We start from the raw sequence: 230,686 nt of genomic DNA, 5'->3' as shown, positions 1-230,686 counted from the left end.
AAAATCAAGGTTAAAGATTTTATAATTGCTTTTTCCCGCCAGTAAGAAGGGTTAGATTTGAAATAATGAAGCTAAGAGCAGAAAATATTATGAAGTCCTACCGTGGCCGCCAGGTCGTTAAGGGCATTTCCCTTGAGGTAAATCAAGGTGAGATTGTAGGGCTTTTAGGTCCAAATGGTGCCGGTAAGACCACTTCCTTTTACATGATCGTAGGACTCATCAAGCCGAATGGTGGAAATATCTATTTGGACAGCATGGAGATTACCAATTTCCCTATGTACAAACGTGCCCAGAACGGTATTGGGTATTTGGCACAAGAGGCTTCTGTATTTAGGAAATTGAGTATTGAAAAGAATATCCTGAGCGTTCTCCAGCTTACCAAGCTGAGTAAAAAGGAGCAGCTCATGAAGATGGAATCCCTGATCGAGGAATTCGGTCTGGGACACATCCGTAAAAATCGTGGTGACCTATTATCCGGTGGGGAACGACGGCGTACGGAAATTGCCAGGGCTTTGGCGACCGACCCTAAATTCATATTGCTTGATGAGCCATTTGCCGGGGTGGACCCCGTAGCCGTGGAGGATATCCAACGCATCGTAGCCCAATTAAAGAACAAGAATATCGGTATTTTGATTACGGACCACAACGTTCAGGAGACCTTGGCCATTACGGAACGTTCCTACCTTATGTTCGAAGGAGGTATTCTTAAGTCGGGAATACCAGAAGACCTGGCCGCCGATGAAATGGTACGCAAGGTATATTTGGGCCAGAACTTCGAGCTGAGAAAGAAGAAGCTGGATTTTTGAGTTGTTTTTATGTAATATACTTATTGACTAGAATCTACTCTAATTATTTTGTTGGTTGAAAATAAAGAACCATCAGAAGCCATGCCCTCGATAAATAGTTCAAATTCCGTCCAACCCTTACCATCAAAAATAAAGTCGGCCTTCCCATTTTCGTCGAGAATAATACCTGGCTCCCAATGAATGGTTCCAAAATTAATAAAGGCATCGTCTGTAACACTAGCGTAATTGGGAACATGGAAGTCTTTAACCGGAGTAAAGCCATTTTTTACGTTGTGCAGAAAAAACCTTGACTCTTTTTCAACTTTTACATCCTCCCCTTCGCCCCAAATCTTCCGGTACAATCTTATAACACCGCCTCCCGCGCCTGGTTCTGCATTTCCAGACTTATCTATAAAATAAGCCCCTATTTCATCCGTCAAAATATGTTCTATATTATTAAAATCGACTTGAAAAATGTCATCTACATATAAAGCTGGTGAGAGGCCATTTCTAAGGTTGACAATGGATACTCGACCCTCATATGAGCTAGTCCAGTCGATAATAACCCTAAAACCATTGGAGCGGATAATGTCCATAAAACGGGGATACATTTTTCTTTCCCGCTCCGTAATCTCGGTTACACGATTTTCGTTAACGACCGGACTGATTAAGTAATGATTTCTCTTTTTCTTATCAACTACCGTGGCTTCGTTCAAAACTATGGTTTTGTCAGGCATTATAAAATCTTCCAGGTTATACGCTTCGCTATTGTCCTTAGCAACAATCTCTGTAATATATTTCTCAACACTATGTATTTTATCGACCCTAATGCCATTATCCAGCCTTACATATAAATTGGGCCTTGAAAGTTTTCCATTTGAATTTATTGTGGTGAATTGTAATTCATCACCATTTTCAAAATAATAGTTCTTTAATACAAATTCTTCCAAATCTTGGGACAACTCAATCCTTTTTGGGTATGGCTTGTCACCAATATACAGTAAAAGATTCTCATTTCTTCCCAGTTCAAAATTCAGCTTGCCGTAAAGGTCCACTCCTGTCCTGGAATTATTCTCTTTTCTTGGTGAATTATTGAATATATTCTTCCAATCGTAACGGGACCAACCTTGCGTTAATAACAATAGGTCCAAATCATTTTCCCTTTTCTTTGAGGTCTCCGTAAAATAATACGAAGGATGCTCAATATTTTCATTAACATAAGGTTCCAATAAAAAAGAACTAGAAATATTTTTCTTTTTTTGATAGGCTTTCGTTCCCAAAGGCAAAATTGAAGCACTTAAAAATTTTAAGCTTTTGGAGCTATTTTTTGCAAATAGGGTTAATTGCACAGAATCAAATTTCTTTGACTTTACGTTTATGTTTAAATCATTATTCTTTTTTGAATCCCCAGAATTAAAGACTAGCCTTTCGACCACAGGAATTCCCGTATTATCAACCAAGGTTACAATATTCATTCCCGGGTGTAACTCTTCGGAATTAAAAATATAGGATACAAAGGTTTCATCCTTTGGAAAGTTAATATCCATATGCTTAAGAAGTCCATCTCTATGGAACAATAAGGAATACGTTTTTTCACCAATCTCACTCCTAGTTAAAGGATTCATGCCCAAAGTAATCTGTATTTTATTTTCAGAAAGTCTTTTGACATTGATGCCTATTCCCCTTTCTTCTATCTCCGGTAGGAAGAATTGCCTTATTCTGCCTTCGCTGTCAATTAAACTTGTACTGTAGGTCCCTTCTTTTCTAGGCAAGAAATTAAACCTGGCCAAACCAAACATATTGGTTTCAAAGCTCGCCACGGTATCACCTTTACTTTCCACCAAATAGCCCTTAAATTTTTCGACACCCTGGCCCGATCGATTTTCAACTTTAACCCCTACCGTCGCAGGAACATCGCTTACTAAGGTACCTCCCTCGGGCAGAAAATTTATGTCCAAAATATCTTTACTATTTTCTAATACAGTCTGTAATCGATTTATAACCCTAAATTTTTGAATAAAAGAATCCTCTTCTTTCAAGTTTTGCAAAATACCGGTTGTTGCCTTTAGGTAATAAAGCCCGGCAGAAAAAATAGAATCTACCTTGATTTGTCCTTTTGATATTCCATTTTCACTAATGAAAAGTTCCTTTTTGATTTGATTGCCTTCTGAATCATAGACACCTACATAAAGATTCAGTCTCTCGTTATAAGGGGAGCCAGTCAAAGGATCATAAATATAACCATTGAACCATAGATATTCCCCCTGCACATAATCGCTTTTATTCGTATGTAAAAAGACTAAAGGCCTCGGCATACCAAAATAATCACCGATTGCAGGTTTGACCCTGTTTTCAATGCTTAAATTCTGTGAATATAAGGTTGCACATGCGAAGACCGACAAAAAAAACAAACAACTTAATGAGCGAATAGTATAATTCATGTTACAAATACGAATTAATTATTGATCTAGCCAAGGTGACTTTGTTATGACAAGTATCTTTTGTTAAAGTTTTTATATTCAGAATCTCAATCCCTTCGAAGTAGCTATTATCAACCTAAAATGTTGATTTAATAGATGTTAATAGCCTTATTGGTTTATAATAATAAATGAAAAGTACATCCTATGAATCTTACTCAAATAACCGGTTATCTAAAAAAACGTTGACCTAATCCGGACTAATTTCAACATCCTCCATTGTGGAATAAAGAGTACCATCTTCACCAATTCCCTCAATGAATATTTTCATGCGCTTGATGTCTAGGTGTTGAAATACGAATGTACCATTACGTCCATCAACTATTTCCAAACTGGGGACCCAGTGAATAGTTCCAAAATTTTTAAAGGAGTCATCACTGACGCTGGCATATTTGGGCACATAGAATTCTTTCACCTGGTCAAAACCATTTTTTACAATATGTATAAAAAATTCCTTATCGGAATATTTTCTTCCCAAACCTGAAGCATCCTGATCAACCCCCTTCTTAGTGTATACCCTTATCACTCCTCCTGCGGCACCAGGTTCCCCGTTTCCAGACCTATCAATAAAATAGCTTTCCAATTGGCTAGTGGAAAAATCTGTCAATATATTGAAATCTGAATAAGGTATGTCATCCACGTATAATCTTGGAGAGGGAGGTGTCAAAGAAAGTGCCAAGGGTCTTTTGGACGTAATACGAATGCGGTCATAGCCCGTATTAGGTGCCTCCCACACATTAAATCCACTGGACCGTATCAAATCCAATAGTCTAGGAAAATTGCCTATGGTTTTCTCTGTAACTTTAACGAGTTTATCCGAAGTAAAGTGGGGACTCACATAAACAGGGTCCTCCTGACTGCCTTCTACGGTTACCTCATTCAATGTGATGGTATTATCAGGAAGTACAAAACTAAAATTGCCACTGTAATCATTTACTTGATAATCAAAGGTAGACATTTGCCTTTTATTAGGCAGTTTATGTAGAACATCCGATTTTGTTCCGTTATCGACCCTGACGTATAAATTTGGCCTGGAAAGCCTTCCATTGGCATCTACTACCGTAAACCTGAGTTCAGTTCCTTTTTCAAGATCGTAATTTTCAAGAAAAAAACTTTTGGAACCTTCTTTTATTTTTATCATTTGAGGAAGAGACCCCTCTCCAGGATATAACATAATCCCTTCATTTTTTCTAAGCTCAAAATTAAGTTGGCCCAAAACATCTACGCCAGTCTCAAAACCATTTCTTTTATCTGGAGCATTCTCAAAGATATTCTTCCATTCATAACGGGACCAACCTTGTGTCAATAGAAGTAAATCCAAATCCTTTTCGGTTTTTTCGGATACATTTGAAAAATAATATTTAGGATTTTCAACACTTCCGGACAAATATGGAATTAACAAAAAGGTACTTAAAATGTTGTAATCATGTCGATAAGCCTTAGTTTCTGCCGGTAAAACCGAGGCGCTTAAATATAAAAACCCTTTTGATTTTCTTTCCAAATCAATATGCATGGATACTGAGTCGCGATCAACATATCCAAGAGATGTTTTCAATTCTCCCTGCTTTATACTATTCCTATTAAATACCAGTCTTTCCAACAGAGGATTTCCATAGCTATCTATTAGTGTAATAATGTTGGTACCAGGATGTAAGGACTCCGAGTCAAGAACATAGGAAACGTAATTTTTATCCGATGGAAACACCACCTCCATATGTTTTAAAAGCCCATCCCTGTGAAAAAGTAAACTAAATGGCTTACTTCCCATTTCAGCCCTGGTCACGGAATTGGTTCCCAAAAGAATCATAATTCGATCAGAAGAAATTCTCCTTATGGACATTGCAATGCCTTTGGGTTTGGACTTGGGAAGCAAAATTTTTTGTTTTTTCCCTCGATTACTATCCATTGTTGCGGAATACAGCATTTCCTGCTGAGGTAAAATCTCAAACTTCGCGTGGCCAAAATTGTTTGTAATGAATGTGGTTATGGAATCACCGCGATTATTTCTGATGATTCCTCTTGCTCCTTTAACACCGTTTCCATGAGAATTTATTACCTTAACCCCCACAGTACCCTGTACATCCGAAACCAAATATCCTCCCTCTGGTAAAAATTGGACATCTAATTCTTCGTCTTCGATTCCTTTTATTTTGTTAGGCCCTTGAACGACATCAAATTGGGAAATGAACGAATCATCTTCTTGAAAATTACGCATCCAGCTGGTCGAAGCCTTTATATAATAGGTTCCCTTGTCAAAAGTGGAATCAATCAGTACTTGTCCAAGCGCCAATCCATTCCTACTGATGAAAAGCTCCTTTTTTATAGGTTGGCCCACGGAATCATAAATTCCTATATAAAGGTTAAGCGGTTCCTTTAAAAGATTGTTCTTTAGTCTGTTATATAGGTAACTTTTAAACCAGAGATGTTCTCCCTGAACAAAGGCACTTTTGTTCAAATGCAAAAAAACCGATGCCCGGGGCATTCCAAAATAGTCCTTAAAGGCAGGTTTTATTTTATTCTCCACACTTAAATTCTGAGCATTAAGTGAAGTAATCAAAAAGGTGGAAATTAAAAACCAGTATTTAATGGACCGGTACATTATTTTCAGTTTTTCGCAGAGCATACTCTTTAAAGATAATCATGCAGACCCTAATGACAATTTTAGATTGACAGTTTTACCTATATTTAACAAATCATTTACATCTTTAAAAAGTTGGGAAAAAGTGAAATTATCAAAGGTTGGATTTCCTGAAATTCCTATACCACTTTAGAAAAAACATAGTACAACTGTGCCGCTATCTCCAAACTTCGCTCCATGTATTTTTGAGATTGGAGATTGGTTCCATCAAAAGCTTTTGGATCATCAAAGGTCATTGGAATGCGCTTTTCGGCTCCTGGAATATAGGGACAGTTTTCATCGGCGTGCCCACAGGTCATAATGGCCGCGAAATTGGATTCCGGATTAAAGGCATGATCATAGGTCTTTGAAAAACCAATGATGGGCAGGCTATTCGCTCCATATTTGATTGCATACACTGGATTCCCACCCTCCGATAATTTGCTGATTCTAAATCCAGCACCTTCCAACGTATCCAAGACCTTTGGAAACAAAGCCGTTGCTTCCGTACCTCCGGAGTAACAAGCCACTTTAGGAATATCAAAATAGGCGGCTAGGGTCTGTGCCCAAATTTGGGATAAATGGCTTCTTCGGGAATTATGGGTACAAACAAAATTCAGGTTAATGGGCTCATCCTCATCCCTTTTTTCCTGAATGTAATCGATCAACGATTGTAAAATTGGGGTACGGACCGCATCGGGCGTATATCCCTTAAGTTCCTTGATGCCTTTTTTTAGTTCCTTGAACATAGCTCACACAATAATTTAAGGCAAAATTAAAACCTGTTTCCAGAAAAAAGAACATCGGATTAAAAAGCTAACCATTATTTAATCTCAAAGGTCAAGGTGGCCCAGTTGGATTCGTAATCCACGGCATCACCTTCCTTCTTTTCCATGTGAATGGTGGCCACGTACCACTTTCCTTTTGAGGTGGGCAAAATGCTTACCATACCGTTGGCATTGGACTTCACGGAATTTTCGTTCTCGTGGGCATCCTGGCCCGGCACGGAGGTGCTGTAATGAACCGTATGATTGGCCAACGGCTTTCCGTTCCGGAGCAATTTAAAGGCGACCCTGTCCCCCAAGGTAATCTCAAAAGGATTGTTCAAGGGAACGAACTCAATGGGATAGCCCAACGGCTTCATAAAGTCGATGGAGGTATTTTCACCCACCTGTAGCAGTGCCTTTACATGTTTTGAATACCGCTCCTTAGCGCCGTTATTGGTGATTCCGGCCTGTTTTCTATCGGCAATGGTGCCCTCCAGACCTTCATGCTCCAAATATTCATTAAAATCCGCCGCATTCATTTCCAATATCCTTGGCAGGGTGGAAATACCGGCCACATACGTTCCCGATGCTCCGGTAGTATATTTTAGATAGGTGATATTTTCCTCTCCGTAGTAATCAGTATCCGATGGTTCAAATTGATACCCCGGCCCCAATATTTTGGCTTTTACGATTCGGTCCCTGGTAATTTCATTTTCACTGGTATCAAACGTACCATTGAACAAATAAAGGAGACCTGAGGTATTGGGTTCCAAAAAATGAGAATCGGACTTTAAAAATAGTTCGTGGGAGGAAAAAAGGACCACAATGGCCAATAAGTAAAGTAAACGAAGTACGGTTTTCATATGTTCATATTTTATTCTATACTATATCTACGAAGGTATAACATTAATGGTTTTATTTATTTACCGACGTAGGACTTAAAGGCTTTCAAGTTATAAAATCCCCAAACCATAAAAATCAGTTCCAAAACCATGGCGACGAAAAATGGTAAACCAAAACCATCCCAAAGCAAGCTGATCAATCTACCCGAAGCGATACCACCCATAAATAGCACGTTGCACAGTGTGGCTGATTTCCACAACTCCTGACGAAATGCACCCAAAAGCCAATAGATACCCAACCCGAGGTAAATGCCCATGATGGCCCTGAATATATTCTTTAAAGCCAAGGCTTCGACTTCAAACTTAAAGGTCAACGGCATCACATATAACGGATGGAGTCCATAAAACAGGCCCGCCAAAATGACAATGATTCCGGATAGGACCAATTGCAGGTTCCTAGGAAATTTTCTTTCCATCCTTTCTGTATAATTTGTAATACCTGTAGGCTGCCAACGCTCCCACAAAGGAAAAGCCCGCGATCATATAAAAAACATGCTGATGTCCCTTCAATCCGGGACTCGCATCCAGCAATAGACCCATGGCAGCGCCGGCGAATATATCCGGGGTATAGCCTATTACCGATATAAGTCCCACCGCGGTTCCCGTCAATGCCAACGGTATTTTTCCGCTTTCCATAACCGCAAAATATAAAGCCCTGGCCGCATAAATTCCCGAAGTGACGATTAAAATGGAAACAAGAAATAAAAACACGGAGGTGTCCACCACAAACCCCATGCAAAAGAGCATGGCACCAATTAAAGAAACGACAAAACTCACAAACAGCCAATAACTAGGTAGGGAGCGATCCGCAATAATCCCGATACAGATTCCCGCCACGGGCCTCACGTAGAAAAGAAAAGCTCCGGTCTTGGCGGCATCCACATCATCGTACAGCATGATTTCACTTGCATAGAGCGAAAAAACATCGGTTAGTTTATACCCCACGTAGGCGCAAAGTATGATGACCATCAACAATAAAACCGATGGTAATTTTAGTACTTGTCCAATTTGTGACATGGATATTTTTTCCAGAACGATTTCCCTTTCCAAACGGTCTGGCAGTTTCATAAACACCCAGACCAAAATTCCCACGAATGCCACAATTGCGGATGACACCAAAAGTACCTTGCGGAACGCAAACCGACTATCGGCGAGGTTGGCACTTTCCAAATTATCGGCCATAAACCAAGAAAAAACCAATACGCCCAAGGTCCCGAAAAGTGCCCCCACAAGCCCCCTTCCCCCATCCAAAAATCCGTATGCCTTTCCTTGGGAATTACGTCCGCCCCAGACCCTTGTGGCCTTTATCATGGGCGACCAAAAAAGGAAAATAGTGGTAAAACCCCAATAACCGTAGAGTATCTGTAAGTAATGAAATTCGGGAAAGGTGGCAAAATACAATCCGCCTGCGGCCGTTGTCCAAAGGCCTAGGGCGATCAACTTTCTTGGCGGGTATTTATCCGCCAAGGGTCCACCAAAGAAATAAGAAACCAAGGCCACAATTCCATATACTGAAAAGCAGAGTCCCAATTCCGTATTGTTCAGTTGAAAAACCTTCAAAACGGTAGGCCTAAATACACGTTGTAGGACGAAGGGCAAAATGAAAACACTTTCTCCAGCCAATATCAATAATGCCAGATAATACCAAGGAGCTCTTTTTTCGGTATCCATTAGCGGTCCAGGATTGGAACCCAAATCTGCTCTTCGGAATTGGGATCGTTATTTTTATACTTTTCACCTAGCACCTCAAAATGGGTCCTATGGTCCAGCCGATATCTAGAAGTCGGTAACCACTCATTATAGATGTATTGGAATATGCGAGGATCATTACTCGCCCCTTTGTATTCAAAAACCGCATATTTTCCCGTAGGCAACTCCAAAAACTGCATACCCTGAGGGATATTGGATACCTCCAATACTTCCACGGCGGCCCATTTTTCAAAAGACTTCTTTGGGTCAAAATGCCTGAAATAGTCTTCGGGATAGTTTTGGAGGGAAATAAAATCGGGTGATACCCTAAGGGAAATTTCCGAAACCCTTTGCCGAAAACCGCTCCAGAGTTCCGCCGTCCTATTAGTTAGAATGCTCATGGAGCGGGATACACCAATCAATTTCCTCGCTTTACTTTCTACTATTCTTGGTGTAATCTTCACAACTTTTAAAAAAAATTAATATATCCTCGTACGCTGGGATTTTAACACACTAGCGGTGACCAGCAATTGGCCTACATGGCGCTGACTATGCTCCGCTGCATGAAACAGCAATCCCAAAACCGTAGAAGGCAATTTTTTTCTTCCCACAGTTCTTGGTTCCCTTAGGGTATCCTCGGAAAGACCCTTAAAATACCTAAGCATAATTTCCATTTGTTTTGTAAAATCGGCCATTAAATTCTTTAAGCTCAAATTGTCGTTTGGCACTCCCTCGTTTTTAAGATATTCGAATTGGGTCTCCGTGAGCGCTGCTCCTTTGGCATACGTCATCATTCTATCCAATACGCCCGTCATGTGTTGTAAATGAAATCCAACGGATGCCCTATTTTCCAATTTTTGCCAAAGAAATTCCTCTGGAAAATCCACCAAATAATCGTAAAGTTCCTTGTTGGATTGTAGTACGGCATGTGCGGCCGGTTGTAAAAGAATGGGTATTCCCTTCACGGGACCCCGTAACCAATACTCGATGGATTCATTATGATTTGTTGGCTCCATCCTGTCTATTTCGAGAATTTTTCCTGCACCAAGGAACTGAGAATGTAAAATAGGATGATAAACGGTATGGCCAAAAATTTCATGGTGATGATCATGACCAAACTTAGTATCAAAAAAATATAGCGCAGCGCATTGTCCTTAAAACTCCAGTTTTTAAACTTCAAGGCAAAAAGCGGAAGGCTGCAATTGAGCAAATAGGCACTTAAAATGGTGAGGAGCACTAAAAACCATGGATGTAATATAATGGCATTGACACTTTCGCTTCCGTTGTAAAAAAGGATTAGCGGCAGTGATATGATAAGCAGGGCATTGGCAGGTGTTGGCAAGCCTATAAAGGACGATACCTGATTCTCGTCCAAGTTGAACTTGGCCAGACGATAGGCGGACGCCATAGTGATCACAAACCCAAAAAATGGTAAATAGGAAACCCAGTCAACCCCGGGTTCTTCCAAAAAAGAAGCCCCGATCAGATTCCAACCGCCACTTTGGGACATGGCCAACAACTGAAACATAACGACACCCGGTACAAGTCCGCTCGTGATAACATCGGCGAGGGAGTCCAGCTGCAATCCCAATTCGCTTTTCACATCCAAGACCCGTGCCGCAAGTCCGTCGAAAAAATCAAAGAAAATACCCAAAGCCACAAATAGGGCTGCCATTTCCAAATTGTTCAAAACGGCAAAAACGGTGGCCACACAGCCACAAAAGACATTCAAAAGCGTAATAAAATTGGGAAGGTGTTTTTGCATGTCGTTTAAAACCGGTATTTGTTAGCAACTTCGATTTCGAGTAAAAATAACATAAATTGGTTATTATTCGCATCTTTGCTATAGCATCCATGCTTTTCGACTATGTTTCAAAGGACCGTCCTAATTTTTCTGGTTTTGATTGTAGGTTTTGCTGGACATTCCCAGAAAAACCAACTTTCGCCCCTTTCCAAAATTAGTCTGTTGACCGTAGGAACCGGGGAAGAGCTTGCTGCCAAATTTGGGCATAGTGCCATTCGGTTTCAGGACGCTTCCTTGGGAATCGACGAAGTTTATGGCTATGGCACCTATGATTTTGAGGACCCCAACTTTTATTTGAATTTCACCAGGGGGAAACTGGCGTATACCATATCGAGGATGCCATTTTCTTATTTCAAAAGAAGTTATGAAATTGAAAAACGTTGGGTCCGGGAACAGGAACTGGACCTTGACCTAGAAAAGAGAACAGCCATTGTGGTCTTTCTGGAAAACAATCTTTTACCGGAAAATAGGAAGTACCAATATGATTTTCTTTTTGATAACTGCGCCACCAGAATACCCCTAGTCTTTGAAAAAACCTTAGGCCCTTCACTTCAGTTCAACTTTTCCCACCTTGAGGAAGAATTTACTTTTAGGGAATTGATACATCAAAATTTAGAAATTAACTCGTGGTCGAATTTCGGCATCGATTTGGCCTTGGGTGCCGTAATCGACCGGGAAGCGACACCTTATGAACTTATGTTCTTACCCCTGTATGTCTATGAACAAATGAAACATACTTCGCTGGCGGGAAAACCTATAGTGAAAAGGGAATCTGTTTTGGTGGATATCCCACCACAGTCCTACCCCACCCCATTTTTGCTATCCCCAATTTTTTGGCTCTTACTGCTCTTTTTGGTGGTGGGTTTTATAAGCTATAAAGACCATCGGGCTAAAAAGAGAACAAAGTGGCTCGACTTTGTGTTGTTCCTTCTAACCGGTTTGGCGGGCCTAGTAATCGTGTTTCTTTGGTTCTTTACGGACCACGATGCCACCAAAATGAATTTTAACGTGTTATGGGCCTTTGCTCCGAACCTTTTTGTAGCCTTTCTTTTGATTAAAAATTCGGTGCCAAACCGGATACGATGGTATATCTTGGCACTCTTGGGATTTCTAGCCCTCACCGTTCTATTATGGCTGATAGAATTTCAGGTGTTTTCCATACTCTTGATCTTTATTTTGTTGTCTTTAGCCCTTAGATATCTATTTTTGTGGTCTTATTTTAATGGCCAGTCCAATTCCTAACCCCTAAAAATGAACCTACTTACCGTTGAAAATATTTCCAAATCCTATGGGGAGCTAGTGCTCTTTCAGGATTTGTCCTTTGGCATCAACAAGGACCAAAAAATTGCCCTTATCGCCAAAAACGGTACTGGAAAGACTTCCATATTGAATATATTATCAGGTAGTGACCAGCCGGATTCAGGTCAGGTGAATTATCGTAAAGGAATAAGGGTTTCGTTTTTGGACCAGGAACCGGTCATGAATGCCGATTTGACCGTGGAGGAGACCATATTCGCTTCGGATAATGAAATCCTTAAAGTAATTGCCAATTATGAAAAAGCCCTTTCAAATCCAGAGGACACCGAAGCCTATCAAAAAGCCTTTGAGGCCATGGATCGATTTGAAGCCTGGGACTTTGAAACCCAATACAAGCAGATTCTTTTTAAGTTAAAACTGGAAGATCTACATGCCAAGGTGGGAAAACTCTCCGGAGGGCAGAAAAAAAGATTGGCCCTGGCCAATGCACTTATCAACAGGCCTGATCTGCTCATTCTGGACGAACCCACAAACCATCTGGACCTGGAAATGATAGAATGGCTCGAGGAATATTTTAAGAAAGAAAACCTTACGCTCTTCATGGTGACCCATGATCGTTATTTTTTGGAAAGGGTCTGTATCGAAATTATAGAGTTGGAAAACGGAAAGCTCTATTCCTACAAAGGAAACTACTCCTATTATTTGGAAAAGAAAGAGGCGCGTTTGGAACTGGAAGCCGTTGAACAGCACAAGACGGAAATCCTTTATAAAAAGGAACTTTCCTGGATGCGCAGACAGCCCAAGGCACGGACCACAAAGTCCAAATCCCGCATAGACGACTTTCACGTCATCAAGGAGAAAGCAAGCCAGCGCAGAAAGGAACATGAAGTACAATTGGAGCTGAATATGGAACGGATGGGCAACAAGATCATCGAAATCCATAAAGTCTCCAAATCCTATCCCAATAAGGTTATTCTGGAAAAGTTCGACTATTCCTTTACCAAAGGGGAGCGTGTAGGAATCATCGGAAAAAACGGAACCGGAAAGTCGACCTTTTTGAATATCCTAACGGGAAGGGACAAACCGGATAACGGCAAGGTGGTTATAGGCGACACCATCAAGTTTGGTTATTACACCCAAAAGGGAATACAGATCAAGGAAGGCCAAAAGGTCATCGATGTCATACGGGAATTTGGGGATTATATTCCGCTGATGAAAGGAAGACAAATATCGGCCCAGCAGTTATTGGAACGATTTCTTTTTGATCGTAAAAAGCAATATGACTTTGTTGAAAAGCTAAGCGGTGGGGAACGAAAACGTCTATATCTCTGTACCGTTCTGATTCAAAATCCCAATTTTTTAATATTGGACGAACCGACGAACGATCTGGACATTGTCACATTGAACGTCCTTGAAAGTTTTCTCCTGGATTTCCCTGGATGCCTCATTGTAGTGTCCCATGACCGCTATTTTATGGACAAGATCGTAGATCATCTTTTTGTCTTTAAGGGTGAAGGTGTAATCGAAGATTTTCCGGGTAATTATTCAGATTATCGCACCTATGAAGACAGCAAGGTAATCGAGCAGCGGGAACAGAAGGAGAAATCGGAACCTGTTAAAAACACCTGGAAGGAACCTGAAAAGTACAAGCTCTCCTACTTGGAACAAAAGGAATACAAAAACTTGGAAAAGGAAATAAAGCAATTGGAAGCCAAGAAACTGGAAATCCAGGATAAGTTTACGGACACTTCCCTTAGTGGCGAAGAAATCGAGGCCCTTTCCATTGAACTGGGGGAACTCTCAGATACCATTGATCAAAAAACGGAGCGCTGGTTCGAACTGGCAGACCAAAAGGGCTGATAATTCCCTAAAATTGGGAAAATCCCTCTTACTCCTAAATGGAATCTCTCGATTAAAAACACCTTTTTTCGATAACCTGTTTTTTGTGCAAGGTCCGTTCGTCGAGCGAATTTTACACTTAATCCGGACCGGTGCAGCTTATCGAGAAACACCTGTTTTTCAACGAATGGCAACCCCCTGAAATACGCTTGCGGTAGTTATAATAATGTAACAAACGCAAGTCATGAAAACAGTAGCGACCATCTTCTTCATCTTCTTCATAGGAACCGCGGCCAGTGCCCAGGACAGGGCTGAGACCCTAAAGGTAGAGACCATCGAAATGGGCATCGTTACCGAAACGGCTCCGATAAAAAAGATGGAGGTAAAACAGGAAGTGGCCCGTTTGTACCGGTTCAAGAACTCAAGGGTAAAGAAGGAACTTTCCTTTACTACCAAAGCGAACAGCCCTAAAATGGCTTAACCTATACCAGTATCCCCTCGGTATCCCTTCCTGCCCAAAGGGCAGGTTTGGGGCTACCCCATAAAAAAACCGATATTTTAGAATACGAGGCTCCAGTTTTTATCCATCGTTAAAAAACAAAAGGTATTAGTACATTTGGGAAATTTTGCCGAAGAAGGTGTTCCAGTTGCTGTCCTATCTCAAATTTATTATTCGCTCCTCCAATGAACACGGCGTGCATTCACCGTTTGTATATAATTTCCTAACAAAAGGCCTTTACACGAAAAGACAAAGGCACATCCCCCTTGAAGAGCATGTGCTTACCAAGGCAATTTCTTATTTTAATTATAAAAGTATTGGATTTGTGGATGCAGACGTCTATATTAAAGATAAGATAGTCGCTAATTTTGACCATTTGACGTTTGATACCTTACCATTGGATGTAATTTATGTTGGAGAGAATAGCACCCTGTTCAAGTCAATTTCAAAAGCAAGTTATCATAACCATACCATGCTCATGATAAACGGAATATATAAGAACAGGGAGCGAAAGGAGTCATGGGAACGTATAAAAAAATTGCCGGAGGTGTCGGTAACCATGGATTTGTTCCACTGTGGACTTGTTTTTTTTAGAAAGGAACAGGATAAGGAACATTTTAAAATTAGAATTTGAATATTCAATGACCTATTATGGATAATACAATTTACATAGTATTGGGGGTTGTTTTCGCAATCTATTTGGTAATTACCATTAAAAGAAAAGCCAGGGAACGAAAGTCGCGCAAGTTTATGGAAGATTACAAACGAAAAAAAGGGAATGAAGAATAACCAATTATGAATATAGAATGAAGACCGATGGCTTAAATGTTAAAATAACCCATAGCGGAAAGTGAACAGCGATTGGCAAAAATCAATTTACATTCGGCAACTATAAACAGAACGATTTAAATGAAGATTTACACAAAAACTGGGGATAATGGCACCACATCATTATTTGGTGGCACTCGGGTCCCAAAACATCATATTCGGATAGATAGTTACGGAACCGTTGACGAGTTGAATTCGTGGCTGGGCTTGATTGCTGACCAAAATATTGCCAAGGATTACCAGACCGAACTGCAAGTCATTCAGAAAAAGCTCTTTACGGTAGGGGCCATATTGGCGACAGAACCTCAAAAGGCAACACTAAAAAATGGCAAGGAACGCCTGAACATTGAAAGAATCAGTAAGGACGATGTGCTATACCTTGAAATGGCGATGGACAAAATAGACGAGGTTTTGCCACAAATGACCCATTTTATCTTACCTGGCGGACATCCCATTGTGTCATACTGTCATATTGCGCGCACCGTTTGCAGAAGGGCGGAGCGAAAAACAACTATTTTGTATGAGAACGAACCTTTTGACGAGACCGTTCTTACCTATTTAAACAGGCTTTCAGATTACCTATTTGTATTGGCACGAAAGTTGTCAATGGATTTGGGAGTGGAGGAAATAAAGTGGATTCCCGAGAAAAGGGACTAATAAATTCACATTTTATGCGTTATCAATTTATCGATGCAAAAAATATGTTGATAACTCGGTCGAAATAATAATAAATTGTCTTGGCCGTTTCCAATTAAAAATTATTTTTGCAAAAATTTTAAAATCAAACAATTACCATGTATTGGACATTAGAATTAGCATCTTATTTAAGCGATGCACCTTGGCCGGCAAGTAAGGATGAGTTAATAGATTACTCTATTAGAACCGGTGCTCCCTTGGAGGTTGTGGAGAATTTACAGTCCATGGAGGAAGAAGGTGGTGAAATCTATGAATCTATCGAAGAGATTTGGCCAGATTACCCAACGGAAGAAGATTACCTCTGGAACGAGGACGAATATTAATATTCCTATATTACAATAACTACTTAAAAGTCTCCCTGGAGGCTTTTTTTTTATGTAATTTTGGCAGTCTAAAAAAGAAAATCGGTGTTTTTCGCACACTGGAACGGCTTTTGAACAGATGGTGTATCGATATTTCCATCGATAACGAATAATAGCTTGTAAACGGGGCATACATCCTATGGTTCCGAATTGCAGCTCAAATTAGAAACACACTATGAGTATTATAAATTCTATTCTGAAGGCTTTTGTAGGTGACAAATCCAAGAAAGATGTAAAGGAGCTTCAGCCTTTGGTAGATCAGATAAAATCCTTTGAAAGCGACTTCGAGAAATTAAGCCATGACGAGCTAAGATACAAGACCCTAACTTTTAAGCAAACCATAAAGGATTCCTATAAGGATATTACCGATAAAATCACGGAACTTGAGAAGGAAGTAAAGGAATCCAGCGATATTGATAAAAACGAGGATATCTATACCGAAATCGACAAGCTAAAGGAAGATGCCTATAAATTATCGGAAGAGACCTTAAACAAAATTTTACCAGAGGCTTTCGCGGTGGTAAAGGAAACGGCAAAACGCTTCGCGGCAAACGAAACCTTAACGGTAAAAGCCACGGAGAACGACCGTAAACTATCGGGTGAAAAGGAATATGTTTCACTGGATGGGGACAACGCCGTATGGAAGAATTCATGGGATGCCGCTGGGAAACAGGTTACTTGGGACATGGTACATTATGATGTCCAGTTGATAGGCGGTATCGCCCTGCATCAAGGAAAAATTGCCGAGATGCAAACTGGTGAAGGTAAGACCTTAGTGGCTACCCTACCCTTATATTTGAATGCGCTCACAGGTAATGGTGCACATTTGGTGACGGTAAACGATTATCTGGCCAAAAGGGACAGTGCCTGGATGGCACCCATTTTTGAATTTCACGGACTATCGGTGGATTGTATAGATCATCACAGACCAAACTCAGATGGTAGAAGGGCCGCTTACAATGCCGATATTACCTATGGAACCAATAACGAATTCGGTTTTGATTACCTAAGGGACAATATGGCCCATACCCCCAAGGATTTGGTACAGCGTCCCCATAATTATGCCATTGTGGATGAGGTGGATTCCGTATTGGTGGACGATGCCCGTACACCCTTGATCATATCCGGACCGGTACCCGAAGGCGACAGGCACGAGTTCAATGAACTGAAACCCAAGGTGAGTGAAATCGTTCAGAAACAAAGACAGCATTTGACGGGTGTCCTGGCCGAAGCCAAAAAATTAATCGCGGAGGGCAATACAAAAGATGGTGGTTTCTTATTGCTGCGTGTGTATAGGGGCCTACCTAAAAATAAGGCGCTCATTAAATTCCTTAGCGAGGAGGGTGTAAAACAATTGCTCCAAAAAACGGAGAATTTTTACATGCAGGACAACAACAGAGAGATGCCAAAGGTGGATGAGGATCTCCTTTTCGTAATCGATGAAAAGAACAACCAGATAGAACTTACGGATAAAGGTGTCGATTACATCTCCGGGGAGCAGAACAGGGATTTCTTTGTAATGCCCGATATTGGTGCCGAAATTGCCAAAATTGAGGAACAAAACCTGGAAATAGAGAAAGAGGCCGAACTAAAGGAAGAACTTTTCAAGGACTTTACCGTCAAGAGCGAACGTATCCACACCATGAGCCAACTGTTAAAGGCGTATACTTTGTTCGAAAAGGACGTGGAGTATGTAGTTATCGACAATAAGGTTATGATCGTGGACGAGCAGACCGGTCGTATCATGGACGGTCGTAGATATTCCGATGGTCTGCATCAGGCCATTGAAGCCAAGGAGAATGTGAAGATTGAAGCCTTAACACAAACCTTTGCCACCGTTACCCTACAGAACTATTTTAGGATGTATAGCAAATTGGCCGGTATGACCGGTACGGCCATTACGGAAGCAGGGGAGTTCTGGGAAATCTACAAATTGGATGTCGTTGAGATACCTACCAATAGGCCAATTGCCAGGGACGACAGAAACGACTTGATCTACAAGACAAAACGTGAAAAGTACAACGCAATTATCGATGAGGTCACCAAATTGAGTCAGGCCGGTAGACCGGTGTTGATTGGTACCACATCGGTAGAAATTTCGGAACTACTTTCAAAATTATTGAGCGTACGAAAAGTCCCTCACAACGTATTGAACGCCAAATTACACAAAAAGGAAGCGGATGTCGTTGCCGATGCGGGTAATCCCGGAGTTGTGACCATAGCCACCAATATGGCGGGTCGTGGAACGGATATCAAACTAACACCCGAGGTTAAAAAAGCGGGTGGTTTGGCCATCATTGGTACGGAACGGCACGATTCCAGACGTGTGGACCGCCAGCTACGAGGACGTTCCGGGCGTCAAGGGGATCCCGGTAGTTCACAGTTCTATGTTTCCTTGGAAGATAACCTGATGCGACTCTTCGGCTCTGACCGGGTTGCTAAAATGATGGACAAAATGGGCTTGGAAGAGGGTGAGGTCATCCAACACAGTATGATGACGAAATCCATTGAAAGAGCCCAAAAAAAGGTGGAGGAGAACAACTTTGGCGTACGTAAGCGTTTGTTGGAATACGATGACGTTATGAACGCGCAACGGGAGGTGGTCTACAAGAGAAGACGCCATGCCCTGCAAGGTGAACGCCTAAAGGTGGACATTGCCAATATGGTCTATGATACCTGTGAGGTAATTGTAGAGGGTAATAAGGCCGCCAACGATTTTAAAAACTTTGAGTTTGAACTGATCAAGTATTTCTCCATGACTTCGCCGGTCAGCGAGGAAGAATTCGGTAAACTTAGCGCCCAAGAAATAACCGGACGCGTCTACAAGGCGGGGTACGACCATTACAAGGAAAAAATGGAGCGCAACGCCGCTACGGCATTTCCGGTAATCAAAAAGGTATACGAAGATAACGCGAACAACTTCGAACGTATCGTGGTACCGTTTACGGACGGTGTAAAGACCCTGAACGTAGTGACCAATTTACAGGAAGCTTATGAGAGTGATGGTAAGCAATTGGTTACCGATTTTGAAAAAAATATTTCCTTGGCCATCATCGACGACTCTTGGAAAACCCATCTTAGAAAGATGGACGAGTTAAAACAATCCGTGCAATTGGCGGTACACGAACAAAAAGACCCTTTATTGATCTATAAGTTTGAGGCCTTTGAGCTTTTCAAACAAATGATCGAAAAGGTAAATAAGGAAATTGTCTCCTTCTTGTTTAAGGGCGAACTGCCATCGGGCAATCCAAACGATATCCGAGAGGCTAGAAACGTCCCACGGAAAAAGGAAAATATTCAGACTTCCAAAGAGGAAATCCCCAACAGCGACGAATTGGCGGCACAAAACAGGGCCGCGGGGCAAACTCAGCGTCAACGACCTGCCGTAACGGAAACCATTGTAAGGGAGCAACCTAAAATCGGAAGAAATGAAAAGGTTACCATTAAAAATGTAATGTCCGGAGAAAGTAAAACCCTGAAGTTCAAACAGGCGGAACCCCTTATTTCCAAAGGGGAATGGGTTCTAATTCAGGACTAGACCCAAAGATTTTTCAGTATAGAGGCGTTCAATGGAACGCCTTTTTATTTTTGGAAGCTTCCCCAATGCACCGGAAATATTAGAGCCATAATAATCCAACCTTTATAAATTTTAAATATCTTTAAAAGGATAGTTTGAATTTATACCATGAAAAATTCTAGAAGAGAATTTGTTTTTTCCATCAGCATGTTGGCCGCAAGCAGTGCTTTTCCCATACAGGCATTTGCCTTTGATAAATCGAAAAAACTCAAGGTTGCCCTAGTGGGAACGGGTATCCGTGGAATCACCTTTTGGGGAAAACGCCTAATGGACGAGTATTCAGAGATTTTGGAATTCGTGGGACTTAGTGACATCAATCCTAGCCGGTTGGAATATGGCAAAACCTATATTGGAGCCAGTTGTCCCACCTTCACTTCCTTTGAAGATATGGTTTCCATTACGAAACCAGACCTGGTCATCGTAACCACCAAAGACTCCACCCATCATGAATTTATAATCAAAGGTCTTGGGATGGGCTGCGATGTCCTTACCGAAAAGCCCCTCACGATCGATGAGGTTAAATGCCAGCAGATATTGGATGCCGAAAAAGTGTCCAAGAAGAATTTAATCGTTGGGTTCAATTATAGATGGAGCCCCTATGCCACCAAGATCAAGGAACTGATTTCAAATAAAACAATCGGGGACCTGGTCTCCGTAGATTTCAATTGGTATTTAAATACGTATCACGGGGCTTCTTATTTTAGGAGATGGCATGGAGAAATGGACAGTAGCGGATCACTTTGGGTGCACAAGGCGACCCATCATTTTGATTTGCTCAATTGGTGGATCAACTCAGAACCCAATGAAGTTTTTGCCTACGGTGATCTGGAATTTTATGGAAAAAATGGTCCTTATAGGGGAAAAAACTGTAGGACCTGCAATCATAAAAACGAATGTGCTTTTTATTGGGACATCCACAAAGATGAATTTTCGAAGAAATTATATATTGATCACGAACATGCTGACGGATATATTCGGGATAACTGCTTGTTTCGGGAAGACATTGATATATATGATAAAATGTCGGCACAGGTCAGGTATACGGACAATACCATCCTCAATTATTCCTTAACGACCTATTCGCCTTTTGAGGGTTGGCGGGTTGCCTTCAATGGAACAGAAGGTAGAATTGAGGCTTGGTTGGATATTCCGTACTTTGAAAACACCTCTATAGATGAAGCTGAAAAGCACGCCAATGAAATGGCTCAGGACGGAGGGGAAATCGTATCCAAAAAACCAATCGTCGTGCATAAACTTTGGCAAGAATTCGAGACCATTCAAGTAGATATGGAAGAAAGCGGCCACGGTGGTGGCGATAAACGTTTACAGGACAAAATATTCGTGAACCCAGAAGTACCGGACCCATTTGGTAGAACGGCTGGTAGCCGGGATGGGGCCATGTCCGTCCTTATAGGAATTGCAGCAAGAAAAAGCATTCAATCCGGTAAACCCATAAAAATATCCGAATTAACGGATTTGGAGCCGCAGGTAAGAAGAACCTAAGTCTTGAGGTTGAATTTCTATGTGAAAGCAAAAAATCTTAGCATTGTGTTAAAAACATACCTAGATTTACAGTGGAAACTTTGATTACCAATTTTTTAAATCGTTAGTATGCCAGATTCTCATATAGAGCAAGAATACCTAAGGGAGAAAACAAAGCTAGTTCTAAAGGTAAATTACATCACCAGTGCCTTGGCCATTGTTTTCGGACTCATTTGCCTGTTTTTGTTGAACATTACAGAAATTATCCCACATGTACTCTTTATCTATGGCCTTGCCAATCTTGCAAATACCTATATCTACCAAGTCACCAAAAAAATAAGTTTAACGTACTATATATCCTCATTGATGGCCCTTGTAACCGCTCTGATAGTAACACTTTACAGTGGAGGCATCAATAGTAGCTTTATATTTATGCTGGCGTTGGTGGTTTTTGCCGGGTATGTGAATACGCGTAAACACGGCAGGTTTTTCCTATACTTGACCTTTGCCATTATTCTATTCATATTCTCACAGAGTTTTCCCCAATTGAGCTTTACGGAAAACCTTGTTCCCATTGAGTTCAGAAGTATTTTTAGTCTAATTTCTGTGTCGTTTTCCCTCTTTTTATTGGGCAGTATTTTTGGAAAGGACTTATTGAAGTCCCACAACGCACTCTACAAGTCAAAGAAAGAACTCACGCGACAAATGCACGAGAAGGAAATGCTTTTAAAGGAGGTACACCACAGGGTCAAGAACAATCTACAGACCGTGTCCAGCCTATTGAGCTTACAGACAAGAAATGTGGAGGAGACCCAAATGCGAAATCTTTTAAAGAGCACCCAGAACCGGGTTATTTCCATGGCCATGGTCCATGAAATGTTGTACATGCGAAAAGATATTAGTCAGATCGAATACAAATCCTATGTGCAGGAACTTAGCGAATATTTGATACGGTCCATAAAAGGTCTGGATAGCAAAGTACAGTTAAAAATCGATATTCCAGAAATAAAATTAGGTATCGATACGGCCATTCCATTAGGCCTTTTGATCAATGAGGCCGTTACCAACGCGCTCAAATATGGTTTTGCCGATGATCAGGAAGGGGAAATCTATATCGCCCTAAAAAAGGAAATCGACAGACATTATGTACTAAATATAGGGGACAATGGCGTTGGTTTTCCCGATACCATAAACTACAAAAATTCAAAATCCCTTGGCCTTAAATTAATTCACAACCTTACTAGGCAACTTAAGGGATCCATCCAAAAGGATACAAGTAAAAAAGGAACAAATTACATTATCAAGTTTCAGGAAATAAAACAGCAATTGTCCCCAGTAGCCTAAATTCCCAAAATCGTATTAACGCACTTTATAAATTTATTTGAAACTGGGCATGGGCCTGCACAGCATAACCCGATATTTCCTATATTTAAAAGGCCTAATAAATATTTGGCTTTAATCAACCTATAACCAAATGAACAAATTTCTTCTCCCTTTAGTCCTGTTAGTTTTTTCTTTAAACCTAGCCTTTGCGCAATCCTTGGAAGGCGATGGACCCCACTCCCAACTGATTATTAGAGGGGTCATGCTCATCAACGGAAATGGCGCTCCCCCACAAGGACCCATTGACATTGTTGTTGAAAACAACATTATTAAGGACATCCAAGTGGTAGGCTATCCGGGAGTAAAGATCAAGGAGTCGGATAGACCGCAATTGAAACCCGGGGGCAAGGAATTGGACTGTACGGGCATGTACCTAATGCCCGGACTCATAGATATGCACGGCCATATTGGTGGAAAGGCCCAAGGCGCGGAGCCGGATTATGTCTTTAAACTCTGGATGGCCCATGGCATTACCACCGTGCGCGAACCTAGCGGAAGGGGCGTAGACTTCACGATGGACCTAAAAAGGAAAAGTGAACAAAATGAAATTATAGCCCCAAGGATCATGGCCTACACCGGATTTGGGCAGACTAGCAAGTCCTTCAACCCCCTTAACGATATCCCAATCTCAACTCCGGAACAGGCACGGGAATGGGTACGGGCCAATGCGAAAAAAGGTGCGGACGGAGTCAAGTTTTTTGGAGCGGAACCGGAAATTATGGCCGCCGCCTTGGACGAAAACAAAAAATTGGGGTTGGGTTCCGCGTGCCATCATGCGCAATTGAGCGTGGCCCGGTGGAACGTGTTGCACTCCGCTCGTGCAGGTCTGACCTCCATGGAACATTGGTACGGGCTTCCAGAAGCGTTATTTGATGATAGAACGGTACAGGATTATCCTTTGGACTACAACTATCAGAACGAGCAACACCGATTTGAAAATGCGGGCAATCTCTGGTCGCAAGCGGCAGCCCCCTATTCAGAGCATTGGAATAACGTTATGAACGAATTGTTGGAGCTGGATTTTACCCTAGACCCTACCTTTAATATTTATGAGGCGAGCAGGGACTTGCAAAGGGCCCGAAGAGCGGAATGGCATGAGGACTACACCCTTCCATCCCTTTGGGAGTTCTACCAGCCCAGTATGATTTCCCATGGCTCATACTGGCATGATTGGGGTACCGAGCAGGAAGTGGCCTGGAAAAAGAACTACGACCTTTGGATGACCTTCGTAAACGAATACAAAAACAGGGGTGGCCGTGTAACTACGGGCTCGGACTCCGGTTTCATTTTCCAACTTTATGGTTTCGCCTACATTCGGGAATTGGAGCTCTTACGTGAAGCCGGTTTTCATCCTTTGGAGATTATCAAGTCGGCAACATTGAATGGCGCCGAGGCACTGGGCATGGATGATAAAATTGGCAGTGTTGCCATTGGAAAATTCGCAGATTTCGCGATTGTCGAAGAAAATCCGCTTAAAAATCTAAAAGTACTTTACGGAACAGGTGCCATAAAACTCACCGAAGATAATGAGGTCGTTCGCGTTGGCGGGGTGAAATACACCATCAAGGACGGAATCATCTATGACTCAAAGGCCTTGTTGGCAGATGTAAAACGTCAAGTGGATGAGGCCAAGGCCAAAGAAAATTATTCGATAAAGCAACCTGGGGTAAAACAATGACAAAAGGAGTAGGGTGCGCTTGACCCTCCCAAAGATTTATCTTTTGTTTTGGTCCACCGGAATCTTGATCGGCTTAAGCGTTCCCTTAGTTTTTGGAAAAACCACCAAGTACGTGGCAATCAATAATGTGGCAATAAGTGTGATGGATACTAACATAGCTTTGTGTTTAAGGTGAACGGTACCAAAAGTACCGTCTACTAAGTAGGTCAATTTTTATGCCAATTTAGGCTTGTTGTTCTTTGTTGTGAAAAATAAAGCACTTTTAACCCTGGAATTTTTGTAACGATACAACCTGGCAATTCCGGTTTGTCCTTTCATATCCAACCCTTTTACATTCTTGGTTTCCAAATGGGACGCAACCAAAACTACGTCTTCTTGTAGCGTAGCCACTTTTTGATTGATGTTAGCGTCCTGAGCTAAGGAAATTCCTCCGAAAAAAAGTACTAGGGAAAAGGTTAAAATAGCTTTCATAACATCGATTTGGGTTATATAAAGCTAACTCGGCAAGGAAGGTGATATCGTTATATATCGCTGAAATACAACATTTTTCGGTCATTCGATTTTTGTTGGATAAAGTGCAAAAAAAGGTCGATATACGGAACCACATCTATTTTCCACTTACCGATAAAAAGGACGTTTGACCGACCGTTTTTTGGGTAGAGAAGTAGCCGACCCGGAACAAATCCGAAGAAATAAAACTAGTTTGTCTCCTTCCTTAAAACCTGTAACGGCGGACTTTTTAACACCGAAATATTATTGGACAAACCTATGGTCAGCACTAATAATGTTATTCCGGGAAGTACAATCAAAAATGGAATCCAAGAGGGTACAAAAGGTGTTTCAAAAATAAAGTATGCGAGCAACTGACTGCCCAATAAAGACAACAATACCCCGATACCGCTTCCCAAAATACCCAAATACAGGTATTCCAAGGCTGTAATTTTTAGAATTTGATTGCTTTTTGCCCCTATTGTTCTCAGAAGCACACTTTCCCGAATTCGTTGGTACTTGCTGTTTCGAACAGAACCGATCAGGACAATAATTCCCGTAAGGATACTAAAGAAGGCCATAAAGCTTATCACCCATGAAATTTTGTCCAAGATACTTTCAATGAGGGTAATCACCTGGCGTAAGTCCAAAATGGAAACATTGGGAAATTTCTTTACCAATTCCCTTTGTAGCTTGGCCGATGCCGACTTGTCCGGAGCATTGGTCGTAAGTACATGAAACTGCGGCGCATTTTCTAAAATCCCGGTTGGGAAAACGATTGAAAAGTTTAATTGCATCCTGCCCCAATCCACCTCTCGTATGCTACCAACAACGGTTTCCATAAGCATGCCCTGTACATTAAAAAGTAGGGTATCACCCACAACGACCTGGGCATCCCTCGCTACATTATCCGCCAATGAAATGGGAACGGGGCCAGTTTGAGGCATTTTTTCAACAAAGGTGCCCGATACCAATTTTTCAGAGCTTATGAGCGAATCTCTATACGTAACCCGAAACTCATGGTTGAGTATCCACTTATTTATACTTGTGGTAGTATCCAATCGAATTTCATTGACGCTACGGTCCTTGATACGCTCCATCCGCATGGTAACTATCGGGATGTTATCCAAAATGGGCAATCCTTTTGGAGCAACGGTATTGATGACATCCTGCTTCTGTCCCGTCTGCACATCGAACATAATGATATTGGGGCTCTTTTCGTTGGATTCCACCACCGCCTTCGCGAGTAAAAAGTCCTTTGTAAAATACAAGGTACTGATCAAAAAAGTCCCAATTCCAATCGCCAAGATCAGTACAGCGGTTTGATTATTGGGTCGGAATAGATTCAACAGACTCTGGCGTGAGGTAAAACTCCATGATTTTGGAAAATACTTTTTAACCAAGCGCATGAAAAGGATGGAAACTCCGGCCAAAATTGAAAAGGTAATCAGGATTCCAACCACAAAACCCAAGGCGTATTTTAGGTTTTCCAAAAGCCACAGAGCGAACAAAAAAACAAAAAGTACAATGGCCAAAACCACCCAAATCTGTGCCTTTCTTGATTTTGTACCGATGTTGTCCTGTACACGTAATACCTGCAATGGGGACACGAACCAGGTATTTAGCAGCGGGGAAAGGGCAAATAAGACGGACATGAGCACCCCTAAAATCAAACCGACGGCTATTGCGGAATACGAAGTTGAGATTTCAACCTCAAACGGTAGAAATTCCTGTAAAATCATGGGAAAGGTCTGCTGCAGCAGTAGTCCAATGACCGTGCCAATGAACCCTCCCAACAGGCCCATGCCTGCTATTTGGATAAGGTAAATCAGGAAGGTCTGTTTCCTGGTGGCGCCCAAACATTTCAATACGGCCACCGCCCTTAGTTTTTCCTTGATATAGATATGCACGGAGCTTGCGATTCCCACGCATCCCAGCAATAAGGCAATGAAAGCAACCAAATTTAAAAAACGACCCACATTGTTATATCTTCTCCCCAATCGGTCACTGGTAGAGGTATGGGTATCCAAATCGGCATTTTGTTCGTCCAGCAAGGGGTCCACTTTCTTGTCAAGTTGTTCCAGGTCAGCTTCCGGGGATTTGAAGTAATAGGCGTATTCCAAGCGACTCCCCTTTTGTAACAAACCGCTAGGTTCCATGTACTCGAACGGTACGATGATAGGTGGTGCTACGGATGTTCCAATGCCCGTACTTCCGGGAGCGGTTATCAAGGAGCCGACAATCGGGAAGGTAATGTTCCCCAATTTTACGCTATCCCCTACCCTTACATCAAATTGAATCATGGCAGTGGCATCTACCAAGGCACCCCCTTTTTTTTGATAATCAGCAGCAGCCGAAGCTGGTTCCGTCTCCAATTCCCCATAAAACGGGAAGTTTCCTTCCACGCCCCGCACCTGAACCAATTTGGTTTCACCGTTCTTTACAAAAGCCGCCATAGAGGCAAACTTTACTTCTTTTGCGCCCGCGCCACCCAAGGAATCCATGATTTGTTGTACCCGCTCATTGGCGGGCTCGTTACTGTCAATTAGAAAATCGGCACCCATCAAGGCCTTTGATTGCCCACCGATATTTTCCTTTAGGTTTTGACTAAACGATTGGATGGAAACCACCGCCGCTATCCCCAAAATTATACTGCCCATAAACAGGAACAGTCGCTTTCCACTGGCCTTGCCATCGCGCCAAGCCATTTTTAACAGCCAAGAAAATCGGGTTTTGGTAGAGGTCTCCAAGGTATTTAAGCTAGGGTTTTGGTTTGATTGGAAATAATTTTACCGCCTTTCAGTCGGATTATCTTTTGGGTGAGCTGTGCCAGGTCCAGATCATGGGTTACGATAACCAAGGTGGTTCCCATTTCCTTGTTCAGTTCGAACAACAGCTGGATCACCTTTTCCCCGGTTTCCTCGTCCAAGTTTCCGGTTGGCTCGTCAGCAAATAAAATATCGGGGGTCGTGGAAAACGCACGCGCCAATGCTACGCGCTGCTGCTCCCCGCCAGATAATTGCGATGGATAATGATCGTACCTGCGCCCAAGACCTACCTTATCCAACAAATCCCTGGCCACCTTTTGGGCATCGGGTTTGCCTTGTAATTCCAAGGGGACACTAACATTTTCAAGGGCCGTTAATGTGGGTAATAATTGAAAATCCTGAAAAATAAAACCCACCTTCCGGTTTCGCAACAAGGCCAGTTCATCCTCGTCCAACTTACTTAGTTCCACCCCACAGAGCTCAATACTACCCTCATCCACATGGTCCAATCCTGCACAAAGACCTAAAAGGGTCGTTTTTCCACTTCCGGAGGGCCCAACAATGGAGAAGGTTTCGCCGGCTTCAATTTCAAAGGAAATCCCGTCCAAAACGGTCAATTCCTTGGAACCGCTTTTATAGGTCTTCCTAAGATTGCGTACGTTTAATATCTTTGCCATAAATCATTTGGTACAAGCGAACAAAATAAACAAATGATTTCTATTTTTAGAAGAAACCATGATGCACAAAGTATTAAAGTTTAGTTATTTTTTGGCTTTTTTCGCCCTTATTGCCTGTGGTGAAGGTCAGAAACAACAAAAAAATACGGAGGACAATACGAACCAAGACGATGTTACCCTTGAACAGGGGGAAACTGCGGATGACAAGGTAATCCTATTTTTTGGGAACAGCCTTACCGCCGCCTATGGACTGGAAACAGAACAGGGATTCCCAAATCTGATACAGAAGCGCCTTGATTCCCTGGGATTGAATTACACCGTTATCAACTCCGGACTGAGTGGTGAAACTACCTCCGGGGGACTCAATAGATTGGATTGGGTCTTGAACCAAGAGGTGGATATTTTTGTGTTGGAACTTGGTGCCAATGACGGACTCAGGGGGATTCCCTTGGACAAATCCAGGGAAAACCTTCAGATGATCATCGATGCCGTGCGCCAAAAAAATCCGGAAACCACTATCATACTTGCCGGAATGCAGATTCCGCCAAACATGGGGTTGGAGTATACCTCAGAATTTAGAAGTATGTTCCCCGATCTCGCACAGGAAAATGATATTTTGCTGATCCCGTTTTTATTGGAAGGGGTTGCAGGCGAACCTGAACTAAATTTAGAAGACGGCATACATCCAACGGCAGAAGGTCAAAAAATTGTTGCCGAAAATGTTTGGGACATCCTAGGACCCGTAGTCCTAGAGGAAAACGTGACCGAAACATCGATGGATTAGGCCAGTTTTTCATTTTTTTCCTCCACGATAAAGGATAGGGCCCGCTTGACCCTCGAATGCTTTAGAACGAAAATACCTGTTACCGCTGGGAACTTTTCACCCAAATTAGTTTGGTCCATGGGTTCAGCTATGGGCATTGAAATGGTACTCACTTTCACTTCAATTTCCGCTTTCTGAGCTTGGGCAAAAGTCCCCATGCAAATAACAAGCATTAAACTAAGAATAGTCTTCATTTGTAGGTAGATTTGGTCTGTATATAACTCCAATATTGCCGATTTAAAATTTGAGTTTCGATAAAATGTCAGGTTTTACCGATGAAATTCAAACTTTTCGACGAACAACAATCGATAATACGTATTTTCCTACAATTAAAATTATAGTTCACCGATGTTTTTAAGCATTTCATCGGTAAAAAAAACCGATTCTTACACGTCACAACGGAATCATTTATAAAAGCTGAAAGAGCATACGAACATTTGAAGGGGTAGTCCCAAACCTGCCCTTTGGGCAGGTAGGGATACCGAGGGGATACTGGTATAGGTTAAGCCATTTTAGGGCTGTTCGCTTTGGTAGTAAAGGAAAGTTCCTTCTTTACCCTTGAGTTCTTGAACCGGTACAAACGGGCCACTTCCTGTTTTACCTCCATCTTTTTTATCGGAGCCGTTTCGGTAACGATGCCCATTTCGATGGTCTCTACCTTTAGGGTCTCAGCCCTGTCCTGGGCACTGGCCGCGGTTCCTATGAAGAAGATGAAGAAGATGGTCGCTACTGTTTTCATGACTTGCGTTTGTTACATTATTATAACTACCGCAAGCGTATTTCAGGGGGTTGCCATTCGTTGAAAAACAGGTGTTTCTCGATAAGCTGCACCGGTCCGGATTAAGTGTAAAATTCGCTCGACGAACGGACCTTGAACAAAAAACAGGTTATCGAAAAAAGGTGTTTTTAATCGAGCAGAATAAAAAATTTCTTGAAACCGAGTATTCCCTAGGCAGGTAATAGGGGTATTCCGCCAGTTTATCCCGATTACCATCGGGAACCGAAATTTTATATTTACCCCACACGGTCCCTATAACTATCGGGAGCGAAAAGGCAATTCCGACTTCCCCGATGGGTAGGTACCATCGGAAACCTCGAGGCAAAGCCGTTGAGGAATTATTTAGATTAAATTTTCAATAGCAGATTGGGATCTGGGCAATTCTTCCTGTAATAATCGAGGTCTTTCTGGGCACATACGCCCGGATAATCGCCCGTGTATCCACCCAAATCATGGATAATCTGAAAATGCAGGTGCGGGGCGTAATTTACATTGATATCTGGCGTACCCAAGGTGGCCAGAAGGCTTCCGACCGCAAATTCCTTCCCAACCGATAGTCCTTCCAACGATTCCAAACTTAAATGCCCATATAGTGTATAAAAGACCAAACCTTGTATATTATGCTCCAGAATTATGGTGGGTCCATAATCGCCCCTGATCGCATTGTTCTTAAAACTATGGACCACTCCATCCAAAGGAGTTATTACTTTGGTGCCGGCTGGCGCCCAATAATCGATTCCCAAATGGATATTTCTTGGTGGTTGTGTTTTTTCATTGAAGCCGGACTTATCGGCATAGAGATTTCTCTGTTCCAAATAACCGCCATGGGCAACCTTACCTCCCTGCCTTTTTAAAATAGAGTCAATGTAGGATTGGCATTCGTTTGGGTCGGTAATGTTCACACCATTCAAATCGGAATTCGAACTGGATAAATCCAACGATACATAGTTTTCAATGGGTAAAGCCTCATCCAAGATGGTAATGGACTTTTCGGAATATGAAAAAAGTAATTGCTCCAGTTCGTTCACACAATTAAAATTAGGTTATTAGCTTGATTTTAAACATTTACGTTTACAAAGATGTTTAAACTACAATAACGAACCCCGCGATGAGGGTTCATGGAATAAAATTAAGTCGTCACCCACTATCCTTAACATATTTTAACCTTTTTTGAGGTAAGTACTTTGTATTTTTCCTACTAAACATGCGCACAAAAAACCAATTACAATGAAGTTCATACAACATTCCCTTATGGTAATGGCCATTCTGTTGGCCACAAGTTGCCAGTCCAAAACCAAACCTGCAACAATTTCGGAGAACGCCTCTGAAAGGACTGCAACATCGGAAAAAATTGAAAAATTGAGTCCACAGGACCTCAGCAAATACGAAACGGCCTACTTTGCCAGTGGTTGCTTTTGGTGCGTGGAGGCCATTTTTGAAAGTGTTAGGGGAGTAAAGGAAGTAATCTCGGGCTACGCCGGGGGCACAGAAGAAAATCCCACCTATGAAATGGTAGGAAGCGGACAGAGTTCCCATGCCGAAGCCGTTGAAGTGTACTATGACCCTTCCCAAATTTCCTTTGTGGAATTGGTACAGGTATTTTTTGGGTCGCACGACCCCACGACCTTAAACCGTCAGGGACCGGACCGGGGTACGCAATATCGCTCCATTGCCTTTTATAAGAACGAGCAGGAAAAGAAAATCATAGACAGTTATATCCAAGCGCTGAAAGACCAAAATGTTTACGGCGGGGCGCCCATTACCACGGAAGTGACCGCCTTTACCAAGTTCTATGATGCTGAGGACTACCACCAGGATTATGAAAGAAAACACCCTAACAATTCCTACATCCGTAACGTTTCCATTCCCAGGTTGAATCGGTTTAAGGCCAATTTTGGGGATTACTTAAAAAAGGAAGTGCATTAGCAATACAACATAAAATTACTATCTTCAAGCGTCTTTTTTAAGACGCTTTTTTTTGAACCGATTAACAACCACAAGCATCGCCATGACAAAAAACAAGTTGATTTTTTACGCATTCTCCATTGGGGCTTTCCTATGTATGTCCTGCAAGCAGGAACCCACCGATAATACCCCTTGGGTATCCTTATTCGACGGACAATCCCTTGAGGGTTGGACCCAAAAAGGGGGAACGGCAAATTACACGGTCCGTGATAACAGTATCGTAGGAAGTACCGTCCACGATACCCCAAACTCCTTTTTGACCAGCAATAAAATGTACGAGGATTTTATCCTAGAGCTGGATTATAAGGTAGACCCCTCCATGAACTCTGGAATACAAATAAGGAGCAACAGCTTTCCCCATTATATGGACGGAAGGGTGCATGGTTATCAGATTGAAATCGACCCATCGGAAAGGGCTTGGAGCGCAGGTATCTATGACGAGGCCCGGCGAGGATGGTTGAACCCTTTGACCAGAAATCCTGAAGCTCAAAAGGCATTTAAACAAAATGATTGGAACCATTACAGGATCGAGGCCATAGGCGATACTTTAAAAACATGGATCAACGGTGTACCGGCCGCACATTTGATCGATGATAAAACCTCCAATGGTTTTATTGCGCTACAAGTACACAGTATTGGCGATGACCAACAGGAAGGCACCGAAATTAGTTGGAAGAACATTAAAATCCTGACGGATAGTCTTTCCAAATATGCTACCGAAACCCCAATCGACCCGATTATTACCAAAAACGCTTTGGGCATTGACGAGGAAAAAAATGGCTGGCAAATGCTTTGGGACGGCAAGACAACCGACGGATGGCGGGGTGCCCGATTGGATGAATTCCCCGATAAAGGATGGGAAATAGAAAACGGCGTATTGACCGTACTTTCGTCAGGAGGTGAAGAATCAGCGGCAGGTGGTGATATTGTGACCAAGGAGACCTTTGGCGATTTTGAGTTAAAAGTGGATTTTAAAATTACCGAAGGTGCGAATAGCGGCATCAAATATTACGTGGATACTGATATCAACAAAGGTCCGGGCTCTTCTATTGGTCTCGAATACCAAATTTTGGACGATGAACGCCATCCTGATGCCAAATTGGGCAATCATGAGGGTAGCAGGACGGTCGCATCGCTATATGACCTAATCAAGGCCGATGAAAACAAACCCATAAATCCCATTGGCGAGTGGAACACGGCCCATATAATTTCTAAGGACGGACATGTAGAACATTGGCTGAACGGTATGAAGGTTTTGGAATACGAACGCGGTAGCGATGACTATCGAAAATTGGTTTCCGAAAGTAAATATGTGACCTGGCCCAACTTTGGGGAAGCGGAAAAAGGGCATATTCTCCTTCAAGACCATGGGGACCGCGTTTCCTTCAAGAATATAAAAATAAAACCAACCACAAAAGAATAGGCAATGACAACAAGAAGAAATTTTATAAAGAAAACAAGTGCCGGCACGGCAGGTTTGACCTTTGGCGGCATGCTATTTTCATCGGCCTCTTACGGCAGAATTTTAGGAGCAAACGATAAAATCAATTGTGCGGTCATTGGGGTTCGCAGTCGGGCAAAAGCGCATGTAAAGGCCATTCATGCCGACCCAAATGCCACCATTTTGTATAGCTGTGACGTAGACGATGTCATCATTGAAGAACACAATGTATGGTGCCAAGAAAATATTGGTTATGTACCCAAAGTAGAAAAGGATTTTCGGAAAATCCTGGAAGACAAAAAGGTAGATGCCGTATTTATTGCCACCCCGGAACACTGGCATGCCCCTATGGCGATTTTGGCACTTCAGGCAGGAAAACATGTCTACGTGGAAAAACCCTGTAGCCACAATCCCCATGAAAACGAATTGTTGACGGCCGCCCAAAGGAAATATGGAAAGAAAGTGCAAATGGGAAACCAACAACGTTCTGCGATAACCTCCATTAGCGCTATCAAGGATATTTGGGAAGGAATCATTGGCGATGTGTATAAAGGCGAAGCCTATTACTCCAACAATAGGGGAAGTATTGGCAAAGGCACCGTAATCGATGTCCCCAAAACCTTGGATTGGGAATTGTGGCAAGGTCCAGCTTTACGAGAAAAATATAAGGACAATGTACATCCGTACAACTGGCATTGGTTCCGGAATTGGGGAACGGGCGAAATCCATAACAATGGAACCCATGAAATTGATATATGTAGATGGGCCCTAGGCGTTGACCTACCCAACAGTGTCACTTCCTTTGGGGGAAAATACACGTATGACGACGATTGGGAGTTTGTAGACAACCAACAGGTCACGTTCTCCTTCGATAATGACAAATTCATTACCTGGACCGGACATAGTCGCGGCATCATGAAACCGGAAAGACCGGGTAGGGGCATTACCATCTACGGCAGCAAAGGCTCCATCATGCTAGATCGTAACTTTTATCAGTTATACGATTTGCAAGGGAATCTGTTAAAGGAGGAAAAAGAGGGAGGCGCTAGCGAAACTACGAATACCCGTGGGGAAGGCCAATTGGACGTGAATCATGTAGGCAACTTCTTCAATGCCATACGGCAGGATGAGAGTTTACATGCAGATATTCAAGATGCCAGCATCACGACCATGCTCTGCCATTTGGGCAATATGGCCCAAGATGCCGGGGAGACCTTAAAAATTGATACCGCTACAGGAAAAGTGCTGAACAATGAGATGGCGATGAATTTCTGGAAACGCGAGTATGCTCCTGGATGGGAACCAAAACTGTAGAAAAGAGGCAAAGATACTTATTGGATGGTCACTTCGCTATAATCCGAAGTAATGACCAGGGAACGGTCTTTATTATCGGATAGGTGATATCCTTTTAAAATCTTGGTATTTCCATTTTTTGTCTCGGTCAGGGTCAGTTTTTTGGGCAAAACCATTTCCGAAGCATTTCCCTTAATGTAAATCGAAGTCGCCACTGAAGGAAGTGCAAAATGGAATTCTGCGTTCTTCAAGGATACGTCCATCTCTTCAAAGTCATTGTCAATGGAAACAATTTTCAAGGGCCCGAAATCATTTTTGATAAAGGCCCTTTTTAGCAATTTATAGATAGTGACATCGGACGAAGTTGCCTGTAATTGTAAACTTCCCACTTCACGTAACTCAATATCCTTGGAATAGTTGGTCTTTAATTGACCATAATTCCAGTTGCGGACGTTTACCGGAGAATACGATACGGAAACCTGCGTTTCATCTCCGTCAATGGTAGTAGCCCATAGGCTTGAATGCGACAGGGTCGCATTCAAGTTTGTGGTATTTTCCGCCAACTTTACCTCGCCATGCCGCACGTTCATTTTAATCTTGGTAGATTTTGGCATTTTTATCCTTATAGTCTTTTTGATTTTAAAGTTCTTGTTTTCCCCATCCGTGGAAAAATAAAAAATATTGGGACCCTCATGCCTACTTTTTAAACGCATCGCCTCTTGACGTGCCTTTCGCTCCTCATGTTTTAATTCCTGCATCGCCTCGCGTTGTTCTATACGTTGTTCTATAAGTTCTTCTCGCCTTTTTTCCATTTCCTCTCTGTGTTTCTCCCGTTCCTCCATACGCTTTTCCATATCTTTTCCTCGCTCTTCCATACGTTTGGCCCATTCCTCCAGTTTTTTCTGATGCTTTTCATCAAAGCTCTTTTTGAAGTCCTCTTGCCATTTTTTCATGTACTTTTCCCCATCCTTTTGATAGGCCTTATAGTCAAACTCAAAGGCATCGGTAAGGGGCAAAGGGGGCATGGGCGGCATCTCCACGATTTCCGGGAAAGGTGCTATCTCCGGAATTTCCACCACAAAGGGTGCCATTTCTGGAATCTCAATATCCAAATCCCCAAATTCGAACTCGAAATCCTGGGAGCCCAAAAACCCGAATTTATTGGAACCGGAAGAAATCTCGACCCTGGAACTATTCCCCATAATCTTTATTGGGGCGTTCGCAAAGTAATTCTCCGCTTCTTCTTTATCAGCCCCTTCCAATTCTACGACCGCGGCCACTTCAACTGTATTTTTGTTCCAGGTTTCGAACTCAATATCGGCGTAACTCGTATTGATATCCAAAACGGCATCCTTATCTACATTAAAACTTTCCGTATAGGTGCGGCTTTCCTTCTGGGCAAAACCCACTAGGGAACCCATACAAAATCCTAAAGCAATGATGCCTTGTTTAGATACTATTTTTGGTGATCTGTTCATTTTTTGATGATTTTAATTGATTTAACTTCTTTTTTAATTTCTGCAATAACTGCAACCTAAGCTGCAGGTTTTCTATGAGCGCCCCAATGGTCTGGTCGTTGGGGCCCAATTCGTTCAATTCGGCGTTCAAGTTTTGGTATTCGGAATTCAGTTCGGCCAACCGTTCCATAAAACTATCCACAAGCTCCTTGTTGGCTTCCGATATCTCCAATTGGGAAAGCTCCATATTGATATTGGCCACGTAGTAATTCTCCACCTTTTTTAAATCGGGCGAAAGGTCCCCAAAGGAAAAGCCCTTGTCATCTTCTTTGGATTTTTCAGTGTCAACCACCGTGATGGGTACATCCTCCGTCGTATTGATTTGTACATAGGCAAAAATTCCCACTCCAACAAGTAGTATGACCGAAGCGGCCACCCGCCAGGTATTCCAAAGGGAAGTTTGCTCCCTTTCCTGTGGAAGCGACTCCTCCAGCCTGGCCAAAAAGCGGGCTTCATGTTCCCGCTTCATTTTGAAGGTTTGTTCCTCACGTTCCTTATCGAACAATTTTTTAAGATCCCGTGCCATATCCTTTTGTTTTTAACAACTCCTTTAGTTGACCTTTACCGCGCAACAATCGCGTTCTGCAGGCGGTTTCGGTTATGTTCAATACTTCTGAAATTTCCTTGTGGTCAAAACCTTCTACCAAATACATCATCACGACATATCTATATTTTCCTTGCAATTGCCCAATGGCCTCCTTTACTTCTTCAATATCGATATGTTCCTCCACTGTCCAATCATCATCGGTATCCACCGGCCGCATATACGTTTCGTCCAAAGCGATGGTCCGTTCCTTTTTCGACTTCAAGAAATCGATACATTTGTTCACCACAATACGCTTTAACCACGCCCCGAACGTCACCTCTCCCTTAAACTGATGTATTTTTTGAAAAGCCTTGATAAAAGCTTCCTGCAATACATCCTCTGCATCGTCCGCATTTTTTAAAAAACGCATGGCTACACAGTACATTCCGTCACAATACTGCCGGTACAATTGCATTTGTGCAGTGCGGTCGTTTGCCTTACATTTTTCAACAATGTCAATTTGAAACATTGGTAGGTTTGGTGTTTGTTTTTAGTTGTTGTTACTTTAAGGACGAAAGAAAAAAAAGGGTGTTGCAAAAAACTTCTATTTTTACGAATCTTTTTAATATTTCCGCTTGAAACAAGTTACGATTTCCAACGAATTTATGACCTTAATGGTCCTGGACTACGGCGCCATTATCCAGAAACTTCTGGTAAATGGAAAGGACGGAAACTACACCAATGTGGTAGTTGGATACAACCACCCAAGCCGATATCGTTTGGATGAAAATTGTTTGGGAGCATGCATAGGCAGATACGCCGGGCGTATTTCCAACGGTAGTTTTGTTTTAGATCGGGAAAAATTTTTACTCTACCATGAAGATGGGGTGCATCTTCATGGTGGCAAGGAAGGATTTCATCAAAAATATTGGCAAATTGAGGAGGTGTCCTATGCAGATGACCCAATGGTGAAATTATCCTATAAAAGCAAACATCTTGAGGAAGGGTACCCGGGAAACCTGACCGTAAACGTAACCTATAAACTGGTCAAAAATGCTTTACAGGTCATACACCAAGCGGTGACGGACCGCAGTACGGTCATCAATTTGACCAATCATTCCTATTTTAAATTGGATGACAGCCCGTACATAGACAATTATGAATTACAGCTCAACTGCCCATATATACTGGAAACAGACGAAAATCTGTTACCTACGGGCGATATCATCCCTGTGCGGAAATCCAAATATGATTTTTTACTGCCAAGGGAAATTGGCGTACAGCGTTTGGACACACCTTATATAAAAGACATGGGTAGTGAAAAAGTGGCGGAATTACATTCGGCTAAATCCGGTATTACCATGCAGGTATTCACGAACCAACCCGCCTTGGTGGTCTACACTCCCTTGGATTTTCCCGGAATTTGTTTTGAAACCCAGAATTACCCCGATGCACCCAACCAACCGGACTTTCCAAGCAGTGTTTTAAGGCCCGGGGAAACCTATAACAACATTACCATCTTTACCTTTGATTTAGTACCTTAGGACTACTTAACACTTCAAAAGACATGAAATTCCTAAAAAGAATTGTAGCGGTACTTATAGTTTTATTTGGCCTGTTTTACTTTGTGGGCCTACCCTATTTGCGAAAAGAGACCAAGAAACACAGCCCGGAAAAAACGAGCTCCTATACCCTACAAGGTACCCAACTCGAGGTCCATTATTCCAGTCCCGCCAAAAAAGGCAGACCCATTTTTGGCGGTCTGGTGCCCTTTGATCAAGTGTGGCGTACGGGAGCCAACGAACCCACGACTTTTACTACATCAGGGGCAATCAAAATAATCGACAAGCCCTTGCCCGCGGGAACGTATTCCCTATGGACCATTCCAAATAAGGAAAGTTGGAAGGTGATTTTCAATAAGGAAGTACCGGATTGGGGGGTTAGCATTTTTGGGGGTGGCACACAGACTACCAGGGATGCGGGCGAGGACCTCATCAATGTAGAAGTGCCCTCAAGGGAAATTTCGCAACCTGTGGAAAACTTTACCATCGACTTTACCAATGAAGACCAGCTTTATTTAAGCCTCTCCTGGGACCAAACACGTATCAACGTGCCCATAAACAAATAGCCGAAAGCCATTGGACATTTAGAAAGAAGCTTTAAAATGACTCCCGATGTAGCCTACATTAACGACTTGTCAAAAAAGGTCATCGAGAATGACCGGACCACCCTTGCCAAGGCTATTACCTTAATTGAAAGTACCAAAAAGGAGCATCAGAAAATAGCTGAAGGACTTCTGGAAAAGTGCCTTGAATACCAGAAAGAATCGGTTCGTGTTGGTATCACGGGAGTGCCGGGCGTTGGCAAAAGCACCTTCATCGAGAATTTTGGAATGTTATTGGTCCACAGAGGGAAGAAGGTCGCGGTACTTACCATTGATCCCTCGAGCAACGAGACAAAAGGCAGTATTTTGGGGGATAAGGTTCGGATGGAAACCTTATCCAAGGAAAAAAATGCCTTCATAAGACCCTCACCAACGAGTGGCTCACTCGGTGGTGTGGCCAGAAAAACAAGGGAAACCATCATACTTTTGGAAGCTGCCGGGTACGACGTAATTTTGATAGAGACCGTTGGGGTTGGACAAAACGAAACCGCGGTACGGGATATGACAGACTTTTTCCTTTTGTTAAAATTGCCCGGTGCGGGCGATGAGCTACAAGGCATTAAAAGGGGGGTCATGGAAATGGCAGATGCCATAGCGATCAACAAGGCCGATGGTCAGAACGTACAACCTGCCGAAACGGCCCAGTTGGAATTCAGCAGGGCACTGCACCTATTATCGGCCAAGGAAAACGGATGGATTCCGCAGGTTATGACCTGTTCCGCCATGCAGAACACAGGTTTGAAACCGATTTGGTCCTGTATTGAAAAATTCATGTTGCATACAAAGGAAAACGGTTCTTTCCATCGGACACGAAAACAACAGAACAAAAAGTGGCTTCGGCATCATTTGAACCACATCCTGCTTCAGGATTTTTATGATAATCCAACCCTTTCCCAAGCACTGTCATCCATGGAAGAAAAGGTTATGGAAAGTGAAATCACCCCCTTTGTTGCCGCCGAACGCCTACTTAGAGCGTATAGGAAAGCATAGACAGGAAATCCTTTGCTAACAGTGTTCGAATAAAAACTTAACTTTGCCCCATAATCCAAAAACCGCTTGATGGATATTGTAACCCCTTCCCTACTCTCTGTGGTAGTCCCTCTGTACAATGAGGAAAAAAATGTGGTGTTGTTGACCCAAAAAATCCATGAAAGCCTACCTGGATATAATTACCAAATTATCTACATCGACGATTTTTCTACTGACGGCACCAAAAAAGTGGTCAAGGGAATGAAGGACCCAAAGGTACATCTCATAGAACTCAAGAAAAATTACGGTCAGAGCCTAGCGCTAGCTGCCGGTATAGATTACGCCGAAGGGGAATACATTATTACCATGGACGGGGATCTTCAGAACGACCCCAGCGATATTCCGCAGATGCTCTCCTATGCCGTAAACGATGATTATGACCTGGTTACCGGAATCCGTCAAAAGCGTAAGGATTCCTTGGTAAAAAAAATACCATCGAAAATTGCCAATTATATGGTAAGACGGGTTACCAAATTGGATATTAAGGATAATGGTTGCGCACTAAAAGTGTTTACCAAGGACATTGCCAAGGATTTGAATCTTTATGGGGAAATGCATCGCTTTATAACCCTCTTGGCCCATTTGGAAGGTGCTCAAATTAAACAGGTGCCCGTGAAGCACCATGCCCGACATGCCGGAGTTTCCAAATACGGGTTGGAACGTGTATTTAAGGTGGTGGCAGATATGATGTTGTTGCTCTTTATCCGAAAATATTTTCAAAGACCTATTCACCTTTTCGGCATCTTTGGATTTCTTTTGATCATCCTTGGAATATTGATAAATATCTATCTTTTATTAGTGAAGTTCGGTTTGGGCGAGGATATTGGGAACAGGCCCTTATTGATTTTTGGGATGATGTTCATTTTGGCAGGTATCCAACTGTTTACCATAGGCATCGTGATGGAATTGTTGATACGTACCTATTACGAATCGCAACAGAAAAGACCGTACCGAATCAAAAAAGTAAGCATAGGTGGCCAATCCGCGTAAGACCTTTACCACCGCCCTAAAGTTGTTGATAAGCATTGCGCTTGTTTACTTCATATTTACCAAAATCGATTTCACGGAAGTAGTGAACACCTTGAAAAAAGGCAACCCCCTGTATTTGACCGCAGCTGTACTTTTGTTTTCTGTGTCCAAAATACTCGCTTCCATTCGGCTGAACGCTTATTTCCATCAGCTTGGAATCCCGCTCTCCCAAAAAAGCAATTTGAAGCTCTACCTTTTAGGTATGTTCTACAACCTTTTTTTACCTGGCGGGATAGGTGGGGACGCCTACAAAGGCTACCTGATAAAAAAGACCTTCGAGGTACCAACCAAGCGCGTGGTGAGTGTTTTGGCGCTAGACCGACTCAGTGGCCTGCTACTCCTGTTTATCTATGCCTGTGGCCTGTTATGGGTACTGGAATTTGAGCTTTTTAACCCATATCGATGGTTATTCCTTATTTTAACACCCATATCTGTGGGGACCTTTTTCTTTTTAAACAAGCGATTTTTCCAGTATGTCCTGCCCATTTTTTGGAAGTCCGTAGGATATTCCGCCCTAGTACAATTCGCCCAGCTTCTCTGTGTACTCTGTATTATGAAGGCACTATCCATTGAGGGCAATATTATTGCGTATCTGGTTATATTTTTGGTTTCTTCCATCGTATCCGTTATCCCATTGACCCTTGGAGGTTTGGGTAGTAGGGAAGTGACCTTTTTCTATGGTGCCGCTTTACTGAACCTAGAAGAAAGCACCTCCGTTGGGATTAGTGTAGTGTTCTTTTTGATTACGGCGTTGGTCTCCTTGACGGGGATTGTTTTTCATTTTAAGAACATTAAACTTTAGCAAATCATAAATACTACATACGTCTCGTAGTTTTCCCTTAATAGTGTTTTACTGAAATAATGCAAGGTACATTAGATTGATAGTTACTGAGAAATTCGATTCACATATTACATATTCAACCATTCCTTAAAATCAGTGGTTTTTGGTCGACTAACAATGAATTCCTGTTCACGTGGGTTTGTAATGGTGAGTTTCACTCGGTGGTTAAAATAGGAATCTATTTTTTCAATGGCATTTTTGGCAATGATTTGACTACGGTTTATTTTAAAAAATCTGTTTGGGTCCAAAGATTCGAACAGTTCATCAAGCGTTTCATTAATGATGAAACGTTTTCCAGAAGTCACGCCAAAAGTGACACTTTCCTCGGAATAACAGTACAAAAGTTCAGAAACTTTAATCTGAAAAAAACCGCTACCATCTTTGACCAAGATACCTTCCCGTTTGGGAGTCATTTGGAAACTGCTTAGAAGTTGTCTCAAAAGACTTGGATCAAGGGTGTTTGGTTTATTAGATCTGTTGAACTTATCCAAGGCCCTTTTCAAATCGGCATCTTGAATAGGCTTTAACAAATAATCCACACTATTCACCCTAAAGGCCTGTATGGCATATTGGTCAAATGCAGTCGTAAAAATAATGGGTGCCTCAATTTCGATTTTCTGAAAAATTTCAAAACTCAACCCGTCGGCCAATTGTATGTCCATGAACACCAAATCTGGTGCGGCGTTGCCTTGAAACCATTGTATACTGTCCTCTACAGTGTCTATTATGTCCAAAAGATCGTATTCAAAACCACAAGTAGTTAACATACGCTGCAATTGACTTGCGGCCCTTGCCTCGTCTTCAATAATCAATATTTTCATGGCTAGTTTTTAGTTCTGAAACTTTAATTAAGGGTAGGCTTACTCTAAACCTGTTTCCATCATTATGGATTTCAATGGATGTATCGGAAATCAGCGCATATCTTTTTTGGATGTTTGCAAGTCCCAGTTTTGTGGACGGTATCTGAGTGGATTTGGGTTGAATCTTATTTTCCACAATCAATTTATCATCGTTTACAACTACTGCTATGGCTAATGGTTTTGCCTTGGATATTATGTTGTGCTTAATTGCATTTTCAAGCAATAATTGAAGGCTCATAGGGACAACCCTATAATCCAATGAAGTTTCGGGAATATGCCAATTCACCATTAGATTAGTTCCAAATCGCTCTGATTGTATATGGATATAGGCTCTTGCGAACTTTAGCTCGTCTCGTAGTGGGAGAAGATTTTCATTACCGGTCTCTAGTATAAATCGGTACATATCGGATAACTTATCTACAAATTTCTTGGCATCCTCCCTAGGGTTTTGGTCGATAATATCACGTAATGTATTCAAGGTATTAAAAAAAAAGTGCGGTTGCGCCTGGTTTCGTAAAACGTCCAACTGCGCCTGTACTATGGCTTGTTTGGAACGCTCCTCTTGCCTGATGGATTTTTGAAGACGTATATTATAATAAATAGCCTCGTATATCGCCATGGTCATTATAGTAATTAATATAATGGGCAAAAGCATTTTAAGTCTGGATACATTAACGTTATAATTTATACCCGGTATTAAGGATAATAACTTCCCTCCTATATAATCTACAAATACAACCGTGAAGGTTATGGTAAGAAAAAACAATACGATACGCTTGGCATCGTCAGTAAATTCTGGGTATTTCCTTCGTAAATAAATCATCATCCCTCGATTTATCACCCAGTCTATGGCGGAAAACATCAATGCAATCACCCAACTTAAAGCGACTTCTAAAAGCGAAATATCCGATGTTGTGCTACTGAAAAGATATGAGGTAACAATGCTTAGGATAAAAATGCCAACAACAGAAAACCAAATATCATCAAATCCTAAATATTTTATTCGTTTTTCTTTATTATATATCACTACAAGAAAATTAAAATGCTATAAAAGGAACGCCCTGTTTTGCCTGATAAAAAATATACCCTATCACCGAGGCGAACATTAAAGCAAATAAAGATACGACCCAAATTTGTTTGCCTTGGGGGAATTTCCATCTATGACCTAGCCACATGGCGAATAACGGAATTATCTGTATGCCGTGCAACGCGAAGAAGTGTGCTACCCTTAAATCCCCTCCTTTTAAGCTCCAATTGACCAAGGGCAAGCCTTCTTGCCCATCGGCAACCCCAACATTGTGGCCCAGTTGACTTATCATCTGTCCTCCCACCCAACTTCCAAAAATAACGATTAGCCAACCTAAAAAAATGGCCCATTGAACGGACTTTGCAACCCTTAGCTTTAACCGAATGGCATCAATCAAAAATAAAACCATGGTCAAAACATTAATCCCTACAAATATCCCCATGAACATGAACAAAATGCCATCAAAAGGAGTTGCAACGTTGTAATGACTTTGAACTCCCCTAGATCCTTGATAGAAAATTATCAAGAACTCCAACAGCAAAGTCCATGCAGTAAGATGGTTGATTATTGCCTTCTTTTTCTGGGAGTACGGATATTTTGTAACCAAATATCCAAGAGTTATCAAATAGATAGAAATAGATATGGAAAACTTTAACGGCTTGAGCCAAACATTGACCCCTAATAAAGTTCTTTCATCGATAAAAATTCCTACAATACAGAACAGACCCAAGAGGGATATAACTATAGATATCCAATACAAAACAGGACTTTGGTCCTTCACTATTGAAAAAAGACGTTTTAGTTTTATCCCGACCAACGAATGGTTGGTTAGGTTTTCAGAAGAAGGCTGGTCATTTTTTACGAATATGGATATTAGCTGTTCCATGATTGATATTTTTAATTGTTAAATAATGTATTTTGTTAAATTATATGGGATTGGACTTAAGCCCTTTTAGAACCATAAACAGTAGAAAACCTAAGGGGCCAAACATAAAGGTTAGGAAAAGGCAAGGTGCCATCAATACCTGATGAAGGTTAAGGTCCTTATTTTGATCTATCATCCACATTCCGATCAAGAGGTCAAATGCCAAATAGTGTATCCATCCTGCCAATGCTGCATTTTCTATCGTAAACAATTCCATCACGCTTTTAAGGCTCCCAAAGTCCATCATACCGTTTGAGATCAGCACTTGCAGGATGTAAAAAACATATAAACCTGATAGGACGATCGGTATAATTTTATTATCAATTAGGAACCCGGTCGGCCTCCATTTTGGTAGAAAAATCATCAAAACCCACATGGGTAAGACTAAAATATTTGCCAGTGAAAAAACAATTGTTGCGGTCATTTTAAGTGTTTTAAGGTTTTATCGATAGGCCAAAGATGGACACACTACACCCTAAATAAAATGACTATTTTTTGAATCGTCTTAAAAGTGGGTTGAATTGTTAGAATTACATTTCGATGATAGAAATGTGAATTTTGCTAGTGCGACAAAAAAATTCTAGCTGGAAGTCTCGAGTTGATTGATTTCAGCGTTGAAGCGGAATTTTTTAAAACAAAAAGAAAAACTTTAATTAACAATACTCCTATTTATGCTTCAAATGCACCAAATGCATCTTACGCACCACTTGGTCCCTCGTGGAGGGATTTAAGAACTTGCCCTGCAATCGGGTGATTCTAAATTGATCCACCGTCAATTGCTTGTCCCAGTCCAGCGGGGATTGTCGTATGGTCTCCAATTCGGCATCGTTTACATAGACCCAAACATCCTTTTTGTTTTTTAGTTCATCCAAGGAACTGATCTGTACGGGAAACTTGTTGTAAAAATCCAAGGCCCAAGTATGGTCATCTCCAATTTTATAAATTTTATCCACGGATATAGTATGTTCCGAAATCAATGCAGACATATTAGATCCACCCTGATATTTGAGTAGGTTCGGGTAGAAATGAAGGTTCAAAACCGCATTTAACAAAACGGAGGCGCAAACCGAAACGGTAATGAGTTTTGCAAAATAGGTCTCCCTTTTAAGTGCAAAATAAACAATGACCAACCCGGCTACACTCAGTAGTATCGGAATTAACAGACCATCGAACTTAAATACAAAAAAACAGATCAAGGCACTCGCCACGAATACCACTGATAAGATAAAATATTGGCCACCCATTAAAAACTTGGTCATCCTTTTTTTGTCGGACAGATGCACATCGTACACAAAGGAAGCCGTAAGAACCGAAAACAAGGGAATGGTAACATTCAGGTAATGCGGTAGTTTGAATTGGGCAAAACTGATCAGTATAAAGACAAAGGTAATCCCACCCAAGGTCAAAAATTCATGGCCGGGCTTGTAGGCAAACCTTACTTTTAAAAAGGCCTTTGCCCTACTCCAGTAGGCAGCCAGCGCCAAAAGGGTCCAAGGTAGGAAGACCCACAAAAAGGTATGGAAGAAAAAGAAGTAATCACTGCTGTTCTTCCCGATGCCTTCCCCACTCATGCGCTCAAAACTCTGTTCCCAGAAAATAAAAAAGATGCCACTTCGGTTTCCCCTACCCCGAATCACTTTTTCCGGATGTAGGTCAAATTGCAGGTAATATGCATATAACATGGGCGCAATGGTCAGTCCGAAAACCAAAAGAGCCAAAAGTACCTTCCAACTTAGAAATCGGTGCCATTTCCGAGTATAGGCCAAATGGCACAAAATAGGCAGACCTATGACTACCAAAGCAATCTGACCCTTGGTGGAAAAGGCCATCCCGGCGCCAAAACCTCCCAAGAGAATTGCCATAAGATTTCCTTTTTCAATGTAGGCCGTTAGTTGCCAAATGGCGAAAATGGTAAAGCCGGTCAAAACAGCATCGGTACGTACGTCTATCGCTCCCAATACTATGGTCTGGGCGCTCATGAATACGAGCGCCGCCAATTTCCCCGTATCCACGTTGTACAAAAGCTTTCCAAGTCCGTAGCAACTATAGGCACCCAAGAGTGTTGCCAAAATACCGGGAATCCTGTAGGCCCAATCGTGGATTCCAAAAATTTTATAGGAGAGTGCCGCCAGCCAATAGTGCATATGCGGCTTGTCCAAATACTCGTTAGGGCCCTTGAACAGATTGATAAAATCGTTCTCGTTCACCATGCGCATGGCCATCACGGCGAACTGAGCGGAATCGTTTTCAAAGAGGGTCACGATACTACCGGCGATATACACCAAAACAATAAGAACTACTAAAAACCAATACCTTAGGTTGGATATCATAGGGAGTATTTCCGATGTGCAAATATATATAACTTCGCAAACAACCATCCCAAGAAACTCCCCATCAGGGCTCCGGTCAAGACATCCAATGGATAATGTACCCCGATGTACACCCGACTATAGGCCACCACCATAGCCCAAAAAACAAGACCGAGACCGATATACCGTAAACCCGATTTCAAAAGCATCCCAAAAAACAGGGCAACGGCAAAGGCGTTGGAGGCATGGGCCGAGAAGTATCCATACTTCCCACCGCAATAGCTCTTTACCAGGCGCATTAGGGAAGAAATTTCAGGGTCATGACAGGGCCGTAACCTACCCACGCCATATTTAAAAAAATTGCTCAACTGATCGGATACCGTTATCAACAACGCAACCGTCACCATCAAAACCAAGGTCCCTTTCAACCCAAATTTTCGATAGGAAAGAATCAGCAGGAAAAGGTACAGGGGAAGGGCACTTAATTTATGCGAAATGAACTGCCAAAAGGTATCCCATGCAGGGGTTCCCAAACCATTCAAATAGATAAATATATCCTTGTCTAACTGCAGTAGTTGGTCGAGCATCCTTATTCCTCGTATCTCGAAACTTCCCTATCATAAAAGGCAGTGGCCGCCTCTATCAGGTTTTCTGCCTCGGATTCCAGTTCTTTTTCGTCCTCCTTTGAAAATTCTTCCAACCATTCCACCTCATCGTCCTCCAAGTTAATGATAAACCTGGGATAATCGGTGTGGATAACATAGATGGCGTTTGGATAATCCGTATTGTCGCCTAATATAAACTTGGGTAATTCCATTCGTTTGATTTTACTAAATTGGGATAAAGGTACGTCCAAAAAATTAGCTAGTCCGAATCAATTTTTGGGTCAAATAGTTAAACCGAATATACAACATAATCGCGGATGCCGTGAGGCCCGTAAGGAGTCCCACCCAAATCCCCACACTCTCCAAAGAGGTATGTAAACCCAGATAATAGGAAATGGGAAACCCGATCAACCAATAGGCCACAAAGGTAATGAACGTGGGTATTTTCACATCCTGCAAGCCCCGCAAGGCACCCAAAACCACCACCTGAATCCCATCCGAAATCTGAAAGAAAGCCGCTACCAATAACAGTTGGGAAGCCAATAATATCACCTCTGTATTGTCCATAAAATTCATCCTATCGTCCACGTCCAAATATAGCGTGGGGAACCAATCCTTGCCCAAAAGGAAAAGTAGGGCAAATAGAATTTCCAACAACAAGGTCAGAAAAAATATGGATTGGGCAATCCGCCGCAATTCCCTATAATCCTTAAGTCCCTTCTGATTGCCTACCCGGATCATGGCAGCGACCCCCAGTCCCATGCCAAACATAAAGGTCATGCTGCTCAAGTTCAACGCAATCTGGTTTGCCGCCTGCGGATTTTTCCCCAAAACGCCGCTCAACCAAATGGCCGCCGTAAAAATGGCCACCTCGAAAAACATCTGTAAGGCGGATGGAAACCCTAAGGAAATTATTTTTCGTAGTACCCGTTTTTCAATGTTCTTTAGGTTGAAACCGGTTACGTAATCGTGGAATTTTTTCTTGTTCTTGAGGAGCATCCACAAATAAAATACCATAACGACCCTTGATATCAAGGTACCCCACGCAGCGCCCACAATACCCAATTTTGGAAATCCAAAGGTTCCGAATATCAAAAGATAGTTCAGGGTGATGTTTACCACATTGGCCAAAATGGTTGCATACATGGGATATCTGGTTTGGGACAAGCCCTCTGAGAATTGCTTAAAAGCCTGAAAAATGATGAGCGGTACCAATGAGAAGGCGACCAAATCCAAATAGGGCATGGCAAGTTCCACCACTTCCTCCGGTTGCTCCATTAGATACATCAATGGCTTGGCCAATAGAATTAGAAGAAATAACGAAAAACCCAAAATAGTACAGAGTACCAATCCATGTTTTAGGGCACTTTTGGCATTTTGCTTGTTCCCGGCCCCATCGGCTTCCGCGACCAAGGGTGTAATGGCCGTGGAAAACCCGATGCCCAGTGACATGGCAATGAACACAAAACTATTCCCCAACGAAACGGCAGCCAGTTCTGCCGTACCCAATTGGCCTACCATGATATTGTCCGCAAACTGCACAAAGGTATGGCCCAGCATCCCCAAGATGACGGGTACGGAAAGTTTTATGTTGTATGCGAATTCTTTGGTGTAGTTCGAAAACACGGTTGGAAATTTAGAACGACAAAGATACTTTTATAAACCGATTTTAAAGGCAGGGATTCAGTCCATTTCCTTGGCCTTGTTCCAATAGATATCCATCTCGGCCAAACTCATATCCTTTAAGGCCTTTCCCTGCTTTTGGGCCTCGATTTCCAAAAACTGAAACCGCTTTGAGAATTTTTTATTGGTCCGCTCCAAGGCGTTTTCAGGGTTGATTCCCAGGAATCGGGCGTAGTTGATTATGGAGAAAAGTACATCACCAAACTCTGATTCTATCTTGTCCTTATCTCCAGTAGAAACCTCTTCTTGCAACTCCCCCAATTCTTCCTGTAGTTTTTCAAAGACCTGCTCCGGTTGTTCCCAGTCAAAACCTACACCGGCCACCTTGTCTTGAATTCGATTCGCCTTTACCATAGCGGGCAGACTTTTTGGCACTCCTTGTAAAACGCTTTTCTTTCCTTCCTTGAGCTTTATTTTTTCCCAATTCTGTTTTACCTCTTCTTCATTTTCCACTTTTACATCGCCATAAATGTGTGGATGCCTATTGATCAACTTCTCACAAATACCATTAGCTACATCGGCAATATCGAAACTTCCACTTTCTGAACCAATCTTGGCGTAAAAAACGATATGAAGCAGCAAATCGCCCAATTCTCCCTGTACCTCCTTTAAATCATTGTCCAAAATGGCATCGCCCAACTCATAGGTTTCCTCAATGGTCAAGTGCCTAAGGCTTTCCATGGTCTGTTTTCGGTCCCAAGGACACTCCTCCCGGAGCTCGTCCATTATGGTAAGCAAACGATCAAATGCCTTTAGTTTCTCCTCCCTGGTATTCATTTCAAATTTTTTTGCAAAAGTACAAATCTAAGGGTACAGGCCATGTTGTATATTTTAGTAACTTGGGAAATTGTGATGCTTTCCATAAAACGCATCGGCACAAACACTAAGAGCACATGCATAGAAGAAATTTTTTAGTCCGTTCCTCGCTTTTTTCGGTAGGGTCGGTTCTTTTGCCCTCGGTATCTTTCGCCTTGGAAACCGATCTGAAATTCGGGGTGCAACTGTACAGTTTTAGGGACCAGATGGCCAAGGACCCTTTGGGTACCTTGGAGCAGATTGCCAACATCGGCATAAAGGAAATAGAATCCGCCAGGAGCACTAAAGGGCATTATTACGGGCTCACGCCCAAGAGTATGAAACAGGCCTGCGAAGATCTGGGCATGAAATTGGTCAGCGGCCATGTACATCTTGATTCCGATTTTGATAAAACAATGGAAGAGGCCGCTGCCTCAGGACAAGACTATTTGATCTGTTCCTCCATGCCGTCAGACGGTCAAACGGTGGAGAATTATAAAAAGGTGGCCGAGGAATTCAACAAGGCGGGTGAAGCCTGCCAAAAAATGGGCATCAAGTTCGGTTACCACAATCATGAATATGAATTTGAATCGGACCAAGGGAAAGTGCTTTACGATGTACTTATGGACAATACCGACCCAAATTTGGTGCATATGGAACTCGATTTGGGCTGGGTTGTAGTGGCCGGTAAGGACCCCTTGGACTACTTCAAAAAATATCCGGGCAGGTTCCCACTTTGGCATCTAAAGGACATGGATATGGACAAAAAGGAAAGTACGGAATTTGGCAAAGGAGGTTTGGATATCCAAGCCATGATGAATCATCGGGAAACTTCAGGAGTCAAACATATTCTGATCGAACAGGAGGAATACGCCAGTACGCCTTTGGAAAGCATGCAACACAATATGGATTTTCTAAACAACCTATAAATGTCAAAACAATACCTTCTCTGTCTAACGCTCTTATGGGCGTTTTTCACGGCCTGCGAAAATCCCGAAAAAACAACCTATGATATCGTGATACGTAACGGGCAGATTCTGGACGGATCTGGCAAGACTTCCTTTACCGGGGACATCGCCATCAATGCCGATACCATTGCGGCCATAGGCTCCCTTGAAAATGCGGTGGGCAAAGCGGAAATAGACGCTACCGGACTTTCGGTCGCGCCGGGTTTCATCAACATGTTGAGCTGGGCCAATGTGGCCCTGTTGGAAGACGGACGTTCACAAGGGGATATCCGGCAAGGGGTTACCCTTGAGGTATTGGGCGAGGGATCATCCATGGGGCCTTTAAGTGAAGCGATGAAGCAGGAGATGAAGAATGGGCAGGGCGATATCAAATACGATATCCCATGGACCTCATTGGGCGAATACCTCAACTATTTGGAAGAAAAGGGCATATCCACCAATGTAGCTTCCTTTGTTGGGAATGCAACGTTGCGGGAGTATGCCATCGGCATAGAAAAAAGACCTCCTTCGCCCGAAGAAATGGAAACTATGAAAAATCTGTTGCGGCAAGGTATGGAAGAGGGAGCCGTTGGATTGTCCACTTCCTTGATCTATGTGCCAAGTGGCCATGCCGATACCAATGAAATAATAGAACTGGCCAAAGTAGTGGCCGAGTATGACGGCATGTATATTTCCCACATTCGTGACGAGGAAGGCGGGCTTTTGGAGGCAGTGGACGAACTGATTACCATTTCCAGGGAAGCGAAACTCCCAGCCGAAATTTATCACTTTAAGGCATCGGGGAACGCGAATTGGCATTTGTTGGACAGTGCGATTACCATGGTAAACGCCGCCCGTACCGAAGGTCTGGCCATCACGACGGATATGTACATGTACAATGCCAGTTCTACGGGATTGAACGTGGTACTTCCGGCATGGGCCAAGGAAGGCGGACATAAATCGACGATTACGCTGATGGAAAATCCGGCCACCCGAAAAAAGATGATGGACGAAATCGACTTCCACGTACCACCCGAGAATATTCTGTTGGTCGGTTTTAGAAATAAAGAACTGAGGCATTTGATCGGGAAGACCTTGGCGGAAGTTGCCGAAGAACGTCAGAAATCGGCCAACGAAACCTTGGTAGACCTCATCTACGAGGACGACAGCAGGATCCAGGTCGTCTATTTTTCCATGTCCGAAGAAAACGTAAAAAAGAAATTGAAACTGCCGTACATGAGTATATGTTCCGATGCGGGTTCTTATACCAATGAAGGGGTCTTCTTGGAACAAAGTACCCATCCCCGCGCCTATGGCTCCTTTGCCCGTTTGTTGGGCCATTTTGTGCGCGATGAAAAAGTGATTTCCTTGGAAGAGGCTATTTATAAGTTGACGACACTACCGGCCACCAATTTAAAATTGAAAAAAAGAGGGGCTTTAAAAGCCGGGTATTTTGCCGATGTGGTCGTCTTCGACCCAAAAACCATCAAGGCAAACGCCACTTTTAAGGAACCCCACCAATATGCCACGGGCATGCAGCATGTCTTCGTCAATGGGGGACATATATTGAAAGACGGGGAACATACGGGAACCTTTTCTGGCCGATTCGTAAAAGGTCCGGGTGCCACTAAGTAAACTAAAAAACTAACAAAATAATTATTGACTAATCGATGAAAACCATAAATGTACTCTTTGCTTTACTTCTTTTGAACTCCTGCGCTTACGCCCAAGATATTGTAGAAGCGGGTGCTTCACTTACTTTGGTATCTGAAGAATTCAAATTTACCGAAGGTCCGGCGAGGGACGCTGAGGGAAATGTATATTTCACGGACCAGCCCAATGACCGCATCGTAAAATGGGACGCAGAGACCAATACCGTTTCAGATTGGATGCACCCCAGTGGCCGTTCGAACGGACTCTATTTTGATCACCAAGGGAACCTGATATCCTGTGCCGATGAAAATAATCAATTATGGAAAATTGATCCGGAAAAGAATGTTACGGTACTCGTAGAAAAATTTGAGGGAAAATTTTTGGGAGGACCCAATGATGTATGGGTAGACCCAAAAGGGGGAATGTATATAACGGACCCTCTGTACAAAAGAGATTGGTGGAAAGATAGGGAACCAGAAGTCGAGAAAAGACGTGTTTACTATTTAGCTCCTGGGAGTACCCAACTGACCATTGTTGAAGACGATTTGGTGATGCCCAATGGAATCATAGGGTCCAAAAATGGCAAAAAATTGTTTATCGCCGATCCGGGGGATAAAAAAACATATGTATATAAAATCAATAAGGACGGAAGCCTTTCCGATCGGGAATTATTTTGTGAGATGGGGTCGGACGGTATGACCTTGGACAATAAAGGCAACCTATATCTAACCGGTAATGGGGTAACGGTATTCAACAAAGATGGTAAACAAATAAAACACATTAAGGTCCCTGAAAATTGGACCGCCAATGTCACTTTTGGAGGCCCGGAAAGGGACATACTCTTTATTACGGCCATGGACGCCGTTTATATCTTACAGATGAAAGTAAAAGGCATTAATTAAACACAATCAAAATGACCTGGAAAAATTTATTCGACAAGCAGGAATGCGAGGAAACCATTTCGCGCATCAATAACCTTACTCCAGAAACCGCCCCTAAATGGGGTAAGATGAACGTTTCCCAAATGTTGGCGCATTGTAACGTTGCCTATGAAACCACCTATACGGACAAACACCCCAGGCCCAAAGGCGTCCAAAAATTCCTGATCAAGCTATTGGCAAAAAATACCGTTGTAGGCCCAAAACCATACAAGAAAAACGGCCCCACTTCGCCCGTATTTAAGATCAGTGATGAACGGGATTTTGAAAAGGAAAAGAACAATCTCATTGCCAACATGCGAAAGACCCAGGAACTAGGGTCGGCCCACTTTGACGGGAAGGAATCCTATGCTTTTGGAACCTTGACCCAAACGGAATGGAACACCCTATTTTCTAAGCATCTGGAGCATCACTTACAGCAATTTGGGGTTTGAACACGAAATTATAATTCCATCTCTTTAAAAAGTATAAACCAACCAACTATGACATCGTATATTTTTGAAATCATCGGTACCGGAATGCTTATCCTTATAGGCAACGGGGTCGTGGCAAATCTTGTTTTAAAAGGCACCAAAGGTGCCGATAGCGGATGGATTGGCATCTCCCTGGCTTGGGGAATTGCCGTCTTCATTGGGGTTTTTATATCTGCTGATGTCAGCGGTGCCCATTTGAATCCCGCCGTGACTATTGGGCTTGCCGCTGCCGGAAAATTTTCCTGGACCTTGGTGCCCGGCTATATCATTGCCCAAATTTTTGGGGCCATGGTCGGCAATTTTTTGGTATGGCTCACCTATAAAAAACAATATGACCTTACCGATGATACCGATGCCGTATTGGCCACCTTCAGCACGGCACCGGCCGTGCGAAGCTATGGTTGGAACGTGGTTACCGAAGCGATCGGCACCTTCGCCCTCGTTTTTGGGGTGTTCTACATCGCTGGTGGTGCCTTGGCCAACGAACCGATTTCCCTAGGGTCCCTAGATGCCCTTCCCGTAGCCCTCTTGGTGATGGGCATCGGTTTTGGATTGGGCGGTCCCACGGGCTATGCTATCAATCCCGCTAGGGATTTGGGGCCACGGATCATGCATGCCATCCTACCTTTGAAAAACAAGGGAAAGAGCGATTGGAGCTATGCTTGGGTGCCGGTTTTGGGCCCGGTTATAGGTGCCCTAATGGCAGCAGGCGTATTTTTGTTATTGAATTAATTAGATAGTTATGAAGCATATAATCAAAGTTTTAGTCCTTATCTTTTCAAGCAGTATTTTTGCTCAGCAAATTATTGACTTGCCCCATCAAATCCCACCAACTGTACAGTGGGAAGGAGGCGAGAAGGAATACTTTTCGGATATTTGGCAGACCCAGGTGGTCACCAACGTCTCTACCCCCACCATGGAGGTATTTGCACCCGAAAAGCCCAATGGAACCAGCGTTATTGTAGCTCCCGGGGGAGGCCTATATGCCTTAAGCATAGAAAGTGAAGGCAATCTTGTAGCCCAATGGTTGGCCGAAAGGGGCATTACGGCCTTTGTGTTGAAATACCGTTTGGTTCCCACAGGAGCGGACGGTGTACAGGAAATAACCCAAGAAGGCGCCACCAATCCCATGCAAATTATGCAACGGGTAGCACCGGTGCTTCCTTTTTCGGTTCAGGATGGACTCAACGCCATTGACCATGTACGGTCAAATGCGGAAAAATATGGACTGGACCCAAATAAAATCGGTTTTATGGGCTTTTCCGCCGGGGGTGCCGTCACCCTGGGCGTGGCGTACAACTACAACGAAAAAAACAGGCCCGACTTCCTGGTGCCCGTATATCCCTGGACCACGGCCCAACCCGTTCAGGAAGTGCCACAGGACGCGCCACCCATGCTGGTCATCTGCGCCACGGACGACCCCTTGGGATTGGCCGCCGGGAGCATTGAACTTTATTCCTCATGGCTCAAGGCAAACAAAACCGTAGGGCTGCACATGTATTCCAAAGGCGGACACGGATTTGGCATGAAACAACAAAACCTACCCTCTGATGATTGGATCCAACGGTTTTATGATTGGTGGGAGGTGGAGATAAACTCTGGGGATATTAAGCAAAGTAATTGATAAAGTTGAACCCAAATAATATTCTAATCTTGAAAATTAAAATACCCTTAATAAAAGGTAGTATCCTTCTAATAATTTTCTTTTTAGGCACCACATTTTGGCTATCGGCCCAAGAAAGACCCGCCTTTGCTGAAGAAGTCGAGGCATTGACCCAAAAAAACGATTCCCTTTGGGACCCAAACAAGGAAACCATTGTTTTTACGGGGAGTTCCAGTATACGTAAATGGGACAATTTACAAGCTTCCTTTCCAGAGCATCAGGTACTAAATGCCGGTTTTGGTGGCTCCCAGGCGTCGGACCTGCTCTATTATTTGGATACCCTAGTGCTTCGGTACAATCCCACCAAAGTTTTTATTTACGAAGGGGACAATGATATTTCGGCCAAAAAAAGACCACGGAAGATCATCGGCACTACGGAAACTATTATCGGAAAACTCAAAAGGCAAAATCCGGACATGAAAATTGTGTTGATATCGGCCAAGCCGAGTATCAGCAGATGGCACTTGCGGAGAAAATACAAACGCCTCAATAGAAAATTCCTAAGATTGACTAAAAAAGACGAATCCCTCCTCTTTGCAGATGTCTGGTATCCTATGTTGAACGGCAAAGAAGTCAAAAAGGATATCTTTGTATCGGACGGCCTTCATATGAACTCCAAAGGCTACGATATTTGGTACAATACCATGCAACACTTAGTAAATAACCCCTAAACCATAGCAATGATCAAAACTGTTTTCATCAAAAGTCTTTTTTTTCTGTCTATTGGGATGGTCTTTTTGGCCTGCCAAAACGAACCTGAAAAACCACGCATCCAAATGCCCGAAACGGATTTGGCCACCGTAAGTCTTATCCCAAAGCCCGTAAAGGTGATTCCAACGAATTCGGCTTTTGCACTGGATCAATTCACCGCCATTTACACTTCCAAAAATGCCACGGGCTTTGACAAAGTGGGCGAATTTTTGGCCGAAAAAATAAAAGAGCATATCGATTTGGTCGTCCCCGTAAACGGAGAAAATGCCAACACGGTAGAACGGATCATTTACATCAACCAGTCGGATAGCCTTGAATTGAACGCTCCCGAAGCCTATCAGCTGTACATCAATCAGGATTCCATCATCATCAATGCCAATACTGCGGAAGGTGCCTTTCGAGGTATCCAGACCCTCCGCCAATTGGTTCCAAATGTGAGCAATGATACCCTTGCCGTACAGAAAATTTGGCCCATTCCGTCGGGGAAAATCACGGACAATCCTAATTTTGGATATCGGGGTGCCATGTTGGATGTAGCCCGACATTTTTTCAGTGTGGAGGACGTGAAAAAATATATCGACCTATTGGCCTACTACAAAATCAACATGCTGCACCTGCACCTCACGGACGATCAGGGCTGGCGCATCGAAATCAAGTCCTGGCCAAAACTGACGGAGATCGGTGGCAGCACGGAAGTGGGCGGTGGTCCCGGCGGATTTTACACCCAAGAGGATTATAAGGAAATCGTGCGTTATGCACAGGAACGCTATATGACGATTATACCCGAAGTGGACATGCCCGGTCATACCAACTCGGCCTCCGTGGCTTATCCCATCTTGAACGGCAATGGAAAAACGCCAAAACTATACACGGGCATGCAGGTAGGGTTTAGCACCTTTGATACCCGCAAGGATACGGTCTATGCCTTTATTGACGATGTGGTTCGGGAAATCTCCGAAATGACCCCTGGCCCCTATTTCCATATGGGCGGGGATGAAAGCCATGTTACCAAAAAGAACGACTATATCCATTTTGTGAACAAGGTGGAGAAAATTGTGCAAAAACACGGCAAGCGCATGATCGGTTGGGACGAAGTTGCCAATGCAGATATTGACTCCAACGCCATTGCACAATGGTGGGCCAGTGAAGAAAATGCAAAGAAAGCGGTGGCAAAAAATATGAAAGTCATCGTCTCACCTGCGAACAAGGCCTATCTGGATATGAAATACGATACACTGACCGACCTAGGTCTTCATTGGGCGGCCTACATTCCGGTGGATTCGGCCTACCAATGGTCTCCGGAGGATTACGGAATTCCAAAGGAAAATATTTTAGGAACCGAAGCTCCCCTATGGTCTGAAACCATTACCAATATCAGCGAATTGGAGTATTTGGCGTTTCCACGTATGATTGGATATTCAGAACTTGCGTGGACGGTACCTGAAAACAGGGATTGGGAAGATTACAAAGTCCGATTGGCAGACCAGGCACCATTCTTAGAGCGGAACAATGTGAATTACTACCCTTCCAAACTGATTGATTGGAAGAAAAGCAAATACACGTACGAAACGATAGAAAAGGATTAAGGATTTTTTGATTTAATTGGAAAAAGGGAGTAGGAATCTGAGCGTATGGAAATCCCAACCCTCCCCGTTCCGCTATCGCGTAACTCCCCTCCCTGACCAGGGAGGGGAGCTTTTTTTTAGGCAATTGAGATAATCGCACCCAACTCTACAAATGGCGAATTAACAACCTAAAGATGAATGTGTGGTTCCCTTTCCAAAAGAATACATCGAGAAAGCTCGGGATGGAACCTGTTCCGTGAAGCGGAACGGCCGAGTTTCGAGATGGGTTTTACGAAGTAAAAATTCCTACTGGAAAGTCTTCTTTCTTTTGCTTCGTTTTCTTTGAAGAACCAAAGAAAATGAAGGTGGCAACAACTGCCATAAACCCGACCCTCCCCGTTCCGCTATCGCGGAACACCCTTCCCTACCCCGGGAGGGGAGCTTTTTTGGGTTTTAATTGTAGCAGTTAACTTAAATGCATTTTAAGGAGTAAACCGGCCTATTTTGGGATGCATAGTAAATCCGGAAGGCCTTGGAATTGGCCAAAAGGAAATCGCCCAAATAGTATTCCGATGCAATCGGAAACGGCCTGGGCGCTGCGGGCCAAGGACTTCTTGGATTTCAAGTATCCTAAAATCAGCCTAGCCTTTTTGGATACTTTTTCGGCGATGGAAAAAGTATCGGAAAGAAAACCCCGGCCCTCCCCGTTCCGCTGCTAGGTATCCCTTTGGGCAATCTTTACTACAATGGATACTTCGCTTTGCTCAATAAGACAAATGGGTGTCCGTTGTCATTCTGATGACGAGCGTAGCGAGGAGGAAGAATCTGTTTACTGCCTCACCATCCCCGTTCCGCTGTCGCGGAACACCCTTCCCTACCCGGGGAGGAGAGCTTTTTTCGCCCCACGACCAAAATTCTATGAAGATTCTAAAGCATTCTTCGATTTCGTATTCCCATAAAAAAAGACCCTGAATGAGGGCCTTTTATAAAATTAGATCTCTAACAATCTACTCTTTTTTCTCTTTTTTCTCAGTGTCCTTAGTTTCTTCCTTAGAGAAATCGGCCAAATCATTTTCTACCAAAAGATTGTACCACTGAATGATTTTCTTGATATCGCTGGTATACACCCTATCCTCATCGTAATTGGGCAATATCTCAAAAAAGTACTCCTCCAATTTTATCTTTTCGTCCTTGTGGCTTACCGATGTTTTTTCACCATTTTCCTTCTCCTGAATCTTTAAGAAAACATCCCGCAATGGTAATTCCTCGTCCAAAGTATATATGGCTATTTCAGAAAGTACACTGACGTTGCTTCGCAAACCTACACTGATCTTCTTACCGTCCAATAGAGACTCCGCCACAAAACCCGTCCGTGTCTGTGTTATCAATTTATACAATCCAGGTTTACCGGCAACCGACAAAATTTTCTCCAAACCCATAGGCACTATTTTTTATTTTTTTTGAGTGGGCAAAGATGCCACTTTTCTTATGAATTAAATCCCTTTACCTTCCTTTTTTTACATTGGGAAAGCGCATCCTGTAATCCACGCTTATCTTCCCTTTGGATATATTGGCCAGCCTTCCCTTTAGCAATCGCTTTTTTAAGGAGGAAAGTTTATCCGTAAACAGAATCCCTTCAATGTGGTCATATTCGTGCTGAATGACCCTGGCCAATAGTCCGTCGTAGGTTTCCTGGTATTCCTCGAAATTTTCATCTAAATAGGTAATCCGTATCTGCTCCTTCCTATTGACGTCTTCGCGAACATCTGGAATACTTAGACAGCCTTCGTTAAAAGGCCAATCGGCACCTGTCTCTTCCTCAATTTGGGCGTTTATAAATACCTTTTTGAAACCGTTCAGCTGCTTTTGCTCTTCGGGCAAAAGGTCTTCATCGTCCGAAAAAGGTGTAGTATCCACCACGAACAATCGAATGGGCAATCCTATCTGGGGTGCGGCCAACCCAACGCCACTGGCATTGTACATGGTTTCCCACATATTGGAAATAAGTTCGGATAGTTTTGGGTAGTCCTTATCAATATCTTCCCCTACCTTTCTCAAGACCGGGTCGCCATAGGCTACAATTGGTAATATCATTTAGATTCTCTTTAAATAATCCTGTAAAATGAGCGTTGCACTAATTTCATCGATCAGTTGCTTGTTCCTTCGCTGCTTTTTTTTCAACCCACTATCCAACATACTCTGGAATGCCATTTTAGAGGTAAACCGCTCATCCTGACGTTCGATTTTTATATCGGGAAAGGCTTCGGACAGTTTTGTCAAAAACGGTTTTATAAATACTTCGGATTCCGATGGCTGGTTGTTCATTTGTTTGGGTTCCCCAACGACAAGTACATCGACCGACTCCTCCTTAAAATAGTGGGTCAAAAATGGAATGATTTCATCCGTAGGTATCGTTGTCAGTCCCGATGCAATGATGCGAAACTCGTCCGTTACCGCAATGCCCGTTCTCTTTTGACCATAGTCCAACGCAAGAATTCTTCCCACTTTAAATTTTTGGCAAAAATAAAGGATAATTTGTTATATGAAGATAGACCGATAGGGAATTCCTAGGCTTCCGCTTATATTTGACAAAATTTTAATACAGATGACAGAATTACGGGATACCATAGAAAAAGCATGGGAAAACAGGGACCTTTTAAAAGAAACGGATACCCAAAACGCCATTAGAGAGGTCATTGACCTTATTGATGCGGGAAAATTACGTTGCGCAGAACCTAACGGGGACGATTGGCAAATCAATGAGTGGGTAAAAAAGGCTGTGGTACTTTATTTCCCTATCCAAAAAATGGAGACTTTAGAAGCGGGTATTTTTGAATATCATGATAAAATGCCTTTGAAAAAAGGCTATAAGGAAAAAGGTATCAGGGTTGTGCCCAATGCCGTGGCTAGACATGGTGCCTACATTTCCCCAGGGACTATCCTAATGCCCAGTTATGTAAATATTGGCGCATACGTGGATGAAGGAACCATGGTTGATACCTGGGCGACGGTAGGTAGCTGTGCTCAAATAGGAAAGAACGTTCACCTAAGTGGAGGCGTAGGAATTGGAGGAGTTTTGGAACCCTTGCAGGCATCCCCGGTCATTATAGAGGACAATGCTTTTATTGGATCTCGATGTATCGTAGTTGAAGGCGTTCGAGTAGGTAAAGAAGCCGTTTTGGGTGCTAATGTGGTGCTTACGGCCTCCACAAAGATAATCGATGTTACGGGAGACGAGCCTGTCGAGAACAAAGGATTTGTGCCGCCCCGGTCGGTTGTAATTCCAGGTAGCTATACCAAAAAATTCGCGGCGGGCGAATATCAGGTGCCTTGCGCTTTAATCATTGGCAAACGTAAGGAAAGTACCAACAAAAAAACTTCCTTGAACGAAGCGCTTAGAGAGTATGATGTAGCCGTATAAAGAAATCTGTAAAAAATTTCAAGGGCCGATGTTTTCGATTTTTATACTATTGAAAATATCGGCCTAATATTTTTAAGGGGCATTGAAATTTAAGTGATGTTTTAAGTGAAATCCATTTAAATAAACTTCGAAACGCAACCCTAAACGGGTTTTAACATCTCCTTAAAAACATGGGTCTTTAAAGCAATTTGTAAGAAATCTACCAAGGATTACAATTTTTGCCTTTTTTTTTTGTTATACCTTTGTTAGCCCAATGCTATCGACCCTACTTATTCGAAAAATATGATGTGTAATAGAGAAAAAATTACGGCCCTGATAATCACCTACAATGAGATTGGATACATTGAAAAGTGTTTAGAGTCCGTTTCCTTTGTTGACGAAATCATTGTGGTGGATTCCTTTAGTACGGATGGCACCTATGAATATCTTTTAAAGCATCACAAGGTAAAAGTCATTCAAAATCCATTTGAAAATTTTACCGCCCAAAAGTCCTTCGCGCTCAAGCAGGCGACCCATGATTGGGTGCTATTTTTGGATGCCGATGAAATTGTGCCTACACCCTTGAAAAATGAAATTTTGGAAACGGTTTCCAAACAAACTGAAATCGTGGCGTATTGGTTCTTCAGACAGTTCATGTTCCAAAACGAGAAATTAAGGTTCAGCGGATGGCAAACTGACAAGAATTACCGACTCTTTAGAAAAAGCAAAGCTAAATTTTCGGATAGGAGAATCGTCCATGAGACGTTGGATGTGGAAGGTACTTCTGGTATTCTAAATGAAAAACTTACCCATTATTGCTATAAAAACTACGAGGACTACAAGTCCAAAATGTTAAATTATGGTAGATTAAAGGCAATTGAATGTTTCTACCGCGAACGAAAATTCAATTATGCCGCGATGTACCTAAAAACTGGTTGGAAGTTCTTTAACCATTATGTTCTAAGACTTGGGTTTTTGGACGGCAAAAAAGGTTATGTAATCTGCTATTTGAACGCACTTGGCGTCTTGGAAAGATTCAGGGAACTAAAGCGTCTGGAACAAAAAAACGAGTTGGCCTACTATTTGGTAATGCCGTAAAAGGTCCAAACCCTCTTTTCCTTTTTTGTCTTTTTTCTAATCCCCTGGTTTTTTTCAATGGATTCCGGAGTTTTGTATCCTCTTTTGTGATCTAAATGCACACAAACGGCACTGTATCGCAATTGCTTAGATTTGATCCCGAAATTGAAAAGGCGTTCACCCAGCTCCCTATCCTGACCGCCGTACTGCATTCGCTCATCAAAACCGTTCACGTTCAAAATATCCTGTTTCCACCCCGATGAATTATGGCCGTTCCAACTGGCGTTCGTTGGTGTGACCCAATTCAATACCTTTGAAATAAGGCCGCTGGCCGTTAACTTGTTGTTCTTAAATGTTTTGGGGATGCCCTTTTCCTTGAGCCAATGGATATCAAAACAACGTTGCTGTTCGATATCTTCAAGGCTTATCAATTTGGAAATATTCATCGGCAACATGTAATATCCACCAGAAATAAAATAACCAGGTTCCTTATTGATGTAATGCACATGCACAAAATCCTCCCGGGGAATACAATCGCCATCGGTCATAATAATATAATCCGTCCGGCACGCAACGACCGCTTTGTTTAGGATTCTTGACTTTTGAAACCCATCGTCCTCCTGCCATACATGCACGATTGGGTAAAATACCTCCTTCGACATTTGGTCCAACAACTCCTTGGTCGCGGGTTTGGACCCATCGTCGGCAATGACCACTTCAAAATTCTTGAACGTCTGCTGGTTGAAACCCCAAAGAACCTTCTTGAGCCACTCCTCCGCATTGTAGGTGCTCACAATTACACTTATTTTTAGGTCCTCTGGTGTATTGGTCATAGTTTGGCAAAAATATAAAAGTCTTCCAGTATCTTTGAAAATTAATAGAAGATAAACATGCTCAAAAAGAAAATAGCCCTTATAGAGCTAACCACGTACCATGAAGAATGTTTATACAGTCAAATCCGATTTCTAAAGGACGCCAATTACGATGTTCATTTAATAATACATCCAAAGATCCATAAAAACATAGTTCATTATGGTATAGAAACGAGCAAAACTAGATTTCTAGACCCACGGAGCTCCTCTTTTTTTATAAAAAGAATTTACAATTGGTTTACAACCTACCAATATATTGTTAGAAATGGATTTGATGTGGTAATTTTCAATACGGCCAGTAGTAATAAGGAAACGATTGCACTTACCAGGCTGTTGCCAAAAAGAATCAAATGCTTTGGGAGTATCCATAATTTAAAAAAACTGAACGGCAGTTTTTCACAAAAAATCATTAGTAAACGGATTCAGAACTACTATGTCCTGAACGATTTTTTGGTGGATTCTACAGTACTTAATGATAGGAACATTCGGCTTTTTCCTTACTATCCCATTTATTTCCCGAAATTCCCAAGTTCGAAAATAATGGATAAAAAGAATGATGTTTGGATTTGTATCCCTGGGGAGGTCAACTATAAAAGAAGAAACTATAAGATAGTACTGGAAGCATTGTCCAGATTGGAATTGGAGAATACCAACCTCAAGATTATTATTTTGGGAAAAATGAATCCAAAAAATCCGGATGTTGCCCTGTTCTCTTCACAAGTCCAAGAGCTGAATTTAACCCCTTTCCTAATCACTTTCGATCACTTTATAGAAAATGAAATATTTCACGAGTATATAAAAACTTCTGATTTCATTATGGCACCGGTTTCCAATACGGAACAGAATTATTTGAAATACAAGATAACAGGAGCCTATAATTTGGCATTTGCCTATAAAAAACCTTTAATCACACCCCAAGAAATGAGTTTAATGCCCGATTTATACGAAAACTCATATTTCTACGAGGATTCTGAAAGCCTTGCGCAACTCTTCAACAGTATTTCAAACAACAGCTTGGAAACAAAGAAATTATATACCCATAAGAAGTGGAATTACCCATTTCAATTAAAAAAGTATTTGAAATTAATTGAACCGATCTAAAGAATGGATTTCACCAACGAATCAAACAAAGCCCTTAAAGTACTACAAAATGGCGGCCTTGTCCTCTACCCTACCGATACCGTCTGGGGGATTGGTTGCGACGCGACCAATACGGCCGCTGTAGAAAAAGTACTTACATTGAAAGGGTTAGATGACAAAGGCCTCGTATGTCTTGTTGCTAGCGATGCTATGCTGGAACGGCATGTGGAAAAGGTTCCGGATTTGGCATACGACATTATGGACTTGGCCACCAAACCTACCACCCTTGTTTATGATATACCGAAAGGCTTCGCCTCAAATGTAATTGCCCAGGACAATTCGGTCGCCATTAGGGTCGCTTCCGATAAATTTTGCAAATACCTCATTGGAAAGTTCAAAAAACCCATTGTTTCCACCAGTGCAAATCTTCAATACCAACCAATTGCTTTAAATTTCAAAGAAATTGACAAGGCCATTTTAACAGGTGTGGACTATGTGGTAAATTTGAAGCCTGAAAATCAGTATGCGGGTCCATCCTCCATAATTAAAATGGTTATCGATGGCCGCGTGAAAGTGATTAGGGAATAATGCCGAAGAATATCCAATGGACTATAAAAAGGCCATAAGCCAACCCATTTTTGAAATTATTGGTCGCACTGCAGACGAACTCAAGCTGGACACCTATGTCATTGGCGGATTTGTTAGGGATTACCTCTTAAAGAGAAAAATTCCAAAAGACATCGATGTTGTCGCCGTTGGAAGCGGTATCGAACTGGCTACACAATTGGCATCAAAACTTCCGAAAAAGCCCCAAGTTTCCGTTTTTAAAAATTTTGGTACCGCCATGGTCAAACATGATGAACTGGAGCTTGAATTCGTAGGTGCCAGAAAGGAAAGTTACCATAGGGATAGTAGAAAACCGGTCGTTGAGGACGGTACATTGGAAGAAGATCAAAAGCGAAGGGATTTCACCATCAATGCCTTGGCCATATCATTGAACAAAAAGGATTTTGGCACCCTTTTAGACCCCTTCAATGGATTGGAGGATTTGGAAAACAAACTGATACGGACTCCACTAGATCCAGATATCACCTATTCCGATGATCCCTTGAGAATGATGCGGGCAATCCGATTTGCAACCCAATTGGAATTCAGGATTGAAGCCTCATCCTTGGATGCCATTACACGCAACAAAGAACGCATCAAGATTATTTCCAAAGAACGTATTGTAGAGGAGCTTCACAAAATTATGCTCTGCCCAACCCCGTCCAAAGGATTCTCCTTATTGCATAAAACGGGCCTATTGGACATCATCATGCCAGAATTGACCGCTCTGCAGGGAATAGAGGAAATAGAAGGACAACGGCACAAGGATAATTTTTGGCACACACTGGAAGTAGTGGATAATATTTCCACGGAGACTGATGACCTTTGGCTGCGTTGGGCTGCACTACTCCATGATATTGGGAAGGCACCTACGAAACGTTTCCATAAGAAAATTGGCTGGACCTTCCATGGCCATGAATTTGTAGGCTCCAAAATGGTGTACAAACTTTTTAAACGATTGCGCATGCCACTGAACGACAAAATGAAATTCGTTCAAAAAATGGTCATGATGAGTTCACGCCCCATTATTTTAGCAGAGGAACATGTGACTGATTCCGCGGTACGAAGATTGGTTTTCGACGCCGGTAACAACGTTGAGGATTTGATGACCTTATGCGAAGCGGACATTACAACAAAAAACCCAAAAAAACAGCGGAGGTATAAGAACAATTTTAAACTTGTCCGCCAAAAGATCAAGGAAGTAGAAGAACGGGATAGGATTCGAAACTTTCAACCTCCGGTTTCGGGAGAGGAGATTATGGACACCTTTAACCTAAAACCTTCAAAAGAAATTGGTATAATAAAGGAAGCCATTAAGGAGGCTATCCTGGAGGGTGAAATCCCAAATGAGCATGATGCAGCCAAGAATTTTATGATAAAAAAAGGTATATCACTGGGCTTATGTCCTAAATAGGGAAAAATATTCCCAACTACCAAGGTAGATAATTTTAAAAACTTCAAATCTGTTACCAACAGATAAACCAAGGTTTACCTTTCCTTTTACTGTCTTTACAACATTAAATTTTTAATGAATTTGTGTCAAGTTACTTTTATCTATCAATATAGTGCCACAATTCCACGAAAACCACGTTGGAAAGGTGGATTAATTAGGATTATAAAGTAATGGCTAAACCAATTAAAGACCAATTGACCAAAAGAAGTCTTGGCAAGCGGTTTTTTTCACTAATATTAGTATTGGTAAGCTGCTGTCTTTACTCCCAACAGACTACTACTTGGACCCCTATTAATTTAAACACTTGGGAATCCCTAAGTTCTGACGGTCTTGTACGTGTAGAATGCAGGGTAACCGGGAGTGTAATTATATCTGGCAATGAAACAATGGGATGTACTTCGGACAACACCTATAACGATCCTACACCAGATATTTTTGGTAGTCCATCCTTAGAAATCTCTGTTGCCTCTTTATTGACCGGTACTTTGGAGTTTCATTTTTTTGATGCAACCACGGGAAATCCAGTTTACCTTACCAATCCCTTTGTAAATGTCGATAAGGTAGGTACCTATGGTATTTTACCATTTCCGCTATTGAACGGGACAAATACCGGAGTTTTTACCTTAACCAATGAAACTTGGACCAATATTAGTAGTAATGGCCCCATTTTTCAAGCCACCAACACACAATTTCAAATTGATGCGGCTGCTCTACTCAGCTCCAATGGTGGCGAGTGTGGAAATGGTGTGGACCAAGGTACCGGTGGAGGGACAATGCGTATGGATACTCCGGTTCAATCCATTGAAATGGGCGTATCGGTTTCCGGAAGCCTTATCAGCTTTAACGAAAACGTAGAATTTGTTCTATCCAATCTGATAATTGCCGAACCTTCCATTGAAGTAACAAAAGCTGTAACCGAAAATTATAGCACGCCCATTTCCATAGGCGATGAGGTCAATTACACCATTCAAGTAGAGAACACGGGGAATGTGGAAATCATAAATATCGAACTTACCGATACTTTTACGGATGCTAATGGAAATCCGTTGACGTTAACCAGCACCCCATCTTTTATATCTGCAACTATGGGTTCTGGGGAAGGAACTTTAAAAGAAAATGAAATAGCCACCTACGCTGCCGGATATACTTTTGATGGAAATGCAATTGATGCCGGAGGAGTTATAAATCAGGTTACGGCAATGGGCGACAGTCCATATGGGCCCAATGACACTTTTGATACATCCGATGACGGCAATGATTCGGATGGAAACTTATTGGATGACCTTACGGAAAGTTTCTTTCCAGTACCTCAAGACGATATGGCCACAGTTGAAGAAGATGATTCCGTGGATATTTTAGTAATAACCGATGATGATTTTGGTGGAAATGGTCCTAATACGGGTAGCATTATTTTGATAAGCACGCCAACAAACGGGACAATTATATTGAATAATGATAGCACACCGAACAATCCTGTGGATGACTATTTTACTTATACTCCCAACATAGATTATTCTGGTTCTGATTCCTTTGTTTACGGAATTTTGGACTCTAAAGGACACACACAATATGCAACTGTGACGATTACCATATTTGCTTGTCCGGATGCAGGGACCGACGGTACCCTGAACATCTGCCAAGGGGACACTTTCGACAACGACGACCTCTTCGCACAGCTAGGCGGTTCGCCCGATGCCGGGGGGACATGGACCGACAACGGCGACGGGACACACACCTACACGGTACTTGCAACTTTACCCTGTACCACCGATGATTCGAGTACCGTGACCGTAACGCAACAGGCACGGCCGGATGCAGGGACCGACGGTACCCTGAACATCTGCCAGGGGGACACTTTCGACAACGACGACCTCTTCGCACAGCTAGGCGGTTCGCCCGATGCCGGGGGGACATGGACCGACAACGGTGACGGGACACACACCTACACGGTACTTGCAACTTTACCCTGTACCACCGATGATTCGAGTACCGTAATTGTATCAATAAATCAGACAGATTCAAATAATAATGGTATTGCAGACTGTACCGAAACTATTCCAGTTCAGCTAATCATCGATATTGACTCCATCACTGCTGACAATATTATAAATGAACAGGAGTCTCTTGAAACCATAACTATTACCGGTAACGTATCCGGCGATTTTAACGAAGGAGATATTGTAACGTTATCCATTAATAACACAAACTATATGGGAGCAGTAGACTCCAATGGAAATTTTAATATTTCTGTATCCGGAAGTGATTTGGTGTCGGACATTGATACTAGTATCCTAGGAACAATCACTACTATAAACAATAATGGAAATACGGGTTCTGCATCCGTACAACATCCATATACCATAGATACGGGGGTACCTTTGGTGGAGAGTTTTACTACGAGGGACAGTTTCCCAATTTTACTAGGTTCCGGAAGCTCGAATGAAATTATTACCATTACCGTTACCATAGACAATATCGCAACTCCTATTATTTATGTCATCAATACGGATATCAATGGTATTTGGGCGATAGATACATCAACCGAAGTTCCGCATAACGGGAGCTTTCCTACTATTGATGCTGAAGCAATATTGAGCATAACCGCAACGGATATTGCGGGGAACACAGGAATTGGAGAGGTTATTATCATATTTGAGAACGTACCATTAACTGCGGATAGTGATAATGATGGCCTGCCGGATGATGAGGAAGTACGAATAGGTACGGACCCTAGTAATCCAGATACCGATGGTGACGGGGTGGTGGACGGACAAGAAGTATCTGATGGAACCGACCCATTGGACCCTTGCGATTCTGTCGGAGGAACACACCCTACAGGTTCAACTTGTGAACTATATGTAGAACTTGATTTGGTTAAACCTGGAGACAACATCAATGGTAATTTTGAAATAATCAATATTGAAAGATTTCCAAACAACACGGTTAAAATTTACAATCGATGGGGCGTAAAAGTTTGGGAAACCCAAGGTTATGAAAATATTACCAATGCATTTAACGGTATATCTAATGGCAGAACTACCATTATGCAAAACGAGGAACTTCCATCCGGTGTCTACTATTATGACATTCAATATGAAGCACAAGGAGAACAGAAATTGTTAACAGGATATCTCTATGTAATCAGATAGGTATGAGCAGTAATAAAAGAAATATCCTTTTTTATTTTACCCTTTATATGGCGGTACAGTTAGGTTTTAGCCAACAAGATGCACAGTATACCCAATATATGTACAACACACTTTCGGTTAATCCAGCTTATGCAGGTTCCCGAGATGTTCTGAGTATTGCGTTATTACATAGGTCCCAATGGTTAGGAAGGGACGGAGCGCCAAACACACAAACTTTAAACGTGCATGGACCTACCTCTGACCGAGTTGGTCTGGGATTGTCAATCGTAAATGACGAAATTGGCAACAATACCACCCAGAACACTTATGTTGATGCTGCATTTTCCTACACTATAAACACCTCTGAATCCGATAAAATATCCTTCGGACTAAAAGCAGGAGGTCATTTGTTAAACGTTGATTTTAATAATCTGAGAAATTACAGTGCCAGTGCCAACACAATTACGGATACTGAATTGTACCGAAAGTTTACCCCTAATATTGGCGCGGGAATCTATTTTCATAACAACAAATTCTATACGGGTCTATCTGTCCCGAACATTTTACAGACCAAACATTTTGAGAGCACAGGAGGAAATGACAATCTAGTTTCGGTGGACAGAATGACTTGGTATCTTATTTCTGGATATGTTTTTTATTTATCCGAGTCGTTAAAGTTCAAACCTGCCTTTTTGTTGAAAGCTACCCCAGGTGCTCCGCTACAGGCGGATCTATCTGCCAATTTTTTAATGAACGACAAATTCACCCTTGGTGCGGCATACCGCTGGGATGCTGCTATAAGTGGACTATTCGGTTTTCAGATGACAAAGGAGCTCCTGTTGGGAATTGCCTATGACAGTGATATATCAGAATTGGGAGGAACCAAATTTAACAACGGCTCTTTTGAAGTGTTCTTGAGATATGAATTCATTAAAAAAGATAAAATCGATTTAACCCCTCGATTCTTTTAAAATACGAAGCATGAAACTCAATTTACATCACATAGGGGTGATTTTATTACTGCTTCCGGTTTTCGCTACGTCACAAAAGAAAACCAAGACGGCCGAAGATAATTTTGACCATTATGGATATATGGTGAATATGTCCACCTTTGAAGAGTTGAGCAAGCAAGGGCTAACTGATGAGGAAATATGTAAGAACCTTGGAAATACGGCCTATTTAAATGCCAAATACGATGAGGCGACGTATTGGTTTTCAAAACTTTTTGAACTGAACGATAGTTCCATAGATGCAGACTATTTTTATCGTTATGCCCAAGCTTTAAAGTCGACCAAAAATTACCGCGAATCCGAAATTTGGATGAACAAGTTCAAAAAAGCCAATACGAACGATGTTAGGGCATTGAACCATAGTAAAGATGATAATTATCTGAAAGAGTTGATGGCACCATCAACCGAGTTCACGGTCGAAAATTTAAGTTCCATCAATTCAAAGGAATCAGACTTTGCACCATCCTTTTATCAAAATCAGCTCATATTTTCAACTGCAAGGGACTTGGAAACAAGTAAAAGAACCTCAACCCCCTATTTGAACTTATATCAAGCTACAAAACCGAACGATGGAAAATATAGTACCGCCACTTCCTTTGATAAGGAACTAAAATCAATGGCCAATGAATCGTCCACAAGTTTTTCTAAAGATGGAAAAACGGTCTATTTCACTAGAAACAATTTCAAAAAAGGTGGTTTCAGTAGGGACAAAAAAGGAATAAGCAGGTTAAAAATTTACCGTGCAACATTAAACTCGGGTCTATGGGGGAATATTGAAGAACTGCCCTTTAATAGTGATTCGTATTCCGTAGCACATCCTTCAATGAACGAGGAGGGTACAAAATTATATTTCTCATCGGACATGCCTGGTTCTTTAGGCGCATCGGACATTTTTGTGGTAGACATACATCCCGACGGCTCTTTTGGAACCCCAGAAAACTTGGGCCCGAAAGTAAATACGGAGAGTAGAGAGTCTTTTCCCTTTATTTCCGAGTCCGGCATTTTATATTTTGCATCGGATGGTCATCAGGGGTTAGGTGGTCTTGACATCTTCTCTATCGATTTAAAAAAATATGATAATGTTACTAATCTCGGTAATCCCATAAATAGTCCCTATGATGACTTCTCGATGGTATTTGACGAGGAGCGGACCATCGGTTTTTTTGCTTCCAATCGGCCCGGTGGAATTGGAGGAGATGACATTTATTACCTGAAGACCATAGACTGTATTGTCACTATTTCTGGGATAGCTACCGATAAGGATAGTGAAAAAGCGATTCCAAACGTAATAATGACCGCTTATGATGCATCTGGTGGTACCATTGGGGAAACCATAGCCAATAGAGAAGGTGAGTTTGAGATACAAATACCTTGTCAGGAAAACCAATATTCAGTTGTCGGAAATCTGGAAGGTTATGAAGAAGGATCACTTTTGCTTTTCACATCACCAAATGAGAAATATATCAAGAATGTCAAAGTTGAGATGGAGGAAAGCAGCAAAAAAGCCGTATTGGGTGCCGATCTTGTAAAGGTCTTAAAATTAGATCCTATTTATTTTGACCTCAACAGTTCCTATCTTCGGGAGGATGCTTTTGAAAACTTGGACAAGGTCGTTGCCTATATGCAGAAAAGACCGGAGGTAAAGGTTGAAATTGGATCTCATACCGATAGTAGAGAGGAAGACAATTACAATCTATGGTTATCGGACAGAAGGGCAAAAAGAACCGTCTCCTATATCATCTCAAGAGGAATTGACGAGAATAGAATTTCCGGTAGAGGGTATGGTGAAACACAATTAATAAACCGATGTGCCAACGGTATTATATGTTCTGATAAAGATCACCAATTAAATAGACGCTCCGAATTTATTATTGTAGATTAAATCCCTATTTTTCAATTGATTTGTCGTAAAGGTGAATTGGGTGAAAAAAATGGGGTTTCCCCATTATTTTTTCAAAAGAGTGGTAATTTTGTACAAACACTGCTCCATGAAAATATCCTTTAGAAGACTTGCCAAATTAGCGCTTATTCTAGTATATCTGGTCATTGTAGCCGGTGCCGTGGTTCGTATGACCGGAAGCGGTATGGGTTGTCCGGATTGGCCAAAATGTTTTGGGTATTATATCCCTCCCACGGAAGCTTCTGAACTCCAGTGGCAACCGGAGAGCCCCTATAAAAAAGGTCAGGTTATCATAAAGGATGAAACATTATGGGTAGCAGCCAAGGATTTTATATCCACTACATCTTTTGATGAAACTAATTGGCAGATGTATACGAAGCATGATTATGCAATTTTTAACCCTTGGCATACGTGGATAGAATACATTAACCGACTCTTTGGTGCCCTAGCGGGTTTGGCTACCCTTGCTTTGGCCTTAAGTTCCATCACCTACTGGAAAAAACAAAAAAGAGTCACCATTCTCTCATGGCTGGTAGTATTTGGCATGGGTTTTCAGGCCTGGCTGGGGGCCACCGTAGTATATTCCGTCTTGGAACCTGTAAAAATAACCTTGCACATGCTTATGGCCTTGTTCATCGTGGCAATACTACTTTTTATTATTTACAGGGTAAACAATGAGGACAAGAGAATCATTTTTGACAAAACAACACTCGTTTTAGCTTGGTTTGCATTGATTTTGACCATCGTTCAAATAATTCTTGGCACGCAAGTTAGGCAGTTTGTGGACCATCAGATTGATATAGTGGGAGATACCGCTAAGAGGTTATGGCTGGCAGACCCAACATGGGTATTTTATGTACATCGAAGTTTTTCCATTATTGTCATTCTTTTAAATGCCTATTTGGCTTACCGAATTTTCAAACTGAACCTCGGACATATAAAAATTGTCTGGATTCTATTTCTGTTGGTGGTCGAGGCTTTCTCTGGAATGGCCATGTATTATTTGGATTTCCCATTTGCAAGTCAACCACTACATCTTGTTCTTGCCTCGATTTTATTCGGGGTGCAGTTCTATCTGGTTTTAGATGCCCTTAAGCCAAAAACAAGTCTCAATTCTTTGTAACTTTGGCATCCCACAAATTAATTAGGTATGGTCTATAAAATCAGGATAATACTGGATGCCGAAGAGGATATCTTCAGGGATTTGGAAATTGAAGCCCACAATACGTTGGAGGAATTTCATAATGCCATCACCCAAGCCTTTGGCTTTTTAGGTAATGAAATGGCATCCTTTTACACCTGTGACGAAAATTGGAAACAGGATGAAGAAATTTCGTTGTTCGATATGAGCGAAACAGGTTCCGATTTGCGATTGATGAACGAAACTTTTTTGGAAGATGTCTTGACCGAGGACAGTCCCAAAATGATCTATGTCTATGACTTCTTGAATATGTGGACCTTTTTTGTGGAACTGGCGGATATCGTGGAAAAAGAAGATGGCCGCCCCTACCCTAATGTATTGTTCGGCTTTGGGGAACTGCCCGAGTCGCCCCCGGAAAGAAAATTCGAATCCGAAAATAGTGCCTTCGACTTTGACGATACCTTTGAAAATTATGACGACCTGGATTTTGACGAAAATTGGAATTAGACCGTAATCAGTAGTTAGTAGTTAGTAGTTAGTAGTTAGTAGTTAGTAGTTAGTAGTTAGTAGTTAGTAGTTAGTAGTTAGTAGTTAGTAGAAAACTACTTTTTTGATTTTTAAACAACCTCAATAGAACCCCAAAAAACCAAAAAATTTCATGATCAACTTATATGCTACCCAAATCGAACATATATCCATACACAGGGTAGGAAACAAAAATAAGGGCGAAGGAATATTTTTGTCCGCAGAACCGTTTGCACTAAACGACGAGACTACAGGTCTATTAAAAGAATACTTTTTTAAACCTTTTCGCGAAAAGGAGGAGAATTATTTTAAGCTCTCAAACGACGTGGATGTAGAATTCAATGAACTCTACAAATTGGCCGGCACCGTTTTTCAGGATACCTCAAACGCGCATGAGGCCTCCAAAAAAATAGCAACCTTATTGTTTGAACAGTCCAACCACCCCCATATTAAAAGCGGCGAGGTATATGTGACCTATTTGACCGGGGTGCATTTGGACAATGAAAAGGTTGATGCCTTGGGTATATTCAAAAGCGAGCTAAAACATGACTTCCTACAGTTCAAGGAGAATGAATCCAATTTGGACATTATCGTTCAACAAGGTATCAACATTAATAAACTAGATAAGGGGTGCTTGATTCTCAATGTTAACAAGGAAGAAGGTTATAAAGTGCTTACCGTAGATAGCAATAAATATGACACCAAATATTGGCTAGAAAACTTCCTTAGCGTTGAACCACTATCAGATGACAATTTCAAGACCAAAAACTACTTAAAATTCTGTCAGAACTTTGCCAAGGACATAGTTTTACCTGCTGAAGACAAGCAGCAAGAAGTGTTGTTCATGAACAGAGCGGTTAATCATTTCGCCAAGAACGACGCCTTTGAGGAAACCAATTTCCTAAATGAGGTTATGGAAAACCCAGCCTTGATTCCGGAATTCAAACACTATAAGGTAGAGAAAGGTCCAAAATACAGCATTGAAGATGTTTCCAGTTTCGATATTGCCAACAAGGCTGTTTCAGATGTGCGAAAAAAAATAAAAAACGTTATCAATCTCGATACGAACATCCAGATCAAATTGGACTTCATCAATCCGGAATCCGCCGAAAAATTTGTGGAAAAAGGTTGGGACGAAGAGCGACAGATGTATTACTACCTAGTATATTTTAACAAGGAACAGAAGAGTTGATTTTTAGCCTTTAGCCTTTAGCCTTTAGCCTTTAGCCTTTAGCCTTTAGCCTTTAGCCTTTAGTAAAAAAATCTTTTTCATTTTTCACTTTTCATTTTCACACAGAACTAAATTTTGATATTCTGCTCAATTATCTGCTTCATACTGACATCCTCATAGTTGCGGCGGACAAAATTTAAGGCAAGGTCCAGGACTTCGCCCATCGTTTTGCATTTGCTGAAATTCGAATCAGAGGTCAAGATGCCAATCTGTTCCTTCAAAAGGGCTATATTCTCTTCCGTTGAGATGGTATCCTCCTTACAGATTGCCCGTAGCTTTTTGATTCGGTTTCCAGAGCTAAGAATACGTTTGGCCACCATGGAACGCTCCTCCAGTTTGTATTGGTCCACCGAATCCCGGAGCAATTTTTCACGTACCATTTCTACCATTTGATAATTTTCCTTGAAAAACTGGGGTCGGTATACCTTTAGTTTTCCTTCAAAACATTGTTGGTCAAAATCGATGGCCCGAATCTTATAGACCACATGATCAAAATCATGGGTGGGTACAATGACATAGTTATAAGAGCGCATATCGCCCAATAACCGAATCATACATCGCTCATTGAATTTTACGAACTCCTTGGCAAGCTGTGCCTTTTCGGGTTCGGAACATTTGGGCAGCATGTTCCTAATAAACTCATCGCCTGGAATCCCTGCAATGTGCTCCTCGATCAATGTATCCTTGTATACCAAAAAGTTCAGGTTATAGGGAGAGAGCATGTGCTCCAGTTCCAATCCGTAAATACGGGACGCATCGGTACGTTTTATGTAAAAATAAGTGAAGTTGTCGTTCAGAATATTTCGGATCTTTATGCGAAAAGGTTTGGAGTTTCCAAAGGTGCAAAAGTCTACCGCATCCACATTGAGGTATTGGTGGATGTTGTTACTACCATCGGAATGTAGTATCGAATAGACTTTTTTTAGACTATCGTCTATTTCCTTTCGGTCAAATTCGGTATAATACACCCGTATCCAAAGGGTATCCTCGTCATTGTTGTCATAGACAACCACTGAGCCGGAAAACCGGAGCAAATCATCATAAAAAATTGGAATTTCGCTCTTCCGGTTGTAGTGTTTAAGATAACCGTCCAAAGCCTCGCTGACGGGATAGGCCGGCTTTTTTTTCGACATCAATTTTTCTTCCATAGCACTGAATTGTCCCCTAAAGATACAACAAACAGGACACTAAGGTAAACAGCTCCTTTTATCGATAAACCGCCTAATTCATTGCGTTTCAAAAAAGCCATACTACATAATAGGTATGGAAGACCACAAAATAAAAGGCATTGGCAACAATACATTGCCCATAATGCCATAATGAGGTTTTTTTGAGGGTTATAACTCACGCTTTTATCAATAATGAAAAGAATTCTCTTTGTTTTATTACTTGTCTTAGGGATAACTGGTAACGCGCAGTTGAGCGACCTTCACTATTTACCACCCTTAAAACAAGGACAGAACAACCAAGGTATACAGGAACAGGCAATCTATCTCTCCACGCCTGAGCCTACTACATTTACGGTAAATGCCTACAGAGGTACAAACCCAACCCCAATAGCTTCCTTTAACATCTCAAATATTAGTCCCGCCACTTGGACTCTGGCCAATGGAGATAACAATATTACCTTGGTGAACAATGCCAATACAGGCGTTGTTCTAAACAACAGTGGGTTACGTTTCGAATCCCCAAGCGGCAATCGATTCTACGTTAATTATCGAGGAAAATCATCTGCCCAAGCTGCATCATTGACGGCCAAAGGTAGGCAGGCAATGGGTACCCGATTTAAGTGGGGCGGTGTTCCCAATTTAGGGGGTAGGCACGCATCCAAATCCAATACCTTGGGTATCATGGCAACAGAGGATAACACTACGGTACGCGTATTTGGATATGATCCCAATTGTACGTTTCGTATTGGCAATAATGCAAACGCCATTACAGCCGATACCTACACCATCACTTTAGACGCCAACGAATCCTTTGTTTTTGAAAACTATATCGGAAATGTTAATCCGCCTTCTCTAGCGCAACAGCAAGGATGGATAGGAGCATCTATTGAATCCGACAAGAATATTGTTATAAGTAACGGCTCGGTCAACTTTGGTCGTCAAGTAAACAATAGTAATAGGGATGCAGGTATCGATCAACCGGTTCCTGAAAACCGACTCGGAAAAGATTATGTTTTCGTAAGGGGCAATGGCAATACTAATGGATGGACGGAGTTTCCCTTGCTCATCGCTACGGAGGACAATACCCAAATATTTGTCAATGGCAGTACAACTCCATTGGCTACTCTAAATAACGGTGACTTTTTTGAAGTTCCCAGTAGTTATTATTCATCCAGTACTGTAGGGGCTAATATGTTTGTGCAAACTTCAAAGAACGTATATGCCTATCAATGTTTGGCCGGAAGTAGCGGTGCTCAAACAGCGGGATTGAACTTTGTGGCTCCTGTAAATTGTTTGTTACCCGATGTCATGGACAATATTCCGGATATTAGGAACATAGCAGGAACAACTGTTACTGGTGGAATCACAATAATTGCTGCAGTTAATACTCCGGATTCAAATATATCGATAACGGATGGTAATGGACCTGTTACACTACCGCCATCAAGCCCAGTGGCGGGTTCTTCAGAATGGAAAACCTTTTATGTTCCCAATTTGAACGGAAACGTGAGCGTGCAATCCACCGGACCCATGGCCGTTGGATTTTTTGGTGTAAACAATAATCAAGGAGTCGCAGGTTATTTCTCTGGATTTGATACGGTGCCAGAGGTTACCTTGGAAATTAGAGGAGGATCTGGATGCTTTGTAGGTTCTGAAATTTTTGAAGCAACAAGTAATTTCGATGCGTACCAATGGTATGAGGATGGTGTTTTAATTCCTGGGGCAAACGGTCCTAGTTATGCTCCTACTGGAGCTGGTGACTTCTTCGTAAGAGGTACCAAAGGACCTTGTACCTATGATAGTAATACCATTCAGGCGCTTTATTGCGACCCGGATGTAGTCCTATCCAAGACCGTTGACAATGATGAAATCATGGAAGGGGAAACGGCCACTTTTACGGTACGGGTAAGAAATAATGGAATTGGACCCCTTACCAACCTCCGAATTACAGATAACATTCCAGCCGGACTCACCTTGGAAAATGCTTTTACCATCCATGGTACTTGGAGTGGTAGTACATGGAATATTGGCACCTTGGATGGCGGGGACGTCGCACAACTAGAACTTACCGTTCGCGCAGATGAAATCGATACCCTACCTCTTTTAGGTTTAATAAATACCGTTACCAATACCCAAGACCAAACGGATACTAATACCACACCGGACAGCCCTACCGCATTGATTACGGTCCATAACGATACGGACAATGACGGCGTCAGGGATATCACTGATTTGGATGATGACAATGACGGAATTTATGACGAGGATGAATGTGATACCTTGGCCTTCAACATCGCCAATGGAAATGGCCATACCAGCCCTTTGGTCAGTGTGGACAATTATCTGATCGTAGATATTTTCAGCGTGGATAACTCGTTTAATCTAAACCTAAACGGGAATGATGTAGCGGGTGAAATCCAGTTCCAATTGGGTGCGGCAGGAAATTTTGCACGATTTACGGATGGTACTACCTACGGACAGGCCGGAAACCCAAATATTTGGACCGTAAACAGTTCCAACGGAAGCCCAACGATTAGGGTGATTATTGATCAATCCGGACAATTTCAGATTTTTGGGGCAAGAAGCTCCAACGGTCCTTTGGAACCCATGTTCTTGGACACGCCACCGGCACCTGTTTCATGGAATCCTTCTGGAAGTAATTCGTTCACCATTGGCCAACAAGTGGTAGGACCAACAAATATGCGGGGTGTACTATTGACCGCAGGTTGCGATACCGATAATGATGGAATCCCCGATCATTTGGATTTGGACAGCGACGGCGATGGCTGTAGCGATGCCAACGAATTTTATAAGGATGGTAATGCCGATGGTGGCGATGATGGTGTATATGGGGCAGGTGTTCCTGCAGTAGACCCTACTGACGGAACCGTAAACGCGGCATCCTATGTTCAGGTGTTCGCTCCTGAAATTTTGCTGGGCAACACCTCAGAAAACTTGGGTGGGGCATCCCTAACGGGACAGTCCATAAACTTAGGCCAATCGTTCCAATACGTGCTCCGTTTTCAAAATACGGGCGATGACGATGCCACAAACTATTCCATACGAAATATACTTCCAGCGAATGTAGCCTTGGATGGCATCAATACTTCCGATGCTCCGGGGGTTACCTCCAACCACGATCCTGTAACCAATGAAATCGTATTTCAAGTACCGGATAATTTGGTGGAAGTGGGAGACCCTGAGTATACCATACGTATTATGGTGACCCTTTCCGGAAATTGTTCGGATTTTGTGGATGCCTGTTCGGGCACCCTGGTCAATGAAGCGTATTCTACCTACCAAGGTACATTGAATCCCGCCACTTTTACGGATGAGGGCGGGGCAAATTCAACCTCCCCTTGTGACGTACCTCCTCAAGTTGCTACCAATGACATTTTAAGTGATTTGGCAAACTGTAACGTGGCACGTACCGTTCAGCTATGTGGTGATTTCGCCATCTTAACCGCAGGAAGTGGTTTTGCCACCTATACCTGGGCCATCGACGCCAACGGCAACGGACAGATAGACGCGGGGGAACCCGCGATCAATGACGGTAATCCGGACAATAATCCCGCGACACTTTTGGTAACGGATATTGGAAACTACATCGTTGAAAAATCCGGTGCTTCCGGTTGTGTGGATTTGGTGGAACTGATTACCGTAGAACGTTTTGGGACCACCCAGACCAACCCCATTATCGACTATTTCAATATGGTCAACGCGGACCCCAATCCGGATAACGATATCCAAGGGGAAATCGTAACCTGTTCCATCGATGGGGACTTACTTCCCAAAATATTTTTGTGTGGTGAAAATGACGAGGCTACCCTGCAATTGGGCATTTCCGATGCCCAGAGCATCGTTTGGCAAAAATTGGACGAGGGCAGTTGCTCGGCTACGGGAGATGATTGTGCAAACAAAAATGGGACCTGTACCTGGACCAATATGGCCATACAGGACAATTTTACCATAACCGATAGCGGTGAGTACCGCGTAGTCATCAATTATTTGAACGGATGTTTTAGCCGTTTTTATTTCAACGTGTTCAAAAATACGTTGGATCTTGATTATACTTCGGATGATATTCTGTGCAGTACACCAGGTAACATTCGTATCACCAATGTTGGATCGGGATATGGTTTTCAGTTAGTGGATGCTTCGGATGATTCCGTTGTCGTACCTTTTTCGGCCAACAACGGGCCTAGTTTTGATATTACGAACAGCGGGTCTTACTATGTGGAAGTAACACAGCTAGATCCAATTACGGGAAATCCAATGGATGGTGCCTGTATTTTTACCACGGAGGATATCGGGATTTTGGAGCGCGACTTCCAGGTAAACATTACAACCGTTGCAGCGGAATGCGGTGCCCCGGGAGCCATTAACATCCAAGCCTTGAACGTATTGCCAAATTACAGTTATGAACTTCGTTTGGACGACGGCAGCAACGGTGGATTGGGCACTTTTGTGGACAGTCAACTGATTTCCCCTGATAATACCTATTCGTTTACCAGTGTAAATGCAGGTGATTATATCGTCATCACCACTACCGATGATGGCTGTACCGATACCCAGAACATTACGGTAGCGGAAATACCGGAACTTACGTTAAGTGCTGTTACTACGGACAATATTACCTGTAATCCGGGAGTTATCACCTTGACCCCAAATGGTGGGCAACCCAACCCCGACTATTTTATGGCCATTTGGAGCAAGGATGGAACCGATCTGTATCCAAGTCCACCAAATATGCTGAACATTCTGGTAACGGATATCCAGACGGCCAGCAACTTTACCTTTTCAGATGCTTCGGATGCAGGGATTTATGAATTCATTGTATTCGATGACAGTGGATGCTATGCCATTTCGAATTCCGTTGAAATCGAGTTTTTGGGCACTCCCTCCATATCGGCTTCCCACACGGACATCATTTGTGCGGATTCGTCTACCTCATCCTTAACGATAAACGTTACGGGCGGAACGGCCCCCTATCAATACAGTTTGGACGGTGCAACCTTCCAAGCCCAAAATACCTTTGTAAACCTTCCTGCCGGGTTCTATACGATTTCCGTTATGGATTCCAGCGGAACCCCAACGTCCAGATGTATCGAAACCCTGGAATATGAAATTGACCAGCCCTTCCGTTTGACCGCCTCGGCGGCCATCGTGGAGGACGCTTCGTGCAATCCAAGTGGTGCCTTGGTCAAGATTTTAAATGCCAGTGGCGGTGAGGCCCCCTACGAATATAGTTTCGATGGCGGAAGCAATTTTGGTGCCTTGAACGAGCGAAACCTAATGCCGGGAACCTATCAATTGGTCGTACGCGACAATTTAGGCTGTAGCTATGACATGGACCTAACGGTTCCGGCGCCGGCCGCGGACCCCAACCTTTCCTATACCGTAGATTATGACTGTGATGGTTTGGGAACGATAACGATAAATACATCGAACACGACCGACTTTGACTATACCTATACCCTCAACGGCACTTTGAACACTCCAGGGGATAGCAATATTTTTGGCGGTGTAGAGGCGGGTACACACACCGTTACCGTTGATTATTCAAGCAGTAGTACCCCCGATCAGACGACCTTGTTCTTTGAAAACTTTGGGGCAGGACCTAGTACCCAGATCGGTGAAATTGGTCCGGATTATTGCTTTGAACCCCAAAACGGTTCCTTGACCCCATGTAACCGTGGACCTGCAGGAATATTGGTAAACGGGGAGTATACGGTCACGAATTTTGTGACCAATCCTTTGACCACCTTAACCAGTCCGCAAGATCACACCGGGTTGACCGATGGTCGCTTCTTGGCCATTGACATCTCTACTTTCTCCGATACGGGTAGCCCCGTATTGAACTCCATTCTTTGGGCTAAAAGGGATGTTGAAGTATTGCCCAATGAGGAAATCACCTTGAATTTCTGGGCCTACAACCTCATGAACTTGGGTGGTGCAGGTAACAATCCAGAGGTGTTGATCGAGATATTGGACAATGGTGGTACGGTAATCCATAGTGAAGTGGTACCGGAAATTCCAAAAAACACCAGCGATACGGATTGGCACGAACGCACCGTTACCTTTAACCCAGGTGCCAATACGGATATTGATATCGTCTTCCGGAACAATGTGAACAGTAACGATGGTAACGACCTTATTTTGGACGACATTACGGCCTTTCAAGTGCCTTCCGTTTGTCCGGCTAGTCAGGACCTGACCGTAGTCGTTGAGGCAAACCAGGCTTTTGAAGCCAATTTGTTGGCGGTTACCGACCCAAGTTGTAACGGTTCTGCGGATGGATACATTCGTTTTGAAGTGGACAACTTTACCAGCGGAATTGGTTTTGAGTACTCTTTTGACGGTACCAACTGGACCAGTTCCTTAACATCTCCTGTGACCACGGCCGCAAATTTATCCGATGGTAGCTATACGGTTCAAGTGCGAAAATTGGACGATACGGCCTGCGCCGTTTCCTTCCCCATTACCTTGACGGAACCATCGGCCATTATACCGACTTTAAGTCAGATATCGGACTATACCTGCTTTAACACAGGGGCTACTTTGGAAGCTTCGGCATCGGGTGGAAACCCAAGTTACGAGTACCAATTGGAGAACACCGCAGGAACGGTGATAGCCACTTATCAGACCAACACACAATTTACCAATGTGCCGGATGGCGATTATCTGGTTCGGGTTCGGGATACGAATGCCTGCGAAGTGTTATTGCCCCTGACAAGTGCAGTAACGGTGACCCCTCCTGCGGCCATCGTGTTTACGACCACGCCTACGGCATGTTACTCCGGCACCAACGATGGCTCGATAGTAGTGGATGTTACGGCAGGTAACGGGGATTATGAATTTAGGATCAACGGAGGTCCATGGATTACGCCAACGCCAGCTTCGGCAACTTCCTTTACCTTCTCCGGGCTTTCCGCAGGTAGTTATGATGTTGAAGTAAGGGACCAATTGGGTTGCCCAACGGCACCCAACACCCAAACGGTGGTCATCAGTCCGCTTTTGGAGTTGGATGTGGACATCACACCGCTTAGTGCCTGTGGCGACGGATTTATTACCGCCACGGCTACGGGAGGAAACGGCACCCTATTGTACGCCATCGTACCCGCAAATACGAGTCCGGCAGGCTTTTACAGTGCCACAAATACCCTTACGGTTACCGAGGCCATGGCCATCGCAAACCCAGCAGGCTGGGATGTATATGTCCAGGACAACAATGGCGCTCCGGCAATTTGTACGACCCTGCGTGAAGATTTCATCTTTGCACCGGTGACGACATTATCCGTAGGTGCCGTTCCAACGGATCCGGAATGTTTCAACGGTTTGGGAGCAATGGATATTACCATTACAGGTGGAACCGCCCCCTATACATATTCCATGGTCGATCTATCCCCTGCGGATGGTATCGATTACAGCCGAAACAATACGAATATTTCTGCTACAACCTTAAATTATAGTGGTATTGGCGTAGGTGATTACGAAGTCTCCATTACCGATGCCAACGGATGCACGGCAACGGCAGCCATACAGACCATAAACAACGCCGTGGAAATTACCGCGGATATCATACCGATATTGCCTGCAGCTTGTAACGACCCAGATCCATTGGAATACGGATTTGAATTCGCCAGTGTCGTTACGCCAGCCGGTACGGTCGAATACAGTGCCGATGGTGGAACTACATGGCAGGCCTCCAATGAATTGCGAGGCTATGCTTCCGGTACCGAGGTTTTCCCTTCCATTAGGGTTACCCTGGCCAGCGGAACGGTATGTCAAGAGGACTTTGACCGATATATCATTCCGTTTCCATTGGACGACTTGGATATTACCCTCTCCGCCATCATTATAGGCTGTAACGATTTACAAGTAACCGTTGAGGGTAGTGAAGGAAATCCGATTCCCGGTTATGAATATACCTATACGGATGACCCGGCCAATTTCAATACGTTTGCCGCCAATCCGGCCGTATGGACAGCGCCATTGCCTAGCGGTACCGCCCATACCTTTGCGAACATCGACCCGGTCACACCGCAGTATCCAGAAGTGCCTTTACTGGTTCCCGGAAGGACCTACGTGTTCTACGTACGGGACGGGGCAGGCTGTATCAGACAAAGTAATGTCAACGTAAACGAGATTCCGGGCATCAATCTGCCTATTGAAATCACAACGGACATACAACCTAGTTGCGATAGTGCCGCAAATGGAGTCATTACCTTTAATTTGAACCCTACGACATCCTTTCCAAACATGCGATGGGAGATCTATGAACTGGGCAATACCACGCCTATTGAAACCAGTGGAGGAATCGTAGCTTATAATAGCAGCATTACCACTACCGTACCCTTAGCAAAGGGTGAATATTACATTGATGTGATCCAAGTGGACGGAAGCAATGTGGATGCCTGTAGGGGCGCTAGTGAAAACGCTTACGTGCCGGAATTGGCTCCATTATCAGCGACGGCCACGGCCACCAGGGATATTTCCTGTAATTTGCCAGGGCTCATTTCGATTACCGGAATTACCGGAGGCGGTGGGGCTCCCTACTCCTACGATATTACCGGTCCGGCCGGGTTTATGGCCTTGACGGGCACCTTGGACAATCCGGTGGAAATTCCTGTGAATTCCCCAGCAGGGAATTACACGGTAACCCTATTTGACCAATACGGTTGTTCCTACGTGACCAACACGGTTACGATGAGCTTAACACCCAACCCAACATTGAGCGTGACCCAGGACAATTGTGTCTCGCCCATTACGGTCAACGCTGTAGGAGCTTCGGCCGCAGGTAACCTTCGCTATGCCATAATAGCTAGCGGTAGTCCGGCACCTACAACCTTTGAAAACAATGGCGGTATATTTACCAATGTAACGCCAGGTGCCTATGATGTTTATGTCATGGACGGAAATGGATGTACCAATGTTGAAAGCAATTTCACGGTAAATCCGGTGTTATCGGCAGATGCAACCCTTACTAAACTATTGGATTGTACCGCATCGCCCGATGCCATAATCGGTATCGAAGTCTTGGCCGGTTCTGGTAGCTATGAGTACAGTATCAGCAATACTGCGGGTGCCCCTGCCGTACCTCAAGGTCCGGTTCCTGGGACGACCTTCGATTATCATGCGCCAATGCCAGGTACCTATACCATAACCATTTACGATACCACTACGCCCAATAGTGCAAGCTGTAACCGAACCTTTACCATCAATGTTCCGAATAGGGTCGTACCGGTCATCAATCCGTCGATCATTGCGAACGATGTGAGCTGTTTTGGTGCCAGTGATGGAAGTATTACCATTAGTACCACCAACGGCGCGGCAGCTCCGTATACTTTTGAGATTACGTCCATGGACGGTGCCGCTATCAGTATTTTGCCATCGAGTACGACGGGCAATTCTGCCACCTTCACAGGATTGGCCCCTGCCACGGCAGGTGGTTATGTGGTGACCGTAACGGGAAATCCCGCTACGAACAACTGTTCCGTGGATAGTGTGGTCATTCCGATTGGTGAGCCTGCCCTTATTAGCGTACCTGCGCCGACCGTAGTCGAATTTGGTTGTGCCAGCGGTAATACCATGGACAACGCATCCATTTCCATTAGCGGGGTTACAGGTGGTAGCAACAACTACGTACGTTATGAGTTTATTGAGGAGGACGACCCAAATACCATGGCCGTAGAGGCACCGGTAACGGTACAGTCCGGAACAAACCCAACATACATTGAAACAGATATTGCCGGAGGTATGTATACCATCAATGTATATGATGACCAAGGTTGCTTGGGAACTACCACGGCGACCATAGCCCCCTTCGATTTGATGGGCACTCCTAGCGTTCATGTAGTTAGTCCGATCAGTTGTCCGAACCCGGATGAGGACATTTCCATAGACATCGTTAGCAACATGACCAGCTTCGCGACCCACCCGGCCAATTATCAATTTAGACAATTGCCCTCGGGCGCCTATCAGGCAGGTAACACCTTTTCGAACTTGGCCGCGGGCACCTATACCTTCGCTGTTTTAAATGTGAATACGGGCTGTGAAGTGACTGTATCCCATACCGTTGCGGCACCCAATACTTTTGATATTACCTTGAGCAATATTACCAACGTCATCTGTTTTGGCGATGATGGAAGCATAGACCTCAACGTGGCCGATGCCACCTATACCGGAGACTACAACTGGGAAGTCTTAAATGCCGATGGCACTCCGACGGCCAGAACGGACGATGCCGGTACATTGACCGGTTCAGGTACCGTTGCCAACATTCCGACAGCGGCAGGCAACTATATCGTTCGGGTAACGCAAGTAGCATTTCCGGAGTGTTTCCAAGAAAGGTCGTTTACGATCAATTCGCCAACGGCACCGATAATGTTGAATCCAATTGCCCTCACCGACGTAGGTTGTTCCAACGACCAAGGTGCGGCGACCATTACGCCAGCGGGCGGACAGGGTCCGTATACCATAACGATTACCCCTGCTTTGGGCACACCGGTAACACGAACCAATGTGTACAGTCATGTTTTCCAAGGATTGGGCGCGGGCACTTATACGGTCAGTGTTACGGATGCCTTGGGTTGTAACCAGCTTACCGGAACCAACAGCTTTAGTTTGGTGGTACCGGATCCCATTACCGGCAGTTCTTCAAATACCGCTTTGGTCTGCGAAGGGGATACGGATGCTTCGATTACGGTGACCTTGAACCCAAGAAACGTAACGTCCAACTACAGATATGTACTGAACAAGTATGCCGATGCGGCAAGAACAACCTTGTTGAGCACCTCTGTTTCCCAAACGAATCCTACGTTCAACAATTTGGGTGCTGGTTTCTATAGTGTTGTCGTGACCGATGATATGGGATGTACCGCTACCTTCGATGAGGATATCATTGAACCTGCGGATGTGGAGGCCTTGTTGGTTACCAACCAGCCCATGACCTGCCAGAATGGTGCAGAATTGCTATTGGTAGCTTCGGGCGGAACGGCCCCTTACCAGTGGAGTGTTGATGGCCTTTCGTTCAGTCCAATGAACGAGACCATTACTTCAGATACGCATTTGTTCACCAATGTATCCGCCGGAAATTATCGGTATTACATCATGGACAGCAACAGTTGTGTATCCATCGTTTCAAATACCGTAGGCGTGGAAGATGTTCCTGCCTTAACGGTGGACGTTGACCCATCCGCAGCATTCATCAATTGTAACGGGGATGCGACCGCCGTGATTTTGGCAGACGCCGATGGCGGATTAGGAAACTATCAATTCGCCCTGTTCAGGGATGCGGCCGCCACAGATCAAGTGCGACCCAACCAGAACAACGGTACGTTCGCGGATTTGCCTATGGGAACCTACTACGTTAGGGTACAAAGTGGGGATTGTGAAGTAATTTCGCAAGTGATACAAATCGATGAACCTGCACCCTTGGTGGTAACTCCTGATATTACGGAAATCAGTTGTTCCGATGCCAATGATGGCGCCATCACCTTGGATGTTCAAGGGGGAACGGGCAATTATCAATTTGCCATTTCGCCCAACCTGAACCAATTTGACGATCAAAATACTTTTGATGAACTGGAAGAAGGTTCGTATACGGTAATCGTACAAGATGGCAACGGTTGTTTTGAAGTAATCCAATTTGAACTGATTGCACCGGAACCATTGGAAATGGAGGCTTCCAGCACACCGGAGATATGTGCCGGGGATGGGGACGGAACCATTTCAATTACCGTGACGGGAGGTACGGCGCCATACAGTACCGCACTAAATTCCAATGCGGATGCTGATTTTGTACAAGATCGTCTGTTATTTGAAAACCTTGCGGGAGACACCTACATCGTATTTGTAAGGGATGCCAATGGATGTACCACAAACCAGACCATTACCGTTGAAAACGGCGCCAACCTCAATGCCACGGCAGAGGTAATCTATGAATGCTCCGGGGATACACCGGACAATAGAATTCAGTTGGTATTGGAAGACCCAAGTGTGGCCGGTGATGTATTGTATGCCTTGGATTCAACAGACCCTAATGACTATAGGTTGGAACCGGATTTTGCCAATTTGGCTCCTGGAAGTCATTATATTCTATTAGTTCATGCCAATGGCTGTACAAACACCATCGACTTTGAGGTGCAGAGTTTTGAACCATTGCAATTGATCTTGGAACAAAACAATCTAAACGAGATTACAGCCGTCGCCTCCGGCGGAAGTGGTGATTACACCTTCTATTTTGGCGATCGAAACAATGGGGACGACAATACCATATTCATTACACGCACGGACACCTATACCGTGCGCGTTGTGGATGCCTATGGATGTGAAGCGATGGCCACCATTTACATGGAGTTCATCGATATTGAAATACCCAACTTCTTTACCCCTGATGGGGATGGACAGAATGATCGATGGATTCCTAAAAATATTGAACAATACCCAGACCTGTTCATCAAGATTTTTGATAGATATGGCCGTGAGGTTTATCTACTTGCAGACGATAGGAACGGTTGGGACGGACTATATCAAGATACCGATCTACCAACTGGAGATTACTGGTATATTCTGAAACTAAACGGTGAAGAGGACAAGCGGGAATTCATAGGACATTTTACCTTATATCGTTAAACCCAACCAAATTATATAGTAAGCCCGTGCATTTGTGCCACGGGCTTTTTTTGTCAAAAAAGCCCTTTTCATTGACTTGATCGATGAAATACCACAATAATTGACCCGTTCACAACAAACTCTTGCCTTCCCTTTATAATCCTTTTTTATTTGTAGTTCAAAGGTTTACTAAAAATCAAAGAACGTGTACCCTTCAAAGAAGACACTTTTATTGATACTTTTTTTAGTTGTTGGATATTCCCATGCCCAATTGAGCGACCTGCATTATTTGCCACCTTTACGGCAAGGACAGAATAATGGGGCCATTCAACAACAGGCAGTATACCTTTCAACACCGGAAACTACGGCGTTTACCGTAAATGTGTATCGGGGTACGAATCCCGTTCCCATAACTTCGTTTACCATTTCCAATGTAGCACCTGCCATCTATAACCTTCCCAATGGTGATAATGATATCACTTTGGTGACCAATAGCAGCACCGGGGTGGTCTTGAACAATAGTGGACTCCGGTTTGAATCTGCGGGAGGGGAAAAATTTTACGTAAACTATCGGGGCCGTTCAGGTTCACAGGCGGCATCCTTGACCTCAAAGGGAAGAGTAGCCATGGGAACCAATTTTAAATGGGGGGGCGTTCCCAACCTGGGCAGCCATGTTTCCAAATCAAACACCTTGGGGATTATGGCAACAGAAGATAATACGACCATTACCCTTTCGGGTTATGACCCCAACTGTGAATTTAGGGTGGGTAACAACAGAGCTGGAATAACGGCAAATTCCCATACGATTACCTTGGATGCCAATGAATCCTTTGTTTATGAGACCTATATAGGAAACTCCTCCACCATGGCCCACGAAAGGGGCTGGATCGGCGCTTCCATCGTGGCCGATAAGGATATCGTCATTAGCAACGGCTCCCTTAATTATGGTAGACAAGTAGGCAATAGTAACAGGGATGCGGGCATTGACCAACCCGTACCTGAAAATAGATTGGGCAAGGAGTATATTTTCGTTAGGGGAAATGGAAATAGCAATGGATGGACAGAGTTCCCATTAATTATTGCAACCGAGAACAATACCCAAATTTTTGTCAATGGGTCGGCAACACCCATTGCTACGTTGAACGAAGGTGATTTTTTTGAGGTACCCAGTAGCAACTACTCGTCCAACTCGGTAGGGGCGAACATGTATATTGAAACTTCAAAAGATGTATATGCTTACCAATGTGTGGGAGGGTCAACGGCAGCTTATACCCAAGGCCTGAATTTTGTAGCACCCGTAAATTGTCTTTTGCCAGATACCATGGACAATATTCCCAGCATTACCGATGCGGCCGGAGTTGCCATAACAGGGGGTGTTACCATTATTGCCGCCACCACTACACCGGATGCCAACATAACGGTGACAGATGGCAGTGGAGCCGTAACGCTTCCGTCCTCATCACCCGTTGTGGGAACCACGGATTGGAAAACCTTTTACCTTCCCAGCCTAACGGGTAATGTAAGTGTTCAGTCTACCGGCCCCATAGCCGTTGGTTTTTTCGGTTTCAATGGAGCAAGGGGTCTAGCCGGATATTATTCGGGTTTTGATACCGTTCCCAATATCAATTTACAAATTACAGGCAACAGTTGCCTTCCGGGTGCCATATTGGAAATTGCATCGGGTGAAGTCTTTGATGCCTACCAATGGTACAGCGATGGGGCTTTGATTCCGGGTGCCACGTCGTCTTCTTATACCGCAACTACGGCGGGAGACTATTATTTAAGGGTAACCAGGGGACCCTGTAGTTATGACTCGAACTCCATATCGGTATATTATTGCAACCCTGATATTGTGCTCAATAAGACTGCGGATGTTACGACCGTATCGGAAGGGAATAATGTAACCTTTACAATAACGGTCGAAAACCTGGGTATCGACCCTGCGACCAATCTAGTCGTTTCGGACCCTATACCCTCCGGACTTTCCATACTATCGACCACGACATCCCATGGCAGTTGGACAGCTCCCAATTGGAACGTTGGCACTTTGAACAGTGGCCAATTGGAAACGCTGACAATTACAGCTGTGGCGGATGCAAACAATTCGGTTATTCCAGCGGTATCGGTCACCAATTCGGTCACCAACAGTCAGGATCAAACCGATAATAATATCACTTCGGACAATCCAAACGTATCCGTCATTATCCATAACGATTTTGACGATGATGGCGTTGTCGATCTTTCGGACGAGGACGATGACAACGACGGAATCTATGATGCCACGGAACTCAATAGTTGCTCAGGAGGATTGGATTATGAGTTTTACAATGTATCGCCAGCAGGCAACACGGTAGATAACATTCCTACCTCTGGGGCACTCGCAACCGGAGTGGCAACCAACATCGATGTATCCGGTTTGGCGGCCACCCATACGCCCGGGGATGGCGAAACGTATTCGGTTCGGTATACCGGGTATATTGAAATAGCCACGAGCGGCAGCTACACCTTTTTTACAAATTCAGATGATGGATCTAAGCTATATATTGATGCCCTAGAAGTGGTTGACAATGACGGCCTACACGCCATGAACGAGGAATCCGGCACCATAGCACTTTCGGCTGGAGTTCATTGGTTGGAAATAGTCTTCTTTGAACTTACAGGAGGCGATAATATGATCGTTCAGTACCAAGGGCCTTCGATAACCAAACAGAACATCCCGTTCTCGATACTTTACCCCGCTTCATGTGGCAGTGATGCCGACGGATTTCCGGACCATCTGGACCTTGATGCGGACAACGACTCCTGCTCAGATGCCAATGAAGCCTATAACGACCCAAATACCGATGGGGGCGACGACATGGTCTACGGTTCCGGCATACCAACCGTAAACCCGGATGGAACCGTATTTACAGCGGCCTACCCTACCCCGGCCGATGTGGATACCAACGGAACCCCTGAATTCCAAGAAGCGGGAGCCGTACCAACAATTACGGTGGCACCCGCAAATTCACATACTTTTGTGAACACCAACGATACTTTTTCGTCGACCGATGATGGGGACACGTACCAGTGGCAGGTCAGCACAGATGGGGGCACTACCTTTACGGATATTTCGAACGGACCCGAATACAGCGGAACAACGACCAACACCCTCACAATCATTACCCCTGAAGTGGACAAGAACGGCTATCAATACCGGGTCCTTATTGCCAGCGATACCTTTGTATGTGGGAATACGGTCTCTTCCCCTGCAACACTGACGGTAGGCCCCAGGACCATCATTACCAACCGTAGAATAACAATTAGGGTTAATAAAAATTAGTTTTTACTTATTAAGGATCAGCTGCCAACGTAAGGAAAATCAGGTCATTTTAAGTATTCCACACCATTTATCGAAGTTTTGGTTTACGGGATTGGCCCGTTCACAACAAAAGATTGTCCATGCGGTGGTATTCGTATTATTTTGAGACGTAGTACGTCTAGGTATGGAAATAAAAAAATTAGGGTTACTGATCCTATTTTTGATTTTTGGAATTTTAAAAAGTAACGCTCAGTTGAGCGACTTACATTATTTGCCTCCCTTAAAACAAGGAAGTAATAATAGTTCCGTCAAGGAACAGGCCATTTATATGTCAACCCCTGAGAGCACGGCCTTTACAGTAAATGCCTATAGAGGCACAAGTACTATACCCATAGCAAGCTTCAGTATTTCAAATGCAACTCCTGCAAGATATGATTTACCAAATGGCGATAATGGCATTACCATGGTTCAGAACAACGATACGGGTATTGTCATTACAACCGGCGGACTTCGATTTGAATCTACCGGTGGCCAACGGTTTTATGTAAACTATCGGGGCAGTAGCGGAGCCCAATCCACTTCGTTGACATCAAAAGGTAGACAAGCGATGGGAACCAACTTTAAATGGGGCGGTGCGCCTAATTATGCCACTACCAGTGACATTTCGACCTCCTTGGGCATAATGGCCACGGAAAACAACACCACGGTGGATATTTTTGGGTACAACCCAGGCTGCGAGTTCCGTTTGCAAAACGACAGGGATGGCATATTGGACGATGCTATCCAAGTTGTGCTAAACGCAGGCGAAAGTTTTGTACTCGAAGCCTACACTACGGAAACTGCGGCGAACGTGGATGGCTGGTTGGGCGCCTCCATAACGTCGGACAAAAATATAGTCATAAGCAATGGTGGTCTTAATTACGGTGTGGTACCAACCTCTTCTAGCAGTAGGGACGCCGGTATCGACCAACCTGTACCGGAAGACAATTTGGGCAAGGATTATGTATTCATAAGAGGCGGTGGTCAGGATAGTACCGAATTTCCCATAATCATCGCCACCCAGAACAACACACAAATATTTGTCAATGGAAATACGACTCCAATGGCCACCATCAATGAAGGGGATTATTTTATAGTGCCCGGCACCAATTATTCAAATGCTAGCCCGGGCGCCAATATGTACGTTCGAACATCCAAGGACGCATACGCCTATCAAAACTTGGCGGGCAGTACCGGAGTGCAGACCGTTGGATTAAATTTTGTTGCTCCCCTAAATTGTTTGATACCGGATAAAGTCGACAATATTCCAGATATAACCGATGCCGCTGGAACTACCTTAAATGGTGGTATCACAATCATTGCATCCGCAACAACCCCAGATGCCAACATTGTAGTGACAGATGGTAGTGGTGCAGTCACCAAACCCGCAGCCTTAACAATTTCTGGTAATACAGACTGGAAAACTTTCTATATACCCAACTTAACGGGAAATGTGGACGTTCAATCCACCGGTCCCATAGCGGTAGGGTTCTTTGGAGCAAATGGCAACCGGGGTATCGCTGGGTATTTTTCCGGCTTTGACGTGGCACCCAATGTAGACCTTCAGATTACCGGTACGCAGTGTTTACCAGGTTCCAATTTGGAAGTTGTTGGAGAAGTCTTTGATGCCTACCAGTGGTTTTATGAAGGCAACCCCATTTCTGGCGCCACTTCGGACACCTATAACCCAACAGTGGCCGGTGATTACTATGTACGCGTGACCAAAGGCCCCTGTACCTATGACTCCAACACCTTGGCAGCCTACTATTGCAATCCTGATATTCAACTCATAAAGACCGCGGACCAAACTATGATCAATGAAGGGGAGAATATCACCTTTACCATTACCGTGCAGAATTTTGGTGTAGATCCCGCCACCAATTTGGTAGTGACCGATGCATTGCCAACGGGACTGTCCCTTGTATCGGCATCGCCCAGTACAGGTTCATGGACATCTCCCAATTGGAACGTAGGTACTTTGAACAGCGGACAGTTGGAGACTATTACTATTACCGCTGTGGCTGTTTTTAATTCGTTACCCAACCAAATACGCCATTTGGCAAATATTGCCTTAAATACCCAAAATCAGGTGGACAGCAATCTTAGCTTGGACAAACCTTCCGTGGCTATTATCGTAAACAATGATTTTGACAACGATGGAATAATCGACGTCGTAGATCTTGACGATGATAATGATGGTATTCTTGATTGCACGGAATCGAATGGAACAATTACCAATGGTACCTTCGGTTGGTATTTAAATACACCCTCAGGAACATTGGCCATGGATAACACCAGTAATCCTGAATTAAATTCCTGGTTCTTGTCCTCTACTTCAAACCTTTCATATAGCGGTATAACCGCGAGTACTCCCTTTAGCGCGGTTCAAATAGACAATATGCCATCAACTTCCCTTGAAGAGGCCTTATATAATAATGACTATATAGAAGTGTCCTTTACCACCACAGATAATCTATCCAACCCCATATTGCACAATATAAACTGGGGCTGGTATCAACCTAGCGGCGGTGACTCCTATACCATGAGTGCTTTCTTATCGGCTGATGGTTTCATTAGCAGTATACTTACTAAGGAAGATTTGGTCATAACCAACAATGCCACTACATATCAGGTATTTGACCTCATGGACCAAACTTTTATACCACTTTTACCAGATACTACCTATACATTAAGGGTCTATGTATATAATTAAATAGATGACGATGGAGAAAATTATTCATTTTTTGATGACATTAATTTTACCATTTCTTCCTGTCGTGGAATGGACAGTGACTCTGATAACGTAATAGACAGTTACGAACTTGACTCGGACAACGATGGTTGCTCGGACTCAAATGAGGCCTACAACAACATCAATGCCGACGGAGGCGACGACATGGTCTACGGTTCCGGTGTACCTTCCGTAAACGCCAATGGCACAGTAGTAGCAGCGGCCTACCCTACTCCTGCCGATATGGATACCAATGGCACGCCTGAATTCCAAGAAGCAGGAACCGTACCTACAATCACGGTAGCACCTGCAAATTCGCATACTTTTGTAAACACAAACGACACTTTTTCGTCGACCGATGACGGGGATACGTACCAATGGCAAGTCAGCACGGATGGGGGCACTACCTTTACGGATATTTCGGACGGACCCGAATACAGCGGAACAACGACCAACACCCTCACAATCATTACCCCTGAAGTGGACAAGAACGGCTATCAATACCGGGTCCTTATTGCCAGCGATACCTTTGTATGTGGGAATACGGTCTCTTTCCCTGCAACACTGACGGTAGGCCCTAGGACCGTCATCACTAACCGAAGAATAACCATTAGGGTCAATAAGAATTAGGCATTTTTTGTAACAATTACTCAAACCGCTCGTCAAGTAAGTACAATCAAACAAAAAACTACTTGCTTTGAGCACTATTCTTACCGTTAACAATCTTACCAAAAATTTTGGGTATTTAACCGCCGTAAAGGATTTGTCATTTTCCATTGAAAAGGGCAATGTATACGGTATTCTGGGGCCCAACGGAAGTGGAAAATCGACCACTTTGGGCATAGTCTTGAACGTGGTGAACAAAACCAGTGGGAACTTTTATTGGTTCGATGGAAATACCTCGACCCACCAGGCCTTAAAAAAAGTGGGTGCCATCATTGAGCGTCCCAATTTCTACCCGTATATGACTGCCGTACAAAACTTGAAACTTGTATGTAAAATCAAGGAAGTCGGCACCGATAAAATCGATGAGAAATTAGAGTTGGTGGGCCTTTTGGATAGAAAACACAGTAAGTTCAGCACCTATTCCCTGGGTATGAAACAGCGCTTGGCCATTGCATCGGCCCTTCTTAACGACCCTGAAATCCTGATTCTGGACGAGCCGACCAATGGCTTGGATCCACAGGGAATTCACCAAATCAGGCAAATCATCAAAAAAATAGCATCACAGGGCACCACCATATTACTGGCTTCCCATTTGTTGGACGAGGTGGAAAAAGTATGCAGTCATGTTATCATCCTAAGAAAAGGTGAAAAATTATATTCAGGCCCGGTCGATGGAATGATGGCCAGTTATGGATTCTTTGAACTGAAAGCCAACGACATGGACAAATTGTCCCAATCCCTTAAAACCAACAAAAAATTTGGGGATATAAAGCAAGAGAATGGATTGATCACCGCCTTCCCAACGGAAGAAATGGACGCCAAAACCCTGAACGAATCCCTTTTTTCAGAGGGTATCGTGCTTTCCCATTTGGTAAAAAGAAAGGAAAGTCTTGAGGAACAGTTCCTAACACTGACCAAGAATCAATCAAACTAACAGAAGACCATGATACGTTTATTAGAAATAGAATTCATAAAACTATGGAATAATAGGGCCAGCAAGGTGTTGATCATCTCCTATTTTTTTATCCTTACCTCCATCGCACTTGTTGCAGCGATTAAGTTCGATATTGGGCCTGTTAAGTTTCACTTGGCAGAAATCGGAATATTTAACTTCCCCTATATTTGGCACTTCAACACCTTCGTTACCGCCTTTTTTAAATTGTTTTTGGCCATAGTTATCGTATCCATGATGTCCAATGAGTACAGCAATAAGACCATAAAGCAAAATCTTATAGACGGACTATCCAAAAAAGAATTTATTCTTTCCAAGTTCCTGACAGTAGTATCCTTTTCCGTCATCTCTACTGTGTTTGTTTTCTTGGTCTCCTTAATATTAGGTCTTATATATTCAGATTATGACGAGTTGTCCATCATATTTTCCGATTTGGAATTTCTGGCAGCCTTCTTTTTTAAGTTGATGGGTTTTTTCTCCTTCTGTCTTTTCCTTGGGATTTTGGTAAAACGTTCTGCTTTTGCCCTAGGGTTTCTCATTTTATGGCAAATTTTCGAAGGAATAACGAGAGGTATAATCCGCTGGAAATTATTTGATGGGGATACGACGGATGCAATAATGGGTTTTTTTCCTTTGCAATCGATGTTCAACCTAATCAAAGAACCTTTTACACGTTTGGAAGCTGTTCAAACGGTTGCGGACCAAGTGGGTGAATCCATAAAACTAAATTATCACGTGCATTGGTATGAATTCTTGATCGTAATTGCTTGGACTGCCATATTCATTTATCTTTCCTATGCTTTACTTAAAAAGCGTGACCTTTAAAATTACGTGATATCGATGTTATATTGTATTTAACATCCATACTAGCCTAAAATTTCATTTTGTAGTATATTGTATTGTTTAAAGCTATGAAAATGAAAAAGGGCGCATCAATATGTAGGGTATTGGCCATGCCAATACTTCTCCTAATAGCTTTTTGTTTAAACTTCAGAATCTATTCCCAAGAATGCCCTACCCTAATTTCCCCATTGGATGGTGATACTGACGTTCCTGTTGACAATCTAATCCAATGGACGGCCGTCGATGGTATCATAGGGTATTTGGTATCTTTAGGAACCACTCCCGGAGGGGGCGAAATCATAAACAGAAGGTCCTCCGGCCTTAATAATTTTTATCAACCTGAAGTAGGTTTGCCTTCCAATACGGTGGTTTATGTAACCATCAGCCTATTTCTCCCGGATGCTCCCATTAAAGTCTGTCCCTTAAGAATATTTACAACGGAAACGGTTACGACAGCCCCGGATTGTACGGAATTGATTAATCCGCTTAATAATGAAAAAGATGTTCTGGTAAATAGCAACCTTAGATGGAATTATGCTACCGGGGCAACGGACTATAGACTTTCCGTAGGTACCTCTTCAGGGAACTATGATATTGTTGACAGTCAACTAACGGGAAATAGACTGGTGTATGGTTTTGGGGAACCTTTGGAATTGGACCAAGAATATTTCGTGTTGATAGTTCCTTTAAATGAAAATGGAGAGGCAACAGGATGTATTGAGGAGCGCTTTACAACAGGAATACCTACCGTAAGTTGCCAGGATTCCGATTTCCCTACGATTACCATACCGGACCAAATTGGACTTTGCGAAGATCAAGGGTTTGGCATCATTGACTCCAAGGATATTGCTAGGGGATACCGATGGATTTTTATCGATTCTGATGGATCCGAAACTATTCTCTCGGAAGATTCACAACTTAGATATGAAAGAGTAGGACAATATAGACTGGAGCTTTACAATATCCTTAACCAGTTCGGTGGCGCCATTGAGTGTCCTGTTTCCAAAAATTTTGAGGTGGTTTATTCAGAAACACCGATAATTTCGGATGTCTTGATAACGCGGCAAAATTCAGGTTTAACATTGGACATCAGAACGGAGAGTAGCGGAAGTTTTGAATTTTCTCTGGATGGTCCAAATTCGAATTTTCAAGATAGTCCGATCTTTAGAAATGTGGAACCGGGGGAAAGAACCGTATATGTAAGAGACCGATATGGATGTGGAGTTGTGGAAAGAGCGATTGAAAAAGAACTTTCCCCACAGGATTTTCCCGTATTCTTTACCCCGAATGGCGATGGTTACAATGACTTTTGGCAGTACAGAAAACCAGAGGATTCCAATGAAATACCCTATGAGGTCATTCATATTTTTGATCGTTACGGAAATTTTTTGGCGCAAATAGACCCAACCTCCACAGGTTGGAACGGTATTTTTAATGGGCGCGAAATGCCGGCATCTGATTATTGGTTCAGGGCAATTTCATTTACAAAGAAAGAGGTAAAAGGACATTTTACCCTCAAACGGTAGGTTGAACCTTAAATTCAACATAATATCATTCCTTTTTTGGTAAGAATTCTATTAACCAAGTTAACTATAGTTATAGTCTTTCGTACTTTTAGAGTATGAAATTTAACGTGGTATCGGAATTTAGTCCTACAGGAGATCAGCCCAATGCGATAAAACAACTTTCAAACGGGATCAAGGAGGGTGAAAAGTATCAGACCCTGCTGGGAGTAACCGGATCGGGTAAGACGTTTACCATTGCAAATGTTATCGAAGAAGTACAAAGGCCTACTTTGGTCTTGGCCCATAACAAGACCTTGGCGGCACAGCTTTATTCCGAGTTCAAACAGTTTTTTCCAAAAAATGCCATTGAATATTTTGTCTCGTATTACGACTATTATCAACCGGAAGCCTACATTCCCACAAGTGGAGTGTATATCGAAAAGGACCTTTCCATCAATGAGGATATCGAAAAACTAAGACTCAGTGCCACTTCCTCCTTATTGTCTGGAAGAAGGGACGTGCTGGTGGTAGCCTCCGTTTCTTGCCTGTATGGTATTGGAAATCCCATCGAATTTCAAAAGAACGTGATTTCCATCCAGAAAGATCAAGTCATTTCCAGAACCAAGTTTTTACATCAGTTGGTACAAAGTCTTTATTCAAGGACTACGGCAGATTTCAGAAATGGAAATTTTAGGGTAAAGGGAGATGTAGTCGATGTATTTCCAAGTTATGCGGACCACGCCTTCAGAATTCATTTTTTTGGGGATGAAATTGAGGAAATAGAAGCTTTTGACCCATTCAACAACACAATTTTGGAAGTGTATGATAGCCTGAATATCTATCCGGCCAACATGTTCGTGACCTCACAGGATGTTTTGCAAAATGCCATACACAACATTCAGGACGATTTGGTAAAACAAATCGATTATTTCAAGGAAATAGGAAAACCTCTTGAAGCCAAAAGACTGGAGGAGCGGACCAACTTTGACTTGGAAATGATCCGGGAATTGGGTTATTGCTCGGGTATAGAGAATTACTCCAGATATCTTGATGGTAGGGAACCGGGAACAAGGCCTTTCTGCTTGTTGGATTATTTCCCAAACGACTACCTTATGGTCATCGATGAAAGCCACGTAACCGCACCGCAGGTCCATGCCATGTACGGTGGCGACCGTTCCAGAAAGGTGAATTTGGTGGATTATGGCTTTAGATTGCCCGCTGCAATGGACAATAGACCCTTAAAGTTTGAGGAGTTCGAGGCACTACAAAATCAGGTCATTTATGTAAGTGCCACGCCTGCGGATTACGAATTACAATTGAGCCAGGGTATCTATGTGGAGCAGGTGATTCGCCCTACCGGGTTGTTGGACCCTATCATTGAAGTCCGCCCAAGCCTGAATCAGATAGATGACTTGGTGGAGGAAATCCATCAACGTGTTGAACGGGACGAACGGATTTTGGTTACCACCCTTACAAAGAGGATGGCGGAAGAACTTGCCAAGTATTTGGACCGCATAAGTGTTCGATGCCGGTACATCCATAGCGACGTCGATACCTTGGAACGTGTGGAGATCATGCAGGACCTTAGAAAGGGTATTTTTGACGTACTTATTGGCGTCAATCTTTTGAGGGAAGGATTGGACCTACCCGAAGTTTCCTTGGTCGCAATTTTGGATGCCGATAAGGAAGGGTTTTTACGAAATAATCGATCCTTGACACAGACCGTTGGTCGTGCGGCCAGAAACTTAAATGGAAAGGCGATAATGTATGCCGATAAGATTACGGAAAGCATGCAAAAGACCATTGACGAAACAAATTACAGAAGGGAAAAACAGATACAGTATAATACCGAAAACAACATCACGCCAAAGGCCTTGAACAAAAATTTGGACAGCGTACTATCCAAAAATTCGGTCTCCACCTATCATTACCAAAAAGAGGAATTGAGAGCGGCGGAACCCGATCTGGAATACCTTACCAAAGATCAATTGGATAAGCTTATCAGGGAAAAGAGAAAGGCCATGGAAAAGGCGGCAAAGGAGCTGGATTTTATGCAGGCGGCCAAACTTAGGGACGAAATAAAGGCGCTTCAGGAACAGGAAACCTAAGATTGTACCAAAAATTCCGTGTTTTCGATAGTTACAAAGTAATCAATTAAATAAGACCGATTAAAAAATTGATTTACAATTTTTTATAATTATTTTTAGATGAGACTAAAACGAAATATTTCCTGATAATTAAGATGAAAAAGCGGTTTTTTATAGCGATTCTAACCAGCTTTATGGTGTATCAAGAAAATTGGTCCCAAAAAGTGTCGGCCGAAAAAATTGAAGCCATGACCGATGAAGTTTTCATTGAATCGGTTTCCAATTTACGACAATTTTTAACACTTCCAAACGATGGTAATTTTCCCGATCAGATCGCTACAAATTTGGCTTGGTGCGACAGTGCTTTTTCCGCGTTGAACTTCAGGACCCAAGTGATAGAAACGGAAGGTGCCCCGCTCCTATTTGCTGAAAAAATAGTTCGCAAAAAAGGTAAATCGGTTTTGTTCTATTTGCAAATCGACGGGCAACCGGTTGACACTACAAAATGGTTTCAGCCCAATCCATTTCAACCGGTTCTGAAAGAAAAAAAGGATGGGAAATGGGAAATCATCGACTTTGAAAAATTAAAGGAGAACGTTGATTTTAATTGGCGCATTTTTGCCCGCTCATCCTCAGATTCCAAAGGTCCAGCCATGTCCTTAATATCAGCCTTACAAATTCTTCAATCGAAAAAAATACAACCTGAATATAACATCAAGGTCATCATGGATTTTCAGGAAGAGCTGGGCTCGCCCCACCTCCCCAAAGCGGTCGCTCAAAACAGGCAACTTTTGGATGCGGAAATGCTCTTTATAATGGATGGCACAAGGCATCTATCCAACTTCCCAACACTAACGTATGGAGCAAGGGGCATCGCCACGGTGACCCTAAGGATTTTCGGACCAAAATACGGGTTACATAGTGGACAATACGGAAACTTCGCGCCAAATCCGGTTTTTGAGGCGTCCCGACTCATTGCCAGCATGAAGGATGAACACGGCAAGGTTACGATACCCGGATTTTATGACGGCGTTCAACTCACAGAAAGCGACAAAAAAAGCTTGGCCGCAATACCGGAAAATCTTGACAGCACCATTGTAAACCTAGGTATTGCCGCACCGGATGAAGTTGCGCCCACCTATCAGGAAGCATTGCAATATCCATCTTTGAATATTAGGGGTATGAAGTCGGCATGGGTGGAAAAAGAAGTTCGGACCATTATTCCATCCGAAGTAATCATCGAAATCGATATGCGCCTGGTTCCAGAGACTCCGGGTGAAAGACAAGTGCAGCTTTTAAAGAAACATATTGAAAATTTTGGGTATCACCTCCTGGATTCACTACCCTCGAATGCGGAACGGGCAACCTATCCTAAACTGGCATCTTTCAAGTACCGATTGGGATCTCAACCGTTTCGGACGGATCTAGATAGTTCTATTGGCCTTTTTCTAAATAGCGCCCTGAACAAGGTTTTTGGCAACAACATCGTAAATATGCGTACCACTGGCGGCTCACAACCCATGGCGCCGTTTATAAAAACCTTGGAAATACCCGCAGTATCCATTCGCATTCCGAATCCTGACAATGCCATCCACGGGCCCAACGAGAATTTACGTTTGGGAAATTACAGGGAAGGTATCATGAGCTGCTTGGCCATTCTCACGGAAAAACTGGAGTAAATAAATACCTAAGGGAACGCCCACTAGGCAACCATAGAAAACCAAATGACAGATTTGAGGTAAGCCCTGCGGTATTGATTCTATTGACGGCACCAATAAAAAAGTGCCCTGATCTCTCAGGACACTTTTCAACTAACCAACTCAACCAAACATCATGAAATCCATTGAAGGATTGCACAATTCTTTTATGATAATTCTATCATTCTCTTAGGCTTTGGCAACGCCTCTTCTTTTTTCGGCAAGGCAAATCGCAATATTCCATTCTCATAGGAAGCATCGATTTTATCCGCATCAACAGATTCAGGAAGTGTGAAGGACCTTTTGAAAGAAGCGTATCCAAATTCCCTTCTCGTGTAATTTCCTTCCTTCGTCTCGTTCTCTGTTTTTACTTCGGAGGAAATCGTTAAAAGATTGTCATCAATCTCAATGTTAAAATCCTCTTTCTTCCTTCCGGGAACCGACATTTCCAATTCAAACCCGGTTTCATTTTCTTTAATGTTCACTGCTGGAACGGTACTGTTGAAATTTTCCATTCCACCAAACCAATCAGGTTTGAAAATCTCGTTCATCAATGAAGGAAACAACACGTCATTTCTTTTAATTAGGTTCATAACTTTTATATTTTTTTAGATTAAACTTTGTTACGCCTAGCATAAGACAAATCCTATACCACTGAAACTTTTATGTCAATATGTCCTAATTACTCAAAGCAATGATGTCAATATGACATTATTTTATTTTTTGAGTTCGTTTAAAATGCTTTTTAAGTAAGGAATTGTCAGCCCTCTGACTAGATTTATAGCAACATAAATCAATGAACCGAATCAAGAATATATTTTACAGGGTACGAAGTAAGATCGCTTTCTATCCCACAATTATTTCGGTTACCGGAATATTGGTCGCCTTCCTGTTTATTTATCTGGAACAGAGGGGCATTTCCAAATACCTAATGGACATGGCCCCAGGTCTCGTCATTGAAAATACGGAAACCGCAAGAACGCTTTTAAGCACGTTGATCGGCGGGTTGATTTCCTTGATGGTATTCAGTTTTTCCATGGTTATGATATTACTGAACCAAGCCGCCAGCAACTTTTCCCCTAGAGTGCTGCCTGGTATAATTTCCGATGAGAAACACCAAATTGTATTGGGGCTTTATCTGGCCGTGATTCTATACAATATTTTCATTCTGGTCTCTATTGAACCGACCGACCCCTCCTACCAAACCCCGGGATTTTCGGTACTGATTGCCATTATTCTAACGGTTCTATGTTTGGCTTCCTTTATCTATTTCATTCACAACTTATCCCAATCCATACAGGTTGGAACGATTCTTTACGCCATCCACTCTAGAACCAAGAAAAGTCTATTGGAAGTTTTGGAGACCGAAGTAAAAAACGCTATCGATTTTCCAGAGATGCACGATTGGGCGGCTTTAAAACTGGACAAAACGGGCTATTTTCAGGGCGCACTTAAAGATGATTTGTTGGATATCTGTCTTGAGAACGAACTAAAAATCGCCTTTATAATCCGAAAAGGCCAGTTTATCCTGAGTAATCAAGTAGGAATTTTAACGAACAAATCCATTTCGGAAGAAATTAAAGCAAAGATTTTCAAGTGCTTGATCATCTCTAAGGAAGAACTTACAGGTGATAATTATATTTATGGTTTTCGGCAAATTTCCGAAATCGGCATAAAGGCCATGTCCCCGGGAATCAATGACCCTGGGACTGCCCTTAATAGTATTGACTACCTTACGGAATTGTTCACCTTTCTCATGCAGACCAGGGATTTTGAATACTTAAGCAAGGAGGATGGAACAAATCAGGTGCGATTCATACGAAATAGCTTTCCTGAAGTGCTGTACAATGTCTTGGCAACCTACAGGCCCTATTGCGCCCAAGATATAATGGTCACCGGCAAACTATTGAACATGCTCTCTTCATTACGCCAAAGAACAGTTAATTCACAACAAAGCGATGCCATAGTATTGGAAACGGATAATCTAAAAAAGGATATGGAAAAAATGATAAAAAACCAACGGGACCTTACCCAACTGAGGGATGGATTTCATGTATGGTCCTAATTATAATGTGCCTTGAAAATATTGATGATTATCTCTGGCGGCACTATTTTGTTGGGGTACTCGTGCATAATGGACAACACCTGCTCAATGGCCGATGGCGGCAGCCCCATACGTAGGCCAATATCATGTAAGCGCTCAATCTCCTTGAGGTTATTTTCATCATCGATATTCATCAATAGAATCAACCGATTGAATTGGACCAACCGTTCCGCTTGGGATTTTGGAATTATGTGCTCCACTTCTCTTTGAAAAAGCCCATCAAATTCCTTTTTACTCACTTCAAGGCTCTGTGCCACATTGAAAAGAAAGTCATATTCCGATTGCTTTAAGGTATTATCAACCCTGGCAAAAGCGATCATTTCAGAGAGAATACTCAATTTTTCCTTTAAGGTGTTCACTGCAATTCCTTTATACATTTATTTCTATGGAGATAACAACAAAATTGAAAGAATAGTATAGTTTAATCTATGAAAAACAGTTATTTAACAAATATGATCGGGTTTCCCGTTCAACGGATTCTTTTATGTCCATGTACAGCGATCAGGAACCAATAATAATGATAACTTGCATGAAATTTAAAGTTTATGACAAACAACGATATATTTAAAAAATTGAGGGTTGCCCTAAAGCTTCGGGATGACGAAATTGTGGAAATCCTGACCCTGGTCGACTTTAAGATTTCAAAAAGTGAATTGGGTGCTTTTTTTAGAAAGGAGGACCACCCAAACTATATGGAATGTGGTGATCAAATACTTCGTAATTTTCTGAACGGACTTGTCATATACCTGAGAGGGACCCGGGAAAATCCTAAAAATCCAGGTGAAGTTCTCTTGGGCAAGGAACCCACCAAGAATTTCGACAAAACCAAAAGCTTTAAAAAACAACAATTGAAAAACGTGGATACCAACTTAAGTCACGGAAAATACAAGAACAAAAAAAAATCCTGATGCTGGCATCAGGATTTTTTGTTTGATTTCTAAATTGTTAAGAGGCAATCCTCACAGGCACGGTATAAAGCTTACCTTCCTCCACATTCGAAACGTCCACTTTTTGGTAGTTCAACCTTCCCTTCACAAATCGCTCCAAATTTACGGATTCCGTATCCACGGATAACACAACGATTTCCCCTGCACTGTTCAAGGTGAACCGTACTTGTGCAGTAAGGTCGGACTCCATTTCAGTAAAGGAATTGTTTTCCAACATTTTGGTAATTTGATTGGAAAGACTCTTTTCAGGTTCAACACCTGTTGCATCGTTGGCCAAAACATTTCCTGTTGCTAATAGCAAAGCTGCTACAAAAACTAAACTTAATTTTCTCATGACTTGTTGTTTTTTGACTTCCATTTCTGAAAGTTGATTAATAATTGATTGATGATGATTTGCTAAAAAGACGCCTCAAAAATGAGAATGTTACAACAGAACATCGTTTTAACATTTTTTTAATCAAAATCATCGCTTCTAATAGCAAGTCAAAGTTACATTGAAAAGGTTTGCTGTGACGGTTACTGACAAGTCTTAACCAAATCTTCAAATGAGTAAGCCGGCGATGAACCTAAATTTAAAATAGGCATTTCCACATGCATGGGATTCCCTTAAGGGAGTTAAAAAAGGTTTCGATTATTGTCAACCTTTCAATAAATGTTGTGCAAAATTTGCGACAAATTCGCGTTAACAATAAAAAAAAGGCAATGTTACGGTAACATTGCCTTTCTATAAAAAATATTCTTTAGGAATACTTATTTCAATACTTCCTCCACTTTATCGGCAGCTTCCTTGAACTGTACCGCGGAATGGACCGCTAATCCAGAATTGTCAATAATCTCCTTGGCCAACTCCGCATTGGTTCCTTGCAAACGCACGATAATGGGAACCTTGATACTATCGCCCATATTCTTATAGGCATCTACTACACCTTGGGCGACCCTGTCACAACGCACGATTCCTCCAAAAATATTGATAAGGATTGCCTTTACGTTGGGATCCTTTAGAATAATCCTAAAAGCTTCTTCCACCCTTTTGGCATCGGCGGTACCGCCAACATCCAAGAAGTTTGCAGGCTCACCTCCGGCCATTTTAATCAAATCCATGGTAGCCATTGCCAAACCGGCACCATTTACCATACATCCCACGTTTCCATCCAAATCCACGTAGTTTAGACCTACGGCCCTTGCTTCGACCTCGATTGGATTTTCTTCCCGCAAATCCCTCATTTCGGCATATTGCTTTCTGCGATAAAGCGCGTTGTCATCAATGGAAACCTTAGCATCCACCGCCATGATCTTATCATCGGATGTTTTCAAAACAGGGTTGATTTCGAACATACTGGAATCGCTCTGTACATAGGCCTTGTACAAGGCCGAAACAAATTTGGTCATTTCCTTAAATGCGGTTCCTGATAGGCCCAAATTGAAGGCTATTTTTCTCGCTTGGAAACCAAGAAGTCCCGTTGCTGGGTCGATCTCCTCGGTAAAAATCAAATGCGGTGTCTTTTCGGCCACTTCTTCTATATCCATACCGCCTTCGGTAGAATACATGATCATATTTCTGCCTGTACTCCTGTTTAATAAGACCGACATATAAAATTCACTGGTTTCACTATCACCGGGATAGTAAACATCCTCGGCCACCAAAACCTGATGTACTTTTTTACCCTCGGCGGAAGTTTGAGGAGTGACCAGGTTCATACCTATAATTTGTCCTGCAAGCTCCTCGACCTCCTTCAAATTTTTGGCCAATTTAACGCCACCACCTTTTCCGCGACCACCGGCGTGAACCTGCGCTTTGATCACATGCCATCCGGTTCCCGTTTCCGCTGTCAATTGTTTGGCCGCGTCAACCGCTTCCTTGGCACTATGCGCTACGATTCCTCTTTGTATGCGAACGCCAAAACTTGATAATATCTCTTTTCCTTGATATTCGTGAAGGTTCATATTAGGGTAGTTTTATTTGTTGGGCAAAAATAGGAAAGACAGGGTAATTATTGAAAATTAAACTTGATTAAATGAATAAGGTCCTGCCAATTCGTTCAAACTTGTCCACATTAACTTTCAATATTTTTGAAATCCAAGGGGTCAAAATTCTTAAAATGGCCGTTCAATTCAATAATTTTCCGGGTTCTTTCCACTTGGGATAGCACATTGATCGTTGTCACCAGATGGTTATAAATAAATTCCAGTCGCTCCTGTTCCTTGGATATTTTTAATAACTGGTATTCCTGTTCATAGGAAAGCCCTATTTTATGTGCCAACACAAAACTATTGTACTTGGCCAGGTCAATCGGTGTGTTTGGAATTTCCATAATCGCATAAAGTTCCCGAATCTTTTTCACCACCTCTGCCTTATAACTGGCCGGACAGATATAATCATACTCCAATAATTCCACAAGTCCGCCAGGGTATAGCTTCTCCCCCATTTGCGGCTCAAATAGAACGACCTTAAATACTTGTCTGGCCACACATACAACATCCATCTCCCCTCCTTCATAAGTGTTGACCACTTCTACCAGTTGCACCTCCGTCCCGTACTCCAATCGATTGTTATGGAAAACCGGTATTCCAAAGGTAATGGCCTCTTCCCTACAATCCTGGATCAGCTGTTTGTACCTGGGCTCAAAAATATGCAAGGGCACAGTTTCGCCGGGAAAGAAAACGGATTTTAAAGGAAAAAGAGGTAGTTTCATTTAAATATAAATGATGTGATTATCAATGCAGTTTATTAATCCATTGATACTTGATGAAAAACTGAATTTCTTTCTAAATTACAAAGCTTGTATATAGCATACAAGCAAAAGATGGATTTTACTGTTACATTTGACACATTTTGTTGTATTATTCTATTTTACAGGGTAAATATTTGTGGGAATCCTTTGTTACTACTAGCTTTGTCAAAAATATATCGCTATGAACAATGCGGATTTACTGAAAATCGCCAAAACGTACGGAGACCCCGTCTACGTTTATGACTCCGAAAAAATAACCTCCCAGTTCAATAGGCTTACCAAAGCCTTTGGTACCGTAAAGAAATTGAAGTTGAATTACGCTGCCAAGGCACTATCCAATATCACCATTTTAAAATTGATGAACAGTTTGGGAAGTGGCCTGGATACCGTATCCATTCAGGAAGTACAACTGGGTCTATTGGCAGGTTTTAAACCAGAGTCCATCATTTTCACCCCCAACGGCGTCTCTTTGGAAGAAATTGAGGAGGCGGCCAAATTGGGCGTTCGGATCAACATTGACAACCTTTCCATCTTGGAACAGTTTGGTAGCAAGCATCCGGACATTCCGGTTTGTATCCGGATAAATCCGCACGTAATGGCTGGAGGAAACTCGAAAATATCCGTAGGCCATATCGATTCCAAATTCGGTATAAGCATACATCAAATACCGCATTTATTGCGAATTGTGGAGCTTACTAAAATGAATATCAACGGAATACACATGCATACCGGAAGCGATATTTTGGACATCGATGTATTCCTCTATGCTTCGGAAATCCTTTTTGAAACCGCCAAAAACTTTAAAAATTTAGATTTTATCGATTTTGGAAGTGGATTCAAGGTTCCCTATAAAGAAGGCGATATTGAGACGAACGTTGAGGAACTGGGGAAAAAGTTGGGTTCAAGATTCAATGAATTCTGCAAAGAATATGGCAAAGACCTTACCCTGGCCTTCGAGCCCGGAAAATTCCTCGTAAGTGAAGCCGGATTCTTTTTGGCCAAAGTGAACGTTGTAAAACAAACGACCTCTACCGTTTTTGCCAGTGTGGATACGGGCTTCAATCACTTGATCAGGCCCATGCTCTATGGGGCTACCCATTCCATTGAAAACATTTCCAATCCGGAGGGAAGGGAGCGCTACTATTCGGTGGTGGGCTACATCTGCGAAACGGACACTTTTGCTAGCAACAGAAGAATCAATGAGATATCAGAAGGGGATATTCTGTGTTTCAAGAATGCGGGAGCCTATTGCTTTACCATGGCCAGCAATTACAATTCCAGGTTTAGACCGCCGGAAGTTTTATGGCACAAAGGTCAGGCGATTTTGATACGGGAACGTGAGACCTTTGACGATTTAATTAAGAATCAGGTAGATGTAAAGGACTTATTTGCGGTAAAGCAACCTGAGAAAGTGAAATAAAGACCCAAAAAAAACGTTAGCTTTGGTATAATTGTTGGACTAACTCCATAACAAGTATGAACTCTAGCGTTTCCTTACATATCAAAAATCTATTTTTAGTCGCGTTTTTACTGATTTCTGCTGGGTCGCAGGCCCAAGAGGTGAAATGGCTTTCTTGGAACGAAGCCGCAGAATTGGCAGCTACGGATAAAAATCCAAAAAAAGTATTTGTCGATGTCTACACCGATTGGTGCGGATGGTGCAAAAAAATGGATAAGGATACATTCCAAAACCCGGAAGTGGCCGCCTACATGACGGAAAACTTCTACATGGTCAAGCTTGACGGCGAAGGTGCGGAGCCTATAGAATTCAAGGGAAAAACCTATAAGTTTGTGCCATCGGGCAGAAAAGGCTACCATGAGCTCGCAGCAGCCCTGATGCAGGGAAGATTAAGCTATCCTACCACCATATTCCTTGATGAAAAATTCAATATGCTCTCACCGGTGCCCGGCTATCAAAAACCGGAACCTTTCCTAAATATCGCCCGATACTTTGGTGAGGATATTTATAAGGAAAAGGATTGGAAAACCTACGCTGAAGCGGGAAAATAAGTTGCTACAGCATTGTTGTGACCAAAAAACCCAAATAGGTTCCCAAGGCATTTCCCAAAGTCCCAACCAATATTGCCGGAAGCACAAGTTCTTGGCGCCCAAAGGTCTCCGCTAAGGCAATCGCAGAAGCGCCACCTCCAACATTTGCCTGACTTGCTATGGCCACCATATCCCAATCCCTTAAAAAAAGACCACCAAGAAGCACAATAATGACACCATGTAAGAAAACGGCCAACACGATAAAGGAGAAAAGGATTAATCCTACTTCCTTAAGTTGAACCACGGCATCAATTTCACAATAAGCACCTATAACGGCTAGAAATAGATATACGGTATATAGACCAAGGGTTTGGGCTCCTTTTATTTTTTCGACGAAAGGAAATTGGGCCATTACAATCCCCAAGGTTGAAATGATAAGAATACTGGGTATCCTAGGTATTAATGTGTGTAAAACATCCGAGAGTAGATAGGCCCCCACACCCAAAAAAACGATAAGGCTTAACCCTTCTAATGTCAGTGGTTCCGTGGTACCCTGCTGCTTCTTCAAGGGTTCCTTTTCCAGTATGCGCCGATCCGCTATAAACCTTCTTAGCACGTGCGGAAGGGCAATGGTCGCCATGATCCATAGTGCCGTTATCACATTGTCCACGGCAATGGTACCCGCATATAACAACCCATTTTCCTGAAAACCATATATAAGGGCCACCGCATTAAAATTGACACTCCCTCCCGTGTAGGTACCCGTTAGCATCCCCGCCAAAACTTTGGCGTCCGGGCCCAACACGCCTTGTGGACCAACAATGACCCAGGCAAGAAGAATACCTGCCACCGTTGCCAAAGAACCGAATAAAAACAATAGCAACATGGGTACACCTGCTTTTTTAATGGCCCTAATATTTGCTCCTAGAAGAAGGTAGAAAATGGAAATCGGGGCCAAGTAGGTAAATACTGCATCATATAAAGGTATACTGTTGGATGCGGAAGGAATTATTTGGAGGTTGGCACAAACTGCGGTAAACAATATAACCAAAAGGGCTCCTCCCAATGGTTTGCCCCAAGAGGTCTTGGCCGCCCTGACCGATAGCCAAACCATTAGACAAAGTACTGTGAATACGAAAAGGGGTTGGTTGGTAAAGTTCATTTTGCACAAGATACCAAAAAGTTCGTGGTATATTCCCAACATCTGAAACCGAACTAAAGATGACTTGTACCATGGAATTTTAATCGCTACTTTTCTATCTCAAAATCAATTTATGCGTTACAACTTCCTACTTGGTATCCTACTAATAGTTTCTTGCAAACCGAATGGCAGCAACCCTATACAAGCTGAACCAGGGGTGTCTTTGGAATTGGCTCAAGAACGGTCCGAAACCTTCAAAAACATACAGTATAAAATCCATTTTCACATACCGAATTCCTTGGAAAAACCCATATTCGCCAGTGAAACACTGACATTTGAACTTCTGGGCAGTAAGGATGTCTATTTGGATTTTAAGGAGCATCCAGATCATTTAAAAAAGATCGTGGTCAATGGAAGACCCATTGAAATCCAGCACCAAAACGAGCACATCAGAATTCCAAAGTCCAATTTGGTAGAGGGGAAAAACTCCTTGGAAATCGATTTTTTAGCCGGTGAACTTTCACTAAACAGAAATGAAGACTATCTATACACCCTTCTGGTACCAGATCGGGCACGAACGCTTTTTCCTTGCTTTGACCAGCCTAATTTAAAAGCTACCTACACGCTGACAATTACCGCTCCTGAACACTGGAAAGTACTCTGTGCCGCTCCAGAAATTGACCAGTTCACCAAAAACGGATGTACGGAACATCGGTTTGGGGAGTCGGACAAAATGAGCACGTATCTTTTTTCCTTCGTGGCGGGAAAGTTTAAATCCGAAGAAATGGCCATAGCCAATTTTCCTATGAAAATGTTATATCGGGAAACCGATGAAGAAAAAATCAGTTATAGTATCGATTCCATTTTCCAGTTGCACCACAGTTCCAAAGTGTTTCTCGAATCCTATACCAATTTTCCCTTTCCCTTTCAAAAACTCGATTTTGCCACGATTCCAGGCTTTCAATACGGCGGTATGGAACATGTGGGGGCCATTCAATACAAGGAAAGTTCCCTTTTTTTGGATGGCAGCGCTACAGAAAACAGAAAACTGGGCAGGGCCAAACTGATTGCCCATGAAACTTCCCATATGTGGTTTGGGGATTTGGTAACCATGGACTGGTTCAATGATGTTTGGATGAAGGAAGTTTTTGCCAACTTCATGGCGGATAAAATCGTAAATCCCGCGTTTCCTTCCATAAACCATGAATTGGCATTTATGGTGGGCCATTACCCAAGTGCATACGGTGAAGACCGTACAAAAGGTACGAATCCAATCAGGCAAGAATTGAAAAACCTCAACAATGCGGGTTCGCTTTATGGCAGTATCATCTATAACAAGGCGCCCATTATGATGCGACAGTTGGAAGCGGTCTTGGGTAAGGAAAACTTTCAAAAAGGTATTCAGGAATACATAAAAACCTATCAAAATTCGAATGCGAATTGGAACGACCTCGTGAAGATTTTGGATAACCGTACGGATATAGACCTTCTTTCTTGGAGCGAGGTCTGGGTAAATAGTTCCGGTAGGCCCATTTTCAAGGATAGTATAACATATACGGAGGTCGGCAAGATTTCCTCTTTGGAATTGATACAAATGGCCGAAGATGCTTCGGACCAAATTTGGCCCCAGATTTTTGAGATTTCCTTGGTCTATCCCGATTCCATCCTAAGAATTCCGGTGGAATTTAACGGAGACAAACTGGAAATCACCGAGGCCTTTGGACTTCAGAAACCACTCGCAGTCCTTTATAATTCCGATGGTATGGGATATGGCGTCTTTCCAATACATCCAGAAGCTTTTGAGACTATAGCGATTATAGGTGATGAAGTCGCTAGAGGTTCCTTGTACATAAACGCCTATGAAAATGCATTAAATGGAACTACAAAACCTTTGGAGCTACTCCATTTTTATGAAAACCAATTGTATCTGGAAGGGAATGAATTGTTAGCGAATTTGTTATCGGGGTATTTGAGAAACTTGTTCTGGAAATACCTATCGGAAGAGGAACGTCGCTTGGAGCAATCCAAAATAACCGATAATTTGTGGTCCCAATTGCAAAAGGACCTTACCCCTAACAAGAAAAAAACCTTGTTATCTACCTTTCAGTCGGTGGCTTACACAGGAGCTTCCATCCAACAGTTGTACGATATTTGGTCCAAAAAAATCGAAATATCCAATCTTCGACTGAACAAGGATGACTTTACCGAAATGGCCTTGGACCTAGCACTCTATCAACATCCTGAATCACAGGAAATTTTGCAAACGGCTAAAAACGCCCTTGACAATCCGGACAAATTGGAACGCTTCAACTTCCTGCTACCCTCCGTTTCTCAGGATGCATCGGTAAAAAGCGACTTTATGGAATCCATGAAACTTGAAAAGAACCGTTCAAAGGAAGCTTGGACGGCATCGGCATTGAATAATATTAATCATCCCCTCCACCAAGAATTTGCCTTGAAACACCTTAGGCCCAGTCTAAACCTTTTGGATGAAATACAACAAACAGGCGATATTTTCTTTCCAAAACGCTGGTTGAGCAGCACCATAGGTAATCATACCTCAAACGAAGCCTACGAAATCATGCAGGAATATTTGAAGGATAATCCGGAACTAAACCCCTCCCTTAAAAACAAGTTATGGCAAGCCGCCGATGACCTTCGAAGGGTTCAACTTCTAAACAAAAGGATAATCCAATAAACTAAAATAGGATATCAGTTGACATTAATCAACAGTTATAGTGGAAATACCCCATCTAACTGCCGAGTTGTTCTCCTCGTCGGCCTTAACTATTACGTAAAACTGGGAACCTGTGGAATTAAAAAAGCCAAAATACCCGTGAGACGAGAAAAGGGAAAAATTGCCATTCGTATCCGTTCCTAAAAACTTTGGCAACTCTATTTCGCCTTGGAAGTTGTAAAAATCTTCGGTGTATTTTTTAACAACACCTCCAGGTTTATAATCCCAATCCCATAACCCTTCGTCTACGATAGTATATATTACATTTGCTTCTGCATGGGAATCCATAGTCGAAATACGTTTTCCTTGCTCACCTAATAATTTTCCGCTATAGGTCATGTCATTCGTTTGATTCTCTGAAGCGTTAAATACATTCCTGGCCCTAGAAAATAATTTATCCCCAGATTCAGATATCCAAATATTTCCGCTAAATTCAAAATCACCGTGATATGGAGAATCGTAAAGATAATGTGCAGTCCCTCCAGAAATGTCATACTTTTCAAAATCGGATGGGGAAAGACCATTATCTGCGCCATAAATATAACTGCCGCTAGGATGCAACTTGGCCCTCGTCCCCGCATAAATGGTATTTCCTGTGTTTTGTGTCTCATTTCCAGTGGACAAATCAATACACCTAATACGTTCATGCTGATCTACACGTGGAAAGGCATATGCCCAATTGTTTGGTCCCAAAACAATATCAAATACGTCCGTTGTGACGCTGTACATTTGAATCAATTCCATAGATGATAAATTTATATAGGAAATATATCCATCATGACCAACTACGGCTAAATTACCATCTTGACTAATAGATACGCTGGTAGGCGGTAAGTTCAGATCCAATGATTGAATTCCCTGAGAAACTGGATTAATATTAAGAATTTGGTTTGGAAATTCTGAAACCGCAATTATTTTGTCATAATTTCGATCATATTCAGCATCCACAATTTGACCATTATCCAATATCCATTTTTCCTCTTTATAGGCCTTTATATTGACAGGCAGCTCCAAAGCGTTCTGTTGATTATTTCCAATATTTAAAGAATATTCATAGATATTCGTTTCTAACTCGGTTCTATCAACAATTGAGGTTACCAAAATAGAATCACCTATAGCCAAAAAACCTGAGTCTGGAGAAACTGTTAAATAATCATTTTGATTGTTAATGGTCCAATTAAAGTCCAAACCACCTGAATTTTTAATGTAAAACTCGGTTGAATCTTCTTGATAATCAAATTCCAGAATGCTCTTTGATATGGCCATTTGAGAAATTTGAGGAGTTTCTATAAATACCGATACATCCATCAACTTTTTACCAGCCGAACTTGAAATTATTTCTACCGTACCCGTGTTCCAACCAACGGTTAAACCGGAAACCTCCGTGGTAACCAAAATTTCATCAATGGTACCGTCCAAGATACCACTGGAAGGAGAAAAAGAAATCCAGTTTGGCTTACTTCCTATTCGCCACTCGAGTCTTCCTTCAGGTTGGGAAGAAATAAAAATAGTACCTGATTCACCTTGTAACAACTCCAAATTATTTGGAGAAACTATCAATTGTAGATCTTTGCCTATCTCTGAATCATTTTCATTAGAACACGATAGGAAAAGGAATATTCCACATAGAAATTTAATTACAAAAAAAGACCTACTTCTGCCCATATAGTTTTATACTAATTTTTTAATCTAACGTGGAATAAGGAAGTATATTTTGAGCAGCTACCACAAGAGTTAATCTTCTATAATAACCCAAATAATCTACCTACTATAATTAGGGGACTCCTTGGTAATAGTAACATCATGTGGATGGCTCTCGTTGATACCGCTCGCTGTAATCTTTACGAATCGACCTGTCTCCTTTAATGTCGCGATGTCCTTGGCCCCACAGTAGCCCATCCCAGCCCTAAGCCCGCCAACAAATTGATGGATGCTTTCGAACAAGTCACCTTTATAGGGAACCCTACCCACAATGCCCTCAGGAACCAATTTTTTGATATCGTCCTCCACATCCTGAAAGTAACGGTCCTTGCTACCTTGCTTCATGGCTTCCACTGAACCCATGCCCCTATAACTTTTGAATTTCCTGCCTTCGTAGATAATGGTTTCCCCGGGGGACTCCTTCGTTCCAGCCAAAAGCGAACCTAACATAACAGTGTCGGCACCTGCGGCAATGGCTTTGGGAATATCGCCTGTGTAACGAATACCACCATCGGCAATAACGGGAACCCCGGAACCTTTAATGGCTGCAGCGACCTCCAACACGGCTGAAAATTGTGGAAACCCTACTCCGGCCACCACCCTCGTGGTACAAATAGACCCTGGCCCAATCCCGACTTTTACGGCATCGGCACCGGCCTCCACCAAATATTTTGCGGCTTCGCCCGTGGCAATATTCCCCACGATTACATCCAAATCCGGAAATTTCTTTTTGACTTCCTTTAGTATGGTAACCACACCTTTCGTATGTCCGTGGGCGGTATCGATAACAACGGCATCCACACCAGCATTCACCAAGGCCTCCGCGCGATCCACGGCATCCATGGTTACCCCTAAAGCGGCCGCAACGCGCAACCGGCCATACTGGTCCTTGTTGGCAATAGGTTTTTGGGTAAGTTTCGTGATATCCCTAAAAGTAATCAGACCTATTAATTTATTGTTCTTATCGACTACGGGAAGTTTTTCAATTTTGTGTTCCTGTAAGATGTCCTCCGCTTCGGATAGGGAAGTTCCTTCCCCCGCGGTGACCAAGTTCTCCGAGGTCATTACCTCCGAAATAGGTCGGTCATTGTTTTTTTCAAATCGTAAATCCCTATTGGTAACGATTCCTATGAGCTTACCTTCATCGTCCACAATAGGTATTCCACCTATACTATGTTCCTTCATGTTGGCCTTGGCATCCTTCACCTTGGAATTCAATGGCATGGTTACGGGATCTAAAATCATTCCGCTCTCAGCCCTTTTGACCTTTCTTACTTTCAGCGCCTGTTGCTCAATGGTCATATTCTTGTGAAGCACCCCTATGCCGCCTTCTTGGGCAATGGCAATGGCCATACGGGATTCCGTAACGGTATCCATCGCTGCTGAAATAATGGGAACGTTTATTGTAATGTTCCTCGTAAATTTTGATTGAATATTGACCTCTCTTGGCAATACTTCGGAATACGCGGGTACAAGCAGTACGTCGTCATACGTAAGACCTTCTCCGAGAATTTTATTTAGGTGGGCTTCCATGCAATTAAGGATTTAATTGCGTGCAAATATACGTTTTTTAATTGGGATAATTCATTCGATAGAAAGGGGTATTCAATCAAAGTAGCTACGAAAGGTATCCTAATCTTGAAAATCCTAAAAAAAGCGTTCATTCATTCCTATTTTTTAAGTCAAATTAATGTAACCGACATAAAAAAACCGAGCAATCCAAAGAGAATTACCCGGTCGTAAGGATTCCTGACAACCTATTTTATTCCATCGCGGTTTCGCCTTCGTTGGGGTTGTACACATAATTGAAGGTGTAAACCCTGGATTCATCCGAAAAAGCATCTGGCTCCGCAGGTGCGTCCCTATAATAACTTATAATCTCGACCTTGGCAAATTTCCCATCATGGGTCCTAAATACCAAAATCCTGCCCGGAATAGGGGTCACCGTAAAAGTGGCCGGATTGTAATTGTACCATCCTTCGCCACTTCCCGCAGGTACGGCAAAGGAACCTGCCGCATCCTGATCAAAGGAGAGTCCATCGGCACTTGTGATATCGGAAAAAATCCCATTTTCTACCGTTGCCCCGGCATCACCGTTCCTTGTCGGCTCCTCATTGGTACCCGTAGCCGTACCGCCATTCACCGCTATGGTAGTTCCTCGAAAGGCAATGTCCCAATCCGTTTCACTGTCCGTAACGGCCCCGGTTTCAAAACTAAATTTTGTAAATGGGCCTCCAATAGGTTGACCCTGACCTCCGGTCTGGGGAGCTTCAAGGTTTGACACAGTTTCCGAAACTAAATTGGACAGGACCGTAAATGTAGATGCAGACGACTTTGTAACCCCGTTCGCAGCTATTCCAATTTCACCGGAGGTAGCCCCAGATGGAACCGTAGTTACGATTTCCGTAGGGGATACCGAAATGACTTCGGCGGCAACCCCGTTGAACGAAATGGAAACATCGGAAGGGAAATCGGTTCCGTTAATTCTAATTTCGGTACCTACCGTGCCTGATTCCGGCGAAATGCTAGTCACCGCAAATTCCGGTACCGAGTCGCCATCATCGTCGCTACAGGCAACAAATGAAAAAATCACCAATAAAATGGTACAAAGTTTAAAAGATGTTTTCATAAAAATTTGAATTTTAAAATGTAATGTTTAATCGAGTGAATAATTGAATTCCAGGATTTATTAGGACCTCGTTATCCTGTAAAGCGAGTGGGTTGCTGCCCTTAAAGTCCAAAAGATTGTTGGCTCCCAACTGTAGCTGGTAATGCTTGAAGAGGGTTTTTCCCAAGGATAGGTTCACCAAGGAATACCCGTCCACAAAACTATTGTCAAAATCGTCTAATAGGTTGTTGCCGTTTCTATCGGTAAGGCCGAACCTACTGCGGTAAACGACCCTGAGGTTGGCGTTTGCATCCCATTTGGGGATTTCATAAAATACCTTGAAATTAAAGGTATGGCGGGAACGATTTTCCAGACCAAAGTACTGGCTTCTTTCCAAACGTACGGTTTGTAGGGTCTCCGGATCCCGAGCGAAAACCTCGCCTTGATCCAGGGCGGCTTCCTGGTCCTTATCATAGGCGAACAGCAATTGATATCCACCGGAAAGACTCAGGTTTTTTATCCCGTTGAATTTAATATCGGTTTCAAGTCCCTGCGTGTACACCCGTTCCCGATTGATATATCCAAAAACGTTCTGACCGTTGGTCTTGGAGGCTAGGATTTGGGTGTCGATAAGATTCGTGAAATCGTTGCGGAACAGGTTTACATCGGTCGTTAATTTTCCCGATTTTAGGGTCAGCCCCAAATTATACCCTATGGAACTTTCCGCATTCAACCTTTCCCCCAACCGGGAGGGGTTTACGGCCAAATTGGCAATCTCGTCATTTTCCTGCAATCGCTGAATGCCCTGGGCCTCCACTTCCTTTCCAAAAACAGAGTAGCCCCCGCCGGACGCATTGGTAAAATCAAGGTACAACTGCCTAAAATCGGGCGCCTTGAAACCACTGCCAACAGAACCTTTAACGGCAAGGCTTGGCGAAATTTCATACCGCACCGAAAGTTTAGGGCTTAGTTGGGAATTGTATTCGCTGTGATTGTCAAACCGAAGTCCTGCAATCACATTCAGGCCTTCCAAAGGCGTAAAATCATACTGGGAAAAGACATATTGCGAAAAAAAGGAAACGTTATTAGCGAAAAGGTTTCGCTGTAAGGTTTCCAAATTGCCCCCTACGCCCAATGTAAAGGTGTTTTCCCCAAATTTTTGGTTAAACCTTACCTCTGGACGGAACAGTTTCTGATTGAAGTCGTTCGCCAAAAGCACCTCATCGGTCAAAATATCTAACGATTCCTCATCGGTTATATAATTAGTAAAGTAAAGTTCATATTGTAGATTCGTTTTGGAAGAAGGGTCGTGATTAGCCCGTACCAATAGGTTTAAATCCTGTTCCATACTGGTACTGGGGGCTACGTCAAAGTCCTGATGAAAGAATCGGCCAGAGACGAAGAAATCAAGTTTTTCCGAAGCATCGTAAAAAAGGCGACCGCTCAATGTGTAGTTGTCAAAAGGATTTACCGTCTGCCCTACATCGCCGGAGGCGAGGTCATAACCATCCGTACTGAGCCTATCCAAAAAAAAGGAATAACCAAGGTCCTCCTTACGTTGGTTGATGCTAAAATTACTGTTATGATGGTTGAACGTGGCCATGCGATGGCTTAGCTGTCCGCTTATTTTTTCAGTCAATGGTTTTTCGGTTATGATGTTAATGACGCCCCCAAGGGCTTCGGAACCAAAAAGACTGCTGGAAGGGCCTTTGACCACCTCGATCTGTTTGATGTTGCCAATGGCGAACCGACTCAGATCCAAATTACCGGAACTACGCCCAACAACGGGAACACCGTCTATAAGTACCAGGACATAATCCGAGGCAATACCTTGTATCTGTACTCCCTCGCCCCCACCCACCGTGGCATCGGGAGTCATGACGATTCCCGTTTGTTCGTTCAAAATTTCGTTCAACCGAGTGACCCCTGTTTGCTCCAATTGGGTTTTGGGAATCAAGGTAACCGGCAAGGGCAGTGAGGATAATTGTCTAACCGTTCTGGTAGCTGTGACTACTACCTCATCCAAATCTTGCATCAGAATGGAGTCTCTTCTTTCTTCCAACTGCCCTAGGGCGAATGTTAGGTAAAGGGTGAAAAAAATTAACGTTAAATTATTTTTATTTAGACTCATTCTGTATAAATTTGGCTCAAAAATAATTATTATTTTAAATCAGTCTAAATAAACTGAATAAAAAAATCAACGAATCCTAAACTTTAACATCTATAAAAAATGAAAAGAGTACAGTTGTTTACCGTAATGTTCGTTCTGGTGGGAGCGAGCGTTTTTGCCCAGACCAAAAAGGAGAAGGACCAAGAATCCATAAAGGAGATGTGCGGCTGTTTTGAAGTAACCTTCAACTTTGCCGAAACCTTTAATTACAGTCAGGATTCATTATATAAACCATCAAAGACAAAGGTGGATAAAGGTCTGGAATGGGCCCAATTGGTAACTGATGAAGACGACAAGATTGTAATTCAGCATATACTACAGGTAGGGAATCCTGCAGAACCCATGATCGTAAAACACTGGAGACAGGATTGGTTGTATGAAAACACGGATTTCTACCTTTACAATGGTGATAACGAATGGAACTACACCCAAAAACCTAAAAATGAGGTCGCGGGACAGTGGACTCAAAAAGTCTATCAGGTAGACGACAGTCCAAGGTATGAAGGGAGTGCCTCTTGGGTGCATGTGGATGGAACCAGTTATTGGGAAAACACAACACCTGCCCCATTGCCCAGAAGGGAATACACGACCCGAGGCGATTACAACCTTACCATGCGCGGTAACCGACATGAAATTACCGACGATGGTTGGGTACATGATCAGGACAATTCCAAAATAGTCCGTAAGGATGGGGAGGCCGATTTCCTATTGGCCAAGGAAAAAGGGTACAATACCTATGTAAAGGTTCCGGATGCGCGCTGTAAAGCTGCGGCCGATTGGTGGACGGCGAATGATGACAAATGGGCCATGGTGCGTGACAAATGGGACGAAGTATTTGCTAAGGATACCGATTTGTTGCTAAAGGAAAAAGTGGACAATAAAGTACTTTACAAGCACTTGTTCGAAGATGAAGTTACAAGCGCCGATAAAATTGGAGCAATCATAGATTCCTTCGTCACAGAAAAAGATTCCAAGGTAGCCCTTAAAAGTAAGTAAGTCATGAAGATCATTTTAAGTGCCATCTCCACCCTCGTATTTTGTGTGGGCATATCAGCACAGGAAAACCCTTTTTTGAAAAGGGACTATTGGAACAATAATCCTTCCATACAAGAGGTTGAGGCTACGATACAGGAAGGACACGACATTACGGAGCGTAACGCCGTCTATTTTGATGGTCCCACCTACGCCATTTTACAAAAGGTAAATACCAAAACCATGGCACATATCATCGCCAAAGAAGGTAACGGTGTTGCTAAATTGACCCATGATGGCAGAATTTACCTGCACTGGGCCGCGTACGCAGGAAACCTGGAATTGGTCAAATACCTACTCGACCAGGGTTCTGATGCCGCGGCAGTGGACGCCCATGGATATTCCGTAATCAACTTTGCTGCTAATTCTGGAGTAACGGATACCCAAATTTTTGATGCCCTTCTTGAAAATGGAGCGGACGTAAAAGCGACCACCCACAACGGTGCAAACGCTTTGTTACTGGCATCCTCTGGAGCTGATACTTTTGAGTTGCTCCAATATTTTATGGATAAAGGGCTACCGCTAAACAGTGCGGACGATACCGGAAACGGGGTCTTCCAGTATGCCTCCCGAGGCGGAAATATTTCCGTGTTAAAAACCCTAGCCGAAAAAGGTTTGGAGTACAAAAAAGTGAACACGGAAGGAGAGAATGCCCTGTTCATGGCCGCCAGGGGAACCCGTCGGAAGCAAAACAACAAGGAGGTCTTTGACTATTTGGAGGGCCTTGGCCTTTCCAACCAACTGATCAACAATGAAGGTAGAAATCTGTTGCATTTAATTGCCGGAAGGAATAAGGACCTTCCCTTGTTCGAACATTTTATAGCATCGGGGGTTTCCACAAATTTGAAGGACAAGAAAGGCCAAACCCCATTTATGATTGCTGCATCCGGAAACGACCTTGAGGTTGTGGAGCTTTTGGCAAAACATGTGGAAGATATAAATCTAACCGATGACAAAGGTAGAAATGCGCTAATGATGGCTGTGGAAAGAAACAATACCGATGTGGTCGATTTCTTATTGGAACGTGGTGCGGACGTAAGCGCATTGGATACCGACGGAAATTCCGTTGCCTATTACCTGATTCAAAATTACAATCCCCAAAATACCGCTCAGTTTGAAGAAAAGTGGAACGTACTTCTAGTAGCCGGTCTATCTATGACCGAAAAGCAGGGCAATGGCAACACGCTGTTGCATCTTGCGGCCAAGGCCAACAACTTGGCACTCCTAAAGCGATTGGAGGGTTTGGAAATCGACGTCAATCAAAAAAATGGGGATGGCATCACAGCACTACACTTTGCCGCCATGTCATCCGATAACGAAGACATGTTAAAGTATTTAATTCAGAGAGGTGCCAATATTTCTGCTAAAACCGAATTTGAAGAAACGGTCTACGATCTGGCAAGTGAAAACGAATTGTTGCAAAAGCACAACGTAGCGTTGGATTTTTTAAAAATATAAGTTAAAGAATGAAATGAGCCATAACAAGTCTTGATACCTACCGAGATAATTATTGGCGAATTGCATCGAACCTATGAAATACAATAAAGAATACAGATGAAAAAGTTTTTTATCCCGATAATGACCATCGTCAGTTTAGCACTGCTGGCCTTTGGCACTGCCACCGAAACCACTTCCTATAAATGTATGATCCAGCTCACCAATTACGAGGGTGAAGGGGCCTATATCGTGGTGTCCATTTTGGACGGTAATGGCAAGTATCAAGAAACCTTGTACGTTCAGGGCGATGATAATGAATGGTACCGTGACCTGGAAGAATGGTGGAAGCAAATTTATGGTATCAGACGGCCTAACCTCGATGCTATAGTGGGTGAGACCGTTACGGGCGGGCAACGCAAAATGACCGTTTTGAACATCCCGACGGATAAAATCGACTCTGGATACAAAATCCGATTCGAATCCGCCGTAGAGGACCAGGAATATTACAAGGACGATCTGGAGTTTGACCTTACCACGGAAAATCTATCGGCCAAAAAGGATGGCAAGGGTTTTATCCGATATGTACGAATGATTCAACAATAAAATACGTGTATGACCATCTCTATTTGGAGGTATAGTCACTTACTTTTGGCCCTATCCACGGGCCTTTTTTTGATTTTGGCGTCCATAACTGGGATTATATTGGCTTTTGAGCCTATACAGGGAGCCTTGAAACCCTATAATATGGTAGCGTTATCGGAAGTGACCCTGGCCGAAACTATAGGTACACTTCAAGCGGAGTACGAGGAGGTTTTGAGTATTGAAGTGGATGCGAACGATTTTGTCCTTGCCGATGTACTTACCAACGATGGCGAAGGCAAACGGCTATACATCCATCCAAAAACTGGTGAGTCCCTGGGCGAACCGTCCCCGCAACATCCTATTTTTCAATTTACGACGAACCTGCACCGCTCCCTCTTTTTAAAAAGCGCAGGTCGCTTCTTCGTGGGACTGGTTTCTTTTTTACTTTGCCTTATTACAATTACGGGCCTGGTACTTATCGTAAAAAGACAGGGAGGCATTTCAAAGTTATTTTCCAAGGTCCAAAAGGATTATTTTGAATTGCGATACCATGTCATTTTGGGTCGATTGTTTCTGGTTCCGATTCTCATTTTGGCCGCGACAGGAGCATTTCTATCCGCTGAAAAATTCTCCTTGCTTCCCAGCACGCTCGTTGTTCATGAAAGGGTTAATCCCGATTTAGACGTGGACGAATCGGTAAGGCTCCAAGAATTGGACATTTTCAAAACAATTTCCTTGGCCGATGTACGAAACGTAAATTTTCCCTTCACCCCTTTTCCCGAGGATTATTTTGAGGTTGCACTCAATGACAAGGAAATCTATATCCACCAATATACGGGCGAAATTTTAAGCGAAAAACCATATCCGTTCACATTCTTGGCAAGCAAACTAAGCCTGACCTTGCACACGGGACAAGGTTCTATGCTATGGTCTTTGGTGTTATTACTGGCCAGTTCCTCTCTACTGTTTTTTATCTACTCGGGTTTTGTGATGTGGCGAAAACGCATCCAAAACTCGGTAAAATTTGACCATAAAAATGCCGATGTTTGTTCGCATGTCATTTTGGTAGGCTCCGAAACCGGGACCACTTTCGGCTTCGCCAAGTTACTTGAAAAAGCATTGAACAAATTGGGGAAGGAAGTACTTGTTTGTCAACTCAATGAGTATAAAACGTTTAAAAAAGCGGAACATCTAATTATCCTGACGGCGACCTACGGGGAAGGGGACCCTCCCACCAATGCCCGAAAGTTTATGGATTTATTGGAGACCGTACAACAGCCAAATCCGTTGAAATATGCTGTCATCGGTTTTGGCTCCACCCTCTATCCCAACTATTGCAAATACGCCATCGATGTTGAAAAAGGACTGGCTGCAACATCCGGTTTTGAGCAAACGATTCCCCTTTATAAAATCGACAATCAATTCTATGATGCCTTTAGGGAATGGGCCATACAATGGAGCAAAGCGACGGGGGAGCATTTGGAACTTCCGGCAATGGGCATCAAAAATAAAATTCCAAAACTGCATGAATTTGAAGTGGTATCCAAAATCGAACCCAATAGGGACGATACCTTTTTAATCCGACTCAAAGCAAAAGGCAATGCCAAGTTCCAATCTGGGGATTTGTTGGAATACAGACCCACGGAGGATGGAATCCCCAGGTGGTTTTCCATTGCCAAACTAGGCCAGGAAATGCTACTGAGCATCAAGAAACACGAATTTGGTATCGTTTCAAATTACCTAGATTCTCTAAAACCCTTGGAAAACCTTAAAGCTGGCATTAAAGCAAATCCCCATTTCCATTTTCCAAAAAAGGCGAAGGAGATTATCTGTATTTCTAATGGTACGGGTATTGCCCCCTTTTTGGGAATCATTGCGGAAAACAATAGGAAAATTCCGATTCACATGTATTGGGGTGGCCGATACAAAACCTCCCTAGAAATCTACACCCCCTATTTGGAGCATCTCAAAAGTGCCGGAAAACTAAAGACCCTAGAAGTGGCCCTGTCACGTACCGAAGGTTCCAATACGTATGTCCAGGACCTTGTGAAACGAGATTCCCAATTCATTTCCAAAAGCCTAAAAAACGGTGCGGTCGTCATGATTTGTGGGGCATTACGTATGCAGAAAGATGTACTGGAAATTCTTGAAAAAAGTACCTTGGAACACCTCGCTACGTCCCTATGCGATTTTGAAGCCAAGGGGCAATTGAAAATGGATTGTTATTAAATACTACGTCGCATAGGCTCACTTCCTTAAAAAAAACCATATTGATGGATTGGCAAGTTGTTCCCGGTAAACCCCAAAAGCCTTTGGTAAATCATTCAAGGAATAGAAGTCAAATTTATTTTTATTTGTTCTAAATAAGTTTTGCAAATAGAATAGAACCCAATACATTTGCCCAAATTATTTTGAATAAGTCCAAATAAAATGAAAAAGTGCATCGCTATCCCCATTCTATTACTAAGTACATTCTTGAAAGGGCAACAGCCAACACAGACTACAACCATGGATTCCATCCATTTGAACGAGGTTACCCTAAAAGCCAATGCCATTTTAGGTAGTAAATTCGAGGCAAAGAATAGAACAGGATCTGCTTTTTACATTTCTCCCAAGGAAATAAAGAAATTCAATTATACCGATATCAATCGAACACTTCGAGGGGTACCGGGAGTAAACGTTTACGAGGAGGATGGATTTGGCCTTAGACCCAACATCAGTCTAAGGGGTACCTCTCCTGAGCGAAGTTCTAAAATTACACTCATGGAAGATGGCGTTCTCATTGCACCTGCTCCGTATAGCGCTCCCTCGGCATATTATTTCCCCACCATAGGCCGCATGCAGGCCGTAGAGATACTCAAAGGTAGTAGTCAGGTGCAATATGGCCCATACACTACCGGAGGGGCATTAAATATGATTTCCACGGAGGTGCCAGACAGTTTTGGCATCTTTTTAAATTCGAGCTTTGGAAGCTTCAACAGTGGCCGAATCCATACCCAGGTAGGGGATACGAAAAAAAACTTTGGATATGCCATTGAATACCTGAACTATAATTCCAATGGTTTCAAAGATTTGGACAATGGAGAGAATACGGGCTTTGATAAAAATGACCTGGTCGCAAAATTTAGGGTCAATTCCAATGCCGATGCCAAAGTTCCACAATCCGTTGAATTGAAGTTCCAATATTCCAATGAAGATTCCAACGAAACATATTTGGGACTTACTGAGACCGACTTTTCCCTAAACCCTTTTAGAAGGTACGCGGGCTCTCAAAGGGATGAAATGAATACGGAGCACCTTCAGTTTATGTTGACCCACGTACTTGGATTGGGCAAAAATACCTCACTTACTACTACCGCCTACCTCAATGATTTCAACCGAAACTGGTACAAAATAGATAATGTAACGGTAAATGGTGAGCGACAAAGTATCGCCAATATTATTGAAAACCCGGTCGACCTACAGGCATATTATGATGTCATTAGTGGAAACTCAAATACCACGAATAATGATGTCATTGCCGTAAAAGCCAACAATAGGGAATATCTATCCACGGGTATTCAAACAAAACTGAACCACCGTTGGAGTACCACAAATTCGGTGCACGATTTCGAGTTGGGAATGCGTTACCACTATGATGATGAAGACCGATTTCAATGGGTGGATGATTACGGGATAACCAATGGCATTATGGAACTCGTTACCAATCGTTTGGCAGGAACGGACGCAAATAGAATTAGTGATGCGCGTGCTTTTTCCACCTATACACTTTACAAGCTAAAATACAAGAACCTAACACTTACCCCCGGTATTCGATATGAAAATATTCAATTGGGAAGAACAGATTACGGGAGTAGCGATCCGGAACGTTCAGGTACAAACATTTCCACACGGGAAAATAAAGTAGATGTTTTTATACCAGGCATCGGATTCAATTATAATTTTGATAATGTATCCCTTTTTGGGGGTATTCACAAAGGATTTTCCCCTCCAAGCAATCAGGTTGGGGAAAAACCGGAGGAAAGTGTGAATTATGAATTGGGTACACGTTTTACGTACTCAGGCCTCTCTGGGGAGTTGGTCGGTTTTTACAATGACTATAGCAATCTTTTGGGAAGTGATCTCGCAGCAACCGGTGGTACAGGTTCCTTGGACCAATTCAATGCGGGAGAAGTTATTGTTCAAGGCATTGAAGTACTATTAAACTACGATTTGTTGTCATCCAATACAAATATCTCCATACCCATTACTTTGGGGTATACCTTTACGGACACGGAATTCCAGAATAGTTTTGGTAGTGAAAACGATATTTGGGGTACGGTAAACGAAGGGGATGAATTGCCCTATTTATCAAAACACCAATTAAATGCCGCTGCCAGTATCGAGTATAAAAAATTTGAAGTCCATCTAAACGGACGTTTTAACGGAGCGTTCAGGACCAAAGCGGGAACGGGTTCCATTCCCGCCAATGAGAAGGTCGATTCCAACATAGTTTTGGATTTGGGAACTAAATTTCGCTACAACGATCATATCACGATAACTGCCAATGCAATGAACCTTTTGGATGAAAGGTATGCGGTAGCCCGTGTACCTGCCGGCCTAAGACCCGGTATGCCATTTGGCGTTTTTGGTGGTCTGGAACTACGGTACTAAATTGATGGATGAAACCGAGCATTTTATGCTAGTGGTATTTACCAAATAGCTCCGTTGCCTTGTTGTAAGCGGCCTCAAATACCATCCAGTTTACGTTGGTCTCCGCTTTTTGCGCCGTCAAGTAGGATAACATTTTTTCGGTAGGCATATTACCGGTTAGCTCGTCCTTGGCCATGGGACAACCGCCGAAACCCTGTACGGCCCCGTCAAACCTACGACAGCCGGCCTTGTAGGCGGCATCCACCTTTTCATGCCATTTAGTGGGGGTAGTGTGCAGGTGTGCCCCAAACTCTATGAGCGGATATTTGGGTATTAAATTGGAGAACAGGTATTCGATATTCTCTGGATCCGAAGTTCCCACGGTATCGGAAAGGGAGAGGATTCTGGCACCCATGGAGGCCAATTTTTCCGTCCATTCCCCTACGATTTCCACATTCCATGGATCCCCGTACGGATTTCCAAAACCCATAGAAATGTAGGTGACCACCTCTTTGTTCGCGGCATCGGCAATATTAAAAATCTCCTGGAGCGTTTCTACCGATTGGGCAATGGTCTTATGCGTGTTCCGCATCTGAAAGTTCTCCGATATGGAAAAGGGAAATCCCAAATAATCGATTTCAGTATGCTTTACAGCATCCTCCGCCCCCCGGACATTGGCAATGATCGCCAATAATTTGCTCTTGGTCCTTGAGAGGTCCAATTTGGACAATACCTCGGCCGTATCCACCATTTGGGGTATCGCCTTTGGTGAGACAAAACTTCCGAAGTCCAACGTATCAAAACCACAGCCCAATAAAGACTGCAGATAGCGCACCTTCTCATCCGTAGGAATGAAAGTCTTGATACCTTGCATGGCATCCCTTGGGCATTCTATTAGCTTTACCTTGGTGTTGGACATATTGTAAAAATACAAATTGAATGATGAAGAATACCTACAAACATCTCAAAGACTTAACCCAGCAACAAATAAACTGCCAAGCCAACAAAAACTACTATTTGCAGCCATTTTAATACCACGCCAATAACCTCATTCTTCTGAACCAAGGTTCCTATACTACCGGATAAAAACGCAATGCCACCAAACACCAAGGAGGACACGAAAATGAAAAGAAAACCGAGTATATAAAACTGGACTACGGTACTGATATCATCGGAAAAAAGAAAACCTGGAAAAAAGGCAAGGAAAAATATGGTGACCTTTGGGTTCAAAACATTCATAATAAAACCTTGTTTGAATAAGGAAAACATACCTTTCTTTTTGCTTCCGCTTTTATTCAAAGAAATATCACTATCGCTCTTAAACACTTTAAAAGCTAGGTAAAGCAAGTATAAAGCCCCAAAAACCTTTATGCCGTAAAACACGTTTGGGTTATCCTTAATGACCGCGGAAACACCAAAAGCCAACAACGTGGTGTGGACCAAGCAGCCTGTCATGAGTCCGGCCACGGTGGCCAGACCGTATTTTTTACCGTTGACCATACTTTGGATCAGGACAAATATATTATCGGGCCCCGGTGAGATGGCCAATGCGGCCGTCGCGAATGAAAAAGCGATCAGTACGGAATAATTCAAATTCCCCATTTTTTCTCCATCGTTGAAAAATACAAATAATACCAGTTCTGGTTTAGGAATGTGCCAAAATTTACGCTTTTGCTTTTTTCTATGCCGAAGCCGTGAAGATTGTAAATAGCCCGGGCTCTTTGCTATTTTCACATTGATGGCAAAGGGAAAATGAACAAGTAAATTGACACCTTCTTAAATTGGAAATGATATGATACCCTAACCGATTTTTTATATCTTGTTCAAAATTTGAATCCAATGAAATCCTCATCGAGGGAAATTTATTGAAAATCCAAATCGGTAGTTAAAGTAATGCTCAAATACAGATTCATCAACCTTAAGAATAACAAATGAAAAAATCAATACTATCTTTAGTAACACTTGTAGTTATAGCCTTTGTCAGCTACAGCTTCACCAACAACAATACAAACACAATTACGGAAAACACTATGGAACCGGCCAACGACAGCATCCTTAGACATGTGGTACTTTTTAAATTCAAGGATGGAACTTCTGCCGAGGATATTAAAAAAGTGGAAGATGCCTTCCATGCCCTGCCTTCCAAGATACCCCAAATTGCGGGATACGAATGGGGCATAAACAATAGTCCGGAAGGTTTGGACAAAGGTTTCACCCATGTGTTCTTTTTGTCCTTTAAAAGCGAGGAGGATAGGGCCATTTATCTACCACATCCTGATCATAAGGCCTTTGGGGCCGTCCTAGGCCCGCATTTGGACGATGTGCACGTGATGGATTATTGGACTTCCAACTAAAGTTTTCTAAACCTCTTCCGCCAGGATCGCTTGGTTTATTTTCTTGACCAAGATGGGTCCCTCATAAATAAAACCGGTCCACAATTGGACCAAGTCGGCCCCCGCACGTAGTTTTTCCAAGGCGTCCTGTGGTGCGTGGATGCCCCCTACCCCAATAATTGGGAAGGCTTTGTTACTACGTTCCGCTAAAAACCGGATGACCTCGGTACTTTTATCCTTCAAGGGCTTACCGCTAAGGCCACCGGCCTCTTCCAAGAGCAGTCCGTGGGATTTGAGGTTTTTTCGCTCGACCGTCGTATTGGTGGCGATCACCCCATCTATTTTGGTATCGGCCACAATATCGATGATGTCCAAGAGTTGATTGTTGGTAAGGTCCGGAGCGATTTTCAATAAAATCGGTCTACGCTTAACGGACCTATCGGCAGCCATCTTCTTGTTGGTCACTTCCAATTCCCTTAAAAGCCTTGTCAAGGGTTCCTTATCCTGAAGTTCCCGTAAGCCCGGGGTATTTGGTGAGCTTACATTCACCACAAAATAATCCACATAATCAAATAGGGCATCAAAACAAATCATGTAATCCTTAATGGCCTCATCGTTGGGTGTGACCTTGTTTTTACCGATGTTTCCCCCAATCAAGACCCTATGCTCCTTTTTCAATCGTTCCACCGCCTCAAAAACACCCTCATTATTAAAGCCCATCCTGTTGATGATGGCACTATCTGCCTTCAACCGAAATAACCGCTTTTTAGGGTTTCCGTCCTGCGGTTTTGGTGTCAACGTCCCTATTTCCACAAACCCGAAACCAAAATCCGATAGTTCATTGTAGAGGACGGCGTTCTTGTCAAATCCTGCGGCCAGTCCAACCGGATTTTTAAATTTAAGGCCGAAAACCTCGCGCTCCAATCGTTCGTCCTCCAAGGTGAAGACTGGTTTCAGTAGCCCTAAAAGTCCCACTTTTGAAATGATCTTGATCAACGCAAAGCTAAAATGATGGACCTTTTCAGGGTCGAATAAAAACAGGATTGGCCGTATTACCGATTTATACATCTTGGGTTGAATTTTTGCAAAAATACAAAGTGCGAACTTTATAGTCCTGATGTCATCCCCTTAAAATTCAATCCTGCCTATTTATGTTTTGGGGGAATGCTATCGGAATACACTTTTGGTGTTATCACAAAAGGGGAACGGGAGGCTTCATGACAAAGATCCAAATATAATTGGTACTGTTTCGGATTCAATAATGCGAGTAACTTTTTGTCTATCATGGATTGAACCGACTGCATGCTATCCATGACATTGCGGTACTTTAAAGCCAATTGATTCAATTCCTCCACCGTATTTTGTGGGTGCCTATTATAAACATTTTCAAGCTGAACGTTCAATATCTCATTTCTATATTTCAACTCGGCCGATAGATTCAAAAGCTCCTGTTTTTGAACATCGTTCATCTGGAAAATATCCGCGAGCGAATCGTTTTCAGTGATTCCCACCCCCAGAAGACAATCTGCCTGGGACCTAACCGAAAAGGAAATCAGAACCAAAAGAAAGGTCTTAAAAGCTAGAAACCGCATGGAAACATAGATTATTAACGGATGACGAAAATACAATATAAAAGCTATTTTTGGATAAAAACCGAAGATATGAAAGACGTAATGTCACGTTTTTTGGATTATGTGAAGATAGACACCCAAAGCGACCCAAACTCCAAATCCACTCCAAGCACCCAAAAACAATGGGACCTGGCACACAAACTTGTAAGTGAATTAAAGGAAATTGGGATGACCGATGTATACATCGATGAAAGGGCCTACATCATGGCGACACTTCCCAGCAACCTGGATTACGAGATACCCATCATTGGCTTTATATCCCATTTTGACACTTCGCCTGATTTTTCAGGGACACATGTAAACCCACAGATCATCAAGGAGTATGATGGTAAAGATATTGTGCTGAATCCTGAAAAGGGCATTGTGCTTTCCCCGGATTATTTTGATGATTTACTCCAATACAAAGGACAGACGCTCATCACTACCGATGGAACTACGCTGCTTGGTGCCGATGACAAGGCGGGAATCGCCGAAATCATAACGGCCATGGAATATCTTATCAACCATCCGGAGATAAAACATGGAACGATAAAAGTTGGGTTTACCCCAGATGAGGAAATTGGCCGGGGCGCCCATTATTTTGATGTGGAAAAATTTGGTGCTGACTGGGCCTACACCATGGACGGGAGCCAAATAGGGGAACTGGAATACGAAAACTTTAACGCCGCAAGTGCAAAAATCAGTGTCGCGGGAAAAAGTGTCCATCCCGGCTATTCCAAGAACAAAATGGTCAATGCATTGCTCATCGCCAATAAAATCATTTCCATGCTACCCGAAGCGGAGGTTCCCGAAAAGACTTCGGGAAGGGAAGGATTTTTTCATGTGCACCACGTGCAGGGTGAAATTGAACATGCGGAGATCCAATTGATAATTCGGGATCATTCCAAATCCCGTTTTGAGAAAAGGAAACAACTTCTGCAGGATATCGTTTCACAACTCAATGCCGTCAATAAAGATGCCATTGCTTTGGAAATCAAGGACCAATATTTCAATATGAAGGAAAAAATAGAACCCGTTTTTCATATTGTTGAAATTGCCAAGGAGGCCATGGAATCCGTTGGCATAACGCCAATTATTAAACCGATCCGTGGCGGTACGGATGGTTCCCAACTGAGCTTTATGGGCCTACCTTGCCCCAACATTTTTGCCGGGGGACATAATTTTCACGGCAAGTACGAGTATGTTCCGGTGGAAAGTATGGAGAAGGCCGTGGCCGTAATTGTTAAAATTTGCGAACTTACAGCTACCAAAAGTTGAGATCATGGAAATATCGGAAAAACTGGATGTATTCTTTTCAGAGGAACATATTTTTAATTCGGCCGTTTTACGATTAAGGAGCCTAATTTTGGAATCGGGATTGGAAGAAACCTACAAATGGAGTTTTCCTACCTACACCTTGGATAACAAGAATGTAGTGGCCATTGGGAAATTTAAAAATCATTTTGCTATTTGGTTCTTTAATGGCGGTCTCCTCAAAGACCCCTATAATCTTCTGGAGAATGTCCAAGAAGGGAAGACCAAGGCCATGCGCCATTGGAAATTTAATGGTGAGGACGAAATAGATGCCGAAAAGATCAAAGAATATATTGACGCAGCTATTGCAAATCAGAAAAAAGGAATTGAGATAACACCCATAAAAAAGAAACAAACCGCCGAACTCATTTTACCGGAATTACTTCAAAAGGCGCTGAACAACAACCCTGAAGCAAAAAAAGCCTTTGACTCCCTTTCACAGACAAAACAGCGGGATTATGCTTTGTATATAAATGAGGCCAAAATGGAAAAGACGAAAATTTCCAGATTGGCCAAAATTCTTCCTATGATTTCAGTCGGCAAGGGTCTTAACGACCAATATCGTTAACCATTCACCACCAAGGAATTAGATCATGGGCAGTTTCCAACCATTTTGATAGTTGGCCATCAAGTATTGATTCGCTTCCTCGTTCTTGAACTTACCGGATGAATCGTCCCAATAAATTCGGTTACCTGTTTTAAAGGCCGCGTTACCCATGTGAGACACCAAAGCGGCATCATAGCCTACCTTGATCGGTGCAGTTAGCTTGGAAGCATCCCTACTCTTTACGGCCTCCATAAAGTTTTGGGTGTGTAGGTCCAACCCGCTTTGACCGCCATTATCGAACTTCATGGCTTCCATTTTAGGAATACCATCCTTGCCCCAACCTTGGAACTCCGTTTCGGGAATCACTTCCCAACCTTGCCTGTCCAACACCAAGGTCCCATTGTTTCCAATAAATGCGATTCCGTGGTTCCTTCCATAGTTACCTCCATCTATCCCTGTGGCATGTTCCCATAAAATCGAGAATCCATCGTACTCATAAACTGTTTGTAGGGTATCGGGAGTTTCAGAGGCATCATCCGGATAGGCAAACTTCCCTCCCAAAGCCATTACGGACTTAGGTGTGCTGGCCTTCATTCCGTACAAGGCATAATCGATCAGGTGTACGCCCCAGTCCGTCATAAGGCCACCTGCGTAATCCCAGAACCATCTAAAATTGAAGTGGAAACGATTTGGATTGAAGGGCCTTTGGGTGGCGGGCCCCAACCACATATCATAGTCAACCCCTGCAGGAGCGGTACCATCCGGTACAATCGGCACGGGTTTCATCCAACCTTGATAGGCCCAGGCCTTTGCCAACCTGATTTCGCCCAATTTACCGGAATGCACAAAATCAATGGCATCCACAAAATGGGGCTGGCTACGCTGCCATTGCCCTATTTGGACCATGCGATCGCTGGCCCCAACATAGTTTAACATGATATTCGCCTCCTGAACGGAATTGGCAATGGGCTTTTCACAATAGACATCCTTACCTGCCTGTAATGCATCGGTCAATTGCAAACAATGCCAATGGTCCGGCGTTCCAATAATTACCACATCAATATCCTTATTTTCCAACAGTTTTCTATAGTCCTTGTACCATTTGGGCTTTTTGATACCGGCCTTTTCCAAATCGGCAGTACGCTTTTGCAATACGGTTTCATCTACATCGCATAGACCAATAACATTGATGTCGCTCATTTTAAGAAACGACGAAAGGTCCGAAAACCCCATACCATTGCAACCTATGAGCCCCACATTTACGGTGTCATTGGGACCAACTTTCTTTCTCATGGCCGCCAAAAGCTCCATGGGAAACATAAATGTAGCTCCTGATACGAGCAAACCTGCTGTACTCTTTTTAATAAATTCTCTTCTATTACCAAACATGTCCTTTTATTTTGTTGCTTGAATATAGGAATTTTAAACAAAAAAAAGCACCAATTTTTCTTTGGTGCTTTTCAATTTATTCATGAGGTAAGGTTATTTCTTTTCGGGAGCATTTAGCTTTTTGCTCATTTCCATAGAAATGGCAGACCTGTCGAATTTAAGCTTTCCGGCCATTGTTTCCAAAATGCAGGAAAAATCCTTATCGTTCAATTCAACGACCTTACCGTGCAATCCGCTCTTTGTAATTACCCTATCTCCACGTTTTAACTCCGCAGCAAATTTCTTCTCGTCCTTTTGTCTCTTCATTTGTGGTCTTATCATGAAAAAATAAGCTACCACAAAAATCAAAATCATTGGAAGAAACTGTCCAATATCACCCATATAAATATTCTTAATTTATGTAATCCAATTTATTTTACTGGTCCAAGCGGAGCGGCCCCTTTTGGATTCACAAAAGCCTTTATCCTTAAAAGTTCAGAACCTTTTTCTGTATTTGCAGTAACCGTAATGGTTTTTGTTACTTGGTTTTGTCCTGACCCGTTGAACTTGACGACCAATTCACTGGACTCTCCCGGTGCAATTGGATCTTTTGGTGGGTTTGGCACTGTACAGCCGCAGCTACTCTTTGCATCAGTAATGATTAGGGGGGCGTTACCTGTATTGGTGAATTTAAAGGAAGTCTCCTGAGGCGTTCCTTGTTCAATGGTACCAAAATCATGTTCGGCCTTTTCAAAAGTCATAACCGGAACTGCCTTGGCGGCCTCGTCCCTAACAGCGGCTTCGGCCACATTATCGGATTTAATTTTACTGGAAGCATTTTCCTTACATGAAGTGAATGCGAACATCGCAACTACGCCAGCGGCAAAAACTACTTTTTTCATTATTGATTTTTTTTAGATTGAAACAAAATTAGAAAATATTTTTTTATAACAGACCACGGCCCATTTTATTAAGCTTTCCTTCTTTTTTATATTCTTTCACGAGCTTGTCCAAAATACCATTTATGAAAATGCTACTTTTTGGGGTGGAATACTCCTTTGCTATTTCCAAATACTCATTAATGGTGACACGCTCCGGAATGGAAGGAAAATTGAGCAGTTCGCAAATGGCCATCTTCAATAATATCGAATCGACATCTGCAATACGGTCTTTATCCCAGTTTGGGGTCTTGCCCTCGATTTCCTTTTCCAACACCTCGTTTTTCAACAACGTCTTTTTCAGTAATTTATTGGCAAAGTCCATATCCTCCTGATCCTTTAACAGTTTGGGAAGAAAGAATTTAGGGTTTTGGTTAGGTTTTACCTTTTTAAATTGTTTCACCAAGAAGGTATTTACAATGGGCAAATCGTCAACCCAAGTTAGTTTATTGTCCTCAAAATAATCGTAAATCTTGTCGTTGGGTGCGACCACCTCCTTGAATAAAGAAATTATAAAGTCTTTGTCCTGATCATAGCTTCCATCCGGTTTTGCCATGTATTCCTTATAGATTTCGCTCTCAATGATGGATTTATAAATAAGCCTAACATATTCCTCGTTCAAGTACCAATTGTCCAATTTCCTTTTGGAAAGCTCCTCTTTGACCAAGACGTTATCCTTGATCTGAAGCAGCAATCCGTTGTTTACGAACTTTGACTTGTTGGGAAACTTATTATCTGTTTCATCGGAAAGATACTTTTTTGAGGAGAGGTTCAATTGTTCCGAAGCTTTTTGTTGAATCTCGATTAAAAGACTTAGCCAAAGCAGATAAAGTGTGTAGGTATTCTCTATGCTTACCGCTAAAAATTTCTCCTGTTTTTGAAGTGAATCATCCTTGGATTGGATAAGGGCGTAAATGCACTGCATCACTTTTACCCTAATATGCCTTCTTGTAAGCATGTAAAGAACTTTTGTATTGATGAATAATTTCTGGGCAAAAGTACGGATCTATTTAAGTCGCAACCAAACCATTTGAAGCTAATTTTACAACTTTCCTTTTCCTAAATTCCAATGCAATACCTAGATTCTGTCAATTGGGATGCCCTTTAATTAAATACTAGCCCAACTTAGGAATTATATAACAGTTGAATCGTGGTCAAAAAACCTATCTTTGAAAACTTAAAACTACGACCCAAACACTTCATGAAGGAACTTAGGCACCTCAACAAATACTTTAAAAAATACTGGCTTAAACTCTTCGTGGGGATTCTTATCACCATCATCGCAAGGGTATTTCAATTGGTGATGCCTTCCTATGTGAACAAGATAATTACCGTGGTAGAGCAGTTTTTGGACGCTAAACTCCCCAAAACGGAGGCCACCTCCTTGCTTTTGGAGTATATCTTAATAATCGTGGGCGCCGCTCTTTTATCCGGTTTTTTCACGTTTTTAATGCGGCAAACCATCATCAACGTATCCCGTTATATAGAATTTGACCTTAAAAATGAGATTTTTGACCATTACCAAAAGCTAAGCCTCAACTTTTATAAAAAGAACAGGACCGGTGATTTGATGAACCGTATCAGCGAAGATGTAAATCAGGTTCGCATGTATGCAGGACCCGCTATCATGTATGGTATTCAGACGCTAACGCTGTTCGTATGCCTGGTACCACTCATGTTCATTAAGGCACCTACCCTGGCGGCCTACACACTACTACCGCTACCCATATTGTCCGTACTTATTTATAAAATCAGTAAGGTAATCCACAAAAGAAGCACCATTGTTCAGCAATATCTATCCAGCCTCTCCACATTTACCCAAGAGACGTTTTCAGGGGTTTCCGTCATAAAGGCCTATACCTTGGAGCCACAGACCAATCAAGAATTAAAGGTCCTGGCTAACGAGGGCAAGGACAAAAGTATGAGCTTGGCACGTGTCAACGCATGGTTCTTTCCGCTAATGATTCTGCTAATTGGCATAAGCAATATTCTTGTTATATATATAGGTGGTGTACAGTATTTGAACGGGAAAATTGGTGTAGGACTTATTGCTGAATTCATTCTTTACGTCAATATGCTTACGTGGCCAGTGGCCATCGTGGGATGGCTTACATCCATTGTGCAAACTGCCGAAGCCAGTCAGAAAAGAATCAACGAGTTTTTGAACCAAAAATCCGAATTGAAAAATGGAAGTCTGGAACTCAAAAATGTTGCAGGCAAAATAGAGTTCAAGGATGTCAGTTTTACGTACGAGGATACCGAAATCAATGCCTTGAAGCAAGTATCTTTTACTATAAATCCAGGAGAAACCATTGCAATTTTAGGTAAAACAGGCTCCGGAAAATCTACAATTTTGGATTTGGTAGCCCGATTATACGATGTCTCATCCGGGGAAATACAAATAGACGGGAAGCCTATCCAAGTCTATGACACTACCAGTTTAAGACAGGCGATCGGTGCCGTTCCCCAAGATGCCTTTTTGTTTTCCGATAGCATCAAGAACAACATCAAATTCGGAAGAGTGGACGCAACGGACGAGGAAATCATTTCCATTGCAAAGGATGCGGTCGTACATGAGAACATCATGGGGTTTTCCAAAAAATATGATACAGTTTTGGGGGAACGGGGAATCACTTTGAGCGGTGGCCAAAAGCAACGGGTTTCCATAGCAAGGGCCCTATTGAAAAACCCAAAGATTTATTTGTTCGATGATTGCCTTTCGGCCGTGGATACTGAAACGGAGGAAGAAATCCTCACCAACCTGAAAAAAGTTTCCAAGGAAAAGACTACCCTAATTGTAAGTCACAGGGTTTCATCTGCAAAGAACGCCGATAAAATCTTGGTCTTGGATGATGGCAGGCTGGTTCAAGAAGGAACGCATGACGAATTAAACGCGGTACATGGCTATTACCAAGAGCTTTATAAGAACCAGCTATCGGATAAAGAAAACTAAAATTTTGTTGCCGAATAACTATTTTTTTTCCATTTTTGATAGACTAACCATAGAATATAATTAGGAAATGAGCGAAAGAGATTTAATGGATCAAGAGGAAATTCACTCTAAAGTTTTAAGAGCAGGTAGAAGAACGTACTTTTTTGATGTACGAAGCACGAAAGCCGGCGACTATTATCTAACGATTACGGAAAGTAAGAAATTTACACATGACGATGGTTCCTTCCACTACAAGAAACACAAGATTTACCTGTACAAAGAAGATTTTGAAGCCTTTAAGGAAAATGTCGAGGAAATGATGGATTTTATCATCGATGAAAAGGGACAGGAGGTTATCTCTGAAAGACATCAAAAGGATTTTAAGAAGGAGGATGAGGAAACAAGTACTGCCAACGATTCAAGTTCAAGTGGCAGTTTTACGGATGTAAGTTTTGACGACATTTAAACACTTCTTCAGAAAAATAAATACGACCCTTATTAAGGGTCGTATTTATTTTAGTTCGTTTTCCAAAAACATTTAAGCGAACTTAACCAGTATCCTGTTCAGTAAAAAAATTCCTCCTACGATCAAAAGACCAAGTTTTACATTCACCAAAAAGGAAATAACCAAAAATAAAACTAGGAAATAGACCGTAAAGCCCACTTGCGCCGTTGCGTAACGCAAAGTAGCGGTAAACTCGGCCTCCCATACCTTAGGTTTCATAATGAATTTCCATAAAAGCCATATAGGGAAATTAATAAGGGCAATTAGCACCTTGAAGATATTGAGCCCTCGTTTCGAAATTGAAGTTTGACCGCATGGTATTACTGTTAATTCAAATTTTGAAACTTCTTGATTGACCTTCTTGGGCCTCAAAAAGGATATTTTTTTACTTGCCAAATATTCCAGAATCGTATCATAATCCTCTTCGGATGCAATATGTGTGGTAAGTTTTTTTAGGGCATTTGAAACGGCAGATTTTGTCCTTTTTTCGGATTTCTGGATATCCGCTTCTTCGTATAAGGACCTGGCGCTAATGGACGTTCCATAATAAACCGCTACGGAATCCGGAAAACCGGTCGCATCCAAATAATTCAGACCCACGGGAACAATCTGCAAATCGATTTCCGGATGCTGTTGTAAGGCCCTAAAAACAATTCTTGTGAATCCCTTGCTCAGGGGCCGAACCCTTCTTTTAAGGTTATGGTTTGCTTCCGGGAACATTACCAGTGCCTTTCCCTGCCCCAAAATTTGGGAACATTTGTCAAAGACTTCATCGTTTTTACTCAGGGAACTCCTGCCGTCACGGATTCGGTACACAGGAATCATTTGAAAGAACTTGAATATTTTATTCAACAAGGGCTTTCCAAATACATCCGCACGAGTCAAAAAATAGGGTTTCCGATTACAGTCCACCGCAATCAACAAAACATCCATAAGGGCACTTTGATGATTGGGCAGAAACATGACCGGTTTGTCCAAGGGTACATTTTCAAGACCAAAAACTACTATTTTTTTATGATATGAATGAAGGCCGGTTTTTATATAGACCTTTACCAAATTATAAAGAAGGTTCTTCATGCAAGTTTTTATCTTTTATGGGTCTCATGTTCCAGAAAGTGGCCAGGAGCAAACCGGAAACCATATGCCAAATTCCCCAAAAAGCCGCTAAAATAGCCATCCCGCCCAAACCTTCAAAAAAAGTGAATATCAACAGTAATCCAAGCCCTGAATTCTGAATTCCGGTTTCGATAGTAATAGACCTTGTATTTTGAGTGTCCAAATTAAAGGCCTTCGCAATGCCATATCCTCCCATAAAAGCCAGTAAATTGTGGAGCAGCACAAGCCAAAAAATGTAAAGAACATACTCTAAAAAGACATCAATATTATTGAACAAGGCCAAGAAGACCAAAAAAATAAAGAACACAAGGGAAAATACCTTAAAAAATTTGGCCATACGTAACGCAAGGAGCGGTTTCCAATGATTCAGACCCATACCAAGGAGTAAGGGAATACCCAATAAAAAGGCCACCAGTTTGACCATTTCAAAAGGTGCTATCGCCACGGAATTGAGTATGGAAGAAGTAGGTCCATATAAAGAACCCCAAAATTCCAAATTGAGAGGTGTCATGATTATGGCCAATAGCGTAGCGATGGCCGTAAGACAAACCGATAATGCCGTATTGCCGCCTCCTAAATGGGTAATGTAGTTGGAAATATTACCTCCTGGGCAAGCCGCGACCATAAACATGCCCAAAGCCACACTTGGGTACGGTTTTAAAAGGAAAACCAATAAAAACGTAATTATTGGCAAAAGAAGGAACTGACTTGCAACCCCTACGAATACAGGCTTGGGATTCACCCATAATTGTCTAAAGTCCTTTAACGATATTTCAAGAGCAATCCCAAACATCACCAAGGCCAACACAATGTTCATGAGCCAAAGGGCCTCATTATCGAAATTTATTTGGACACTATCCAGTGTAGCTTCTGTCAAGTAATAAAGATTAAAATCAATCCGCTTAGCGGACAAGACAGCAATATACTAAAATAGCGTTAAAAAGCTAGATTTCCCTTTTTAAGGATATATCTATTGAATCCTGAGCTTTTCTATCATTTCCCTAGAAACATTTCCCGCATAAACGCCATAGGCATCTACCAAGAGTCCTTTTCCTCCGTTGCTGGTTTCTATAGCATAAAGAATGGTGCTATCGTCTGGATTGGTCTCACCCTCAAATCTATAGTATTTGACAACATTGAGGTCCACAGCCTTGTGGATTCTCTTTTTTGCCTTATTCTCTATACCGGCATCGCAAAGATTAAAGTCCTCCGTATACCCCTCCTTTTTTAAGTCATTTATGGCTTCTGATAGTGATATATATGATTTTTCCATGTGCTGATTTTAAGTTTCTATAAGTTACCAATAGAATATGCCATTCGCAACATTTTAAGATTTTATAACTTTGAAAAAAAGTTTGTCATGGCCAGAACACCAAGTAATATGTTGAAATTAGGCACAAAAGCCCCTGAATTTAGTCTTTTGGATACCGTATCGGGAGAAACGAAAAGTCTTGAACAACTGAAAGGTGAAAAAGGAACCGTAATCATGTTCATCTGTAACCATTGTCCCTTTGTAATCCATGTAAATCCAAAAATAACAGAGCTTGCCAAAGACTATCAAAGAAAAGGAATTGGGTTTATCGCCATTTCAAGTAATGATATAAAAAATTATCCGCAGGATGCGCCGGAACTTATGACGGTAAAGGCCAAGGAAGAAGGCTATCCTTTTCCCTATTTGTACGATGAAACCCAAGATGTCGCCAAATCCTTTGACGCTGCCTGTACACCCGACTTTTATTTGTTCGACCAGGATTTATCACTGGTATATAGAGGACAATTGGACGATTCCAGGCCAGAGAATGGCGTTCCTCTTACTGGAAAAGACTTATCCAATGCTATGGATGCTGTCATTAACGGAACCAAAGTGGACGAACTTCAAAAACCCAGTATTGGATGTAACATTAAATGGAAGGTGAACTGATTGTCCAATTTTGTGTTTCATTTAAATTCGTATGCACATAACAGATAGCCTAAAGTTTGTTGAGCTGGTCCCTAATCTCTACCAAACGTATATACAAATAGGTACGCGGGCCTATAACCAACATTACCGACATTTATGGCCAAACGGGGACACATCGACCTATATTCAATATAGTTTCACCAAACCGGTGTTGGACAAAGAGGAATTGGATACGAATACCCAATTATACCTGATTCAGTTGGAAGACACTTATGTAGGTATTTTAAAAATTACCTTTGATAAAAAAATGATGACCTATATAGAATCCGATGCGCTTTATTTGGATAAAATCTATATTCTTAAGGAGTATTCGGGCAAAGGTATAGGCGCTAAATGCATTCAATTTATCGTTGGAATCGCCAAAAAACTTTCTAAAAAAGCCATATTCCTGGAATCCATGCAAAAAGGCCCAGCACTTTCGTTTTACCTTGCCAATAATTTCACCATTGTCTCCAATAGCCAAGTACCCTTTGAGAATGTGATTGAAGAGGAAAAACCCATGTACGTTTTAATGAAAGGTATCTAAATTACCATCCCTTTCTAACTATCAAATTCTGGATATGGGCTAAATGATGGTTTCCATGCCAGGCATACTTTCCGATGTTCTGGGCAACGGTGACTTTTACGTTGCCATCAGGATGAAGGTAAAAACTCTCGTATTGGGCTTCATCCAATCCTTTTAAGAGATAAACCAGTTTGGCGTGCAAGGCGTCCAAATAGCTCAGGGAAAGTGATACCGGAGCTGTTTTGGCATCGAACAGATTGCTCCAGGATTTTTCTTCGTAGGCCTTTATTAAAGGTGCGTCTTCGGATAGCGCCCATTTAAATCGGGTGTAGCTATGGTGATGGCTATCGGCGATATGATGGACCAATTGTCTTACTGTCCACCCTTGGGGCCTATAGGACGTATCCAACTGCTCCTCATGTAAGGGAGTCACCAAGGCCCGGAGCTTTTGGGGTAGAATTTCCAGTTCCTTGATCCAAGAATCCCTAAGTTCCTTGGAAATGGTTTTAGGACAAGTAAAATGTCCTATGGGATAGCGCAGTTCTTCTAAGTTTTCCATGACATAAATGTAGAAAACATAAACGCAGACCACATAAAAATTCTCAAAAAATGTAGTTCTGATTTGAACGCCCTTCCCACGCCTTCTTTGTAAAAGGAGGCAGTAAATTTTCCATCTATCTCGTACAACAAAAATTTAATAGAGTTTTAACCATAAATCCCTACTCAACCATTATTAATCTAGTAATTTTATAGAGTAATTAAAAATGATATAAAATGGCAGCAATACGTTTAGGTGACAAAGCACCTGATTTTACAGCAGATAGTTCCATGGGAACTATAAACCTTTATGACTATTTAGGGGATAGTTGGGGAATCCTTTTTTCACATCCTGCAGATTTTACACCTGTATGTACCACTGAATTGGGTACTGCAGCAAATTTTAAACCTGAGTTCGATAAACGCAACGTAAAAATGCTAGCGTTAAGTGTGGATGGGGCCGCTTCCCATAACGAGTGGATAAAGGATATCAATGAGGTTCAAAATACAACGGTCAATTTTCCGATTATAGCGGACGAGGACAAAAAAGTTTCAACACTCTATGATATGATACACCCTAATGCCGACAATAATCTTACAGTACGGTCCGTATTTATTATAGCTCCGGACAAAACCGTTAAACTTACCTTGACCTATCCGGCATCAACGGGAAGAAATTTTTATGAATTGTTGCGAGTCGTCGACTCTTTACAACTTACAGCCTACCATAAAGTAGCAACACCTGCCAATTGGGAACATGGGAATGACGTGGTGGTGAGTCCGGCAATTCCTACCGAAGAGGCCAAAGGAATGTTCACCAAAGGGGTGGAAGAAATCAAACCCTACCTAAGGATGACTCCAGACCCAACGACATAATTATCCTAAATTATGTGACCTTGACTTAGAAGTTAAAAAAAGATAATGATAAGATAACTTGGTAAAAAGCTATCTGATAAATAATTAAACGCTATCTTCGCGCTTTAATTAAATTAATTTTTCTATTATGAGTAAAGGAACAGTAAAATTCTTCAACGATTCCAAAGGTTATGGTTTCATCACTGAAGATGGTTCAAACACAGATCATTTTGTACACATTTCTGGCTTAATCGATGAAGTTCGTGAAGGTGATGTTGTAGAATTTGAACTACAACAAGGTAAAAAAGGATTGAATGCCGTTAATGTGAAAGTTATTGACTAGGTTACAAATTATCTTTTTTATAGTTCTAAAAAGCCCGAACCATTTGTTCGGGCTTTTATTTTTTTTGATATAAACACGCAACCATTCTACATATTTGAGTCTATAGATAAAGCATCTCAGTTTCCCCACTTTAAAAACTGACCTATGAATACTTTTCTTGGAGTTCTTCTCGTTTTGATTTTTGTAAATATTGCCATGTTGGCAACTAGCCTGCGAAGGAAAAAAAATTAAAATTCCCTGATTTTTACGTAGGGTTTTGAAAACGCAAATTGTTGTTCAATTGATAATGAATACTATTTGTTGAACTTTTGACCCCTAATGTTACATGAAAACATTTCTGGCAATAATATTTCTTTTGATATTGTTCAATGCTATTTTGCTGATATCAAGTTATCTAAGGACAAAATAAGAACACCCCGGAGATTCCGAGGTGTTTTTTGTTTTTAGTCCGATTTTTAATTTATCCGACCTTCATCAACTCCACATCAAAAATCAAGGTTGCATCCGGAGGTATGACACCCCCTGCACCGGCACTTCCATAGGCCAAATCCGATGGTATAACAAAACGAGCCTTGTCACCAACGCGCAGTAAGCCGATACCTTCATCCCAACCTGGGATTACCTGACCTACTCCCAATTGAAAATCTATGGGCGAATTTCTCTTGTACGATGAATCGAACACTTGCCCGTCTACCAAAGCCCCTTCATAATGTACGGATACCTTCTTCCCTTTTTCAGCCTTTGGCCCGTCTCCATTTTGTATCAACTTGTACCTCAAACCGGAGTCGGTTTCATCAAAGCCAGCGGCAATTTTGTCCAATGCAGCCTTTTGGGCGGCTTTTGCAGCTGCCAGACGCTCCACTTTTGTAGTTTCAAATTTTTCAAATGCCTCCACGGCATTCCATACCTTTGCCTTTTCTCCTACTCTTACAATCTCCACGGAATCCATGGTATCCCCTTGTGAAATGGCATCCACTACTTCCTGTCCACTGGCAACATGACCAAAAACGGTATGTTTGCCATCCAACCACGGCGTTGGAACATGTGTTATAAAGAATTGGCTGCCATTGGTGCCGGGTCCGGCATTGGCCATGGAAAGTACTCCTGGGCCATTATGTTTCAATTCTGGATGGAACTCGTCATCGAACTTATATCCGGCATCACCGGTTCCGGTTCCCAAAGGGCACCCACCCTGAATCATAAAATCTGGGATTACCCTATGGAATTTTAAACCATCATAGTAAGGTTCGCCCAAATCTTTCACCTTGTTTTTCTTCTTACCTTCGGCCAAGGCTACAAAATTCCCTACGGTACCGGGTGTTTTGTCATAGGTCAACTTTACCAATATTTCACCTTTTGTGGTATTGAATTTTGCGTATAATCCGTCTTCCATTTTACTAGTTTTTAATGAGGTGCAAAGGTAGTTAAAAGTATATATTGGAGCCTAGTTCCCTAATCCAACTTTCCATTAGGGATTTAGACCATGGGTATCAACGAGATAAACCAAACTTGCCATGGTGGCGGCACCAAGCTCCAATTCCCGTTTGTTGACTTGTTCAAACGTATCGTTTTCCGCGTGGTGGTAATCGAAATATCGTTGGGAATCGGGTCTAAGGCCTGCAAGTGTTATTCGTTCATTTTTCAAGGGGCCAATATCCGCCCCGCTTCCGCCCTTTTCAAACAAATGGACCAAATAGGGCTCAAAGAGGTCCTTCCAGCCCATGATTTTTTCAAAACTGGAGTCGGGACCATCAAAGGAAAAGCCCCTTGGGGTAAATCCTCCGGCATCGCTCTCCAAACCAAAAATGTGATTTTCGTTCTTTTCCATCGCTACCTTTGCATATTCGTTTCCTCCACGTAGGCCATTTTCCTCGTTCATGAACAGCACGACCCGGATTGTCCGTTTTGGTTTATACCCTATCTGCTTAAATAGCTGAAGAACTTCCATGCTTTGTACGCAACCGGCGCCGTCGTCGTGCGAACCGTCGCCCAAATCCCAAGAATCCAAATGTCCCCCTACCACAATAATTTCATCCGGATGGGTGCTTCCTTTTATTTCACCTATGACATTGTAGGACTCCACATCTGGGAACAGTTTACAGTTCTGTTTGAAGAAAAATTTGGTCTTGGGGTCCAATTGTAACGTGGCGCTCAACAATTCGGCCGCATTCGTACTAATGGCGGCCGCTGGTATTCTTTTGTCCTCAGGCAAATCGCCATAGCTCATGGAGCCTGTATGAGGGTAATCATCCAATCTAAGGTTCATGGATCTGACTATTATACCTATTGCCCCATATTTAGCTGCTTCCATGGCGCCCGCATAGCGTTGGTCCACACACCCGGAATACGCTGCGAAGGTGTTTATCAATGTGGGATCCATGGGACGATTATAAAAAACGATCTTGCCCTTGATCTTAGACGCTCCCAAAACCGCCAATTCGTCAAGGCCCTTTACCTCAACAATTTCCGACTTAACGCCATTTGGAGGGGTTGCCACCGATCCGCCAAGTGCGGTAAGGGGAACGTTCGTAGTAACCCCCGGGGATGTTTCAAAATAGGCGAACTCCGGTATTCCCCGCACCCATTTTGGCACCATGACAGGCTGTAACCAAACCCTGTCCAATCCCAGTGAATCCAGTTCTTGCTTTGTATAATTGACAGCCTGTTGGGCCTGGATGGAACCGGACAGCCGCCCACCGATTTGATTGGAAAGATAATTCAGCCAATCGTAGGATTTCCCCTTGGTCAAAGCGGCATCGTAGATGTTTTTTAATTGTTCTTGGTCTGAAGGTTGCGACCATCCAATCTGTACAAAAAATAGGCAAAGAACACCTAACTTAATCGTTCTTTTCACTGCGAAGTTGGTTTTCATAGTCGTCTAAATTAGCCATTATTTCAGCTTCCAGTGTGGGCTCCTTGATATCTTTGTATTTTTTTAACCTTTCCAGCAAAATACTGGCTACGATCACCCTAGCGGCCTTTTTGCTGTCCGCAGGTATCGTATACCAAGGTGCGTGCTCTTTAGTGGTATTGTTTATGGCCTCTTCGTAACAATATTGGTACTTGTCCCATAATTTACGTTCCTTAAGGTCCCCCGGGGAAAACTTCCAATGTTTCTCTCTATGTGCCAATCTTCGCAACAATCGCTGACGCTGTTCCTCTTTGGAGAGGTGTAAAAAGAACTTGAAGATGATTGTGCCGTTTTCGTGTAGATGGCGTTCAAAATTATTAATCTGCTCAAACCTTTTGTCCCAAAACTTTTGGTCGATATCATCAACATTGTGGATACCGGGAATACGTTCATTGAGTATATATTCCGGATGGACCCTGGTGACAAGTACATTTTCATAATGTGTCCTATTGAATACCCCGAATTTTCCTTTGGCCGGTAATACCAAATAATGTCGCCATAAATAATTATGATCCAACTCCAATTCTGTGGGAACCTTAAAACTATGTACATGTACGCCCCTTACATTGAAATCCTTGAACACTTCCCTTACCAAACTATCCTTTCCAGCGGTATCCATTCCTTGAAGACAAATAAGTACACTATATTTGTTATGGGCATAAAGGATGTCCTGAAATTCGCCCAATTCCCTCCTGACCTTACTAAGATCTTTTTTTAATTGTTTATCGGTTTTTCCAAAGTCCTCAAAACTGGGAACTTTTGAAATTTGGATACTTTCATGTACCCTGTATTTTTCAGTATTTATATAATCCATGCCGAAATATAGAATATTAATCGGTGAAGTGGGAATCGGTTTTAAAAAAAAAGCCTGTTCTACCTAAAAACTGAACCAATGGACTATTGAACGAACAACTTAGCTCTCCTATCGAAAAAATAATGCTTTTGACAGCCTCCCGATGTACCTTTAACTTTGTAAAAGTCCCAAATTTTACGACCAAACTTAATCGAATGAACAAAACCTACACAATCCTCATACTTGTAGTATGCTTTATTTCCTTTAATTCCTTTGGTAATCTTAGGGAATGTGAATATGCCGGAGCCAATATCGAATTTGCCAAAACGCAAACGGAAAAGGCATTGGAAATCTCAGATATAAATCTTGTAAAGTACCATGTTTATAAGGCCATAAGTGCCATTCAAAAAACCGATAAAAAACTATCCAACTGTGGTTGCGAACACGCCCAAAAAGATTTGGCGAAAGGTGTTGAAAACCTAAAACTGGCAACAAAACAAGAAGAACTGTTCAAAGCCAAGGATCTACTATTAGTGTCTTTAGAGAGCATCATGAAAGGATTGAATGCCCTTTCAGAACATGAGTACCATATAGAACAAAAGCGGGAAACCTTGGCAAAGACACAATCCCAAAATTCTAAGGACAACCAGAACAATGCAGAAACGGAACAGTCCATTAGTCCTATTTATAAGGAAATTGACCAGTCCCTGGAAAAATACCGAAAATCGATTAATACTGTAGTGGAAACGATCAACTGCAAGGAGGCCAGTAGTTTTGCGCAAAACATCATCGAGCAATGTGAAAACCAGTTATTGATGGAAAACCTGACCGAAGGTAAAAAGTACTATTACCTTAGAACTAAGGAAATTACTGTAAATGCTTTGGAGAAGCTTCGCGATTGCTATGGAAGGTAAAACCTTCCATTACCTAAAAACTTGGATTTCGCACTGCTGTGAAACCTAAATTTATGTGAAAACAACCCAAGAAGATACTTAATATTGGCAAAATAGGAGCTCCAAACACTAAAAAACCGAACACAAAAAGTAGCGTAATCCGTGATTCGAACTAGTTGGATTATTTACTGGCAAAAAGTTTCACATCTTCTTCCGAAACTTCGGCACCACCCAGAATAATTAGCCTTTCTACAACGTTCCGTAGTTCACGGATATTTCCGGTCCAATCATAGGCCTTTAGAAGTTCGATGGCGTTTTTGGAAAAAGTCTTGCGCGACATACCTTGCTCGTCCGTAATTTTTTGAGAAAAATGCTCAATCAACAAGGGAATATCCTCCCTTCTATCATTTAGGCTAGGCACCTTGATCAAAATAACCGCTAGCCTGTGGTAAAGGTCTTCCCGAAACTTTCCTTCCTCAATTTCCTTTTGTAGATTTTTGTTGGTGGCCGCCAGGACCCTTACGTCCACTTTGATATCCTTATCCGTTCCTACCCTAGAAATCTTATTTTCCTGCAAGACCCTAAGAACCTTTGCCTGTGCGGAAAGGCTCATGTCCCCAATTTCATCAAGAAATATGGTTCCTTTGTTCGCAGCCTCGAATTTCCCCGCCCGATCCTTTACAGCAGAGGTAAATGCCCCTTTAACATGGCCAAAAAGTTCGCTCTCTATCAATTCAGATGGGATAGCGGCACAGTTCACCTCAATTAACGGCGCCTTGCTCCTGCTACTTTTTTCGTGTAGCCAGTGTGCCACAAGTTCCTTGCCCGTTCCATTGGAGCCGGTAATAAGCACGCGTGCATCGGTCGGGGCCACTTTTTCTATTATTTCCTTAATAGCGGAAATCTCTTGGCTCTCCCCTACCATCTCATAGTTTTTGCTGACTTTTTTCTTTAGAATCTTATTTTCGGCAACCAAATCCTTTCTATCCAAGGCATTTCTAACGGTGGTCAACAATCTGTTTAAATCGGGGGGTTTTGAAATATAATCGAAGGCGCCTAGGCGCATCGTATTCACGGCCGTATCCAAATCCCCATGACCGGAAATCATTATAAATGGAATTTCTGGTTTTATTTTTCGGGCGGACTCCAGGACTTCAACACCGTCCATTTTTGGCATCTTAATGTCGCAAAGTACTAGGTCATAGTCATTGTTTTTAATGGTTTCCAATCCTTTTAAACCGTCTTCGGCCTCCTCTACCATATAACTATCACTTTCTTCGGAGAGTATTTTTACCAATACCCTTCTAATGGCCGCTTCATCTTCAATCACTAAAATCCTTGACATACTACTAATTTTTAAATTCCTATTCTAAATCCGGTCCTAAAATACAATCCGGCATCATCGTTCAGTGTAAAAATATCCTTTCTATCGCTATCCCTAAGGGCTCCATTTTGAAAAAGTGAATACCCTCCAACCAAGTAAACGGACATATCCTTGGTTATCTTATACTGGTAACCCAATGTCAATAATAGTGCCGTATAGGAAACGTCCGTAGACAAAATATTATTTGATAACAGAATATTGTTCTGGATATTCACATAATAGCCATCAACGAACAGTTCTGTCTGAAAAAAATGGCCCTTGGGCGTAAAATATTTCATACCCGTTTTTGGCACTCCCAAAACATAGGACCAACTGGGGTGAAAACGTTTCTCATAATATAATACAGGCAAAGGTATCTGCACTGGCGAGTTTGAATTATAGGAAACCCCCAAAACCAAACGGAACGGTTTTTCTATCTTTTTTTTATCCTGATAGGCCCCTACCGTATAGTTTATGTTGAAATCGTCCTCCTGCAGCTCTTCCACAAAATTGGAGGACCACCTGGGGGTGACCACACCAACCATGCGCCATTCTTCCGATACTTTGTAGACATAGGCGAAATTCAAATCAAAGACATGTAGTTTTCTTAAGTCCCCGGCATTTGGAAATAGGGTGTCCGGCACTTCAAAATTATACCGATTGTACTCGCTTCCCAAAACGATAAAATCCTCTTTATTTCGTACCGGAATTGGAACGTTCGCCAATAATTTGACCCTGGCCGTCTCCACACCGCCGCTGTTCTCCGGCATTAGCATATACTCCGCCCGAAATACATCTGGTGTCTGACTCCAAAATGTCAAATGTACCATGATTCCTAAAAATAGGGCCCACTTATTTTTGCCCATCATTCCTTACTATCTAGTTGGACATTACTATGTTGAAAAGGGGTTTGCTGAAAAATATGTACATCCCTTTGAGGAAAGGGTATGGTCACGTTATTCTTTCTAAATGCCGCATCTATTTTGTAGCGCAATTCACTTTTTGTCCGTGGATCTGAAAAACTATCGCTGATGAAAAAGTTAAGGGAAAAAAGCAAGGCTGAATCCCCAAAATCCTCAAAAATAACGAAGGGTTTTGGACTTTTAAGTACACCTCTTTGCTCCTTTACCAGGCCCTCCAAAATACTAGTGACCAATTGGACATCGCTACCGTAGGCAACGCCAACTTTTACACTTTCCCTTGTCGTCTTGTGGTTTTGGGTATAGTTGAAAACGATATCACTAATAAAATGGTGGTTGGGAATGATGATGATTTTATCGTCCCTTGTAATGGCCCTAGTGGTTCGCAGTTTTATCTCAAAAACCTTACCTACTTTTCCATCCACCTCTATAATATCACCTACCCTAAGCGATTTATCCACAATAATAAAAATTCCCCCAATGATATCCTGAAAGAGTTCTTGCAAAGCAAGTCCCAAACCAACAAACAAGGCTGCAGAGGCTGTTATAAGTATGGTAATGTCTATTCCTGCGGCGCTCATGGTAAACAATATCACCACGATATAAACGACATACTTTATAAATTTGAAAATACTGATAAACTTCAGCTTATCATCGGTCTCCATTTTTCTGGTGAAAAACTTACGGACCCATTGCAATACAAAACTGGTAACCAAAAATGCTACTGTCAACAATAGCAGTAGACCAACAGTAACCTGAATTGATTTATCCCCGGAGGTATAATGAAACCCAAGGTCCAGAAATTCCTTTATGGAACCCCAGATATCCTCTTCAATAATCTCCTTAATTTTTTCTTTTTCCTCTTGGGCCATTATCAATATTTAAGCCATTTAAGCAATTCTTTATAACTGGGCTTCTTTCCGTACATAAGGATTCCTACCCTGTATATTTTGGCGGCCAGCCAAACGATACCAATAAAGGTAAATATTAATATCAAAATGGACGATACCAACTGCCAAATGGGAACCCCTCCTTCCCCGATGCCTCCCGGCAGCCGCATTAACATGACTATGGGCGAAGTCAGCGGAAATAACGAAAAACCAACGGCAATGGGTCCATGCGGATTACTAAAAACCGAAAAGAAGCCGACATAAATAGCCAACATCAAAGGCAGGATTATTGGAAAAATAAACTGTTGGGTATCGGTTTCATTGTCCACCGCGGCTCCTATGGCCGCATAAATGGAACTATAGATCAAATAACCCAAAATAAAATAAATCAGAAAAAAGAAGACCAAAAGAACCCAGGGTATGTCCATAATCTCTTGGGCGTATAATATCATATCAGAATCTGCGGAGGCCATGATGGGATTTTGGGCAGCGCCCATTCCAGGTCCCGACCCGTGACTGGAAAGATCGGCCGGGTCAATATTAAATATGGCCATGGACACTATCAACAAAACACCCCCTGATACAATCCAAATACCAAATTGTGTTATACCCGCCAAAGAGGTCCCAATAATTTTGCCGAGCATCAACTGAAATGGTTTTACCGAAGAAATGATAACCTCAATAATCCGACTCGTCTTCTCCTCTATGACACTGCGCATAACAAAGCCACCGTAGATTATAATGAACATCATAATCAAATAACCAAAACCCCCACCAATTATAGCCTTTATCTCGTTGATCCCCTTTAGGTTGTGTTCCCCATCAAAGGTTGAGATGTTCAGTTCATACGTACTGTCCATTTCCGCATATTCACTGGCCGAAATACCAAATTCCCTTAGTCTTTCCTGTTTGAGGCGCTCCTTGAAAATACGCTCCAATCGCTCTAGGGTGGTGGTGCTAGGTGCATCCTTACTGTAAAAAAACGAACGCTGGCTCACTTTTTCCAGGTCGGATTCATTAGGCAGATACACCAATCCATAATACCCCATGTTCAAGGTGGAGTCCTTTGCCTCCTGCAAAGTGATATCCCTAAACTTTACAAAGGATGTACTTTCCGAGGTTATAAACTCATTGGCAAAAAAATCGCTTTCGTTCAGTACCGCGATTATTCTTTTTTCGTTGTCATTGAGCTTTGTAAGATATGCGATAAGTACGATCATTCCCACCATTAAAAAAGGGCTTAGGAACGTCATGATCACAAAGGACTTGTTCCTAACCTTTGCGAAGTATTCCCTTTTTATTATCAATGAAAGCTTACTCATCTATAACACCTTGTTTTGCTACGGTTCTAATGAATATCTCGTTAGCGGACGGAATCGTTTCCGTGAAACTTTTTATGGTACCCTGTGTTCCTAAAAAGTTCAACAACTCATTGGAGGTTCCGTTTACCAGTTGTACCGAAAAATCCAGTTGCCCTTGCGAGGTAGCCGAATCCAATATGGTAAAACTATTTTTCAATTGGTCCAATAATCCCGATGGAGCCGTAGTATCGACAGCCACTTTGAAAATATTCTTTTTGAACGCCTGTTTGATATCGGATAATTTACCGTCCAAAATTTTCTCGGATCTATGGATCAGCGCAATATGTTCACATAGTTCCTCAACGGATTCCATTCTATGGGTGGAAAAAATAATCGATGTCCCGTTTTCCTTCAACTGAAGGATTTCGTCCTTTATAATATTGGCGTTTATAGGGTCGAATCCGCTAAAGGGTTCATCAAAAATCAAAAGTTTGGGCTCATGGAGTACGGTTACTATAAACTGTATCTTTTGTGCCATTCCTTTGGACAGTTCCTGGATTTTCTTGTTCCACCAGTTGCCAATATCCAGCCTTTCAAACCAATATTTTAACCGCTGTTTTGCGTCGTTTTTGGACAACCCTTTTAGCTGGGCCAAATACAGCGCCTGCTCCCCTACTTTCATGCTTTTATAGAGCCCACGCTCCTCCGGGAGATATCCAATTTGGGCAATATGTTCGCTTCTTAACGGTTCCCCCTCAAATAATACCTCACCCTGGTCTGGATAGGTAATCTGATTGATAATGCGTATCAAGGTAGTCTTGCCTGCCCCATTGGGACCCAGCAGGCCATAAATACTGTTTTTGGGAATTTCTATGGAAACATTTTGCAAAGCAGTATGGTCGCCATACCTTTTGGAGACCTTATTTGCGACCAAAATATGATTCATGCAAGCAATTTGTTCAAAGATATTGAATTGTTTTCATGTGGTACCAAATGATGGATTTTTAATACTAGTATTGGGGCTGGATTGTTTGTATCCATGAAAAAATCAAATGTTCTTCCACGCCACATCATGATTTCATTGAAAGAAAATCAGTGGTTCTATTTTTTTTGGATGGCTTGCACAATGACCATTAGTCTGCTCCTCATAACGGTTCCCTAGACTATTTACTGAAATTTTTCCCTTGAAAGTATTTCTGAAAATTTTCTGCAACCAGTACTTCAAATTGTCCTAAAAACAAAACCCACCCTCAATAGAATCAAGGATGGGAAAAAAATTGCTATGAAAAAGAAAATTAATATTGGTCTCCCAATATTGTTTCAAATATACGTTTTTTATTTAAACAGCAAATATTTTGACGATTAAGAGAACATATCCTTGACTTTTTCAAAGAACGACTTGTCCGATTTTTCTGGTTTCGGTTCAAAGTTCTCATTGCCCTGCATACGTTCAAAGAACTCCCGTTGCTCTTTGTTCAATTCTTTTGGGGTCCAAACGTTCACGTGCACCAAAAGGTCCCCACTACCATAACCGTTAAGACTGGAGATACCCTTTCCACGCAATCTTAGGATTTTTCCGGACTGTATTCCAGGTTCCAATTTAATCCGTACTTTACCGCCAACGGCATCTATTTCCTTGGAAGTACCCAAAATGGCATCGGCTATACTAATGTAAAGGTCGTAATGCAGATTATCGCCTTCCCGCTTCAAGGTCTCGTGCTCCTGTGTTTCTATGGCCACTAACAAATCCCCGGGAATACCGTTTCCTGGTGCCTCATTTCCTTTCCCCGGAACCTTTAATTGCATTCCTTCTTCCACACCGGCCGGAATATTTATGGATACGGTCTCTTCCGATATTTTCAGTCCCTGTGCATCCGCATCCCCCGGTTTTCCATCCAAAATCTGTCCACTTCCACCACAGGTACTACAGGTAGCGGCCGTCTGCATCCTTCCCAATATGGTGTTTTGGATCTTTGTGACCTGTCCGCGCCCATTACAGGTGGAACATGTTTTATAGGTGACGCCTTCGGCCTGAATCTTTCTTCTGACCTTGACTTTCTTCTCTACACCATTCGCTACTTCCTCCAAGGTAAGCTTAACCCGTATGCGTAGGTTGCTGCCTTTTACCCTTCGCTGACCACCGCCTCCAAAACCGCCAAAGCCACTAAATCCGCCGCCACCAAAGGCACTGCCAAAAATATCACCGAATTGGCTGAAGATGTCGTCCATGTTCATACCGCCACCTCCAAAGCCACCGCCTTCAAAGGCCGCGTGACCAAATTGGTCGTATTTAGCCTTTTTATTGGGGTCGCTCAATACCTCATAGGCTTCGGCCGACTTCTTGAACATCTCCTCCGCTTTGCTATCCCCCGGATTTTTATCAGGATGGTATTGAAGTGCCTTCTTCCGATATGCCTTTTTAATCTCAGCAGCAGAGGCACTTTTGCTCACACCAAGTATATCATAATAATCTTCCTTCATACTATTCAATTAGTTTCCAACAACCACTTTTGGATGCCTTATTATCCTATCGCCCAACTTGAAACCCTTTTCTATGACATCGATGATTTTTCCTTTCATAGTCTCTTCAGGTGCCGGTATTTGGGTAATGGCCTCATGTATTTCTGCATCAAAAGTATCGCCCACGGCAACTTCCACTTCCTGCAGACCTTTGGATTTCAAGGTTTCCCTGAACTTTACCTTTATAAGTTCCACGCCCTTGAACATTTCCGTATCTTCAGATTTTGAAAGCTCTTTCAAGGCCCTGTCAAAGTCATCCATTACTGGCAAAAGTGAAACGATTACTTCCTGTCCTGCGGTTTTGAAGAGCTCCATACGTTCTTTTGAAGTTCTTCTCTTATAATTCTCGAATTCAGCAAAAAGCCTCAAAAACTTGTCCTTTTCCTTTCCCAGTTCCTCTTTTAGACGTTCTTCTTCGGTCATTTCCACTTCCTCTTCAGATGTTTCCTCCGCCTGCCCCTCCTCATTTTCCATTTCTTGCTCCAGCACTTGCTCTTGGGACAGTTCTTCTTCTATATGTTTGGTCTTATTTTTCTTGCTCATATTCAATTCTTGTTTAATCTCTGGATTTGAGTCGGCAAAAGTACTGCCAAATCTTTAAAAATGTCAAAATGTCACCAAACTTTATAAAAAAATCCGCCAAAAGCGGATTTGAATTTTATGTATGGTTGCAGTATGTTGTTTATGACGCATATTCCTTGTATATATCATTGGATATCTTTGAGTTGGACTCCTTTCCATTATAGATATTTTCCAATGCCGAACATACATTCTGATATTCGAAAATAAACCCTTCTTCCTCTATTTTTTTACTACTCACCCGTTGACTCGCAAAAAGAATATAACTCATCTCGCCAAGTATAGCCTTTATCACAAATTCAGGTATGTTGGGTAAAAACAAAGGCCGATTCAAAACTTGGGCAATCTCCTTTACCAATCGAGTGTTCGTAACCGGATTTGGTGATACCCCATTAAAAGTTCCTTCCAATTCATTTTCCATGGCAAAGAGAAAAATTCTTCCCAAGTCCGATAGGTGAATCCAAGATTGCCATTGTTGTCCGGTACCAAAGGCAGCACCCACATAATATTTGACCGGTTTCGCCATTTGGGGCAAGGCGCCCCCTTTAACTGACAACACCAAACCTATCCTGACCTTAGAAACCAGCAAGCCTAGATTTTTAAATTCATTGGCCTTTTCTTCCCAGGCAGCTACGACTTCCCCAAGAAAACTATCGTCTACTAGAGGCTCGCTTTCCTCATAATAATTGGAGAGTGAATTTGGATAAATACCTATGGCAGAAGCCGTTATCAACGCGGATATGCTATGATCCGGAAGTTTTTCGAGTGCCTTGTACAGCGTGGCAAGGGAATCTATCCGGCTGTTGAGAATTATTTTTTTGTAACTAGGAGTCCATCTTTTAGAAATGCTCGCACCGGCCAAATTAATGATGGCCGATACGCCGTTAAAACATCGAATATCGATTTCACCGTTGCCGGGATTCCAATAAAAACCTTTCAGGTTGGAAGCAGATTCCATTTTGTCCTTGCTTGTGGTCAAGTAGTGTACATCATAACCTTTGGCATGACATTGAGATACCAATTCCGTTCCAACCAATCCTGTCGCTCCTGTTATTAATACCTTCATATTTCAAAGATATTGTTTTCCCCAAAGGCCGATGGTCGCTTTAATTTCGATTTAACAAAGAAGGTTGGTTTTTAAGACAAATTAACTGTACGACCTCTCCTAATCACAACTTTCTCGCCCTAAGCATTTCCCTTTTTCCTGGAGGTCCTGGAAGACGCTCCACCTGAAAACCTACTTCCTGCATGGCCCGTCTAACACTGCCTTTTGCAGCATAGGTTACTAGTACACCCTTATTTTTGAGGGCTTTGAACATTTTATTGAAAATTTCCAATGTCCACAGTTCTGGTTGAACCCGAGCTCCGAAAGCATCAAAATAGATCAAATCGAATTCTGCCGAATATTGGATTTCCTTAAAATCCATTTGGGCTTTCAGCAGCGAAAAATTAGGCGTTATAGAAGTGTTCTCTTCCCAAGTACAACTGTGCAATTTTTCAAATTCCTCCCGATGTTCCATTGCCGCTAGCTCCTCTACATAATTCAATTGACCGATTTCGGTTTTCAAAACAGGATAGGCCTCCACTCCGGTATAACGCACCCTTAGTTCTCTTTTGGGCGCTTCAAGGAGCGTGATAAAAGCATTGAGTCCCGTCCCGAAGCCTATTTCCAAAATAGTAAGCCCTTGGTTTTCAAATAATTCCAGACCGTTACTTATAAAGACATGGTACGCCTCCTGTATGGCTCCATGCTTGGAATGGTACTGTTCGTTCCAGTCCTTTATTTGGATGGTCTTTGAACCATCGCCCGTTACAACAATTTCCCTTTCCAATACTAGTTTTTGATAAGTACACCACTGGCCTCAAACCCATAGGTTTTTTTGGGCGTAGTAATCTTGGAGAGTTCCTCTTCGTTGGCACCGGCATCCTTTGCATAGTGTTTTTGTTCTTCCACGCTCATTTCTTCTACAAACGCAAGTCCATCGACTACAACATTCTTTCCGGCGATATCCCTTGGCACAAAAAAACCATAATCCTTAAATCGTACCATGGCCTCGTTCCCATTGGAAAGCTCCACCTTCATCCAACAACCCTTTGCCTGGCACACTTCCTTTACCTTCCCCACAAACTTGGTAGTCAGCGTATCATTGGCACTTAACCCGTCATAAAGCGACATCATATCATTGGAGGTTCCCACGTTCGTTTCATCGACCCACGCCCCAAAAACGTTCGCCTTATCTGATTTTGATGCTTTTTCCTGAGCAAAGACGCAAAAACCCATCAATAAAAACACAAGCAAAATGTTAAAACCTTTCATAATGTTTAAAAATTAATATCCTGCTGCAAAACTGCTCATTTTTAGGCTAAAAAAGAAGTTGCCATGCGGATATTTGATTAATTTTAACCTACTAAAGCATATTTTGGAATGAGCGTAGAAACTAAAAACGTAACTATTAGTATTGAGAAGGCAAAGATCTCAAAAATAGACCAAGTCGATTTTGACAATTTAAAGTTCGGGTCCGTATACACGGATCATATGTTGGTATGTGATTACAGGAACGGGGCTTGGCAGGCACCTAAAATCATGCCCTATCAATCCATTGCATTGGACCCCTCGGCAAAGGTGTTCCACTATGGACAGGCAATTTTTGAAGGCATGAAAGCATATAAGGATGACAAGGGCGATATATTTCTTTTTAGACCCTTGGAGAACCAAAAACGGCTTAACATTTCGGCGAAACGGCTTGCCATACCAGAATTGCCCGAAGATATTTTCATGGAAGGCCTGACCACTTTGTTACAGCTGGATAGCGACTTCATTCCAACCCAGGAAGGTTCGTCCCTTTATATAAGGCCATTTATGTTCGCATCGGGTAACGGCTTTCATGCCTCTCCTGCGGATGAATATAAATTCATCATTGCCTGCGCTCCCTCGGGATCGTACTTTTCCGGAAAAGTTAAGGTATTGATAGAACAGACCTATTCACGTTCCGCCAATGGTGGCGTGGGATTTGCCAAGGCCGGAGGAAATTACGCGGGACAGTTCTACCCTACCCAATTGGCCATTGAAAAAGGGTACAATCAGGTTATTTGGACGGACGATACGGAACACGAGTTTATTGAGGAGGCCGGAGCCATGAACATTTTTGTTCGCATTAACGACACCTTGATAACGGGGCCAACGAGCGATAGAATCTTGGACGGCATCACCAGAAAAAGTATTTTGGAAATTGCTAAGGATCACAATATTCCCACCGAAGTACGGAAAATTACCGTTACCGAAGTGGTCAATGCTGCCAAGGACGGCTCCTTGAAGGAAATGTTCGGGGCGGGTACGGCCGCCGTAATTTCACCCATTGCCGCCTTTGGCTACAAAGGAACGGATTATGACCTTCCGGAACTGGAAAACAGTTATGCCACCAAATTGAAAAAATTGATTACGGACATACAGTACAATAAATCCGAAGACAAATACGGATGGCGCTACAAAGTCAACATCTAACAAAAAAGGGCTCAAAAGCCCTTTTTTATTTGTCCAGAATTGAGGCGATGTCCGGTTTAAAATAGTTGGGACCTTTTAGCACCTTACCGTCTTCCCGGTAAATAGGTTTACCGTCCTCCCCCAGCTTGCTCATGTTACTGCGCTGGATTTCGTTAAAGACCTCCTCAATCTTGTACTGCATTCCATGTTCCAAAATGGTTCCGCAAAGAATATACAGCATGTCCCCAAGGGCATCGGCCACCTCGACAAGGTCATTGTTTGTGGCGGCTTCCAAATATTCCTTATTCTCCTCGTCCATTAAGTTGAAACGGAGTTGGTTTTTTGTTTGGCCCAAATCGGCACGCATTTCTTGAGAGACACCCAGTCCAAAAGACTCATGGAACAATTGTACGGCGTTAATCTTACTTTTCATGTGTTTATTTTAATTGTTTTTCAACCATCAAACTTCGGCTTTTATCAGTACTGGCATGCAACATCCTTGTAATAATTCCGATGTGTTCCCGAAAACGGTCACGGATGTTTCATCGATCGATATTTTATTTTAGGAGAATCTGCCCAAATTTATCAAATTCAAAGGTTTTCCGTTTATTGGGTTTATCACCCGAAAACATTTTCACCAAGTTTAATGGCCACTGATCAGAGTTCTTGAGTTTTACTTTAGTTTTGCCTAAAAATAGAAATTATGTTTAGCACGGGACAAATTGTATTTGCAACTCTTTTTGCAGTTACATTCTTTATAATTATCATACTGATGTACAAGAAGGACCTAAAACTGCATCAAAAAAATTACAAAGGTGTAAAATGGGTGGGAATATTCTTTATAATATTCATAATTATACTTTTCTGTATTAAGTATTTACTTAAGAATTAACGTAAATTTTACGTACACCACAAAAATTAACGTTTTGACAACAAAAGCCCTGATTTTCACGTTTTATATACCAAATAACGTAATTTTGCGTTATTCATCTATAAGGGGCAAACATTATGATGACATTCTTTACAATTTTGGTGGTACTTATAGGACTCAATGTGGCCATGGTCATAGCCAGCTTGCAAAATGCAAGTAAAAAGTCGAAAAGACCTACAAAAATGGTTTCAGAAGACAACCAATCCGTAATCTATCCAATTGACCTAATTACTTCCAACTACAAAAAAGCGGTTTAGTTTTATTTTTTGTAGGTATGAACAATGAAACATCCACATTTTGACTCCAATCAAGATTTTCATTGTCGAATCACCCTTTCTTTAACAAAGTCAGGCAATACTGATAGGTCATTTGAACCAAACCGTATTACTTTGATTTTCATGTAGGGATTCGTCTTGGCAATTCAAGCACATCAGGCAAGAAAATGCTTTATTTTCCAACTTTTGCATTATTTTTAACTGCATGAAACAGTTTTTACTGATATTTCTAGGCGGTGGTTTTGGTAGCTTTCTTCGCTATATAATTTCCAAATCCTTAAATGTATATTATCCCAATTTTTACTTAGGGACCTTTTTAGTGAATATTCTCGGTTGCTTTATAATAGGTATACTGATTGGCATATCCGTAAAGAACAATTTCCTTTCCGAAAGTCATATGTTATTATTGGCGACCGGCTTTTGTGGTGGCTTTACAACATTTTCCACCTTTGCCCTCGAAAGCCATATACTGTTAAAGGAACATTCCATTTTTTATATGTCGGCCTATCTAGCCTTGAGCATACTAATAGGTATACTAGCCGTAGCGGCAGGCCTTTATGTCTGCAAACTGTTATAATTGTAACGGTATCCCCAATTATTCTAAAATCTCAACATTTTTTTGACATTTTAATTGTTTTTCAAACAATTCAAGTTAAAAAGAGCTGATTTTCTGCATTATTTTCAATTTACACCTATCCACAGCAAATTTTGACGGGCAAATTGACAAAATAACACCTCGCAAATATATATACCTATAATTTTTAGGGGGGTTATTTATTATAAACATAAAAATAGGACCATTACCCCTTCAAATTATAGGGTGTTAATATTTTTAACATACATTTGGTCCATCTAAAACAATCAGTACAATGAAAAAAATCGAGGCAATTATCAGAAAATCCAAGTTTGATGAAGTCAAAGAGGCTTTACATCAAATTGAGGTCAATTTCTTTAGTTACTGGGATGTAACGGGAGTTGGTAATGAAAAACAAGGGCATGTATATCGTGGTATTTCCTATAGCACCACAGATATACAAAGGAGATATCTAACCATTGTAGTATCCGATGAATTTGCACAAAAAACAGTGAACACTATTTTGGAAACAGCTTACTCAGGCAATGTTGGGGATGGTAAAATCTTTGTCTCCGATGTCATCGAAGCCTACAGAATCAGGACAAAGGAAAGCGGTCAAGCGGGTATCAACTAAAAAAACAACTAACTAAAACTTAAAAAAATGGACGCAGGATTATTTACAGCGAATAACGTATGGATGATGTTGGCCACCGCATTGGTGTTCTTCATGCATACAGGTTTTGCCTTTTTGGAAATAGGTCTAACCAGACAAAAAAACACAATCAATATTTTATTCAAAAACATATTTATCATCACCGGAGGGTTGCTCTTGTATTATGCCTTTGGTTTTAATTTAATGTATCCCGGTTTTGAGGATGGGGATGCAGGATTCCTAAAATTCGCAGGATTTGGAATTGCCGCCCCGGAAGGTGGTATGACCCCTGATTATGCGGATGGTGGTTACACTTGGTGGACGGATTTTCTTTTTCAAGGCATGTTTGCTGCCACAGCTGCTACAATCGTATCCGGAGCCGTTGCCGAACGTATCAAAATTGGTTCCTTCATGATTTTTACGATTGTTTATGTAGGTTTGGTTTACCCCATCGTAGGTGCTTGGAAATGGGGTGGCGGATTCTTGGATTCCTGGGGATTCTATGACTTTGCAGGATCTACTTTGGTCCATTCCGTAGGTGGATGGGCAGCCTTGGTAGCGGTTACCCTATTGGGTGCACGAATAGGAAAATTTGGCAAGGATGGCAAACCGAACGCAATTCCAGGTCACAACATACCAATGGCAACAGCGGGTGTATTGATCCTTTGGTTAGGATGGTTTGGTTTCAACGGTGGATCCGTACTTTCAGCAGACCCTGAATTGACTTCCTTGGTTTTGGTAACCACAAGTTTGGCTGCCGCTGCCGGTGGTTTTGGCGCCATGATTACTTCAACCATCCTCTACAAAAACTTGGACCTTACCATGTTCCTTAATGGTATTCTAGGCGGTTTGGTAGGCATTACGGCCGGTGCCGATTTAATGTCGCCCAATGAGGCCGTAATCATTGGGGTACTTGCCGGAATCCTAATAGTTTTTGGTGTTGCCTTGATCGACAAATTAAAATTGGACGACCCCGTTGGTGCTATTGCAGTACACTTGATCTGTGGTATTTGGGGAACCTTGGCCGTGGGTATTTTTGGAAGCAAGGCAGGAATCGATCAGTTATTGACACAATTATATGGCGTATTGATCATAGGAGCCTTCTGTGTAGTATCTGCAGGTATCATTCTTGGAGTGCTTAAAACTACACTTGGCCTTAGGGTTTCAAGGGATGAGGAATTGGAAGGTCTGGATATCCATGAGCATGGAATGGATGCTTATGCCGACTTTAGAATGAACCAGCACTAATAATTCTGAACAAAAAACGGAGCGTTCTGCCAAACGCTCCGTTACATAACCTTTTCACATTTATTTACAAGTAATCACTTAAAAAATAATCCCAGAGGGATTGAAAATTTAAACATATGAAACAGATTATAAATACAAAATTCGTAAAAAATATCTTTTTGTCAACATTAGCGCTGTTTTCAGCAGTTACCTTAACGGCACAGGAAGAGGAAAGTGGTTCAAAATTCACTTTGAGCGGTTCTATTGATGCATATTACAGAACTACTTTTAAAGATGGTGGTGATGCAACAACTGCTACACCAACATCTTTTGCGAACCAAACTGGATTTGCTTTGGGTATGGCCAATTTAATTGGGACCTATGACATGGGAAAAACGGGTGTCGTCGTGGACTTTGTATTTGGACCTAGAGGTACAGAGGCCACTTTCAATAATGATGTCTTAAATGGAATCATAAACCAAGCTTATGCTTATTGGAATGTTTCTGATAAAACTACCTTAACCATTGGTCGTTTCAATACTTGGGTAGGGTATGAAGTTATTGCTCCTGCGGCAAACTTCAATTATAGTGTGTCATACTTGTTCTCAAACGGTCCCTTTTCACACCTTGGTGCTAAGGCTGATTTCGCCTTTTCGGATGATGTAAGTTTAATGCTTGCCATTACCAATCCTTGGGATACCAATGATATAAGTGCTTCAGGTGTTTATGCCGTAGGAGGTCAATTAGGTCTTTATGGTCAGTATATAAATCTTTATTATGATGGTGGTAGTGATGTAGCTGGAGGTCTAGGTTTTGAAATTGACTATACCGGAGGTTTTGATCTTTCCGATAACTTTTTCTTTGGAATCAATGCTGCATATAATGACAATTCACAAACAAATAGCGGGTTCTATGGAGCCGCAATTTATCCACAAGTTACTACCTCGGATAGTTTTGCCATAGGCTTACGAGGTGAATATTTTGCCTATACTCAAGAAGGTTTCGATGATGTTCCTGTTACAGCCCTTACCTTAACCGGAAGTTATAGCAAAGAAAATTTAATAATTAAACCAGAAATTCGTTTGGATAGTTTTGGCAAGGATAACGAACCTTTCTTCGAGAGCAATGGAGGTACAACTAACAGCTTATCTTCTTTCGCGCTCGCAGCCATCTATTCATTCTAAGCCAAAAATATTAAGGACTAATTGATTTTTGTTTAAGTTGAGAAACCCGGTGAATACACCGGGTTTTAATTTTTATCAAAATCTTTAACACCCGACAATATTCTTGTATCCAAATGATTTACCGCAGGAACCAAAGGACAGGAATATTTTTTGTTGTAAACACAATAGGGATTATAGGCTTTATTAAAGTCGATCGTTATCCTATTTCCGTTTGGAATCCTCAAATCCATGTAACGCCCCCCACCATACGTCTCCTCCCCATTGGTTAGATCCGTAAAGGGTAGAAAAAGGTAATCCTCGTATCCTTTCTCCTTTATAAGATCAGCGTTCTGATATACCTCCAATTCAAATGTCTTCCCATGAAGTTCGAATCGGATCTTTGCATAGACCACTTCTTCAGACTGCCTATCGGTAGTGGTGGGCATCATAAAAGGTACTGCATCCGGGGTCCTGATAAAATCGGCCTCGATTACATAATTGGTATCCGGTGCGAAAAAATCAAGTCCATTGAAATCTTTTCGGAACCTATCAGGTAACGGCGACTCCTCAGGATCTCTGAATTCTTCATTCAACTTTTGTTGGTGGGCCAAGATATCGGCAATCTTATCCGTAGGCGCCTTAGCGACCAAATTTGGCTTCTCATCGTGATATTTCTTTGCTTCCTTGCATCCTACCACAACAAAAATGGCCAAAAGAATAAAAACTGTGAATCGATACATCGTTCTATTTTTATACAAAAATACCACATGATTTTTAACGTACTATACCATGCATGGATTTAAGGGGTAAGAACTACAGGACAACTTCAATGTTTAAAAGCCGAAGCGGAAATCCTATAGAATGAAAACTAAACGGTTCGGCATAATACCCATCTTCATCCCAATATTTCTTAGTTTTTTTCAACAGGTCCGTACCGGGCATCCTTTAAATATTTGGCAACAACGGCATTGAACTCCGGTGAAATTCTAAAGAGGGCCGTGTTCTCAAGACCATAAAGCTCCTCCTTATTATTATATCCGGTTTTCAACAATTCCTCCAAATAGAAAATGCCCGTACCGTAGTCCTCAACGAGTGCACTATAGGAAATGACCTTTAGGTAATTTTCAGGATTCCTTGGTTCTGTAATGGTTTTTAGCTGGTAGAGAAAGTTCAGTGCCTCCAAATCAACTTGTTTATCGGTGGCTATGATGTTGATGCTATCCGAAATCAATGCATTTAAAAAGCCGCGAAGCCTACTTGCCATACGTCTCTCAAATTCGTTACCGCTTTTATCCATTTTGTCCAACTCCGACATTTGAAAGTTCCACCAACCTAAATTATTATAATTGTAGGTCAAAACATCCTCCTCCAAATAATAACCATAATCTTCCTTGGTGAGTGTTTCCTTTAAAAAGAAATTCCCTTGGTTACGCTTTTTGCTTCTATAGGTTTTACTCCTTCTAAGTACCTTTTTGGATGTTTTTAGAGAGTCCAAATCCCCAAAAGGATAATAGACCTGTATGGCGTTATCCAATACATTTTCCGCCAAAAGGGGCTTATCATTTGAAAGAAGTTCATTCGCTCTAATTAAGGAACTTTCAAAATAATCGTTGATCAAACTATCGTTTCTGGGTATAGTCCCTTTTGCCATTTCTGATAAGGTAAACGACCTAAGTGCAAAGGCACTTTCATCAATAGGAGCCCATTGGTGTTCTCCTTCAAAAAATAGCAATAAATTGGGAAATTTAAGGTTGTCCAATATCACTTTACTTTCCAATAGTTCCCTATAATTATAGTCAGATCTGCCAGCAATACCAATAAAGTAAAAAGTATTTTTGCGAGTAAGAACCTCCGTATTCGCAATTGCGGCCCCACATGAAAGAACGCCCTTTATATCTTTAATAAACGTTGGCATCAATGTGGCAAACCTACCTCCATCCCCTATACCTCCTACATATATTCGCTCTTTATGGACCGGAAGCATTTCATATATGGTGTTGATCATTCGGTTCGCGATTAACACATTTTGGGAGAGACTCAGGGAATCCTTTAAATTGTTGGAACCCGCAAGAATGTAACCTTCCCTTTCAGCTGCATTCGTAAACATGGCCATTGTATTCCTACTTTCACCTTTCATATCAAAAAGAAAGAGAACGGGCCATGCACGTGTCATGCTAAAATTTGTAGGCAGGTACAGGGAAAAGTATTCGTTGGGTTCTCCCTTAATCGTTAAACTATCGTTGATGGTTCCTTTGGCGATTTTAACTTCCTGCGAAAAAATGGTCAATGGTAGTACCAATAAAATTAGAGGTAGTATTTTTTTCATCTGTTTATTTCTATTGTTGTTTATAGGTCAGATGCAATTCACCAAAAACTATCTTAGTGGGTATCAAGACTTGCTATGGCTCATTTCATATTTAAATCTACAACAAAAATCTAGCCAAAAATTAATGTTTAAAATGTGCTTCTAATGTTTTTTAACTTGATATACGATCTACTTATTCCAATTTCCTGACAGGATTCATAGGAGCATTCGATATTACTTGGGAAAGAACAATATTCGTTCGTGTTTCACCATATTGTATCAATTTATCGATAAATTTTTCCAAATGAAACTGGTCCTTTAGAACAACCTCCATGACAATATTTTCATTTCCCGTAATTCTATAACAGTTGACTACTTCGTCAAAGGAGTCCACAATTGCCAAAAAAGGCTTTAGTTTGCCCATAAAGGCCCTTAACGTAATAATAGCTTTCAATTGATGACCCGTATGGGAATGGGAAACCTTGGCATGATACCCTGTGATAATCCCCAAATCTTCCATTTTTTTGATGCGCTCCCCAACCGCGGGTGCCGTTAAACCTATAGATCTGCCAATATTCGCAAAGGATTCCCTAGCATTTGCCTGTAGCTTTTCCAGAATTTTCCAATTAAGTTTATCAATCTTTATGTCCATAAACTTTTTAATAAATATAATTTCGAATATAAAGTAATATAAAAAATTTGCTTTCAATACAAAAGAGGCAAAAGATATACCTGTAGTAATTTTATAATAGTTTAAGTTTAATGTACTTGAAATGTCCCACAAAAATCTTAAAAACATTCCGGTTTACAGAAAGGCCTTGGAGCTCTGCAGAATGAGCAGGGAAATTGCCTCCTACGTATCCTTCAACAAAGACCTTTTGAGGCTGTATGAAAGCAACAGCCTTAGGGATATTATTGCAAATTCCATTCTCACGGATGCCATTTTAATCCCTCAAAAAATTGCCTTGGTGGAATCTTCACGATCAACCTCTGAACGCTTGCAAAATCTTTCCTTTATTAACATTATGATCAGAAACATCAATTCCTATTGTTTGGGATTGGAAATGGATGGGGTCAAGGAAACGGAATATATCAACCTTCTTCGCTCCGAACTTAAGAGCTTTCGAAAATATTACAGGAAGTGGAAGGTATCCCATAGATAGGGAAAATCACATAATCGATCTACATACCGTATAAACGAAACTTGCTTTTGGTAGTTTTGCTTTAGGTGAATGGCGTATTTTTGATTTTTAAATCTTTTGTTTTGAAAATCATTATTTTAATCAACTGCCCAGACCAAAAGGGAATCATTAGCTCGGTTACCGGATTTATTCATGCCCACAAGGGGAATATCGTTTATTTAGATCAACATGTGGATAAAACGGCAAATGTCTTTTTCATGCGATTGGAGAGTGATTTTGAGACGGTGGATTTGGCCGTACTCCAAAAAAACTTCGACAGCCAGTTAGCCCATAAGTATAAAATGCAATGGAGTCTACATACCGATAGCAAAAAGCCCAAAATGGCTCTTTTTGTATCCAAGTACAACCACTGTCTCTATGACCTTTTGAGTCGGTTTCACTCCGGGGAACTTCCGGTGGAAATCCCTTTTATCCTAAGCAATCATCCCGATCTAAAATATGTAGCGGACCAATTCGATTTACCTTACTATCATGTGCCCTTTAGCAAAGAAAACCGGGATGCATCGGAAAATAGACAAGTTGAACTGCTCAATGAATATCGGGTTGACTTTATCGTATTGGCCAGGTATATGCAAATTGTCAGCCCGAAATTGATCAATTTGTATCCGGATAAAATCATAAATATCCATCACTCCTTTTTACCGGCTTTTGCCGGTGCGAAGCCATACCATGCGGCCTTTGAAAGGGGTGTGAAAATAATTGGGGCAACCAGCCATTACGTGACCGAAGAACTTGATGCGGGTCCCATTATAGAGCAGGACGTTGCCCCGGTTTCGCATATGCATTCCATATCGGACTTTATTAGCAAAGGTCGGGATTTGGAAAAAATTGTACTGTCCAGGGCCGTTAAACTGCATGTGCTCAGAAAAACGATGGTGTACAACAATAAAACCGTAATTTTCTCGTAAACCTTTTTAATCACCAATATATACTCAATATGACTAAGAAAATTGGGATAATTGCCCTCCTATTCATCACGGTTTCCTGCAATGAATTGCAACAAGTGGTAAATCAATTGCCTTCCGGCACCACACTGGGGAACGCTGAGATTGCGAATGGTCTTAAAGCCGCACTTGAAAAAGGAATTTCGGAACAAGTAAGTAAGCTAACCAAAACGGACGGATTTTTTAAAAATGAACTGGTTAAGATTTTATTGCCGGAAGAGCTTCGCAAAGTAGACAAAACACTACGGGATATTGGCCTGGGAAACTTGGCCGATGAAGGACTCAGGGTATTGAACCGGGCGGCCGAAGACGCTGTTTCCGAAGCCACTCCCATTTTCGTAGATGCCGTAAAAGGCATGACTTTTAATGATGCCAAAACCATCTTGTTGGGCGATGACAATGCCGCCACAATGTACTTAACGCAGCGGACCAGAACAGCACTGTATGATAAGTTCAACCCGGTCATCCAATCTTCTTTTCAAAAAGTAGGCGCGGACCAGATTTGGAGCAATCTAATAAACAGGTACAACGCTATTCCCTTGACAAATGATGTAAATCCCGATTTGACGGATTATGTCACCCAAGAAGCGCTGGATGGGGTTTTTACCATGATTGCTTTGGAAGAGAAGGAAATAAGAACCAATGTGGCTTCAAGAACTACCGATTTACTCCGCAAGGTATTCGCCTTGCAGGATTAATTTTTTTACAGCGGAAACAATAAATCAAATTATTCTACGTTAAATTTTTATAAATCAGTTTATTATAGGTGTTTTCACCACTAAAGATAATTCTTATTTTTTCAAATTTTTGAGTTAGTATTTTTTGAGTTAGTTAGTTAAAAACCGGTGGGAGCACCGGTTTTTTTTATTTAAAACGGTTTAATTTTTTTGGATTGAAGCGAACCTGCCTACCTGTGGCACGCAGGCAAGTATGGAAAGCATTTTGCCCAGATAAAGACTTTTTTGAGCTTCATATTAGGGCTACCAAGTGAGAAAAGGATAGGGCCGCTCGAACGGGAAGCCCTGTGGGCTTTCGAAAGAGAGTGTCCAGAGCCTGCGGAGGAAGTGCAATTCTGGAATTTTTTAGCCAATTTGAAAAGTATAAACCACTCCATTTAGTACAATGACCAAGAAATCAAAACCTATAATGATTTTATGGACTTAATACCTTTATAATAAATTCGATTGTTTTTCAACGGTTTCCTTTGTTGTAGGGTTTAAGCTAATTCTGCCTCCTACACCTAGCTTCCCGTTTTTAGTGGCCTGCTCCAACCCGGTCAAATACCCAATGACCATCCTATTAAAAAGCATCGCCTGTTCCATATTGACAATATGCCCACAGTCCTGAATGATAAAGAGCAAAGCATCGGATTTGTTGGATGCTATTCTTTTTACCGAAGGAAGGAAAACCTTATCCTCTTCGCCCATAATAAATAAGGTGGGTATTTCCGTTTTATCGGAATATAGATAATTCAACACTGGGTTTAGCTTCCGCGTAAATTCTGACCATTTCAAAAACTCTTCTTCCTTCCATGTCGTGGACTGTTGTTTTATAAATAATCTAGTTTCCCTGTGGTTCTTGTTTGGCAAAAGATAATAAGAGAAAATCCCAAATTGGGCCGTTGAAGAAAATACGGACTTGAACGCACTCCTTACCTTGAATAAAAAACGAAGCCGCCTATTTATCTTGGTAATGGCCCCCGCCAATATCATGGAATCCACACTTTTAGGATATTTCCAAGAAAAATAGTTGACAAATACAGTACCCAGGGAAAGGCCAATGAAATGGGATTTGGCAATATTGTTATCCTCCAATACACGAAGAATGCCATTGGATATGGCATCTAAATCCAATTCATCCAAGGAATGGGAAAGGCCATTCTTTTCCTTTAATTCGATTATTAATACGTTATAATGAAGTTTAAATTCGGGAAGTTGTTTGTCCCATACCTGGAAGATCCCTCCTGCCCCATCTATGAAGGTTACCCAAGGCAATGAGCTGGCGTTCCTGTATGATTTGTAATGTAACAATTGGTTCGTTTTATCCCGTTTTGGGAAAAGCCACACAATGTAATTATTCTTTCGTAATTGAAACCTTCCAATCTTACAATTAACGCTAAAACTCTAGGATTTTTTGAATTTTTAACATGGTCAATGTTAAAAAAAAGACAAATTACCCAATTATTAGTTGTTTCACATAGTGAGGTAACATCCAAATGACGATTGTGCGCGTATATTTGAAAGAACAAAATTACTACTATGGAAAAGCAATATTGTAAAGTGGGAACTGTAACCCCGATCGCGGCAAAACCAAACGTTATTACATTGCTGGAATATCAATACCAAAACTTCATTGAGAAAGCCTCTAAAATGAGATATTCCAATACCAAGTTGAGCGAGTTTTTTGAATTGAGGGCCGAAAAAATCCAAAAGTCCCTAGAGAATTTGATTTAAAGCAAGTTTCTGGACTCCAATTCTTTTTGCATTTGAACTTGTAAGTCACTTGCCTTATTTGCGGCGGCTTTGGCAAAATCGGTTCCTGTGGAAGCATATATGATTCCCCTGGAGGAGTTGACCAATAATCCAATGTCTGGAGTGATTCCATGTTCACAGACCACCTCAAGACTTCCCCCCTGGGCACCTACCCCTGGGACCAACAAAAAGTTATTGGGGATTATTTCACGGATTTCCGTCAAATATTCCGACTTGGTCGCCCCAACCACATACATCAAATTATGGGCTCCTTTGTAGGTCTTGGAAGTTCTTAGCACTTCCTTGTAAAGCTCAATGCCATTTATTTTTTTTGTTTGAAAATCGAAGGCCCCAACATTGGAGGTCAATGCCAGTAATATAGTGTGCTTATTTTCAAAACTTAAAAAAGGCTCCACGGAATCTTTGCCCATGTACGGGGCAATCGTAATGGAGTCGAAATTTAAATCCTCAAAAAAAGCATTTGCATATCTTGCCGAAGTATTTCCAATGTCCCCTCGTTTTGCATCTGCTATGGTAAACTGCTCCGGATACCGCTCGTTCAAATAATCAATGGTTCGCTGCAAGGACTTCCATCCTTTTATACCATAAGCTTCATAAAATGCAATATTAGGCTTGTAGGCCACGCATAGATGATTCGTAGCATCAATAATGGCCTTGTTGAATTCAAAAATGGGGTCTTCTTCCTGCAATAAATGGGGCGGGATTTTCTCTAGGTCCGTATCAAGTCCAATACACAGAAAGGACTTTTTCATACGGATTTGTTGTACCAAATCTTGGGTGGTCATAAAATCAAACTACTTTTCAATAAATAGGGCCAAAATACCCCGATATTTAAAAAATCTCCGATGCCACTTTCAGTTTCTCGGTATTTTCAACAAGGCTCAATTCATCAATTATCCGCTGGATATCCCCATCTATGATATTGGATAAATCATATAAGGTAAGACCGATCCTATGGTCTGTAACCCTCCCTTGTGGATAATTATAGGTCCGTATCTTAGCTGACCGGTCTCCACTACTTACCTGGGAATTTCTTTTAGCGGCATCCTCTTCCTGTTTTTTGGCCAATTCCAGATCGTATAATCTAGAACGCAAAACCCTAAAAGCTTTGTCCTTATTCTTGTGTTGCGATTTTTGATCTTGACATTGCGCCACCAGTCCCGTTGGAATATGCGTCAGCCGTACTGCGGAATAGGTGGTATTTACGGACTGTCCTCCAGGTCCCGAAGAACAGAAATAATCTATTCGTACGTCCTTAGGGTCTATTTGCACATCAAAATCCTCAGCCTCCGGCAAAACCATTACGGTTGCGGCACTGGTATGTACCCTACCTTGGGTTTCTGTTTGCGGCACCCTTTGCACCCGGTGGACGCCTGCTTCAAACTTTAAGGTTCCGTAGACATCCTCACCGGTTACCTCAAATTGGATTTCCTTATAGCCTCCGCTGGTCCCTTCGCTCAAATCGATGACATTCGTTTTCCAACCCTTATTTTCGCAATATTTTGTATACATTCTAAAGAGGTCACCGGCAAAAATACTGGCTTCGTCGCCACCTGTTCCCGCCCTAATTTCCATCACAACATCTTTGGCATCCTCAGGATCTTTGGGTATCAACATGAGCTTAATTTCGTCCTCAAGTGCAGGAAGACTGCTTTTGGCCTCTTCCAATTGCATCTTTGCCATTTCCAGCATTTCTTCATCGGAACCATCGGCGATGATTTCCTCCGCTTCGGAAATATTATTGGTAAATTCCATATACAGATCTCTTTTGGCCATTAGCTGCTTAAGATCTTTGTATTCTTTTGTAAGTTTTACGTACCGGTCTTGATCTGCAATTATATCGGGCTGAATAATCAAGTCCGAAACCTCGTCAAAACGCTGTTTTACAATATTTAATTTGTCTATCATTATCAACTACACTTGTACTGCGAAATTACAATAATTTTATGTACCGCATTGAGGAATTACACATCGGCCCAAGTATTATAATCTGACCATTGCATAGTTTTAAATAAGAAAAAAGTGTCTGAAAATGCGTTTTTCGAAAACTGTAATTCACGGAATTTGATTGAGAATCAATCCAGTACTTTTATGCATTTTGTTTTCTGAGTCTACAATGATTACCTCTGTATCCCCTAATTGGTTTACTAAGGCTAGTCCAGCATTGGTGCCCATAACCATAATGGCTGTGGCCAGGGCATCGCAAAGTTCAGCATTTTTGGAAAAAATTGAAACACTTTGTATTTGGTCACTAATAGGGTAACCGGTTCTTGGATCTAGGATATCCTTATATTTTTCATTATTTATTAGTACGTATCTCTCCTTGTTTCCGGAGGTAGCCACGGAAGATTCCACAATGGGCAGCCACGAAAATACCTTGGTCCTATTATTGGGATTTGCAACCCCTAACATCCATTTTTCCCCACTGGCCTTAGTGCCCCATGTTGTAAGATCTCCAGAGGCATTTATCATCCCTGCGATAACCTTTTTTGATACTAGCAAGTCCTTTGCCCTGTCAACGGCATATCCCTTTCCAATGGCCCCAAACGAAATCTTCATGCCTGGCTTTGTAAGGAACACTGTTAAATTATTTTCATCAAGACTAATGTCCCTATAATTGACCCTCGAAAGCCCTTTACTTATTTCTATATGCGTTGGCTTAGCCGACATTGGCCCTTGAAAATCCCAAAGATTGTCCAAAGCGGCAAAGGAAATGTCAAAAGCACCATCTGTTATATCGGAGATTTGTTTGCAACGTTCTATCAGCTTAAAGAGCTCTAAGCTCACTTTTACTGGTTTGATACCTGCATTTTTATTGATTGCATGTGTTTCCGAGTTCTCGTCCCACGAAGAGATGAGCTTCTCTATACGTGCTATTTCACCAATTGCCTCCTGTATATTTATATAACCTAAATCCTCATTCGTGGAAACTACCGTAATCTCGAAAGGGCCTCCCATTAAAGTCACGGTCTGTTTCACCGTAATAAATTTCTTTTCCTGGCCATACAAGGAGCAAAAAACGAAAAAGGATAGAATGATTACTTGGAACCTCATTTTTTCGCGTGTTTAGTTCGACTAAATTGCGCGGTGATTTTCCAAAAATTCGGACAAATTTTTGTTACTCGGCTTTCGTTTGAAAAACGATTGTAGGGGAACTTTACTACTATTGGCAGTATTGGGGGAGCTGAATTCAATGGCTGTAAGAATTGGGACAAACAGTGTATTACTCGAATACCCTTAAAATAGTACCATCAAGTGATGTTTGATAAACCTTTAGGGGTCTTGTGGCCCTACCGTTTCCAGCATTTAAATTACTGCCATCTTGGGCAAATTGCGATCCATGAACGTCACAATAGAATATTCCGCCGTTTTGGTTGATAAACCGTACCTCATCATACCCTTCATGGCTACACACCTGACTTGCAGCGACCAGTTCGCCCTGTAAATTTCTAGCAATGACCACCAAATTCTTGAGGATAAACCCTCCATTGGTAGCTAGATTGGCAGCTTCGGGAGCGTCTAAATCGATGGTAAAATCCACGTTGGTAGGCTCTTCAACGATATTTCCGTTTTCGCCGTTATCCTTGGAACAGCTCCCCAAGCAGGGAAACGTTATGGCGAATGCCGCTCCGGCACCCAAACTTTTTAAAAACTCCTTTCTTTGCATAGCCTAATATTTATAATACAAACGATCGTATCGGGCTATTCGTATGCCTTAATACTCGAAGATTCCAAATTGACTTTTTATGGTCAATTTCTTGGTCTGAGATGCGGCTACCCTTCCGACGATTTGGGCATCCACATTAAAACTTTGGGCAATGGAAATCAGGTCCTTCGCCGTTGTTTCATCGGTATATATTTCCAAACGGTGCCCACAATTGAACACCTGGTACATTTCCTTCCAATCCGTGCCCGACTGCTCCTGAATCAATTTGAACAAAGGCGGAATATCAAAAAGATTGTCCTTGATAATGTGTAGATTATCTATAAAATGAAGGATTTTTGTTTGGGCACCGCCACTGCAATGGACCATTCCGTGAATCTCCTTTTTACCATACCTGGACAAAATTTTCTTCACGATGGGCGCATAGGTTCTTGTAGGTGACAAAACCAATTTCCCTGCATCCAATGGGGACCCTTCAACACTGTCAGTGAGTTTTGCCTTTCCTGAGTACACCAAAGATTCGGGAACTTCGTTATCATAACTTTCCGGATATTTTTCGGAAAGGTATTTGGCAAAAACATCGTGCCTTGCCGAAGTCAGTCCATTGCTGCCCATACCCCCGTTGTATTCCTTTTCATACGTAGCCTGACCAAAGGATGACAAACCAACGATTACATCCCCTTCCTGAATATTGGCATTGTCAATGACATGGTCCCTTTTTAATCTAGCAGTTACAGTGGAATCCACTATGATGGTCCGCACCAGATCACCAACATCCGCAGTTTCACCGCCGGTTGATTTGATGGTGATACCAAAAGCTTCCAATTCGCGAATCAGTTCTTCGGAGCCGTTAATGATGGCCGATATGACCTCACCGGGAATCTTATTCTTGTTCCTTCCAATTGTGGAAGAAAGCATGATATTGTCCGTAGCACCAACACATATTAAATCATCAATGTTCATGATGAGCGCATCCTGCGCAATACCCTTCCAGACGGAAATATCCCCGGTCTCCTTCCAATACATATAGGCCAAGGAAGACTTTGTTCCCGCACCGTCCGCATGCATTACCAAACAGTAGTCTTCATCGCCGGTCAGATAGTCGGGTACAATTTTGCAAAAGGCCTTTGGAAACAGGCCCCTATCGATGTTTTTAATGGCATTATGAACGTCTTCCTTGGAAGCGGAAACCCCGCGCTGGTTGTATCTTTCACTGTGGGATGAGGACATCTTGATTTTATTTGTGGCAAAAATAGGGGAATTGAATTTAAAATCAACCACCATAAAATTTCATATCCGCCTTTTTGAATCCGTAGCTTCAGGATTATTTAATAAACAATAGCTCGCTATACTTGGTCAGTGGCCATAGTTGGTCCTCGATCAACTTTTCCAATTGATCGGCATGGCTTCGGATGCTATCAAAATATGGTTTTACATCATTGCAGTACGCCTCCGCCATTTTCGCGGTATCCTTTATTTTATCGGCCTTATTCTGAGTATCGGTCAAAGTATCCGTTGCCTTTTTCAAAGCGGAAATGTGTTGCCCTATTTCTTCGATCATGGAAAGCTGGGCTTCCGTAAATGCCTTGTGGGCAGCGCCATAGATTTCCTTTAATCCGGATACATTGGTAATCAATTTATTCTGATAGGCGATGGCCGATGGTATCACCGAATTGTATACCATATCCCTGTACACATGTCCCTCGATCTGAAGGTGCATCACATAGGTCTCCAGTTCCACCTCCATTCTTGCCCCTAGTTCCACTTCGCTCATGACCTTCATCGACTTGAACAAATCAACCGTACTCTTGGAGGCAAGCACACGGAGGGCATCCGGCGTATTATTATTGTTGCTTAATTTTCTCTTTTTTGCCTCGTTCTCCCAATCCTTGCTGTATCCATCACCATCAAAGCGGATTCTTTTACATGTCTTGATATACTCGCGCAATACATTGAAGATGGCCTCGTCCTTTTTAAGCCCCTTCTTGTCCAAAAGGACATCCACCTCCTTTTTAAAATCCTTGAGCTGCTTGGCCACTATAGTGTTCAAAACCGTCATGGGCTTGGCGCAGTTCGTTTTGGAACCCACACCCCTCATTTCAAACTTGTTCCCGGTAAACGCGAATGGCGAGGTACGGTTACGATCCGTATTGTCCAAAAGAATTTCCGGAATCTTGCCAACAACGTTCAGTTTAAGTTCCGTTTTCTCTTCTGGGGATAGCTTTCCTTGGGAAACGCCTTCCAGTTCGTCCAGAACGTTGCTTAACTGTTTTCCAATAAAAATTGAAAAAATAGCCGGCGGAGCCTCATTGGCACCCAAACGATGGTCGTTGCTCGCCGATGCAATTGAAGACCTCAAGACTTCCTCATAGGTATCCACCGCCTTTATCGTATTCACAAAAAAGGTTAGGAACTGTAGGTTCTTCATGGGCGTAGAACCCGGACTCAATAAATTCACCCCCGTATCCGTAGCCAAGGACCAGTTGTTGTGCTTTCCGGAGCCATTTACACCCGCAAAAGGCTTTTCATGGAACAATACTTTCAAATAATGTCTGTCCGCAATTTTATCCATAACATCCATCAACAATAAGTTATGGTCCACGGCCAAATTGGCCTCCTCAAAAACAGGGGCCAATTCAAACTGGTTTGGGGCAACTTCGTTGTGCCTGGTCTTCACCGGAATCCCCAATTTGGTGCACTCTTTTTCCAGATCGCTCATAAAACCCAATACCCTGCGTGGAATCACCCCAAAATAGTGATCGTCCAACTGTTGGCCCTTGGCCGCCGATACTCCCATTAGGGTTCGGCCGGTAATGATTATGTCGGGCCTAGAATGTGCCAATGCCTTATCGATTAAAAAGTACTCCTGCTCCCATCCTAAGGTAGCGTTCACTTTTGTGACGTTTTTATCAAAATACTTTGCCACGTTGGTCGCCGCTTCATCTACAGCACTCAATGCCCTTAACAAAGGTGCCTTATTATCCAAGGCCTCACCGGTGTACGATACAAAAATGGTGGGTATACACAGCGTTGTTCCATATATGAACGCGGGAGATGTAGGGTCCCATGCGGTATATCCCCTAGCTTCAAAAGTATTGCGGATACCACCACTTGGAAAGCTGGAAGCATCGGGCTCCTGTTGCACCAATTGTCCGCCACCGAACTTCTCCAAGGCCCTACCATCCAACGTTAGATCGAAAAATGCATCGTGTTTTTCAGCCGTTGCACCGGTCAAAGGCTGAAACCAATGGGTATAATGGGTAGCTCCCATGGTAATTGCCCAACCTTTAATGGCCTCTGCAACCTGGTCAGCAATCTTACGGTTAATTTTGGAACCCGTAACAATGGCATCCTTCAAGCTCTCATAGGCATCCTTGGTCAAATATTGAAGCATTTTGGCCTCATTGAAAACATTCAAACCAAAAATATCGGAACGTCTTCCTTTTTCCTCTACGGTAATGGCCTCTCTTTTTAGGCTCTGGACAATGGCTTCAAATCTGGGTATGGACATGCTATAGTAAATTATTAATTCGACAAATTTAAGTGCAAAAAATATTTATTTGACAAAATACCCGATAAAAATTAGGGGTATCATATTATTTATTGAAATCTTGGAGATTTAACCCCCAAAAAATACCTAGATACCTGAAAAAAACATATTTTTGGTCGTCTTTTTAAATTGTAATATAACTACCAATAATTATGAGCAAGATTAAATTAGAATACATTTGGTTGGATGGATACTACCCAACTCAAAACATGAGAAGCAAGACCAAGGTGGTCGACAAATTTGGCGGAAAATTGGAAGACTGTCCAATGTGGTCCTTTGATGGTAGTTCCACGAGACAGGCAGAAGGAGGATCTTCGGATTGTTTGTTAAAACCCGTAGCCTTGTTTCCGGACCCGGCAAGAAAAGATGGTTGGTTGGTAATGACGGAAGTTCTAAATGCTGACGGTACCCCTCATGAGTCAAACGGTAGGGCCACTATAGATGATGATGATAACGACTTCTGGTTTGGTTTTGAGCAGGAATATTTTATTATGGACACCCACACACAACTGCCATTGGGCTTTCCAATAGGTGGTTATCCCGCACCCCAAGGTCTATACTATTGCTCCGTAGGTGGAAAGAACACACATGGAAGGGATATTGTTGAGGAGCACGCCGATCTTTGTATCGCGGCCGGTATCAACTTTGAAGGTATCAACCAAGAGGTTGCGTGTGGACAATGGGAATTCCAATTGTTTGCCAAGGGAGCCAAAAAAGCAGGTGACGAGCTTTGGGTTGCCCGATATTTATTAGACCGTCTTACCGAATCCTACGGATATTACATTGAATATCACCCAAAACCATTGGGCAAGGACATGGACTGGAACGGTTCTGGTATGCACGCCAACTTCTCCAATACTACATTGAGAACTGCCGGTTCAAAAGAAGTGTACGAGAAAATATGTGAGGCCTTTAGACCTGTGGTTAAGGAGCATATTGAGGTGTATGGCGAGTTCAACGACCAGCGTTTGACCGGTAAACATGAAACAGCTTCCATTAACGATTTCAGCTATGGAATCTCTGACCGTGGGGCTTCGATCCGTATTCCTATTGCAACTGTGGAAAGTGGTTGGAAAGGATGGTTGGAAGACAGACGTCCAGCTTCAAACGGTGACCCATACAAAATTGCAGGAAGAATCGTTAAGACCGTGAAGTCTGCGAAAGTTTAAAAAAGTAAAAATTAATTGTTGATAAGAAAGGCCTCGAATTTTTCGAGGCTTTTTTAGTTTTGGATGTTGGGAAGCGGCGTGTTCATCCAGTAGTTCCCTTCCAAGTAATCTCTTAAGACGGGTTGTTTTGGACTATCCAAAGGCATATTTTTTGCCATTTCTTCATTTTCAGAAATCAACTGATGGCCCAGAGTGGCTTCCTGCACAAAGAACTCCCTATACTGGTGAATGTATTCCCATTTTCGCTCGTCGAGTTTATTGCCCAAGCTGTCCTTAATATCCCTATAACTATATTTTACATCAGCGACCTGCAAATTATCCCTTTCCAAAAACAATCCTTTAAGCAACTGTTCTGCCCGCTCGTAACCAACATGGGGACAAACAATAAAAGTGCGCTCGTCTTCCTGAAACCAGAATTCCTTAATTGGTACAGCATCATTCCTATAACTAACTTTAAAATCTCGTGTTCTTATTTTATCCAACTCTGCCGGTACTTTATTTACTTGAATCTTAAAGGACTTATCTTCTAAATTAATAACGAATTTGGATTTGAATTCCGCCGGCCTTTTCACCAACACTTTATTATAGAAAGAAATATAGCTTAGGAACATTTTATTGGCCTGGCCACGGGCATATTCTGATTGGATATGGTACAAAAGTTCCCCGGTCATCTTGTTGAAACCATCTGAGAAACGCTCATTGGCGTTCACGGCGCTACTCTTATCCCCAGGTTTTTTTCGTTTGTATAGATAGTAGTTGAGCTTGTGTATGGCATAATCATCTTTATTTATATGGATGGTGCCCTCTGCCCTGTAATCATTATTCCTAAAACTAAATACGATCTCATAAATCTGTTGTGATTTATAATTCGTAGTTCGCTGCAGCCTGAAACTGTGGCTTTCCACGAAGTCTGTCCGTAAATCATTTATGAAGGAGAATGACTCTAAACCGTAATTCCTTATGGCGTCATGAATGCTCAAGGTTATGAATTCATTTCCACCATCGTTGACCATCTTGGCACTTGGTACAATTTTATTTTGTCTTTCATAATCGTAAGGCTGTTTGGCAAAGGAATCTACTTCAAAATCTGTATTTAGGCCAAAAGACAACAACTGATAACTATTGCCAAAGTTATCGTGAACGTCAAAACCCTTGTCATTGACCTTAATGAGCGCTTCGCTAAGATTTATATAGTTTTTGTCCTTAACCTGATAATCGCGATAATACCCCACAAGACCAAAAGCATTTTGTGGATAGTTCTGGGGAATACTATTTATCGCAATTTTTACAATCTGTTTTGCACTCAACTTTTTTATCTTTGCTGACACCACTGCTTCCTGAAGCTGAAAGGTACTGGACTTGAGTGGAACAATGTTTACCTCATTTTCCATTAAAGTACTTAGCTCAACGAGGAGGGTTTGGTAACTTAGACAGGATATCTCAAGAACCTCACCAATTTCCTTAAATTCAAGGGGTACTTTAAAAGTACCATCAACATTGCTAATGACGCCCACCGCTTTATCCCTGATTCTAATCGTAGCAAAAGGGATGGCCTCATTTTTTTCAGTATCTACCAACTGTCCTATAATATATCCCTCATTTTGGCCAAAGGCATTGGTGATTCCGTAAAGAAGAGAAAAGACCAATAAAATTAATTTGAATGAACGTCTCATGGCCTTTAATTTATAGATTTCTTAAGCGGGGTGTTCATCCAGTAGGACTCTCCATTTATAGGTTTAGCAATGGGTTGTTCCCCAAACAAAGGCACGACTTTGTCCATAAATATACCATTAAAAGGGGCCCTATTATCCGGTTTTACCTCTTGAACAAAAAACTCACGGTATTGCTCATATTCGGGGGCCGTCCATTTATTCACGAGATTACCCAAGGTGTCCCTCACATTGGAGACCTTTAGGCTCACAAGTTCATTAAGGTCCTCTTCGTTTTTTACTGCTTCTAAAATTTCACCGAACATCTCATATCTTTTCTCATCAATAAGAGCAGGAATCAAATAGATTTTATTCTTAAGTCTTTTGATAGTTCTGATTTTTACTCTTCTGTTGTTAAATTCAACATCATAATTTTTCAGATCCATAGCTAATTCCTCTAGGGGCCGAGTATTATATTCTACCGTAAAGCATTGCTCATCAAAATCAACAGCATAATCGTCCACCCGAAACACAGGCGGCACATTTAAAATAAAGGTATTATGGAAAGAAATATAGTTTAAGTACATATTGCCATCTTGACTATTATACTCCGTAGTAATGTCAAATATGGGTTTTTGGAAATGTCCATGCTTGTTGCGCTTTTTATCATCACTCTTCTTTTTTTCATCGTACATGGTGTATTCCAATCTATGGATGGCAAAATCGAATTTTGAAATATAGATCGTACCGTTTGCCCTGTAATTGGGGAAAAAAATCCAGAATTTTATAGTGTACAGTTCGTTACCGTCCTTAGTAGTATCGGCCCCTCTTAGAAAGTAATGGTTTTTCGTGAAATCGGTTTTCATCGTTCCTATGAAATCATAGGACCCCACGTTGAAATTACGAATTGCGTCATGAATCCTGAGAATTCTAAATTCGTTTCCTCCATGGGCATCCAAGCGAGCCTTGTCTATAATCTTGCTCAAAGACTTGTAATTATAAGACTGTCTGGCCGATGAATCTTGGGGAAAGTCGGTATTTGTGGACCATTGGTACATCAAGGATTCTGTATTTGAATCATCCAATTGGTTGAAACCTTGGTCAAAGACCTCGAAAATGCCTTCATTTAAATTTAGATAGGTACTATCTTTATACTGGTAGTCACGGTAATATCCTACTAATGAAAAGGAAGTAGCAGGATAATTGTTGGGTATGGCATCAATGGCCTTTTGAACGATTTGTTTGGCATTTAGGTTTCTGAAACGCTTTCCCTTTGCTTTGACTACAGCTTCTGAAAGTTCCAATACCCCAGCTTCCAAATAAATAATGTTGACGTCACTGGGCGACAATTGCTGCAATCCATACTCTTTTTTTGTATAGCCCATGGAAGTAATCGCAATGGACTCCCCTGCCTCCCTAAATTCTATAGGCAGCCTAAAACTACCATCCATGTTCGTAATAACCCCTTTGGCCTTTCCCAAAATACGAACGGTGGCAAAAACCACCGGTTCATTTGTCTCTTTGTCCAATACCTTTCCTCGAAGAAAATCTTGCTCTTGAGCAAATAACAAAACCGTGTTCAATAACGATAAAACACATATCAAATGGACTTTTAACATAATACCTGTTAATATTTTAAGGTTTTTTTAGTTTTGGATATCAGGAAGCGGGGTGTTCATCCAGTATTCATTGAAGTTATCCGGTTTAGTGGTGGGCTGGTCCTCAAAAATAGGTCTGTGTTTGTCCATAAAAAGAGTGTCCTTGAGCAAACTTCCATTAGGCCGTATTTCTTGCACAAAAAATTCCCTGAACTGGCGGTATGTGTTATATGTCATCTCATTAACTTTACTTCCTTTTAAGTTTTCAACATTGGACGCCTCCGCATAAAAGATATCCTGAAAATTGATTCTTTTATTTTGTTTGGATTCCATTTCGTTCACCAAATCGGTAAAGGCCTTGCTGGACAGATCGGGGTATACCTCCACCTCATATTCAAAAACCATTACCTTTTTTATTTTTAGCCTTTCCCCCCTTAAACGTATATCATAGTTTTGTTTTTTTAGGGCAGATTCATATTCTACCCTGTCATTGAACTTAAATACAAAACAACTTTTAGGACCGTTCAAGAGCACATCTTCCACACTAAATTCCGGAGGATTGCTTACTTCGAAAGTGTTATAGAATGAAATATAGTTTGGATACATCTTTCCATACTTGGGCGCATATTCCGTTATTACTTCAAATATGGCTTCGTGATCATTACCATGCTTGTTAAGACCCCCGTCCTTTAACTTACGAAAGCGATCGTACACTGCGTACTCCATTTTTCGAATTGAAAAATCCCTTTTGGATATGTACACATTCCCAAAGGCAAGGTATTTCAACATGGACTGTCTAAGACCAATAGTGTAATATACCTCATCATCCATTGAAGTATCCGTTTCCTTGTTAAGGAAATGATTATCTATAACATCCTTTTCAAAAACATTAATAAAATCGTAAGAGTTGACTTGAAAGTTTCTTATGGCGTCATGAATCCTTAGTATGGTAAACTCGTTTCCTCCGTAATTATATAGATATGCCTTATCAATGAACTTTTTATAGAACTTATAATCATATTTGAACTCACCTTCAAAATCTTGCTTAAAATCCTGATTCTTTTGAAAATTGTAAATACGTATTTTGGAATTGGAGTAGTCATTGGAACCAAAACCTTCATCAACAACTTCCAAAAATGCCTCGTTCATATTTACATACTCGTTTTTTCTCAATTGATAGTCTCTGTAGTAACCAATTGCAGCAAACTCACGGGTTGGATAGTTCATAGGAATTGCCTTAATAGCCCTACGTAGAATCTGAGCCGCCGACAATCTTCTTCGCTTTTTAGCGGTTACAAGTGCTTCGGAAAGACCCAAAACTCCGGGCTCCAAATAGATAATGTTAACATCTTTTGGCGATAGATTTTGCAGGGCATATTCCTTTTTTGTGAAGCCCATGGAGGAGATGACAATTGACTCACCTGCCTCCCTAAATTCTATGGGCAGCCTAAAACTTCCGTCCATATTCGTAATAATCCCTTTGGCCTTTCCCAAAATACGAACGGTGGCAAAAACAATAGGTTCCTTGGTTTCAACATCCAAAATCTTACCCCTGACAAAACCCGCTTCCTGGGCCCAACAGACCGAGGCCATGAGAAGAAAGAAAAGGATGGGCCATCGGTTGCAATGCATAGAATCAGTTTATCGTTACGTACACAAAAGATACGTAAATTCCTAAAAGGATTAAACCATCCCGCCATCCCAATCGCAGTCCTTTTGGAAAAAATACCAACGGAAGTATCACGAAGGAGATTCCAAGCATCCAAAAGATATCGTTCTCCAAAAGACCCGTATCCACCACATAAATAGGCGAGACCATCGCCGTGATACCCAAAACCGCCAATAGATTAAATATATTGGAACCTATCAAATTACCTACTGAAATGGCCTTTTCCTTTTTCAATACCGCGATGACGGAGGCCGCCAACTCCGGAATACTCGTCCCTACGGAAACAACCGTAATACCAATGACCCTGTCACTTACCCCAAAAGAAGATGCTAGTCCAACGGCACCCTTTATGAGCAACTCGGATCCTCCCCAGAGCGCAACACCGCCCAGCCCCAGAAACAGCACGGTTTTATATAAAGGCAAGGGTATATCGTCTTCGGGCATTTCATCCACAACGGCCGTTTTTTGGAAACGAAGGAGGTATACCAGAAAAAAGAATAGAAAAGAGACCATAATTATTCCTTCTACCCTGCTCAAGTTGCCATCAAAATAGATAAAGCCGAAAAACAATACCGAAGCAAGCATCATTACAGGCCAGTCCGTCGTATAAAAACTTTTTCGCACATCTATACTTCCCAAAATGACCGTCACCGCCAACACCAAACCGAGATTGGCGATATTTGACCCCACTACGTTTCCCAGGGCCAAATCCGGAAAGCCATCCAAGGCCGCCTTTATACTTACGATAAGCTCCGGCGCCGATGTAGCAAAGGACACCACTGTCATGCCTATGACAATTTTGGGTATGCTCAACCGCAACGAAATGGCGACTGCCGACTTCAACAACCAACTGCCTCCGGCGATCAACAATACAAGTCCTATCAAAACAAAAAGTACATTTTGCATATAACACGTTTACACACAAATATAAATGAAGCCCCAAGATTTCAAAGCAATAGTTATAGTATTCAATCGGAGATAAAATGGAGGAGATAAATTCCCATTGCGTGAAAATACCATGAATGGTGGTTAGTGAATGAAAATCACTACGAACATCGGGCATTTGGAATAAACATGACAAATCGGACTTTTAATGATTCCCATGCACCTTAGCAAACCTTCCCAAAAAGAAAAGTTCTTCTCAAGTAAACCAATATTCATTTGCAAATAAAATGAAATCGGAGAAAACCGAAGAAATTTTTATGAAATGTCCCTACAACTTTTGGAAACCTCCCATTTTACCCCTATAAAATTTATAAAATGTAAGATAAAAGACCTTTAGCTATTACATTTTATCACATCAATGTAGGATTGATTCCAAATATTACAACATATCACATTATTTCACTTACATACTTGTATTCAAATATATCGATTTAACTAAAATTACTTGGATGGAAGCGAAACTCCATTATATATTATTCGAATAATCGATTATAATCAACAATTGTATAACCTAAAACTTTTAAAAATGATTAATTTATTTAAGCTCATACTATACATCATAATAAGTATTGTCATCCACAATCTTTGAGAAAATCTGTAGAAACCAATTAAAATGCCGGGCCCGGTTACAATTTTATATAAATGGAGTATAACATAGATTTTGCGAAAGGATAGTAATTACTAACACAATATAAAAGAAGGTCAAATTAGAATGTAACCAATTTTTGTATTTTTGATAAAACCATTGTTTTGAAAAAAAGTTTTTTTAAATTTTTGGCAAAGATGAATAAGGCTATGTTGCCCTCATATTCAGAAAAACAATTGGATTTATCCAAAGCCAGTAAATTCCAACTGGCCATTATTGGTTGGAGATATTATGTTACTACCCGCGCTTTGGATTAGTAGGTTATCAAGGATTTTACCTTAAAAGGTTTGATTTTTTCCCTTCCGTTTAGAAAAGAGAGTTCAATCAAAAAATTACATTGTACGATGATACCTCCCAATTTTTCGACCAATTTGGTAGTTGCCAAAGCGGTTCCACCTGTCGCCAAAACGTCATCATGAATTAAAACCCTATCCCCTTTGGTTATACCGTCCACATGAATCTCCATGGTATCTGTACCATACTCCAAATTATATGATTCGCTCAAGGTTTTATAAGGTAATTTCCCCGGTTTCCTAATAGGTACAAATCCGGATTCCAATCGCTCCGCTAGCATAGGTCCAAAAATAAACCCCCTACTTTCCATACCAACAACTTTGTCTATATCCTCCTTTTTCAAGTCCTTAATAAGACTATCAGCAGCACTACTTAAAGCCCAATGACTCTGTAATAAGGGAGTTATATCTTTAAAGATGATTCCTGGTTTTGGGAAATCTGGCACATCTCTTATATAACTTTTGAAATCCATATATTATAAAGGGTCTTAATTTTGTGGTAAATGTAAAAAGAAATATATTTGCACCCCGCTTTAGGGAAAATTGAAATATGGCCTCGTGGCGCAACTGAATAGCGCATCTGATTACGGCTCAGAAGGTTACAGGTTTGAATCCTGTCGAGGTCACTAGGAGGAAACTCCAAACAAAAGGAAAACCTTGCAAAATCTATGATTTGCAAGGTTTTGTCGTTTTTGGACCATCATTTTAATTGATTTGATTTGGTTTCATTCGTCAACAAATTGGTCTAAAAGTTTTTAATATAAAATTGAAGCTACTGAAATATGATGATAGATGGAATTGATTTAAATCTGTAGAGGTCACGATTCATTCGACAAGCATGTAAATCCTATAACTGTTTTTTGCGTTTTCAATATCGAATTTTCTTTATGAAGTTTTAAGTAAAAAATTCTAATAAAAGCATGTGCAAAGTCATTTGGGCTTTCTATTTTTTTAAACTAAAAAATCAACCAAAAGCTATATATCCTTTGGTTGATTTTTTCATTGTTTAAGAATTATCGGTATTTATAGTCATCAAAGAAGGTACACCTTCACAATGACTTTAATATAACCAACGGTAATTAAGCTTGCTTGATAAACTGGGCATCGATGACCATTTTTACTTGATCTGACACTACCACATTCCCTGCTTCCGTTACAGCACTCCAAGTTAGATTGAAATCCTTTCTATTGATACTTCCCCTAATTTCAAAACCAGCTTTTGTCTGACCATAAGGGTCTACTGCAATACCGTTAAAATCTACATCCAGTACAACTTCCTTTGTTACATCACGTATGGTCAAATCACCAATAATTTTATCCTTGGCGAAAGACTTGGAGATAAATGTCATTTTTGGATATTCGTCCGCTTTAAAAAAGTCATCGGACATAAGGTGGCCATCCCTATCCTTATTTTTAGTATTTATCGAGTCTATGCCGATTTCTACCGATAAGGAAGCATTTTCAAATTCGTCATTCTCAGTTTCTATAGTAGCATCAAATTTTTCAAAATACCCAGTAACCGTAGAAATCATCATATGTTTTACCTTAAAACTTACTTCTGAATGTGCAGGGTCTATTACCCATTTACTTATTTTTTCCATTACAATTGATAATTGATTAAAAAATACATTAATTAACGTCTATACAACATTTGTATATACAAATATAAAAGATGAATTCTTAATTTTGATCAATGAAAACCCAACTTTTTGTTAAAGTTGATAAATATGAATCCTGACCTTACCCGGTATCCCAACTAAATAGAAGGTGTTTTTTTTGGCAATGTACCTCATAAGTAAATTGCAAAATGACAGAATATCAATAAAAACTGAATTCTTTATTTAAGACTACTCATTATATGAAAATCCAATTACATAATACGAACTTACCGTTTTACCTATCCTACGATTTCTTTTTCCCATTTAATCTATGGGAAATGGAACATTTCTTAGATAAGTAAAAAAAAAGCTAGTTTATGTTATACTTGGGAAAATGGATTGTATAGAATTTCCAATAGAGCCAAACGTCCCCTAACATAGACATTACGGATATTTAACAATAAATTTTACATGCGACCCGAAATTTAGCCATGTATTTATTACTCCTGACAACTTAAAAAAATTCATCATGACTTTGGACAACATCCTATCTTCAAAATCATAAATTCTTGGTTATCGTTAAATTCAAAATTTAACTAATACGTTAGCGTATTATAGCCTAGTGCTTGAAGTTGAAGCATTCTTACGGAAGCGGTTGGAGTGATGTCCAAACCGTCAAAAAGGGTTTCTGCTTCCACACCCAGTTTTTCCATGGCAACACTACATACACTCACCTTTATCTTTCCCTTGTACTTTTCAAAAAAGGCCTCCAACTCTGACCCCTTTGTAAGTGCTTTGACCACCATACCTTTTACCACAATTTCATATTCCTCAATTTCCAATCCGTTTTCAATCAAAAGGTCATACATGCCAAGTACCCCCTTAAAGTGCCTTTCAGTTGTAAGTATAAAACCGTATTTGGGTGTTGTTTGTAAATCCGCCACGGTCTGTTGATCCAATTTCTTTTGGGCTTTTACTTGAGGAGTGCCTGCAAAAAACAAAAAAGCAATGATTAGGGTTGTAGATACTGATTTCATAAAAGTAGATCTTAGCATTTATTATTCCTTTAAAAATACTACGAATTTAATTCTGATAATATGTCTTTTGTCATAGTTGAGAAATTAATCCAAGATAAAAAAGCCAGGCTCAGGAGCCTGGCATAATTCTACCATTCTTATTTCAAACAAAGTCAAGTAATTATAATTTACTTTCCATTGAAAAATATCATAACACCAACAACTACTGCTAATACCAATATGGAGATAACAACGTCCTTCCAATTGTAACTATTTTTATTTTTACTTTTTTCTTCTGCGCTAATGGTTCCAAAGGTTAAGTTGGCCACTTTCTCTGCAGATGGTGCCGGAGCAAAAAGACTGGTCACCACCGCAAAAACCACACATACCAAAAAGAACCAAGCTCCAAAGGTCAAAAAGTTCATACTGCCCATTTCGTACAAAAATCCATCCGGATCCAAATCCCCCTTTATCAATTCCAAAACAATTCGGATGGCAGCAACGATAATACCCATAATCAATGTAGCAAAAGCTCCCAATCCATTGATGCGCTTGTGGAAAATACCTAAAAGGAACACGGCGGTTATCGGTGGCGCAATATAGGACTGTACACTCTGTAAATACTCATAAAGCACTCCCGAAATATTGGCCATGATAGGAATCCAGATAATGCCGATGATTACCACTACCACAGTCGCCAACTGACCTGTACGCACCAATTTCTTTTCTGGGGTATTGGGCCTAAGCTTTTTGTAAATATCAACAGTAAACAGTGTGGAAACGGAGTTGAAAACCGAGGCCAAGGAACTCATCAAGGCCGCTAGTAGACCGGCAGCTACCAGACCACGCAAACCGGATGGCAACACATTGCTCATCAATACGGGAAATGCTTCATCCGGAGAATCCCAATGCAATTCGCCTCTCATTTTTAGGGCCAAGGCAATAACCCCAGGAATCAAAAAGAGAAATACAGGCATCAATTTCATAACCGCGCCAAAAATGGTACCTCTCCTACCCTCTTTGATATTTTTGGCCGTCAGGGCCCTTTGTACGATGTACTGGTCAGTACACCAATACCAAATTCCAACGATGGTACTAGAAATCACGAGTGACGGCCAAGGAAAATCCGGGTCACCAGGTGGTCGCCACATATTCAAATACTCTGGCTTTACAGTTTCCACCAGACTACCCCAACCTCCAACTTTTTCCAATCCGAGATAGGTAAGTACTGCGGCTCCCAAAACAAGGAGTACGGCCTGTAAGGTTTCCGTATACACTACGGCTCGCATACCCCCTAACACGGTGTAAATACCTGTTAATATTACGGTGGCGATGGCACCCGTCCAAAAGTCGATGCCCAATAGGGCGGAAACGACTACCCCACCAGCATAAATAGTAACGGATATTTTCGTCAGCACATAGGCAACAATCGAAAAGATGGACAATACCCAACGGGACCGGGCGTCAAATCTCTTTTCCAAGAATTCTGGCATGGTAAACACACCACTACGGGCATAAAAGGGGAGAAAAACCCAACCTAAAATGAGGACGATCCAAGCGTGGATTTCGTAAATCAACATGGGAAGCTTATCGCTGGCCCCAGCTCCTGCAAGTCCTACCACGTGCTCCGAACCGATATTGGAAGCGAAAATGGAAGCCCCTACTACGAACCAACCTACATTCCTTCCTGCCAAAAAATAATCTTCAGTATTGTCCTCTTTCTTTCGAATAACCCAAACGGCAATACTGAGTAGAATTAAAAAATAAAATACAATGGCTACCCAGTCAAAAGTGTCAAGTGTTTGCATAATTAATTGGTTTAGTTGTGCCGTTATTTGGTCATTAATGTAAATGTTGTCTTGGTAGTATAAGTCTCACCAGGATTTAGAACTACAGAAGGAAATTCTTCTTGGTTAGGAGAATCCGGATAATGCTGGGTTTCCAAACAAAATCCACTTCTCTTGGCATATGTGCTATTATTTGGAGCAGGAAGGGTACCATCCAAGAAATTTCCGGTGTAGAACTGAATACCTGGCTCATCCGTAGACACCTCCAAATACCTCCCTGTTGCTGGGTGATAGGCACTAGCCACTTTTCTAAAGCCCTCCTGTTGGCCATTTAACACCCAACAATGATCGTAACCACCACCTAATTGCAGTTGTTCGTTATCCTCGGAAATATCCTGACCTACTAGTTTCGGTTCCCTAAAGTCGAAAGGCGTACCTTCAACTGGCCTCAACTCCCCTGTTGGGATTAGACCACCATCTACAGGCAAGAAAGTGTCCGCATCAATTTCAACAACATGGTCCAAAATAGTACGGGAAAAATCTCCCGATAAATTGAAATAGGCATGCTGTGTAAGGTTTACAACGGTAGCTTTATCCGTTGTAGCCTCATACAATACATCCAGGGAATTGTCGTCATTCAAGGTATAGGTAACCGTGGTACTTAGATTTCCTGGAAAGCCCTCTTCCATGTCCTTGCTCAAATAGGTAAGAATGAGTGAAGCTGAATTTTCACCTACTTCTGTCTTGGCTTCCCAAACCTGTTTGTCAAATCCCTTGATACCGCCATGCAGGCTATTTTCCCCATTGTTTTGCGCCAAGGTATATACTTCTTCTCCCATACTGAACTTTCCTTTGGCAATACGGTTTCCATATCTCCCGATCAGCGCCCCAAAGTAGGGATTGTCCTTTTCATATTGTGCCAAATTATCAAAGCCTAGGACAACATTTTGCATGTTTCCGTCCTTATCTGGAGTTCTCAAAGAAGTGATCCGACCTCCATAGGTGATAATATCCACTTCGATACCACCTTCATTTTTCATGAAAAATTGAGTTACTTTTTTACCGTCCTGGGTCGTTCCATAATTACTTTCCGTAATACTGACCTTGGATATATTCTCTTTGGGAGTTTCTTCTTTCATTTCCTTATCCTTTTTATCCTTACAATTTACACTGACCACAAGCGAAAGCAGCAATGCACATGTATAATAAATGTTGGTTGATTTTTTCATGTTTAAGTTATTTACAAGTTATTTTTAAACAATTGAAAATAGACCTCGTTGGCATTCAATTGGTTTTTTAATTCCCTAAGGGTCGTATTTTTATCGATTACCACCAATTCAATGCCTGCCATTTCCGCAAAATCCTCTATAAATTCCGTGGTCAGCGCTTGGGTGTAAACCGTATGGTGTGCACCTCCTGCCAGAATCCATCCCGTAGCGGCTACCTCCAAATTAGGATGTGCATCCCATAGTACCCTAGCTACCGGTAAGTTAGGTAATTTACCTTCTGGTTCCACGGCCTCTACTTCATTGACGATTAAACGGAACCTATTCCCCAAATCCACCAAGGAAACATTGATTGCCGGCCCAGCGGGAGAATTGAAGACCAAACGCACCGGATCTTCCTTGCCTCCTATTCCCAGAGGATGTACTTCACAAGAAGGCTTTCCATCCGCTATGGTCGGACAAATTTCCAGCATGTGAGATCCCATAACATGGGATTTTTGAGGGGTAAAGTGATAGGTGTAGTCTTCCATAAAAGAAGTTCCACCCTTTAATCCCTCGGCCATTACTTTCATTGCCCTGAGCAATGCGGATGTTTTCCAATCTCCTTCCGCTCCAAAGCCATAACCATCGGCCATCAATCTTTGTGTAGCGATTCCCGGTAATTGTTTTAATTCACCAAGATTCTCAAAAGTATCTGTGAAGGCCTTAAATCCGCCTTCATCCAAAAATTTTCTAAGTCCAAGTTCTATCTTGGCCGCCTCGATTAAGGAGCTTCGCTGATTTCCTCCTTCTTTCAAAGAATCACTCAATTCATATGCTTGCTCATAGTTCTCAACCAATGCATCGACCTCCTTTTGGTCCAACCCTTTAATGTACTTTACCACATCTGAAGAATCATAACCATTCACGGAAAATCCAAAACGGAACTGGGCCTCCACTTTATCACCATCGGTTACCGAAACCTCCCGCATATTATCCCCCAAGCGAGCGACCTTTAAATTTTGAAATTCGTTCCATCCAAGGGCAACACGACTCCAATTTCCCAGTTTTTGCTGTACCCTTTCCGTTTGCCAATGCCCGACAATAATTTTTCTGTTTTTGCGCATTCGGGTCATCATATGACCAAACTCCCGATCTCCGTGAGCAGATTGGTTCAGGTTCATGAAATCCATATCTATGGATTCCCAAGGTATTTCCGCATTGAATTGGGTATGCAGATGGCAAAGAGGCTTGTTGAGAACACTTAGACCCTTTATCCACATCTTTGCCGGTGAGAAGGTATGCATCCAAGTAATTATGCCAATGCAATCTTTATTTGAACTAGCTTCCAAGCAGATATCCGTGATTTCCTGGGGTGTCTTTACTGTAGGTTTATATACAATTCGCAATGGGATAAATGCAGATTTATTCAATCCCTTAACGATTTCCTGTGAATTTTTTGCGACCTGATCAAGTGTTTCAGGTCCGTATAAATGTTGGCTTCCCGTTACAAACCAAATTTCCTTCTCTGCCATATATTTAATTATAAATCTGTTGATAGTTATTTTTGTCCGTAGTATGCATTTTTTCCATGCTTACGTTCGTAGTGTTTTTTTACAAGGGAATCCTTTAGTCTTGGGGCTTTGGGATTTATTTGCAACGTTAGATAGGCCATTTGGGCCACGGTTTCCAAAACCTTACTGTTATACACGGCCTTGGCCGCCGTTTTGCCCCATGCAAAAGGGCCGTGGTTTCCCAAGAGGACCATTTCCACTTCTTCAGGGGAAAGATTTCGATCCTTGAAACATTCCAATATTTGAATCCCGGTATTGTGTTCGTAATTACCCTCTATAAGTTCATCGCGCATTGGTTCAGCACAGGGAATATCCTTTGTTAAATGATCTGCATGCGTCGTCCCGAAAATAGGTATATCTCTTTGGGCCTGTGCCCAGGCTACCGAGTATGTCGCATGGGTGTGCGCTATACCTCCAATTTGTTCCCAATTCTTATACAAATAGGCATGTGTCTTGGTATCCGAGGAAGGCCGCATAGAACCTTCGATTATAGTATTGTCATAATCCAAGATGACGATATCCTCAGGTTTCAGTTTCTCATAGGGCACTCCACTTGGCTTAATGGCAAAAACGCCTTTTTTCCTATCCACCGCACTTACATTCCCAAAAGTGTAAATGACCAGACCTAGGTTGTTCAGTTCTATATTCGCTTCAAAACATTCCTGCTTCAGTGCTTCGTATTTTGCACTCATTTCTTATTCTGATTTTATGGATGTTTCAATGAAATTTCCCAGTTCGTTGTAGGATTCCATCCAATGTCTGTATGTTTCAACGGTAGCTTGCTGGGGATGATATTCCGCTTCAAACTCGCTTCCCATATATGTACTGGCCTCAACAACATCTGAATAGATCCCCGATGCCACGGCGGCATATATCGCCGCACCCAAGGCCGGCGCCTGATCCGAGGCTGCCACTTTAATGGGCATATCCATAACGTTAGCCAAGGTTTGCATGATAAAAGGTGACTTCCTTGCCACACCACCGATACCAATCACCGAATTGATTTGTACCCCCTCTTCCTGAAAACGGTCCGCAATTTTTTTGGAACCAAAACAAATAGCATTCACCAAGGCCTTGAAAATATGGGGTGCCTTACTCCCCAAAGAAAGATTGGAAATGGCACTTTTCAAATTCTGATCGGCATCCGGGGTACGGCGCCCATTGATCCAGTCCAGTGCGGTGGGTATACTTTCGGACAAGGGTATTGCTTCGGCCGCATCAGATAGTTTTTTGATAAAATCGCGCTCTATTTCTTCCTTTAAATCTATTTTTTGTTGTTCCGATAAAATATCCGAAGTCAAAACCAAATTATCGATAGGCCATGAAAGTACGTCCTTGAACCAGGCCAATAAGTCTCCAAAAGCGGATTGACCCGCTTCCAAACCCACCAAACCGGGTATGACCGAACCATCTACCTGTCCGCAGATACCCTTTATCGTTTTACCATCTATATCGGTATCAGTGGCCACCATAATGTCACAGGTAGAGGTTCCCATAACACGTACCAGGGCATGCTCATCAATTTTTGCACCCACGGCCCCTGAATGCGCGTCAAAAGTGCCTACGGCAACAACGGTATCCGTGTTGAGTCCCAAACGATTTGCCCATTCTTGGCTCAATGTGCCTGCTACCTGGTCAGATGTAAAGGTTTCTTCATATAGACGGTCCCTTAAATCCGCCAGATAAGGATGTATTTTGCCCAAAAATTCCTTTGGGGGCAATCCGCCCCAGCTTTGATGCCACATCGCCTTATGACCCGCGGCACATCTACTGCGTTTAAAGGTTTCCAAATTTTTATCCTCAATCAAGAGGTAGGTCATTAGATCACAATGCTCCATCCAAGTATAGGCATTGTTCCTAACAGCCTCATCTTGCTGGACAACATGGGCGATTTTGGCCCAGAACCATTCCGAAGAATAAATTCCGCCCACATATTTCGTAAAATTCTCACCGCCCCATGAAACCCCTAATTCGTTTATGAGTTCCGCTTCCTTAATGGCCGTATGGTCCTTCCATAAGACCATCATGGCATTTGGGTTTTCGGCAAAACCCTCCACCAAGGCCAACGGTGTACCGTCTTTGGTTACAGGCACCGGAGACGATCCCGTGGTATCTATACAGATTCCCTTTACATCGGCCGGGTCTATATTGCTCCGGTTCATAACCGCTTTTACTGTGTGCTCCAGCCCTTCGATATGATCCAAGGGATGCTGCCGAAACTGATTAATGGACGGATTGCAATACTTATTTTGCTTCCATCTTTTATACCAACAAACTTCTGAGGCTATCTCCTCTCCATTTTGGGTATTGATAAGTACGGCCCGGACGGAATCCGAACCGTAATCCAACCCAATAACATATGATGTCTTCAATTTTTGATTTGTTTTTTTGAATTCTTCCCGGGCAACCAGACCTTCATTTTTCCTACCCCCCTATTGGACCATGCATAATATGGAATTGCCTTGAAACTTTCGGTATTTATGGTATTCACCCCTTCCAAAAAATTTTCTTCCATGGTCACCGAAAAATTAGAACTGTCCGTAACGGCAATATCTTCAAAACCAGCCTTATTGTCCACCTCTTCTAGAGCATAGACCAATGGCCCGTATTCCAAGGCTACCTTTCCTTTGTTCTCAGCCACCATTACAGACGTCTCCGCCAAACGGACTTCCATAGGAAACTCCAATTCGATGGATTTACCAGCTACCTCAGCGCCATCTAAAGTAATATATCCATCGTTTAATTCTACCTTCCTATTTTCACCATTTATTTTTAGCGTGATGGGGCTAGAAAGATTATTTCTGTATTGATACAGGTCGCTGGGCAAAACCTCGTTGCGTGCCCACCCTGGCACCCTAAGTTTCATTTTAAAATCGGGATTTTTGCTATCCTTAACATTGATTCCGACCCTTCCATCCCAAGGATAATTCGTTTCCATTTTAACCTCCAAAGATTGTGTTGGCAAGTCGATTGTTGCCTCGTTGGAAGCATATAGGTTTACAAAAACAGTATCATCACTCTTAGAATATAAAAGACCGGGGATTGCCGGAACAAATCTAACTACATTGGTAGGGCAGCAAGAACAATCGAACCAAGATTTGCGGGTGGCGGCCCCTTGGTTGAATTCATATTTACCATCGGATTCCAAGGCATTGGGATAAAAGAAATGGGTACCGTCCAAGGATATTCCAGAAATAAGACCGTTATACAGGGTACGTTCTATAATATCAAAATACTGTACTTCACCGGTCAAATTATGCAGCCGGTGGTTCCAATACACGTCACCAATGGAGGCACAAGTTTCGTTATAGGCTGTCATATTGGGCAGTTCATAATTCTCGCCAAAGGATTCCTGGTCATGCCTGGCGCCGATTCCTCCTGTGATATACATTTTTTTACCCACCATATTATCCCATAATTTATGTACGGCGCTCAGGTAGGCAGAATCGTTTTTCATAGCAGCTATATCCGTCATTGCTGCGTACATGTAAACGGCCCTTACGGCGTGTCCCACGACCTCGTCCTGTTTAACCACGGGAACGTGGTCCTGTGAATAGGCTCCGAAGAGTTCATGATTATCTGGGTTGCCCCTATTGTCCAAGAAATACTTGGCCAAATTTAGGTAGTCTTCTTTTCCTGTAACCTCGTATAATTTTATTAGTCCGGTTTCTATTATCTGATGCCCTGGTACTGCGGCAATCTTCCCTACTCCCTCTCCAAAAGTTTCCACCATTAGATCGGCATTTTTAAGGGCGATATCCAAGAAATTCCGTTTTCCGGTAGCTTTATAGTGCACCACTGCGGCCTCGTACATATGGCCGGCATTGTAAAGTTCATGGCTTGCCGCAAGGGATTCCCATCTTTTTCCCTCCTTTACCTCCACCCAAGTTGCGGGTGGCTTGGCCGGATTTATGGTACGCCATGTGGTCAAATAACCATCGGACTCCTGACCAATTTTTATGATTTCCACCAAGGAATCCAACAAAGTTTCCAATTTTGGATTTGGAGAACTTATCAAAGAATTAGAGGCTCCTTCTATGATTTTATAAACATCGGAATCATCAAAAGGCATTACCCCACGAACAGATCCCTCCATTTTGCATCCGGCTATCAAAAAGTTATCGAACCTACCTTCTTCCCTGCATTTTTCAATGGCGTATTCAATGGTCCTTTCCTGAACCTTTTGTATCCATGGCAACCAAAATTTATCCGTTAATCGAACATGTTGGATGTTTACGGGCGTTATTGGATAACCAGCCGTTTTTTCTTTGACATCAGAAGCAAATTCCTTAACCTCAGTCTTACAAGAGATTATCAAAAGGAAACAAATGATACAATAAAAAAACCGCTTTTGTTTATTCATCCTTTTATACCTTTTAGTTTACTTAATTCCTTCCAATACAACAACGGAAAAAGGCGGTAACTCAACCTCCAAAACACCCTTTTTGAACGTAAAGTCCTTATAATCTTTAGGCTCTATTTTATTGGGATTGTCAAAAGTATTATGGTCCTGTAGTTTATCCGATGCTAAAATTCGACCTGTAACTTCCCTTATTCCCAAGGCATTCAAATCTATGGAGACCATGTTTTCATTATGTGCATCTATATTCACAAGAGATATATGCATCTTACCTGAATCATCCATTGATGCAGAGGCATTTACTGCAGGAAGACTTTCTCCCTCATAAGTGTACTTAGGAGATTCAAAGGAAAGCGGAATCAATTTGGCATCTTGATGCACTTTGTACATGTTCATTACATGATATGTGGGGGTAAGAATCATTTTCTCTTTATCTGTCAAAATAACTGCTTGAAGTACGTTCACGGTCTGGGCGAGATTTGCCATTTTTACCCTGTCCGCGTGATTATTGAAAATATTGAGGTTCATACCGGCAATCATTGCATCGCGCATCGTGTTTTGCTGATAAAGAAAACCTGGATTGGTTCCTTCGGCAACCTCATACCAGCCGCCCCATTCGTCCACAATGAGGTCCACCTGCTTTTCTTTGTCGTATTTATCCATTATGGCAGTATGTTTGACAATCAATTCCTCCATAAGCCATGACTCCTTCATGGTCTTGAAATAGAGGTCCTCCGTAAAATCCACATCAGAACCCTTTGCGCTCCAATCAATCACGCTATAGTGATGCAAGGCAACGCCTTGGAGCATTTTCTTAGGTATATTTTTCATTAGCACTTCTGTCCAGTTATAGTCGTCATTGCTGGCACCCGAAGCTATTTTGTAAAGACCTCCCTCTACGTCTGCGTCTGACATGAAAGTGACATATTTTTTATAGATATCCGCATAATACTCCGGACGCATATTTCCACCGCAACCCCAGGCTTCATTACCAATTCCCCAATATTTGACGGTCCAAGGTTCATCCCTACCGTTCTCCCTTCGTAAATCGGACATGGGACTTTTTCCTTTAAAATTGGTGTACTGTACCCAATCCGCCAATTCCTGTACCGTACCACTTCCTACATTTCCGGAGAGATAAGGTTCCGTATCAAGAACCTCACATAAGTTCAAAAAATTATGGGTTCCAAAACTGTTGTCTTCTGTAACACCACCCCACCAGGTATTAACGATAGTTGGTCTATTTTCCTGGGGCCCAATACCATCTTTCCAATGATATGTATCTGCAAAACAACCACCGGGCCAACGTAAATTGGGGATTTGTAGTTCTTTCAGTGCATCGATGATATCGTTTCGTACGCCTTCGGTATTAGGTATCATACTATTATCTCCAACATAAAAACCCTCATAAATACATCTACCCAAATGTTCGGCAAAATGTCCATAGATGTGTTTACTAATTATGGGAGCATCATCAAAATCTTCAATTTTAATAGTGCTTTGTTTGGACTGACCAATGACAACGCCATGACCTAAAAAAAGAATCAAAGTTGTTAAACCATAAAATCTAAGTGTTTTCATAAAGTGTTTTTATTTGTGTTCCGATAATTACTTTTTTTCAAAAAATTCAATTCATGTAGTCGCATCAGGCCTTTATATTAAAATACAATGCTGGAGTTCATCCAATATTTTATAGTTTCGGACCCCTACTTAAAATAATCCACCATCATAATACTCAAAAAATGGCAAGTTCGCCGATAAACCAAGTGAGCTATTACGCTTTATAACTCATGACCGCTTATTTAATCAGATTATTAAAAGTGTATTTTTAACACGTGTAAATAAACAGCAGATATTTGAATTTTCCAAGTTGATTTAAGCATTAATCTTAATTGGAAGTAATATTTTTTCGCAATTATATATTTTAAGCAATGAAATGTATATGAAAATAGCCTGATTTTAACTAAATTTCCTAGCTAAATATACCAACAACTCCACAACATTGCAGAATACCGACCAAAAAGAAATTTTATCACTTGCTTATTACGACCACGAGGACAAGGTTCTACTTGCTGTGGACTGTATCATTTTTGGCTTTGACCAAGAAGAGCTGAAAATATTATTAGTAAAAAGGGGCTTTGAACCCGAAAAAGGAAAGTGGTCCCTAATTGGGGGGTTTCTTAAGAAAGAGGAAGACCTTGATATTGCCGCCAGTAGGGTACTCTATCATTTAACGGGCCTGAACAATATCTATATGGAGCAACTTTATACCTACAGTAAGGTTGATAGAGATCCTGCAGATCGAACCCTATCCGTTGCATATTATGCGCTTATCGATATTGCAAATCACGACAAAGAACTGATAAAACAAAATTCCGCAAAATGGTTTCCCATAAAAGAGGCTCCAAATTTGATCTTTGACCATAACGACATGGTGGAAAGGGCCATGGCCAGACTTCGTAGAAGAGCCTTAAGCAAACCTATAGGTTTTGAACTGCTGCCCGAGAAATTTACCATGCGACAGCTCCAAAAACTGTACGAAGGCATCATGGGGAAGAAACTGGACAAGCGGAACTTTATCAGCAAATTCAATTCCTTCGATATCCTCATCAAATTGGATGAAAAGGATATGAGCTCCTCCAAAAAAGGAGCCTTTCTGTACAAATTCAATGAGGAAAAGTACAATCGCAAGGTTGAAGAGGGCTTCAATTTCAAGATTTAAAAAAGAGGTATCCTAAATGGATACCCCTTAAACAACCAACCTAACCTAAACAAAATTAGTTTACAATAAAGAGACTAGCTATTGCTGTAGCATCATCTCCGGAAAGCGGTTCATCATAGGCTTCTGAAGAGGCTTCCATAGTAAATGGGCCATCGGACCCCAAGGTGGTTACATCTACCCCACCTTGTACGATATTCTCCTCTCCATCATAAACGGCCTGCGTAGCTTCCGGCATGCCCATGCCCCGATCGTTATTGGTAATCCAACCCTTCAAACCTCTGAGTCTTCTAATTTCGGAGGCATGTCGTGCTTCTACGGAATGAATCTGCAGGGCGGGCGTTAAAAAATCCGAACCTAGCAAGTTACCGGCCTGGCCTTTATAGGCCCTTACACCGGTGTCCTCAAAGGCTTGTGCCAAGGCCAAAAGCTGTGCATAGGCCGTTTCCTGCCCTACTCCATTATCGTTAAAGGGGTCGAACATACCGCCTACCGTAAAATCAAAAGTTGGCTTTTCCACAGGTGTAACACCTGCACCTTCCAGTCCGGCCCTTAAAAAGTCTACATGGGCCTGTTCGTGTTTTGATATCTGCATGTAGACAATCTCCGGCCTACCTGAAGGCAAAACACCGGATTGAAGTGCCAAGTCATAAAATTCATCCTCCAAATACTCCAAAGTCAAGGCAAGTTGCAGTGCTCCTACAGGGTCTGCACTCATTGACTGTGCTAAGGCCTTTTTTGGAACGCTCGCAAGTCCAAAAGGTACAGCGGCTATGGCAGCCTTTTTAGAAAGTGCTCCCAATTTTGAAAAAACGTCCCTTCTAGAAGTTTTTCCGTCGATGAGATTATCCGTTGTAAATTCGTCTAAAAATTTTATAATATTCATAATGTTATTGTATTTGTATGTTACTAGTTATGGTAAATTGTTTGCCGTGAACTGAGTGGTAATAAATCCTGTAGCACCTACAGCCGCAAGTATTTCCGATGGGTCCATTGCCACATCCAATCCAGTTGTTACGTCAATAATATCATCACCGGAAAAATCGGCACTTTCTGGATTGATCAGTGACCGGATCGCCGATGCATGTCGCGCTTCAACGGAAACAATTTTACCAGCTATCAGTAAATAGTTGGGGTCCGATATCAACCTTCCCGCGCCATTGTAGGCGGCAACTCCCGTATCTTCCAAAACCCTTGCTGTTCCAAGAACCTCATCCCGACTCCCAAAATTCAGCGAACCATAATCGAACTCCAGTTCCGGTAAAACGAGCTCAGTATTTGATCCGACGGCAGCGGTAATAGCAGCCTTGAAAAACTCCCGATGATTAACTTCATGATTGTATAGATCTGTAAAAACCTGTCTTTCTACATCTGAAATATTGGCGTAAAAAGAATTTACAACCTTGGTATAAAAATCGGCTTCCAGTTGTTCCAAGGCATAGGCATAATTTAATACCCCCAAGTCTCCTGACCCCAGATCAAAGATCCCATCTTCCATGGGCGGCATGGGGATCATACCTCCATTATAATCGTCATCGCTACAAGCCACAAATAGACCAGCTCCTGCCAATCCAAGACCACTTAACTTTAGAAATCTCCTGCGATTTCTGGCCCTGTTGGCCATATCCACTTTAATAACTTTTTTACTCATACTACTCCTTTTTTTAGGTTAAACTTTCACTCGTACCTACGGAGATAATACGGAGGAGATGCTAAAAAAATCTTAAAAAGAAACTAAATCCTACCATATTGAATATGAAGGAGCATGAAACTTGGCACCCTTAAATTTAAAATGCGCAAAGCATGGTGTTTTAATTAATCGATTTATCCGCTTCACTCTTTTCAAAAAGTTAAATTCATCATAAATACATCAATCTAATTGTGCCATAATTAGTTACTATTGGTCAAGAATTGCTTAATTTGATTATTATGCTAACTTTGAAAAAAAACGTACATGGATTTACTTGAAAAAGCTCAGGAATTTGAAAACAGAAAAATGAGCAATATGTCTACCAGTGACAGGGTGGAGGCGTCCAGAGAAGCAAAAGCTTTAATATTGAGTATAAACGAAGTTTATAAGGAAACCAAAGATCCCAACCTAATGGATGTCATGAAAAGGTTGACAGAGAAAAAGAAAAAAATAGAGAAACGTTTGAATGGAGTTCCTCTCGTTTAAATCCAGTTCTTAACAATCATATTACGCCCCTTCTTAAAGGGGTTTTTTATTGGGTGTCCATTAAGCCATGAATTAAACTACAAAACATCCAAGTTAAAGTACTGTTTGTCAATTATTTTACCTGTACTCATTTTTTGCTCCGAACTTTGTCGGCCAACAAACAAAAAATGAAAAAGGACCAGAAAAAATCTGAAATGGCCCGAAAAAGAATGGCCAAAATGTCAAACTTGGCAGCAAAGTACGTGCTACCCATAGTGGTGATTTTTTGCTTTGCAATGGGATTGATTATTCTTTATAAGAAAGTGTTGTAAAATCCAGTGCAATTGGAAGATTTACCGAAATGCCGTTGAATACCCTAAACAATTTCCGCACTAAGACCGGCATTTAAAAGTCCTGAACATTGGGGTGCCAAATCATTGTACTCACCTGTCTTAACAGTACACTTTCCGTTGTAATGAACGATAAGGGAACACTGCTCCGCCTGCTCCGGGGTATGATCACAGACCGCTATAAGTGTCTCTATGACGTGATCAAAAGTATTTACATCGTCATTAAAAAGAACTATCTCATTTTGTTTGACCGTCTCTTCCTCCAAGAGGAGCTCTTCGGAAATTTTTTCTTTAGTGCTCATTACAATCGATTTTGCTATAGCCTAAAATACATATTTTGCGGCAACCCAATTGTTCTTTTCAAGATTTTTTTCGAACCGAAGGCCAACCTCATGGCACTTTTCCGTAATTAACAATAAATCTTCCAGATAAAAGCCACTGACCAAAAGTACACCTTCCTTTTTCAAACAACGGACATATGTTGGAATATCTTCCAAGAGTATATTACGGTTGATATTGGCGATGATAACATCATACTTCCTTTCACCTAAAAGTGCCGCATCGCCTTCAAATACGGAAATATTCCCGATACCATTTCGTTCCACGTTCTCCTTGGAATTTAGATAACACCAATTATCGATATCAATAGCATCAAGTTCTTTGGCCCCTCGTTTGGATGCCAATATGGCCAGAACGCCCGTACCGCAACCCATATCCAATACAGTTTTGTCATCCAGCTCCAAAGTAAGGATATGCTGCAACATCATATGGGTGGTTTCGTGATGGCCCGTGCCAAAGCTCATTTTGGGTTCTATGATAATGTCGTATTCAACATTAAGCGCATCGTGGAAAGGCGCTCGTACCATGCATCTATCGTCCACCAAAATCGGTTGGAAATTCCTTTCCCATGTCACGTTCCAGTTTTCTTGGGCAATTTCCTTATAGGTAAATGAGATATCAAAATTCCCGTTGTTCAGTATATATAGTCCATCCAATATGTTTTCACTCCATTCTTCCTTTTGGATATATGCCAAAACCCCCGTTTCTTCCTCTACGAAACTTTCAAAACCAACTTCCCCCAACTCGGCGATAAGAATGTCTGAAGCAGGTTGCAACGGTGCCACCAAAAATTTGTACTCCATGTAAATGGTATCGTTCATTTCCCGGTATTTAAAAGAGGCTGTCTAAAAAGTCACAATACCATTCATATGTCACATCGAGCGCAGTCGAGATGCGTTAAAAACCAGTAAGTTATAATTCTCGACTCAGCTCGAATTGACAGCAGAAATGACTTTTTAGACAGCCTCTTTATAAAACAATCAATTTTATGGTTCTTTAAATCGCTTTGATAATTGCCACAAAATCGTCCGATACTAAGGAAGCACCACCAATTAGACCACCGTCAACATCGGGTTTTGAAAAAATCTCTTCTGCATTCCCAGGTTTCACGCTGCCCCCATATAAAATGGAAACGTTGGAAGCCACGGAACTATCATAAGCATCTGAAATAACCTTTCTGATAAAAGCATGCATTTCCTGTGCCTGTTCCGGTGATGCCGTTTCTCCCGTTCCTATGGCCCAAACAGGTTCGTAGGCCAGTATAATCTTGCTCCAATCGGATTTATCCAAAGAAAACAGCGCATTTTTAAGTTGGCTTTCCACCACATTGAAATGGTTTCCAGATTTGCGGTCCTCCAATTCCTCCCCAAAGCAAAACATGACCCTAATGCCTTTCTCCATAGCTGTTCTCACCTTTTTGGCCAAGATTTCATCGGTTTCGCCAAAATAGGCCCTACGTTCCGAATGTCCGATAATACAAGTATCCACACCAATATTCAATAGCATATCCGCAGAAATTTCCCCGGTATATGCCCCACTTTCTGCAAAATGCATATTCTGTGCAATCACTTCTATCCGAGAAGCTTCTAGATTGCGAACTGCCGCCGCCAAGTTTACGAACGTTGGCGCTACCATAACCTCCGCTTTGGTATCCGGCAGTTTGGCGGCCAATTCCACCAATAAGGCTTCGGTCTCTTCCAGGTTCTTGTTCATTTTCCAATTTCCTGCTACTATCTTACTTCTCATTGTTATACTATTTATGCTTGTTTAATTTATGGTATGACTATCGATTATTCAAATGTAAGGTACTCCAAATCATTGTAATGCACCTTTTGTTTTATGGTTCCTTTTTCCAAGACCAAAACCCCGGGATTGGACCTTACAATAGTTTTCAAGGTCGTTTGATCGGTGAAATAGAACTCAAATCCCAAATTGAATTCCTGTTTCAAAACCTGGGTCTGCTCCGGCCCGGAAGCAGACATACCAATAACCTTGTATCCATTTTCCATGGCCTTGTCCGTAACCTCTTTCACTTCGGAAAAAACCTCCGTATTGGCCTTTCGTAAATCATAGGCGATGACCATGACCAATTTGGGTTCCTGCAATAGACTCGCTGCAAAATCCTCGCCTTCCTGTTCAATGGTAAAATCGTGTACCGGAGGCTCGTAGCCCTTCTGTATCTCTTCGGTCTCAACACCTATGAATTCCCCATTTACCGTGGGATAATCCCCATTGGTAACTATGACCTGTTCTTCACCGTTCACTTTAAATTTCCATGAATACTCATAAACGGGCTTGGGTGCGTCCTCCGGGATACCCATTCCCTCTTCTATATTTTTTCCGATTTCATAAGGCCTAAAATCGATTACGGGCAAATGATTCAGGACATAGTAGGCATACCCGATGCAGCCAACTATGGAGATGGCCACCAGTACCTTGGTAATAAAGGGCCTAAAAAGTGGCGTGATATATTCCTTCCCATAAAACAACAAAAGTATCAGTACCAACAGAACTACATCCTTTGAAAAGGATTCCCATGGGGTCAACTTGATGGCATCCCCAAAACAACCGCAATCCGTTACCTTATTGAAATATGCGGAATAGAACGTCAAAAACGTAAAGAACACGATCATCAACAAAAGACTCCTTAGGGTAAATTTTCGAAGTATACCCAGTATAAGGAATACTCCCAAAAGCACTTCAAAAATGACCACTATCAAGGAAATGGTCAATGCATGCGGTTCAAAAAAAGGCATATTGAGCACTCCGGGACTGAAGTATTCCTCCAACTTAAAAGAAAATCCAACAGGGTCGTTCAATTTTATGAACCCGCTGATAATAAAAAGTACCCCTACAAAAATTCGAACTACTCCAATTACATATTTCATCTGTTTATTTTTATTGTTTTCCATAGGTCAGATGCAATTCGCCAATAACCATCTTGGTGGGCAATAAGACTTCTTATGGCTCATTTCATAATTCTTAATTAATTTTCAGACAAACCTAGGTGAATCAATGCAAAAACAGCATAGTTTATCATATCCTGATAGTTGGCATCAATACCCTCGCTCACCAAGGTTTTCCCCTTATTGTTCTCAATGGATTTCACCCTGAGCAATTTTTGCAGTATTAAATCCGTCAGGGAACTTACGCGCATGTCCCGCCAGGCCTCACCATAATCATGGTTTTTATTGAGCATGAGTTCCTTGGTTGCGTTCACGTGCTTTTTATAGAGTGATAGGGCCGTTTTGGGATCTAGGTCTGGCTGTTCCGCCACGCCTAGCTCAAGCTGTATCAAGGCCATCACAGAATAATTTATTATTCCTATGAACTCCGGAACCTCGCCCTCGTCCACTTTACGAAAGGCATTTTCCTGCAAGCTACGTATCCGTTGCGCCTTGATAAATATTTGATCGGTAAGGGAGGGTAAACGGAGAATGCGCCATGCGCACCCGTAATCAAGCATTTTCTTTTCGTAAAGATCCTGACAAACCTTGATTACGGCATTATACTGCTCTTCCGTTTTTTGCATGTGGTTGTTGTAATTTGTGTAAATTTCGCTCAAAAATTTGTAACCATCAAGATTGGGAGTTCAAACTTAAAACCATCCCAATGACCAAAAGGACCGTATGACGATAAACTGTAAGGGAAAACTTATTGATTTGACAAATCCCAAAGTGATGGGCATCCTCAACCTTACCCCAGATTCCTTTTACGATGGCGGTAAGTACAAAAATGAACGTGACATTTTGGAACAAGTGGAAAAAATGCTCTCTTGGGGTGCTACTTTTATCGACCTTGGCGCTTATAGTACGAGGCCCGGAGCCGACGAAATCAGCACCGATGAGGAGCTGAAACGTTTATTGCCCGTACTTGAACTTGTACTAAGCAAATTTCCCGATGCTCTGGTGTCCATAGACACGTTCAAATCAAAGGTAGCCGAAGAGGCCCTTGAACTCGGCGCCGCATTGATCAACGATATTTCTGCCGGACTTTTGGACGAAGCCATGATGGAAGTAATAGCGGAATACCACGTTCCTTACATTATGATGCACATGCGGGGCAATCCCAAAACCATGCAGGAACAAATTTTCTATGAGGATTTGCTACAGGAAATCATGTTCTATTTCTCAGAACGGCTGTCCGTGGCAAGATCCAAGGGTATCATCGATGTCATCATCGATCCTGGTTTTGGCTTTTCCAAAACCCTGGAGCAGAACTATGAATTATTGAAAAACTTGGATTTGTTGACCATGGCCGATAGACCCATTTTGGCTGGACTTAGCCGTAAATCCATGATATACAAACTCTTGGGTACGGACGCCCAGCATGCCCTCAATGGAACAACCGCCCTCAATATGTTAGCGTTAGAAAAAAGGGCATCCATTTTAAGGGTGCACGATGTTGCGGAGGCCATGGAATGTATCAAGATTTACAGGCAATTGACCACTTAATTTTGGGAATACTTGTTCATCTATTTTTGTTAATTTTACAGAAACGGCACTCTTTGGATTTTTTAAATTTTATCGATTTTAAGATTACGGATATCCTGGATATCGTTTTGGTGGCCGTACTCCTTTACTATGTTTATAAACTGGTCCGTGGTTCTGCGGCCATCAATATCTTCATTGGCATTGTCATTGTTTGGGCCTTCTGGAAACTTACAGAGCTTTTGGGCATGGAGATGATCAGTAGCATCGTGGGTGCCTTCATGCAGGTGGGGCTTATAGCCTTAATAATCGTTTTTCAACAGGAGATACGAAAGTTCCTTCTAATGATCGGTTCCACAAATTTTGCCAATAAACGAAACTTCGTAAAGCATTTTAAATTCCTAAAACAGGAGGGAGATACTACGAGTATTGATGTGGAGGCAATCGTTAAGGCTTGTGAAAAAATGTCGGCTTCAAAGACCGGAGCCATTTTGGTCATAGAAAGGGGCAATTCCTTGGATTTTATAAAAAGTACGGGCGACAGAATGAACATTGAGGTCACCCAGCCCATCATAGAAAGTATTTTCTACAAGAACAGCCCCTTACACGACGGTGCCGCGGTAATCGTGGATAATTACATTGTTGCGACCCGGGTCATTTTACCCGTCACCAATGAACGTAGTATTCCTCTCCGGTACGGTCTTAGGCACCGAGCCGCCATAGGCATAACCGAAAAAACGGATGCACTCTGTTTGGTGGTAAGCGAGGAAACCGGACAGATTTCCTATATAAAAAACGGGGAATTTATACTGTTTGAGTCTGGCGCACAATTGATAACGCTTTTGAAAAAAGACCTTGTATAATGCAATGTAAAAATTGTGGGAATACTTTAAGAACGGACTACAATTATTGTCCGGATTGCGGAGCCCAAGTGATACGCAATAGGCTAACCGTAAAAAATCTTTGGTATGATGCCATTGAAAGGTATTTTAATGTGGACAACACTTTTTTACGGACATTTACCCATCTTTTTTCAAAACCAGAATCGGTAATTGTAGGTTATATTGAAGGAATACGTAAAAAGTACTTAAACCCAATCAGTTACTTGGGAATCGCCATTACACTTTCTGGTCTTCTCGTATTCTTTATGCGAAAGAACAGTGGGCAGTTCGATATGGATGTTTTAGGAACGGGCCAGTCCCAAGCTTGGCAGGGAAAATTCTGGGACGCAATTCTCGACTACCAAGCCATTTTATTCGTTTTATATATACCGATGATGGCTATTGCCGGGTGGCTGAATTTCCAGGCAAAAAAATACAACTTTTCCGAAAGGATTGTCATATTCACCTATACCCTGGCGCAATATTCATTAGGTATATTTATACCATCCCTCATAATTTTGGCCTTCATACCAAGTTTCTACATGAAATTTAGTTTCATAGCAATTCTCTTCATGTATTTGTATTCTGCCTATGTTATAAAAAGGATCGCACGTGAAAAAGGAATTGAGCTTTGGTCAAAGGTCCTGATATTTTGGATGTTATTCACCGTCTTTTATTTCAGTCTTTCCATTATCATCCCAATAATTCTTTTTCTCACGGGAACTATTCAGCCAGAGGATTTCAAACCCTCTGCTTAGAACTGTCCATCATGCCACTTCCTCTGCCAGGAACTGGGCTTCGTATAGGTTGCGATAATATCCGCCTTTTTTCAAGAGCTCTTTGTGGGATCCCATTTCCACAATTTTACCGTCATCCATAACAATGATTTTATCGGCTTTTTTTATGGTTGCCAATCTATGGGCGATAACGATGGAAGTCCTTCCTTTGGTAATACGCTCTGTAGCCTGTTGTATCAGACGTTCAGAATAGGTATCAATGGAGGAAGTAGCCTCGTCCAACACCAAAATACTGGGCTTGCTAACATAGGCTCGCAAAAAGGCGATTAACTGTCTTTGACCGCTGGACAGCATGCTTCCTCGTTCCTTTACGTTGTATTCATAACCGCCCGGAAGGCTTGCAATGAACTCGTCCACGCCAATCGCCTTGGCGGCCTCCTCGATGTCCCCAACGGATATGTCGGGATTTTTTAGGGAAATATTGTTGGCAATGGTATCGGCAAACAAAAAGACATCCTGTAGTACGATCGCAATATGGGATCTAAGCGAGGATAATGTATAATCCTTGATATCGACTCCGTCTACCAGAATCTTACCGGAATTGATCTCGTAAAACCGGTTCAATAAATTTATTATGGTGGATTTACCAGCTCCCGTTGCTCCCACGATCGCTATGGTTTCACCGGCCTTTACATCAAAGGAGATGCCGTGCAATACTTCCTCATCCTCCAGATACCCGAAGCGGACATCCTTAAATTGGATCGTTCCCTTTACCTCGGTCTTTTCCATTTGTCCATTATCCTCAATGGAACTATCGGTATCCAAAATCTTAAAGACCCTGTTCGCGGCGACCATACCCATTTGTAGGGTATTGAACTTGTCCGCAATCTGTCTTAGGGGCCTAAAGAGTAAATCGATCAACATGATATAAGCAAAGACCGTACCTGCCACATCGTTTGTAATGTTGGCAACGTTCTGCAAGCCACCGTACCAAACTACCAAACCTACCGTAATGGAAGAAACGATTTCGGCAATAGGAAAAAAGATGGAATTGTACCAAACCGTTCGTAGCCAGGCATTCTGATGCTTTTCATTGATTTCCCTGAATTTTTCACTCTCTATCCTTTCCCTGGTGAACAATTGCACGATTTTCATTCCGGTAATCCGTTCCTGCACAAAGGAATTTAGGTTGGAAACCTCTGCCCTTACCTCAGTAAAAGCGACTTTCATCGCCTTCTGGAAGAGTCGGGTGGCATATAAAATTATGGGCAGCACTGAAAAGACCAACAAGGCCAGTTTCCAATTAATGTAGATCATTACCCCCGCCGCTACTACCATTTTCAACAAATCCGCCACGATTACAAAAAAACCCTGACTGAAAATCTCCCCAATGCGCTGCATGTCCGCCACCGCCCTAGTCACCAAAACACCCAAAGAGGAATTGTCAAAATACTTCATTTTGAATCCCAGCATTTTCTGGAATAGATTGATCCGTACGTCCCTGATTACGGATTCCCCCAACCAATTGGCGTAATAATTGAACAGCAATTGTGAAATGACTTGCCCCAGAAGTACGGCCAGCATGGCCAGTGTTAGGTGTAACAGTTTATCGGCATCGCTACCTTTAATGGCATCATCTATGATTTGCTTTAGAAGTAATGGCGTGAGCACGGCAAAGGCCGATAAAAGGATTGCGGCCAAGGCCACGCCATAAAAAGTAAACCTGTAAGGCCGTGTATACTTCATCAAGCGCTTGAACAGTCTTGTATCAAAGGCATTGCCAGTATTATCGCTCATGCTTGAAAATATTCTTTGGATAGGTAATCGATGTCAAATATAGTCCTTTTGCAGGTACCGAAACACCGGCCTCCGACCGATCCTTACTATTTAGGATAGCCTTAACATGCTTTGGTGGGTACTTCCCGTGACCCACATCCAAAAGTGTCCCTACGATAGCCCTGACCATATTCCTAAGAAAGCGATCTGCGCTGATCTTAAATATGAGTTTATCGGAACCTAGTTCCCAACGAGCCGTTCTAATATCGCAAAAATAGGTCTTCACGTCCGTTTTTGATTTGGAAAAACATTCAAAATCCTGCTTTCCCATGAGCAGTTCAGCGGCCGTATTCATTAGATCAAGGTGCAATGGTTTTTTCACGAAATATGCCGTATCCTTAAAAAAAGGGTCCTTTTCCTGACAAACCCAATATTCGTACGAACGGGAGATTGCATGAAATCGGGCATGAGCGTCGTCCTGAACTGGAAAAATACCTTGGACGGCAATATCCCCTGGAAGAAATGCATTTATTCTATAGATAAGATTTTCTATATCGGCGATGGGTTCAAAATCGAAATGACCGAACATCTCCCTGGCATGCACCCCGGTATCCGTTCTTCCGGCACCCACTATTTCAACGGGACTCCTCAAGAGTTTTGATACCACGCCTTCCAATACTTCCTGAACGGTAATGGCGTTGGGCTGGTTTTGCCACCCGTGATACTTCTTTCCAAAATAGGAGAACTGAATAAAATATCTCAAAGGGATACGCTAATTTTGTAGTTCACAAAGATATAAAAACCAAAAATTAGAAGACAAGGCCTTTGTGCCGATACCAAAATTATGACCAAAATCCTTTTGCTTTCCGATACCCATTCCCATTTGGACGAGACCATTTTGAAATATGCCGCCATGGCGGATGAAATCTGGCATGCGGGGGACATTGGTTCGCTAGAGGTATGTGATGCACTTTCCGCTTTAAAACCGTTAAGGGCCGTTTATGGCAATATTGACGATCACAGTATCCAACAGGAATACCCGCTAAACAATAGGTTTATGTGCGAGGAAGTGGATGTTTGGATTACACACATTGGAGGATACCCTCCCAAGTACAACCCCAACACACGCGGGGAAATCAAAAAAAAGCCCCCAAAACTCTTCATCTGCGGCCATTCCCATATTTTAAAAGTTATGTGGGATAAAAATGTAGGTCTGTTACATATGAATCCCGGTGCCTGCGGCAAACATGGGTTTCACCAAGTGAGGACCATGTTACGGTTTACCATAGACGGAAAGGAAATTAATGATTTGGAAGTTATAGAGCTTGGAAAAAGGTAAGCTAGGTTTAGAAAGCCCGCACAAACGGATTGGGAGCTTTATGGTCAATTCCAAGGAAAGTATCGGCAGAAAAAAACTTAATTGCAAGTAACTCAAACCGGAATATTTAAACCCTTTGGTATTGTAAATAAAAACCCGGGAACTACCCCGGGTTTTCGCACTAATACTACTAAGATGTTAGGTTTAACGTAGACGATCCACAGATTTTACAAGATCTTCATCCTTTTTAATCGCCCTATTGGCAAGGGTTAAAAAAACGATAGAAAATACAGGAATCAGCATCCCAATACCCTTCTCAGAAACTGTAGTCTCTCCGGATAGATTTAGGGACCGATAAACGAAAAGTCCTAGTAAAAAAAGGTTTAATATCATGTTCAACCGGTTCAACACAAACTGGTTCTTTCTTTTTTTAAATAAAAAAATGGTCCATAAGGCCAAGGCCCCAATTATATAAAACAATATGGATACCAAAATCTCATTGCTCGCATAAATTTCCTGCCCTTTGGCATCTGACCACAGATTTACAAAGAACGGCAGCACACCGGACAATAGTGCAACAACAATTAAATAAACGGTCTGAATTCTTTGAATCATACTCTTTATGGTCCTTGGAGGCACAAAAATAAAGGTCTTTTTAAGAATTATCCACCAAATATTGAAAATAATTTGTAATATTGTAACGTTAATGATTTTAACACTTACCAAAGGGAAACCTTATCCCTCTTTATCCTATTAATTTAGAGTCAGATTTCTTCGTATCCCTAGAAAATACATTTAACTTATTTACATATTTAATGTTTGAGATTTCAGATTTAAAATCAAAAAAGCTTCCTGAGCTTCAGGAAATTGCCAAAGGACTAAACGTTCCCAAATTTAAGACCTTAAAAAAACTGGACCTCGTCTATCAGATTCTAGACTTACAGGCGGCAAACCCAAAAGTGGCGGCTACCGTGGCACCCTCGGAACCGGAAAAACCAAAGACCAAAAAACCTAGGATTTCCAGAAGCAAGGTCGAAAAACAAGAAGAGAAGGATGCTTCCGCAAAGCCATCGGAAACCAACGAGGCCCAAAGCAACGATTCCCCAAAAACAAATTCCAACGAGCAAAGGAACACCAAACCCCGTCAAAAAAATAACGATAACGATACCAAAAGAGACAATCAAAAAAGCTCGCAACAGAATAAAAATCAGAACAATCGAAAACAAAATCACTCGCGTAACACCCATGACAAGAGTAATTTTGACAAAGACCTTAAAAATAGGTACAAAGAACCCGAATATGAGTTCGACAGTATCATCACCAGCGAAGGCGTACTGGACATTATGCAGGACGGTTACGGATTTCTTAGATCTTCCGATTATAATTACCTGTCCTCACCAGACGACATTTATGTGTCACAATCCCAAATCCGTCTTTTTGGCCTAAAACCAGGAGATACGGTATTGGGTAATGTCCGACCCCCAAAAGAGGGCGAAAAATACTTCCCACTGATCAAGGTCAATAAGATTAATGGAATCGATCCGCAAGTGGTTCGTGACCGGGTATCGTTTGAACACTTGACCCCACTCTTCCCAAGGGAAAAATTCAATTTGGCAGAAAAGCAAAGTACCATCTCAACAAGAATCATCGATTTGTTCTCACCCATTGGAAAAGGACAGAGGGGCATGATCGTTTCACAGCCCAAGACCGGTAAAACGATGTTATTGAAGGACATTGCCAACGGTATTGCGGCAAATCATCCAGAGGTATATCAAATTATACTGTTAATTGACGAGCGACCTGAAGAAGTTACCGATATGCAACGAAACGTTCGTGGCGAAGTTGTAGCCTCTACCTTTGACAAGGAAGCCTCTGAACATGTTCGTGTAGCGAACATCGTTCTTGAAAAAGCGAAAAGATTGGTAGAATGCGGTCATGACGTAGTGATACTCCTGGACTCCATTACCCGATTGGCAAGGGCCTACAATACGGTTCAACCCGCTTCAGGTAAGGTGCTCAGTGGTGGTGTGGACGCCAATGCGCTTCATAAACCAAAAAGATTCTTTGGAGCGGCCAGAAATATTGAAAATGGAGGGTCCCTTTCCATCATCGCTACGGCGCTTACCGAAACCGGTTCTAAAATGGACGAGGTTATCTTTGAGGAATTTAAAGGTACCGGAAATATGGAACTTCAATTAGATCGTAAAATTGCCAATAGAAGAATATTCCCCGCCATAGACCTTACTTCTTCAAGTACAAGGCGAGACGATTTGTTATTGGATGAAAACACCTTACAACGTATGTGGATCATGCGCAAATACCTTGCAGATATGAACCCGGTTGAAGCAATGGAGTTCATAGAGCAACGATTCAAACAAACAAAGAACAACGAGGAGTTCTTAATGACTATGAATCAGTAATCCTGGACCAAATAAATTAAAGCTCCAATGGGTCACCACTGGAGCTTTTTTATACCCTAAATTGAAATAAAACCCTATCTTTAAAGAAGTTTCCCCTGAGAATTTAACCAATATCCTGAACCTATGAAGAATTTATGCAAACCTCTCCTGATTTTTATTTTTTTGATTCCCTTGGTTTCTTGCAAACAAAATCAGGAAAAACCGCCTACAGAAGTCAAGGAAGAAGTACTTACCGCCCCCAAACAAATTATATCCCTAGAGGAAGCGGAATCACTTTACGAAAACTACAAAAATAGAAGGGCCGCTTTCATAGAAAAAATGGAATCGGAAAACCAAAAGGACGAAAATCCTTTTGAACCTACCCAGTTTATTTCTTTTGAAATAGAAGTTCTTGAAAACTACCTCAAATATGTGAAGCAGGAGGCAAAAAATGGAGGTACAGAGGCCGATAGCATTCGGATATATCTGGGAAATTATGGAAACACAAGCCGAAGATATCCTAATAAAAACACGGTATTTCTGTTACCCACAGCCCAAGTTGACGGGGCCTACGGGGGCATTTTTATTGATGCAGAAGGGAAGGCCAAGTTAGTGCGCGATTGGATTGCTTCCCAACAAGGTGATAATTCAAAGGAGGGAAGGGAAAAATCCGAAGCCTCATTCATCCCTAAAACAAATGCCGCCCCGGTTTTGCAAGGAGGAACAAGTCTGACTTTAAATAGAGGGAATGGAGGACCTCCACCCAAAACCGACTTCTAACAGATGCTACAAGAACTAGTTGATTTCCTACAGAGGGACTATTTCATTTTTGCCTATATTTTTTCCTTAATCCTGTCCATAATCGCCTACCCGAAATATTTCGATACGTATTTAAAGTACCTACCGGCAATACTGGCCTATACACTGTTGAATGAAATTTTGGGTTATTTCATTAGATACTATCCGGATTTTTCATTTTTTCCAAATGTCCAGGACACAGGATTCAACGATATTATTTACAATATCTATGATTTGATTTTTTTTCCTTTCTTTTTCTACGTGTACTGGAATTTGATTAAAGACAAGAAGTACAAAAGTTGGATACGTACCGTAAGTATTTTGGCAATGCTGACCTATTTGATATCCTGTTTTTTCCAAAATCCTACGCATACCACCCTTTTCTATGCAAATGCCGTTGCTTCTTGGACGCTCTTATTCATCATTTTTCTATATTTCTACGATAAACGGAAATCGCATCTTCCCGTTGTTCAACCCTACAACCTTGTTTTCTGGGTGAGTCTGGGTTTAATCATTTTTCACATTTTCGCTCCAATACTTTTCGTAGTCGGATATCTGAGATATCAGCTTTGGCTGGACTATGGTTTTCGGTCAATTCTACACATTCTAATTATACTCATGCACTTGAGTTTCTGCATTGGTTTTTTTGTTTCCAGAAAAAGGGCCTTTGGATAAAAATCATAAAAAAACCCTTCATAATGGAGGGTCTAAAAAAAAATATGTTTTTAACTATTCTTAAAGGGCAGCTACATGTTTTGCCAATTTGCTTTTTAAATTGGCGGCCTTATTGCTATGGATGATATTGCGTTTTGCCAAACGGTCGATCATACTTACTACACTTGGCAATAATGCCTCGGCATCCTTCTTGTTTTCCTCGGTACGCAATTTCTTGATTGCATTACGTGTGGTTTTATGCTGATACCTATTACGTAAACGTACCGCTTCGTTTCTTCTGATTCTTTTTAATGCCGACTTATGGTTTGCCATCTTATTTCCTAATTATATTTTGGTGGATTCCTGTATCCATTTATTTCTAGTAGCCCGTAGGGGAATCGAACCCCTGTTACCAGGATGAAAACCTGGCGTCCTAACCCCTAGACGAACGGGCCATTAAGCCAATACGGAACATTACGTTCCAAATCTTCGTAGCCCGTAGGGGAATCGAACCCCTGTTACCAGGATGAAAACCTGGCGTCCTAACCCCTAGACGAACGGGCCATTACTTTACGTAATTGCGGATGCAAAAATACAATTATTTTTCACTATCGCAACTCCCAATTATGATTTTTTAAAATCTTTTAATAAGCCTTTGCGAACAACACTCTCTTATAGGATGGTTTACCTGTCAAAATACAACTACCTTCCTCATCCTTAGCATCCAAAGGTATACAACGAATGGTTGCTTTGGTTTCTTCCTTTATGCGATCCTCAGTTTCTGCGGTTCCATCCCAATGGGCGGATATGAAGCCTCCCTTGGTTTCCAGAATATCCTTGAACTCATCATAGGTTTCAACCTTTGTAATATGCTCTTTTCTGTAATCAAAGGCCTTCCTATAAATTGTTTTTTGAATATCCTCCAACAAAAATTCGATTTTCTCAACGACTTCGCTAGCGGGTACCGTGGATTTTTCCAAAGTATCCCTTCGTGCCACCTCATAAGTACCATTGGCAAGATCGCGCTGCCCAATGGCCAAACGGATGGGAACCCCCTTCAATTCGTATTCGTTGAATTTGAACCCAGGTTTTTGCGTGTCCCTATCGTCATATTTCACGGATATTCCCTTGGCCCTTAATTCGGTTACAAGAGGCTTTACATTTTCGGAAATTTCATCCAACTGCTCCAAACCTTTGTAAATAGGTACGATTACTACTTGAATTGGTGCCAATTTTGGGGGAAGCACCAAACCATTGTCATCTGAGTGGGTCATGATCAACGCACCCATCAAGCGTGTAGAAACCCCCCAAGAAGTGGCCCAAACATACTCTTTGTTTCCTTCTTTGCTCGCAAATTTAACATCGAAGGCCTTGGCGAAATTCTGACCTAAAAAATGGGACGTACCAGCCTGTAATGCCTTACCGTCCTGCATCAAAGCCTCTATACAATACGTTTCAATGGCTCCCGCGAATCGCTCACTTGGGGTTTTTAATCCCTTGATAACCGGAACGGCCATGTGTTCCTCCGCAAATTCGGCATAAACATGCATCATCTGTTCCGCCTCCTCGATCGCTTCTTGTTCCGTGGCATGGGCCGTATGCCCCTCCTGCCATAAAAACTCTGCGGTTCTAAGAAAAAGTCGAGTGCGCATTTCCCATCGAACAACATTCGCCCACTGATTTATCAACAAAGGCAAATCCCTATAGGATTGGATCCACTTTCTAAAGGTATCCCAGATGATGGTTTCCGAAGTTGGCCTCACGATCAATTCCTCTTCCAGTTTGGCATCGGGGTCTACAATGATTCCGGTTCCGTCCTCATTATTTTTTAGTCGGTAATGGGTTACCACGGCACATTCCTTTGCAAAGCCCTCTACATGACTGGCCTCCTTGCTCAAATATGATTTGGGGATGAATAGCGGAAAATAGGCATTTTCGTGTCCCGTATCCTTGAACATTTTGTCTAGGCCTGCTTGCATTTTTTCCCAAATAGCATAGCCGTAAGGCTTGATGACCATACAGCCCCTTACGCCGGAGTTTTCGGCCAAATCGGCCTTAACGACCAACTCATTATACCATTTGGAATAATCCTCGCTTCTAGAAGTCAAATTTTTACCCATTGTTCGGAGTTTGGCACAAATCTTGTGCTTATTAAAGAAAATAATGCGGTAAAACTAGTTATTTTTACTATGTTCAACAATATAATTTTAGAACGATGATATATTCCACATCCCACACCAAATATTTATATGGACTGATGGTTGCTTCACTGGTAATGCTAGTGGTTTCCTGTGGTTCATACCAACAAGCTTCTTATTACGACAACGACGGAATCTACGCCGATGATACCCCTAGAACCGTGGAACGTAGACCGGATAGGCAATACAATCCTACGACCAGGTCAGAGGAGTCCGATACCTTTACGGAGTATTTTGGACAAAAGGCCGATCAATATGGTCAAATCTTGGATAGCGAGATATTTACGGACGTAGATTCGTATTCCAGTAACGACCTTAACGATAGTATTCCTCAAAATCAATTGACCGATTATTATGATAGCCCAAACGACTACCAAGGTTTTGGAGGTTGGGGCGATAACGGCCAAAACGTTGTTATAAATGTTTATGATAATGGCTGGAACAATTGGGGCTGGGGTGGCGGCTTCGGTTGGGGCTGGAACGATCCTTGGCTTTGGAACAACTGGGGCTGGGGTGGCGGCTTCGGTTGGGGCTGGAACAATTGGGGCTGGAATCGCTGGAACCGTTGGGGCTGGGGATGGAACAATCCTTGGGGCTGGAACAACTGGGGCTGGGGAGGCGGTTTTGGTTGGGGCTGGAACAATTGGGGCTGGAACGGATGGAACAATTGGGGCTGGGCCGGTAATTGGGGCTGGGGAGGCTATTATGGCAACAACTTCAGAAGAAATTATGCGTTCTCAAACAACAGGACAAGACGCGGCTATTACAATACCGTAAACAATGGTTCAACCGCATTGCGTGGCAGATCAAACGTAAATACGAGGGGTACTTCCCCTAGATACAGAACTTCGGATAGGGCGGTTTCCGCAAGGAGTTCTGCCAACACAAGAAGCAGCTCATTGAGCAGACGTACGGTAAGCGCTGACCAGAATAGGGCCTATAGAACCAGTAGGAGCACACGGGCCACACCAAGATATTATAGTAATTCAAGAAGTAATGGCTATTACAGTGGAACGGCAAGGTCATCATCAACCTATAGCAGAAGTGACATGTCCGGTAGGACCAGTAGGGCCGTAACCCCTAGAACCTCTACATATAGAGGATCCAGTTCTGGAAGAAGTAGTTCTTCTTATGGCACTTCCAGGAGCATGGGTTCCAGTAGGGGCTATAGTTCCGGTAGAAGCTATAGTTCCGGCAGAAGTAGTTCCGGAGGTAATTATAGTTCTGGAAGGAGTAGTTCTGGCGGTAGCTACAGAAGTTCAGGAGGTGGCGGGTCGTCCCGTTCATCCGGTGGCGGAGGTAGATCTTCCGGAGGTGGTAGATCTTCAGGTGGTCGTAGCAACCGCTAATCAGTTCAACTTTAAAAAGATTGCAAGATGAAAAGAATATTCACTTTCATAACACTATGCCTTTGCCTTACGGCCAGCGCACAAAATATTAACGATGTCCTGCGTTACGGTCTCGAGGAACTTCCGGGCACGGCAAGATTTCAGGCCATGGGTGGCGCTTTTGGCGCACTAGGAGGAGATATGTCCGCCATAAACATAAACCCTGCTGGTTCCGCGGTTTTTAACAATAGCTTAATGACCCTTTCGGGTACACATTTTAGAAGGGAAAACGATGCAAATTATTCTGGAACGTTATCCAATACAAATCGGAACGAAATCGATTTGAACCAAATAGGAGGTGCCTTTGTCTTTAACAACACCAATCAAAATTCCGACTGGAAAAAGTTTTCCTTGGCTTTCAACTATGACATGACCCAAAGTTTTGAGAACGAGGTCTTCATTACAGGAAATAGCAATCAAGGCATCGATAATTACTTCTTGAATTTTGCCCAAGGAGTACCCTTTGGCTCCATTCTTATTCAAGAGGATGAATTTATTGAAGATGCCTATCTTGATATTGGCGCGGTTCAAGGTTTTCGTGACCAACAGGCATTCTTAGGTTATTATGGCGGAATTTTAGATCCTGAAAGTCCGGATGACGCCACCACGAATTACATAAGCAATACAGGATACTCCTCCGTGAACCAAGAATTTTTAAAATCGACAACGGGATACAATAGTAAGTTTACCGTAAATGCGGCCAGTCAATTTAGGGACAACCTATATTTAGGGGCTTCCCTGAATTTTCACAATGTTATCTACGACCAGTTGACGCAGTTCACCGAAAATGGTTACGATACGGATTCACCTATCCAAAATACAACGTTTGACAATTTATTGAGCACCGAAGGAAACGGGTTTTCATTTAGTTTAGGGGCGATTGCCAAATTAAACGATTTTGTTCGTTTGGGCGCTAGTTATCAATCCCCTACATGGTATAGACTTACGGATGATTTTTCCCAAAGAATAAATTCCGATTTGGCCGATGACGATATTAATTTTATCGATTTCAACATCGTAAACCTGTTCGAAAGATATACCGTCAAAACCCCTGCCAGACTAAACGGTAGCGTTGCCTTGGTCTTTGGCAAAAATGGATTGTTAAGTTTGGACTATGGTTATCAGGATTTTTCACAAGCGGAATTAAGACCTGCAAATGACAATAGCTTTCAAACCGTAAACAATCAAATTTCAAACGAGTTGGGCGGTGTTTCCACCATACGACTTGGAGGTGAATACCGATTGGGCATGGTAAGTCTACGTGGAGGATATAGATACGAACAAAGTCCCTATGTGAATGGAGATACAATAAATGACCTAAACGGTTTCTCGGCGGGTGTTGGTTTTAATTTTGGAGGAAGCCGATTGGATCTGGCACTAAGCCAAACTTCGCAGGATATGAACGAAAGGCTTTTTGACACAGGACTGAACACGCCCTCCATGATTACAAGGACTAACACCTTTGGTACTTTGAGCTACACCCTGAATTTTTAATCCGATGAAACAAAATTAAAAAAGGACCGAATGATTCGGTCATTTTTTATCGTTTTAGGGTAAAATGGGATTGTCGTGTTTTGGCCACCAGAACTCCTGCATCGTCCTCTTCGTACTCAAACCGAAACCAATAATCCGTCGATGGCATGGGTCTGCCATTGTATGTACCATCCCAACCTTCAACTGCACCCAATTGTTTTAGCAGTTTTCCGTATCTATCAAAAATATATACGATTGGATTCGTAAGGGTTTCAATTCCTTGTACGTTCCATTCGTCATTAACAGTATCCCCATTGGGCGTAAAAAACTTGGGATATCCAACCACTAAAAACTCTACCGGTTCCGTAATACCGCAGCCGTTCTTATCATTGATTACCACTGTATTGATACCGGGTGGAATATCTAGAAAGACGGGATCATCTTGAAAAGCCCCTCCATTAATGGCATACTCATAATCACCATCGCCATCCACAAATATCTCAACATTGTTGGCATCTGGGTCAACGGACAAATTGGTCTCCAAAACCTCCACGCGATTCAAAATTGGAATTCCATAAAAGGTAATTAGAATACCGCCCAAGTCGGCCACCGTAGGCGGAGTACCCGATGCTGTGGTGATAGTGGCAAAATATCTTCCTGAATTTGGACTGGTAACAACTAATTCCGCTCCAAAAGGACCAGAACCGGCCAAAGTGCCATCCACAACTCCATCGTCTTCATAATCCACCATCCATTCCACATTTGCAATATCAGAACCAGCTGGCGAATTCAAGGCACTCAAAACAATATCAGGGTCGCCTTCACAAGCTATGATATCCAAACCCAAAAACTCGTCTCGCAACGTACAATCCAAGGCCGTATTTTGGTTCTCGTTTACGGAATTACCCGTAAACGTTAACATAAAAGGCTCAGGATCGCCATCGAAATTCGTATTGAAATTATTGATTAAGATATAGTAGATTTCACCAGGTTGAACATCCAACCATTCATCATAGGTATTTTGGCTACCCACCAAAAACGGAGCTCCTTCCTGACCGTTTTCGGGATTAACGCCTATACCCGTAAAATTCGTGTTGTTCACTTCATAATTACACCGTATGGGCTCCGAGGTGCCATCACCAATGATTGAACAAAAATTCTGTTCACTCAATTGGTCATAAGGACCATAAACGGCAAAATCCCATTCGGCCGTTGGGGTTGAATTTCCTCCGGACGGTAAAGCCTCAATATCAAAGCCTACCTGCCCTCCGGTACCTGCCCTAAATACAAACCAAGAGGTGTTGTTTTCTATGTTCGCAGAGCTTACGCTTCCTTTTTCCAAACATCCGGTTTGCCGAATAACTTCCGGATCAAAATCATCTATATCGCCACCACCGTCAGCCAATCCCATTATAGGGGCATCGGCACAGACAGGGATGGCGGTTCTACAATCTGGCGAGTTTTGGGCATTTGCCTTGCAAATTAGTAGGAGCAAACAACAAATAGTAGCGACTAGTATTCGCATATTTTAATGGGGCTAGAAATATACTTTAACGTATATAATAACTGGGTAATACTGGCTTTAGTATTTTTCAACGGATTATTTGGACACTTAATCGATAAACGGCACGTCCTGTCACTCTAAACTAATTGTAAAATCCTATTAACAAGAAGATTACCTGTACCAAATATTGAGGGAAAAAATATATAGCGCAAGTGAATTTGGGTATCCTTCACCAAAATACGAACCCCCCAAACTTAACATCTATTTATAATAGGTATGGGGCCTTGAAATGTCATTAAGTATTATATAATGCATATCTTTGCCCCTTGTTAAAGTTCAGTTTACATGAAAACAGAGGGTACATTGGAGGAACATTTTGAACAGTTGGGAGATGACCACATTTCCTCGTCGGAAGAGACCCCTTTACGTAAGGACGCCTTCCTTCTTAGTGATGAAGAAAAGATTGAAAGAATCAAGGGAAGTGTTAGGGAAATCCTTCTCACTTTGGGAATGGATCTGGAGGATGATAGCCTAAAGGGCACGCCCAATAGGGTTGCAAAAATGTTCGTGAAGGAAATTTTTGGTGGCCTGCACCCCGATAGAAAACCCAATTCTTCCACATTTGACAACAAGTACAAGTATGGCGAGATGTTGGTGGAAAAGAACATCACCCTCTACTCTACCTGCGAACACCATTTATTGCCTATTGTGGGCCGGGCCCATGTCGCTTATATCTCAAATGGCTCAGTGGTGGGACTTTCCAAGATGAACCGTATTGTGGATTACTATGCCAAAAGACCTCAAGTTCAGGAAAGATTGAATATTCAAATTGTACGGGAACTTCAGAAAGTTTTGGGCACGCAGGATGTCGCGTGCGTCATAGACGCCAAACATCTCTGTGTGAATTCCCGGGGAATCCGTGACATTGAAAGTAGTACCGTAACTGCGGAATATGGCGGCAAGTTCAAGCAAGAGGCCATCAGGAATGAATTCCTCGAATATATAAACATGGACACGCAATTTTAATTTCATCCTCATAAAATGCCATTGTATCAAGAGCAAACAATAAAGGTCCATAATTCACTTACTGGCAAAAAAGAAACTTTTATTCCCATAAACGAAGGCCACATTGGTATGTACGTCTGTGGCCCCACCGTGTATAGCAACGTGCATCTTGGAAATTGTAGGACTTTCATGTCCTTCGATATGATTTTCAGATATTTCCGTCATTTGGGTTATAAAGTGAGGTATGTGCGAAACATTACGGATGCCGGGCATTTGGTGGACGATGCGGAAGATGGTGAGGACAAAATTGCAAAAAAGGCACGATTGGAACAGTTGGAACCTATGGAAGTGGTGCAGCGATATACCGTGGACTTTCACAACATACTGGAAAAATTCAATTTTCTTCCACCTAGTATTGAGCCTACGGCGACCGGACATATCATTGAACAGATTGAAATCATAAAGGACATCCTAGAGAAGGGTTATGCCTATGAGGTGAACGGCTCCGTTTATTTTGATGTTGTAAAGTTCAACGAGACCAACGAATACGGTAAATTAAGCGGAAGAAAATTGGAGGACATGATCGCCAATACCCGCGAACTCACGGCCCAAGACGATAAAAAAAGCCCACAGGATTTTGCCCTATGGAAAAAAGCGGAGCCGGAACATATCATGCGATGGCCTTCTCCTTGGGGTGACGGATTTCCTGGTTGGCATTTGGAGTGTACCGCCATGAGCACCAAATATCTTGGGGAGACCTTTGATATCCATGGAGGGGGAATGGATTTGAAATTCCCGCACCACGAATGTGAAATAGCGCAAGCTGAAGCTAGTAATGGGAAGTCGCCCGTAAAATACTGGATGCACGCCAATATGTTGACCTTAAACGGCAAGAAAATGGCCAAATCCACTGGAAATAGCATCCTTCCCGGGGAAATTTTTTCGGGTGAAAACGATATTCTTAGCAAACCATTTTCACCGGGCATGGTACGTTTCTTTATGATGCAGGCACATTATACAAGTATTTTGGATATCAGCAACGATGCTTTACTAGCTTCGGAAAAAGGCTTCAATAAACTAATGGATTCCATCAAATCCATAAATAGCCTGCCGATTGGAAGCAAGTCGGATTTTGATGCACCATCTTGGAGACAGGCCTGCTACGATGCCATGAACGACGATTTTAACACGCCTATTCTGATTGCGAAACTTTTTGATGCCGTAAAGCATATCAATCTTATCAAGGAAGGTTCCGAAACGATTACCAAAGAGGACAAGGAAATTCTTTTTGATACGATGAAAAGTTTTGTCTTTGACGTGTTGGGCCTTGAGGATAAGCAAAGCTCCAATGCGGACTCGGAAAAATTGAGCGGGGTCGTAGAGTTGTTGATACAGCTAAGAAAAGAAGCAAGGGAAAACAAGGATTTTGCCACTTCGGACAAAATTCGGGATCAATTGGCCGAACTGGGCATCCAACTAAAGGATGGTAAGGAAGGTACTACGTACAGCCTATAACCAAGGTTAATACTGTATCGTTTTTATTTTAGATTGATACTCACCAGGTGAAAGTTGTTGCCTGTTCTTAAAAACGCGGTTAAAGTAGGACCTACTTTCAAAACCACATTGCATATACACATCCTTTATATTCAATCCTGGGTCTTGAAGCAGACCGGTCGCCAGTTTTATCCGTTCGTTATTTATAAACTCAATGGGCGAAATACCCAGTTCATTTTTAAAGACCCTATGAAAATGCGAGGGACTCATGTAAGCCTTTTTGCTCAAATCCTCCACATTCAAAGGTTCATGGAGATTTTCACGTATGTACCTAATGACATAGGAAAGTCGGTTATTGCTATTGATGGCAATTTGTGAACTCGTATAGATTTTTCGTTCGTTGGTCTGCAACATGCGTATGATGAGTTCCCGTAACATATTATCTACAAAGAAGTCCTTGGAGGGATGGTTTTCGGAAAAAAGAAAAAGCAATCGCTGTAAAATTTGAAAAATCCCCTGGTCGTTCACAAAATGGAAGTTGTAATCCATTAAGCTCCATTCTTTTTCGTCATCCTTTGTCATGCTTTCATTCATGAACTGAAGGACATTCCTAATTTTTTCTTCTGAAATAGCCATGGCCAGACAACGGGTCGGGTTTTTGGATTTTGCCTCTGGAAAGTCGATACACATGGTTTCATTGGCGGGCAGTACAAGGGATTCCCCCGGCAAAAAGTCGAAAGATTCGTAATCCCTAAGATGCATCACTTTTTTTCCTTCTATCATGCTGGCCAGAACAGGTTGGTCAAATTTCAGTAAGACCTTATCTGCTTGCTCATGGGTTTCAAAAACATGCATGGCGGCATTTTTCAAAGTATAGGAGGTTTGGTTCTCCACCATGGTCTCCAATCGTCTCCCTTCCAAAAAAGTATCCGACAACTTTAACATTTCTTAATAATTATCAATCGAATAATAATGAATATACAAATATTTAGAACCAAAATAATCATTATGGCAAAATATGATAGGATTGTTCACCTTATTCATAGAATTCGTCAGACCATTCCATTTTCCAATACCTAATTTTAGAATGATCATTTTATAGAACTGTACAAACACATAACCAATTTTTAATTTTTAAACATTTTAAAAGATGAGCAACACTGCAACCGTGGCGCAAGACGTGCTACAAAAACCGACATTCAAAAATCAATATGAGAATTTCATAGGAGGAAAATGGACGGCACCCGTAAAGGGGGAGTATTTTGAAAACACCTCTCCGGTAGACGGAAAATCCTTTACAAGGATTCCCAGATCTACGGCTGAGGATATAGAAAAGGCTATTGATGCGGCATGGAAAGCAGCACCTTCATGGAACAATTCATCGGCAACAGAACGAAGCAATATGCTTTTGAAAATAGCCGATGTCATGGAAAAAAACTTGGAGGTTTTGGCGAGAGCGGAGACGTGGGATAACGGCAAGGCCATTCGCGAAACAAGGGCAGCTGATTTACCATTGGCCATAGACCATTTTAGATATTTTGCCGGGGTTATCAGGGCCGAAGAAGGATCCGTAAGTGAATTGGACAGTAATACCGTTGCCTTAAACGTTACCGAGCCTTTGGGAGTAGTTGGACAGATCATTCCTTGGAACTTCCCTATTTTGATGGCGGTTTGGAAACTGGCCCCAGCATTGGCAGCAGGAAACTGTGTAGTCCTAAAGCCCGCTGAACAGACCCCTGTAGGGATTCTTATCCTTGTTGAGTTGATCCAGGATATTCTTCCAGCTGGTGTACTGAACGTAGTGAACGGGTTTGGGGCCGAAGCAGGTAAACCGTTGGCATCCAGCCCAAGAGTCAACAAAGTGGCATTTACGGGTGAAACCACGACCGGACAATTGATTATGCAATATGCCTCTAAAAATATTACCCCTGTAACCCTGGAATTGGGCGGAAAGTCCCCGAATATCTTCTTTGAGAATATCATGGACGCAGACGACGAATTCTTTGACAAGTGTATCGAGGGGGCGAATATGTTCGCTTTAAACCAAGGTGAGGTATGTACTTGTCCTTCTAGGATGCTCGTTCAGGAAAGTATTTTTGAAGCCTTTATGGAGCGTGTAATCGAAAGAACGAAAGCCATTAAAATGGGACATCCACTAGATCCAAATACCATGATGGGGGCCCAAGCTTCCAGCGACCAGTTTGAAAAAATCCTCAACTATATCCAAATTGGCAAGGAAGAGGGCTGTGAGGTCTTGACCGGTGGTGAACAGGCTTACAATGAAGGCTTGGAAGGCGGATTCTACATTCAGCCCACCGTGCTAAAAGGAAATAATAAAATGCGCGTATTCCAAGAAGAGATTTTTGGACCCGTAGTTTGTGTAACCACCTTTAAGGATGAGGCAGAAGCCATTGAAATCGCCAACGATACCTTGTACGGACTGGGCGCTGGTGTATGGACGAGGGATACACACCAGGCCTATACGGTTTCCAGAGCGATCAAGGCCGGTAGGGTTTGGGTGAACTGCTATCACCTCTATCCCGCTCATGCACCCTTTGGTGGATATAAAAAATCCGGTATCGGCAGGGAAAACCATAAGATGATGCTAGCGCATTACAGACAAACGAAGAACATGCTTATCTCTTACGATAAGAAGCCAATGGGATTCTTTTAATAGAAATAAAATGAAACCGACATGATTAAAATAAGCGTTAAACACTCTGCGAAATGATCATTGTAATCATCAAAGGTTACATGCCTGTGCTGAGCGAAGCCCAAGTGTGTCCATATCAAAACAATAAAGAATAAACACATGAAAACCAAAAGGGTATTGGTCAGTGAAAAAGCGGTAGAGGTCATTAAGGAACTCAAGGAAAAACACGGTGAACTTATGTTCCACCAAAGTGGGGGCTGTTGCGACGGCTCTTCCCCCATGTGCTTTCCAAAGGGCGAACTAATGATAGACGATAACGATATATGGTTGGGTACCATTGAACGATGTGAATTTTATATTTCCAAAGATCAATTTGAGTATTGGAAGCACACCCAACTAACGGTCGATGTCACCCCGGGTAGAGGGGCCAGCTTTTC

Annotated in this window: 204 protein-coding genes and 3 tRNA genes (2 of these 207 cut by a window edge); 99 read left to right on the top strand and 108 right to left on the bottom strand. The window is 42.0% G+C overall.

Annotated elements, in window-relative coordinates; all coding sequences use genetic code 11:
* A protein-coding gene (locus tag FEK29_RS06680; RefSeq protein WP_138257643.1) for a carboxymuconolactone decarboxylase family protein crosses the window boundary here: on the top strand, nucleotides 1-14 show its 3' portion. It extends 337 nt beyond the left edge of the window; the window shows 14 of its 351 coding nt (coding positions 338-351); its start codon lies off the left edge, out of view; it ends in the stop codon at nucleotides 12-14.
* Nucleotides 15-65: 51 nt separating this feature from the next.
* Nucleotides 66-806, top strand: coding sequence for an LPS export ABC transporter ATP-binding protein (lptB, locus tag FEK29_RS06675; protein ID WP_138257642.1), 741 nt, complete (start codon nucleotides 66-68; stop codon nucleotides 804-806).
* 20 nt (nucleotides 807-826) lie between these two features.
* Here lptB and FEK29_RS06670 read toward each other — a convergent pair whose 3' ends face one another.
* The 9 genes from FEK29_RS06670 to FEK29_RS06630 form a co-directional block, all read right to left on the bottom strand.
* On the bottom strand, nucleotides 827-3,100 hold the full coding sequence (locus FEK29_RS06670; RefSeq protein ID WP_138257641.1) for a hypothetical protein: 2,274 nt from the start codon (nucleotides 3,098-3,100) through the stop codon (nucleotides 827-829).
* Between the two features lie 352 nt (nucleotides 3,101-3,452).
* Complete coding sequence (locus FEK29_RS06665) at nucleotides 3,453-5,861, bottom strand: hypothetical protein (RefSeq protein ID WP_138257640.1); 2,409 nt, start codon at nucleotides 5,859-5,861, stop codon at nucleotides 3,453-3,455.
* A 158-nt stretch (nucleotides 5,862-6,019) separates the two neighbouring features.
* Nucleotides 6,020-6,628 carry an arsenate-mycothiol transferase ArsC gene (locus tag FEK29_RS06660; RefSeq protein ID WP_138257639.1) on the bottom strand — a complete coding sequence of 203 codons (609 nt, stop codon included), beginning with the start codon at nucleotides 6,626-6,628 and terminating at the stop codon, nucleotides 6,020-6,022.
* 74 nt (nucleotides 6,629-6,702) lie between these two features.
* Nucleotides 6,703-7,509 (bottom strand): DUF4198 domain-containing protein, encoded by an 807-nt coding sequence (locus FEK29_RS06655; RefSeq protein ID WP_138257638.1) that lies wholly within the window; start codon nucleotides 7,507-7,509, stop codon nucleotides 6,703-6,705.
* 56 nt (nucleotides 7,510-7,565) lie between these two features.
* Nucleotides 7,566-7,964: a DUF4345 domain-containing protein gene (locus tag FEK29_RS06650; RefSeq protein WP_138257637.1), complete on the bottom strand. Its 399-nt coding sequence runs from the start codon at nucleotides 7,962-7,964 to the stop codon at nucleotides 7,566-7,568.
* Entirely contained in the window at nucleotides 7,945-9,219 is a 1,275-nt protein-coding gene (locus FEK29_RS06645; RefSeq protein WP_138257636.1) for an MFS transporter, read from the bottom strand. Before FEK29_RS06645 ends, FEK29_RS06650 begins: the two co-directional genes overlap by 20 nt.
* Nucleotides 9,219-9,701, bottom strand: a complete 483-nt coding sequence (locus FEK29_RS06640) for a GyrI-like domain-containing protein (RefSeq protein WP_262710131.1) — start codon at nucleotides 9,699-9,701, stop codon at nucleotides 9,219-9,221. Before FEK29_RS06640 ends, FEK29_RS06645 begins: the two co-directional genes overlap by 1 nt.
* Nucleotides 9,702-9,716: 15 nt before the next feature.
* Nucleotides 9,717-10,253 (bottom strand): DinB family protein, encoded by a 537-nt coding sequence (locus FEK29_RS06635; protein WP_138257635.1) that lies wholly within the window; start codon nucleotides 10,251-10,253, stop codon nucleotides 9,717-9,719.
* A 5-nt stretch (nucleotides 10,254-10,258) separates the two neighbouring features.
* Nucleotides 10,259-11,002: a CDP-alcohol phosphatidyltransferase family protein gene (locus FEK29_RS06630; protein WP_193554881.1), complete on the bottom strand. Its 744-nt coding sequence runs from the start codon at nucleotides 11,000-11,002 to the stop codon at nucleotides 10,259-10,261.
* Between the two features lie 102 nt (nucleotides 11,003-11,104).
* On the opposite strand from FEK29_RS06630, the gene FEK29_RS06625 reads away from it, so the two are divergent.
* The 10 genes from FEK29_RS06625 to FEK29_RS06580 all read left to right on the top strand — a co-directional run bounded on the left by FEK29_RS06625 (nucleotide 11,105) and on the right by FEK29_RS06580 (nucleotide 24,642).
* Nucleotides 11,105-12,283: a lipoprotein N-acyltransferase Lnb domain-containing protein gene (locus FEK29_RS06625; RefSeq protein ID WP_138257633.1), complete on the top strand. Its 1,179-nt coding sequence runs from the start codon at nucleotides 11,105-11,107 to the stop codon at nucleotides 12,281-12,283.
* A 9-nt stretch (nucleotides 12,284-12,292) separates the two neighbouring features.
* Nucleotides 12,293-14,158: an ABC-F family ATP-binding cassette domain-containing protein gene (locus FEK29_RS06620; RefSeq protein WP_138257632.1), complete on the top strand. Its 1,866-nt coding sequence runs from the start codon at nucleotides 12,293-12,295 to the stop codon at nucleotides 14,156-14,158.
* A 223-nt stretch (nucleotides 14,159-14,381) separates the two neighbouring features.
* Entirely contained in the window at nucleotides 14,382-14,618 is a 237-nt protein-coding gene (locus FEK29_RS06615) for a hypothetical protein (RefSeq protein ID WP_138257622.1), read from the top strand.
* A gap of 145 nt (nucleotides 14,619-14,763) precedes the next feature.
* Entirely contained in the window at nucleotides 14,764-15,270 is a 507-nt protein-coding gene (locus FEK29_RS06610; protein ID WP_138257631.1) for a hypothetical protein, read from the top strand.
* Between the two features lie 275 nt (nucleotides 15,271-15,545).
* Nucleotides 15,546-16,121 carry a cob(I)yrinic acid a,c-diamide adenosyltransferase gene (locus FEK29_RS06605; protein WP_138257630.1) on the top strand — a complete coding sequence of 192 codons (576 nt, stop codon included), beginning with the start codon at nucleotides 15,546-15,548 and terminating at the stop codon, nucleotides 16,119-16,121.
* Nucleotides 16,122-16,258: 137 nt separating this feature from the next.
* Entirely contained in the window at nucleotides 16,259-16,483 is a 225-nt protein-coding gene (locus tag FEK29_RS06600) for a DUF2795 domain-containing protein (protein WP_027064442.1), read from the top strand.
* Between the two features lie 214 nt (nucleotides 16,484-16,697).
* Nucleotides 16,698-20,060 carry a preprotein translocase subunit SecA gene (secA, locus tag FEK29_RS06595; RefSeq protein WP_138257629.1) on the top strand — a complete coding sequence of 1,121 codons (3,363 nt, stop codon included), beginning with the start codon at nucleotides 16,698-16,700 and terminating at the stop codon, nucleotides 20,058-20,060.
* 147 nt (nucleotides 20,061-20,207) lie between these two features.
* Nucleotides 20,208-21,602: a Gfo/Idh/MocA family protein gene (locus FEK29_RS06590; RefSeq protein ID WP_138257628.1), complete on the top strand. Its 1,395-nt coding sequence runs from the start codon at nucleotides 20,208-20,210 to the stop codon at nucleotides 21,600-21,602.
* 108 nt (nucleotides 21,603-21,710) lie between these two features.
* Nucleotides 21,711-22,925: a sensor histidine kinase gene (locus tag FEK29_RS06585; protein WP_138257627.1), complete on the top strand. Its 1,215-nt coding sequence runs from the start codon at nucleotides 21,711-21,713 to the stop codon at nucleotides 22,923-22,925.
* A 130-nt stretch (nucleotides 22,926-23,055) separates the two neighbouring features.
* Complete coding sequence (locus tag FEK29_RS06580) at nucleotides 23,056-24,642, top strand: amidohydrolase family protein (protein WP_138257626.1); 1,587 nt, start codon at nucleotides 23,056-23,058, stop codon at nucleotides 24,640-24,642.
* A gap of 213 nt (nucleotides 24,643-24,855) precedes the next feature.
* Here FEK29_RS06580 and FEK29_RS06575 read toward each other — a convergent pair whose 3' ends face one another.
* From FEK29_RS06575 to FEK29_RS06565, 3 genes are all read right to left on the bottom strand, one after another.
* Complete coding sequence (locus FEK29_RS06575) at nucleotides 24,856-25,113, bottom strand: hypothetical protein (RefSeq protein ID WP_138257625.1); 258 nt, start codon at nucleotides 25,111-25,113, stop codon at nucleotides 24,856-24,858.
* A 227-nt stretch (nucleotides 25,114-25,340) separates the two neighbouring features.
* A complete protein-coding gene (locus FEK29_RS06570) occupies nucleotides 25,341-27,839 on the bottom strand; it encodes an ABC transporter permease (RefSeq protein WP_138257719.1) in 2,499 nt (832 codons plus the stop codon).
* A gap of 47 nt (nucleotides 27,840-27,886) precedes the next feature.
* Nucleotides 27,887-28,576, bottom strand: coding sequence for an ABC transporter ATP-binding protein (locus FEK29_RS06565; protein WP_138257624.1), 690 nt, complete (start codon nucleotides 28,574-28,576; stop codon nucleotides 27,887-27,889).
* Nucleotides 28,577-28,634: 58 nt separating this feature from the next.
* On the opposite strand from FEK29_RS06565, the gene FEK29_RS06560 reads away from it, so the two are divergent.
* On the top strand, nucleotides 28,635-29,360 hold the full coding sequence (locus FEK29_RS06560; RefSeq protein WP_394347768.1) for an arylesterase: 726 nt from the start codon (nucleotides 28,635-28,637) through the stop codon (nucleotides 29,358-29,360).
* Here FEK29_RS06560 and FEK29_RS06555 read toward each other — a convergent pair.
* From FEK29_RS06555 to FEK29_RS06545, 3 genes are all read right to left on the bottom strand, one after another.
* Nucleotides 29,357-29,593, bottom strand: coding sequence for a hypothetical protein (locus FEK29_RS06555; protein ID WP_138257623.1), 237 nt, complete (start codon nucleotides 29,591-29,593; stop codon nucleotides 29,357-29,359). The genes FEK29_RS06560 and FEK29_RS06555 overlap by 4 nt on opposite strands.
* 308 nt (nucleotides 29,594-29,901) lie before the next feature.
* Complete coding sequence (locus tag FEK29_RS06550; RefSeq protein ID WP_138257622.1) at nucleotides 29,902-30,138, bottom strand: hypothetical protein; 237 nt, start codon at nucleotides 30,136-30,138, stop codon at nucleotides 29,902-29,904.
* A gap of 386 nt (nucleotides 30,139-30,524) precedes the next feature.
* Nucleotides 30,525-31,205: a peptidoglycan DD-metalloendopeptidase family protein gene (locus FEK29_RS06545; RefSeq protein WP_138257621.1), complete on the bottom strand. Its 681-nt coding sequence runs from the start codon at nucleotides 31,203-31,205 to the stop codon at nucleotides 30,525-30,527.
* Nucleotides 31,206-31,404: 199 nt separating this feature from the next.
* Between FEK29_RS06545 and msrA the strand changes: the two genes are divergently transcribed.
* From msrA to FEK29_RS06530, 3 genes are all read left to right on the top strand, one after another.
* Nucleotides 31,405-32,103 carry a peptide-methionine (S)-S-oxide reductase MsrA gene (gene msrA, locus FEK29_RS06540; RefSeq protein ID WP_138257620.1) on the top strand — a complete coding sequence of 233 codons (699 nt, stop codon included), beginning with the start codon at nucleotides 31,405-31,407 and terminating at the stop codon, nucleotides 32,101-32,103.
* 136 nt (nucleotides 32,104-32,239) lie between these two features.
* A complete protein-coding gene (locus tag FEK29_RS06535) occupies nucleotides 32,240-33,565 on the top strand; it encodes a 3-keto-disaccharide hydrolase (protein WP_240042684.1) in 1,326 nt (441 codons plus the stop codon).
* Nucleotides 33,566-33,568: 3 nt separating this feature from the next.
* A complete protein-coding gene (locus FEK29_RS06530; protein WP_138257619.1) occupies nucleotides 33,569-34,897 on the top strand; it encodes a Gfo/Idh/MocA family protein in 1,329 nt (442 codons plus the stop codon).
* Between the two features lie 17 nt (nucleotides 34,898-34,914).
* Here FEK29_RS06530 and FEK29_RS06525 read toward each other — a convergent pair whose 3' ends face one another.
* Genes FEK29_RS06525 through FEK29_RS06515 form a run of 3 tightly spaced genes read right to left on the bottom strand, consistent with a single transcriptional unit; the run spans nucleotide 34,915 to nucleotide 37,448 of the window.
* Nucleotides 34,915-36,354 (bottom strand): hypothetical protein, encoded by a 1,440-nt coding sequence (locus FEK29_RS06525; protein WP_138257618.1) that lies wholly within the window; start codon nucleotides 36,352-36,354, stop codon nucleotides 34,915-34,917.
* Nucleotides 36,326-36,919 carry a hypothetical protein gene (locus FEK29_RS06520; RefSeq protein ID WP_138257617.1) on the bottom strand — a complete coding sequence of 198 codons (594 nt, stop codon included), beginning with the start codon at nucleotides 36,917-36,919 and terminating at the stop codon, nucleotides 36,326-36,328. Before FEK29_RS06520 ends, FEK29_RS06525 begins: the two co-directional genes overlap by 29 nt.
* Entirely contained in the window at nucleotides 36,903-37,448 is a 546-nt protein-coding gene (locus FEK29_RS06515; RefSeq protein ID WP_138257616.1) for an RNA polymerase sigma factor, read from the bottom strand. Before FEK29_RS06515 ends, FEK29_RS06520 begins: the two co-directional genes overlap by 17 nt.
* Before the next feature lie 106 nt (nucleotides 37,449-37,554).
* On the opposite strand from FEK29_RS06515, the gene FEK29_RS06510 reads away from it, so the two are divergent.
* The 5 genes from FEK29_RS06510 (at nucleotide 37,555) to FEK29_RS06490 (ending at nucleotide 41,943) form a co-directional block, all read left to right on the top strand.
* On the top strand, nucleotides 37,555-38,463 hold the full coding sequence (locus FEK29_RS06510) for an aldose epimerase family protein (protein WP_138257615.1): 909 nt from the start codon (nucleotides 37,555-37,557) through the stop codon (nucleotides 38,461-38,463).
* A gap of 23 nt (nucleotides 38,464-38,486) precedes the next feature.
* Nucleotides 38,487-39,047, top strand: a complete 561-nt coding sequence (locus tag FEK29_RS06505) for a DUF2911 domain-containing protein (RefSeq protein ID WP_138257614.1) — start codon at nucleotides 38,487-38,489, stop codon at nucleotides 39,045-39,047.
* A gap of 36 nt (nucleotides 39,048-39,083) precedes the next feature.
* Nucleotides 39,084-40,073 carry a methylmalonyl Co-A mutase-associated GTPase MeaB gene (meaB, locus tag FEK29_RS06500; protein ID WP_138257613.1) on the top strand — a complete coding sequence of 330 codons (990 nt, stop codon included), beginning with the start codon at nucleotides 39,084-39,086 and terminating at the stop codon, nucleotides 40,071-40,073.
* Nucleotides 40,074-40,142: 69 nt separating this feature from the next.
* Nucleotides 40,143-41,102, top strand: a complete 960-nt coding sequence (locus FEK29_RS06495) for a glycosyltransferase family 2 protein (RefSeq protein WP_138257612.1) — start codon at nucleotides 40,143-40,145, stop codon at nucleotides 41,100-41,102.
* Nucleotides 41,086-41,943, top strand: coding sequence for a lysylphosphatidylglycerol synthase transmembrane domain-containing protein (locus FEK29_RS06490; RefSeq protein ID WP_138257611.1), 858 nt, complete (start codon nucleotides 41,086-41,088; stop codon nucleotides 41,941-41,943). The genes FEK29_RS06495 and FEK29_RS06490 overlap by 17 nt, the downstream gene beginning before the upstream one ends.
* Before the next feature lie 107 nt (nucleotides 41,944-42,050).
* On the opposite strand, the gene FEK29_RS06485 is transcribed toward FEK29_RS06490, so the two are convergent.
* From FEK29_RS06485 to mazG, 9 genes are all read right to left on the bottom strand, one after another.
* Nucleotides 42,051-42,803, bottom strand: a complete 753-nt coding sequence (locus FEK29_RS06485) for a LytR/AlgR family response regulator transcription factor (RefSeq protein WP_138257610.1) — start codon at nucleotides 42,801-42,803, stop codon at nucleotides 42,051-42,053.
* On the bottom strand, nucleotides 42,784-43,869 hold the full coding sequence (locus tag FEK29_RS06480; protein ID WP_138257609.1) for a sensor histidine kinase: 1,086 nt from the start codon (nucleotides 43,867-43,869) through the stop codon (nucleotides 42,784-42,786). Before FEK29_RS06480 ends, FEK29_RS06485 begins: the two co-directional genes overlap by 20 nt.
* Before the next feature lie 10 nt (nucleotides 43,870-43,879).
* Nucleotides 43,880-44,755 carry a hypothetical protein gene (locus FEK29_RS06475; protein ID WP_138257608.1) on the bottom strand — a complete coding sequence of 292 codons (876 nt, stop codon included), beginning with the start codon at nucleotides 44,753-44,755 and terminating at the stop codon, nucleotides 43,880-43,882.
* Between the two features lie 40 nt (nucleotides 44,756-44,795).
* Nucleotides 44,796-45,218, bottom strand: coding sequence for an ABA4-like family protein (locus FEK29_RS06470; protein WP_138257607.1), 423 nt, complete (start codon nucleotides 45,216-45,218; stop codon nucleotides 44,796-44,798).
* A gap of 241 nt (nucleotides 45,219-45,459) precedes the next feature.
* Nucleotides 45,460-47,124, bottom strand: coding sequence for an ArnT family glycosyltransferase (locus tag FEK29_RS06465; protein WP_138257606.1), 1,665 nt, complete (start codon nucleotides 47,122-47,124; stop codon nucleotides 45,460-45,462).
* Nucleotides 47,121-47,690, bottom strand: a complete 570-nt coding sequence (locus tag FEK29_RS06460) for a phosphatase PAP2 family protein (protein ID WP_138257605.1) — start codon at nucleotides 47,688-47,690, stop codon at nucleotides 47,121-47,123. Before FEK29_RS06460 ends, FEK29_RS06465 begins: the two co-directional genes overlap by 4 nt.
* Nucleotides 47,691-47,692: 2 nt before the next feature.
* Nucleotides 47,693-47,920, bottom strand: a complete 228-nt coding sequence (locus FEK29_RS06455) for a hypothetical protein (RefSeq protein WP_138257604.1) — start codon at nucleotides 47,918-47,920, stop codon at nucleotides 47,693-47,695.
* Between the two features lie 43 nt (nucleotides 47,921-47,963).
* Nucleotides 47,964-49,334 (bottom strand): MATE family efflux transporter, encoded by a 1,371-nt coding sequence (locus FEK29_RS06450; RefSeq protein WP_138257603.1) that lies wholly within the window; start codon nucleotides 49,332-49,334, stop codon nucleotides 47,964-47,966.
* A gap of 57 nt (nucleotides 49,335-49,391) precedes the next feature.
* Nucleotides 49,392-50,168, bottom strand: a complete 777-nt coding sequence (mazG, locus tag FEK29_RS06445; RefSeq protein WP_138257602.1) for a nucleoside triphosphate pyrophosphohydrolase — start codon at nucleotides 50,166-50,168, stop codon at nucleotides 49,392-49,394.
* Nucleotides 50,169-50,284: 116 nt separating this feature from the next.
* Here mazG and FEK29_RS06440 point away from each other — a divergent pair, with 116 nt between their 5' ends.
* The 9 genes from FEK29_RS06440 (at nucleotide 50,285) to FEK29_RS17915 (ending at nucleotide 58,855) form a co-directional block, all read left to right on the top strand.
* Nucleotides 50,285-51,115: a sugar phosphate isomerase/epimerase family protein gene (locus FEK29_RS06440; RefSeq protein ID WP_138257601.1), complete on the top strand. Its 831-nt coding sequence runs from the start codon at nucleotides 50,285-50,287 to the stop codon at nucleotides 51,113-51,115.
* Nucleotides 51,116-52,768 carry an N-acyl-D-amino-acid deacylase family protein gene (locus FEK29_RS06435; protein ID WP_138257600.1) on the top strand — a complete coding sequence of 551 codons (1,653 nt, stop codon included), beginning with the start codon at nucleotides 51,116-51,118 and terminating at the stop codon, nucleotides 52,766-52,768. It abuts the gene before it with no gap.
* A gap of 35 nt (nucleotides 52,769-52,803) precedes the next feature.
* On the top strand, nucleotides 52,804-53,688 hold the full coding sequence (locus FEK29_RS06430) for an SMP-30/gluconolactonase/LRE family protein (protein ID WP_138257599.1): 885 nt from the start codon (nucleotides 52,804-52,806) through the stop codon (nucleotides 53,686-53,688).
* 11 nt (nucleotides 53,689-53,699) lie between these two features.
* Complete coding sequence (locus FEK29_RS06425; RefSeq protein ID WP_138257598.1) at nucleotides 53,700-54,158, top strand: DUF1569 domain-containing protein; 459 nt, start codon at nucleotides 53,700-53,702, stop codon at nucleotides 54,156-54,158.
* Between the two features lie 48 nt (nucleotides 54,159-54,206).
* Nucleotides 54,207-54,929, top strand: coding sequence for an MIP/aquaporin family protein (locus FEK29_RS06420; protein ID WP_138257597.1), 723 nt, complete (start codon nucleotides 54,207-54,209; stop codon nucleotides 54,927-54,929).
* A gap of 10 nt (nucleotides 54,930-54,939) precedes the next feature.
* On the top strand, nucleotides 54,940-55,821 hold the full coding sequence (locus FEK29_RS06415) for an alpha/beta hydrolase (RefSeq protein WP_138257596.1): 882 nt from the start codon (nucleotides 54,940-54,942) through the stop codon (nucleotides 55,819-55,821).
* Nucleotides 55,822-55,850: 29 nt separating this feature from the next.
* A complete protein-coding gene (locus FEK29_RS06410; protein WP_240042681.1) occupies nucleotides 55,851-56,531 on the top strand; it encodes a GDSL-type esterase/lipase family protein in 681 nt (226 codons plus the stop codon).
* A gap of 9 nt (nucleotides 56,532-56,540) precedes the next feature.
* Entirely contained in the window at nucleotides 56,541-58,157 is a 1,617-nt protein-coding gene (locus FEK29_RS06405) for a family 20 glycosylhydrolase (protein WP_138257595.1), read from the top strand.
* Between the two features lie 551 nt (nucleotides 58,158-58,708).
* Nucleotides 58,709-58,855 (top strand): hypothetical protein, encoded by a 147-nt coding sequence (locus tag FEK29_RS17915; protein WP_161595323.1) that lies wholly within the window; start codon nucleotides 58,709-58,711, stop codon nucleotides 58,853-58,855.
* Between the two features lie 288 nt (nucleotides 58,856-59,143).
* On the opposite strand, the gene FEK29_RS06400 is transcribed toward FEK29_RS17915, so the two are convergent.
* From FEK29_RS06400 to ruvX, 3 genes are all read right to left on the bottom strand, one after another.
* Nucleotides 59,144-59,575 (bottom strand): DUF5606 family protein, encoded by a 432-nt coding sequence (locus FEK29_RS06400; RefSeq protein WP_138257594.1) that lies wholly within the window; start codon nucleotides 59,573-59,575, stop codon nucleotides 59,144-59,146.
* Nucleotides 59,576-59,639: 64 nt separating this feature from the next.
* Nucleotides 59,640-60,230 (bottom strand): peptide deformylase, encoded by a 591-nt coding sequence (def, locus tag FEK29_RS06395; RefSeq protein ID WP_138257593.1) that lies wholly within the window; start codon nucleotides 60,228-60,230, stop codon nucleotides 59,640-59,642.
* On the bottom strand, nucleotides 60,231-60,641 hold the full coding sequence (ruvX, locus tag FEK29_RS06390; protein ID WP_138257592.1) for a Holliday junction resolvase RuvX: 411 nt from the start codon (nucleotides 60,639-60,641) through the stop codon (nucleotides 60,231-60,233).
* 100 nt (nucleotides 60,642-60,741) lie between these two features.
* On the opposite strand from ruvX, the gene FEK29_RS06385 reads away from it, so the two are divergent.
* Nucleotides 60,742-61,557, top strand: coding sequence for a 2,3,4,5-tetrahydropyridine-2,6-dicarboxylate N-succinyltransferase (locus FEK29_RS06385; protein ID WP_138257591.1), 816 nt, complete (start codon nucleotides 60,742-60,744; stop codon nucleotides 61,555-61,557).
* A 285-nt stretch (nucleotides 61,558-61,842) separates the two neighbouring features.
* The gene (locus FEK29_RS06380; protein ID WP_394347769.1) at nucleotides 61,843-62,634 is read left to right on the top strand and encodes a glycosyltransferase family 2 protein; all 792 of its coding nucleotides are present in this window, start codon (nucleotides 61,843-61,845) and stop codon (nucleotides 62,632-62,634) included.
* Here FEK29_RS06380 and FEK29_RS06375 read toward each other — a convergent pair.
* The gene (locus FEK29_RS06375) at nucleotides 62,616-63,446 is read right to left on the bottom strand and encodes a glycosyltransferase family 2 protein (RefSeq protein ID WP_138257589.1); all 831 of its coding nucleotides are present in this window, start codon (nucleotides 63,444-63,446) and stop codon (nucleotides 62,616-62,618) included. The two genes, FEK29_RS06380 and FEK29_RS06375, sit on opposite strands and share 19 nt — an antisense overlap.
* 57 nt (nucleotides 63,447-63,503) lie before the next feature.
* Between FEK29_RS06375 and FEK29_RS06370 the strand changes: the two genes are divergently transcribed.
* The 9 genes from FEK29_RS06370 (at nucleotide 63,504) to FEK29_RS06330 (ending at nucleotide 75,520) form a co-directional block, all read left to right on the top strand.
* Complete coding sequence (locus tag FEK29_RS06370; protein WP_138257588.1) at nucleotides 63,504-64,586, top strand: glycosyltransferase family protein; 1,083 nt, start codon at nucleotides 63,504-63,506, stop codon at nucleotides 64,584-64,586.
* Nucleotides 64,587-64,589: 3 nt separating this feature from the next.
* The gene (locus tag FEK29_RS06365; protein WP_138257587.1) at nucleotides 64,590-65,153 is read left to right on the top strand and encodes an L-threonylcarbamoyladenylate synthase; all 564 of its coding nucleotides are present in this window, start codon (nucleotides 64,590-64,592) and stop codon (nucleotides 65,151-65,153) included.
* Between the two features lie 16 nt (nucleotides 65,154-65,169).
* Nucleotides 65,170-66,585, top strand: coding sequence for a CCA tRNA nucleotidyltransferase (locus FEK29_RS06360; RefSeq protein WP_138257586.1), 1,416 nt, complete (start codon nucleotides 65,170-65,172; stop codon nucleotides 66,583-66,585).
* Nucleotides 66,586-66,794: 209 nt separating this feature from the next.
* Nucleotides 66,795-69,773, top strand: a complete 2,979-nt coding sequence (locus FEK29_RS06355) for a T9SS type B sorting domain-containing protein (protein ID WP_138257585.1) — start codon at nucleotides 66,795-66,797, stop codon at nucleotides 69,771-69,773.
* Nucleotides 69,774-69,775: 2 nt separating this feature from the next.
* Nucleotides 69,776-70,723 (top strand): PorP/SprF family type IX secretion system membrane protein, encoded by a 948-nt coding sequence (locus tag FEK29_RS06350; protein WP_138257584.1) that lies wholly within the window; start codon nucleotides 69,776-69,778, stop codon nucleotides 70,721-70,723.
* A 10-nt stretch (nucleotides 70,724-70,733) separates the two neighbouring features.
* Nucleotides 70,734-72,644: an OmpA family protein gene (locus tag FEK29_RS06345; protein WP_138257583.1), complete on the top strand. Its 1,911-nt coding sequence runs from the start codon at nucleotides 70,734-70,736 to the stop codon at nucleotides 72,642-72,644.
* 106 nt (nucleotides 72,645-72,750) lie between these two features.
* Nucleotides 72,751-73,785, top strand: a complete 1,035-nt coding sequence (locus tag FEK29_RS06340) for a COX15/CtaA family protein (protein ID WP_138257582.1) — start codon at nucleotides 72,751-72,753, stop codon at nucleotides 73,783-73,785.
* Between the two features lie 27 nt (nucleotides 73,786-73,812).
* Entirely contained in the window at nucleotides 73,813-74,310 is a 498-nt protein-coding gene (locus FEK29_RS06335; protein WP_138257581.1) for a plasmid pRiA4b ORF-3 family protein, read from the top strand.
* Nucleotides 74,311-74,461: 151 nt separating this feature from the next.
* Nucleotides 74,462-75,520, top strand: a complete 1,059-nt coding sequence (locus FEK29_RS06330) for a nucleoid-associated protein (RefSeq protein ID WP_138257580.1) — start codon at nucleotides 74,462-74,464, stop codon at nucleotides 75,518-75,520.
* Nucleotides 75,521-75,627: 107 nt separating this feature from the next.
* Here the strand turns inward: FEK29_RS06330 and FEK29_RS06325 are convergent, their stop codons facing one another.
* Nucleotides 75,628-76,692, bottom strand: coding sequence for a hypothetical protein (locus FEK29_RS06325; protein WP_240042680.1), 1,065 nt, complete (start codon nucleotides 76,690-76,692; stop codon nucleotides 75,628-75,630).
* A gap of 228 nt (nucleotides 76,693-76,920) precedes the next feature.
* Here FEK29_RS06325 and FEK29_RS06320 point away from each other — a divergent pair, with 228 nt between their 5' ends.
* The 9 genes from FEK29_RS06320 (at nucleotide 76,921) to FEK29_RS06280 (ending at nucleotide 103,146) form a co-directional block, all read left to right on the top strand.
* Entirely contained in the window at nucleotides 76,921-89,364 is a 12,444-nt protein-coding gene (locus FEK29_RS06320; RefSeq protein ID WP_138257578.1) for a T9SS type B sorting domain-containing protein, read from the top strand.
* 184 nt (nucleotides 89,365-89,548) lie between these two features.
* Nucleotides 89,549-92,665, top strand: a complete 3,117-nt coding sequence (locus FEK29_RS06315; protein WP_138257577.1) for a PA14 domain-containing protein — start codon at nucleotides 89,549-89,551, stop codon at nucleotides 92,663-92,665.
* A gap of 232 nt (nucleotides 92,666-92,897) precedes the next feature.
* The gene (locus tag FEK29_RS06310) at nucleotides 92,898-95,396 is read left to right on the top strand and encodes a DUF11 domain-containing protein (RefSeq protein WP_240042679.1); all 2,499 of its coding nucleotides are present in this window, start codon (nucleotides 92,898-92,900) and stop codon (nucleotides 95,394-95,396) included.
* Nucleotides 95,397-95,465: 69 nt separating this feature from the next.
* Nucleotides 95,466-96,044 (top strand): hypothetical protein, encoded by a 579-nt coding sequence (locus FEK29_RS06305; RefSeq protein ID WP_138257575.1) that lies wholly within the window; start codon nucleotides 95,466-95,468, stop codon nucleotides 96,042-96,044.
* Between the two features lie 67 nt (nucleotides 96,045-96,111).
* Complete coding sequence (locus FEK29_RS06300) at nucleotides 96,112-97,014, top strand: ABC transporter ATP-binding protein (RefSeq protein ID WP_138257574.1); 903 nt, start codon at nucleotides 96,112-96,114, stop codon at nucleotides 97,012-97,014.
* Between the two features lie 9 nt (nucleotides 97,015-97,023).
* Nucleotides 97,024-97,857: an ABC transporter permease gene (locus FEK29_RS06295; RefSeq protein WP_138257573.1), complete on the top strand. Its 834-nt coding sequence runs from the start codon at nucleotides 97,024-97,026 to the stop codon at nucleotides 97,855-97,857.
* A gap of 92 nt (nucleotides 97,858-97,949) precedes the next feature.
* Complete coding sequence (locus tag FEK29_RS06290) at nucleotides 97,950-99,401, top strand: T9SS type B sorting domain-containing protein (RefSeq protein ID WP_161595322.1); 1,452 nt, start codon at nucleotides 97,950-97,952, stop codon at nucleotides 99,399-99,401.
* Nucleotides 99,402-99,496: 95 nt separating this feature from the next.
* Nucleotides 99,497-101,488 (top strand): excinuclease ABC subunit UvrB, encoded by a 1,992-nt coding sequence (uvrB, locus tag FEK29_RS06285; RefSeq protein ID WP_138257571.1) that lies wholly within the window; start codon nucleotides 99,497-99,499, stop codon nucleotides 101,486-101,488.
* 134 nt (nucleotides 101,489-101,622) lie between these two features.
* Nucleotides 101,623-103,146 (top strand): M20/M25/M40 family metallo-hydrolase, encoded by a 1,524-nt coding sequence (locus tag FEK29_RS06280; RefSeq protein WP_138257570.1) that lies wholly within the window; start codon nucleotides 101,623-101,625, stop codon nucleotides 103,144-103,146.
* Between the two features lie 185 nt (nucleotides 103,147-103,331).
* On the opposite strand, the gene FEK29_RS06275 is transcribed toward FEK29_RS06280, so the two are convergent.
* Nucleotides 103,332-103,757 carry an Hsp20/alpha crystallin family protein gene (locus FEK29_RS06275; RefSeq protein WP_138257569.1) on the bottom strand — a complete coding sequence of 142 codons (426 nt, stop codon included), beginning with the start codon at nucleotides 103,755-103,757 and terminating at the stop codon, nucleotides 103,332-103,334.
* Between the two features lie 203 nt (nucleotides 103,758-103,960).
* Here FEK29_RS06275 and FEK29_RS06270 point away from each other — a divergent pair, with 203 nt between their 5' ends.
* Complete coding sequence (locus FEK29_RS06270) at nucleotides 103,961-105,229, top strand: DUF2254 domain-containing protein (protein ID WP_138257568.1); 1,269 nt, start codon at nucleotides 103,961-103,963, stop codon at nucleotides 105,227-105,229.
* On the opposite strand, the gene FEK29_RS06265 is transcribed toward FEK29_RS06270, so the two are convergent.
* Complete coding sequence (locus FEK29_RS06265; RefSeq protein WP_240042678.1) at nucleotides 105,226-105,645, bottom strand: TerB family tellurite resistance protein; 420 nt, start codon at nucleotides 105,643-105,645, stop codon at nucleotides 105,226-105,228. The genes FEK29_RS06270 and FEK29_RS06265 overlap by 4 nt on opposite strands.
* A 168-nt stretch (nucleotides 105,646-105,813) precedes the next feature.
* On the opposite strand from FEK29_RS06265, the gene FEK29_RS06260 reads away from it, so the two are divergent.
* Entirely contained in the window at nucleotides 105,814-106,176 is a 363-nt protein-coding gene (locus FEK29_RS06260; protein ID WP_138257567.1) for a DUF1456 family protein, read from the top strand.
* A 37-nt stretch (nucleotides 106,177-106,213) separates the two neighbouring features.
* Here the strand turns inward: FEK29_RS06260 and FEK29_RS06255 are convergent, their stop codons facing one another.
* The 3 genes from FEK29_RS06255 to FEK29_RS06245 all read right to left on the bottom strand — a co-directional run bounded on the left by FEK29_RS06255 (nucleotide 106,214) and on the right by FEK29_RS06245 (nucleotide 108,908).
* A complete protein-coding gene (locus tag FEK29_RS06255; RefSeq protein WP_138257566.1) occupies nucleotides 106,214-106,549 on the bottom strand; it encodes a hypothetical protein in 336 nt (111 codons plus the stop codon).
* Between the two features lie 416 nt (nucleotides 106,550-106,965).
* Nucleotides 106,966-108,159, bottom strand: coding sequence for an ADP-forming succinate--CoA ligase subunit beta (sucC, locus tag FEK29_RS06250; RefSeq protein WP_138257565.1), 1,194 nt, complete (start codon nucleotides 108,157-108,159; stop codon nucleotides 106,966-106,968).
* A 110-nt stretch (nucleotides 108,160-108,269) separates the two neighbouring features.
* Nucleotides 108,270-108,908, bottom strand: coding sequence for an LON peptidase substrate-binding domain-containing protein (locus FEK29_RS06245; protein WP_138257564.1), 639 nt, complete (start codon nucleotides 108,906-108,908; stop codon nucleotides 108,270-108,272).
* Between the two features lie 220 nt (nucleotides 108,909-109,128).
* Here FEK29_RS06245 and lysA point away from each other — a divergent pair, with 220 nt between their 5' ends.
* Entirely contained in the window at nucleotides 109,129-110,367 is a 1,239-nt protein-coding gene (lysA, locus tag FEK29_RS06240; protein ID WP_138257563.1) for a diaminopimelate decarboxylase, read from the top strand.
* A gap of 56 nt (nucleotides 110,368-110,423) precedes the next feature.
* Entirely contained in the window at nucleotides 110,424-110,957 is a 534-nt protein-coding gene (locus FEK29_RS06235) for a thioredoxin family protein (protein WP_138257562.1), read from the top strand.
* 4 nt (nucleotides 110,958-110,961) lie between these two features.
* On the opposite strand, the gene FEK29_RS06230 is transcribed toward FEK29_RS06235, so the two are convergent.
* A complete protein-coding gene (locus FEK29_RS06230; RefSeq protein ID WP_138257714.1) occupies nucleotides 110,962-112,098 on the bottom strand; it encodes a DUF819 family protein in 1,137 nt (378 codons plus the stop codon).
* A gap of 112 nt (nucleotides 112,099-112,210) precedes the next feature.
* On the opposite strand from FEK29_RS06230, the gene FEK29_RS06225 reads away from it, so the two are divergent.
* Complete coding sequence (locus FEK29_RS06225; RefSeq protein ID WP_138257561.1) at nucleotides 112,211-114,775, top strand: M1 family metallopeptidase; 2,565 nt, start codon at nucleotides 112,211-112,213, stop codon at nucleotides 114,773-114,775.
* A gap of 24 nt (nucleotides 114,776-114,799) precedes the next feature.
* Here the strand turns inward: FEK29_RS06225 and FEK29_RS06220 are convergent, their stop codons facing one another.
* The 4 genes from FEK29_RS06220 to FEK29_RS06205 form a co-directional block, all read right to left on the bottom strand.
* Entirely contained in the window at nucleotides 114,800-116,347 is a 1,548-nt protein-coding gene (locus tag FEK29_RS06220; RefSeq protein ID WP_138257560.1) for a BACON domain-containing protein, read from the bottom strand.
* 228 nt (nucleotides 116,348-116,575) lie between these two features.
* Nucleotides 116,576-118,048 (bottom strand): IMP dehydrogenase, encoded by a 1,473-nt coding sequence (guaB, locus tag FEK29_RS06215; RefSeq protein WP_138257559.1) that lies wholly within the window; start codon nucleotides 118,046-118,048, stop codon nucleotides 116,576-116,578.
* Nucleotides 118,049-118,277: 229 nt separating this feature from the next.
* A complete protein-coding gene (locus tag FEK29_RS06210) occupies nucleotides 118,278-119,144 on the bottom strand; it encodes an IPT/TIG domain-containing protein (RefSeq protein ID WP_138257558.1) in 867 nt (288 codons plus the stop codon).
* Between the two features lie 13 nt (nucleotides 119,145-119,157).
* Nucleotides 119,158-121,254, bottom strand: coding sequence for a TonB-dependent receptor plug domain-containing protein (locus tag FEK29_RS06205; RefSeq protein ID WP_138257557.1), 2,097 nt, complete (start codon nucleotides 121,252-121,254; stop codon nucleotides 119,158-119,160).
* A gap of 99 nt (nucleotides 121,255-121,353) precedes the next feature.
* Between FEK29_RS06205 and FEK29_RS06200 the strand changes: the two genes are divergently transcribed.
* The 5 genes from FEK29_RS06200 to FEK29_RS06180 all read left to right on the top strand — a co-directional run bounded on the left by FEK29_RS06200 (nucleotide 121,354) and on the right by FEK29_RS06180 (nucleotide 128,997).
* Entirely contained in the window at nucleotides 121,354-122,289 is a 936-nt protein-coding gene (locus FEK29_RS06200; RefSeq protein ID WP_138257556.1) for a DUF6607 family protein, read from the top strand.
* Between the two features lie 3 nt (nucleotides 122,290-122,292).
* Nucleotides 122,293-123,783: an ankyrin repeat domain-containing protein gene (locus tag FEK29_RS06195; RefSeq protein ID WP_138257555.1), complete on the top strand. Its 1,491-nt coding sequence runs from the start codon at nucleotides 122,293-122,295 to the stop codon at nucleotides 123,781-123,783.
* 96 nt (nucleotides 123,784-123,879) lie between these two features.
* A complete protein-coding gene (locus tag FEK29_RS06190; protein ID WP_138257554.1) occupies nucleotides 123,880-124,365 on the top strand; it encodes a DUF2271 domain-containing protein in 486 nt (161 codons plus the stop codon).
* 9 nt (nucleotides 124,366-124,374) lie between these two features.
* Nucleotides 124,375-126,573, top strand: a complete 2,199-nt coding sequence (locus tag FEK29_RS06185) for a PepSY domain-containing protein (RefSeq protein ID WP_138257553.1) — start codon at nucleotides 124,375-124,377, stop codon at nucleotides 126,571-126,573.
* Nucleotides 126,574-126,774: 201 nt separating this feature from the next.
* Entirely contained in the window at nucleotides 126,775-128,997 is a 2,223-nt protein-coding gene (locus tag FEK29_RS06180; protein WP_138257552.1) for a TonB-dependent receptor family protein, read from the top strand.
* Between the two features lie 28 nt (nucleotides 128,998-129,025).
* Here FEK29_RS06180 and FEK29_RS06175 read toward each other — a convergent pair whose 3' ends face one another.
* Both FEK29_RS06175 and FEK29_RS06170 read right to left on the bottom strand, forming a co-directional pair.
* Entirely contained in the window at nucleotides 129,026-129,895 is an 870-nt protein-coding gene (locus FEK29_RS06175) for a hydroxymethylglutaryl-CoA lyase (protein WP_138257551.1), read from the bottom strand.
* A 53-nt stretch (nucleotides 129,896-129,948) separates the two neighbouring features.
* Nucleotides 129,949-130,569: a LysE family translocator gene (locus FEK29_RS06170; RefSeq protein WP_193554880.1), complete on the bottom strand. Its 621-nt coding sequence runs from the start codon at nucleotides 130,567-130,569 to the stop codon at nucleotides 129,949-129,951.
* A 338-nt stretch (nucleotides 130,570-130,907) separates the two neighbouring features.
* Between FEK29_RS06170 and FEK29_RS06165 the strand changes: the two genes are divergently transcribed.
* Complete coding sequence (locus tag FEK29_RS06165; RefSeq protein WP_138257549.1) at nucleotides 130,908-131,330, top strand: Dabb family protein; 423 nt, start codon at nucleotides 130,908-130,910, stop codon at nucleotides 131,328-131,330.
* Between the two features lie 6 nt (nucleotides 131,331-131,336).
* Here the strand turns inward: FEK29_RS06165 and FEK29_RS06160 are convergent, their stop codons facing one another.
* Both FEK29_RS06160 and FEK29_RS06155 read right to left on the bottom strand, forming a co-directional pair.
* Entirely contained in the window at nucleotides 131,337-132,377 is a 1,041-nt protein-coding gene (locus FEK29_RS06160) for a quinone-dependent dihydroorotate dehydrogenase (RefSeq protein ID WP_138257548.1), read from the bottom strand.
* 77 nt (nucleotides 132,378-132,454) lie between these two features.
* On the bottom strand, nucleotides 132,455-132,901 hold the full coding sequence (locus tag FEK29_RS06155) for a hypothetical protein (RefSeq protein ID WP_138257547.1): 447 nt from the start codon (nucleotides 132,899-132,901) through the stop codon (nucleotides 132,455-132,457).
* 69 nt (nucleotides 132,902-132,970) lie between these two features.
* On the opposite strand from FEK29_RS06155, the gene pepT reads away from it, so the two are divergent.
* Entirely contained in the window at nucleotides 132,971-134,197 is a 1,227-nt protein-coding gene (gene pepT / locus FEK29_RS06150; RefSeq protein ID WP_138257546.1) for a peptidase T, read from the top strand.
* Between the two features lie 4 nt (nucleotides 134,198-134,201).
* Nucleotides 134,202-134,801 (top strand): YdeI/OmpD-associated family protein, encoded by a 600-nt coding sequence (locus FEK29_RS06145; protein WP_138257545.1) that lies wholly within the window; start codon nucleotides 134,202-134,204, stop codon nucleotides 134,799-134,801.
* Between the two features lie 18 nt (nucleotides 134,802-134,819).
* On the opposite strand, the gene FEK29_RS06140 is transcribed toward FEK29_RS06145, so the two are convergent.
* From FEK29_RS06140 to nusB, 4 genes are all read right to left on the bottom strand, one after another.
* Nucleotides 134,820-136,169, bottom strand: a complete 1,350-nt coding sequence (locus tag FEK29_RS06140; RefSeq protein WP_138257544.1) for a Gfo/Idh/MocA family protein — start codon at nucleotides 136,167-136,169, stop codon at nucleotides 134,820-134,822.
* Nucleotides 136,170-136,262: 93 nt separating this feature from the next.
* The gene (gene yajC, locus FEK29_RS06135; RefSeq protein ID WP_138257543.1) at nucleotides 136,263-136,550 is read right to left on the bottom strand and encodes a preprotein translocase subunit YajC; all 288 of its coding nucleotides are present in this window, start codon (nucleotides 136,548-136,550) and stop codon (nucleotides 136,263-136,265) included.
* Between the two features lie 29 nt (nucleotides 136,551-136,579).
* Nucleotides 136,580-137,050 carry a DUF1573 domain-containing protein gene (locus tag FEK29_RS06130; protein WP_138257542.1) on the bottom strand — a complete coding sequence of 157 codons (471 nt, stop codon included), beginning with the start codon at nucleotides 137,048-137,050 and terminating at the stop codon, nucleotides 136,580-136,582.
* A 43-nt stretch (nucleotides 137,051-137,093) separates the two neighbouring features.
* Nucleotides 137,094-138,044 (bottom strand): transcription antitermination factor NusB, encoded by a 951-nt coding sequence (gene nusB / locus FEK29_RS06125; protein WP_138257541.1) that lies wholly within the window; start codon nucleotides 138,042-138,044, stop codon nucleotides 137,094-137,096.
* Nucleotides 138,045-138,287: 243 nt separating this feature from the next.
* Here nusB and FEK29_RS06120 point away from each other — a divergent pair, with 243 nt between their 5' ends.
* Nucleotides 138,288-140,039 carry an ABC transporter ATP-binding protein gene (locus FEK29_RS06120; protein WP_138257540.1) on the top strand — a complete coding sequence of 584 codons (1,752 nt, stop codon included), beginning with the start codon at nucleotides 138,288-138,290 and terminating at the stop codon, nucleotides 140,037-140,039.
* A gap of 67 nt (nucleotides 140,040-140,106) precedes the next feature.
* Entirely contained in the window at nucleotides 140,107-140,484 is a 378-nt protein-coding gene (locus FEK29_RS06115) for a PUR family DNA/RNA-binding protein (RefSeq protein ID WP_138257539.1), read from the top strand.
* Between the two features lie 72 nt (nucleotides 140,485-140,556).
* Here FEK29_RS06115 and FEK29_RS06110 read toward each other — a convergent pair whose 3' ends face one another.
* The 3 genes from FEK29_RS06110 to FEK29_RS06100 all read right to left on the bottom strand — a co-directional run bounded on the left by FEK29_RS06110 (nucleotide 140,557) and on the right by FEK29_RS06100 (nucleotide 142,912).
* A complete protein-coding gene (locus FEK29_RS06110; protein WP_138257538.1) occupies nucleotides 140,557-141,600 on the bottom strand; it encodes a lysophospholipid acyltransferase family protein in 1,044 nt (347 codons plus the stop codon).
* Nucleotides 141,581-142,516, bottom strand: a complete 936-nt coding sequence (locus FEK29_RS06105) for a bile acid:sodium symporter family protein (RefSeq protein ID WP_240042677.1) — start codon at nucleotides 142,514-142,516, stop codon at nucleotides 141,581-141,583. Before FEK29_RS06105 ends, FEK29_RS06110 begins: the two co-directional genes overlap by 20 nt.
* Nucleotides 142,517-142,609: 93 nt before the next feature.
* Nucleotides 142,610-142,912: a phosphoribosylpyrophosphate synthetase gene (locus tag FEK29_RS06100; protein WP_138257537.1), complete on the bottom strand. Its 303-nt coding sequence runs from the start codon at nucleotides 142,910-142,912 to the stop codon at nucleotides 142,610-142,612.
* A gap of 87 nt (nucleotides 142,913-142,999) precedes the next feature.
* Here FEK29_RS06100 and FEK29_RS06095 point away from each other — a divergent pair, with 87 nt between their 5' ends.
* Nucleotides 143,000-143,560 (top strand): thioredoxin family protein, encoded by a 561-nt coding sequence (locus FEK29_RS06095; RefSeq protein ID WP_138257536.1) that lies wholly within the window; start codon nucleotides 143,000-143,002, stop codon nucleotides 143,558-143,560.
* 31 nt (nucleotides 143,561-143,591) lie between these two features.
* A complete protein-coding gene (locus FEK29_RS06090) occupies nucleotides 143,592-144,125 on the top strand; it encodes a GNAT family N-acetyltransferase (RefSeq protein ID WP_138257535.1) in 534 nt (177 codons plus the stop codon).
* Nucleotide 144,126: 1 nt separating this feature from the next.
* Here the strand turns inward: FEK29_RS06090 and FEK29_RS06085 are convergent, their stop codons facing one another.
* Nucleotides 144,127-144,663: a YfiT family bacillithiol transferase gene (locus FEK29_RS06085; RefSeq protein WP_138257534.1), complete on the bottom strand. Its 537-nt coding sequence runs from the start codon at nucleotides 144,661-144,663 to the stop codon at nucleotides 144,127-144,129.
* A gap of 215 nt (nucleotides 144,664-144,878) precedes the next feature.
* Between FEK29_RS06085 and FEK29_RS06080 the strand changes: the two genes are divergently transcribed.
* The gene (locus FEK29_RS06080; RefSeq protein ID WP_138257533.1) at nucleotides 144,879-145,517 is read left to right on the top strand and encodes a peroxiredoxin; all 639 of its coding nucleotides are present in this window, start codon (nucleotides 144,879-144,881) and stop codon (nucleotides 145,515-145,517) included.
* A gap of 127 nt (nucleotides 145,518-145,644) precedes the next feature.
* Nucleotides 145,645-145,839: a cold-shock protein gene (locus FEK29_RS06075; protein ID WP_138257532.1), complete on the top strand. Its 195-nt coding sequence runs from the start codon at nucleotides 145,645-145,647 to the stop codon at nucleotides 145,837-145,839.
* 460 nt (nucleotides 145,840-146,299) lie between these two features.
* On the opposite strand, the gene FEK29_RS06070 is transcribed toward FEK29_RS06075, so the two are convergent.
* From FEK29_RS06070 to FEK29_RS06060, 3 genes are all read right to left on the bottom strand, one after another.
* Nucleotides 146,300-147,232: a peptidylprolyl isomerase gene (locus tag FEK29_RS06070; RefSeq protein WP_138257531.1), complete on the bottom strand. Its 933-nt coding sequence runs from the start codon at nucleotides 147,230-147,232 to the stop codon at nucleotides 146,300-146,302.
* 75 nt (nucleotides 147,233-147,307) lie between these two features.
* A complete protein-coding gene (locus tag FEK29_RS06065; RefSeq protein ID WP_138257530.1) occupies nucleotides 147,308-148,711 on the bottom strand; it encodes a M28 family peptidase in 1,404 nt (467 codons plus the stop codon).
* Nucleotides 148,677-149,564: a PPK2 family polyphosphate kinase gene (locus tag FEK29_RS06060; protein WP_138257529.1), complete on the bottom strand. Its 888-nt coding sequence runs from the start codon at nucleotides 149,562-149,564 to the stop codon at nucleotides 148,677-148,679. The genes FEK29_RS06065 and FEK29_RS06060 overlap by 35 nt, the downstream gene beginning before the upstream one ends.
* A gap of 194 nt (nucleotides 149,565-149,758) precedes the next feature.
* Here FEK29_RS06060 and FEK29_RS06055 point away from each other — a divergent pair, with 194 nt between their 5' ends.
* A complete protein-coding gene (locus tag FEK29_RS06055) occupies nucleotides 149,759-150,457 on the top strand; it encodes a hypothetical protein (RefSeq protein WP_138257528.1) in 699 nt (232 codons plus the stop codon).
* A 160-nt stretch (nucleotides 150,458-150,617) separates the two neighbouring features.
* Here the strand turns inward: FEK29_RS06055 and FEK29_RS06050 are convergent, their stop codons facing one another.
* The 10 genes from FEK29_RS06050 to FEK29_RS06005 form a co-directional block, all read right to left on the bottom strand.
* On the bottom strand, nucleotides 150,618-151,781 hold the full coding sequence (locus tag FEK29_RS06050) for a sigma-54-dependent transcriptional regulator (RefSeq protein WP_138257527.1): 1,164 nt from the start codon (nucleotides 151,779-151,781) through the stop codon (nucleotides 150,618-150,620).
* 11 nt (nucleotides 151,782-151,792) lie between these two features.
* A complete protein-coding gene (locus FEK29_RS06045; RefSeq protein WP_138257526.1) occupies nucleotides 151,793-152,668 on the bottom strand; it encodes a DUF6268 family outer membrane beta-barrel protein in 876 nt (291 codons plus the stop codon).
* Complete coding sequence (locus FEK29_RS06040; RefSeq protein ID WP_138257525.1) at nucleotides 152,665-153,591, bottom strand: mechanosensitive ion channel family protein; 927 nt, start codon at nucleotides 153,589-153,591, stop codon at nucleotides 152,665-152,667. Before FEK29_RS06040 ends, FEK29_RS06045 begins: the two co-directional genes overlap by 4 nt.
* Nucleotides 153,592-153,593: 2 nt before the next feature.
* Complete coding sequence (locus tag FEK29_RS06035) at nucleotides 153,594-154,931, bottom strand: ABC transporter permease (protein WP_138257524.1); 1,338 nt, start codon at nucleotides 154,929-154,931, stop codon at nucleotides 153,594-153,596.
* On the bottom strand, nucleotides 154,924-155,856 hold the full coding sequence (locus tag FEK29_RS06030) for an ABC transporter ATP-binding protein (RefSeq protein ID WP_138257523.1): 933 nt from the start codon (nucleotides 155,854-155,856) through the stop codon (nucleotides 154,924-154,926). The genes FEK29_RS06035 and FEK29_RS06030 overlap by 8 nt, the downstream gene beginning before the upstream one ends.
* 416 nt (nucleotides 155,857-156,272) lie before the next feature.
* A complete protein-coding gene (gene dnaJ / locus FEK29_RS06025) occupies nucleotides 156,273-157,391 on the bottom strand; it encodes a molecular chaperone DnaJ (protein ID WP_138257522.1) in 1,119 nt (372 codons plus the stop codon).
* 9 nt (nucleotides 157,392-157,400) lie between these two features.
* Nucleotides 157,401-157,973 (bottom strand): nucleotide exchange factor GrpE, encoded by a 573-nt coding sequence (locus FEK29_RS06020; RefSeq protein WP_138257521.1) that lies wholly within the window; start codon nucleotides 157,971-157,973, stop codon nucleotides 157,401-157,403.
* 139 nt (nucleotides 157,974-158,112) lie between these two features.
* The gene (locus tag FEK29_RS06015; protein WP_138257520.1) at nucleotides 158,113-159,075 is read right to left on the bottom strand and encodes a TIGR01777 family oxidoreductase; all 963 of its coding nucleotides are present in this window, start codon (nucleotides 159,073-159,075) and stop codon (nucleotides 158,113-158,115) included.
* A 103-nt stretch (nucleotides 159,076-159,178) separates the two neighbouring features.
* The gene (gene mnmD / locus FEK29_RS06010) at nucleotides 159,179-159,841 is read right to left on the bottom strand and encodes a tRNA (5-methylaminomethyl-2-thiouridine)(34)-methyltransferase MnmD (protein ID WP_138257519.1); all 663 of its coding nucleotides are present in this window, start codon (nucleotides 159,839-159,841) and stop codon (nucleotides 159,179-159,181) included.
* Between the two features lie 2 nt (nucleotides 159,842-159,843).
* A complete protein-coding gene (locus tag FEK29_RS06005) occupies nucleotides 159,844-160,326 on the bottom strand; it encodes a DUF4920 domain-containing protein (RefSeq protein WP_138257518.1) in 483 nt (160 codons plus the stop codon).
* A 108-nt stretch (nucleotides 160,327-160,434) separates the two neighbouring features.
* Here FEK29_RS06005 and FEK29_RS06000 point away from each other — a divergent pair, with 108 nt between their 5' ends.
* Nucleotides 160,435-161,511 (top strand): branched-chain amino acid aminotransferase, encoded by a 1,077-nt coding sequence (locus FEK29_RS06000; protein ID WP_138257517.1) that lies wholly within the window; start codon nucleotides 160,435-160,437, stop codon nucleotides 161,509-161,511.
* A gap of 25 nt (nucleotides 161,512-161,536) precedes the next feature.
* On the opposite strand, the gene FEK29_RS05995 is transcribed toward FEK29_RS06000, so the two are convergent.
* Nucleotides 161,537-161,923: a pyrophosphohydrolase domain-containing protein gene (locus tag FEK29_RS05995; RefSeq protein WP_138257516.1), complete on the bottom strand. Its 387-nt coding sequence runs from the start codon at nucleotides 161,921-161,923 to the stop codon at nucleotides 161,537-161,539.
* Between the two features lie 575 nt (nucleotides 161,924-162,498).
* Here FEK29_RS05995 and FEK29_RS05985 point away from each other — a divergent pair.
* From FEK29_RS05985 to FEK29_RS05965, 5 genes are all read left to right on the top strand, one after another.
* Nucleotides 162,499-162,678, top strand: coding sequence for a hypothetical protein (locus FEK29_RS05985; RefSeq protein WP_138257514.1), 180 nt, complete (start codon nucleotides 162,499-162,501; stop codon nucleotides 162,676-162,678).
* A gap of 223 nt (nucleotides 162,679-162,901) precedes the next feature.
* Nucleotides 162,902-163,273, top strand: coding sequence for a fluoride efflux transporter CrcB (gene crcB, locus FEK29_RS05980; RefSeq protein ID WP_138257513.1), 372 nt, complete (start codon nucleotides 162,902-162,904; stop codon nucleotides 163,271-163,273).
* 292 nt (nucleotides 163,274-163,565) lie between these two features.
* Nucleotides 163,566-163,904 (top strand): P-II family nitrogen regulator, encoded by a 339-nt coding sequence (locus tag FEK29_RS05975; RefSeq protein ID WP_125220969.1) that lies wholly within the window; start codon nucleotides 163,566-163,568, stop codon nucleotides 163,902-163,904.
* 27 nt (nucleotides 163,905-163,931) lie between these two features.
* A complete protein-coding gene (locus tag FEK29_RS05970; protein WP_138257512.1) occupies nucleotides 163,932-165,170 on the top strand; it encodes an ammonium transporter in 1,239 nt (412 codons plus the stop codon).
* A 116-nt stretch (nucleotides 165,171-165,286) separates the two neighbouring features.
* Nucleotides 165,287-166,333: an outer membrane beta-barrel protein gene (locus FEK29_RS05965; RefSeq protein WP_138257511.1), complete on the top strand. Its 1,047-nt coding sequence runs from the start codon at nucleotides 165,287-165,289 to the stop codon at nucleotides 166,331-166,333.
* A gap of 65 nt (nucleotides 166,334-166,398) precedes the next feature.
* On the opposite strand, the gene FEK29_RS05960 is transcribed toward FEK29_RS05965, so the two are convergent.
* The 3 genes from FEK29_RS05960 to FEK29_RS05950 all read right to left on the bottom strand — a co-directional run bounded on the left by FEK29_RS05960 (nucleotide 166,399) and on the right by FEK29_RS05950 (nucleotide 169,269).
* The gene (locus tag FEK29_RS05960; protein WP_138257510.1) at nucleotides 166,399-167,052 is read right to left on the bottom strand and encodes a DUF1684 domain-containing protein; all 654 of its coding nucleotides are present in this window, start codon (nucleotides 167,050-167,052) and stop codon (nucleotides 166,399-166,401) included.
* 170 nt (nucleotides 167,053-167,222) lie between these two features.
* A complete protein-coding gene (locus tag FEK29_RS05955) occupies nucleotides 167,223-168,638 on the bottom strand; it encodes an alpha/beta hydrolase (protein WP_138257509.1) in 1,416 nt (471 codons plus the stop codon).
* 172 nt (nucleotides 168,639-168,810) lie between these two features.
* Nucleotides 168,811-169,269, bottom strand: a complete 459-nt coding sequence (locus FEK29_RS05950) for an Lrp/AsnC family transcriptional regulator (RefSeq protein ID WP_138257508.1) — start codon at nucleotides 169,267-169,269, stop codon at nucleotides 168,811-168,813.
* A 121-nt stretch (nucleotides 169,270-169,390) separates the two neighbouring features.
* On the opposite strand from FEK29_RS05950, the gene FEK29_RS05945 reads away from it, so the two are divergent.
* From FEK29_RS05945 to FEK29_RS05935, 3 genes are all read left to right on the top strand, one after another.
* Nucleotides 169,391-169,780 carry a hypothetical protein gene (locus FEK29_RS05945; protein ID WP_138257507.1) on the top strand — a complete coding sequence of 130 codons (390 nt, stop codon included), beginning with the start codon at nucleotides 169,391-169,393 and terminating at the stop codon, nucleotides 169,778-169,780.
* A 101-nt stretch (nucleotides 169,781-169,881) separates the two neighbouring features.
* Nucleotides 169,882-170,727, top strand: coding sequence for a formyltetrahydrofolate deformylase (gene purU / locus FEK29_RS05940; protein WP_138257506.1), 846 nt, complete (start codon nucleotides 169,882-169,884; stop codon nucleotides 170,725-170,727).
* A gap of 29 nt (nucleotides 170,728-170,756) precedes the next feature.
* On the top strand, nucleotides 170,757-171,461 hold the full coding sequence (locus tag FEK29_RS05935) for a DUF4197 domain-containing protein (RefSeq protein ID WP_138257505.1): 705 nt from the start codon (nucleotides 170,757-170,759) through the stop codon (nucleotides 171,459-171,461).
* Between the two features lie 471 nt (nucleotides 171,462-171,932).
* Here the strand turns inward: FEK29_RS05935 and FEK29_RS05930 are convergent, their stop codons facing one another.
* Entirely contained in the window at nucleotides 171,933-172,793 is an 861-nt protein-coding gene (locus FEK29_RS05930) for an alpha/beta fold hydrolase (RefSeq protein ID WP_138257504.1), read from the bottom strand.
* A 228-nt stretch (nucleotides 172,794-173,021) separates the two neighbouring features.
* Here FEK29_RS05930 and FEK29_RS05925 point away from each other — a divergent pair, with 228 nt between their 5' ends.
* The gene (locus FEK29_RS05925) at nucleotides 173,022-173,216 is read left to right on the top strand and encodes a hypothetical protein (protein ID WP_138257503.1); all 195 of its coding nucleotides are present in this window, start codon (nucleotides 173,022-173,024) and stop codon (nucleotides 173,214-173,216) included.
* Here the strand turns inward: FEK29_RS05925 and pyrF are convergent.
* From pyrF to FEK29_RS05895, 6 genes are all read right to left on the bottom strand, one after another.
* Complete coding sequence (gene pyrF, locus FEK29_RS05920) at nucleotides 173,213-174,040, bottom strand: orotidine-5'-phosphate decarboxylase (RefSeq protein WP_138257502.1); 828 nt, start codon at nucleotides 174,038-174,040, stop codon at nucleotides 173,213-173,215. The two genes, FEK29_RS05925 and pyrF, sit on opposite strands and share 4 nt — an antisense overlap.
* A gap of 46 nt (nucleotides 174,041-174,086) precedes the next feature.
* Nucleotides 174,087-175,163, bottom strand: coding sequence for a peptide chain release factor 1 (prfA, locus tag FEK29_RS05915; RefSeq protein WP_138257501.1), 1,077 nt, complete (start codon nucleotides 175,161-175,163; stop codon nucleotides 174,087-174,089).
* 147 nt (nucleotides 175,164-175,310) lie between these two features.
* Nucleotides 175,311-176,309 (bottom strand): FAD:protein FMN transferase, encoded by a 999-nt coding sequence (locus FEK29_RS05910; RefSeq protein WP_240042676.1) that lies wholly within the window; start codon nucleotides 176,307-176,309, stop codon nucleotides 175,311-175,313.
* A gap of 169 nt (nucleotides 176,310-176,478) precedes the next feature.
* Nucleotides 176,479-176,922, bottom strand: coding sequence for a QcrA and Rieske domain-containing protein (locus FEK29_RS05905; protein ID WP_138257500.1), 444 nt, complete (start codon nucleotides 176,920-176,922; stop codon nucleotides 176,479-176,481).
* A 48-nt stretch (nucleotides 176,923-176,970) separates the two neighbouring features.
* Nucleotides 176,971-178,149, bottom strand: coding sequence for an AIR synthase related protein (locus FEK29_RS05900; protein ID WP_138257499.1), 1,179 nt, complete (start codon nucleotides 178,147-178,149; stop codon nucleotides 176,971-176,973).
* A 94-nt stretch (nucleotides 178,150-178,243) separates the two neighbouring features.
* Entirely contained in the window at nucleotides 178,244-180,430 is a 2,187-nt protein-coding gene (locus FEK29_RS05895; RefSeq protein WP_138257498.1) for a glutamine synthetase III family protein, read from the bottom strand.
* 191 nt (nucleotides 180,431-180,621) lie between these two features.
* Between FEK29_RS05895 and FEK29_RS05890 the strand changes: the two genes are divergently transcribed.
* Nucleotides 180,622-181,638: a glutamine synthetase beta-grasp domain-containing protein gene (locus tag FEK29_RS05890; RefSeq protein ID WP_138257497.1), complete on the top strand. Its 1,017-nt coding sequence runs from the start codon at nucleotides 180,622-180,624 to the stop codon at nucleotides 181,636-181,638.
* Nucleotides 181,639-181,691: 53 nt separating this feature from the next.
* Here the strand turns inward: FEK29_RS05890 and FEK29_RS05885 are convergent, their stop codons facing one another.
* The 4 genes from FEK29_RS05885 to FEK29_RS05870 are packed head-to-tail and all read right to left on the bottom strand — an operon-like array spanning nucleotide 181,692 to nucleotide 187,460.
* Nucleotides 181,692-183,311 (bottom strand): carboxypeptidase-like regulatory domain-containing protein, encoded by a 1,620-nt coding sequence (locus tag FEK29_RS05885; RefSeq protein WP_138257496.1) that lies wholly within the window; start codon nucleotides 183,309-183,311, stop codon nucleotides 181,692-181,694.
* Between the two features lie 5 nt (nucleotides 183,312-183,316).
* Entirely contained in the window at nucleotides 183,317-184,906 is a 1,590-nt protein-coding gene (locus tag FEK29_RS05880; protein WP_138257495.1) for a carboxypeptidase-like regulatory domain-containing protein, read from the bottom strand.
* Between the two features lie 27 nt (nucleotides 184,907-184,933).
* Nucleotides 184,934-186,517, bottom strand: a complete 1,584-nt coding sequence (locus FEK29_RS05875) for a carboxypeptidase-like regulatory domain-containing protein (protein WP_138257494.1) — start codon at nucleotides 186,515-186,517, stop codon at nucleotides 184,934-184,936.
* Nucleotides 186,518-186,521: 4 nt separating this feature from the next.
* A complete protein-coding gene (locus tag FEK29_RS05870; RefSeq protein WP_138257493.1) occupies nucleotides 186,522-187,460 on the bottom strand; it encodes a calcium/sodium antiporter in 939 nt (312 codons plus the stop codon).
* Between the two features lie 789 nt (nucleotides 187,461-188,249).
* Here FEK29_RS05870 and FEK29_RS18110 point away from each other — a divergent pair.
* The gene (locus FEK29_RS18110) at nucleotides 188,250-188,402 is read left to right on the top strand and encodes an SsrA-binding protein (RefSeq protein WP_138257492.1); all 153 of its coding nucleotides are present in this window, start codon (nucleotides 188,250-188,252) and stop codon (nucleotides 188,400-188,402) included.
* Here the strand turns inward: FEK29_RS18110 and FEK29_RS05860 are convergent.
* Complete coding sequence (locus tag FEK29_RS05860) at nucleotides 188,399-188,911, bottom strand: adenine phosphoribosyltransferase (RefSeq protein WP_138257491.1); 513 nt, start codon at nucleotides 188,909-188,911, stop codon at nucleotides 188,399-188,401. The two genes, FEK29_RS18110 and FEK29_RS05860, sit on opposite strands and share 4 nt — an antisense overlap.
* A 79-nt stretch (nucleotides 188,912-188,990) precedes the next feature.
* On the opposite strand from FEK29_RS05860, the gene FEK29_RS05855 reads away from it, so the two are divergent.
* Nucleotides 188,991-189,064 (top strand) — tRNA-Arg (locus tag FEK29_RS05855).
* Nucleotides 189,065-189,517: 453 nt separating this feature from the next.
* Here the strand turns inward: FEK29_RS05855 and FEK29_RS05850 are convergent.
* The 9 genes from FEK29_RS05850 to FEK29_RS05810 all read right to left on the bottom strand — a co-directional run bounded on the left by FEK29_RS05850 (nucleotide 189,518) and on the right by FEK29_RS05810 (nucleotide 201,559).
* Entirely contained in the window at nucleotides 189,518-190,039 is a 522-nt protein-coding gene (locus tag FEK29_RS05850; protein WP_138257490.1) for a YceI family protein, read from the bottom strand.
* A 593-nt stretch (nucleotides 190,040-190,632) separates the two neighbouring features.
* Complete coding sequence (locus FEK29_RS05845; RefSeq protein WP_138257489.1) at nucleotides 190,633-191,073, bottom strand: DsrE family protein; 441 nt, start codon at nucleotides 191,071-191,073, stop codon at nucleotides 190,633-190,635.
* A 167-nt stretch (nucleotides 191,074-191,240) separates the two neighbouring features.
* Entirely contained in the window at nucleotides 191,241-192,860 is a 1,620-nt protein-coding gene (locus tag FEK29_RS05840) for a sodium:solute symporter (RefSeq protein ID WP_138257488.1), read from the bottom strand.
* Nucleotides 192,861-192,883: 23 nt separating this feature from the next.
* Nucleotides 192,884-194,068: an aldose epimerase family protein gene (locus tag FEK29_RS05835; protein WP_138257487.1), complete on the bottom strand. Its 1,185-nt coding sequence runs from the start codon at nucleotides 194,066-194,068 to the stop codon at nucleotides 192,884-192,886.
* Nucleotides 194,069-194,079: 11 nt separating this feature from the next.
* Nucleotides 194,080-195,579, bottom strand: coding sequence for an L-arabinose isomerase (araA, locus tag FEK29_RS05830; protein WP_394347767.1), 1,500 nt, complete (start codon nucleotides 195,577-195,579; stop codon nucleotides 194,080-194,082).
* A gap of 26 nt (nucleotides 195,580-195,605) precedes the next feature.
* Nucleotides 195,606-196,310 (bottom strand): L-ribulose-5-phosphate 4-epimerase, encoded by a 705-nt coding sequence (locus FEK29_RS05825; protein ID WP_138257485.1) that lies wholly within the window; start codon nucleotides 196,308-196,310, stop codon nucleotides 195,606-195,608.
* A gap of 3 nt (nucleotides 196,311-196,313) precedes the next feature.
* Entirely contained in the window at nucleotides 196,314-197,990 is a 1,677-nt protein-coding gene (locus FEK29_RS05820) for a ribulokinase (protein WP_138257484.1), read from the bottom strand.
* On the bottom strand, nucleotides 197,987-199,981 hold the full coding sequence (locus FEK29_RS05815) for a glycoside hydrolase family 127 protein (protein ID WP_138257483.1): 1,995 nt from the start codon (nucleotides 199,979-199,981) through the stop codon (nucleotides 197,987-197,989). Before FEK29_RS05815 ends, FEK29_RS05820 begins: the two co-directional genes overlap by 4 nt.
* An 18-nt stretch (nucleotides 199,982-199,999) precedes the next feature.
* Complete coding sequence (locus tag FEK29_RS05810; RefSeq protein WP_138257482.1) at nucleotides 200,000-201,559, bottom strand: alpha-N-arabinofuranosidase; 1,560 nt, start codon at nucleotides 201,557-201,559, stop codon at nucleotides 200,000-200,002.
* 421 nt (nucleotides 201,560-201,980) lie between these two features.
* Between FEK29_RS05810 and FEK29_RS05805 the strand changes: the two genes are divergently transcribed.
* Nucleotides 201,981-202,700: an NUDIX hydrolase gene (locus tag FEK29_RS05805; protein WP_138257481.1), complete on the top strand. Its 720-nt coding sequence runs from the start codon at nucleotides 201,981-201,983 to the stop codon at nucleotides 202,698-202,700.
* A 55-nt stretch (nucleotides 202,701-202,755) separates the two neighbouring features.
* Here the strand turns inward: FEK29_RS05805 and FEK29_RS05800 are convergent, their stop codons facing one another.
* Entirely contained in the window at nucleotides 202,756-203,583 is an 828-nt protein-coding gene (locus FEK29_RS05800) for a ferritin-like domain-containing protein (RefSeq protein WP_138257480.1), read from the bottom strand.
* Nucleotides 203,584-203,610: 27 nt separating this feature from the next.
* Complete coding sequence (locus FEK29_RS05795) at nucleotides 203,611-204,348, bottom strand: ferritin-like domain-containing protein (protein WP_138257479.1); 738 nt, start codon at nucleotides 204,346-204,348, stop codon at nucleotides 203,611-203,613.
* Nucleotides 204,349-204,651: 303 nt separating this feature from the next.
* On the opposite strand from FEK29_RS05795, the gene FEK29_RS05790 reads away from it, so the two are divergent.
* Both FEK29_RS05790 and FEK29_RS17910 read left to right on the top strand, forming a co-directional pair.
* Nucleotides 204,652-204,873 (top strand): hypothetical protein, encoded by a 222-nt coding sequence (locus FEK29_RS05790; protein ID WP_138257478.1) that lies wholly within the window; start codon nucleotides 204,652-204,654, stop codon nucleotides 204,871-204,873.
* A gap of 167 nt (nucleotides 204,874-205,040) precedes the next feature.
* Complete coding sequence (locus tag FEK29_RS17910; RefSeq protein WP_161595321.1) at nucleotides 205,041-205,184, top strand: hypothetical protein; 144 nt, start codon at nucleotides 205,041-205,043, stop codon at nucleotides 205,182-205,184.
* 44 nt (nucleotides 205,185-205,228) lie between these two features.
* On the opposite strand, the gene FEK29_RS05785 is transcribed toward FEK29_RS17910, so the two are convergent.
* The 5 genes from FEK29_RS05785 to FEK29_RS05765 all read right to left on the bottom strand — a co-directional run bounded on the left by FEK29_RS05785 (nucleotide 205,229) and on the right by FEK29_RS05765 (nucleotide 209,073).
* Nucleotides 205,229-205,504 carry an ATP-dependent Clp protease adaptor ClpS gene (locus tag FEK29_RS05785; RefSeq protein WP_138257477.1) on the bottom strand — a complete coding sequence of 92 codons (276 nt, stop codon included), beginning with the start codon at nucleotides 205,502-205,504 and terminating at the stop codon, nucleotides 205,229-205,231.
* Nucleotides 205,505-205,525: 21 nt separating this feature from the next.
* Nucleotides 205,526-206,362, bottom strand: a complete 837-nt coding sequence (gene prmA, locus FEK29_RS05780; protein ID WP_138257476.1) for a 50S ribosomal protein L11 methyltransferase — start codon at nucleotides 206,360-206,362, stop codon at nucleotides 205,526-205,528.
* Between the two features lie 175 nt (nucleotides 206,363-206,537).
* A complete protein-coding gene (gene tpiA, locus FEK29_RS05775) occupies nucleotides 206,538-207,287 on the bottom strand; it encodes a triose-phosphate isomerase (RefSeq protein WP_138257475.1) in 750 nt (249 codons plus the stop codon).
* Nucleotides 207,288-207,331: 44 nt separating this feature from the next.
* Nucleotides 207,332-208,429, bottom strand: a complete 1,098-nt coding sequence (locus FEK29_RS05770; RefSeq protein ID WP_138257474.1) for a BT_3928 family protein — start codon at nucleotides 208,427-208,429, stop codon at nucleotides 207,332-207,334.
* A gap of 98 nt (nucleotides 208,430-208,527) precedes the next feature.
* Nucleotides 208,528-209,073 (bottom strand): DUF1599 domain-containing protein, encoded by a 546-nt coding sequence (locus FEK29_RS05765; protein WP_138257473.1) that lies wholly within the window; start codon nucleotides 209,071-209,073, stop codon nucleotides 208,528-208,530.
* A gap of 97 nt (nucleotides 209,074-209,170) precedes the next feature.
* Here FEK29_RS05765 and folP point away from each other — a divergent pair, with 97 nt between their 5' ends.
* Genes folP through FEK29_RS05750 form a run of 3 tightly spaced genes read left to right on the top strand, consistent with a single transcriptional unit; the run spans nucleotide 209,171 to nucleotide 211,610 of the window.
* On the top strand, nucleotides 209,171-209,995 hold the full coding sequence (folP, locus tag FEK29_RS05760) for a dihydropteroate synthase (protein ID WP_138257472.1): 825 nt from the start codon (nucleotides 209,171-209,173) through the stop codon (nucleotides 209,993-209,995).
* 53 nt (nucleotides 209,996-210,048) lie between these two features.
* Nucleotides 210,049-210,834 (top strand): diadenylate cyclase CdaA, encoded by a 786-nt coding sequence (gene cdaA, locus FEK29_RS05755; RefSeq protein WP_138257471.1) that lies wholly within the window; start codon nucleotides 210,049-210,051, stop codon nucleotides 210,832-210,834.
* Nucleotides 210,834-211,610, top strand: a complete 777-nt coding sequence (locus FEK29_RS05750) for a DUF3667 domain-containing protein (RefSeq protein ID WP_138257470.1) — start codon at nucleotides 210,834-210,836, stop codon at nucleotides 211,608-211,610. The genes cdaA and FEK29_RS05750 overlap by 1 nt, the downstream gene beginning before the upstream one ends.
* 9 nt (nucleotides 211,611-211,619) lie before the next feature.
* On the opposite strand, the gene FEK29_RS05745 is transcribed toward FEK29_RS05750, so the two are convergent.
* The gene (locus FEK29_RS05745) at nucleotides 211,620-213,386 is read right to left on the bottom strand and encodes an ABC transporter ATP-binding protein (protein WP_138257469.1); all 1,767 of its coding nucleotides are present in this window, start codon (nucleotides 213,384-213,386) and stop codon (nucleotides 211,620-211,622) included.
* Nucleotides 213,376-214,128 carry a tRNA pseudouridine(38-40) synthase TruA gene (gene truA, locus FEK29_RS05740; protein ID WP_138257468.1) on the bottom strand — a complete coding sequence of 251 codons (753 nt, stop codon included), beginning with the start codon at nucleotides 214,126-214,128 and terminating at the stop codon, nucleotides 213,376-213,378. Before truA ends, FEK29_RS05745 begins: the two co-directional genes overlap by 11 nt.
* An 81-nt stretch (nucleotides 214,129-214,209) precedes the next feature.
* Here truA and FEK29_RS05735 point away from each other — a divergent pair, with 81 nt between their 5' ends.
* On the top strand, nucleotides 214,210-214,704 hold the full coding sequence (locus FEK29_RS05735; RefSeq protein WP_138257467.1) for a metallophosphoesterase family protein: 495 nt from the start codon (nucleotides 214,210-214,212) through the stop codon (nucleotides 214,702-214,704).
* 183 nt (nucleotides 214,705-214,887) lie between these two features.
* Here the strand turns inward: FEK29_RS05735 and FEK29_RS05730 are convergent, their stop codons facing one another.
* The gene (locus FEK29_RS05730) at nucleotides 214,888-215,298 is read right to left on the bottom strand and encodes a DUF4293 domain-containing protein (RefSeq protein ID WP_138257466.1); all 411 of its coding nucleotides are present in this window, start codon (nucleotides 215,296-215,298) and stop codon (nucleotides 214,888-214,890) included.
* 200 nt (nucleotides 215,299-215,498) lie between these two features.
* Between FEK29_RS05730 and rho the strand changes: the two genes are divergently transcribed.
* The 3 genes from rho to FEK29_RS05715 all read left to right on the top strand — a co-directional run bounded on the left by rho (nucleotide 215,499) and on the right by FEK29_RS05715 (nucleotide 218,555).
* Nucleotides 215,499-217,103: a transcription termination factor Rho gene (gene rho, locus FEK29_RS05725; protein ID WP_138257465.1), complete on the top strand. Its 1,605-nt coding sequence runs from the start codon at nucleotides 215,499-215,501 to the stop codon at nucleotides 217,101-217,103.
* Between the two features lie 123 nt (nucleotides 217,104-217,226).
* Nucleotides 217,227-217,862, top strand: a complete 636-nt coding sequence (locus FEK29_RS05720) for a hypothetical protein (protein ID WP_138257464.1) — start codon at nucleotides 217,227-217,229, stop codon at nucleotides 217,860-217,862.
* A 3-nt stretch (nucleotides 217,863-217,865) separates the two neighbouring features.
* A complete protein-coding gene (locus FEK29_RS05715) occupies nucleotides 217,866-218,555 on the top strand; it encodes a hypothetical protein (protein ID WP_138257463.1) in 690 nt (229 codons plus the stop codon).
* Between the two features lie 60 nt (nucleotides 218,556-218,615).
* Here FEK29_RS05715 and rpsT read toward each other — a convergent pair whose 3' ends face one another.
* The 4 genes from rpsT to proS all read right to left on the bottom strand — a co-directional run bounded on the left by rpsT (nucleotide 218,616) and on the right by proS (nucleotide 220,654).
* Nucleotides 218,616-218,867, bottom strand: coding sequence for a 30S ribosomal protein S20 (gene rpsT / locus FEK29_RS05710; RefSeq protein ID WP_100869334.1), 252 nt, complete (start codon nucleotides 218,865-218,867; stop codon nucleotides 218,616-218,618).
* Between the two features lie 50 nt (nucleotides 218,868-218,917).
* Nucleotides 218,918-218,989, bottom strand: a tRNA-Glu gene (locus FEK29_RS05705).
* A gap of 37 nt (nucleotides 218,990-219,026) precedes the next feature.
* A tRNA-Glu gene (locus FEK29_RS05700) sits at nucleotides 219,027-219,098 on the bottom strand.
* 80 nt (nucleotides 219,099-219,178) lie between these two features.
* A complete protein-coding gene (gene proS, locus FEK29_RS05695) occupies nucleotides 219,179-220,654 on the bottom strand; it encodes a proline--tRNA ligase (protein ID WP_138257462.1) in 1,476 nt (491 codons plus the stop codon).
* A 95-nt stretch (nucleotides 220,655-220,749) separates the two neighbouring features.
* Between proS and FEK29_RS05690 the strand changes: the two genes are divergently transcribed.
* Together FEK29_RS05690 and FEK29_RS05685 are read left to right on the top strand one after the other, a co-directional pair.
* Nucleotides 220,750-222,081 (top strand): hypothetical protein, encoded by a 1,332-nt coding sequence (locus tag FEK29_RS05690; RefSeq protein WP_138257461.1) that lies wholly within the window; start codon nucleotides 220,750-220,752, stop codon nucleotides 222,079-222,081.
* A gap of 27 nt (nucleotides 222,082-222,108) precedes the next feature.
* Complete coding sequence (locus FEK29_RS05685) at nucleotides 222,109-223,614, top strand: OmpP1/FadL family transporter (protein WP_138257460.1); 1,506 nt, start codon at nucleotides 222,109-222,111, stop codon at nucleotides 223,612-223,614.
* A gap of 46 nt (nucleotides 223,615-223,660) precedes the next feature.
* Here FEK29_RS05685 and FEK29_RS05680 read toward each other — a convergent pair whose 3' ends face one another.
* Nucleotides 223,661-225,118: a T9SS type B sorting domain-containing protein gene (locus tag FEK29_RS05680; protein WP_138257459.1), complete on the bottom strand. Its 1,458-nt coding sequence runs from the start codon at nucleotides 225,116-225,118 to the stop codon at nucleotides 223,661-223,663.
* 324 nt (nucleotides 225,119-225,442) lie between these two features.
* Between FEK29_RS05680 and folE the strand changes: the two genes are divergently transcribed.
* Both folE and cysS read left to right on the top strand, forming a co-directional pair.
* Complete coding sequence (gene folE / locus FEK29_RS05675) at nucleotides 225,443-226,123, top strand: GTP cyclohydrolase I FolE (RefSeq protein WP_138257458.1); 681 nt, start codon at nucleotides 225,443-225,445, stop codon at nucleotides 226,121-226,123.
* 15 nt (nucleotides 226,124-226,138) lie between these two features.
* On the top strand, nucleotides 226,139-227,617 hold the full coding sequence (gene cysS / locus FEK29_RS05670; RefSeq protein ID WP_138257457.1) for a cysteine--tRNA ligase: 1,479 nt from the start codon (nucleotides 226,139-226,141) through the stop codon (nucleotides 227,615-227,617).
* Between the two features lie 6 nt (nucleotides 227,618-227,623).
* On the opposite strand, the gene FEK29_RS05665 is transcribed toward cysS, so the two are convergent.
* Nucleotides 227,624-228,541 carry an AraC family transcriptional regulator gene (locus FEK29_RS05665; RefSeq protein WP_138257456.1) on the bottom strand — a complete coding sequence of 306 codons (918 nt, stop codon included), beginning with the start codon at nucleotides 228,539-228,541 and terminating at the stop codon, nucleotides 227,624-227,626.
* 205 nt (nucleotides 228,542-228,746) lie between these two features.
* Between FEK29_RS05665 and exaC the strand changes: the two genes are divergently transcribed.
* Nucleotides 228,747-230,270 (top strand): acetaldehyde dehydrogenase ExaC, encoded by a 1,524-nt coding sequence (gene exaC / locus FEK29_RS05660; RefSeq protein ID WP_138257455.1) that lies wholly within the window; start codon nucleotides 228,747-228,749, stop codon nucleotides 230,268-230,270.
* Nucleotides 230,271-230,408: 138 nt separating this feature from the next.
* Nucleotides 230,409-230,686, top strand: partial view of a DUF779 domain-containing protein gene (locus tag FEK29_RS05655; protein ID WP_138257454.1) — the 5' portion only. It continues 97 nt past the right edge of the window; the window shows 278 of its 375 coding nt (coding positions 1-278); the start codon lies at nucleotides 230,409-230,411; its stop codon lies beyond the right edge, outside the window.

Origin of the sequence: Maribacter aurantiacus (assembly GCF_005780245.1) — a bacterium.
GTDB lineage: Bacteria > Bacteroidota > Bacteroidia > Flavobacteriales > Flavobacteriaceae > Maribacter > Maribacter flavus.
Note: the sequence above shows the minus strand (reverse complement) of the source record. Positions and strands in the feature narration are given on the sequence as shown.

Coding starts and splice junctions, on each gene's coding strand:
- folE (WP_138257458.1), top strand. CDS start 225,443: ATGAAAACAGAGGGTACATTGGAGGAACATTTTGAACAGTTGGGAGAT.
- FEK29_RS06495 (WP_138257612.1), top strand. CDS start 40,143: ATGGATATTGTAACCCCTTCCCTACTCTCTGTGGTAGTCCCTCTGTAC.
- FEK29_RS06195 (WP_138257555.1), top strand. CDS start 122,293: ATGAAGATCATTTTAAGTGCCATCTCCACCCTCGTATTTTGTGTGGGC.
- rpsT (WP_100869334.1), bottom strand. CDS start 218,867: ATGGCAAACCATAAGTCGGCATTAAAAAGAATCAGAAGAAACGAAGCG.
- FEK29_RS06590 (WP_138257628.1), top strand. CDS start 20,208: ATGAAAAATTCTAGAAGAGAATTTGTTTTTTCCATCAGCATGTTGGCC.
- FEK29_RS06090 (WP_138257535.1), top strand. CDS start 143,592: ATGCACATAACAGATAGCCTAAAGTTTGTTGAGCTGGTCCCTAATCTC.
- cysS (WP_138257457.1), top strand. CDS start 226,139: ATGCCATTGTATCAAGAGCAAACAATAAAGGTCCATAATTCACTTACT.
- FEK29_RS06575 (WP_138257625.1), bottom strand. CDS start 25,113: ATGAAAGCTATTTTAACCTTTTCCCTAGTACTTTTTTTCGGAGGAATT.
- FEK29_RS06430 (WP_138257599.1), top strand. CDS start 52,804: ATGAAAACCATAAATGTACTCTTTGCTTTACTTCTTTTGAACTCCTGC.
- prmA (WP_138257476.1), bottom strand. CDS start 206,362: ATGAACGATACCATTTACATGGAGTACAAATTTTTGGTGGCACCGTTG.
- FEK29_RS06435 (WP_138257600.1), top strand. CDS start 51,116: ATGTCAAAACAATACCTTCTCTGTCTAACGCTCTTATGGGCGTTTTTC.
- FEK29_RS06080 (WP_138257533.1), top strand. CDS start 144,879: ATGGCAGCAATACGTTTAGGTGACAAAGCACCTGATTTTACAGCAGAT.
- FEK29_RS05970 (WP_138257512.1), top strand. CDS start 163,932: ATGGACGCAGGATTATTTACAGCGAATAACGTATGGATGATGTTGGCC.
- nusB (WP_138257541.1), bottom strand. CDS start 138,044: ATGCTTACAAGAAGGCATATTAGGGTAAAAGTGATGCAGTGCATTTAC.
- FEK29_RS05955 (WP_138257509.1), bottom strand. CDS start 168,638: ATGAAAAAAATACTACCTCTAATTTTATTGGTACTACCATTGACCATT.
- FEK29_RS06180 (WP_138257552.1), top strand. CDS start 126,775: ATGAAAAAGTGCATCGCTATCCCCATTCTATTACTAAGTACATTCTTG.
- FEK29_RS06245 (WP_138257564.1), bottom strand. CDS start 108,908: ATGAAACTACCTCTTTTTCCTTTAAAATCCGTTTTCTTTCCCGGCGAA.
- FEK29_RS06380 (WP_394347769.1), top strand. CDS start 61,843: ATGTGTAATAGAGAAAAAATTACGGCCCTGATAATCACCTACAATGAG.
- FEK29_RS06225 (WP_138257561.1), top strand. CDS start 112,211: ATGCGTTACAACTTCCTACTTGGTATCCTACTAATAGTTTCTTGCAAA.
- FEK29_RS05950 (WP_138257508.1), bottom strand. CDS start 169,269: ATGGACATAAAGATTGATAAACTTAATTGGAAAATTCTGGAAAAGCTA.
- FEK29_RS06325 (WP_240042680.1), bottom strand. CDS start 76,692: ATGTCGAAAAAAAAGCCGGCCTATCCCGTCAGCGAGGCTTTGGACGGT.
- FEK29_RS06385 (WP_138257591.1), top strand. CDS start 60,742: ATGACAGAATTACGGGATACCATAGAAAAAGCATGGGAAAACAGGGAC.
- FEK29_RS06400 (WP_138257594.1), bottom strand. CDS start 59,575: ATGGGTTTGGAGAAAATTTTGTCGGTTGCCGGTAAACCTGGATTGTAT.
- FEK29_RS06650 (WP_138257637.1), bottom strand. CDS start 7,964: ATGGAAAGAAAATTTCCTAGGAACCTGCAATTGGTCCTATCCGGAATC.
- FEK29_RS06340 (WP_138257582.1), top strand. CDS start 72,751: ATGAAAATATCCTTTAGAAGACTTGCCAAATTAGCGCTTATTCTAGTA.
- FEK29_RS06560 (WP_394347768.1), top strand. CDS start 28,635: ATGATGCACAAAGTATTAAAGTTTAGTTATTTTTTGGCTTTTTTCGCC.
- FEK29_RS06365 (WP_138257587.1), top strand. CDS start 64,590: ATGGATTTCACCAACGAATCAAACAAAGCCCTTAAAGTACTACAAAAT.
- FEK29_RS06525 (WP_138257618.1), bottom strand. CDS start 36,354: ATGAACAGATCACCAAAAATAGTATCTAAACAAGGCATCATTGCTTTA.
- FEK29_RS06605 (WP_138257630.1), top strand. CDS start 15,546: ATGAAGATTTACACAAAAACTGGGGATAATGGCACCACATCATTATTT.
- FEK29_RS06235 (WP_138257562.1), top strand. CDS start 110,424: ATGAACTCTAGCGTTTCCTTACATATCAAAAATCTATTTTTAGTCGCG.
- FEK29_RS06270 (WP_138257568.1), top strand. CDS start 103,961: ATGAACCGAATCAAGAATATATTTTACAGGGTACGAAGTAAGATCGCT.
- FEK29_RS05875 (WP_138257494.1), bottom strand. CDS start 186,517: ATGCATTGCAACCGATGGCCCATCCTTTTCTTTCTTCTCATGGCCTCG.
- FEK29_RS06615 (WP_138257622.1), top strand. CDS start 14,382: ATGAAAACAGTAGCGACCATCTTCTTCATCTTCTTCATAGGAACCGCG.
- FEK29_RS06065 (WP_138257530.1), bottom strand. CDS start 148,711: ATGAAAACCAACTTCGCAGTGAAAAGAACGATTAAGTTAGGTGTTCTT.
- FEK29_RS06670 (WP_138257641.1), bottom strand. CDS start 3,100: ATGCCGAGGCCTTTAGTCTTTTTACATACGAATAAAAGCGATTATGTG.
- FEK29_RS05845 (WP_138257489.1), bottom strand. CDS start 191,073: ATGAAATCAGTATCTACAACCCTAATCATTGCTTTTTTGTTTTTTGCA.
- FEK29_RS06055 (WP_138257528.1), top strand. CDS start 149,759: ATGAACAAAACCTACACAATCCTCATACTTGTAGTATGCTTTATTTCC.
- def (WP_138257593.1), bottom strand. CDS start 60,230: ATGATATTACCAATTGTAGCCTATGGCGACCCGGTCTTGAGAAAGGTA.
- FEK29_RS06085 (WP_138257534.1), bottom strand. CDS start 144,663: ATGGAAAACTTAGAAGAACTGCGCTATCCCATAGGACATTTTACTTGT.
- FEK29_RS06555 (WP_138257623.1), bottom strand. CDS start 29,593: ATGAAGACTATTCTTAGTTTAATGCTTGTTATTTGCATGGGGACTTTT.
- FEK29_RS05885 (WP_138257496.1), bottom strand. CDS start 183,311: ATGAGACGTTCATTCAAATTAATTTTATTGGTCTTTTCTCTTCTTTAC.
- FEK29_RS06565 (WP_138257624.1), bottom strand. CDS start 28,576: ATGGCAAAGATATTAAACGTACGCAATCTTAGGAAGACCTATAAAAGC.
- FEK29_RS05995 (WP_138257516.1), bottom strand. CDS start 161,923: ATGAAAAGTAAGATTAACGCCGTACAATTGTTCCATGAGTCTTTTGGA.
- FEK29_RS17910 (WP_161595321.1), top strand. CDS start 205,041: ATGAAAAAGGACCAGAAAAAATCTGAAATGGCCCGAAAAAGAATGGCC.
- FEK29_RS06465 (WP_138257606.1), bottom strand. CDS start 47,124: ATGATATCCAACCTAAGGTATTGGTTTTTAGTAGTTCTTATTGTTTTG.
- rho (WP_138257465.1), top strand. CDS start 215,499: ATGTTTGAGATTTCAGATTTAAAATCAAAAAAGCTTCCTGAGCTTCAG.
- FEK29_RS05690 (WP_138257461.1), top strand. CDS start 220,750: ATGATATATTCCACATCCCACACCAAATATTTATATGGACTGATGGTT.
- pepT (WP_138257546.1), top strand. CDS start 132,971: ATGAAAGACGTAATGTCACGTTTTTTGGATTATGTGAAGATAGACACC.
- folP (WP_138257472.1), top strand. CDS start 209,171: ATGACGATAAACTGTAAGGGAAAACTTATTGATTTGACAAATCCCAAA.
- FEK29_RS06210 (WP_138257558.1), bottom strand. CDS start 119,144: ATGAAAACATCTTTTAAACTTTGTACCATTTTATTGGTGATTTTTTCA.
- FEK29_RS06375 (WP_138257589.1), bottom strand. CDS start 63,446: ATGACCAATACACCAGAGGACCTAAAAATAAGTGTAATTGTGAGCACC.
- exaC (WP_138257455.1), top strand. CDS start 228,747: ATGAGCAACACTGCAACCGTGGCGCAAGACGTGCTACAAAAACCGACA.
- FEK29_RS06260 (WP_138257567.1), top strand. CDS start 105,814: ATGACAAACAACGATATATTTAAAAAATTGAGGGTTGCCCTAAAGCTT.
- FEK29_RS05750 (WP_138257470.1), top strand. CDS start 210,834: ATGCAATGTAAAAATTGTGGGAATACTTTAAGAACGGACTACAATTAT.
- FEK29_RS06305 (WP_138257575.1), top strand. CDS start 95,466: ATGGACAGTGACTCTGATAACGTAATAGACAGTTACGAACTTGACTCG.
- FEK29_RS06005 (WP_138257518.1), bottom strand. CDS start 160,326: ATGAAAGGTTTTAACATTTTGCTTGTGTTTTTATTGATGGGTTTTTGC.
- FEK29_RS06665 (WP_138257640.1), bottom strand. CDS start 5,861: ATGTACCGGTCCATTAAATACTGGTTTTTAATTTCCACCTTTTTGATT.
- FEK29_RS05825 (WP_138257485.1), bottom strand. CDS start 196,310: ATGAGTGCAAAATACGAAGCACTGAAGCAGGAATGTTTTGAAGCGAAT.
- FEK29_RS06145 (WP_138257545.1), top strand. CDS start 134,202: ATGGAAATATCGGAAAAACTGGATGTATTCTTTTCAGAGGAACATATT.
- FEK29_RS06580 (WP_138257626.1), top strand. CDS start 23,056: ATGAACAAATTTCTTCTCCCTTTAGTCCTGTTAGTTTTTTCTTTAAAC.
- FEK29_RS05835 (WP_138257487.1), bottom strand. CDS start 194,068: ATGAAAAAATCAACCAACATTTATTATACATGTGCATTGCTGCTTTCG.
- FEK29_RS06335 (WP_138257581.1), top strand. CDS start 73,813: ATGGTCTATAAAATCAGGATAATACTGGATGCCGAAGAGGATATCTTC.
- FEK29_RS05720 (WP_138257464.1), top strand. CDS start 217,227: ATGAAGAATTTATGCAAACCTCTCCTGATTTTTATTTTTTTGATTCCC.
- FEK29_RS05790 (WP_138257478.1), top strand. CDS start 204,652: ATGGATTTACTTGAAAAAGCTCAGGAATTTGAAAACAGAAAAATGAGC.
- FEK29_RS06350 (WP_138257584.1), top strand. CDS start 69,776: ATGAGCAGTAATAAAAGAAATATCCTTTTTTATTTTACCCTTTATATG.
- FEK29_RS06475 (WP_138257608.1), bottom strand. CDS start 44,755: ATGGAACAGCTAATATCCATATTCGTAAAAAATGACCAGCCTTCTTCT.
- pyrF (WP_138257502.1), bottom strand. CDS start 174,040: ATGACCACCCAAGATTTGGTACAACAAATCCGTATGAAAAAGTCCTTT.
- FEK29_RS06050 (WP_138257527.1), bottom strand. CDS start 151,781: ATGTCAAGGATTTTAGTGATTGAAGATGAAGCGGCCATTAGAAGGGTA.
- FEK29_RS05900 (WP_138257499.1), bottom strand. CDS start 178,149: ATGTCCTCATCCCACAGTGAAAGATACAACCAGCGCGGGGTTTCCGCT.
- FEK29_RS05880 (WP_138257495.1), bottom strand. CDS start 184,906: ATGTTAAAAGTCCATTTGATATGTGTTTTATCGTTATTGAACACGGTT.
- FEK29_RS06420 (WP_138257597.1), top strand. CDS start 54,207: ATGACATCGTATATTTTTGAAATCATCGGTACCGGAATGCTTATCCTT.
- FEK29_RS05730 (WP_138257466.1), bottom strand. CDS start 215,298: ATGATTCAAAGAATTCAGACCGTTTATTTAATTGTTGTTGCACTATTG.
- FEK29_RS06130 (WP_138257542.1), bottom strand. CDS start 137,050: ATGAAAAAAGTAGTTTTTGCCGCTGGCGTAGTTGCGATGTTCGCATTC.
- FEK29_RS06655 (WP_138257638.1), bottom strand. CDS start 7,509: ATGAAAACCGTACTTCGTTTACTTTACTTATTGGCCATTGTGGTCCTT.
- FEK29_RS06370 (WP_138257588.1), top strand. CDS start 63,504: ATGCTCAAAAAGAAAATAGCCCTTATAGAGCTAACCACGTACCATGAA.
- FEK29_RS06585 (WP_138257627.1), top strand. CDS start 21,711: ATGCCAGATTCTCATATAGAGCAAGAATACCTAAGGGAGAAAACAAAG.
- FEK29_RS06000 (WP_138257517.1), top strand. CDS start 160,435: ATGAGCGTAGAAACTAAAAACGTAACTATTAGTATTGAGAAGGCAAAG.
- FEK29_RS06015 (WP_138257520.1), bottom strand. CDS start 159,075: ATGAAGGTATTAATAACAGGAGCGACAGGATTGGTTGGAACGGAATTG.
- FEK29_RS06330 (WP_138257580.1), top strand. CDS start 74,462: ATGATCAACTTATATGCTACCCAAATCGAACATATATCCATACACAGG.
- araA (WP_394347767.1), bottom strand. CDS start 195,579: ATGGCAGAGAAGGAAATTTGGTTTGTAACGGGAAGCCAACATTTATAC.
- FEK29_RS06290 (WP_161595322.1), top strand. CDS start 97,950: ATGAAAAAGGGCGCATCAATATGTAGGGTATTGGCCATGCCAATACTT.
- FEK29_RS05810 (WP_138257482.1), bottom strand. CDS start 201,559: ATGAAAACACTTAGATTTTATGGTTTAACAACTTTGATTCTTTTTTTA.
- FEK29_RS05965 (WP_138257511.1), top strand. CDS start 165,287: ATGAAACAGATTATAAATACAAAATTCGTAAAAAATATCTTTTTGTCA.
- FEK29_RS06095 (WP_138257536.1), top strand. CDS start 143,000: ATGGCCAGAACACCAAGTAATATGTTGAAATTAGGCACAAAAGCCCCT.
- FEK29_RS06645 (WP_138257636.1), bottom strand. CDS start 9,219: ATGGATACCGAAAAAAGAGCTCCTTGGTATTATCTGGCATTATTGATA.
- FEK29_RS05770 (WP_138257474.1), bottom strand. CDS start 208,429: ATGAAATATGTAATTGGAGTAGTTCGAATTTTTGTAGGGGTACTTTTT.
- FEK29_RS06275 (WP_138257569.1), bottom strand. CDS start 103,757: ATGAACCTAATTAAAAGAAATGACGTGTTGTTTCCTTCATTGATGAAC.
- FEK29_RS05665 (WP_138257456.1), bottom strand. CDS start 228,541: ATGTTAAAGTTGTCGGATACTTTTTTGGAAGGGAGACGATTGGAGACC.
- FEK29_RS05680 (WP_138257459.1), bottom strand. CDS start 225,118: ATGCGAATACTAGTCGCTACTATTTGTTGTTTGCTCCTACTAATTTGC.
- FEK29_RS06120 (WP_138257540.1), top strand. CDS start 138,288: ATGAAGGAACTTAGGCACCTCAACAAATACTTTAAAAAATACTGGCTT.
- FEK29_RS06440 (WP_138257601.1), top strand. CDS start 50,285: ATGCATAGAAGAAATTTTTTAGTCCGTTCCTCGCTTTTTTCGGTAGGG.
- FEK29_RS06570 (WP_138257719.1), bottom strand. CDS start 27,839: ATGGCTTGGCGCGATGGCAAGGCCAGTGGAAAGCGACTGTTCCTGTTT.
- FEK29_RS06515 (WP_138257616.1), bottom strand. CDS start 37,448: ATGTTTCAAATTGACATTGTTGAAAAATGTAAGGCAAACGACCGCACT.
- FEK29_RS06075 (WP_138257532.1), top strand. CDS start 145,645: ATGAGTAAAGGAACAGTAAAATTCTTCAACGATTCCAAAGGTTATGGT.
- FEK29_RS05910 (WP_240042676.1), bottom strand. CDS start 176,309: ATGAGGTTCCAAGTAATCATTCTATCCTTTTTCGTTTTTTGCTCCTTG.
- FEK29_RS17915 (WP_161595323.1), top strand. CDS start 58,709: ATGCAATCGGAAACGGCCTGGGCGCTGCGGGCCAAGGACTTCTTGGAT.
- FEK29_RS05765 (WP_138257473.1), bottom strand. CDS start 209,073: ATGCAAAAAACGGAAGAGCAGTATAATGCCGTAATCAAGGTTTGTCAG.
- FEK29_RS06030 (WP_138257523.1), bottom strand. CDS start 155,856: ATGAATCATATTTTGGTCGCAAATAAGGTCTCCAAAAGGTATGGCGAC.
- dnaJ (WP_138257522.1), bottom strand. CDS start 157,391: ATGAAGGAAGATTATTATGATATACTTGGTGTGAGCAAAAGTGCCTCT.
- lptB (WP_138257642.1), top strand. CDS start 66: ATGAAGCTAAGAGCAGAAAATATTATGAAGTCCTACCGTGGCCGCCAG.
- FEK29_RS06320 (WP_138257578.1), top strand. CDS start 76,921: ATGAAAAGAATTCTCTTTGTTTTATTACTTGTCTTAGGGATAACTGGT.
- FEK29_RS05735 (WP_138257467.1), top strand. CDS start 214,210: ATGACCAAAATCCTTTTGCTTTCCGATACCCATTCCCATTTGGACGAG.
- FEK29_RS06040 (WP_138257525.1), bottom strand. CDS start 153,591: ATGGCCCAAGAGGAAAAAGAAAAAATTAAGGAGATTATTGAAGAGGAT.
- prfA (WP_138257501.1), bottom strand. CDS start 175,163: ATGATAGACAAATTAAATATTGTAAAACAGCGTTTTGACGAGGTTTCG.
- FEK29_RS06185 (WP_138257553.1), top strand. CDS start 124,375: ATGACCATCTCTATTTGGAGGTATAGTCACTTACTTTTGGCCCTATCC.
- FEK29_RS05985 (WP_138257514.1), top strand. CDS start 162,499: ATGATGACATTCTTTACAATTTTGGTGGTACTTATAGGACTCAATGTG.
- FEK29_RS06520 (WP_138257617.1), bottom strand. CDS start 36,919: ATGGCACGGGATCTTAAAAAATTGTTCGATAAGGAACGTGAGGAACAA.
- FEK29_RS05785 (WP_138257477.1), bottom strand. CDS start 205,504: ATGAGCACTAAAGAAAAAATTTCCGAAGAGCTCCTCTTGGAGGAAGAG.
- FEK29_RS06345 (WP_138257583.1), top strand. CDS start 70,734: ATGAAACTCAATTTACATCACATAGGGGTGATTTTATTACTGCTTCCG.
- FEK29_RS05945 (WP_138257507.1), top strand. CDS start 169,391: ATGTCCCACAAAAATCTTAAAAACATTCCGGTTTACAGAAAGGCCTTG.
- FEK29_RS06205 (WP_138257557.1), bottom strand. CDS start 121,254: ATGAGTCTAAATAAAAATAATTTAACGTTAATTTTTTTCACCCTTTAC.
- FEK29_RS05895 (WP_138257498.1), bottom strand. CDS start 180,430: ATGTCCATACCCAGATTTGAAGCCATTGTCCAGAGCCTAAAAAGAGAG.
- FEK29_RS05870 (WP_138257493.1), bottom strand. CDS start 187,460: ATGCAAAATGTACTTTTTGTTTTGATAGGACTTGTATTGTTGATCGCC.
- FEK29_RS05905 (WP_138257500.1), bottom strand. CDS start 176,922: ATGCAAAGAAAGGAGTTTTTAAAAAGTTTGGGTGCCGGAGCGGCATTC.
- FEK29_RS05850 (WP_138257490.1), bottom strand. CDS start 190,039: ATGGAAAAAATAAGTAAATGGGTAATAGACCCTGCACATTCAGAAGTA.
- FEK29_RS06620 (WP_138257632.1), top strand. CDS start 12,293: ATGAACCTACTTACCGTTGAAAATATTTCCAAATCCTATGGGGAGCTA.
- FEK29_RS06485 (WP_138257610.1), bottom strand. CDS start 42,803: ATGAAAATATTGATTATTGAAGACGAGGCAAGGGCCGCAAGTCAATTG.
- FEK29_RS06115 (WP_138257539.1), top strand. CDS start 140,107: ATGAGCGAAAGAGATTTAATGGATCAAGAGGAAATTCACTCTAAAGTT.
- FEK29_RS06635 (WP_138257635.1), bottom strand. CDS start 10,253: ATGGAGCCAACAAATCATAATGAATCCATCGAGTATTGGTTACGGGGT.
- FEK29_RS05925 (WP_138257503.1), top strand. CDS start 173,022: ATGGAAAAGCAATATTGTAAAGTGGGAACTGTAACCCCGATCGCGGCA.
- FEK29_RS06155 (WP_138257547.1), bottom strand. CDS start 132,901: ATGCGGTTTCTAGCTTTTAAGACCTTTCTTTTGGTTCTGATTTCCTTT.
- FEK29_RS06175 (WP_138257551.1), bottom strand. CDS start 129,895: ATGTCCAACACCAAGGTAAAGCTAATAGAATGCCCAAGGGATGCCATG.
- FEK29_RS05860 (WP_138257491.1), bottom strand. CDS start 188,911: ATGGATTTCAAAAGTTATATAAGAGATGTGCCAGATTTCCCAAAACCA.
- FEK29_RS06160 (WP_138257548.1), bottom strand. CDS start 132,377: ATGTATAAATCGGTAATACGGCCAATCCTGTTTTTATTCGACCCTGAA.
- FEK29_RS05975 (WP_125220969.1), top strand. CDS start 163,566: ATGAAAAAAATCGAGGCAATTATCAGAAAATCCAAGTTTGATGAAGTC.
- FEK29_RS05715 (WP_138257463.1), top strand. CDS start 217,866: ATGCTACAAGAACTAGTTGATTTCCTACAGAGGGACTATTTCATTTTT.
- FEK29_RS06140 (WP_138257544.1), bottom strand. CDS start 136,169: ATGTTTGGTAATAGAAGAGAATTTATTAAAAAGAGTACAGCAGGTTTG.
- FEK29_RS06265 (WP_240042678.1), bottom strand. CDS start 105,645: ATGTATAAAGGAATTGCAGTGAACACCTTAAAGGAAAAATTGAGTATT.
- msrA (WP_138257620.1), top strand. CDS start 31,405: ATGAAGTTCATACAACATTCCCTTATGGTAATGGCCATTCTGTTGGCC.
- FEK29_RS05685 (WP_138257460.1), top strand. CDS start 222,109: ATGAAAAGAATATTCACTTTCATAACACTATGCCTTTGCCTTACGGCC.
- proS (WP_138257462.1), bottom strand. CDS start 220,654: ATGGGTAAAAATTTGACTTCTAGAAGCGAGGATTATTCCAAATGGTAT.
- yajC (WP_138257543.1), bottom strand. CDS start 136,550: ATGGGTGATATTGGACAGTTTCTTCCAATGATTTTGATTTTTGTGGTA.
- FEK29_RS06415 (WP_138257596.1), top strand. CDS start 54,940: ATGAAGCATATAATCAAAGTTTTAGTCCTTATCTTTTCAAGCAGTATT.
- guaB (WP_138257559.1), bottom strand. CDS start 118,048: ATGGAAGCCCACCTAAATAAAATTCTCGGAGAAGGTCTTACGTATGAC.
- FEK29_RS05815 (WP_138257483.1), bottom strand. CDS start 199,981: ATGAATAAACAAAAGCGGTTTTTTTATTGTATCATTTGTTTCCTTTTG.
- FEK29_RS06355 (WP_138257585.1), top strand. CDS start 66,795: ATGGCTAAACCAATTAAAGACCAATTGACCAAAAGAAGTCTTGGCAAG.
- FEK29_RS06255 (WP_138257566.1), bottom strand. CDS start 106,549: ATGAGAAAATTAAGTTTAGTTTTTGTAGCAGCTTTGCTATTAGCAACA.
- FEK29_RS05795 (WP_138257479.1), bottom strand. CDS start 204,348: ATGAGTAAAAAAGTTATTAAAGTGGATATGGCCAACAGGGCCAGAAAT.
- FEK29_RS06660 (WP_138257639.1), bottom strand. CDS start 6,628: ATGTTCAAGGAACTAAAAAAAGGCATCAAGGAACTTAAGGGATATACG.
- FEK29_RS06600 (WP_027064442.1), top strand. CDS start 16,259: ATGTATTGGACATTAGAATTAGCATCTTATTTAAGCGATGCACCTTGG.
- FEK29_RS06295 (WP_138257573.1), top strand. CDS start 97,024: ATGATACGTTTATTAGAAATAGAATTCATAAAACTATGGAATAATAGG.
- sucC (WP_138257565.1), bottom strand. CDS start 108,159: ATGAACCTTCACGAATATCAAGGAAAAGAGATATTATCAAGTTTTGGC.
- FEK29_RS06060 (WP_138257529.1), bottom strand. CDS start 149,564: ATGGATTATATAAATACTGAAAAATACAGGGTACATGAAAGTATCCAA.
- FEK29_RS06625 (WP_138257633.1), top strand. CDS start 11,105: ATGTTTCAAAGGACCGTCCTAATTTTTCTGGTTTTGATTGTAGGTTTT.
- FEK29_RS05935 (WP_138257505.1), top strand. CDS start 170,757: ATGACTAAGAAAATTGGGATAATTGCCCTCCTATTCATCACGGTTTCC.
- FEK29_RS06035 (WP_138257524.1), bottom strand. CDS start 154,931: ATGAGTAAGCTTTCATTGATAATAAAAAGGGAATACTTCGCAAAGGTT.
- FEK29_RS06165 (WP_138257549.1), top strand. CDS start 130,908: ATGAAAAAATCAATACTATCTTTAGTAACACTTGTAGTTATAGCCTTT.
- tpiA (WP_138257475.1), bottom strand. CDS start 207,287: ATGAGAAGTAAGATAGTAGCAGGAAATTGGAAAATGAACAAGAACCTG.
- FEK29_RS06505 (WP_138257614.1), top strand. CDS start 38,487: ATGAAATTCCTAAAAAGAATTGTAGCGGTACTTATAGTTTTATTTGGC.
- FEK29_RS05840 (WP_138257488.1), bottom strand. CDS start 192,860: ATGCAAACACTTGACACTTTTGACTGGGTAGCCATTGTATTTTATTTT.
- FEK29_RS06470 (WP_138257607.1), bottom strand. CDS start 45,218: ATGACCGCAACAATTGTTTTTTCACTGGCAAATATTTTAGTCTTACCC.
- FEK29_RS05745 (WP_138257469.1), bottom strand. CDS start 213,386: ATGAGCGATAATACTGGCAATGCCTTTGATACAAGACTGTTCAAGCGC.
- FEK29_RS06200 (WP_138257556.1), top strand. CDS start 121,354: ATGAAAAGAGTACAGTTGTTTACCGTAATGTTCGTTCTGGTGGGAGCG.
- secA (WP_138257629.1), top strand. CDS start 16,698: ATGAGTATTATAAATTCTATTCTGAAGGCTTTTGTAGGTGACAAATCC.
- mazG (WP_138257602.1), bottom strand. CDS start 50,168: ATGAATACCAGGGAGGAGAAACTAAAGGCATTTGATCGTTTGCTTACC.
- FEK29_RS05800 (WP_138257480.1), bottom strand. CDS start 203,583: ATGAATATTATAAAATTTTTAGACGAATTTACAACGGATAATCTCATC.
- FEK29_RS06425 (WP_138257598.1), top strand. CDS start 53,700: ATGACCTGGAAAAATTTATTCGACAAGCAGGAATGCGAGGAAACCATT.
- FEK29_RS06045 (WP_138257526.1), bottom strand. CDS start 152,668: ATGATGGGCAAAAATAAGTGGGCCCTATTTTTAGGAATCATGGTACAT.
- FEK29_RS05960 (WP_138257510.1), bottom strand. CDS start 167,052: ATGTATCGATTCACAGTTTTTATTCTTTTGGCCATTTTTGTTGTGGTA.
- FEK29_RS06100 (WP_138257537.1), bottom strand. CDS start 142,912: ATGGAAAAATCATATATATCACTATCAGAAGCCATAAATGACTTAAAA.
- FEK29_RS06530 (WP_138257619.1), top strand. CDS start 33,569: ATGACAACAAGAAGAAATTTTATAAAGAAAACAAGTGCCGGCACGGCA.
- FEK29_RS06230 (WP_138257714.1), bottom strand. CDS start 112,098: ATGAACTTTACCAACCAACCCCTTTTCGTATTCACAGTACTTTGTCTA.
- FEK29_RS06070 (WP_138257531.1), bottom strand. CDS start 147,232: ATGGAAGACGGATTATACGCAAAATTCAATACCACAAAAGGTGAAATA.
- FEK29_RS06460 (WP_138257605.1), bottom strand. CDS start 47,690: ATGCTCGACCAACTACTGCAGTTAGACAAGGATATATTTATCTATTTG.
- lysA (WP_138257563.1), top strand. CDS start 109,129: ATGAACAATGCGGATTTACTGAAAATCGCCAAAACGTACGGAGACCCC.
- FEK29_RS06110 (WP_138257538.1), bottom strand. CDS start 141,600: ATGAAGAACCTTCTTTATAATTTGGTAAAGGTCTATATAAAAACCGGC.
- uvrB (WP_138257571.1), top strand. CDS start 99,497: ATGAAATTTAACGTGGTATCGGAATTTAGTCCTACAGGAGATCAGCCC.
- FEK29_RS06020 (WP_138257521.1), bottom strand. CDS start 157,973: ATGAGCAAGAAAAATAAGACCAAACATATAGAAGAAGAACTGTCCCAA.
- FEK29_RS06360 (WP_138257586.1), top strand. CDS start 65,170: ATGGACTATAAAAAGGCCATAAGCCAACCCATTTTTGAAATTATTGGT.
- FEK29_RS06550 (WP_138257622.1), bottom strand. CDS start 30,138: ATGAAAACAGTAGCGACCATCTTCTTCATCTTCTTCATAGGAACCGCG.
- FEK29_RS06405 (WP_138257595.1), top strand. CDS start 56,541: ATGATCAAAACTGTTTTCATCAAAAGTCTTTTTTTTCTGTCTATTGGG.
- crcB (WP_138257513.1), top strand. CDS start 162,902: ATGAAACAGTTTTTACTGATATTTCTAGGCGGTGGTTTTGGTAGCTTT.
- FEK29_RS06630 (WP_193554881.1), bottom strand. CDS start 11,002: ATGCAAAAACACCTTCCCAATTTTATTACGCTTTTGAATGTCTTTTGT.
- FEK29_RS06280 (WP_138257570.1), top strand. CDS start 101,623: ATGAAAAAGCGGTTTTTTATAGCGATTCTAACCAGCTTTATGGTGTAT.
- FEK29_RS06190 (WP_138257554.1), top strand. CDS start 123,880: ATGAAAAAGTTTTTTATCCCGATAATGACCATCGTCAGTTTAGCACTG.
- FEK29_RS06535 (WP_240042684.1), top strand. CDS start 32,240: ATGTCCTGCAAGCAGGAACCCACCGATAATACCCCTTGGGTATCCTTA.
- meaB (WP_138257613.1), top strand. CDS start 39,084: ATGACTCCCGATGTAGCCTACATTAACGACTTGTCAAAAAAGGTCATC.
- FEK29_RS05890 (WP_138257497.1), top strand. CDS start 180,622: ATGAGCAAGATTAAATTAGAATACATTTGGTTGGATGGATACTACCCA.
- FEK29_RS06455 (WP_138257604.1), bottom strand. CDS start 47,920: ATGGAATTACCCAAGTTTATATTAGGCGACAATACGGATTATCCAAAC.